Below are 230,686 nucleotides of genomic sequence, written 5' to 3' on the forward strand. Positions count from 1 at the left end.
ATTCCTTGCGCACCGGCCAAACCACTTTGCTCCCCGGCATCGTGCATTTGGTCATTTTTGCCGCGTATTTGTTTTTCAGCTTTGTGCCTTAAACAGACATTCTTATGCAAAAGCGGCCTGTAAACGTTTACAGGCCGCTTTCTTGTGCATTAAGCACTTATGCCCACAGCGCCAACAGCAATAACACCATACCAAGTACAGTAAACCCAGCCACGCATTGATGCCCTCATCCAATTTGGCTTTGCGATTGAACACGCGCCGTGGCAGATAGCCCAAGCCGTAAATCAGCAATTCCCCTGCAGCCTGTAGCAGCATCGCTGGCATCATCACTATGATGAGCATCGCGCTCAACACATCCCCCAGCCGCTTCCACATGTGTCGCTCCCTGTGTTCACATCTATGCTAAGTCAAACACTCACGGTTGATGTCGGCGATGCGGTTCAAGCCCAACATGCCCATGTCACGCTCCAACTCTTGCTGCAACAAACCGATGGCATGCTCCACCCCCACCACACCAGCCACCGTCGCCGCTGAGATAAAGGGGCGGCCTGTAAACACAAAATCGGCACCCAAAGCCAAAGCCTTAATCACATCGGTGCCGCGGCGTATGCCCGAATCCATCATCACCACATAGTCTTGCCCCACCGCTTGGCGGATTAAAGGCAATTGTTGCAGCGGGCTGGTAACGGTGTCCAATTGGCGACCGCCGTGATTGGACACGATGATGCCATCGGCACTGTATTGCTGGCACAGCCGCGCATCGGCCACCGACAACACCCCTTTGACCACCAGCTTGCCCTGCCACAAGCGGCGAATGCGCGCCAAATGGTTCCAATTGATGTGGTCGCGGCCAGTGGTGTCGCGCACGGCCGCCGAGGAAAACACCGGCGCGCCACGGGTGGCAAACGAATTTTCAAAATGCGGCATGCCACGGCTTTGTAACGTGCCCAAGAACGTGCCCAAACTCCAACGCGGGTGCAATACGCCATCAATTAACAAGGCCAACGACGGTCGCAGCGGCAAGGAAAAGCCAGCGCGCATATTGTTTTCACGGTTGGCCCACACCGGGATGTCCACGGTAATCACCAAAGTGTCTATGCCGGCTGCCGCCACGCGCGCGAGCAATGCGTCCTGTAAATCGGGTTGACCGGGCAGATAGGCTTGAAACCACACATCTGGATGGTGTTGCTTCACCTCTTCCAAACGCGTCAGCGAACTGCCACTCAAAATCATCGGCACCCCCAATTTATACGCCGCACTGGCCATGACATTGTCGCCATTGAAGGCAATCAAGGCGCTCACTCCCACCGGTGCGATGCCAAATGGCGCGGCATAGCTGCGATTCCACAGGCTGTGAGTGGTATGGCGGCTGGACACATCGCTGAGCACGCGGGTGAGCAAGCTGTAATCGTCAAACTGGCTGCGATTGCGCGCCAAGGTCTGATTGTCCTCCACACCGCCAAACACATAAGCCGACAAAGCGCGCGGCAACAGTTTGTGGGCACTGTGTTCAAAATCGGCCAGATTGTAAATGTGTTTCAAACGCCTATCGCGGCTTAAATTTTCATAAGCTGCCACCATCAGGCACCCCTCCTTAGTATCAAAATCCTCGTCTGTGGCAAGCATGCTATGCCAAAAGAATGACTGCAAGCAAGCGCCGTCCTGACTGTGTTGCAAAATCAATGCATTAGATCGACACTGGGGAACCAGAATCGCTCGTCGCCCTCGAAATCAACACCTGTCTCACACCCCAGCACAAAAACCCGCACGACTCACCATCAGGAGCAGCATATGGGCAATACCGTCACCTTACACCGCGTGTTCGCCGCGCCAGCCGCGCGCGTTTACCAAGCCTTTCTCAATCCAGCGGCCTTGGCCAAATGGCTGCCACCGCATGGTTTTGTGGCCGAAGTACACCATTTGGATGCCCAAGTCGGTGGCACCCACCACATCAGCTTTGTCAATTTAAGCACCGGCCACAAACACAGTTTTGGCGGTACTTATTTGGAATTGAAGCCAAACGAGCTCATCCGCTACAACGACCAATTCGATGACCCGACCTTGGCTGGACAAATGCAAGTCAGCATCGTTTTTAACAGCGTTGAGATGGGCACCGAAATACACATCAGCCAAACAGGCATCCCAGACGAAATCCCCGTGGCCGCGTGTTATTTGGGCTGGCAAGAATCGCTGCAATTATTGGCCTTGCTGGTGACACCGACCATACCCGATTAAAGCAGAATTATTTACAACAGCAGCCTAAACCTGAATAAAAGCGGCCTGTAAGGTTTACAGGCCGCTTGTGTTGCGGATGTTGGATAAAGCAAGGGCTATGACGGATAGCCAACGCATCTGCTGCCACATTGGCTACACACGCTTGTCCCACTACTCTTTGTGGTGGCGGCGATGGTGTTTGGGTGCGGCTTCTTCTTGTGGTTGCGTCAGTTTGTTTAAATTTGGCAATTGGAACATCGGGTCGCTGTCAGGCAAGGCCGATGCGCCCATGCGGCGCAAGATGATGTTGGTTTTGCCACGCAGATTGCGGTCTTTCGGATTGTCGCTGTAATAGCGTGGACGAGGAATCATCGCCGCCAATTTCGCCGCTTGCTGTTTGCTCAAACTGTCGGCCGATTTATCGAAATGAAAACGTGCCGCTTCTTCGGCGCCAAACACATTCGGCCCCCATTCAATCACGTTCAGGTAAATCTCAAAAATGCGCTCTTTGTCGGTGGTCGCTTCCATCATCAAGGTAATGGCGGCTTCTTCGGCTTTGCGCACATACGATTTGCCTTCCCACAAAAACAGGTTTTTCGACAATTGCTGCGAAATGGTTGAGCCACCGGCTTTGATTTCACCGGCGCGCTGATTGCGTTTCATCGCGTTTTCAATGCCGCGCCAATCGAAACCATCGTGATTGGTAAACGCCGCGTCTTCCGAGGCGATGACCGCTTGTTTGAGGTTGTTGCTGATGTTGCCATACGATACCCACTGGTATTTCACTGGCTCATCGCGGTATTCCAGTGAACGGGTGAACATGAAACTGGTGGTGGGCGGCGCAAACGAACGCCAAAACAAGATGCTGCCATAGGCATAGCATTGGAATACCAATACCAAGCCCAACAGACAGGCCATCACGTTTTTTAATGATTTGAACATAAACTGGCTCGCATACTGGCTAAAACACTGAGGGTGTCGGGTTGAAAACCACGCCACCACTGGTAAGACACCGCCGCTTGACCCACCAACATGCCCAAGCCATCGACAGCTTGCTGCGCACCTGCTGCGCTGGCCATGTGCATGAACGGCGTCGGCTCGGCACCATACACCATATCATAAGCCAGCTCACATTGGCTGAAGCTGTGCGCCGCCAAGTCAGGCGCTTGGTTTGACAAGCCGGTGGAAGTGCCATTGATGATAATGTCGTAACAGTGCAAAGAAGCGGCCTGTAAACTCAAAGCCTCAACGCCAAACACCGCCGCCAAGTCTTGCGCCTTGTCTAAAGAACGGTTGGCGATGGTGACGCTCGCAGGCTGCAATTGCAACAAAGGCTGCAACACCCCACGCACCGCCCCACCGGCACCGAGCAACAATACTTTCTTGCCGCGCAAATCGACGCCTTGGTTGTGGCTGATGTCTTGCATCAAGCCCAAGCCATCGGAATTGTCGCCAAACACGCTGCCATCGGCACGCACAATTAAGGTATTGGCCGCACCGGCTTTATCGGCGCGCTCGCTCAATTCATCGGCAAACGCACACGCATCCAATTTGAACGGCACGGTGACATTGGCGCCTTGCAAACCCAAATCAATTTGCGCGCGCACACCTGTTGTAAATCCGTCTAATGGCAACAGCATTTTTTCATAAGAGATGTGCACACCTTCTTGCTTGGCAAAGGCCAAATGGATTTCAGGCGAGCGACTGTGGGCAATCGGATGCCCAAAAACGGCGTAACGTGCGGTTGGCTGCATGTCTGTCAAATCTGCGTCAAATCAAGTTGGCTGCCATCTTAAGCTCATTTTAATGAATGTGCAAAATAGTTCCATTTTGAGTATAAATGATAATATGAAAATATTTTTACAAAGAACTCAGCCATTTGTCAGAATTTGTTTATTTTTTTGCAATGCGACATTTGTTTCACAAAAAAAGTGTGGCACAATCAAGGCACTTGCATTGGATTTTATACCCCTCACACTTCGCATTGCTTTAAAGGAGCTGCACTATGTCCGTCCAAAATGTATTGGACCTCATTGAAGAAAATGACGTCAAATTTGTCGACTTGCGTTTTACCGATACCAAGGGCAAACAACAACACGTGAGCATCCCTGCCCATGTCTTGGTTGAAGACGGTGAAGAATGGTTTGAAGATGGTCAAGCATTTGACGGTTCTTCTATCGGTGGTTGGAAAGGCATTCAAGCCTCTGACATGACTTTAAAAGCCGATCCATCTACTGCTTTCATCGATCCATTCTACGACCAAGCCACTGTGGTATTGACTTGCGACGTGATTGATCCTGCCAATGGTCAAGGTTACGACCGCGACCCACGCTCTATCGCAAAACGCGCTGAAGCTTATTTGAAATCTTCTGGCATCGGTGACACTGCTTACTTTGGCCCAGAACCAGAATTCTTCATTTTTGACGGCATCGAGTGGGAAACCACCATGCAAGGCACCCGTTACAAAATCCATTCAGAAGAAGCTGCTTGGTCTAGTGGTGAAAGCTATGATGGTCAAAATACCGGCCACCGTCCATTCGTTAAAGGCGGTTACTTCCCAGTGGCCCCTGTGGACTCTGGACAAGACTTGCGCTCTGCCATGTGTTTGACTTTGGAAGCCTTGGGCATTCCTGTCGAAGTGCACCACCACGAAGTGGCCACTGCCGGTCAAATGGAAATTGGTACCAAATTCAATACCTTGGTTCGTCGCGCTGACTGGACTCAAGACATGAAATACGTGATCCAAAACGTGGCTCACAACTATGGCAAAACCGCCACTTTCATGCCTAAACCAATCATGGGCGACAACGGTTCTGGCATGCACGTGCACCAATCAATTTGGAAAGACGGCCAAAACCTGTTCTCAGGTGACGGTTATGCTGGCTTGAGCGACATGGCTTTGTATTACATCGGCGGCATCATCAAACACGCCAAAGCCTTGAACGCGATTACCAATCCGTCTACCAACTCTTACCGCCGTTTGGTGCCTCATTTTGAAGCGCCAACCAAATTGGCTTACTCAGCCAAAAACCGTTCTGCGTCTATCCGCATTCCACACGTGGCCAGCTCTAAAGCCCGCCGCATTGAAGCGCGTTTCCCAGATCCTACCGCTAACCCATACTTGGCATTTGCAGCCTTGTTGATGGCTGGCTTGGACGGCATCCAAAACAAAATCCACCCAGGCGATCCAGCAGACAAAAACCTGTACGACTTGCCTCCAGAAGAAGATGCATTGGTACCAACCGTATGCGCCTCTTTGGACGAAGCTTTGGACGCATTGAAAGCCGATCACGAGTTCTTGACTCGCGGTGGTGTGTTCAGCAAAGACTGGATCGACAGCTACATCGCCTTCAAATCAGATGACGTTGCCCGCATCCGCATGGCACCACATCCATTAGAATTTGAAATGTATTACAGCCTATAAGCCTGCATTAATCATTCCAAGCAAAAGCCTGACCCTAGGGTCAGGCTTTTTTAATGGATACCAGTCACATGCGGCCTGTAAACTCAGACTGGCTCCGCTTAATTCATGTAGCGAAACAATCTCTGCACACGCTGATTGAACAGCAGCGTCATCAACGGCAGCAAAGACGCCACCGTGCCCAAACAAAACAAAGAAAATTGCCAGCGCAGCTTATTGGAATACAGCAACAATACCGCTATGTAAGCCACCCACAACGCCAATTGCACAAAGTGCGCGGCAGGAAACAACGGCTCCAACGGCAACAGCCAGCCACGCACCACCAACATCACACAATACAGCATGGACCATGCCGTATACACCATGCCCGAAACCATCAATGCTTGCATGCATCCTCGCTATCCACACAATGCGGCCTGTAATCTCTTACAGGCCGCATTCTTCACTCTCAGACTAGAAATCGGCGCTGATCAGCAGCCCAGTTTAAGCAGGCACGCTTTCATCAGCTTGTACGTCTTTTTGGTACAAAGTATAAACAAACACAGGGATGCCCAAATCACCCAAATGGTTGTGTATCAAAGGTTTGACATCGTCCCACTCCAAGCCGCCCACCCCTGTGGCCAAACGCGGCATCGCCAAGCTTTTGATGTTTTCTTCTTCAATGAATTTGCGCAATTCGCGCAGAGTGCGGTTCACGTTTTCCACACTGGCTTTACCCGGTTTAGAACCCACTTTGTAAGCCGCGGCCTGGGTCATTAAATTGAGGATGCGCGTGCCCTCAGCATTGACCCATGCCCACATCTCACCGGCGTCAGGATGGTGAACTTGGCAATAGTGGCGAAAATCCTTGTACAAAGACGGCCAGTGTTCACGCAAACTCAAAGCCAAACCACTGCCAAAATTGTCATTCGGTGCCACACCGTGGGCGATGGCATTGGCCTTACTCAAAAGAATGTCACCCGATACTTCAATTATCATGCACTGCCTCCATAAGGAACATCATCAAATCATGTTTTACAACATGTGCTTTCGTGTTCTGTGCAAAGACAGTATAGCCGTGAAATCCTATAGATAAGCTTTAAACTCTAGATAGTTTGTGCTAGGTCAAACTTTCAAATGCTGGTATTGACGACATTTGGATGTGACAAAGCCGCAAGCAGGTTGCATTGCGGCTTAAAAATGATGCTTAAAATAGGTATCTGAATTATTGCAACACACAATTGCGCGAGGTGACCAACACCCCTTTGCCATTGGCTTGGTGGTTGATATTGCGGCAATCCACACTGACTTTCTGCCCTACTTGCACGCTTTTTGCTTGCTCCGCACTCAACAGCGCATACAGCGCATTGTTTTTATCGCTGCCATGCAACATCACAAACGGCTCAGGCTGCAAAGCCACCGCCGCCACTGTTCCTGTCACCACAATGGCATCGCCGTCTTTCATTTTCTTGGCCTTCAAATCGCCCACCACTTGCTCCACCGTTTGCGCCCCACATGCCGTCAATATCAGACATAAGCCTGCCATCCAAATCGCGTTTTTCATACCAACCCACATTTTGAGAAGCGCGTATTTTAACACCGCGCGCATGCGCACAGGCGAGAGGGAGCAATCAAATTGTGTTAATTCAATTTGAGCGCATGCAAACACACCATCTCTGCACAAACATGCATACATGCATTTTTAATTTTTTGATATAGATTAGGTGCAGGCGCTATAAGCTAACAGGCTCCACTTTAAGCACCTTGCACTGTCAAATTGAGAAAGCCCAGCAAGCTTGCTTACTGGGCTTTTAATCATACATCGCTGCCTACTCGGCAGTACAAACCAATACCCACTATTTCTAAGCTGCCTATTCGGTAGTTTCAGCAGAGTTGGTGTCTACTACAGGTATAAATAAACATTGGCATGGATACTTTCAATATTGGCACCAAGCACAATCGAGCCAAAAATATAGATAAAAAGCATGATTTCAAAAGGGTTTCTGTTCATCATCACTCCAACTTGTTAAGGAGGATTGAGTATATTGCGATTTCAGTCACCACGTTATACCTAGTGAGTATTCGTTGATTCAAAACAATGATAGCAAGGCATTTACAGGCCGCATTGCACACATTTGCGTGTTTAAACAATACCTCTGCCACATCCCACCCATCAAAAAAGCCCTCATTACTGAGGGCTGCGATTGATTTTAAAAATCAGGCACCGTGGCAACACTGCTTAAACCATAAGTCCCAAAATCCCCTGTTTGCGCCTGTGGCTGAACCGTTTTGGCAATAAACAAGCGAAACGGCTGTTCACTGCTCAAACTCTGTAGCTGGATAAACGGCAAAGCGCTGTGTGCACTCAAGCCTTGTAAACGCGTCAACTCCGTGGCGTAATCCAATTCAGGATGGCGCCTAATCAAACGCCGCGCCGCCCGCTCCGCGCCACTTTTCACTTGCACGCGCGCAAAACTCACCTGCCCACGCACAGTCTCAGGCACGGCACGTATGTCGCTCATCTGCACATAATCAGCATAACGGCGCAAATGCTGGGCTAAATCTAATTGCTGCAATAGCGCAGCATCCGCCGCAAACACACGCAATTTGCTGCCCAGCCTCCCCATCTTCGCCTCAGCATCAAACACATACTCAGGAAACGCCACCCCAACCTTGCCCTCACCCAAAGTGGCCTGTAACTCGGTTAAGGCAAGGTGGAGCTGCATATAGACCTTGCTCCAAATAAAATAAATGGGCACTTCAGTCTGTGGCAATAAAATCAATTCTTGATAGTGTTTCATTCATCATTCCCACCAAAAACGCCACCTCTGATCAGATTCGCCACGACAAAATGTTGGTCTTCTACAGCAATGGTTTCATCTTCTTTTAACCATTTAATCAATAGGCTGTAAAAATCAATTTTGCTACTGCGATAGGCTTCACCTTGACTGGGTGCAGAACCATACGGTTCTATCGCAATGGGAACTCCTCCAACTTGATACCAGGTATCTATGGTACGGATGGCATTGCCAATTTTTTCGGAGTGCATGGCGGCACATTTGCCTGTTGTGGTTTTCAACTGATAAAGATGGCGAGATTTCTGCCCTTTAGGAATATCCAATACCATTTCTTGCGAAGGAAACACATGTTGGCCATGGCCCAATTGTGCGAAAGCCACAATATGCAACAGGGCAAACGATGATGTACTCAAGGCTTGTGTAATCACTGCAGCCAATTCAGCCAAATCCGAATTTGTGTCTGTTGAAAAATCATTCAGGGCAAAATCATAAGAATTGAATACCCATTGTTTGTCTTGATGCTGCACCACCACCACAATGTTTTCAGCACCTACGCGATTGCGCCACAAAAAACGGCCATTCGCAATATTATTAGCATAGCGTAAAGCCAATTGTGCATACCCCACATCCGCTTGGTATGCGGAGATGCATGCAGACAATTTTTCAGCAAATTCAGGCCGGTTATTGGCTGTAGGTTTAGCCACATCGCCCAAGAATTTAAGGGTAAATGCCACACGCAAAGTATCTGTGTCTTCAAATAAAGCAGCATCGTCTATCCATGCCAAATTGGGATCTGCTTTTTCTTCTTCGGCTACCCCGTATTGACTTTTGGTACCTCGATTGCGCTTTTCATAAACTTCAATATTGCGCCATTCTTGACCATGGAATTGTTTTGCTTCAACACTGGACCAACAACCGGCCTGTAACAAGGCATCTGAGGGTTCAATTTTGCGATTGAATGCCAAAATACTCGGTACTTCTGCTGCTTGTTTGGTGGTGCTTGCTTTTTTTGCCATGTTAAATTCCCTTTAATTTAAAATCATTGCGGTTCAATATCTTCTTCATCCAAATCAAAATCAACTTGTTGGCCCTGTTGCTGAGCCAAATACCATTCATTGTGATGGTGGTAACGCCAAATCATTGCCGATACTTCTTGCAACTTATGTATACCCACCCATGCACCGACGCCATATACCATTTCTGTAAACACAAATGGACTTTCCACATCACGACTGTTAGCCACACTACCGGCAGCCAATACGGGTGTAATACCTTTATAACCCAAGGCCAAAGGTACCAACCACGTACTGGGTTTATCCTGTAATACCCAAGTCACTGACTGTGATTGCTTACTTGCCGCCATTTGTGTGGGTTCTTTAACTTGATAATGCAAGCCAAAATGAGCCAACCATGTGTCAAATGTTTGATTTGGTGATGACGCATCTGAATCTGTGTGCGTCAAGACTGATTCACTTTGATCAATTAAAAAATAAGCGGGCAATAATTTTTGCTTTAAAAAAGGAATGAGTTGGGGATGTTCCCCCAATAAATAAATCCCACCCACATCAACAATATTACCGCCTGCTAAGCGCAAGGTAGGAATCAGTGCTTGCAATAAGGACTTTAACTGGGCTTGTTGTTCATCTTGACTGGAAAGTTCAACTTCACATTCCAACAACAAAGACACGGTTAAATCCATTTTCCCTTCTTCGATAATAGGTGGTGTTTTGTTTGCATCACTGCCTTTCCCCATTAAAGTTGAAGGTGGACATTTGCTCTGGATAAAATTGCTATCACCGTAGCGCACATGGGTTTTTAAGGTGTGTTGGTGACTGATGATGGCACAACCTGTAAACCCCATTGGATAATTAATCTTAAGTTTGCGGCTTAAAGCATGGGTAAAACCCAAAAAATGGGTAATGGCTGGATAACCATAAGTCACACCAGCAATGGCATTGGCTGTTTGCACTTTAATGCGCTCAAGTAAAACATAAGCACTCATTCATATTCCTTCACATCTGACCAAGCCACAAATCGGCGCAATTCAGGCGCCATGGCATCACGCCACAATTTGGCTGTGTTATCCCCTTGTATGCGCAATAAATCGTTTAACCACAAAGAAAAATCGATGACAATACTGCTTTCCCAGTCATTATTTACACGATCTTGCTGAAAGCCTACATCATCACGATAAGGATCCAACCAATACTGCTGTGCTTGGCTCAACTGACTACCTTCCAACCAGCCAGCAGCTTGCTCACGGGCATACCCAGTTGCTAACAACAATACTTGTTCCGCAATCTGACCTGCTCGCTTTTGCAATAACTGACGGTTGTGATGATTTAAACTCAATTTCTTGCTGATGATGACCTGCCATAACTTCTTTAACTTATTGATTTTATTTAAACAAAATGAATAAGCACAATCTTTGAAAAAATTGCTTTTAGGCAAACGCTCACTGACTCGCCACTGTGGTGGTTCAGCACACAGCAAATACTGCCTACCAATGCGTTTACTGTTCAATTTTGAAGCATTTTGATGATTACTTTTGGTAATGTTCAATACCGCAACATTTGGATATTTGGTGTGTGTTTCTGAATGATACTGCTGTTTATCAAATGCTAATTTAATGGGATTGTCTTTGCTACGGCTAAATTGAATGCGATCATACAATAATTGCACCAAAGCACTGGATGTCATTGGGCTCAATAAATGATAGCCATCTTCAACTGGGAAATATACCTGTTTGGCCAACACATGGCTGCTTAACTCTTTTGGTATATAAGCACTGCTAATTTTGTCATGCCATGTTTGTAATTCAACAGAATTTGGGGCAAATGAGGCGAACCATTCAGGATGTTGAACAAACAATTCACCCAAAGTTGAATTTTCTACCGCTAACGACAAAAAATCTCCAATAGGCGACCAAATTGCATTGGTATAAGCCCCATCCGCATCCACATTCCCGCTGGTCTGTGTACTCACCAAATAAGTAAAATCTGTTTGAGGTACCACATCTTTTAAATTGCTGGCCTTACTGCTGGAATGGGTCAGCTTGGCTACATGGGTCACCCCTAAACTGACTTGGTGGGCATTGTCAGCGATAAATTGAAACCAATGTTGTGGTAACAGCTCTGTATTGATTTGTTCCAACTTGCTTTCACTGATTTGAGCATTCTTTTTCGCCTCGTTTTCAAGCTTTTTGTTTTTTCTGTCTTGTAAAAAAGCATAAACAGCATTGATGGCCTGTTGTTGCATGTTTCCCTCCCTCATTCATTATGCTTGTTTAAAAATGCCCAATTGCGGGTGATATTGGTAAATTTGTGTTCCTACCCCATAAGAATAATCGGCAATGCGTATTTCGCCAAAAACATACTGCACGTATTTCATGTTGGTCTGCAACACATCTGCTATCTCTTGATAGCGCCCCTCTTCTGTCTGCTCAAACCACCAAGTATTGCCTGTAATCGGCTGCAATGCCACAGTCTGTATGCGTCCTTTTTCCAAAAGCTTGATTTTGTCATAATCATGTTCATCTCGATAATACCAAGCAGGTTTTCCTTGCTCATTTATCAACCGCAACCACACCAATTCAGGTGCTGAGCGACGAAACCCCTGCCGGCGTTGTAATTCACCACACCAAAATGGTTGTTTTTGCCACCACAATTTGGCATAACCAGTTGTGCGTAAAGCAGTATTGTCTTTTTGATGCGGACTGTCCTTACCAAAACCCAATAACACTTGATAATAAGCGGCATGCTCCAAATGAATTAAATTGCCAAAATCTTTGGGCATTTTTTCGTTCAATTTGAGTAAATCCCATTCAGTACTGATAGACACCTTAGAATCTGGGAATTTATATTGCTTCTCTGTCATGCATTGCTGAACATTTTTGTCTCTCAAATAGCGTGTATGACTGCGCTCAAATCCAGGTTGGGTAAACACAGCTTGCGTTACTTCCACCGCTCGCGATAAGGCACGATAATTGTGTTCCCAAATCAACAGATTGGGCGTTGTTACTTTCATCTGCCTATGACGTTGCAACCTGCCCGCTAACTGAATCAAGGAGCGAGCGGAACTTGGCTCTACAATGGCCCAATCATAATCATGATCACGTCCAACTTCAGCCACTGAAGTCGCCAATACGATGAAAAGATGCTGTTTGTCAGGGCTTTTCATGATGGTATCTCGCACCTCAGCATGCGACCACAATGCATTTTTTTGATGGCGCTTCAGGATGCGATCCAATTTTTCTTCGATGGCTGAACGTTGTGCTAAGGTAAATTGGCTGTGGTAAACACAGAAATGCAGTTCAAAACCTTCAGCAATTGGCAAAGACATCAGAGCTTGAGCAACGGCAATTAAAGGTTGAATATTGGCAAAGCGCAGTAAACCTACTGAATACCGATATTGCTGTTGTTGTTCATGGTGAACTTGGTGCAAACGCAAACAAGCGGCCTGTAAATGCTTGGCAATCTCAATATTCAGACTATTTTTGTCTTGTATGGGCATGGGCATGGGCAAAATCTTTGCATAGCGGCTAATGTGTTTTTGTTGATCCAACGCTGATAGTCGCTTGTTTACAAACTTTATATGGGCTTGTTGGAATGCCTCAGCCCCTAAGCAAGTCTGGCTGGTAGCTGTGAACTCATCAAACCATGCACACACAATAGCCTGCGGTTGTTCTTGCTTTTTCGCCTCACGCATGTAACATAGGCGACCATGCTGGTATGCCTCAAACAAGGCTTGCGCCATTGCAGGAGGTATGGTGGCACTGGACAGTAATACTTTAGAACCCAATAAACCCGCCCAATGCACCAAACGAGTCAATGCAGGTAAATCTTCTAAGCCAAATTCATCGGGCTCATCAAGTATCAAATCAGAACCCATCAAGCGCAACATGGGTACAATCTGCTTCCCGCCTTTAACCCCCTCTGTTGCAGGAATGAGATAATCCACGGTGCACACCAAAATAGGTGCATGTAAAAACTTCAACCATTTGCGATTATGACCCAAACATTTATTCAATAAGCCATCAAACTCATCATGTTCATACTGTATGAGCATTTCATTGTCATCATCAGACTCCAAACTCTCTGAGCCTCTTTGCGCCCATAATGACGTTTCCTGCTGCTGCCAAAATGATTTTTCTTGTGCAGATGATACTTGATTGGTTTGATTGGCCTGTAATTTTTGGATGGCACTGGAGCCAATAACTGTGGCAATTTCATCATCTTCCAATCCCAATCGACTTGCCAATGCAGAACCTGTTTGGGTGGTCAAAGTACGTAAACCAGTTGCAATACAAAAGCGCCCACCACCTTGCTCCCCACCCAAGGCATACATGATTCTGGCATTGGCCAAAGTTTTGCCTTTACCTGTTGATGCCATATTGATACCGAAGAATCCCTGTGTCTCCGCCTCAGCATGAATATTGAAAGTATGTCGATAAGCTTGCTCTTGCCACTGATAAGCTTCTATTAGAGCACCAACACCCTTAGTTAAAGCCTGATTCATGCCCAAACTTGGTAATTCCGCCATCAATCGAGGCAATTGTTTGGCCAACAAATATGCATAGTGCCCAACAGCCACATTGTGCTCATCCAATTTTTGTTTCAGTTGCTTGTCAGCATCGGTATTCGCATAGGCCAGATAACTTTGATCTTGCCACTGTGGTGTGACTCCTGCAGCCGAATAACGATGATCTGATAACATTAAACACAAACGCGCTACATGGTTGCTTAAATGCCAAGTTTGCCATTGGTATTGAGCCACAACAGACAGGTTTTTCAAACTTCTTTTGGCTAAAGAACGGGCTTTGAAACACCATGTATGACTTTGTGATGGCAAACCGGTAGCAAAAGTCCAATTGTCTTGTTTGTCTTGCTCAGTCCAATCTGGTAAGTTGACACGTGGGCTATTCCATTTGGCATCAAATTCTTGCAACCAATCTGCATCTAATGATGGTGCAACCTGACCATTGTGTATGTACATGGGCAGGCGATGGTGCGAAACAATTAGCCAAGCCACACATTGGGCAAAATTAGGCAATTGTTTTAAGTTTTGATTTTTTAAATAGTGTTCATCAGGTAAAAAAACTGCGCTTTGATCGGTTTGAATGGTCGCCAACTCTTGCAGCCATTGTGCATCCGTTTTACCCTGCACAAAAGCTTCAAAACACTTCAATGACACCCATTCATGTCGAAAAGGCTCAGATTTTTTACCCTGCTCATTGGGTTGCAATTTGCGTTGAAACATGACATTGGCTTTTCCAAAATCATGAAATAAGCCCGCAATTCCAGCAGCCAATGCCACACCAATTAAATGGTTCTCATCACCTTGATAGTCATCCAGCGCATAGCTTTTTTGTGTGCGATTCACCGCCACCCGCCCTTGCGCATCAAACTGCTGCCGGTTACCGACAATCCACACCAAGTCGCTGCGACTGCGTGAGCGCAGCCAATGGCAGGCGACGGCGGTATTTTTGCTGGCGGTTTTGCGCAGTAATTTGCGCACCGCTTGCAAGCCTTCTTCTGTCATCACCGTTTGCCAAGTGCGGTCGCCTATGCGGTCGGCAAACGCATCCAATACCCGCTGCGTGCGTTTAATCGCGCGTTTTTCGCATTGGCTGACAAAGGTGACCATCATGAGGATGTGCCCCAAGCGGCCTGTAAGCTGGTTTGTTTCACCACATCAAACATAAAATCCAAAGCTTTATGCTCAGTAAACTTTTGTAGCACTTGTTGGCGAAACTCTTGTTCGGTCGCATTTTCGGCTGCACACACAAATGCCATCGGCAACACGATGGCATCTTTGACCAAATCGGCGATGTCAAACACCAATGCCCCGCGGCGGGTTTTGCCATGCATCACCGCAAAACCGTGTGGAATACCTAGTGTCCATAAGGTACAGGCCGCCAGCCCATACGCCAGATAATTGCCATGTGAGAGAAATTGATTGGGCAAATCCACATTGTCGTGGTTGCGATTGAAATCTTGAACACGGCAGGTCTGCGCCGCATATTGATACAGTTTTTTGGTGAGTGTGGCCTCGTACATCAGCAAATCACCGACTTTTTGACTGCCGCCGCTGGCGGATTCATAAGCATTTAAGGCGCGTTCCAGCCCAGCATCGGCCGCGTTAAAGCCCATTTGCTGCAAATCACGGTCTTTTGCCCACACTTGCCGCAAATAAGTGACCCGCTGCAATTGCAAAGATTTGGCCACTTCCAAGCGTTTTGCCTCATCAAACCAAAACGACAGCCAGCCTTGCACATACTCAGTTGGCCTGTATTCGCTTTGCGGCGTCAGCCATTCGATTTCCGCCCCTGCAAACAAGGGCGTGCCACCGCCACCACAGAAACCCACCAGCACACCGGCACTGGCCAACATGCGCATCGCCGCTTGTGTAATAGATGTGCCCGTGCCCAACATGATGACGGTGGTATTAGCAATCGGAATATTCCAATAGAAATTTTGCTTTTTGGATTCTGTGAGGTACAAAACACGGCCGTCTTTTTGCATCACGCGACAATGCTCAAGGTAATAAATGTTCGCGCGTTTTGAGTGCAAAATGGCTTTTAAATCCGTCAATGCTTCCATGTCAGCTTCCAACATTAAAGTTCAATGTCATAATAGATGCGTTAATCAAGAAAAGATATGACGAAAATTAAACTTTCAGCGGCCTGTACGCAAATATTGCGTCATGCCAAACGAAGCGTTTTGACCTATATTTTTGTGTTAATTTTAATCCATTGATTTTTAATGATTTTATTCAAACCCTAAAAATAAAGGTTTTTCAGGTTTATCTGGCACAAATTGTTTGCTACCCTAGCTTGTGGCGAAAATCGCTACTGTTCACTGCCGTATAGGCAGCTTAGAAAAGCACAATCACGCTACAACAACGCCCAAAGCCGTTCACTGCCGTATAGGCAGCTTAGAAATGTGGCTGTTATCGGCGATAAGGCCATGCCTGGTTCACTGCCGTATAGGCAGCTTAGAAATCAAAACGAGCCCCAATATCGGTTAAAGTGTTGTTCACTGCCGTATAGGCAGCTTAGAAAATTTTGGATAGCAAGTACAAAGTCTTGATTTTGTTCACTGCCGTATAGGCAGCTTAGAAAATACCATTGCCGCTAGAAAATGGTAAGCCTGTGTTCACTGCCGTATAGGCAGCTTAGAAATGAGGATGCTCCTCCAGCCTTTGCAATAATTCGTTCACTGCCGTATAGGCAGCTTAGAAAGCTTCCATCGCTATGGCTCCGCGCCGGTACCGGTTCACTGCCGTATAGGCAGCTTAGAAAAGCTTGTGTTAAAAAATTGGCCGCAATGCTTGGTTCACTGCCGTATAGGCAGCTTAGAAAGTCATCAGGACTTGAAAGTGGGCGCGTAGGTGGTTCACTGCCGTATAGGCAGCTTAGAAATTGCAAACCTGTATAGAAAGCCAACATGACCGGTTCACTGCCGTATAGGCAGCTTAGAAATGTGCTGTAGTGCCCTCTTTGCCGCGCTCTATGTTCACTGCCGTATAGGCAGCTTAGAAATATTGGTGGTGGTATTTCTTTAGATGAGGTGCGTTCACTGCCGTATAGGCAGCTTAGAAAAAAACGGGTTTTGGTCAAAGAACGCATCATTCAGTTCACTGCCGTATAGGCAGCTTAGAAATTGACGGGTTTTACTGTTCTAGTAAATCAATTGTTCACTGCCGTATAGGCAGCTTAGAAAATTAAAAAACCCGCGAAAGCAGGTGTAAATTCGTTCACTGCCGTATAGGCAGCTTAGAAAAATGAAGCGTTCACCGTAGTCTTTAACCCAAGGTTCACTGCCGTATAGGCAGCTTAGAAAAACGGAGGTTTGATTGCATATCCAAGGTCTTGGTTCACTGCCGTATAGGCAGCTTAGAAAATGCTCCAAAAATTAAGACCGCATTAAGCGGCGTTCACTGCCGTATAGGCAGCTTAGAAATTGTGAATAAAAAGTCGCCAGTCGTGAGAGATGTTCACTGCCGTATAGGCAGCTTAGAAAAATTTGGTAAGTGCTGGCATCGAACTTGCCCTGTTCACTGCCGTATAGGCAGCTTAGAAATGTATTGATGTTGTCTGCTCGTCGCACCCAGTGTTCACTGCCGTATAGGCAGCTTAGAAAATTGCCAAGCACATGACTGCCAAACAAGCCAAGTTCACTGCCGTATAGGCAGCTTAGAAATGTATTTGCGCTTGCATCAATAATGCGATGTTGTTCACTGCCGTATAGGCAGCTTAGAAAGTTTCGGTTGACTTGTCTGCATACCTACAACGGTTCACTGCCGTATAGGCAGCTTAGAAAATGTAGTTATCACAATACGTTACCAGTGTGTTGTTCACTGCCGTATAGGCAGCTTAGAAATCAAGAAATAACGCAACCAGTAGCGCACAAGCGTTCACTGCCGTATAGGCAGCTTAGAAAACTGTGATGGTGTTTGCAATTTTATGCTCCAAGTTCACTGCCGTATAGGCAGCTTAGAAAACTAGACAGATTGCCGTCGTAACGGCTATTGGGTTCACTGCCGTATAGGCAGCTTAGAAAACATCAACACCGCGGGATACCTGAACTTTCATGTTCACTGCCGTATAGGCAGCTTAGAAATAAGCACATGATTGCTGACAGAACCCCGGATCGTTCACTGCCGTATAGGCAGCTTAGAAATCGATGGTGCAGCTAAAACAAGCCGAGAATTAGTTCACTGCCGTATAGGCAGCTTAGAAATCAAGGTGTCACTGTGTAATTTGTCACAAAATGTTCACTGCCGTATAGGCAGCTTAGAAATCAAGGTGTCACTGTGTAATTTGTCACAAAATGTTCACTGCCGTATAGGCAGCTTAGAAACAACAGGGCAAGGCTGCGATTTATCAGGCCGCCGTTCACTGCCGTATAGGCAGCTTAGAAAGGCGGGCGCCTGTCCATCACGCTGCTGGAAAAGTTCACTGCCGTATAGGCAGCTTAGAAATTTCATCCGCTCAACCATTGCGTTTCATGAATGTTCACTGCCGTATAGGCAGCTTAGAAAATTCAGTCGCATGGTGTCTTGCCAAGATGAAAGTTCACTGCCGTATAGGCAGCTTAGAAAACGGTGGACGATGCCTGCGACGGCATTGCGGCGTTCACTGCCGTATAGGCAGCTTAGAAAAATTCGCTGCCAAGCTGTTGCAGCTTGCGACGGTTCACTGCCGTATAGGCAGCTTAGAAAACGTTGTTTTAGCCTCAAAAATAGGCAAAGTAGTTCACTGCCGTATAGGCAGCTTAGAAAACTGGAAAAGCCTGGCAAAGATGCTCCCACAGGTTCACTGCCGTATAGGCAGCTTAGAAAATGGAGAGATTGGCCTGAAGAGCTACGAGTAAATTGTTCACTGCCGTATAGGCAGCTTAGAAAAACGGGTGAGTGGCTGCATTGGTACCACCTTCGTTCACTGCCGTATAGGCAGCTTAGAAAATCATGCCCCCAATATCGCGGCCAACGCCGTAGTTCACTGCCGTATAGGCAGCTTAGAAAAACAATAGGTACAGCGTTCGCAGTCATCGCGTGTTCACTGCCGTATAGGCAGCTTAGAAATGGAAAAAACTTGTCTCAATGTACCGTGACGCGTTCACTGCCGTATAGGCAGCTTAGAAATAATGCCGCGCCGATAGACACAAAAAAATGTGGTTCACTACCGTATAGGCAGCTTAGAAAGTTCAGGACGCGATGACTGCGAACGCTGTACCGTTCACTGCCGTATAGGCAGCTTAGAAATTGGCCACGGTTGAAGCTGCTATCGCTGATGCGTTCACTGCCGTATAGGCAGCTTAGAAATTGAAAGCATTGCTTTGCATCTTGGTGAAAGGGTTCACTGCCGTATAGGCAGCTTAGAAACTGAGTATCACAAGCGACATATGGCTGTGATAGTTCACTGCCGTATAGGCAGCTTAGAAACCGAACTGTCAGAACAAATAGGGTTGAAAAGGCGTTCACTGCCGTATAGGCAGCTTAGAAAGCCAGCCACACCACCGGCCAGCCACACCACCGGTTCACTGCCGTATAGGCAGCTTAGAAAAGCAGTGCAGATGCCATCCTCCAAGCTGCCCTGTTCACTGCCGTATAGGCAGCTTAGAAATCAAGGTGTCACCTTGTGCACTTTCACAAAATGTTCACTGCCATATAGGCAGCTTAGAAAACCAAAAGAACCTGAGCCAGAGAATCCGACCGGTTCACTGCCGTATAGGCAGCTTAGAAAACGAGCGGCTTTAAATTTGTCTGCAAACCCGAGTTCACTGCCGTATAGGCAGCTTAGAAACCAGCCAATGAAAGCCAACAAATGACAGGCTATGTTCACTGCCGTATAGGCAGCTTAGAAAATCGTCCAAAAAGTCGACTTTCCCAACGGATTGTTCACTGCCGTATAGGCAGCTTAGAAAATGTACAAATTGAATAACGCCGCGTAACAAGCGTTCACTGCCGTATAGGCAGCTTAGAAACAAGAAGCAAAAATCAATAAAATACCATCCTGCGTTCACTGCCGTATAGGCCGCTTAGGGCGTGTTCTCATTTGGCCTTACACCAAATAAAGATACAAGCCAGTCGTAGCATGGCCTTGTAATTGCGGGCTAATTTGTCAAAACGCGTTGCAATACCTCTGAAATGCTTCAAGCGGGCAAATGCATTTTCAACCACATAGCGTAAGCCGTATAAATAACGGCTAAATTCCGGATTACTTTTGGTGCTGTTGGATTTTCTAGGGATGACGGGAATCATTCCATGTTTTCTTGAAGATTCTCTTATCTTTTCAGAGTCATAGCCCTTATCAGCGACCAAATAATGGCCGGTTTGAACCAAGGCGATCAGCTGCGGTGCAACTTGACTGTCGTGGGTTTCGCCCCCAGTGATTTCAAAATCAAGCGGATGTCCGTTCGCGTCGACGGCCAAGTGTATTTTTGTAGTTGCGCCACCTCGTGAACGGCCAATTGCTCGAGCCTCACCACGCCTAGCTCCACTCGCATGCTGATGAGCGCGGACGTAGCTTCCGTCGATGAATACCCGTTCTGTATCCAATACGCCTCGTAGTTTAAAAAAAACTTGTCCCATAAACCCTTGATGGCCCAGCGATTAAAGCGATTGTAAGCCGTTTGCCAAGGACACAAATCTTCAGGAATATCTCGCCATGTCGCTCCAGTGCGAAGTTTCCACAAAATGGCCTCCATGATATTTTTGCTATTTTTGGAACGGTAGCAGCCATAAAACTTCATGGTATCTTGAATTTGCAGCCAAATATCATCGGTTAAAACTCGGCGGGCCATGTTAAAACTTTTATCAAATAAACATATATTTCATTCTATAACATAAGTTTTAGGAGTGGCTTATTTCAGATTTGAAATGAGAACACGCCCTAGAAATAAATGGACGGGTTTCTGTTGAAATCTTTACAGTTCACTGCCGTATAGGCAGCTTAGAAAAAGTGCTGTAATCGCACACGGAATAGCCGCTGGTTCACTGCCGTATAGGCAGCTTAGAAAAATTGGGAATATAAGTACCAATATGATTACAAGTTCACTGCCGTATAGGCAGCTTAGAAATTAAGCGTTGCTAAACGCGTTGCTGAAGTTCAGTTCACTGCCGTATAGGCAGCTTAGAAATACTTGGGCTGAAATCCACGACACAAACTTGTGTTCACTGCCGTATAGGCAGCTTAGAAATGTCTGCCGAGGAGCGCCGGCCGCTGTGTGATGTTCACTGCCGTATAGGCAGCTTAGAAAAGTTGCTGCATATTGCGCAATTCTGAGCCATTGTTCACTGCCGTATAGGCAGCTTAGAAAAAGCAGGTGGCTGAAGTGCAGATATTGTCTAGGTTCACTGCCGTATAGGCAGCTTAGAAAACTCGGCCACCGTTAAAGGTTGGGTAGGGTCTGTTCACTGCCGTATAGGCAGCTTAGAAAGTGTTGGTGCTTCGCCTTGGTACAACTTGCTGGTTCACTGCCGTATAGGCAGCTTAGAAATATTTGAAAGGCTTGGCAGTAACCGACAGTCCGTTCACTGCCGTATAGGCAGCTTAGAAAAATGTCGCACTGTACGTAGTAATTTTGTATGTGTTCACTGCCGTATAGGCAGCTTAGAAATCATCCGCTCTGACCACGTCGCCGACCACGCCGTTCACTGTCAGATAGTCAATTATAGACACAAGGCAGCAAAACCAAACCATTTCCTCTTTACAGGCCGCTTTTCTGCCCTTCACACGCTTGTGCTACAATAACGGCCTTTCTCTGTAGCCGTTGGAACCGTCATGAATTCAGTGCAGCAAATCGAAGCCTTATTACCGCAGACCCAGTGTGGACAATGTGGTTTTGCTGGCTGTGCTCCGTATGCAGTGGCGCTGGACCAAGGCGTATCGGCCATCAATTTGTGCCCACCCGGTGGGCGCAGTACGATTGCGGCCTTAGCCGAGTTGTTGCAAGTTCCGGTATTGGAGCCGGCTGATCTAGCCAAAACCGATGCGCCTAAAGTATTGGCGGTGATTGATGAAGATGTGTGCATAGGTTGTACTGCGTGCATCAAAGCCTGCCCGGTTGATGCCATCGTCGGTGCCACCAAACGCATGCACGATGTGTTGGCTTTGGAATGTACGGGTTGTGGTTTATGCGTACCACCTTGTCCTGTCGATTGCATTGATTTGGTAGCGGTCGACGATGCCTTCCTGCCACGTGTGCACCATCCGGTACACATCAGTGCCCATAAGGCGGCACAACATGCGAAACAGCGTTTTGATTTGCGCAATCAGCGCTTACTGAAACTAGAAACACGCAAACAACACGAGCGCTTGGCCAAACGCGAGGCCATGCAAGCGGCGAAAGCCTTGGCTGCCAGCGCTACCACCACAGAACCTGTAGCAAGCAAACCGGCATTTGATCCATTTGCATTAATTGCCAAAGCCACGGCCAATGCCAATGCGCAGAAAAAAGTGGAAGTGCATAACCAAGACGAGCACGTGGAAGAGCAAATACAGGCCGCTATGGATGCGGCTGCGATACGCCAAGCCATGCGCGACATTGAATTTGGTTCGGAAACCGAGAAACAACTGGCGATTCAAATGCTGCGCGAGCAAAAAAAGCGCCGCAAGCAAAAGAAACAGGCCTAGCCTATTCCTGCATCAGCTCTTGCAAGACTTTTTGGGTGGTGCGTTGCCATGCCACAAACAAGCCAGCGGCCATCCACTCTTCGTCTTCCTCCTCGTCCAATTCAAAGAACGACTGCTTAAATTGATGTAACAATTGCTCCAAGCGGCGTTGATATTGGGTAGACAAATTATGAATGGTGGTCACGGCTTTGAGCTTGCGTTCCAAACTCACCAAATCGGTGACTTTGATTTCCTTAATCACCGTCGCCAATGGTGCAAAATCATCGGTCAACATTTGATTGCTGTCTCTTAAGGTCAAGCGGATGTCTGTGCCTTTGAGCTCCACATTGATCAAAGACACGGCATACGCCTTAATCACGATGTAGCGCACATCTTCGGCGGTGTATTCGGGCTCGATTAAGCCATGATCATACCAATCCACCAAGCGGTGCTCGGCATGCCATTGGAAATATGCCCGTTTCACATCGTCATAGCGGTCCAAACTGTTTTGATACACGCTGGCCATGTGCACAATGGCAGGCCAGGCTTTCATGTCCAAGTGATAAACGTTGACCAAGTCCAAATAATTGTTCAAATCCGGCGTGATTTGGATGTCACTGGATTGCAAGCCACTGGTGTACAGCATTTGCGCCAAAATCATCTGCGAATTGACGGTTTTGACCCATGCAGGCGCAAACAATTTTGAATCGGTATGGCGCACTTGCACTTGTTGGCGTTTGGTACTGGGCAAATAGCCTTCTTCAGGCTTTTGGGTCAAACTGCTGACAAAAGTAACAAATTGTTTGAATTTGTTTTCTGGGGTTAAACGCACAGTTTCGGTTATCAAATCACTGGTTTCAGGCCGCTTATGACCGCCAGACAATTTGAAATCCAAATGATCGGCATAGGCTTCAGAAATCTTGTCCAACGAGGTTTGAAACTCCAGCTTGACCAAATAATCGGTAAACACATTGAAATTGGTGTGTTGCCAGAAAATTTCGCGCAAATGGGTTTTGAAGCGACCAACATAATTCTTGATTTCAAACGGCAGCGCAAACACTTGCTCATGCATTTTTTCGGTTTCCAAATGCACGTTCAAAGCCACTTGCTGCATGTGGCTGTCGCGCTGATCGGACACCCACGTGCCTTTGCTGGAAATTTGCTCAATTTGATGCAAGACCTTGCTGTGCTTTTCGCGAATGTGGGTCAGCGTATCGAAAATCTGGCTGATTTGTTCATGCAGATTTTTCAAACGCAGTTTCAAGCGTTGCAACAAACGCTCGGCAAACAACAAGGCGCTGACATGGGTGCGCTCAGTAAACGCCACATACAGATATTCGTCTAATTGCGGCAAAGACACCGAGCTGGAACTGAACAAACGCCCTTTGCCCTTGCTGACTTTTTCTTGCACATAGTTTTCGTACAATTCCAAATACTCGACCGCTTTTTTCTCATGCGAACGGCGCTCAAAATTGAACTTCACCGATTGCTGTTCCAAATAATCCAAAATCGCAACTATCATCGCCGGCAAATCGGCCAAGCCACGGCTTTCATTCCACCATTGGCTGATCAAGGTTTTCTCTATGCCCGACACGATTTTAAATGCCAAACCATCGACCCGATTTTCAGGCCACTCCATTTGGTAAAACTGTTGCACCCCTTTTAAGCGGAAACGCTCTTTAAAGAAATCCATGTACTTCTGTACCAAAGCCGTTCCGCGTTGCGCGGCCGGCAATTCTTCTACCGCACTGATGCGTTCGGCGCGGTTGCGCTGCCATTCCAGTTCGATTGATGTCCATTTAGGATGCAATTTGGATTGGTCATTGGTCATCAATTTGTTCAGCGTCAGGTAATCAAAGTCCAAACACCAGTCTTGCATCAATTGGTCCAGATTTTGGATGAATTGCTGTCTGACTTCATGGTTGTCATGGGCGACATAACCGGTTTTTTCTTGCCAATTGGCATACAGCAAGGCATTTAACACCTGTTCGATAAACAGTTTTTTATAGTATTCGGTCGGATAATCAACCGATATGGCCAAACGCAACATGCCAAAACTGACGAAATTGTCTTTTTTAATCAACTGATTGTCTTCAAAATGGGCGAACTCATCCGCAAACGTTTCTTGCCACACCTGCTCTTTAACGGTGGATTTGCGCAATAAGAATCCGCTTAAACCATGCGCATCATGTTCTTCGCCATCGCTTTCAACCATGTAACACACTTCCACCCAGTTACCATCCTCATGCAAAGGCAAGATGTTTAATAGGTTTTCTGGCATCCATGCATTGTTAAGCAAGGCATTGAACTCCACCAAAGTGGCGTACAGGCCGGCACTTTGTATCGGAGGCAATTTGGTTTGACTGAAATTGGCCGGCAATAACAAATACACGCTTAAGCGGCAAAACAAAGACGGATAATGTTGGCGCAATTGCACAATGACATCTGAAAGTATGGCATTGACCCACGCACTGGAGGTATCCACCAACAAATGCAAGGCCAAGCCTTCATCATCGTATTTGGACTGCAAGCGCAAATACGCTGCATGCACATGGTAGAGGACTTGTTCTATGGTCGGCGCCAAGCTCAAGCGCAAGATGCGGCGCGGCAATTCATCGATGTTTTCGACATCGTCTTCGATTAACTCAGTCCAATACACCTGCTCCTCGGCATCCATTTTCAGCCAGCGGTGTTCACGCAAATACAGCAAGGCGCTTTTCAAACTGGGCGCATCGACTTTGATGGTTTGGATGTTGTGCGGCGTGTCTTGGGTTTCCAACAAACCATTGTCTAACAAATACAACTCGGGTAATTCGTTTTCAGTGACGACAAAGTATTCAGCATGCAAATTGGTATCGGCATCCATGGCCGACAATTCATAGTGTTGCTGAAAATGGCGCAATTCATCTCTGGCAGCATTTCCCAATCCAATGTAAACATGGTTCATGTTGTCTTTCCCTTAAGCATGGTCAGCGTTTTGTTGCTTTTAACGCCTTTTTTACTTGTCGATACCACTGCCAGCTTTGGTCTGCTGGAGCTTGATTTTGAGCATAACGCAAGTTGTTATATTGCTGCAGTAATTTTTGCCAAGTGGGTGTCAAAAGCTGTTGCGTTTGCAACCACTGTTGCATGTCTTGTGCACCGTAATGCCAACGCTCATCGCTGTCTTCCTCGAAGAAAAACTGCTTAATCAGCATAAAGCCAGCACTCAAAGGTTCGATGCGTTGGCGGTATTGGCGTCGCCACCACCACCACACGGGCGCGATGGTCACACACAACACCACCAAAGCCACCAACAACCATTTGGTCACGGTCAAAGCACCCATACCCAAACGCGCAAACAAAGCCTGTTGGTTATCGGCATCGTAATTAACCACCCATTGCTGCCAGTAAAATTGCGAGCTGGCCATCCACTTTTGCAAACTCGCTGGCAACATGCCTTCAACCGCACCCATCTGCTCAGGTAAAGCAGCATTTATGCCATCATCAATTCGCGTGGTCGAAACCACCGCGGTAGGATCGATGCGTACCCATGCTTGTTTGCTTGGCAACCACACTTCGGCCCAAGCATGCGCCTCTTTGCCGCGCACTTGTAAAAACTGGCCATTGTCATTGTATGTACCGCCCAAATAACCGGTTACCACCCGTGCTGGCACGCCGGCTGCGCGCATCAACACCACAAAAGAAGACGCATAGTGTTCACAAAAACCGACTTTGCTGTCGAATAAAAACTGGTCTATCTGATCGCCGTTTTGTTGCAATTTGCCCGGCGACAGACTGTAAGCAAAACCTTTGGTTTTAAAGAAATCCAAGGCCTTTGCCACCACTTCTGCCTCATCTTGACTGCTGCTGCGCCAAGTGCGGGCCAAATCACGGCTGCGCAAATTGCCATGTGCGGGCAAGCTCAACCAATGGCGTGTTTGGCCTTGGCTTAAACGCTCAGGTATGGTCGGGCTTAACACGCTTTGCAGCGCCACTTTGCGCAATTGCGCATACGGCCGTTTGGCCACAATGACTTGGTTTTCACGCAATTGCATGCTTTCGTCCAACTGAGTCACCTGCTCCAAGGCCGGAATGTGGCCTTCAAAATCTTGCAAGGTGATTTCATAGTCCAAAGGCTTGCCGCTAATGCGCAATGCGTCCTGTAACATCGTTTGTTGCGTGGCCGCGCGCCAAGTATTGCCATCAAACTCGTTCATCACCATCACCCGCCAATACAGCTGATTGGGTTGGGGCAAGACACCTTGCTTGAAGCTCACATTAAACGCCAACTCATTTGATTCAATGACTTGTGCCATATCGCCCATGGTCAATTCGGTAGACACACCCGTCTTAGAGGTATTTTGTTGGGTAGGCAAACGCCACAAAGGCTCAGGAAAACGCGGCACCAGTAAAAACAAGGCCACCATCAAAGGCAAAGACAACCCCAGTGCCCACAAGGTATTGCGCCAAGCGAATTGCCACGACATGCCATTGAGCAAACACAGACTGCTGAAAATCAGCAATAAAGACAACACCAACCAAATGCCGATTTGCAAACTTTGTTGGAACAACAGCGCCCCCGCCACCAAGAACAAAGCCGCCACCAACAACACTTGCCAATCGCGCGTGGTCTTGCCCTCAAACGATTTAATCACCGCCATCAACAGCAATAAAGATACGCCACCTTCTTGGCCGAAAATGGTTTGTAACTGCCCATACACGGCAGCCGCAGCCACAAACATCAGCACGATGTTAAGCCAAGTGGGCAAGCCGCCTATGCCCACCATCGTCAACAGCAAGCGTACCAACATCAACACCCCAAACAACAGGCTCACGCCCAAGGGCAATTGTTGCAATAAGGGCAAGGCGATCCACAACAAGGTCAATAAGGCCATCACTTGTGCGTATTTGCTTGACGGTTGTTGGGTTTGCCATTGCGATAAAATGCTCATTTACATCACCGCCAATGCATTCAAACACAGACTGCGCTGCTGCGACTGTGGCGTGATCACGCTGTTGGGTAATTCCAAAATATAATGCTGTTGCTCGCTGCTGTGCATCAATACCCGATGGCACAACAGGCTCGCCAATTGGTCGGCTGAGCGAATTTGTGGATAGTCTTTGTAGGAAATCACATCTGGACGCGAGGCCATAGGCTCTTCAAAATGCTTGCTGAGCAAACTGCCGGTTTTGGCATATTGTTTCCACGCAATGGTTTGTAAGGATTGTCCCATTTCATACGCTTTCAAATACGCCACCTCATCGCCACCCACTTTGCGGCTGTTGCCGGCATCTTCCGCCACTTGCCGGCCTGTAACCGTGACCGTGTGGATTTGTGGCGCTGGATAGACGATAAAAGTCTCATGGCACACACACACCACCGACACCTCTAGCAAACCAAACGGCGCCGTGCTGATCAGTTGCAACCATGGCAATTGCTCATGGCCGCGATGGCTTGTGAGCATGCTCAAGCGCGTGTGCCCACGGCCTTGGCCATGCGTATGTAAGGTATTCAAATCTTGCTTGCTCAAGCTGTGTTTGGCACCATCGTTCTCAATAAAGCGCACTATCAACATGCGCGTGCGCAAGTCTTTGGCATCTAAGGCAATATTGATATCAGCCGTGTCACCAGCAAACACTTCTTTGGGCAATTGGATGTCCAACCGCAAACCCAGCAATTGACGTATGCTGAGCAAGGCCGCCACGGCCGTGGCGCTCAAAATCCAAAACGCCAAGCCATAAGCCAAATTCACCGCGTAATTCAGCGCCGCCACCCAAGTGGCCACGGCAATCAACACCAAATTGATGCCTAATTGGGTTGGTCGTATGGACACATGTTGCCATGACACAGCTTCTTGCGTATCCATCAGGCTTTTTTGGCGTTTGAGTCTAGGCCACGACCACATGTTTGATGATCTTTTGTAAGAGTTGGTCTACAGAAACATTGCTTTGTAAGGAATGCAAGCGGTGGTTCGCCACCGATGGGAACACGGCCTGTATGTCTTCGGGTATGACAAATTGGCGCTGTTGCAAAAATGCCCAAGCTTTGGCGGCGGCGATGATGGCCAAACCAGAACGCGGACTCAAACCCAAGACAAACATGCCCGGTTTGCGCGTTTCCTGTACCAAACGGTACACATAATCGGCCACCGCTTCATTCGCTTGCACTTGTTGCACTTGTTGTTGCAAGGTTTGCAAATCGGCACTGTTCAATGCGGCCTGTAACTTAGGCAATAGCTGCCGCCGGTCGCCATGGGCATAAAGGAATTTTTCGGCTTGTGCCACCGGATAACCGAGTGACAAACGCATCATAAAACGGTCGAGTTGGCTTTCAGGCAAGGGAAATGTGCCCAATTGTTCGGTCGGATTTTGGGTGGCGATGACCATAAAAGGTTTGGGCAAGGTGTAAGTGGTGCCATCTACCGACACTTGCCCTTCTTCCATTGCCTCTAATAAGGCCGATTGGACTTTCGGCGAGGCACGGTTGATTTCATCGGCGAGCAAGAATTGGTTGAATACCGGACCTTGGTGAAAGGTAAAGCGCGCTTCTTGTGGGTGAAACACATTCACCCCCAATAAATCCGAAGGCAACATGTCATTGGTAAACTGCACACGCTGATAGGTCAAGCCCAAGACGGCGGCCAAACCTGTTGCCAAAGTGGTCTTTCCCACCCCTGGCACATCTTCCAGCAATAAATGGCCTTTGGCCAACACACAGGTTAAAACCAGGTCCAAGACCTGATTCTTCCCCAAAATCAATCCATTCAGTTGTTTTTGCACCAGTTGCAACGCTGTACTCATATTCCCTAGCCTACTGATCATCAGTCATCGTTCAAATTATGACGTGAATATAACATCAATCACAATGAGACAGCGCAAACTTGTGTGAAAACTTTAATTTTTAAGCATGGGAGACTGTCGCATCAAGCGCAACATGTGGGTTAACATCGGTTCGGGTGACACCACTTTGCTGACGTCTTTCTTTTCTTCCACCTCGCCCAAATACGCCACCATGATGCCCACCAGTAAAGAACACAATAATTTGGTGGTCAAAATCACATCGGTTTGCGCCGGCAAAGCCGTGCTGGCAACCGCTTCGGCGACGATGTTTTGTGTGACTTGTATCCACGTGTGGCGGTATTGCTTCAATAAATCCACCACTTGCGCATTGCTTTGGGTTTGCTCACATTTCAAATGCATCACCGTACAGAATTTGCGAAAGCGTTCTTCGGTTTCTAAGCGGTGCAACACATGGATGTAATGCTGTTCCAACCCCAACCAAAAATCATCGGCCTGTAAACCGACCAAACGCCCTTGCAAAGCCTCGATACTGGGCATGGTCTCTTGAAACAAAGCGTCCAAAATATCGACTTTGTTGTTAAAGTGCCAATACAAAGCGCCGCGTGTCACGCCCGCTTCGCGTGCAATCTGCTCCAAAGTCGCCCGTGCCACACCCTCGCGATAGAACACTTCGCAAGCCGCGTCTATTAATTGTAATTTGGTTTTTTCAGCATCTTGTTTGCAACGTTTCATGGGTATACTTTTAATATCGACCTGTAAAAATGGGAATTTTTGCACTAAAATCATCACCTATTGCCAATTTGCTTACACAGTATTACAAACGTCAAGGTGGATTTTTCAATTGACTAAACATACATCATTGTATGTATAATCGCAAGTTGATTTGTGGCAGCATCATATTATCTACACAAAACTCAGTTTTTCATTTATTGTTTTGCACTGGCATTACATACATTTAATAATTAGGGATACATAACATGTCATCAGCACATATCCACCCTGACAACAGCCTAACCAAACGCCGCTTCAAAACCAGCTTGCTTGCTTTAATCATCGCCACCTCTTTGGCGGCATGTGGCGGTGGCAATGACAAAGCTGCAGCTGCAGGCAAAGCCCCTCCCCCTCCTACTGTGTCGGTATTGACCGTACAATCGTCTGATGTGGAAATCACCAATGAATTACCAGGCCGCTTAGAAGCCAGCCGCGAAGCCGAAGTGCGCGCCCGTGCTGCCGGTATTGTGTTGAAACGTTTGTTCACTGAAGGCAGCTATGTCAAAGCCGGTCAACCTTTGTTCCAAATTGATAACGCGCCTTACCTTGCCAATTTAGAAACCGCCAAAGCCTCTTTGGCCACAGCTGAAGCCAATCTGGCCAAAGCCAATGCCGATGTTGCCCGCTACGCACCATTGGTAGCTGAAGGCGCCATCAGCAAACAAGAATACGATGCGGCCATCGCGCAACAGCGTTTGGGTCGCGCCCAAGTGCAATCGGCCAAAGCCGCCATCAAAACCGCACAAATCAATGTCGGCTACGCTTATGTCACGGCACCGATTTCAGGCCACATTGGCAAGGCTTTGGTTACTGAAGGTGCACTGGTAGGTCAAGGCGACGTGACCAAATTGGCGGTGATACAACAAACCTCTTCTTTGTATGTGAATTTGACCCAAGCCACTGGCGAAATCATGAAATTGCGCCAAGCCATGGCAAACGGCAACATCACTTTGGTCGATGGTCAGCCCGAAGTCACCATCGTGATGGAAGATGGCTCTGAATACGAACATAAAGGCCGTTTGTTGTTTACCGACGTGACCGTGGATGAAACCACAGGCCAAATGTCTTTGCGTGCCGAAGTGCCGAACCCTGACAATTTGTTGTTGCCCGGCATGTATGTGCGCGTGAAAGTGCCGCAAGCACAAATCGCCAATGCCACTTTGGTACCGCAACAAGCGGTGACCCGCAGCAATCAAGGTGATGTGGTATTGATTGCCAATGCAGACGGCTCTTACGCGCCACGTCCGGTGAAAATTGCCCGTTCACAAGGCAATTACTGGGTGGTAACCGAAGGTTTGAAACAAGGTGACAAAGTCATCGTCGACGGTATGGCAGTGGTGGGCATGACCCAAGCCAAAAAAGTCCAAACCAAACCGTGGGAAGACCCTAACAAAGCCAAAGCGGCACCCGCAGCAGCGAGCAACCAAGCTGCTTCAGCCCCTGCAGCCAAAGCAGCAAGCCAACCCGCTGCTAAATAAAGGACGGTAATATGTCTCGATTTTTTATTGACCGTCCCATTTTTGCGTGGGTGGTCTCTATCTTTATCATCCTTGCAGGTATCATCTCAATTCGCAGTTTGCCGATTGAGCAATACCCGCAAGTGACACCGCCAACGATACAATTAAGTGTCGCTTACGCAGGTGCCGATGCCCAAACCTTACAAGACTCAGTATTGTCGATTATTGAACGGCAAATGAATGGCTTGGAAGGCATGGACTACATGGAGTCGTCTGCGCTGGCCAACGGCACAGGCTCTTTGACCATTACCTTTAAACCGGGTGTGGACGAAGACATTGCCCAAGTCGATGTGCAAAACCGCTTATCGCAAGCCGAATCGCGTTTGCCTGAAGCGGTGAAACAAGTCGGCGTAACGGTACGCAAATCCACTTCTAACTTCTTGATGTTTGTGATGTTGTACGACGAGAGTGGCAAAAACTCTGTCAACGACATGATTGATTACGCCACTCGCAACATTCAGCCTGAACTGCAACGTATCGAAAGTGTGGGTAACGTGCAAATGTTCGGTGCCGAAAAAGCGATGCGTGTGTGGATAGACCCAGCCAAACTGCAAGGTTTGAATCTGTCTGCAGGTGAAGTGACAGCGGCCATCCAAGCGCAAAATGCGCAAGTGGCCCCGGGTGCTTTGGGTGATTTGCCTGCCAATACCGGACAATCCATCAGTGCCACCATCACGGTTACAGGCCAGTTAAAAACCGCGGAAGAGTTTGAAAACATCGTCTTGCGCGCCAACAGCGATGGCTCAACTGTGCGCTTGAGAGATGTTGCCAAAGTCGAGATGGGTGCACAAGACTACCAAACTTCAGCTCGATTAGATGGCAAACCAGCTGCGGGTATGGGTATCCAACTGACCTCTACCGGTAACGCGATGCAAGCTGCGGAAGACATTAAGGCGAAGATGAATGAATTGGCCCCGTTCCTTCCTAAAGGGGTGAAATGGATTGCGCCATACGACAGTTCTAAATTCGTTGGTATCTCCATTGAAAAAGTGGTGCACACCTTGATTGAAGCGATGGTGTTGGTCTTCATCGTGATGTTCATCTTCTTGCAAAACATACGCTATACCTTGATTCCGACCATCGTGGTGCCGATTGCCTTGTTGGGTGCATTTGCCATCATGGAAGCCTCGGGCATGTCCATCAACGTGTTGAGCATGTTTGCGATGGTTTTGGTGATTGGTATTGTCGTCGACGATGCGATTGTGGTGGTGGAAAACGTCGAGCGGATTATGGCGGAAGAACATTTACCGCCGCTGGAAGCCACCAAAAAAGCCATGAGCCAGATTCAAGGCGCGGTTGTGGGTATTACCGTGGTATTGGTATCGGTGTTCATTCCTATGGCCTTCTTTACCGGTACGACCGGTAATATTTACCGCCAATTCTCGTTGGTAATGGCGGTATCCATCGTGTTCTCGGCGTTCTTAGCACTGTCTTTGACACCTGCTTTGTGCGCGACCTTGTTAAAACCCGTCGACAAAGACCACCATGTGAAAAAGGGGTTCTTTGGCAAATTCTTTAACTGGTTTAACCGTGTGTTTGATATCAATGCCAAACGCTATGAGGGCTTCGTGGGCAAATTATTGCGCCGCAGTGGCCGCATCATGGTGATTTACTTGGGTTTGATTGTCGTTGCCTTCTTTGTGATGGTGCGCATTCCAACCGGCTTCTTACCAAGTGAAGACCAAGGCTTTGTATTGGGTATTATTCAATTGCCACCGGGTGCAACCATTGAACGTACTTTGGGCACCATGCAGACGTATGAAGGCGTGGTTGGCGGTATGCCAGAAGTAGAACATGTGGTGACTGTAGCCGGCTTCAGTTTCGCCGGCCAAGGTCAAAACATGGGCATGAGTTTTGTGACCTTAAAAGACTGGGCCGAACGCACAGGCAAAGGCCAAGACGCCACTGCCATTGCCGGTAAAATCACCGGTGCGATGATGCAACAAATCAAAGACGGTGTGGTATTTGCGACCACTTTGCCTGCGATTCCAGCACTGGGTACAGGTAACGGCTTCAGTTTCCGTTTGCAAGACCGTGGTTCTAATGGCCATTTGGCCTTGGTTCAAGCCCGCGACAAATTGTTGATGGCTGCACGTCAAAGCCCGATATTGAACCCGCAAACCGTGCGTGCTGAAGGTGTGGAAGATGCACCGCAATTGCGCATAGACATAGACCGCGATGCGGCCAATGCCCAAGGTGTGAGTTTTGCTTCCATCAACTCAGCCTTGTCTACTTCGGTGGGTTCTAGCTACGTCAATGACTTCCCTAACAACGGCCGTATGCAACGGGTGGTGGTGCAATCTGCACCGCAATCGCGCATGCAAGCTGAAGACATCTTGTCCATCAGTGTGACCAATAACCAAGGTGTGGCCATTCCATTGTCAACATTTGCCACTGCCAACTGGGTCACTGGCCCGATGCAAGTAGTGCAATACAATGGCTATCCAGCGATGAAAATCACTGGTGAAGCCGCCGCAGGCTATTCTACCGGTGATGCCATGGCAGAAATGGAACGTTTGTCGTCTACCGACAATCTGGGCCAAGGCTTTGCTTATGAGTGGACGGGTGTTTCCAAAGAAGAAAAAGCGGCCGGTAACCAAGCTGCGATTCTGTATGCCTTCTCTATCTTAGCGATTTTCTTGTGTTTGGCCGCTTTGTACGAGAGCTGGAGCATTCCATTGGCGGTGATTTTGATCGTGCCTTTGGGTTTATTGGGTGCGGTATTGGGGGTATGGGGTCGTGGCATTACCAATGGTTTGGTGCCCGGCAGCATTTACTCGTTCAATAACGACGTGTATTTCCAAGTGGCTTTGATTACGGTGATTGGTTTGTCGGCGAAAAACGCGATTTTGATTATCGAGTTTGCCAAAGACTTGCAAGCCCAAGGCAAAAGTGCGGCACAAGCTGCGTTGGCCGCCGCCCACTTGCGTTTCCGCCCTATTTTGATGACTTCATTTGCGTTCATCTTGGGCGTGGTGCCACTGTACTTCGCTTCAGGTGCCAGCTCAGCCAGCCAACGTGCCATTGGTACGGGTGTGTTCTGGGGCATGGTCATCGGTACCTTCTTGGCCGTCTTGTTCGTCCCCGTGTTCTACTTGATGGTGCGTAAATTGTTCAAACAATCTGTGCGTCAAACCGAACGCGACTCGGCTCATGCCACCGCTGCAGGGGTAACGCAAGAAATGAGCGACCATTATGTGGCCAAAGTGGAAGCCTCATTGAGCGAAGAAGACCGTGAAGCGCTGAAACAGGAAATCAAAACAGAATTGTGGGCCGAATACCGCGCCAAGAAAGAAAAAGAGGACAAGCATGACTGATGGTAAATCTACCATGGTCGCCAAATTGTCTGGTTTGACAATCACCATTGCCGCCGCAATGGTGTTGTCGGCCTGTAACTTGGCACCGAAATACCAACAACCCCAAGTCTTTACCGACAGCAACGATTTCAAATACGCCACCCAAGGCAACAGCGACATCAAGGCGTATGAGCTCGGTTGGCAAGAGTATTTTGCCGACCCGCAATTGAAACAACTCATCGGTTTGGCCTTGGAAAACAACCGCGATTTGCGCGTGGCGGCTTTGAATGTGGAAGCGGTTGAGAAACAATACCGCATCCAACGCTCTGACCTGTTCCCTGGCTTAAACGCCAGTGGCAGCATGAACAAATCCCGTACTGCTGCTGATTTTCGTGGGCAAAATTCTGCCGCTGTCAGCAAGCAATACAGCGTGGGATTGGGCGTGACCTCGTATGAGTTGGACTTGTGGGGCAAAATTCGCAATTTGAGCGATGCGGCCTTGAACGATTACTTCGCCACCCGCGAAGCACGGGACGCGGCACAAATTTCATTGGTGGCCTCGGTGGCCAAGGCTTATTACGCCGAACGCTTTGCCGAAGAAGCGATGAAAGTTTCGCAAAACGTGTTGAACTCGCGCGAAAAAAGCTATCGCTTGGCCGATTTGAAATACAAGCACGGCGTGTCGTCTAAGATTGATTTGCGCACCGCCGAAACCTTGGTTGAATCTGCCAAAGCCGATTACCAATCACAATTGCGTGCGCGCGAACAAGCCCGCAATGCCTTGGTGACTTTAATCGGTGGCAATTATCCAAGCGACATCGCCGCACGGGCAAGTTTGGACCAACAATTTGCCTATGCTGGCCTGCCATCTGGCTTGCCTTCGGAAATGCTGTTATACCGTCCTGACATCCGTCAAGCCGAGTACAACTTAAAAGCCGCCAACGCCAATATCGGCGCTGCGCGTGCCGCATTCTTCCCTAGCATCAGCTTAACCGGCACCATCGGTTCCGGCAGTGTGCAATTGGACAATTTGTTTACCGGCCCGAACCGCACTTGGTCATTCATGCCGCAAATCAGCATCCCGATTTTCAATTGGGGCGCCAACAAAGCCGGCTTGGATTTGACGCGTGTGCGCAAGGAAATCTCGGTGGTGCAATACGAACAAGCAGTACAGGACGCTTTCCAAGACGTGTCTGACGTATTGGTTGCCAATGCCACCTTAAAAAACCAATATGCGTCGCAACGCAAGAGTACCGCGGCCGAAGTCGATCGCAATCGCTTGATGCAAATGCGCTTTAACCAAGGCATTGCCGACTCTTTGACCATGTTGGATTCGCAACGCCAAAGCTATGCGGCGCAGCTGACCTTGCTGGCGGTACAACAAGAATGGTTAAACAACCGTGTCGACTTGTACAAAGTATTGGGCGGTGGCCTCAAAGCCTATCGTGATGGCCAAGTTCAAAGCGGCGCTGCCGAATAAGACTGCCTCACCATCCTAGCCATTAAAAAAGCCACCTCACGGTGGCTTTTTCTGTTAATCGTTGCGCAAAATAATGCGCGCTCCCGCGACCTCAGCCAACTGGCTTAATTGTTCTTGACTGAGCAAGCCATTGCCCAAACGCGTCACATTCGCCAACACCGGCAAATGGCTGTGTTTCACTGCTTCAGCAATGGCCTCCACATCCAAACGGTAGGGATGGCGGTGGTTGATGCTCAAAGTACCCGCTTCACCCAACACAATTTGGTGATTGCCATACATGGCCACACGCTCTGCTGCCACCAACCATTGCTCCAACGTATGGTGTTTGTCCTTGCACACCACCACCGGCAAATTCAAGCGGCCAATTTCTTGCTGCATGCTGCGGCTTTCCAACCACTCGCCGCCCAAATACACGATGTCCGCACCGGCAAACAATACCCCATCCAATTGGCGCAAATCACGCACCCGCACCATCACTGGCTTGTTCTGTTGGTGATTGCCACTCACTTCTGCGGGCAACAAGCGCAATTGCTGCTCCTCGCTTTGCACACCGGCTTGATACGGATTGCTTGGCACATAAAAAGGGTCTAAATACGCAATCGCCGAGTTTACAGGCCGCTTGATGTATATGGACAACAAATCCTGCCCCAAAGCCACACCTCGACTCACATACACACTGTTTTGTGGCTGTGCTTCGCGGCTGATGATGCGCCAATCGTGCACAATGCGCACCGCCCGCTCCACTTGTGGCAATTGCTCCAACACCGCCACATTCAATACCCGTTCATCCCCAACTGCTCCAATGATGACCCGTTCAGCCCCTACCGACACATGTTCATGCAAACCTGCTGCTCGTATGTGTTCAATCACCGCCTTAATGGCCTGCTCCTCAGCATGTGGCTGCATTACAATTATCATGTCATCTTCTCTGTTAACTTTTTAGCAAGCAAATTGTGCCATCATGCCGCCGTGTATGCAGCAGTTTTTATGCAAAACTTGCACATTCACCCAAATAGGTTTACATTTGCCGCCTGCTCACACAACAAATCAGCACGCGGGTGTAGTTCAATGGTAGAACGGCAGCTTCCCAAGCTGCATACGGGGGTTCGATTCCCCTCACCCGCTCCAAACACTCAATTCAGCAAGTTTCAGCAAAACCCAAAACCCTTTATTTACCTAGCTTTAAATCCAAATGAGTACTACTAAGCAAAGCTGAATATCCTAGACAACAACTTAATAATAGGGTAACAATTAGGGTAACAAAATCACTGTTACCCCAAAATGCTCAAAATTGGGGTAACAAGTTTTTAGATTGCTTTATTACCCTTGCTCTTATTGGATATTTGCCATGCCACTACAAGACAGCCAATGCAAAAATGCTGTTACCCCAGCCAAAGGGGTAACAAAACTATTTGATGGTGGCGGTTTATTCCTGCAAGTTGACAGCAAAGGCCGAAAATACTGGCGGCTTCAATACTACCGACCAAGCGACAAAAAGAAAGATGTTGTGGCTATTGGTGTGTACCCTGATATCAGTTTAAAAGAAGCCCGTTTAAAACAAGCTGAAATCAAACTACAGCTTGCCGATGGTATGGATCCTAAGCAACAACAAAAGGTTATTGAACAAGAAGCCTTGATGACGTTTGAAATTGTGGCGCGGCAATGGCACAACAACCGCAAGGATGACGATACACGGTGGACACCTAAACATGCTGAAAAAATGATTGCTCGCTTAGAAAACCACGTTTTCCCCATTATTGGAGGTAAGCAGCTTTCAACAATCAAGCCCTTGGAGATTCTTGCTTTAGCCAAAAAAGTAGAAGAAACAGGCAAGACATACACTGCTCACAAAGTCTTGGAAGTGGTGCGCCAAGTATTTACCTATGGCATAACCATTCAGGCCTGTGAGTATAACCCTGCCAGTGATTTGTCAGGCGAACTTAAAAGCCATGTGCCTCAAAATTTTCCATCAATTACCGATGAAGATAAATTAAAAGAGTTACTGCAAAAGCTTGAGAGCTATGGTGGCACTCCATCAGTACGGGCATTACTGCGATTATCGCCATATGTATTTACCCGCCCTAGCGAAGTAAGGCTAATGAAATGGGCTGAATTGGATTTAAACACAGGCATTTGGACGAAAGAAGCCAAAGACATGAAAAACCGCCTTGCCCATATCGTGCCACTGTCCAGACAAGCCAAGGCCTTATTGGAAGAATTGAAGCCATTTAGCGGCCATCATGAATATGTGTTTTGGAACAATGCCAGTGGTAAGCCTGTATCAGACGGTGCATGTAGACAAGCATTAAACCGCATGGGCTACAAAGGCGAATTTACCCCGCATGGGTGGCGGCACACGGCCTCTACTCTGCTACATGAGCAAGGCTTTAACACAATGTGGATTGAAGCGCAGTTAAGCCATAAAGACACCAATAAGGTACGTGGCACATACAACAAGGCCGCATACATCAAAGACAGACGCACCATGATGCAAGCATGGGCTGATTATTTAGATGCACTGAAACAAAAACAGTAACAACCAAGATGTTGAAAAATGTAACTACTTTCAATAGAATAAGAACACTGCTGACAACTTGAAGATGGCATGGACAGTGTAAAATTACTTGCCGAGAGCATAGAGAATCTCAAACAAGCAAGCATACTCACAAGCAAAAATTACACTTATGAATATTTGCGATTTACAATTGGCAAAATTGTATCAGATAGGGGCAACCCTGTTCCCAAAAGGTCAATTGACCTGTGCGCCAACACCATTGCAATAGCGGTTTGCAATGTCGGTGTAGCCCCCACCCCACGTAACAAAAACACCACCAAAGCCAATTTAATCAATAAAAGTGTCATTGATATTATCAAGGGCGGCAATGCTATTCTTAACGATGTTGCAGACTTGAGAAACAATCAAGCAAGCGAGTACATCTACTCATATCAAAATTTCCTCAATTCAATTGTAAGCCTTAATCAATTCTCACATATTGACCACCACGGCAAAGGGCAAGATGACAGGCGCATTTTGCATTTTATCTTTCTTGAAATTTACAAAAAATTCAGTTTTAGAGCCACCAATAACGAAATGATTGATTTGCTTTGGTGTGTTGCAAGAAGCAAGGCCGATGACTGGGTTTACAAGCATTTGACCCTAGAGGCTAAAAATAAGCTTGTTGCAATGGCTGAACTTGAAAAGCAAATAACACGAGCCAAAGAAAACACCCAGTATGCCCACATCAACAGCACGCCGCGCAAGAAGGATACTGCCAATGGCTTGAGTACCATTGAGGGGCTTAAGCAAATTAAGGCCATATTGAACAGCATGGAGAACAAACAAAAGGCAAACGAAATAAAGGCCATTATTTGCGATTACTTGCTGGATGATGATTCCTGCGATTATCCACATTTTTAGGGATTATTACTTTTCTAAATCCATAAAATCAAGGTCTATCACGATACAAGCCATTGAGTTTAATTGAAATAATACCCTCATGAAAGCCACTGACAACTCAGTGCTGCTATTAAACATGAGGGCATTTTTATGCAAGCTTCAAACAGCATTATCAACTTGGACGTATTGCCAAACAACGCACAATTGACGTTGAAAGAATTGGCAAGCAGTCCATCAAAGAACAAACGCGGCTACACCCGTTTATCTGAAAGCCATATACGCCGCTTAGAGGCCGCTGGCTTATTTCCAAAGTCACGCCAAATCACTGGTACGCGCTGCCGCTTCTATGTCGCTGGCGAGGTGAAACAGTGGCTTGCTGACCAAGCACAGCAAGAGGCGTAACCATGAAAAAGAAAAAGGCCACCAACAAGGGCAGCCAATCTCAAAACGAAACCCATTCTAGCACAGCACGCGTTAATTCAACCAATGCCACCACACAAAAGTTGTTTGTTTTGGCCTGTTTGCGGGAGCGTCCACACAGTAGCAATGAGTTGCACATGAGAGGCATCTACGACCCACGCGCCCGTATTTTCAGTTTGCGCCAAGAGGGTTACGACATTTCAACAACATGGCGGTATGAAACCGATGTTGCTGGTGTTGAGCGAAAAATCGGCGTTTACAGTTTACTCAGTGAGGCAAAGCAATGAGCAAATTCAACATTATGGTTTACCAAGGCCATGAAATTTCAGCCGATAACAAAGGCTGGATTAATGCAACGATGATGGCTACACCATTTGGCAAAAGAACAGAAAATTACCTACGCAATGAGCAAACAAAGCGATACATCGCAGCCCTTGCTCAAAAATTAAGCGTTACGCGAAAAAGCGTATCGAAGCAAATTCAATTAGTTAGAGTGGTCAAAGGCGGAAATGAGCAAGGTACATGGTTGCATCCTAAGCTTGCCATTGATTTTGCTCGCTGGTTATCACCTGAGTTTGGTGTGTGGTGTGACGAACAAATAGAAGGCATCCTGAACAATGTCACTATTTGGAATCAAGAGCGTGAAATGGTTAAAGCCATTCAAGGTGTATTTACCGACACCATGAAAGCATTGGCCGAATCAAAAGGCACACCCGCGAAATGGTATGACTACAAGAATGAGTGTTGTCGCATCAATCGGGCATTAACTGGCAAGTGGGATAAGTTGGAGCGTGACGGCCTCAGCAAGCCACAGTTAAAAATCATCCGTGAAATGGTGGCATATGACATTGCCCTGCTCTCACAGAATAAAACCACAGAAGAACGTGAGCAATTGCTTGCCGCCAAAGCATTTGCATTGTGTGGTGGTCAATTATTGGAGGTTCAAGCATGAAAGCCCTTGACCACACCAGCGCATTGCTGCAATATTCGCCTACCAACTTAAATCAGTTGGTCAGGTTTGGAAGCCTGAACAGTAACGGCAGACAAAATGCCGCGTTTAATCGTGGTTTTTTTACGTCTGTAATACCCGCTTTAATGCCTAGTTTCTATGGTGACAAGCGGCAGGGGCGCATTCGTGCGCGCTGGGTTCGTTACTCCAGTCTTCCAACCTTGCTGTCTTGTTGCCACCCAACCACGTTTGGAAGCGTGTTGGTGGCGGTTAAAACCGTAACGAAAGGCATTTTCATGGCGAAAATCCGTAAGGGCTACTCACGCCCACTGTATATCCACAATATCCGTAATTTCCCTACTCTTGAAGCCGCAAGCCGTCATGTTGATTTGATGCTGCGAGGCAATGCTTTGGCGCGTTTCAACATTCAACAGACAGCACAAGGCTGGTCAGTTGGGAGGGTTTGCGCGTGACTCAAGCCTTAACCCCTCCCCCTCAGCAATACCTTGATTTACATGACATGGCCTCAGATACCCTGTGGCAGCTTGAAATTGTGGCAGTCAGCGCACTGGATGCTGGTTTAGATGGTGACGACCTACGGGCAGCCGTTAAAGCCATTTTGACAGTATGCCGAGCCTCCAAAGTGTTTGATGTTCAGGACATTGCCGAGCTTCGCCATGCTCTTGCACTCAATTGCGAGGTGGCCGCATGAATCAAGCTATGCCCTTACCCATCACCTCCGCAGGAAGTACAAAGCCGCCTTACATTCATGCAATTCAATTCGATGGTGAGTTGTATTTTAAAGCCACTGGCGATGGCATGAAGCCAACCATTAACCCCTCTGACTATGTGGGCATCACAGCATGTAGCCACTACCAAGGCAGTGGCATCTATTTGATTGAAACAAATGGACTGGTGCAAATATGCCGCCTTAGTAGACATAGAAATGGGATTTGCATCATCACCGACAATCCCGTCTATGAGAATGAAATCGTGCCTGAACATATGTTTAGGGTGTTGGCCAAGGCCGATTGTGTTTTAAAAAAATGCGCGGCTTAGGGGGTTTCATGACGGTAATCATTAGCGAACATGACGACCAACAGGCCGCATACGATGTTTGTAAAGCCTTTTCCGCCAGTGGCCTGCCTTATGATGCCTTTATGATGGTGTCGTCCGATTCTGAGCAGTACAGCCGCTTGAAATCACGTTTACTGGAGACAATCCAATGAGCAAAACCAAACAACAGGCCGTGATTGAGGCCACATCAACCAAACAAGGCTTAAACCGCTTTGAGGCGCAGGCAATCGGTGATTCATGCCTGAACAGCACCATAAGCCATTTATCCAAAAAGGGTTATCGCTTCCGTACTGAATGGGAAAGCGTACCAAATCGTTTTGGCGGCACAACCCACTGTAACCGCTATTGGCTTATTGGTAAGCCGCAACCAAAGGCTCAGGAGGCCACATCATGAATGCAGAACAACATTTCTTTAATGAATTGGCACGACTCAGCCAAGAATCCGAGGCAGCCTTGAAAGAGGCTCAAGAGTGTGCGGAAAAGTACCAACAGGCAATAAACAAAATTGAGCATTTGTCCAGCACAGGAATTGCAAACTTGATTGAGTTGATGAAAGCCCTACCCAACCCAAGTGAGCTTGTTGTGGTCGATTTATCAGAAATTACCCCAGTCAACTTGCCCATATTGCCAAGCATTACCCTGCCTGATTTTTCTGCATTTGAACAATTAGTCACTAAAAAAGAGGTGCAGCCATGACACAAGCCATTCCAAGCCGTTTGATGCGGTTTCTTGATGCGGTACAGGCTCAGGCCATACAAGGGCAACCATACCGTCAATTGCAGCACTCTCACGCGATTATTGAGGAGGCTTTGAGCCTTGGTATTGTCGGTGTGTTTGATGATGGTGGTGTGGCTGTAATTGGCTTTACTGATGTTGGGCATTTTCAGTATTGCCAGCAATGCACCATTAATCTGAGCAAAGGGGTGGCCGCATGAAAAATGTGTTTTATGGATTAAGCAGCTTTACAGCCGCCAAAGCCCAATTGCCCAACATTAAAAACATGAACATTCACGAACTGGACGCGTTTATTAACAGCGACTTTAACAATTTTCGCAATGTCATGTTGGGGCTTGAATATGCCATGACGCTGTTTAAGGGCGCGTTTCCTGAACTTGTGGACGATGAGGCAATGCAAATAATCGAGCAAGACGCAAGCGAGTACCTCAGCACCTATGCCTTGCTTAACAGTGAAATAGACAGCCGCCTTAAAAGCAGCGCGTTTTAAATCAGAAAAGAAAAAACCGCCTTGAAATACAGGCGGTTATTTAGCTAGAAGAGCAAAGGAAAATAATCAGATGGCTGATTACAAACAGATTATAGACCACTCTACAGGGCAATGGCGATACATTTTACCCGCCTTGGGTGTGAGTTCTGAGGCATTGACCAACAAACACAAGCCCTGCCCTGCCTGCGGTGGCAAAGACCGCTTTCGTTATGACGACAAGCAAGGACGCGGCACGTTTGTATGTGGGCAATTGGACGGCCTCAGTGGTGACGGTTTCGCACTGGTACAGCACATTTACGGGTGTGATTTTAAAGAAGCAGCAAGGCTTGTTGCGGGCGTTTTGGGCATAACCGAGGGTGAGCCATTGCCTGAGCGCAAAACACCACCACAGCAGCAAGCACAGCCCCAAAAAGACCGCATCGAAGCATTACAAGCACTGTGGGCCATTGCCGAGAAAAACCGAGGCCATAACTGCATTAAAACCTACTTACATGGGCGTGGCTTGGATGTGACAACCATAGAGCCAATCGTAAGCACATTGGGCTTTGTGGAGGCATTGGACTATTGGGTACAAGACGACAAAGGCAAGTGGCTTGTATTGGGCCAGTACCCTGCCATTGTTGCCAAGTTTGAGGGTGTGGACGGTGAATTGATGGGCTTACATCGCACTTACCTCAACACTGACTGTACGGGCAAATTACAGCTTGCCGACCCGTTTACAGGCCGCTTGTTGGAAGCAAAGAAAATGATGGCGCGTTACCAAGGCAGCAATACGGGCACGGCCATACAGCTATGCCCTGCGGCTGAGTATTTGGCTGTGTGTGAGGGCATAGAGAACGGCGCAGCCATTTATCAAGAATCAGGCTTGCCTGTATGGGCTTGTGGCAGTGCGGGCGGCATGGCAGCAATGGCCTTACCAAGCACCGTAAAGCAATTGTTTGTGTTTGCCGATACCGATGCCAACGAAGCAGGCATTAAGGCCGCTAGACGACTGGAAAGCAGAGCCATAGCGCAAGGCATAGAGGTGCGTATATGGCAAAGCGGCATTGACGGTGTGGATGTATTGGACACGGTAACAGCAAGAAAGGCGGCGGCATGAGCGAAGCCCAAGCATTAAACCCAAGCATCATCACTGAGAAACTGGCAGAGATTCGCAATTTAGCCAAGCAACCCGCCAATGAGTTGAAGCCTTACATAGACACCACCACAAGCGGCGTGTTTTACGTCACAAGGCAGCATGACAAGGAAACGGGCGAAGTGGTGGAAAAGCGCACCCCGCTATCAAGCCACTTCAAACACCTGGGCGGTGGTGTCGATGATGACGGCAACCATTACGCCATCTTGGAAAAGTCACAACACTATGGCAAGCCCGCCAGGGTGATTGTGCTGCCCTTGGGCGTGGTGGGTACAGGCCAAGGCTGGAGCGCATTGCAAAACAATGGCGTGATGGTCTACTCACCCAAATTAGGCCGCGAGAAGCTGGCCGACCATATCCAAAAAGAAGCCTTGAACATTAACCATGCCATTACCAATAAAGGCGGCTGGCATCATGAGGGTAAGGCGTACATTCTGCCAAGTGGTGAGGTATTGACCCACCAAGACAATTTGAATGTGATTTACAACGGCGACAAGAGCCAAGCCGAGGCATTTAAGGGCAAAGGTACGGTGCAGTCTTGGAACGATGCCATAGGCCGCCATTTGGCTGGCAACAGCCGCTTGTGCTTGGCAGTGGGTACAGCCTTGGCAGCACCCTTGCTTAAGCTACTGGGTATGGAAAGCGGCGGTTTTCACATTCACTCTGACAGTTCAGATGGTAAAACCACAGCAGCCAAAATAGCCTTGTCGGTATGGGCGCACTCACTGACGGCCAAGGCTTCATGGAATGGCACAGGTTACGCCTTTACCAATTTGGCCAACAGCCGTAACGACAATTTCATGATGCTGGACGAAATAGGCGAAGCGACACAAAAAGCCGTGTGTGATGTGGCTTACAGTGTCTTGAATGGCACAAGCAAAGCCCAAGGCGCAAAGGATGGCGGCAACCGCGCCATGAGCATGTGGCGCACCCTGCTGTTTTCAACAGGTGAAAAGCCAATACGCTCTTACGTTGAGCGTGGCGGCAAATACCAATGGCAAGCAGGCCAAGAAACCCGCCTGCCCTCTATCCCTGCCAATGCAGGCAAAGGCTTGGGTGTGTTTGATACCGTCCACAGCTTTGACAATGGCAAAGCATTTGCCGATCACTTGAACCAAGCCAGCCTTGAGCATTACGGTACAGTGGGCGCGGCCTTTGTGGATGCACTGCTAAACAGCCAAGAGGCCACCATTGCCACAGCAAGGCAGTACATGGACACATTCAAAGCCACCCTACCCACAATGGGCAACCAAGCAGGCCGCATATCAGACCGCTTCGCCTTGGTGGTGTCTGCCCTGCAATTGGCAATCGATGCAGGCTTGCTGCCATTGAGCCATGAGGAGGCAGCACAGGCCATTAAGCAGTGCCTTAATGACTGGATAGCAAGAAGTGGCACGGGCAACTATGAGGAGCGCAAAATATTTGAATATGGCGCAGCTTTCTTTGAACAGGCCGCATACAGTCGCTTTGTGTCTATCAACCAATCGAGCCCAACACATCAGCACACTGGCTCAGACACAGCAGGCTTGAGAGAAGAACGTGGGGAACAGTTGCCATTGTATTGGGTGTTGCCCAGTGTCTTTGATGCCGAGATTTGCAAAGACTTTGACCGAGCCAAGGTGGTACAGGTTTATGAGGTTGCAGGCTGGTTGCTTGTCCCCAAGTCAGGGCGCGACAAAACCAAGACAAAGACATTCAATGGTGAAAAAAGACGATACTATGTGTTTGAGGGCTCTACACCACCCACAGACCAAGAAGAAACAGAGTAACCATCAGCCGTCCAAAATTGGGCGGTTTTTTAATGATTAACAATCTATACCATACACATACGCGTAAAACGTGCGTTCTTGTCGTTCTGTCGTTCCCACTCAATTCAGAATAACAATTAACCACATACATTCAAACAGTTACATTAAATATTGTAGCTTATTAAGTTTTTTGTATGTCGTTCTCTTGTCGTTCTTGTGTCGTTCTCTCGTCGGGATGGCACACTATAGAGAACGCACGGGAACGCAAATTCAAAATTATGTCGTTCTCTTGAAATCCTTTACTGGCAAGCCTTACAGAGCCGAGAACGACAAGAACGACAAGAACGCACGTTTTTATTCATGGATAGAGTTATTGAGAAGACAGCCTGAACACTTGGCAGTCTAATCAGGAAAATCCCTATTACGGAAAATCCCTATTACGCAATTTCAGGATGTGGCTGCTGTGTGGTGGTGTGGTCAAATACAAGCCAAAATGGTATTGCCCAAAAATTAAGCGTTACGCGAAAAAGCGTATCGAAGTGTGATAATCCCACTTCGCATTTGCCCGACTTGAAATCGGAATAATCTAAATACCCCAAAATTAGGGGATTTGATAACGTGAGGAAAACCCACTTTTTAAGAAGTGAGAAAATCACACTTCATACATGGGTATCAAATCTATACGCCAGTATGGAATTAAGACGACCGTATGAAACTAATACACGGCTATTGGCTTTGCCAGTTGTGGCGATTTCCACCATGACTGAATTACCAATACGAAACCATTAGCCAAAATTAGCCATGCTGTGACTAATCACGGCTGCATTGTCAAAATGACAACTCAGAGGCTCACGCGTGCGCACGCGCGAGGGGTATTTTCGGTTAGCGCGTTTTAAAAGCTTCACGGGCGGTCTACAGGCTTGGACCGCATAAACTCTCGACCCACCCCCACCTAGTTTATGGCAGCCATTCAGGGCATTAACAATACTTTCCTTTGTTTATATCGCTTGGTAGTAAACAAGGCCGACGTTTTCGCCTAATTTGTTGAGAACATTTTCCCCGAATTTGGGGAAAACCTTTTTAACAGATTTGTTAAAAACCTGAACAGCACCAACAAGTGACCCATCAAAGACTTTTACTGAAATTTTAGTAAAAATACCGAATCACCTTTTTGCGAATCGGGAGTATCGCAACACAACCGCACTGCATTTGCATTGCAACCGCACTGCGAACGCATGTAAGAAATTGAAATACATAGCCAAACCAAATTTGGATGGGCGGATTCACGTTAGCTCAGTTTTGAGCGCACACAAGTATTTTTGTTAGCCCATAAAAAAGAGGCCAACTCAAATTTGAGGCGGCTAATTGGGGATTTTGCGTATCCATAAAAAAGGCAGCCGCGAAGTGCTAAAAGGGCAGTCGGGAGATACCCAAAGGGCAATACTGCAAAATCGCTTTCGCGAAGTGAAGAAATCGCTTTCGAGAGCTAAACAAACCCTTATCACACAGCCATGATGCAAAACACCACCGCAACATGCAATTTCCAAGCCACACAAGCACACAGAACGCATTAAATGGTAAAACAATACCAACATAAGGGATTGCATCAAAACGCCGTTAAATCGCTTTAAATCGCACGTTTGCTTTTGGTGGTAATTTAGTGACCCGTAAAAAAGGAATTTTCGTACTCATAAAAAGGTAATTTATGGACTCATAAAAAGACATTTTTGCGTGTCCATAAAAAGGCTTGCGTTTGAACGGTGGCAGGTAATTTTTGCACATCTTAGGCGGCAATTTCGATACACGTTAAAGCGCAGCAACTCAGCACATGCTAGGGCGCGGTAATTTCAGGACATCTTAGGCGGCGCGACTTAGTAAAACTTAGTGTCAGCTTCAGAAAACTTCAGTTTAAAACCTCAGAAAACCTTAGATTAAACTTAACATTTAACAACAAGTAGTTTAGGTGATTGCGCCGTTTGGATGCTAACATTTGCTAACAGGCCGACTTGTCAAAACTTGACATTAAAACCTGAAAAAACCTGAAATTGCATGTTGATAAATGTTCACATTCAAAAGCCATGTTTTTAGTTTTCGGACATCTTAGGGCGCAGTAATTTCGAGACACGTTAGGCAGCCAATTAATGCACATCTTAGGGTGATAGTTTTTACACATCTTTGTCAGTGAATTTTCGGACTCGTAAAAAGTAATTTCGAGACATCTTAGGCGGTGGTGTTTTCACGTCAGCCCAATTTTGGACGCACGCTAAAATATTCAATCTTCATGGTCAAAATCTGTCTTATTTCACACACTAAACACCACCTACAAACCCTTTAAAATCAACAGTTTCAGCCTATTTTATGCTACAATATCGCCTGTATTTTCAATAAGATATAAGGGATTTAGAGCATGGCATTACTCACTAAAGAGCAATTACTGGCTAAGGGCAAAATCAGCCCTGTTTTAGTCAATATTAAATTTCCAAATGGCGAAGAAACTGACGTTTACATGCTGGATGGGCGCTCAGGTTTTGCAGCGTGTGCGGAAATGAAATTTATCCAAGAAATAGGCGCATACACGGACGGCTATCAATTCATCAACAATCAAGCCAATGTTAATCAAGTTATGGCGTTCAGCATGATTCAATACCTTTGCAATGAACAGGGTGAACCATTGTTTAAGCGTGAGGAATTGGACGGCTTGCTTGAGTTGCCCGTGGAAATACTCACCACCTTTGGTGTGGCTATTCATAAGCAACACACCATCGAGCGACACAAGAAACAGAAGGCCATGCCTGAAAAGGCAGAGCAAGACGAGCAAAACACCACCGAGCCGCAAGACACAGCAAACGCATAACAAATATGGCAGCTTAGGCTGCCTTTAGTATTTCAGGAGATGGACAGATGGCAGATGCAGAATTAACCGCCCGACTTGGCTTAGATTTAAGCCAGTTTAATCGAGGCATGAAGCAAGCAGAGCAAGCGACCAAAGAGATAACCAATAGCTTTAATGCCCTTGAGCGTGAAGCCGCTGAGGTGCAAAAGTCTTTCAACAGTAATCAACAGGCAACAGAGGCTCTAAACCGTGCTGATGCTGACCTAGCCAATGCAATAAAAGACATCGACTCCGCAATGAGCCAAGCAAAACAGGCCGCTCAACAATTCACCCCTGCCCTGAATCAAGTGGCAGCAGAAAGTAAGGCAGCCGATAACGCAGCGTATGAGCTAGGCTTATCCATTGGCACGCGCATGAATTTGGCGTTTAAAGTGGGTGCTGCGGCAATCGCTGGTGTTGGCAGTGCCTTGGCTGCTGTGGGTGTGGGCTTCTACAAATTCAACAAAGAGGCTCAAGAAGCGTCAGAAACGCTCAATGCAGCGCAACGCCTGAATGTGAACACCGATGACTTGCAGGCCGCTCAGTATGCTGTAGAGCGGCTTGGCTTGCCTGCTGATACGCTTAAAGAGGCGTTGCAAGATATCAACGACAAGATGGGCGATTTGTCCGCAAATGATGGCGGCGAATTAAAAGACTTTTTCAAGCGCATGAATTTGGATGTGGCTGAGTTTATCGGCAAAAGCCCTTTAGACATATTGCGGGCACTGAACCAAGAAGCACAAAATCTTTCGACCAATGAACGCACACAGTTATTTGAATCGATGGGCAATGACTTATCCAAGCTTGAGCCAATACTTGCCGCCAATGGCGCACAATTCGACAGCTTAATGCAACAGGCTATTGAGTTTGGGCATGTAACCAGCAATGCCAACTTGGTGGCACTGGACAGCTTCAACCAATCATTCAAGGATATTCAAGACAAGTTTTGGGGCATGAATGAAATGGTCTACGCCAACCTTGCCGAACCCATGAAAGCGGCCATTACCTATGTTGATGAATGGATAGAATCACTTGGTGGCGGTGAACAGGTGGCAATGGATATTTCAGATGCAATTGTTAATGGTTTGATGATGGCAGTAGAGGCTGGCGGCTGGCTGGCACAACGGTTTAACGAGGTGGCAGGCATTGCCGAGGCAATTGTGGGCGGCTTGGCTTTGGTGGCTCGTGGTGCAATGGAAGTGGCAGAGATGATGTCACACATGCCTGCAATGAAAATCATGGATAAGATTTTTGATACTGACGCCACTAAGTCTATTCAGTTGATGCAGGATAAGTTGGATGAAATTGTAGGCAAAGCACGAAACTACCGTACCATCATGGAAGATGTAGCCAATAAAAATACGGCCATTGACCAATGGACTGACGGACTTAATAGCCGCATTGGCGCGGGCAAACAAGCAATGCATGATACCTTTCAAGCGCAGATTGACATTGGCAATCGAGGCGAACTGGCAAAAGAAGTTGAAAAGCTGACACAGGCTCTTAATAACTCTCAATCTGCACTGGATACAGTCAAAAATAGTAGCACGGCTACGCCCGAAGAAAGAACACAGGCTTATAAAGCTGTAGAGGCAGCAGCCAAAGCGCTAACAGAGGCACAGGACAAGTTATCCAATGCGAGAAGTACATTAGATGGTGGGCGGCAATATGGTTTTGATACAGGCGCACTATCTCGCTCTCTGTATCGCAATAAGCAAGAATCTGATGCAAGTGAGGAATATGGTAAGGAGCTGGAAAAGCAGCACAAAGAATTGCTTAAACAGCAAAAGGAACAATTAGCCTGGCAATCCAAGTTAGACATGAAAGATGCAAGTGAGCGTGACCGCATCAACATGGAAGATGCCAAGGCAGTGGAAAAAGCCAATAAAGAAGCTGAAAGAATTGCCAAACTTGCTGCCAAAGAACAATCAGCCACTAGCAAGAGTATGTCCGATGCAGTAAGCGAGTTTGGCCGAACAGTGTCCACCAACAGCCAACATGCCATTCAGTCAGCAAGGCTTGAGATTAAAAACCCTCAGATGTCCTTTTTTAAAGGTGGCAGTGACCATGTAGACCAAGACCCAACAGGTCAAAAATACCTAAGGCAAGCTTACCCTGAGTACTATCAGCAAGCCCGCATCCCTGCGGCTGGTGTTAGTCAAAACCAATTTGATACAAGCAAAATGCAAATCCTTGGTGTGGTTTACTTCACCAGTCAAGATGGCAAGGTGAAAGCAGAAGCCCTCATGACACCTGAAAACTATAAACTCATCTCACAAATTGCATTACAAGCTGTAAATGGAATGGCTAGGGATGGTCAGCTTATGAACTCTTGATATAATGCCGTCATTCTAAAAGGGGTGACGGTATGAACAAATTCAGTGCGTTATTGTTGTGTGGTTTACTGGCAGCTTGTGGCGGTGGTGTTGATTCAGACAAGGCCGCTACAGAATCGAACGAGTCTAAGCCCGATATGAGCCAAAGAGAAACTGTGTTCTTATCTGCTGATACTATTTTTGATGAATCACTGGATAACCCATTTGCCGTAACTGAAAAGTTTAAGGGCAAAACAATTAAAACAACTTTTTTACTGAATGGGATTGACCAACTTCCAAGTGGCAAGCCTAGGTTGTCAGGAAAGTACACAGGCACTAAAGCAGCAGGCATACAAAGTGGTAATTTTCCAAGCATGTTTACTATCATGGATTCAAGCGATGGAATTGCCCAGCTAAAGACTGACAATTTTGTTGACGTATTTTGTACTGATATTGATAACAGTGATGTAAGCAGTCGATATGTAATTGTGTTCAAAGGCTGCAAGCTTGCCGAATAGAACTTAATTGACCAGTAGTCAAAACTGCCCTATTCTTGCTTAAGCGATAGCGACACCACCAAGGTGTCCAAAATGATACAAAAGCCTCCAATTTTGGGGGCATTTTTGTTTTATGGGGTAACAAATAGGGTAACAACCTAACACTTATAAAATACTTATCATTTAAATTCAATATATTAAATTAAATGTTCGATGCCCTTCACCCGCTCCACCCACATCACACACTTTGGCCTAGGGCGTGTTCTCATTTGGCCTTACACCAAATAAAGATACAAGCCAGTCGTAGCATGGCCTTGTAATTGCGGGCTAATTTGTCAAAACGCGTTGCAATACCTCTGAAATGCTTCAAGCGGGCAAATGCATTTTCAACCACATAGCGTAAGCCGTATAAATAACGGCTAAATTCCGGATTACTTTTGGTGCTGTTGGATTTTCTAGGGATGACGGGAATCATTCCATGTTTTCTTGAAGATTCTCTTATCTTTTCAGAGTCATAGCCCTTATCAGCGACCAAATAATGGCCGGTTTGAACCAAGGCGATCAGCTGCGGTGCAACTTGACTGTCGTGGGTTTCGCCCCCAGTGATTTCAAAATCAAGCGGATGTCCGTTCGCGTCGACGGCCAAGTGTATTTTTGTAGTTGCGCCACCTCGTGAACGGCCAATTGCTCGAGCCTCACCACGCCTAGCTCCACTCGCATGCTGATGAGCGCGGACGTAGCTTCCGTCGATGAATACCCGTTCTGTATCCAATACGCCTCGTAGTTTAAAAAAAACTTGTCCCATAAACCCTTGATGGCCCAGCGATTAAAGCGATTGTAAGCCGTTTGCCAAGGACACAAATCTTCAGGAATATCTCGCCATGTCGCTCCAGTGCGAAGTTTCCACAAAATGGCCTCCATGATATTTTTGCTATTTTTGGAACGGTAGCAGCCATAAAACTTCATGGTATCTTGAATTTGCAGCCAAATATCATCGGTTAAAACTCGGCGGGCCATGTTAAAACTTTTATCAAATAAACATATATTTCATTCTATAACATAAGTTTTAGGAGTGGCTTATTTCAGATTTGAAATGAGAACACGCCCTAACCTCTAGTAGCATTTCATGCTTCAATCTGCATAGGCTTACAATCGCGACACCCAGCTGATTTAACATGACGGTTCTGCAATGCATCCGCTTAAGAGCGCACCATGTCCCGCTTATTCTCCCTCTATTCCCCCTCTTGGCTGGCTGTCTTATTGCTGTTGCCGCTGCTCGGTGCCTGCGCCCAGTTTGCGCCGCCGTCTTTTGAAGCCAAACAAGCCATCACATTACCGCAGCAAGCCAAGCAACCCAGCCAGCTTGAGTACACGGTGCACATTCAACATGCCGATACTTACAGCCCGTATTTGCTGTTACAAGCCCACGATGTGCAAGAACGCACAAACATGCGCCAACAATTGCGACAAAACACCACAGACACCGCCAAGGTCGAAATCTACGATGGCCACAGCCAGCAATTGCTGTATGCCAGCACCCACACGCCCACGCTCAGATTTTACGACCCTGTTCAGCATGAAATCGGACTGATGTTGGTGCCCAAATACTTCGCCCTCAATCCGGGAAGCTACACGCTCAAAATCGAGTTAAGCGGCGATTACAGCACGCTGCCCGCCGATGTAAAACCCACCATCAGCTTCACCAATTTATACAAAGCACAATAAGCGGTCAGGCCTTGCACAGATGAAAACATCCCAATGCGGTGGCAATACAAATTCTCAGATACCGCATCCTGACGATGGTGTTTAACCATCTGCCTGCATTAATTTGACAATCTCGGGCTCGCAATCGCGGGCCCAATCTATCGCATCTGGCGCCGCAATAAAGGGTGTTTCTCCCCCTTCGGCCAGTAAACCATCCGACAGAGCGCACAATACTGCTGCCGCCAGCATGGACGACACATACTCGCGCATGTCTGAGTGTGTGATTAACGTCACCACCGTGTCCCGCCCTTGTAAGTGCTTGCGTTCGCGCTTATTCAGTTGGTTCGCATCCACGCTTTCCACATACAACTCAAAACCAGCTTCTTGTCCTTGGTAAGTCGCGGGCAAAAACCCCTCAAACTCCCACCACACAAATTCGCTGTCCAATACCACCTCAAAACCCGCTTCCAATAGCGCCGCCGCCCATTGTTTGGGCGTGGGCAAAGACTGCCGCATCGCATACACATTGTTTGCTACTGACATACTCACCCCCCTTTACTATGGTCACCCAATACCGCTGCTGCCATACACGCGGTCGAAACCCCGTTTAAATGGCAAGAACTTTTCATAAAGTAAAGACACCAATTAACCTATATTGACACAACCGCGATATAGCCTGCCCATGGCTTAAGCACTGACTGAGGAGCGCTAAAATGTTAGACATCTTGCAAATACTGCTGGCGATTTCCATCATTCCCACCGCCGCATTTGTTTTTTTGGCGGCTTACACATTTTTTAGCCACAAGCGCCGCGGCCATACCCGCTTTAAAGCCAAATAAAGCCATCCCAAGGCTGTTCCATCCCCCTGCGCAAGCCAGCCTTGCGCTTTTATTTTGTCTTAAGCTTCCCTCAATACCGCAAGCGGCCTGTAAACAAAATATCACTTCGATTCAAACCGTTTTACGCCATCTTGCATTCAGCGTATAGACTGCGCTGTCTGGATTTATTGATTGAAATCAAGATTCCATTCATATTGAATCGTCTGGATGATGTTTGGTATTATTGTTGCTCTATCGAGAACTTTTTCAATACACAAATCGAGAGCAAGATGAATTTTGATGGCATTATTAATGAATTACTAAAAACCGATGGCGCCATGGCAGCAGCGGTGGTGGACTATTCCAGTGGGATGTTGTTAGCAGGTGCTGGCAAGTCATCGTTGGACTTGGAAATTGCCGCTGCGGGCAATACCGAAGTGGTGCGTGCGAAGATGAAAACCATGAAATTATTGGCTTTGAACGACAGCATCGACGATATTTTGATTACCTTGGGTGAGCAATACCATTTGATCCGCCCGATTGCCAAACTCGATGGTTTGTTCTTGTATTTCGTGCTGGCCAAAGACAAATCCAATTTGGCATTGGCGCGCCGTGCCTTGGTGGATGCTGAAAAAAACATTTAAGTTTGGCTGTGATGACAGAAAGCTATGCGTATTGACACAATGTGCATAGCTTTCTGTGTATTTGGTCGTCACCATCCAGCTTACAGGCTGTGGATGACCGACACCGACGCAGACTGGCCTTTGGCCTGCATCATCTCGCCATCCCCAAGCTCACCAATCTATCCACCCACTCGGCACAGTCATCACCAATAAACACGCCGATATCGGCTTGATTGTCCTCGCACATTACCGCAACCAGCGCTGCCAATATGTATTGAATCAAGGTGGCAAGCATCGTGACAGTCGCAGTTTCACAACCAAGCGGCCTGTAAACCCTGCCCACATTCATCACACTCGCTCTGCAATGCCTTGTACTGGCTTAAAACAACTGCGTCAATTGCGGCAAACTGTGAATGGTGTGGGTGATATCTAAGTCTTGTGGAGCGGGTTTTTGCTGTGGGTTATACCAGCATGTGTTCATGCCGCAGGAAGCTGCGCCAACCATGTCGGCTTCCAAGCTGTCACCGACAAACACAATGTCTTGCGCCTGTCGTTGGCTGCGCTGCAAGCAGGTCTCAAAAAAGCGTGCATCCGGTTTTTCATAACCGATGTCATTGGACACAAACAAGTCTTGAAAATACGGCAGCAATTGCGCCAAACGCAGGCGCGAGGTTTGTATCGCCAAAATGCTGTTGGAAGCAATGTACAAATCATAGCGCCCGCTTAAGGTGCGCACCGTTTCCAATGCGCCTTGCTCCATCACATGCGACTGAGCCAACTGACCTTGGTAAACATCGCGAAACGCATCGGCATCCACAGTCCAATTTAATTCCTCAAACAACAGGCGAAAACGCGTGTCGATGACGTTTTGCACCGTGCGCAAGCCTTGTTTTTGTTCTGCCCACAAGCCATTGTTGATGGCGTCGTAGCGTTGCTTGACGGCCACGTCCCATTCCAACCCAAAGTGTTGAAACACATCGGCCAGCGCTGATTTGCTGCTCAATCCAAAATTCAATAAAGTATCGTCTACATCAAAAAATATGGCCTTAGGCATGCACGCTTTCCTCAATCAACACAATCACAAGAGCGCTATTTTAAACCATGTCAGCCCCGCTCACAGCCTCTTATCATGTTGACAGGCCGCATTAAGCGGCCTGTCAATTCTTACACAATCAATTTTCAGCGCTGCGCCGCAATCACCCACACCAAATCGCCTTGGTGGTGTTGTACGGTGGTGGCAGGATAATCGCTTAAGTCTTGCTGCAACAAACTCGGTTGCAATAAGTCGACCTTGCCAAAGCCGCAGCTGTGAAAAAACGCCGCCACTTCTTGCGGGGTATTGAAATGAAAGTCAAAATCACTGTGGGCCATGGTTTTTAAAATCCAACTCGCTTGCCAAGCCAACATGCGAAAATGTGGCTGCAGCGGCATCGGATAGACATCGCTTAAATAATACAAGGCGGGGAATTCGCGTGTGTATTTCACCAAGCGCTGCAACAAATAGCGCAACTGGTCTAAGGCAAAATAATTGATTAAGCCCTCACTGATGATGACCAATGGCTGCTTGACATCAAAACTGCGAAACACTGCGCCCACTTTATCGGAAAACAAATCCGCGCCGATGACTTGAGCATCGGGCTGTAAAGTCGCCAAGGCCTCGCGCTTCATTTGCGCCATATCGGGCAAGTCCAATTCCACAAACTGAATGTCAGGGTATTTTTTCCGAAACAACCAGCCGCGCGGCGACAGACCACAGGCAATTTCCAAAATTTGCACATGTGGATGCTCAGCAATCAAGGCTTCTAAGCGCGCGTCCAGCATTTCATGGCGTTGCTTTAAGGTAGAACGGATGCTGCTGCCCCAAAAAAACTCGGCCAAGCACTCAGCAGGATCAATCAATTGCGCATAGATTTGGCCTTCGGGCGTGGCAAAATTGGGATGGGATATGCCCATGCGGTACCACACATAACCGGTGTAATGCGCAGTAAATGAGATGTGTCGGTACTTGGATACAGGTTCAGTCATGGCAGGCCTCCACTTTGCAGTTCAACGGTCCACAATCAATAATAGATTCAACAACCTACTTATACCAGCTTCTGAGCATACATTTACTCACTTTGATTAAGGGCAGACATTCGCAGCCAGTCGCAATGCGCACGATATTGCTGTCAGAGATTTGACTCACACCTGTAGCCGCTGCGTTTAAAAAATCCCTAGCGCTGCACATGCCAACGCGCTTGCCATACCAGTGTCAAACCACATTTCCAGCCATTGCATCGCACATAAACCCAAACATGCGGCCTGTAAACCTTGTTGTGGTTTTACAGGCCGCATGCCTTGTGTCTTCTATTACGATTACAGCTGTTTCGGCGGTTTGACCTTTAATGCGATGATAAAACCGAACACCCCCAAGACCACGCTGATGATGCCCCATTGCAAAGGCCGCAAATAAACCATGCCATTGCGATTCGCTGCCCACATCAACATCACCCCTGCCAAACACAGCAAGATGCCCAATACCAAGGCCACTGCTGCGGCCGTGCCCGATTGGTAAGTCGGCCGTGCCGCTGCGACTGGTTTTTTCTTACGCGTTTTCACCGTTGCCATCGTCGTTTTCCCCTATTTGTAATTCAACTTCAAACAGCGGCCATTGTTGTTGGCATTGCCGCGCCAATTGCATCACATGCGCGCTTTGCAACATGTTGCCTGCGCTGGCTTCTTGCGCCAAACGCTGCCACAGTGTTTTCAACAAGTCCAAACCCAATGCCTCAGCTTGGGCAGCTGCGCCCAGCAATTGTTCACGTTCCAACTCCAACCATGCACGCACACCGCTGGCGGTGCGCGCTTCCAGTAAACGCCACACCGGCGCGCACAAAGTGTCTAGCCAATGTTCGCTGCTCGCTGCCGCGCCTATGGTCGAGCGCAACAGCGCTGGTTTGGCCTGTTTACGCTGCCAAAAAAACTGTTTGGGACTGAATTGGTGGTAATCCAAGCAACGCACAGGTTCGGCATGCTCTGCCAGCATCACACTGATGGGCTCTAAAATCACCTGTTGCCCATCCAAACGCGCCAACACCAATACCGCGCTGATGGCGATGTTTTTCTCACACAGCCATTGCAATTGCTGCGAGCGCTCACGCGTGACTTCATTGATGACCAAGCTCAGTTGTGCGCCCCATTGCTGGCTGTCGTCGTACACCACCCATTCCAAACTTTGCTCCAACTCGTCCAGATACAAAGGCTCATAGCGGCTGACCGACAGCAAAAATGGCGTGGTTTGTTCTATGCTGTGTTGAATCAAATCGGCATACGGCGTTAACGCCGGTGCAAAAAAATCCGCTGTTAACGGCTGCGCTTGCGAAGGCACGGCCACTTGGTTGGCCAAGCGGTCACCAAACACGCGCGGCGCGCGCAACACGATTTGGTTTTGCATGATTTGCTCGGCGCTGCGGTTCCAAAAGCCAGCACCCGACCAAGCGCTATAGCGGTTAAAACTGCGGTCGTTGGCATTGCCGCGCGCTTGCACCGTGGTCATGATGGCCGCTTCTTCCACGCTCCACACATACACGTTCAAACCCGACGCACCGCCCTCACCTTGCCACCAGTTCACGCCCAGCGGCAACAGCGTCATCGCCTCATCTTGGGTTTGGTAAGTACGGCGCAACACCCCGCGCAAGGCCAACAAAGCCTCGCCCTCGGCATGCAGCAAGGCATCCAAATAAGCGGCCAAACGCGCCAACGACAATAAGGTGTCGTTGCTGTCGCTGCTGATGTGGTTTTCTGCCAGCAAGCGCACTTCGCCCGCCAAACGCCGCAACATGCCGGCCAAACGCGGCAAACGCTCCACCCGCGCCGACAATTGCAGCCACTGCCATTGCTGCGCCTCGCTTGCCATCAAATGGTTCAAGCCCAATTGCAGCAAGCGTTGACAAGCGGCCTGTAAGGTCAGCAGCAAGCTGCGTTCATCCTCACCCAATACACTGGCATCGGTGTTTTCATCCGGCACCACCTCGTCTGGCCATGGAAACACCAATTGTTGCTGTTGCCACAGCTGCGCCAGCACGGCCAGATGCACCGGTATTTGGCGTTTCTTGTCCAAGCTCGACAACATGCCGGCAAAACCACCGCCAAGCAAATACACCACCGCATCGCTGCTCAAATCGGTGTGAAACAAAATCTTCGCAGGCTGTATGTCTATGCGTGGCGGTACTTGCTGTTGCCAATCCGCCCACAACGCATACGCTTGCCGCCACTGCACCTTGCCGATTTTGCCCAATTGCAAACGCTCTAAATCAGTCGCTTCGCTCAATGCGGCCTGTAAGGCTGCCACACTGTTGTCTGCGCTTGCCGTTGTGCCGTTTGCTGCATCGGTATTGGTGGCAATATTTTCTGCGGCCTCAGCCCAGACTTGCTGCGCCGCCAATACCGCCGCGACGATGTGTTTGCACGCACCGGCGGCGGGGCAATTACAGGCCGATTGGCTTAAGCCTTGTGGGTTTAAGGTCACCACCGCGTCATCGTTTTGCCACTGTCCTTGTGCCTCGTCCAAAGACAGCAAACTGACCTCGCCTGCCTCGACAGCTTTTTTGGCACGCCGAAGCAAACCGGAATTGGCCCAAGTGCTTAAGGCAGCGTCGTCTAACAGTTGGTAGCTTTGTAACCATGTCGGTACAGCTGGAGCATTGACTGCTGAGTCGGCGGCGGCTGCTTCTACTGGTACTGCAATATCTGCTGGTATGGCTGCGGCTACAGTTTCTGTTACGCTCTGCGCGGGCGCGCTGTTCGCTTGCTGTTGCAAATGCAGCACCGCCGCCAAGATGTGTTTGCACGCACCGGCGGCGGGGCAATTACAGGCCGCTTTGGTCAAGCCTTGTGCCGTCAAGGTCACGGTGGCATCGTCGTTGTGCCAAGTGCCGCCATCGTCGCGCAACTCCACCAAACTGACCTCGCCCGCCTCCAAGGCTTTTTTGGCGCGCCTGAGTAAACCGGGGTTGGCCCAAGTGCTTAAGGCATCGTCATCCAAATGCTGGTACAGCTGTTGCCACGTCATTGCATCACCTCTGCCAACCATTTGGCGAAATGTTCTGGGGTTAAGGCCGCCACATGCATGCCCAAATCGGCCAAACGCTGCGCCATGTCGATGCTGTACACCGGCTGCGCTTGCTCGTCCAAAGCCGCCAAACCGAGCAAAGTCACGCGCTGGCTGGCCAAGCTTTGGATGGTGCGCAAAAACAGCGGCACCGAGCCGCCTTCTTCAAAGTCGGAAATCAGCGCCAACACGGTGCGGTTCGGCGTTTCAATCAGGCTTTGGCAGTATTGCAAGGCTTGGGCGATGTTGGTGCCGCCGCCCAATTGCGCCGTCATCAACACTTCCACAGGGTCGTGCGCGTGTTCGCTCAAATCCACCACCGAAGTATCAAACAACACCAGTTTCACCGACACCGCCGGCAGCGCCGCCAAGATGCTGGCGCAAATGGCCGCATACATGACGCTGGAAAACATCGAGCCGGATTGGTCGACACACAAAATCACTTGCCACGGCAAATGGTTTTGCACGCGCGAATAAAACACCGGCTCATGAATCACCAATTGCTGGCTGTCTTGTTGGTAATGCTTGAGATTGCGGGCAATGGTGGCGCGCCAATCAAAATTGCTCGCTTGCTTCACATGCGAGCGCCGAAAGCGGTTGCGGCGGCCGCTAAACTGCTGGCGGAAATTCGGTTTCAAGCGCTGCAAAATTTCCTCTACCACGCGCTCGATTAAGCGTTTTACCGCCAAGCGCATCTCATTGCTCATGCGCCCGCGCATGCCGAGCAAGGCTTGGGCGATTTGCGGCGATGGGCTCAGTTGGTCGAGCATTTTCGGGCTGTTCATCAACTCGGTCATGCCGTAGCGGCTCAAGGCCGTGGTTTGCATTTGTTCAAACGTCGATTTTGGAAACAGGCGTTTGGACTTGGTCAACCAATCGAGCGCACTCAATTGGCTCGGGTCTAGGCTAGCGCCACCGCTGTCTTGGCCTTGCCCTTGCACCACGCCGCGGCGCTGGTATTCGCGGTTGTACAAATAATCCAAGGTTTGCATTTGCTGTTGCTGCGCCGCCGACAGATTGGCCATGTGTTGCAAATGTTGTTCGCTGTAACGCCCAAGCAGCAAGCGCCAACGCGCTAAAGTCTGTTCATCCATATCATGTTCCACTGATGGCCGGGTTTAACCAATGACCCAAGCCCTCGGCTTGTAAAGCGGCCTGTAAGTCTTGATTCAGGCTCAGCGCCGCCAACATTTGCGCTTCGGTGTGCACCACATTCACTTGGCTTAAGGCCACGGCATCGGTTTGGTATTGCTCGGCCACATAGGCCGAAATCTGATTGATTTGGCGCGGATTCAATTGGCTGAAGGCCAAACGCAGCGACGGCAATAAGGCGATAAATTCGTCGTCGCCCCAATGCTTAAGCTGCGCATCCAAGGCATCGACGAGCACAGGCTGGTGTACCAACAATTCCGGTGCCGCCTGCATCAAGCCATTGAAGTATTGAGCGGCCTGTAAGGCATCGGCACCGGCTTGCATGCGCGCAGCTATCGCCTGTTGTAATTCTCTCAATTCGCTTTGCCCATCTAAAAACAACAAGCCATCTATGGCGCCATTGAGCAGCGCATTGTTTTGGTATTGCGCCCGATACAGGCGCAAATGGCGGTAAAAATCGGCCACGGCATCGGCCAAATCAAAATCGCGCTCTGCCGCCAAGCGCCGCGCCAACAAGCGTTGCGTGACCAAATCGCGCACTTGCGCCGCATTGGCCTCGTCGTCCAAATCGTGCAATTGCTGCAGCAAATACAGCGAGGTATTCCACGCATGCAGCAACATGGTCTTGAGCACGCCCTCGTCCACGCTGGGGAACAAACGCCGCGCCTGCCACAGATTGCAGATTTGGTGTATCGCCGACAGTTGCGACGCCCAACGGCTGTCGTGCTCAATATGGTAACGAGCGGCCTGTAACAAGTCTGGCAGGCTTTGCTCCAAACCCATGCGCGCCGCCTGTATCAATAAGCCCATGGCACCGCTGGCATTGTTGCTGTGGCCTTGCTCTTGCCAACTTTGTTGCTGCTTGAGCAGGCGCTGCTGCGCCAGTTGGTACACATCGGCGGCTTCGGCACTCAAATCAATCAAACGCGCCTCCACCATCGGCGTCCACGCATAGCGCCAATGCTCGTTGAGCAAATCCATATTGGCGCCGCTGATGAGGTCTGGCCCTTGTTCTAAGGTGGCAAAGCCCACATCGATAAACGCCAGCAAATGCAAAAACGCGCTGCGTTCGCGGTGGGCGGCATCGCGGTAAATGCTCAATTCGGTATTCTTGGGCAAGGTGTCACTGAGTTTGTAGCGCTGCGCCTTCAATACTGACAGCACCTGATTCACCAACGGCGGCACCGCCGCCGATTTCACCACTTGACCGAGCTTGTGGCCACTTAAAAAGCGCAAAATGGCTTGCGACACTTGCTGTTGTGCCACTTCGGCTTCGTCTTTGATCCATGTCGACACAATGGCATCGAGCAAGTCCCAACGCGACGGCAGCGCATGACCGCGCAGCATAGACAAACGCCATGCCTGTTCTTGTGCTTGTTGCAACGACCACACCGACAATTCCGGCATCAGCTTTTCTTCGCGCAGGTGCGCGGCGATGGCACTCAATTGCAAGGCCAGAAAATCGCTGCCGCTTTGTCCTTGCTGCATGGCCTGCCATTGGTCTTGGTAATACTGCGGCGATGGCATGCCCGAGGCGTAGCCATTTAAGGCATCCAAGCGGTCGAAGCTGTAGCGTATCAACCATGCATCGCTGCTGCTGGCTTTGCTGGTTTTACTTGGTTTGTTTGCTTTGTTATCTACAACAGGTTCTGCCAGACCTTCGAGCAAACCCAAGGTGTGAAAACCACCGGTAATCACCACGGTGGTGTCGCCGCTGGCGATAGCGGCCTGTAAATGCTGCAACATGCATGCTTCGCGCGCTACGGTGTCGTCCAGTTGCAGTGCTTGTTCGGTATAGGAAAGACGCGCCATTGCGCACCACATCCACACCTCGTTGAAAAACGCCTCAGGTTGCAATAAGGTATCGACAGGCCGACATTCAAACACATGCGACCACAATTCATCGTAATTGCGGCAATGCAGTTTCTCGGCCAAGGCTTGCACGTATTCGCTGTGAGCAACATGGCTTTCATCGAGCAAGCTGCCAGCAGCGGCCTGTAACACGCTCTCGGCATCACCTTCTTCGTCGCCGCCATCATCGTTGTCACCATCCAAGCTGAGCAAATCGCAAAACACCACTTCCGCACCCGCTTGCTGTGCCCAACGCAGCGCCAACCATTCCGGCGAATAATCGCAAAACGGGTAAAACGCCGAACGCACGTGCTCGCCTTGTTTGCGCTGCGCCAATACCGCCACCGGCGGCACCGTGTCCTCGTGTTGCAACAGCGGCAACAGCGGCATGAATGTGTGTGGCGCTTCGATAAGTACACGCTTGGGTTGTAACTCGTTCAGCCACTGTTGCAAGGCCATGCTACAGGCCGGGCTGTGGTGGCGCACCGGCACAAAATACACGTTTTGCGCCGCCAAGCGCTGCGCCGTTGCCGCCGCAGCTTGGATGCGCTCAGGCCACGCGACGCTGGCTATTGCCATAAGGCTTTGCTTTCTTCGTAAAAGCTTTTCCAAGCACTGTTGTGTTTGGCGCGTTCACGCGCCACCGCATCGATGTAATACTGCACGCGCGCAATGTCTTCGTCATTGTCTTTGAGCACCACGCCGCGCAATTGCCGCGCCAAAGCGCCGCCGGTTACCGCACCGTCACCCAAAAACGCCGCTTCCAAGCTGGCAGCATGGGCAATGTTCACCGCTTCGGCCGTAGACATCACCGCATCAGGTTTCTTCAAGTGCGTGCCATCGGTGGCCACGCCTTTGCGCAATTCTTGAAACACCGTCACCAACACCTCAACCACATCGTCACCGACTTGCACTTGGCCTTTTAAATCGCCCAACTCTTGCTGCAATTGCAAGCGCAGCAATTGCTGCTCAAATTTGGCGTCTTGTATCGGTTTGACGGTTTCAAAATTGAAGCGGCGTTTCAAGGCCGCCGACATTTCGTGCACACCGCGATCGCGCAAGTTGGCGGTGGCGATGACATTGAAACCGCTTTGCGCCAACAAGCGCGCGCCCTCACCCATTTCCGGCAACATCATGGTTTTGTCCGACAACATCGACACCATCACGTCTTGAATTTCCGGCGGACAGCGGGTGATTTCCTCGAAACGCACGGTTTTGCCGGCGGCCATGCCTTGGTACAACGGCGATGGCACCAAGGAGCGCTCGCTCGGGCCTTCGGCCAGCAGCAGCGCGTAATTCCATGAGTATTTGATGTGGTCTTCGGTGGTGCCGGCCGTGCCTTGGATGGTGAGGCCCGAATCATGGCTGATGGCCGCGGCCAGCAATTCCGACAACATCGACTTGGCCGTGCCCGGTTCGCCCACCAACATCAGGCCTTGTTTGCCCATTAAGGTAACGATGGCGCGGTCGACCAAGGCATCATCGCCGTAAAACTTGCGGCTGACGTTTAATTTGTCATCGCCCAAGATGAAGGCGCGCACGCTGCGCGGTGACAAATACCAATTTGCCGGCTTGGCTGCGCTGCCATCTTGCTCGTGCAAGCGCTGCAACTCGTCTTGAAAACGGATTTCCGCCGGTTGGCGCAATAATTGTGAACTCATGCTGGTTTCTTCCATTTGGGGTCTTTGCCATTGCTGGCGTCGGCGGCGGCTTGGTAAGCGGCAAAGGCTTCGGCTTTGATGATGTCGGTAATCGGCGTGTCGCCGTGGTAACGCACCTCAGACAACCACACCATCACATTGCTGCGGTCGTAGCCATAGCCCAATTCGCCTTGGGCATCGAAATAAATCGAGAATGAACCTTTGCTGCCCAAGTTTAAGTGATAGCTGTCTTCGCCATAATAATCGTAGGCATTGACATTAAAACCGTGTTTGGCCACCACGCTGCGCAAGGTGTAATACGGTATCGCATAGCCTTCAAAATCGTTGGCGCTGTTGTTTTGCCACGCTGCCGTCGATGCGGCCTGTAATTGTGGGAACAAAGGCGTGATTTGGTAGTCGGCAAAGTGTTGTTGCCACGCGTCACGCTCATCAGCGCTCATCATGGTGCCGTGCGCCAGTTGCACTTGCGCCGTTGCCGCAAGCTCGTGATTGTTGTCGTCGGCATCGAGCAATTCGCCTTGTTCATCCAAGCGCACAAACTGCGTGTGCCCATCTTGCTGCACACGCCAAATCAGGCGCTGCGCCAACAAACGCATAATCGCTTGCTCAGCCACCACTTGCTGCCACACCGCGCCCGTCCACACGCGCTCGCTGCACATGGCCACATACAGACGCTGTTGCTCTTGTTTGAGCACGTTTTTGACGTCTTTTTTGATGCTGGCATATTGCGCTTTCACCGCTTTCACCCACTCCGCGTCCTCGCTTTTGCGCGCAGGCGGCAAGGCGCGCAACTCTTTGCCAGTGTCGTCTTGTATCGTCCACTCACCATCCACATGCAAACGCAGCTTAAATGTGCGCTCGCCATACGACAAACTCAAGCGGCTGTAAGCATCCATGCCAAACGCCGGCACCACATAATCGGCGATTTGCTCATCGCTCCATTCATGCCGCTCTTGAAACTCGGCGATGGTGTTGCGCGACAGCGTGCGAATGTAATTGCCCGAGGCTTTCACATCCAAGCTGGCAATCAGCGGCAACACCGCCGCATTGTCGCCCGCCGCAGCGGCCTGTATCAATGCGCCCAATTGCTTGGTTTTGTAAGCAAAATCGCGTTGGTAGCGGCGGAAAGTGCGGTACCATTCGTCCGCAGCCACCGCGCCGGTCAAAGCCAACAGGCCTTTGTGCGGCAAGGCGGTTTGTTTGTCATTGTAGCGACCGAGTTCTTCCACCAGTTTGGCGCGCACCTGCTCTTCGGTAATGTCTTTGTATTCGCTGTAATAACTTGGGTATTGCTCGTAGTCTTTTTGGAATTTCTTCAGTTTTTTCGGCACTTCTTTGTCTATGAGCTCGTTCAATTCGGCATCGCTCATCGGGCGCAAATCCTCGCCGACAAATTGCTTCAACACAAACAAGCCCAACGCGTCTTGGCTGGTTTGATTCAGCAAATTCAAATAAATCTGCCACATGCCTTCGCCATTGGCTTCTTTCATTTGCATGGCCAAACGCAGCCAGCCTTCGAGCAATTCCGGTGTTACAGGCCGGCCATCTTGCCATTGCAAGGCCGGCACCTCATCCCAAGCCAACCATTCCATTGCTTTTGGGCGTTTCTTCGCCATCACCGGTGCAATCTCGGCCAACAGTGCTTCTTCCGACAAATACGCCGACACATCGGCCTGTAAGGCAATCAAGCCTTGTAACAATTGCACCCGCAGCTTGGTATCGTCTTCCACAGCCAAACGCGCATGCAATAAAGGAATCACTTGGGCAGATGCGGCCTGTAAACCCACCAACCACGCAATCGACAGCTTGCGCACATCGGCATAATCGTGGTTCAAACCCCAAGCTGTCCACGCCAAAGCATTGTCCTCACGGCTAAGCAGCGCTTGCGCTTGCACGCGCAAGCTGCGGTTGCTGCCATACGCCCACAAGGCCAATGGGTATTGCAAACTTGCTGGCAAAGCAGGAAACACCTGCAGCGCATCCATCACCCGTTCCACGCCCATGCGACAGGCCGGGGTGCTGTGCGCACGCTCGCCCCATGCTTGCTCCAACACCTCAAGATGGCGCAGCAACAGCGGCATGGCCATCTGCCATGATTCTGCGCGCATGTAATGGTCGCTGATTAAGTGCCACATCAAGTCCAAAGGCCGCTCGCAGCCCAAGTCTTGCAAATGCGCGAGGATGCTGTCCCATGCGTACGTCTCTTCAATGTGGCTACACGCATAGCCGATGGCGGCGCGATTCCACAGGCCAAACTGCGCCGCCGTGTGCGCAGGCAGCCATTCGGGCACATCCAAATAATAACTGCCACGACTGTAGTAATACTGCTCGCCCATGGCCTTGAACAAATCGTCATCGCTCATGCGCTGACAAGCGTTCAAATGCTGATACCAACGCTGGTAATCCGCGTCTTGTATGGCCACCATCTGCTGCAAACGCTGCTGCGCTTGCTCAGCCTCGACTTGGCTGGCGTGGATGCTGTGCTGATGCCATTGCAATTCATCGGCATCCATGTCTTTGGTGTCAGCGGCCTGTAATTCTTGCAAACGCGTGGTCGCCCATGTGTGTTGGTATTCGTATTGGCTGCGGCGCTGCTCGATATTGGCGTGCAATATTTCCAGCGTCACCGCTTCAGGCAGGTGTGCGCTTAAGGCCGCACTGGCGGGCGCAGACAATGCATGCGCTTGCACCAAGTTCTGCAAAGACAATTTGGATATTGCCAGCGCAAACGGCTTTTTCGCCGCCGCGGTTTTGGCCTCCGCTTGCCATGCCTCTAACACACCCAAATAGGCCTGCCCCAAATGCGGTAGGCTCTCGGCAAATTTGGCCAAAACCGCCGCTGGTTTGTCGGCCACGGCCGCGCTTTGACTCAATTCTTGTGCCACCACCTCAGGCGAGAGCTGGCGCAAGATGCCTATGGCCAACATGCGCGCGTTCACGTCTTTGTCGAGCAAACACGCCGACCACACTGGCAGCAATGGCAGATGTAAAGCCGCATGGTTAGACGCGTATTGCAACAACACCGTCACCGAGCCGTAGTAATAGTCTTGTGCGCACCAAGCGCGCACGGCGCCGACCCGCTCTAATAAATAGGCATCCACATCCTCACACCAGTGCAAGCGCTCGGCTTTGCTGCGGCTGCTGAACAATACCGACAATACCGCATCGCCCTCTTGCCATTCGGCCGAACCAAACACCTGTTGCAACACACTGAGCTTGGCCTTGGGCAAGGCCACTAAGCTGGCGCCGGACAGCGTGGTTTGCCATTGCAACGGTAAAATCTCGGTGATGTCGCAGAAAGCCGCCGCCCATTCTTTCTCAGAGCCGCCGTAATAGCGGCTGTAACTGCAATGGCGGTGCGCCAAGTCTTGCCACAGGCTCTGCATTTTGGTCGCCAATTTGCTGGCAATCTGCCCTTGCATCAGCAAGCGATACCACTGTACCCGCAGCAGCAAAGGCAACGGATTTTCCGGCAGGTGGCGCACATATAGCGCCACCGAGGCATAACTGAAATCGTCCAATGGCCGTGCAAACACATTGAAAAACGCCTCGGTAATGTCTTGGGCTATCTCATTGATTTCCAATGTGGCTTGGTCTTGCCAATAAGCCTCGACCTTTTGTGCCGCCGCCGGACTGATGGCTTGCAATTGCGCCGTCCACAGCGCCAAGATGCCAGCAGCGTCTTGCGGCAAGGCGGCAAACACCGCCTCAAAGTCTTGTTGTTGCAGCGCTTGCGCCAGTTTGGCTTCTAAATCATCGCCGCCTTGCAGCACCGCTTTGACCTTGCCCAACACATTTTTCAAACTTACCATGGTGTTTTTTTCTCCCAATCGGCGTCAAAGCCCATGGTTTTGCTCGCCAACAAGGCATAGTCGTTGTAAATCTCAGTGAGCAAAACCAAACTGATGTCGTTCAAATCCACTTGCGTGTAGGTCGGTTTGCCATTGCGCAAACTGACAAAGCCCAAACCAAACACCACCGCCGGGATGTTTTCTTCTGGCATATAGCTGCCACTGAAACCGATTTGCGCCGCCACGCCCAAGCTGGTAAAGCGTTTGTGGTATTCCATAAACGAGCCGCCGTCTTCGGCAGGGCCGCGTTGGTAACCCATTTTGGTGAACACGCCGCGCAGCGTGAAGGTATCGGACAAATAGCCTTTGAAGCTGTCGATTTCCTGTTGTTTAGGCGTAATCGCCGGCGGTAATTCGCGTTTCAATTGTTCAAACAAAGGCTTGATGCGGTAATCTTTCAAATGTCCCAACCATGTTTGCGTCGCCTCTGGCCCCAGTAACACAGTGTGCGCCAAACGGATGCTGGATGCGGCCTGTAAATCCACTTCATCGTCGTCGGCATTGATGAAGCTGCCGTCTTCGGTCGGTCTGAAGGTAAACACCACCTCGCCTTGCGCGTTCAAACCTTGCCACAACAGGCGTTGCAACAAGCGCTGCATCAGCGGGTGCGCTTGCAAATACTCCAACCAATCGCCACGGCTCCACACGCGGCCGCCACACATCGCTTCGTACAAACGCTCGGTTTGCAATTCCAACACCTGCTTCAATTCTTTCTTGGCGGTATTGAATTGCGCCTTGGCTTCTTTCACCAAGGCCGCGTCCTCGTTTTGACGCGCGTTTGGCAAGGCTTTGAGGGCTTTGCCGGTTTCATCGGCCAATACCCATTTCAAATCCTCATCCAAGCGGCCTGTAAACTCGCGTGCGCCATAGCTGAGGCTGAGCACGCCGCTGTCGTCCAAACCAGCGGTTGGGATGGTGCGGTCGGCCAATTCGTCGCTGCTCCAGCCATTGCGCTCGGCGATTTCGGCTATCAATTCATTCGCCTTGGCCTGTACCGACGCGGTTTTGTAGCGGCGGGCAATGCTCAAGATGAATTGGATGATGGCAGGATCGTTGTTTTTCGCCGCCGCCATCAGCATCGCTTCGATTTGGGCGCGGCGTTGGTGGTGCTCTTTCATGTAGGTTTGCAGCAATTGCACCCACGTTGTCGCTGGCATGGCCGCGGTCAAGGCCAAAATGCCTTTGTCGGCAATGGCAGAGCCCAGATACACCGCCATCACCTCGCGCTTGATTTCGGCGATGGCCATTTCTAAGGTCGCGTTGGCGTATTGCGGGTAATACTCGGGATAGCGTTTGTACCAATCTTGCATGTATTTAAAGCGCTGCGGTGCCTCTTTTTGCGCGCGCTCGTCCGCTTCGGCACTGCTAGGATGGCGCGTGTCTTCGTGCACAAAACCTTGCAATAAGAATTCGGCCAAGCGTGCACGGCTCGCTGGCGTGGTCAAAGCCAAATACAAATCCAGCAACTCATTGCCGCCCGGCTCTTTGAGTTTTTGTGCCAACACCACCCACCACAAGGTAATCTTGGCGTCCACCGCCTTGCCGCCGTCTAGCCACACCAATTCGGGCAAGGCCTCTGGCTTGAGCCATGCGTCCAAAGACTTGGGCATCTTGGCTTTCAGGCCGCTTTCGGCTTCGGCCAACAACACTTTGGGCGCCAAATGGGCACTGATGTCGACACCGAGTTTTTTCAAAGTGGTCAACATGGCCGCGCGCGCGGTTTCGCGTTTTTCTTTCTTCAATGCGGCCTGTAAATCCGGTATCGCACGCGCATCGTTCAAATCGGCCAACCATTTGGCTGAGGAGGTGCGAATTTCGTGTTTGCCCGTGGCCAAGCCTTCACAAGCGCGCAAATAAATATCAGGTACGGACAACAGCAATTGCTGTATCGGCTCGCGCAAAGTCTTGGACGCTTCCAAAGCCAGCGTCAGCAATATCGGCAACCACTCACTCGGGATTTTCGGGAACATCGCCAACACCGCCACCGCATTGCCTTGCTGGTAGCCACCGTAAGACGAACTGGTTTTGGCCTTGGTCAGGCCAAACGCCTCTTGTAAAAATTCGGGATGCTCGTAGAAGAATGGCCACACCGCTTCTGGTGCAAACGTCTCCATCGCATCGGCACCACCCCAACCCAAAAACTCATCGGCAATGTGCACATACGCGGCTTTTTCGTCTTTGCCGTTTTTGATTAAGGCATCGGCAAGCACGCGCACGTCTACGCCTTGGGGAAACGCCTTGCTTAAGTATTGGCGGATTTGCCACCAATTGTTGCCACCGCCATGTAACAAACCCACCATGCGCAGGTAATGGCCAAAATCAAAGCCGGCCACGGCTTCAACGCGGTTTTTGTGATTGAGCAATTGGTAATCGACCAATTTGCGCGACACCGCTTCACCGCCATTGAGCGCGGCAGCAATGCGTGGAAACACCGCGGCATCAATTTTTTGCACTTCTTTCAAACGGCTGCGTGCCCACGTGGACTTATAGCCTTTGTAAGTCGGGTCGGCATTTTCCTTGGCCTCATGTTCGGCCGCTTCTTGTGCCGATTTGAGAATTTCCGCGAAGTTTTGTTTTAAAATCTCCACCACTTCGGTTTCGTCTATCTTGCCAGTGACCAATGGCTCCCATGTTGGCACGTCAAAACTGTCGTCTTGACCGGTCATGTCGCTGACGGTTTGCAAACGCGCCAACACGCTTTCATACACTTGTTTGACGCCGGCATTGTTTTCCACCAATAAAGCGGCCTGTAACATCGGTTCGGCCTCTACCCCAAACGGAATCAGCATTTCCGCTGCCAGTTTGCGTTCGGCATTGCTGCCTGCGCCCATCAATACGGGTTCAAGATACGGCTGCAGCGTTTCCAAAGGCTGACCCGCCAACAGCAAACGCGCATCGCCTTGCAGTTTTTTGCCCGCCATCAAACCCAGTTTCACCACCGTGTGGTTGTAGTGTTGCAAACGCTTTTTGTTGCCGCCCAAAAACTTCATCAAGGCAACGCGGCCGCTGTTGCTCAAGCTGTCAGCCAAACGCAAAGTCAGTTCTGGATTCAACCATTCGCTGTCAAAGTCTTTTAAGCGCCAAAATTTTTCCAAATTGTCGGTATGCCACTGGTTTTTCAGCGCATCGCGTTCAAAAAACACCACTTCGGCCGGCACGCTCAGCTCGGCCAAGGCGGCCATGCGTTTAAAGAAAGCATGACTCAGATGCGCTTGCGCACCGACCACGGTTTTGCCGTATTGCACGCGTTTGGGCATGGTAATGACAATGTCGGCCAGCAACACTTGCAGCCACTCTGGCACGGTTGAAGCGTATAAAGTGGCGGCGTAATAGTCTTGTTTCGGATCGGGGTAGCTCGCGGCAAAAACCTGCGCCAAGCGCTGCCATTGTTCGGGTTTGATGGTGTCTTGGTCTAACAGCGCATACAAACGCACCCGTGCACCCAACACACGGTTGTCGCTTTTGCTGTTGACGCCGTGGTAATAATCAACGATGGAACCGGGCGTGGCCAAATATTCAAAACTGCGACCGGCTTTACCAGTGCGCAAATCGTGTAACACTTGCTGCGAATCGCCGTTCAATACATAGTCCAGCGCCAAGCCGGGCACATCTTTGCGTATCGCTTCCAAACTGGCAAACAAATCCTGCAAACTCGAAATCACGGCTTCAGGATGACCGTCCAATTTTCCCGTGGCAGCCATGGGCGCATAAATGGAGGTGAAATCATTCATGTTGGGTCCTTAACTCAATAAATTGTGGCGATGCAAATCAATAAGATGGGTGTGCTTGGGCTGCAAAGTGTTACAGGCCGCATTATTAGTTGCTAGATACTATGCTCAATAACATAGCCGAAAACAACGGTTTTGGCGATATGTGCGGCGGTGGTTTAACCAAAATAAACGCGCTGGCGCGCCTATCATATAGCATTTTTCATGGTTTAAAATCCCATTATGAATAATGTTACATATTTCGTGTGCACTGTAATCAAATCTGCCGCTGTGGTCAACCAAACCACATCAAACCGCGTCACAAAAAACACCTGCTAAAGAGCAGGTGTTTGATGGTAAACAGGTTTAAAGTCGCTTACAGGCCGCTTAGCCACACGGCATCAATGCCACAAATAGGTGGCGCTGACACCGCCGCCGCCATAGCCTTTGCTCGATACCGCACCATTGGCCTTGAACATCCACGAGCCTTGTTCAGACACCGTCGACACACCGATGGCATAGCCGGTTTCACCGCGCCACACACTGCCGCCCATGGACACCGATTTCTGTCCGCGCTCATACGCCTGCCCCAACGACGCCACCGCCATCGCCGCGGCTATGCCTGAATTGGCATCGTCTTCCATGTCCGACATGCGTTTGTCCAAACGGTTGGTGGCCTCATTCAACTGCTGCACATTGACCGCATCGGTGGCCTCAGTGCCGCGCGCGACATTCGATAAGCGTACCGGTTCATTACCAGCGCCGACCAATTGTGCTTGCGCCTTGGTTTTGCTGTCGGTGTATTGCACCACGCCTGCCGTGCCGGCCTGTAATTTGTCCACCGCTTGGTTCGTGGCGTACAACTGGCTGCCATTGACCGCATCGGTGCTGCCCGCGTCCAAACGCCCCGCCGCCACATGGGTGATGGTGCGCTCGGCATCTTTGGCACCCACGCTGACCGTGCCCACCGGTTTGCTGCCGGCAAATTGATACGTCTCACCGCGAATGGTGGTCGACGCCGTGCCCACAGCCGCTTCGACACTGCTGCCATCGCCCAAAGCCACCGAGCCTTGGAACACTGCGCCACCGGCCTTACTCATGTCGCTGGCGGCGGTGCTGATGTTGACATTGTTGCCGATCACAAACGATTTGTCGGCGGCGATGGTGTTGTTATTGCCCAAGCTGTAAGCATCGTTGCCGGTAATCACGCTCGGGTCGCCTATCGCGCCAGAGCGGTCGCCACTGACTTGGTTGCCCGTGCCGATGCTGAGCGAATTCTCACCGGTGGCTTTGGCATTCAGCCCCATCGCAATCGCATTTTGCCCTGCGGCGCTGCTGCCCACACCTATCGCGGTGGCATTGCTGCCACTGGCATTGGCCGCCGCGGCATTATTGCCTGCGTTCACCTGCATGTACTTCTGTTTCTCCGCTTGCGCGCTCACGCTGGCTTGCACATCGCGCAATTGCCCCATATTGGCGGCATCGCTGTCGAGCACACCATCGGCCACACCGCTAATCACCTTGCCGCCGGCATTGATGCCAGTCTGAGTAATGCTGACCGAGCCCACTTGCAGCGAATTGACTTGGATGTCGTCTTTCAAGGCCACTTCTATGCCCGTGCCGGTATTGCTGATGGCAATATTATTGCCGCTTTGCAGGTTGACACTGTCACCGGCCTTCACTTGCTGTGCCTTCGTGCCATCCACTTGCAATGCAAAGCCTTGTTGCAATTGCGCAATCGCACCACTGTTATTGCCGCCCGCTTGCATCGCTTGGTATAACTGCGCGCCGGTCACGGCATCGCGAGAGGTGGCCGTCACCGCACCCGCACCGAGGTTGCGCACCACTTGGCCGCCCGCGTCTATGCCGCTGCTGTTAATCACCACGCCGCCCAAAGTCAATTGGTTAAATACCGCATTGGCCGCAGTAGCCACGCTGATGTTGTTGCCGTTTTGCGTGATGGCGATGTTTTGACCATTAACAAAGTTCACCCCATCACCGGCCTTAATTGCCGTGGCCGCGCCGCCATTGCTGGACAGATTCCAACCTTGTTGCAAGGTCGCAATGCTGCCAGTGTGTTGCGCCAAGGTCGTGTTGTGCGCCGCCAAAGTAGTGCTGTTTTGCGCCAACGTGTTTGCTTGTTGCGCCAAGGAAGTGGTATGAACTTGCAAGGTATTCGCTTGCGCCGCTTGCGTGGTATTGGTGGCAAACAATTGCGCGCCGGTCACCGCATCGCTCGAGCTGGCACTCAATACAGCGGCCTGTAAGTTAGTCAATTTCACTGGCGCCGCTCCGACGCCGCCCAAACTCACCTGCGTCTTGGCCGCGTTGTCATACAGCACCGCGCTTTGCGCCAACGGTGCCAAACCGGCAGTAGCGGCCTGTAACTGGTTTAAATTCACCGCATCCGAGCCCGATACGGCATTGGCAATATTGCGTATGCCTTTGCCGCCCGCGTCTATGCCATTGCCACTGATCACCACGCCGCCCAAGGTCAATTGGTTGAACACCGCATTGGCTGTGGTGGCAACGCTGATGCTGTTGCCGTTTTGAGTGATGGCGATGTTTTGACCGTTAACAAAATTCACCCCATCGCCAGCCTTAATCGCCGTGGCAGCGCCGCCATTACTGGACAGATTCCACCCTTGTTGCAATGTGGCAATGCTGCCAGTGTGCGAGGCCAAAGTATTGGCTTGTTGCGCCAAGGTCGAGGTATGGTTTTGCAGCGTGCTCGCTTGCGTCAAGATGTCTGCACTGTTTTGGGCAATGCTGTTGGCGTGTTGCGCCAAGGAAGTGGTATGAACTTGCAAGGTATTCGCTTGCGCCGCTTGGGTGGTATTGGTGGCAAACAATTGCGCCCCAGTCACCGCATCGGTCGATGTGGCATTCAAGGCAGCGGCCTGTAAGTTGGTCAACTGCACTGGCGCCGCACCAACACCGCCCAAAGTCACTTGGGTCTTAGCGGTGCTGTCATACACCACCGCCGTTTGAGACAATGGTGCCAAGCCAGCGGTAGCGGCCTGTAATTGCCCCAAATTCACCGCATCGGTCAAAGTCGTACCGGCAGCGACATTGGTGATTTGGCGCTCATACCCAACTAGACCCACCGACACCGTGTCTGCACGGTCGGCGATGCTGCTGCCACCCAAGGCGACACTGTTAAGCGCCGTTACCCGACTGCCCGCACCCAAGGCCAAACCCACGCCTGCTGCTTGCGAAACTCTGGCATCGTTGCCCAAAGCCACGCCAAAATCAGCCGCTGCTTGTGCCCCCAAGCCTTGCGCGATGCTTTGCTTGCCTGTCGCCTTGCTGGCAGAACCAATGGCGATGGCATCTGTTCCGGTGGCCTGAGCCATAAAACCATCGGCAATCGCACCTTGTCCAGATGCCAAAGCTTGGTAACCGGTGGCATGGCTAAAGAAATCGGCCGCATTGGCTTGGTACCCCTCAGCAATACTGTAAGCCTTACCAGCAGTGGCACCTTGCCCTGTCGCCACAGCCGCCTCACCCAAGGCTTGCGCTGACGCACCAGTGGCCACCGCATAAAAGTCTGTGGCCAAAGCCTTGTAACCCGAAGCCATGGCCCCATACACTGCGGCATTGGCTTGATGACCGGTGGCAATGCTGTAGGCTTCGCCAGCAAAAGCATCTCTGCCTGTTGCAAGCGCACTGGCACCTATAGCCTGAGATTGGTAGCCCAAAGACATGGCAAATAGACCATTGGCAACTGCCTTACCGCCTTGTGCAATACTGCCACCGCCTATGGCTTGCGCGCCATAACCGGTGGCGATGTCGTATGAATCTTTGGCCAAAGTATCGGCACCCATGGCGATGGAACCATAAGCCGCCGCATTGGCTCCTGAGCCTTGGGCAATGGCATACATCTTCGCTTTGGCTTGATAACCCACTGCCACACCTGACAAGGACAAGGACTGTGCCTCATAACCCAAAGCTATGCCGTAAGCACCATCCACCAAAGCACGCGCGCCTTGCGCGATGCCGCCTATGCCTTTGCTGTTGGCATGGTAGCCTATCACCACGCCTTGACCGCTGGCGGCATTGGCCATGGTACCGATGGCGATGTCTTGGTTGTAAAGCGCATTGGCGGCAGTACCAATGGCCATGCTGCCGGAATCGCTGGCAATGGCATTGGTGCCTATGGCGATGCTTTTAATATTTTTGGCATTGGCACCCGCACCGATGGCCAAAGCATCGCCCCATTGTGAGGCATAACTGCCTTGCCCCAAGGCGATGCCATTGGCCCCAGCCGCGATGGCATAAGCGCCCATCGCCATTGCATTAGTGCCCGCCGCATTGGCTTGATAGCCTTCGGCCACCGCATAATTGCCCTTAGCAACGGCATTCGCACCTATCGCAATCGCCTTGCTGCCGCTGGCACCATCATTGCCATAATTGCTGTCACTCGCTGCCCCTTGTACCGACAAGAAATGCAAGCTAGGCACCGCTGCCACAGCGGCCTGTAACTGCGCCACGTTGACCGCATCGGTCAAGGTCGTACCGGCAGCGACATTGGTGATTTGACGGGTATTGACGACGTTTTTACCATCGTAAGGGTCGTCACCACCGACAGACACCGCCGCCAAAGTCGCTTGCCATGTGGCATCGGTTTTGCCATTGGCAAGATAACCGGCTTTGCCTGCGGTGGTGGTGGCAATTGCACCACTGCCCAAGGCCACGCCATTGTCCACAGTCGACAAGGACAAAGTGCCCAAGGCGACGGTATTGTTTACTGGCAACACACTTGGTGCCGTACCATTGAACACGCTGCCATCGCGATTGCGATAGGCATTCGCCTGCTTGTCCCAATACAACATGCCATTGGCGGCCGTACCCAGCGCCAGATTGTCATTGCCTTGCACCGCCACACCACTGGCCGTACCGATAAAACTGTTATTGCTGCCTTGCGACCATGCGCCACTGCGTGTGCCCATCAAACTGCTGTCGCTCACATTCTTGGACAATTGCCCGGCACGGGTACCAATCAGGCTGCTGTCGACCACACTGTTGGCCTGTTGGCCTGCCCGTGTACCCAGCAAACTGCTGTCGGTCACATCAGTGGCAGCAAGAGCTGCGGCATAACCGATGATATTGCTTAGCGACACACCATTGGCCGACTGCGCCACGGCGTAACCCAACAAACTGCTGTATTTAATATTTTGTGCTAAATAAGCGCTGTATGAACCAATTAAACTGCTGTTGCTGACGCCATTGGCTTCATAGCCACTGCTGAAACCCAAAAAGCTGCTTTCCAACACATTTTGGGCATGGTCACCGCTGAATTGGCCAATTAAAGCACTCGAAGTCACGTTTTGCGCATACCAACCGCTGTTGGTACCGATTAAACTGCTGTCAGCCACACCATTGGCACTGCTGCCACTGGATGACCCCATCAATACACTGTTGTGAACATTGTTGCTGTTCATGCCGCTGAAACTGCCGATCAGGCTGCTGGCCACCACACTGTTGGCCGCCATGCCGCTGTTATTGCCCAACAACATACTGCTGTTCACATTGCTGGCATCGCGACCACTGTAATAGCCCAACAAAGTGGATTGTTGCACCACATGGGTGTTGTAACCAGCACGTATGCCGATAAAATTGCTTTGTGAAGCGCTTTGGGCTTGTGCACCACTGAACTGACCGAGATTCAGATTGCGACCATCCGCATTGACTGTGGTCTGACCAACACCTGCATAAGAACCAATAGAAACAGTGTAATCATCCAAGGCTTGCGCACGGTCGCCCAAAGCCACACTGTCCTCACCACTGGCATTGGCCAACACCCCTTGCGCCACAGCCCCCATCTTACTTGCCACCGCCCCAAAACCGACTGCAATGCCATAAGTGCCGCTGGCATTGGCACCAAAACCGTGGGCAAGCGCATAATCGCCCATCGCATTGGCACTGGCACCCAAAGCCATGGCTTTGTTACCGCTGGCACCGTCGTTAGCAAAATTGCCATCGCTGCTACTGCCTCCGATGGATACAAAATTGACGCCACTGCCGCCCGTGCCCGTACCGATTAAGGCTTGTACGGCCTGTAATTGTTTTAAATTCACCGCATCGGTGAGCGTCGTGCCATCAGCGACATTGGTGATTTGGCGCTCGGCGCCGGTTTTGCCCACCGACACTGTGTTAACGCGGTTGGTTTCACTGCCAGCGCCCAAGGCCAAGCTGTTCGCCGCATTGGCGCGACTGCCCGCGCCCAAGGCCATGCTGCCTGTCATGTTTGCTTCGACAATGGCATTGCTGCCCAAGGCCACGCCTTGATTGCTGCGCGACAAAGACAAATTGCCCAGCGCAACTGTATTGCTGACAGCGGCCTGTAATTTGAGGTCAGATGCATTCACTAATTGGCCATTGCGGTCGTAGCCAAAGATATTTGCTTTTATCCCCACCCCTGCGGCATTCCAACCACCATTGCTTAATGTATATTCAGACCCTGCTCCATTGCCAATAGCGATGTTGTTATCGCCTTTTTGGTATGCTCCTGCACCCGTGCCTGCATAAGCATTGCGTTCGCCTTGACTGCTTTTGCCTGCAAAACTGCCCACACCAGTGTTGAAGTCTCCTTGTATGCCATCGCCACTTTGTGCCCCCAGCATGGCATTGAACTCACCTATGCTGTTGCGCAGGCTTTCTACGCCCACACCCACTTGCCCCCCTGAACCAATGCCATTGTTGCCTGCATAACTGCCAACATACACTGCACCCATACTATAGCCACTCTGACCCGAAGAAGGTCCGATACTGACCGCACCTGCTCCCGATGCCTGTGCTTGTGCGCCTATTGCCACTTGTGCGTGACTTGCCCAACCATTTGTTTTCGTCGTCGCCCCTTGCCCCAAGGCAATGCTGTCATTTCCTGCGGCATTGGCACCAAAGCCTTGGGCGATGCTGTATGAACCACTGGCCAACGCATTCGCACCGATGGCGATGGCTTTGTTGCCGCTTGCACCATTGTTATTAAAATTGCCATCGCTGCTGGCGCCATTCACCGACACAAAATGCACGCTTGGCACAGCGGCCACAGCGGCCTGTAATTGTTTTAAATTCACCGCATCGGTGAGCGTCGTGCCATCGGCGACGTTGGTGATTTGACGCTCGGCACCGGCTTTGCCTACCGATACGGTATTGGCACGACTGGCCTCACTGCCTGCGCCCAAGGCAACGCTGTTCTTGGCGGCGGCATTGGCAAATGCGCCTACGGCCACAGCGTCCATACCCGCGCTGTATGCGCCTAAGCCTTGAGCAACGCTGTTGTCACCTTCGGCAGTGGCAGTGCCGCCTTGGGCAAGGCTGAACGCGCCCCAAGCATTGGCGCCCGAACCTTGGGCGATGCTGTATTCACCGCTGGCAACACTGCTGTCGCCCACGGCGATGCTGTTGTCGGCGGCGGCATTGGCAAAGCCACCGATGGCGATGCTGGCCACGCCATTGGCGATGGTTTGTGTACCCAAGGCCACCGCGCCGTCTTGTAAGGCTTGTGTTTCATAGCCTTGGGCAATGCTGTTCCAACCCTTGGCCTGTGCTTGCACACCTTGGGCAATGTTGCCAGTGTTTTCGGCAAAGGCTTGATAACCTTGGGCGATGCTGCCATCGCCATAGGCATTCGCGCCTTGGCCTTGTGCCACACTGGCTTCGCCCATTGCCACCGCATTGGCACCTATCGCAATAGCTTTCAGACCGCTGGCGCCATCGTTATTAAAATTACCATCCGCAGACACGCCATCTATGCTGACAAAATGCACCGCAGTGCCACCCGCACCCGTGCCTATCTTGGCTTCAACGGCCTGTAATTGTTTTAAATTCACCGCATCGGTGAAAGTCGTGCCATCTGCCACATTGGTGATTTGGCGCTCTTTGCCCACTTCACCTATGGACACTGTATTTGGCCTATCAGCGCGGCTGTTATGGCCTAAGGCCACGCTGTTATAGCCATTGGCAGTGGGCAACATCGCCTGACTCACCACCAAACTGCCATAACCGATGGCCACACTGCGGTCAGCATCTGCACCGGTGGCAAAACCCAGCGCGGTAGACGCAGCACCCGTTGCCGATGCTTCCCCACCCACCGCCGTGCTGCCAAACTGTCGGGCCACGGCATAATTACCGATGGCCACGGTTTCGTCGCCATCGCTACTGGCACGAGTGCCCAACACCACGGCGGCAGCGCCCTTGGCTTCGCTATGGGCACCGATGGCGATGCTTTCCGCATCCGCTGCTAACGCTTGTTGACCCCAAGCGATGCTGTCATCGCCGGCGGCATTGGCTTTGTAGCCTTGCGCCACACTGTAATCGCCCGCTGCCACCGTGTTCGCGCCTATGGCGATGGCTTTGCTGCCGCTGGCGCCATTATTATTAAAATTTCCATCGCTGCTGGCGCCGTTCACCGATACAAAATGCACGCTTGGCACAGCGGCCACAGCGGCCTGTAACTGTCTTAAGTTCACCGCATCGGTGAGCGTGGTACCATCGGCGACGTTGGTGATTTGGCGCTCAGCGCCCGCCTTGCCTACCGATACCGTGTTAATGCGGCTGGTTTCGCTGTTTGCGCCCAAGGCAATGCTGTTCGCCGCATTGGCGCGACTGCCCGCGCCCAAGGCCATGCTGCCTGTCAATCCTGCTTCAACGATGGCATTGCTGCCCAGAGCCACGCCTTGATTGCTGCGCGACAAAGACAAATTGCCGACAGACACCGTATTGCTCACCGCCAGCCCGCTGAGGCTGCCAGTGACTTCGGTGCCGGCGCGGTCGTAAGTTTTATTGGTGCTGTCATCAAACCGATACAGGCTGCCGGCCATTTTGCCCAAAGCCACGTTATTGTTGCCGTTGACATGGTTGCCCGCATTGTCGCCGACGGCGCTGTTGCCTGAACCATTGTTGTTACGGCCGCTGGCGACGCCAACATAGCTGTTGCGTGCCCCTTGCGCGGATTGCCCTGCCACCGCCCCCACGGCGGTGTTGTAGTCGCCACTCATGGCATTGCCGGCCAAGCTGCCGATTAACACCATGTGGTCGCCATTGGCACTCACACCTGTATTAAAACCTGTGGCCACGTTGTAGCTGCCTGAGCCGACCATGCCTGCGGATTCACCAGTGAAGATATTGAAGTCTCCGCCCATAAAGCGTTGTGAACCGGCTTGGTGGCCCAAGGATTGGTTGTTATTACCGCCGCTGTTAAATCCTGCTTGCTCACCGATGGCGATGTTGTTTTCTTCGCCTGCAGTGGCATTGCTACCGATGGCAATGCCATAGCTTCCGCCAGCTTCCGCAGCCGCACCGATGGCGATGGCTTTGTTGCCGCTGGCGCCATCGTTATTAAAATTACCATCGCTACTGCTGCCATTCACCGATACAAAATTAACGCCTCCAGAGGCTTGAATAGCGGCCTGTAACTGCCCAAAATTCACCGCATCGGTGGTTGTCGTCCCTGCGGCCACATTGGTGATTTGACGCTCGGCGCTAGCCTTGCCTACCGACACGCTGTTGATACGGCTGGTTTCACTGCCTGCGCCCAAGGCGATGCTGTTCGCTGCATTGGCGCGACTGCCCGTGCCCAAGGCCATGCTGCCTGTCAATCCCATTTCAACAATGGCATTGCTGCCCAAGGCCACGCCTAGGTTGCTGCGCGACAAGGCATAATTGCCCAGCGCCACGGTATTGCTGACATTGCCACCTATGCCAGGCAATACCAACGGTAAAGACGTTACACCACTGCGCGATTGCCATTGTGTCGTGCCTAAGAGTGGATTCCAAACCGCCAGCAATTCTGTCCCTGCCGAAGTGCCGATGGCAATGTTGTCGTTGCCCATCACCCCTGCGCCACTGCTGCTGCCCACATACACATTTTCAACACCGGCACTGGATGAGCCGGCTTGATTACCCAGCACATTGCTGTTGGCCAGACTGCTGCCATTGCCGGCATTGTTGCCAATGTAATTGTTGTGACCACTGATTCCTAATATTGGTAATGGAAAGGCAAAAGCCGATGGCACTCCTGCGCCCGTACCGATGGCAATGCTGTTTTGACTGTTGCTTTGGGCACCATAACCCAAAGCAATGCTGTAAGTCCCACCACCCACGGCATTGGCGCCGATGGCGATGGCTTTGCTGCCGCTGGCACCAGTATTCAATACATTGCCATCACTGGCCGCACCGTTCACCGACACAAACTGTATGCCGCCTGAGGCTTGAATAGCGGCCTGTAACTGTGCCACGTTCACCGCATCGGTGTTGGCCGTGCCCTGAGCCACATGGGTGATTTGACGCTCAGCGCCGGCTTTGCCTACCGACACCGCATTGCTGCGGTTGGCAACACTGTTCTCACCGATGGCCACGCTGCCGGTGTAACCCGACAATACCAAGGCATTGCTGCCCAAGGCGATGCCGCCACTGCTCAAACTCAAGGCATAATTGCCCACGGCCACGGCATTGCTGACCCGATTCTCTGACACGCCATTGGCATTGGGATGGTTAAAATATTGCTGAGTATCTTCACTATAGCCTTTCACGCTGCCAGCCATATCGCCCACGGCCACATTGCCATTGCCAGTGATGAATGAGCCAGCGTTGCTGCCCACAGCAGCATTGTGGTCGCCTTGAATCTGCTCGCCGCTATTAAAACCCAAACTTTGGTTGTAATGACCATTGGCTGTGTAACCACTGTACATGCCCACATAGGCATTGTAATTGCCTTGGCTGTCCATACCCGCGCCGTTGCCCACACTCATGCTGCCCACACCATTGGCACGTGAGCCTCGTCCCAAAGCCATACTGCCCTCACCTTCGGCATAGGATTGCACCCCCATGGCCATGCTAATGACGCCATTGGCATGTGCGCCAGTACCCAAAGCCATGCTGGCGTCACCCTCTGCATGTGACTCAACCCCTAAGGCCATGCTGGCTTCACCCTCTGCATGTGAATCAACCCCTAAGGCCATGCTGGCTCGACCTTCAGCATGTGACTCAAGCCCTAAAGCCAAACTTACCACACCTTCGGCATGTGACTCCATCCCTAAGGCCATACTGCCCGCACCATTGGCAATGGCGTCAGTGCCCAAGGCGATGCTGGATGCACCCAAAGCCTGCGCATAAGAACCCACGGCGATGGCATTGGCTTGTTGCGCCAAGGCCAAAGTGCCTATGGCGACGGCGCTGTTGGCAGCAGCGGCGCCATTGCCGATGGCCGTGCCATTCTCCAAAGCGATGGCCACATTTTCGCAACCACCACCCAAGACCACGCCGCCATTGCCTTCTAACCACGCCCCTTCGTGATTGGAGTTGGCAGCATAGGTTTTTTGAATCGGATTGCCGTTCTCGTCAAAAACGGTTTGGGAGCTGGCAGCGACATTACAACCATAAGGTCCTGCGGCTACCCCTTCGCTCACGCCCGGAGCAGACACGCCTGGGTCACCCCACACATCTGCCGATGCCACGCCGCTGAACAAGCTCAAACCAGCTGCGACGATGGCGGCGGCCACCACGCGGCTGTTGCTGCCGCTTTTGCCACGGGCGGTGCTGATTTCGGCCACCGCCACATAAGTGCCGGTGTGCTGGTTGTATTTAATCCGGTAAGTCTTGTTCATCTGCGTTCTCCTGAATCTTTTTACAGCATGCCCAAGTGTGGTAAGCGTCCTGTAAAAACACTGTGTATTGGTTTGGCGGTATCACGGTATTGATAAGGTGGGCGGTTGTTACACATAGCGGCATCACAATAGCGACTACACCCATGCGCAAGCGGCATGGGCCATATGGGTTGCAAGTCTGCAGCAGGCCAACACCGCCTGCACTGACGGGATTTGGCCGCCGCATCCCCCACAGACGCGGTGCCCAAACCCAGAAAAGACATGGTTAAGATGGGTTAATGTGATGCATTAACAGTGATTTATCATATAGAGCGCTGGCGCATTGCGCCTACACTAAGGTTTTTGGCTCTAGATATACTCAATTTCAGTGATAGGCAAATTAAAAAGTGGGCAAAGCCATGCTGGTATTGACTTTACAGGCCGCTTAATGCGGTCCAAAACGCTGAAAATGCGCGCTTAAACCACATAAACGGCATGCCTGTGTCGTAATGCCGCGACAAAAAGTGGTATTTCAGACGATTTTTTCTTGCAAGATGGCAACACTGGGGTAGAGAAAAGGCGGGCTAAAGTTGCCCTAGTGACGGTAAACGCAGGGTGTGATGCCTGCTAAGCGGCCTGTAAATACAAATGCTGCCAGTTGAACAGGCCAGTTGAATTGGAATGATGGGTTGAGCAGGCATACCCAATCAGCGGCCTGTCCATTCCATGCTTGCGCATAAAACAGTGCCCCACCGTATTGCACTTACTATAAGCGGCCTGTAAACACCTTAAGCCCTATCAAGCGCAGAACAGGCATCAGACACAGGGACAAAACGCAGATGAAAAAAGCCCCAATCTTGCGATTGGGGCTTTAAATTTGGTGCCGGCACCAAGAGTCGAACTCGGGACCTTCTGATTACAAGTCAGCTGCTCTACCAACTGAGCTATACCGGCTGGGTGTTGCTGTGCTACTGTTTTATACCCGTGAAGTAGCTGTGGGTTTCTGTTGGTGCCGGCACCAAGAGTCGAACTCGGGACCTTCTGATTACAAGTCAGCTGCTCTACCAACTGAGCTATACCGGCAACAGAGGAGCGCATTATGCCGATTCCCTGCCCACTTGGCAAGGCTTTTAAGTCATTTTCATAGAAATAAATGCCAATAGCGTGATTTTACAGAATATTTAATTATCGCCCACTTGCCAAAACTCAGGCACAATTATTCATCCCATTTCAGGAGCATCTCATGAGTGCTTTGTGCAGCGTCATTGTTTTGAGTAAAACCGGTCACAGCCACATCAACAATCAAATGCAATTGGCCGAACCGATGATGGTGGTGTTTGACAATTATGCGGTCGATGAATGGCAAGCCGCGCTGCTAGACCCGCGCTTACAAGTGTTAATCCTCGACGCCAGCAGCCTCACCTTAAGCCAATTACAACAATTACAGGCCGCTTCTTTACGCCCAGAATGGCGCAGCGAAATCTCCGTATTTGTGTGGGACAACAAAGGCAATAAAGCCGAACACTTTCCGCAATGGCCGGTGCTCAATTACAGCAAAAAAGCCACCGATGTGCTCACCGCCGAAGTGTGCGCCCATTTGCAGCGCAAAGCAGCGACACCGTTTTACTCGGCGCTGAAATCCTATGTCTCGAAACACGCCGACTCATGGCACACCCCCGGTCATTCCAATGGCGACTCTTTGCGCCAATCGGCTTGGGGCAGTGATTTTTACCATTTCGTCGGCCAATCCATGTGGCAAGCGGATTTGTCGGTATCGGTATTGGCCTTGGATTCCTTATTGCATCCTGAGGGCGTGATTCAAGAATCGCAAGACTTGGCGGCACAAGCATTCGGCGCCAAACACACTTATTTCGCCACCAATGGCTCATCTACTGCCAATAAGGTGATTTTGCAATCGCTGTTAATCCCAGGTGACACACTGCTGTTAGACCGCAATTGCCACAAATCGGTGCACCACGGTGTGATTTTATCCGGTGCCAAACCGGTGTATTTGGACAGCTCCATCAATACCGCCTTGGGCTTGTTCGCACCGGTGCCGCTCAAATCCATTTTGGCAGCGATTAACGCCCATCCGCATGCCAAAGCGATTATCCTCACCAGCTCCACTTACGATGGCCTGTGTTACGACTTAAAACCGATTATTGATGCGGCGCACGCCCACGGCATCAAAGTCATTATCGACGAGGCTTGGTATGGCTTTGCACGTTTCCACCCGCATTTCCGACCGACGGCATTGGAATGTGGCGCCGATTATGTGACCCAATCCACCCACAAAACCATGTCGGCGTTCTCGCAAGCGAGCATGGTGCATGTCAACGACCCGAGTTTCGACCCACATCTGCTGCGCGAAACCTTCAATATGCACGCATCGACCAGTCCGCAATACAGCATTTTGGCGAGCTTGGATGTGGCGCGCCAACAAATGGTGATGGAAGGCTATGGCTTGCTGTCGCGCGCCTTGCAATTGGTGGAAGTGCTGCACGAGCGCATCAACCAAACCGGCGTGTTCCGCGTGTTGACCTTGGAAGAAATGATGCCGGAAGAATTGAAAAAAGACGGCATCCGTTTAGACCCAAGCAAAATCACCATAGACACGCGTATGAGCGGCCTCACCGGCGACCAATTGCAAACGGTGTTGTACGAGCGTTTCCACATCCAAGTGGAAAAATCGACGTTTGCCACCGTCAGCGTGCTCGTCACCATAGGCACCACCGCAGAGAAAACCATGCGTCTGATCCACGCGCTCAATACCTTGGCACAGGAAGCGCCGAAAAAACGCAAAAAATTGGCCAAACCCGATTTGCAAGTGCCGCATTTCTCCAGCCTCGCCTGCTTGCCGCGTGACGCGTTTTACTGCGCTGGCGAACGCTTAAGCCTGCTCGATGGCAAAAAAGCCAATCAAGACCTCATTGGCCGCGTCTGTTGCGACCAAATCGTGCCTTATCCTCCGGGCATTCCGGTATTGGTGCCGGGGCAAATCATCAGTGCCGAGATTTTGCAGTATTTGTGTGACATCTTAAGCGGCCCCAATCCGATTGAAACCCACGGTTTGATCGGCCACGGCAAAACCGCGCACATCCGCGTGTTAAGCGCAGACGAGCAAAAACGCTTGCAACAAAAATCGCTGTAAACACTTGCTGCGTGCTTGAAGCGTCCTGTAAGCTTTACAGGACGCTTTTTTTGCGTCCGCTTTTTTTTGTTAACACCCCACATTCTTGCTACTGAGACAGCACATGAACGCTATCAGCCGTACCCCGTTTGACTTTCACGCCGCCTTGGGCAGCAACCAATACACCTTAGACCAAATCAATTGGCATCCGCATCACGCGGCTTTGTATACCGATGCCTTGCTCGATGCCGAACACAGCGCCAGCGACGGCGTGGTGCTCACTGCGGCCAGTTTCCACGACTGCCCGCACACTTACACCACCTCGCGCTTGCTGTTTCAAAAAAGCCACCACACCTACGGCAATGTGTTTCGCAGCGAATTGCTGCGCTTGTCGCTCAACGCCTCGCTGTGCACTTCCTTAGCCTTTGTGTGTTTACAGGCCGCTTTCACCGCACAGACCACGCAAGTTGAAATCATGCGCAAAGATTCGGGGGTGGAAAAATTGGTCTTCACTTGTACAGACAAGTCCATCATACCCGCCGTTTGGGCCTACCATTACCAGCCACTCGCGGCCCAACGTGAGGCGCTGCGCGCGCAGCACCTGTCTTTTGACCTGTTTTTAACCATGGCCGACGACAATGAGTTTGCCCATCCCGAACGCTGGTTTGCCGACCGCACCAAATGGCTGTGTACCGGTACGACGGCGCAATTGTTGGCGTTTGCGTCCTTATTGTTGAATTTTGCCCACCCACTCAACCCCAAACCAGAATGGGCATTGGAATCGAGTTTGGGCGTGGGTGGTGTCAGCACAGGCAGCGCGGAATTGGAATTGTTTTTGCCTGCCTCCATCGGTTATTTATTGGAAGACCACACTTATTGAGCATGGCTTGGTGTTGTGTAAGCGGCCTGTAAACCCTTTTGGCGGTGTTTACAGGCCGCTTTTTCATGCTGCACAACAGCTTTTGCGCACGCTGAACGCTGCTTTTGTTCAATCCATTCAATCCCATATGCCCACACTTCGGCGCACGCAACACAATAACGGTTGACTTGATAATAAAATAAAACATAATATTATTTATGTTATATGTTTAATACCAACAACAAAGGAGAAACCATGACCACAATTTACCAACATTTTATCAATGGTGAACACACCGCAGGCAGCAGCACTGAGTTTTTCGACTTAATCAGCCCAGTCACCGGTATGGTGTATGCGCGCTCGCCCAATGCCAATGAGGCCGATGTCAATGCTGCTTATGCTGCCGCCAAGGCCGCGTTTGCAGAATGGAAAAACTCAACCCCGTCCATGCGCCAAAAAGCCTTATTGGGCTTGGCCGATGCGGTAGAAACCCATGCACAGCGTTTAATCGACGCGCAAAGTCAAGAAACTGGCCAGTTAAAACACTTTATTGCCAGCGAGGAAATCACCGCCGCTGCCGACCAAATCCGCTTCCTAGCTGGCGCAGCGCGTTGCTTGGAAGGCAAATCCACCGGCGAATATTTAACCGGTTTGACCTCCAGCATCCGCCGCGAACCGATAGGCGTGGTCGGCCAAGTGGCGCCGTGGAATTACCCATTACTCATGGCGGTGTGGAAAATCGCCCCAGCCTTGGCCGCTGGCAATACCGTGGGGTTAAAACCGAGCGACACCACTCCGCACAGCACCTTGGTCTTGGCCGAATTGGCCGCGCCTTTCTTCCCTAAAGGCGCGATTAATGTGGTTTTGGGCAAGGCCGATGCCGGTTCTAAAGTCGTGTCCCACCCTACTGCCGCCTTGGTATCGATTACCGGCTCGGTGCGCGCCGGTTTGCAAGTGGCCGCTGCCGCCGCCACCCATTTGGCCAAAGCGCATTTGGAATTGGGCGGCAAATCGCCGGTGATTGTGTTCGCCGATGCCAATTTGGACAAAGCCGCCGAAACCATCGCCATTGGTGGTTTTTTCAATGCCGGCCAAGACTGTACTGCCGCGTCACGTGTGTTGGTCGAAGCCAGTGTGCACGATGAATTTGTCAAACGTTTGGTGGCACAAGCGCAAGCGCTGCGTTTTGGTGAACCCACCGATGCAGACGCTTTGTATGGCCCATTGAACAATGAGCGCCAAATGGCGCATGTGTCGGGCTTTATCAGCCGTTTGCCAGCGCATGCCAAGATAGAAACCGGCGGCAAAGCCGGCGAACGGGCGGGTTTTTACTTTGAACCCACCGTGATTACGGGTTTGCAACAAGACGACGAAGCCATCCAAACCGAAATCTTTGGCCCTGTCATCACCGTGCAAAAATTTGCTAGCGACGACGAAGCCTTGGCCAAAGCCAATGGTGTCGATTATGGCTTGGCGTCCAGCGTGTGGACGCGCAGCAACAGCCGTGTGCAACGCTTTAGCAAAGACATGGATTACGGTTGCGTGTGGATCAATACCCACATTCCGTTAACGGCTGAAATGCCACATGGCGGCTTTAAAATGTCGGGCTATGGCAAAGACTTGTCCATGTATGGCTTGGAAGAATACACGCGCATCAAACATGTGATGAATGCGCACGACGATTAAGTTGCCACTCTCATAGATATGGATATGCGGCCTGTCAACACCGTAACAGGATTTACAGGCCGCTTTGAGCCCTCCAACACACTCACTTTAGGTAAGGATGAAACATGAATGCATTGAAACTGACCCAAAGCGGTTTTCTGGCTTTGGCCTTGGCCAGCAGCAGCAGCATGGTGTTTGCCAAAGACACGCCGCAGCAAGTGATACAAGACTATATGGCGGCGTGGAATGAACACAATCCCGACAAAGCGGCCACGTATTTGGCCGATGATGCGGTGTTTTACGACGTCACCGTTGGCACGCCACAGCAAGGCAAAATCGCCGCGCGCGACAATGTGATGCGGGTGTTCATCGGCGCGGTGCCAGATTTGAAATGGGAAATGACCAGCAAGCCCATTATTGGCAAAGACGGCAATATTGCGTTTCAATGGAAATTTACTGGTCGCAATACTGGCGCTTGGGGCGCAGACACGCCGGCCACTGGCAAGAGCTTGAGCTTTGAAGGCGTGAGCTTTATCCGCATGCACGGCGACAAAATCGTCTACCAAGGCGATTATTACGATGCCTTGAATTTCAACAAGCAATTGGGTTGGTAAGGCGGTATTGCGGTGTGGGTGTTCGCAAGCGACTCCACCGCCGCAAGCGGCCTGTAAACATGCCCTCAATCAAAACATGCTGGCGCTCAGTCACAACGAATATTGTTCAATCCAAATCGAATTGGGAAGGCGGGGTTAATTGCTTTATAATCATTCACACCCAAACGCCTGTCAGCCTGTTGCTGCGCGGTATTGGGCCCCATCATTTCCACATTAAGCATTGTTGAAGGCCACCGACTCCATGATCACCCACTCCGTTATTTTCGCCCCTTTGGGTCAAGCGACCCGCTCTGAACAAGTGGTGGACAGGCTTAGCAATGCCATTGTGACGGGTTTATTGGAAGCGAATGAACAATTGCCGAATGAAGCGGAGTTGGCCAAATTGATGGGCGTGTCGCACATCACCATACGCGAAGCCTTAAACACCCTCAGAAACAAAAACCTCATTCACACCGTGCGCGGTCGCAATGGCGGCAGTTTTGTGTGTGAAGTGCCCAAAGACAAATTGCGCGCCGAGCACCCGCTGCGCGACATCAGCAGTGCGTTTTTGGCCGACTTGGGCGAAATGCACGCCGCCATCCTCAGCCACAGCACCAAGCTCGCCAGCGAGCGCTCTACCCGCAGCGATTTGGACAAGCTGGCCGAATTCATCGAGGTGTTTGCCCAGGCGCAAACGCCAGAAACGCGCGCGCAAGCCGACATGCGCTGCTTGCTCACCATCGCCGCCAATGCGCAATCGGCGCGTTTGGCCAATATGGAATTGGCCATCCAAGCCGAATGGGCATCGTTGGTGGCGATGATCTACACCCACGCTTTGCATGCTCAAGTCTTGCAACACTACCGCGATTTACAGGCCGCTTTTAACGCTCACGACAGCGTTTTGGCCGCCGACATTGCCAATCGCATGTTGCAAACCTTGACCGATGCGCTGATTGCCTCTAAATTTTCCTACGACCAAAATCAATAAGACCCGCCACACGGGTCACCGCAACCAACCTTGCCCTCCAATTAGGTAATGATTTGTATGCAAACGAACGAGAAAACCGAGAAACTGCTGCAGCAAATGCATGACATCATGGATTCCATCGCTGCGGCCACGCGCCAATTGGCGGCGGAGTTGTCACAAGTGTGCAGCGACCATCTGCACACAGACAGCGAAGACAGCTTGCTGTTGACGCCGCAAATTCGCAGCGTGTTTCAAAGCCACATTCAAACCATCTTGAAGCAAAACCCGTATTGCACCGGCGCCGGTTTTGCCAGCCACATCCACATGAAAAGCAAAGACCACGATTATTGGATGCTGGAATGGTGGCTCAAAGACAATAATGACATCAAACAAGCCCTGTTTGAGCTCGACCAAGGCACGCAACAGCGGCTGGATTTTCGCACGTTTGAATGGTTTCACAAGACCCACCAACACGACGCTACCTACATCCACGGCCCGTATGTCGACTATATTTGCAATACCGATTACACCATTACCTCGGCGCATGCGGTCAGCGTCAACGGCCAATTCGTCGGTGTGGCCGTCATTGACATTTTGGTGGCCAAACTGGAGCAATTCATTGCGCCGTATTTGGGCGCAGATGCGCCCAAAGTCTTGCTCACCAACCAAGAAAACCGCGTCATCATCTCCAACGTGCCGCAAATTCGCATTGGCTCGATTTACCATGATGGCCAGCAACGCAGCGCCGTGGCCACCATCGCCGAGCATTTCAAGCTCTACGAACTGTAAAGCCTGACAAGCGGCACGCAATGCTGTTAGGGCTTAGTATCAGCAAGATAAGGCGCGAAGTGATGGCGGTATGGGCGGTATAGAATGAGATGTGAAGCCTTACATAACAGCCTGATTATGACCACATCTGACATGACTAAGACTTATTTAAGCGGCCTGTAAACGTTTTACAGGCCGCTTCTGTCTGTGCCAGTGGTGCTTGTCGTTAATTGATTAAAAAAGGCTTAATCTCACGATTAAGCCTTTTAATACAATACCAGTTTCAATATCCAGCGACGATTTACTGGCTATTGCGCTGCGCCCGCATTGCAGCAGCATGGGCGATGGCATCATTTTCTGGCGCATTGGATTTGCCATAAGGCTTGGCCAATAACATGTACAACAAACCACTGCCGATCACCACGGCCAAACCAATTAACACTATCCATTGGTCAAAGAAAGACTCGCTGTCCGCTGGCTGCGCCAACAAGTAGATGGCGGTAATGCCATACGCCAAAGCCAAGGCATTGATGAGCAAACCCCATTTGCCCACCGTCCATTCGCCTGCTGGTTTCCAACCTTTTAAGCGTTGACGCAAGGCGGCAAACACCACCATTTGGAAGGAAATATAGATGCCGATGACGGCAAACGCGGTGATGCGCGCCAAATTGTCAGGCTGGAAATACACCCACACGCAGATGAGCAAAGGCAATAAGCAGCTCACCACCATCGCGTGATCGGGCACACCGTTTTTCGATAATTTAGACATCCACGTGCTTTGTGGCAGCATTTCATCGCGGGCAAACGAGAATATCAAGCGGCTCAATGCGGCCTGTAACGACAAGATGCACGTCACCATGGCAATGATGGCGATGAGCACAAAGATTTTACCGCCCATAGGTCCCAAGGCATCGTTCAAAATCGCCGGAATCGGGTCGGCCACTTCGCCTGACACGATCGCCGCCAAATTCGGCGAAGCCAATAAATAGCCCAATATCGACACCAAGGCCGATACCGCGCCAAACACAATGCTCAAAATCATTGCCACCGGAATTTGTCGGCTTGGGTTTTTCACCTCTTCGGCCACATTACCGCAGGCTTCAAAGCCGAAAAACATAAACAGACCGATTAAAGAGGCAGTTATGAAAGCGGTGATGTAAGAACCATTGCTGGCGACCACGCCCATGCTGTCAAAAATCACCGAAAAAGGCTGGGCACGGTGGAAAATCAACAGGTAAATGCCCAAGGCGATGACGCTGACGATTTCACACCAAAAGCCAACACGCGCCACGCGTGCCAAGTTTTTGGTGCCCGACATGTTCACCACCAAACACAGGATTAACAAGATGACCGAGGTAATCAAACCATTGATGGCATTGGCCTCATAGCCCAATAAAGACGCCACAAACGTGGCCGAATACTCCGCCACCGAAGTCACGGTCACCACCAGTGCCCACAAATACACCCACGCCGCCATCCATGCGTATTTGCGTCCCCACAAACGACGTGCCCACGGATACAGGCCGCCGGTAATCGGGTATTGCGATGCGGTTTCACCAAACACCACCGCCACCAACAATTGGCCACAAGCGGCAATGACAATCCACCAAAATGCTGGTGGGCCGGCCAAGGTAATGGCCAAGGCAAACAAGGAATACACCGCGGTTAACGGTGACAAATAGGTAAAGCCCAATGAAAAATTGGAAATCAAACCGATGGAGCGCTCAAATTGCGTCGCCTTGCCATCGACCACGTGCGCCAAATGCTTGGCCTCCTCTGCTGCGTGGTGCAACTCTTCTTTGACAGAATGTTCCTTCATAATCAACTCCTGCTGCTTTTTGTGTGTGATAGAGAGATGAAGCGGGCCATTTAGGCGACGCGCCGGTAGGCACAAGCGCCGCGTGGGTCAAAAATCATGTTTTCTCCTTAGTAGTCATCGTTATTTCTTATCTGAATGTAAGAATGTGTAATTTATAAATCATATTACATTATATGTATATTATTTTTTCTCTGTGCAGTGATGAATTCCGAGCAAACCATTGAAATCATGAAGTATTATTTAGACGCAACAGAAATGCCGCGATATGAGTATCAAGAATGTGGGCTGTTTCAGCCCTGAGATGTGTTGATTACCAAAGCGAATGCCAGTGCCAATTCAACGTAAACAGTGAGAAAGACGAAGTCACACAGATAGCTGCCCTGCCATAGCAATGACAACACTGTCCGCATTGCACTCAAGGCTGTGTTCTCTACCGCTAAACTCAAGCTCTTAATAAGAACAAGCAGTGATTTTAATAAGTTCATATGTTTTGCAAACACGCAAAAGCGGCCTGTAAACCTCAAGATTTGAGTTTACAGGCCGCTTTTAATACCGACAAATCAACTAGGCTGCAGTAAATTCTTTGTAAGCTGCGATGGCGTTGGCCGCGTACATCAGAGATGGACCACCACCCATGTACACCGCTACCGACATCAATTCGTGCAATTCTTCTGCCGTCATGCCCATTTTTACCAAGGCTTTGACGTGAAAGCCGATGCAACCGTCACAGCGGTTGGCCACACCAATGGCCAAGGCAATCAACTCTTTGGTTTTTTCATCAATGGCGCCGCCCTTCATGGCGCTGGAAGACAACTGGCCAAAGCCTTTCATCACTTCAGGCTCACCCGCACGCAAGTCCATCAGGTTTTTGGAAATGTTTTGTGTTAACTCGATGTAACTCATGTTCAGTCCTTTTACTTGTTTATTTACCATTTACAAACTACAAGAAGTGCCACTGTGGCCGCTGTTTTTGTTCCACGGCATCTTCATCAACAACACCGCCATGCCACAAAAACCGGTGATGCCGGCAAACATCAAGCCGGCGCCGACAAAACCTGCCAATAAGAAAAAGCCACTGTGGACGAAATAGCCCAACACCACGCCCAGCACAATTAAGGCGCCGGCAACGATTTGCACTTGGCGCATCAATGGCAAGGGTTCAGACGTGTCTTTTACTACCGCACCACCGCTTTTTTTCCAAGCATTGAGGCCGCCTGTCAGCAATAAGGCTTGTTCTGCACCGGTGCTGGCTGCCAATTGCTCGGCGCTGCTTTGGGTGCGCATGCCTGACAAGCAGGTGAATATCACTTGCTGATTGCGCAAATCGTGTTGCGCCAATTCAGCCACGCTGATGTTTTCCGAACCGGTAATGTGTTCACGACGGTATTCGTCGGCGGAACGGATGTCGATGATGCGATAGCCTTGCGCCAACATCTGTTTCACTTCGGTGGCGCTGAGCATGCGGGGTGCGCTCATGGGGAGTCCTTTCTGTCATCGCCACCCAAAGAAAGATAGTGGAGATGGTGTTATTTAATTTAGATGTTTGTATATTAGATATATCTAAATTATAAGTCAAATTTGTTTACCTATCTTCAAACTTCTGCGCGGGTTTTTATCACTCATAGCGGCCTGTAAGCCTGATCAATCAGTGTTCAGTGTCTGCTTTCGCCATCAACACCATGGCAACAATCCCCATGCTGGGCTACACTGTGTTGTCATTGTTTACCGAGACCAGCCATGGGCACTGTTCATCTGTGTGAATTGCCACCGCAAATCCCCACCCGCGCGGTCTTGCATCCGAATACAGCGCGCAACCACCATTATATTGCCCAAACCGAGCAGCGTTTGTACGCGTTCAATCCTGAGGTCAACGCCAACAATCAAAACGTCTACCGCCACGCCAAGGCGGCGCAATGGGTGCACGGCAGCCGCGGTCAAAGCGTCAACATCGACCACAATTTGTCGGCGCAAGACTTGTATACCTTGGCCGAACTCAGAGATGGGCAGCAATACAATCTGGAGCCGTGGTGTGTGCGCTATGAAGGCCGCTATGAAGTCGATGCCGAGGCCTTGCGCAGCTTGTCTGTGGGCACGCAAGTGTTGCCTGAGACGGTGGTGCGGGTGTTGAAACTGAAATGGCTGAGCCTGCTGCGCAATCCTTACAATGCGCAACACTTTATGCTGCGCCATTTGAGTGCGGCATGGCAGCACGGCTTGGCGCAGTTTGCGCAAGAATTGCAACCGCACCTGCACGAGCGCGATGACCGAGCGCGCTTTCGCTTGGCCAAGCAATTCGGCTTTACCGATAGCGCCTATGTATCGTGGTTAAGCTTTTTGTATGCCTTGCTCAGCGATGCCGTTGCCCAGCCGTCATGGCTGGAGCGCCTCACCGATTTGCTCATCCGCCACCCTGCTGTGCGCATCGAATTGTTCCAAGACCGTGAGCACGCTTACCACACCGTGTTTGCCGATACCGGTTTTGCCTTACAGGCCGCTGCTACAGGTCTGAGCATCGGTTTTGGCACAGACAGCCACCATTGGTTAATATGCCACATCCCTGAGGCGCATTGGCAAAACTTGGCGCAGTGTTTGTGTGAGCCCGCGCCTGCGGTGGGCGAGCAAAGCCTGCACGTGTTCGCGGCCGATGCCAGCCAAGCGCAGTTATTCAATGAGTTGATGTACAAAAATGCCGAACAATATGTGTATGCGCAAGTGGAAGCTGGCGCACGCATCACTTAAAGCGGCCTGTAAACATCTGGCTAGAATTTACAGGCCGCACAGTCGATGAATTGTGGACTGTGTGAAGCATGAACCTCATGCCCTACACCTATTGCTTATGAACCTGTCTAGTCATTTAAATGCCTATGGAGGGAAGCGCGTGGATTTTGAGGCCGCATTGACACTGTTGCTGCAAGACTTTGCCCAAGCAAGCAGTCAGCAAAAAACCATTGCATTGCAAGTCTTAGCCGACTTTTTGCCACTGTCGTCGCCACAGCAACCGCCATGTTCGCAAGCCGTTTTACATGCCTTGCTCGATGCGGCCATCAGCTGTTTTGTGACAGAGCAAGATAACGATATACAAGAAGCGCTGGCGACGCTGATACGCAATGCCTCGGTTTATGTGGGCGTACTGCCGCGCCAAGACGCCAGACTGTGTGCATGGCTGCAAGCGCAGCAAGATGATGTGTGGCATGGCTATTTCAGTTAGACCCCACACGCAAACATAACAAGCGGCCTGTAAACTCCAAAATGGGTTTACAGGCCGCTTCTTATGTACAACGATGCATGATGTGCGTTGGCTTTAACCCAAACGCCCAGTCGGCACCACTTGATGCGCTTGTTGCCAGCGCGTGCACAGTAAAAACGCCACGCTCAAGCCGACCAAGCCGTACAGCAAACCATTGCTGCCCAAGGCATGCATCAAGCCATTGCTGATGAGGGGGCCGGTCAAACTGCCCACGCCCCAGACGATGCCGATGGCGGCATTGGCCGCGACCAAGTCTTGGCCTTCAAAATGGCCGCCGACGCGGATTAAACCCAGTGTGTACAGACCGCCGGCGCTGGCGCCCAATAACAGCAACAACGGCCACAACAGCATCCCGCCCATCACCCACGGCAATAACAGCAAAAACACGATGAAAAAACGGGCGCAATAGCTGTGCACACGTTTGGCGCCGAAGCGGTCGGCCAACCAGCCCAACGGCATTTGAAACAGTGCATCACCGATGAACAACACGCTCACCGCCAATACTGCCGCCTGTTCGCTCAAACCGTATTGCAAGCCATACAAAGGCAATAAGGCCAACATGGCGGTGTCGAAAAATGCGAAGGTGAAGATTGCCAGTATCACTGCTGGCGCAAACCGGATGACGGCCAATGGTGTCATGCTGTGTTGGGTATTGTCTTCTCCCAAAGCCATTTCACACTTGCTTGGCAGCAACAAGGCAAAACCGAGCACGTTGCAGGCAAAGGCAATCCACAACGGCCACACCGCATTGGAACCGAACCACGCCAAGATGCTGGGGCCGGCCACTTGGCAGATGGTGTACATGGTGGCATACGCAGCGACGCAGCGGCCGCGCCACCTCGGCGCTGAAATCACATTCACCCATGTCTCACCCAACACCACCAACAAACCACAGCCCACGCCCATCATGAAACGCCATGCCATCAGCCACAGCAAATCATCGGTGAACGCAATCGCCAAAATGCTGAGTGCACTCAGACCCGAAGCAAACAACAACAGCCATTTGTTGGCGATGCGTTTGGACAAACGGTGAGCGCACACAGACGCCAGCAACATGCCTATGGCCGGCATGGCGGCGGCGATGCCCAACCAATCGCTGGCGACACCGCGCTGACTCAATAACAAACTGACTAAGGGGATGGTTAAACCGGTACTCAAACCTACGATGGACACGCTGGCAAATAAGGCCACCATGTCCAAGCTGAGCCAAGACTTCTTCACAAAACACCAACAAACATATCTGATAAGAGGCCGATATTATCCCATAGCGGCACTCTATTTACAATTTAATGTTTTAAAAGAAATATTTACAGGCCGCATCAAACATACGACCAGACAAGACGCTTATTGCAAGGTGACATCGGCTTTTAAACTGAATTGTGGGATGGCAACAGTAAATCGTTCACCTGTAATCGTTTCAAATTCATAATGCCCAACCATCTCGCCCCAAGGCGTGTGCAAACGCGCACTGCTGGTGTAATCAAATTCATCGTTGGGTGCCAGCGTCGGCGTTTCACCGACCACGCCCTCGCCTTTGACCTCTTCAACGCGACCCAAGGCATCGGTGATGCGCCAATAGCGTTTTTTCAAGGTCACGGTTTGGTCGCCGCGGTTTTCGATGGTGATGTGATAGGCAAACACATACTCATCGCGCAACATGTCGCTGTATTCGGGTAAAAAACGCGGCTCTACCGCCACCACTATTGCTCTGACCATTTACGCCACCACCATCCAAACCACGCCCATCACCAATAACACAAACAGCGCTGCGATAATGTCGTCGAGCATGATGCCAAAACCGCCGTGCACACGCTGGTCAAACCAGCGTATCGGCCACGGTTTAATCGCATCAAACAAACGAAACAACACAAACGCCAACACCCACCACCAAAAGCCGTCGGGCGTCCACGCCAATACCAATAACATCGCGACGATTTCATCCCAGACGATGCCACCGTAGTCTTGTATGCCCAAGGCTTGCTCGGTGTAATCGCACACATACACGCCAAACGCAAACAACAAGATGGCAATCACCGTGATGCCCCAAGAGCCAAAGCCGCAGGCCAGCAACAAGCCCGCCAACGGCAGTGCTGGCAGCGTGCCAAACGTACCGGGAGCGACCGGCGCCAAACCCGTACCAAAACCGAAACCCAAGAAACACAGCGGTCGTTGCAGCAACCAAGCCATGCTCGGGCGTGTGTGAGTATTATTCAAAATGATCAAATCCTTTGTGTGTGAGCACCACTTCTTCGCCGCTGGCATCTATCAGTTTCAGGCCGGTGTCCGCCGTTATCTTGCCAACCAAAGTCACCGCAGTTTGGCTATCGGCCGCCAGCGCCATGATGGCCTCGCGCGCGGTTGCTGGCGCGGTGAACACCAATTCGTAATCGTCACCGCCGGCGCACACCCACTGTTGCCACTGCTCATACTGTTTCAATTCTGGCAAAGTTGGTAAGGCATCGACATTCACCACCGCACCGACTTGCGATGCCGTCAAAATGTGTTGCAAATCTTGGGCAAAGCCATCGGACACGTCTTGCGCCGCGTGTGCCAAAGTCAATAAGCCTTGTCCCAAAGCCACCCGCGCTTGCGGGCGCAAACGCGCGGCTTCACACATTGTAAAGACATCGTCGTCCAAATGCACTTCATTCCAGTGGTCATACAAGGCGGCGCAGGCCAAACCCAAACGGCCGCTGACCCACACATCGTCGCCCACTTCTGCAGCCGCGCGGCGCAAACCCAAGCCTTGCGGCGTTTGTCCCATGATGGTCACATTGAATGCCCAATCGCCACGGGTGGTGTCGCCGCCGACCAATTGCAAACCATGCGCATCGGCCAAGGCGAACAAACTGTCGCAAAATGCCCGCACCCATGCCTCATCCAATTGCGGCAAGGCCACACTCAAAGTCGCCCATTTCGGGGTCGCGCCCATCGCCGCCATGTCCGACAAATTCACCGCCAACACCTTGTGCGCCAAGTCAGCAGGTTTAACATCGGTGAAAAAATGGCGGCCACCCAATAACATGTCACTGCTGATGTGGATGTCCAAACCCGCTTGCGGGCGGATGATGGCGGCATCATCGCCTATGCCCAACACCACTTGCTCATCCTTGTCTTGTCTGGCGACTAGGTATTGTTTTATAAAATCAAATTCTTTCATGCATGATCCAAACTGTGTTGCTTAATGGGGGCTCTGCCATCGTTACAGGCCGCTTGCGTTCGCGCAAACAGGCGCGTTTTTAATGTGAGCTTAAGTAAACATTGTACTGCATTGCAACGTAAACACTGCAAAAAGCGCTATAATCGCGCTTTCTTTTGTTCCACACCCAGCTTGGTAAAGAGACCACCACCATGAGCGACATAGATTTACAAAAAATTTATTCAGGTAAAGTTCGCGATTTGTACGCCATAGACGACAAACGCATGTTAATGGTTGCCACCGACCGTTTATCTGCATTTGATGTGATTTTGGATGAGCCGATTCCAACCAAAGGCGAAATTTTGACGCAAATTTCCAATTTTTGGTTCGACTACTTAAAAGACGTGATGCCCAACCATTTCATCGGCCAAACCGTATACGATGTTTTGCCCGAAGCCCAAGCGCGCGAGTATGAAAAACGCGCCGTGGTGGTGAAAAAACTGACCCCGATCAAAATCGAAGCCATTGTGCGCGGTTATTTGGCTGGCAGCGGTTGGAAAGACTACCAAAACACCGGCAAATTGTGTGGCATAGACTTGCCAGAGGGTTTGCAACAAGCACAGCAATTGCCTGAAGTGGTATTTACCCCTTCTACCAAAGCCGCTGTGGGCGAACACGACGAAAACATTTCGTTTGCTGAGGCTGCTGCAATCATCGGCGAAGACTTGGCGCGCCAAGTGCAAACCAAAGCGATAGAATTGTACAAAAAAGCCGCTGCCTACGCCGAAAGCCGTGGCATCATCATTTGCGACACCAAATTTGAATTTGGTACCGATGAAAACGGTACTTTGATTTTGATGGATGAAGTATTGACCCCTGACTCAAGCCGCTTCTGGCCTGCAGACCAATACGAAGTGGGCACCAACCCACCTTCATTCGACAAACAATTTGTGCGCGACTGGTTAGAAGCTTCTGGCTGGAACAAGCAAGCACCTGCACCGAAAGTCCCTGCAGACGTGATTGCCAAAACCGTGGCCAAATACGAAGAAGCTTTGCACTTGCTCACCAAGTAATGTTGCAATGATCAAGAAGTTACGTTCGGGGAAGTTTTGGCTCAAACTGGTGTTTGGCGGTTTTGTGACATGGTTATTGTTGATGTCGGCCGGCTACGCCATTTCGGTATGGGGATTGAGCGATGCACGCATCCAATCCGCCTTACAGCAAGCCATGCCTACAGGCCGCAACATCCACATCGGTGAAATTTCCAACCGCGGTTGGCTGCCTTACCCGAGCGTGACTTTACACAATGTCAATATCTCTTACCCCAATCGCACCACGCCGCAATTCAAACTGAAAGAATTGCAAATTGGCTTAAGCTGGAACAGCTTGTTTGGCCATGCCAAAGTCAAAAAACTGCGTTTGGTGCAACCCGAATTCAACATCGCCCGTTTGCATGACAACACTTGGAATATGGACGATTTTTACCAAAACCCGCGTGCCACCGCTGGCATAGACGATTTGGAAATCATCGACGGGGTCTTGCAAGTGCAAGAAACCCATCACAGCTACGAATTGAACAGCGTCAACGCTTCTATTGAGAATTGGCAAAGTGCCAAAAGCACGCTGCATCTGGCGTTTGACTGGAATTCAGCCTTACTTGGCAAACAACAAGTCAATTTAGAAGCACCGTTGCAAAAGACCGCGCTAGGCTTTAGCAGCAAAGACGTGCGCATCCAAATCGACAATGTCTTGCCCGAAGTCGGCGCAGTAACCTGGTATGCCAACGCGCAAATGGCGCACCAATGGTTGCCACACCGCAGCGATTTCAGCAACATCAACATCAATGGCAGCGACGAGGCCAACGGTTTTAAAGCCAATTTCAGCATTCCCAAAGCCAGTTGGCAAAAAATTTGGAAACTGAGCCAAGCCAGTGGCGTGGCGCAGTGGACAGACAGCAACCAGCGCACCAATACCGCCACCCTCAAACTCAGCCCGACCGAAATCAGCAGCCAACACTTCAAGAGCGAAGACAGCAGCATTGATTTTCTGTCCAAATCGGCGAAAGAAACGCTGTCGGTCAAGGCCAATGGCCGGTTTGAAGTGCAAAGCAGCGGCCAATTCATGTTCAACAATTGGCAAATCAGCAGCCGCCAAACCGACATGAATCTGCAAACCGATGCCTTATTCCGCAGCGAAGGTGTGATCAATGCGTTTGGCAACATCCACAAGCAATGGCACGCCACTTGGGATGGCAAGTTTGACGACGACATGCTCAAAATCGAGCTCAATGCCAACGACAACAAGCAATTGGACATGGATGTGGTGGCGCAACATTTGGATTTGGAGCGCTACCAAAACTGGTTAAACCCGCCACTTGCCAACAATAGCACTGCCAGCGAAACGGCGATTTCGGCCCGTCCTGATTCCGCACCAGTGGATGCCAGTGACAGCAATGCCGACCGCAACAACGCACCACAGGCCGAATGGTGGGTGTGGTGGAGCAAGCTGCCGAGCGATTGGCATTTGAACGGTTCCATCGATGTGGCGAGTTTGATTACCAAGCAAATGCAATTGGCGCAAGTGCACACCGACATAGACTTGAGCCGCGACAGCTTCAAAGCGTTTAACATCACCGCCGAAGCCTATGGTGGGCAGTTACAGGCCGCTGTAGAAATCCCACGCGCCGCCGAAGCCGCCAACACCATGCAATTGCAATTGCAAAACATGCAAGTGCAGCCGTGGCTGCAACACTGGCAAGAATACAACCGTTTAAGTGGCACCGGCAGTTTGGTGTTGAAAGCCACTGCCATCGGCAATCGCTGGGAAGACGTGCAAGACAGCCTCAATGGTGACTTCAGTTTTGAGCTCAAAGACGGCCATTTCCAAGGCATTGCACTGGAAAGCCTGCTCGAAAAAACCGGCAATAACAACATGCAATTGAAACTCGAAGACGGTGCCGAAACCGATTTCGATGTGTTCAAAAGCCACAGCAGCATCAAAAACGGCGTGTTCCAAACCGACATCGTCGATTTGAGCATGCCCATGGGTTTGCAATTGAGTGGCGAAGGCCGCTACCACTTGCCCAATAACAAAATGGATTACCATTTGAAGTTTGGCCAAAGCCTGATTGAAAAAGCGGCCTTGCCGCTGCGCATCTCTGGCCCGTTACAACAACCGATGTTTGCGCTGGATTACCAAACCCTGACCAAGGGCTTGACCAATTCTACCGACAAATCCAATGCCGTGCGCGAAGCCTTGAAACGCCAATGGCAGCTGTGGCAAATGCCGGAATTGCCTACTGGCAAACCATGAGTGCGGCCGCGTCCAAACCGTGGTTGGCCATGCCTAATAAGCGGCCTGTAAACCATGTCATCGTGATAGGTGGCGGCATTGCCGGCGCGTTTACCGCCCATGTGTTTGCCCAACATGGCATTGCCGTCACACTGCTAGAACAAGACACCATCGCCAGCGGCGCTTCGGGCAACCACCAAGGCTTGCTCTACGCCAAAATCTCCGCCGCCGACACCCCACAAAACCAATTGCTGCAACTGGCTTATCCGTTTGTGTTGCAACACTTACAGGCCGAGTTTGCCAAGGCCGAGTTTTGGCACAGTTGCGGTTTGCTACAGCAAGCGTTTAGCCCACAAGAAGCGCAGCGCCAACACAAACTATTGCAGCGAGCCAGCGCCGATTTTGACGCATGGCAAGGCCAGAATCCCGATTTACAGCGCTTATTGCCTGATGCCACTGGTGTGTGGTGGCCACAAGGCGCGTGGGTGAGCCCACCGCTGTGGATACAAGCGCTGCTGCAACATCCGCTCATTCATGTGCATGAACACAGCCCTGTTACTGCTTTACAGGCCGCTCAAGCAGACATTTGGCATGTACACACTGCTCATGGCGAAGTGCACTCGGCCTCACATGTCATTGTTTGCAATGGCGCTGCGGCCGACACCTTTGCCCAAACCCAACACCTGCAATTGCGCCGCATCCGTGGCCAAGTCGCGTATGCCGCCAGCGATGCGTGCAGCTCAGCATTAAGCGCCGCCATCAGCGCCGCCCATTACCTCACCCCTGCCTTTGCTGGCAAACACACGTTTGGTGCCAGTTTTGTGTTCGGTGACGATAACACCGCGTTTCGCATATCTGAACACCAACACAATCTGCACGGTTTGGCCGAGATTTTGCCCGACATTGCCGCAGGTTTTGCCACACAAGCGCCGCAAGGGCGCGCGTCTGTGCGCGCCGACAGCATAGACCATTTGCCCGTGGTCGGGCCGGTGGGCCAAGCCGAGGCGATGCGCCAGTTGTATGCCAAACTGGCTTTGGATAAGAATTACCGCTTACAGGCCGCTTGTCCGTATTGGGAAGGTTTGTGGCTAAACTGTGCGCATGGCACCCGCGGTATGCTAACCGCACCACTTTCTGCGTACCATCTGGCGAAACAAATCCTAGAGCAAAAATCCGTTTTGCCTCAAACACTTCAGCACTGTTTGCACCCTAATCGCTTGTTAATCCGCCAATTAATTTACGCAAATGCTTAGCATAATGCTATGACATTTGGGGTCTGGCATGTATGATGAAGTCAGCCCAATCAATTGTCAGGATGTTTTGAGCATGACTTTGCCGCAGTCAGACAACCCCAAGCCAGCAACAGATTCTTGCCGCCCCGACGGCTTTCTGTCTGAACGCATCAGCGACAAAGCCGAGCATGTGTTTGCACGCTCATCCAGCGCCCAACTCACCACCGACAACCACATCACTTGCTTGCTCGACAGCCGCGAAAATTTTCCCGCTTGGCTCACCGCCTTACAACACGCCGAACACTCCATCTGCATCGAAATGTACATCTTCGCCACCGACGCCTTTGGCCAGCAAGTGCGCGAGGTATTGCTTGAGCGTTTGGCACACGGTGTACAGGTATTTGTGATTTACGATTGGGTGGGCAGCATAGGCGCACACTGCAAACGCTTTTTCCAGCCTTTAATCAAAGCAGGCGCCAAGGTTCACGCTTACAATAAATTGGGACTGACCACAGGCTTGTCGCTGTTGGGGCGCAACCACCGCAAGTCGTTCACCATAGACCAGAAAGTGGCGTTTGTCAGCGGCTTGTGCATCTCCTCGCAATGGGATGGCAATGCCAAACAAGGCATTTCGCCGTGGCGCGATACCGGCTTGATGTTGCAAGGCCCCATCGTCCAAGACGTGTTAAACGCATTCTTAGACACATGGGTTTCCATGGGTTTGACCCAGCCAGACATCTTGTTACAGGCCGCCCCTACTGACGACCAAACCCAAGTCGATGACTATGCCGCAGACATCGCTGCGCACAACGATGCCGAAATGGGCAAACCGAAAAGCTTCGCCAATGCCCGCTTGGTCGCCACCACCGCGTCCAATGCCAATATGATGCGCTTGGATTTGCTGGCTGTGAGCATGGCGCGCAAAACGCTGTGGATTACCGATGCCTATTTCATGCCCACACGCATGTATGTGCAAGGCTTGATCAATGCCGCCAAAGACGGCGTGGACGTGCGCATTTTGGTGCCCAGTACCTCAGACATACGCTGGATAGGCGCGGTATCGCGCACCCAATACCGCACCTTGCTTGAAGCCGGTGTGCGCGTGTTTGAATGGAATGGCTCGATGATACACGCCAAGATGTCGGTGGTAGACGGCGTGTGGGCACGCGTCGGCTCTACCAATTTGAATTTCTCCAGCTGGTTCGCCAACCGCGAATTGGACGTGGCCATAGAAGATGGCCCTACTGTCGCTTACTTAGAACAATGCTATTTACACGATTTGGCCAACAGCACCGAAGTGGTGTTGGATGAAAAATCCCAAGCGCGCTTGGTGGCCGAACGTGAGCGCAACCATTATAAACAAACCTTGAAATCGGGCTTAAACCGCACCCAACGCCAAAAAGCGCTGCAAAAAATGGCGCAAATCAGTGGTGCTTTGGACTCGATGTTACATGGTTCGCGTGTGATTGATACCAATGAAGCTTGGGCTTATTTAAGCATAGGCTTGGCTTTGTTGGTGTTTGCTGTGCTGCTGTATTTTTTGCCGCAATTGTTGCTGTGGCCGGTGCTGTTTTTGTTGGTTGTGGGCGGTGGTGCTGCCACGGTTCATGCTTGCAAACGGTTATACCAATTGCGTCAAACCTCGTTGTCCAACAGTAATAACCCTTCCAAGCAGTAATTACAACAAGCCAAATATTGAGGAGAGCGGATTATGTCAAAAAAAATCGCATTGGTAACCGGTGGTTTGGGTGGTATCGGGCAGGAAATTTGTGCCCAATTGGGGAAAGCAGGCTATGTGGTGGTGAGTACGTTTATGCGTGCTGGTCGCGATGAAGCTTGGACCAAGCACATGAAAGATTTGGGCATAGAAGCCAAAGCCTATCAGTGTGATGTCTCGAATTTTGAAGATGCACAAGCCTTGGTGGCCAACATCAAAAAAGATTTCGGCACCCATGTCAGCGTGTTGGTGAACAATGCCGGCATCACCAAAGACGGCACTTTGAAAAAAATGACGGTTGAACAATGGCAAGACGTGATCAACACCAATTTGAATTCGGTGTTCAACATGTCCAAAGCAGTGGTAGACGATATGGTGGCGGCGGGACACGGTCGCGTCATCAACATCTCGTCGATTAACGGTCAAAAAGGCCAATTCGGTCAAACCAATTACTCGGCTGCCAAAGCCGGTATGCACGGTTTCACCATGGCGTTGGCACAAGAAGTGGCCAAAAAAGGCGTGACGGTGAACACCATTTCTCCAGGTTACATCGCCACCGAAATGGTGATGGCCGTGCCTGAAGACATCCGCAACCAAATCATTGCGCAAATTCCGGTCAATCGCTTGGGCAAACCGGAAGAAATCGGCGGTTTGGTCACGTATTTGGCCAGCGATGGCGCGGGTTTCATCACCGGTTCTAACATTGCCATCAATGGCGGCCAACACATGAAGTAAGCGGCCTGTAAACATCGAAAAGCGGCTTACAGGCCGCTTTTTTGCATCTTGTTGATGGCAAGCAAGCATCTGCGTTGGGTTTCTGGCCGCAAGCCGCTATAATGCTGGCTTTATTTCCCAGTGTGGCCTTACGCATGTCCCATCCTCGCGCCTTCGCTTTATTAGGCCCTACAGCCTCGGGTAAAACCCGTTTGGCTTTGAATTTGGCCACGGTCTTGCCAATCGAAATCATCTCTTTGGATTCGGCCTTGGTCTACCGCGACATGGACATCGGCACGGCCAAACCCACGGTGGCCGAGCTCGCCAGCGTGCCCCACCATTTGATCGACATCATCAGCCCGATGGACGCGTATTCTGCCGCCGATTTTGTCAGCGACACGCTGCGTTTGGTGAACGACATCCATGCGCGCGGGCGTTTGCCCATCATTGTGGGTGGCACCATGATGTATTACCAAGCCTTAAACCAAGGCTTGAACGCCTTGCCCAGCGCCGATGCCAGCGTGCGTGCACAATTGGCCGCTGACAAAGCCAGCATCGGTTTAAGCGGCCTGTACCAACGCTTGCAAGAGATAGACCCCATTACCGCCGCCCGCCTCAGCGCCAACGACAGCCAACGCATCGAACGCGCCTTGGAAATCCATGCCTTAACCGGTCAGGCGATGAGCACCTTATTGCAACAGCAAAACCAAGCCAACCCCATCGCCTTGGAAACCGTGACCCTCATCCCGCAACAGCGCGCACAATTGCACCACACCATCGCCGAGCGCTACGACCAGATGTTACAGGCCGGTTTTGTCGCTGAGGTCGAACACTTGCAGCAAACCTATCCCGATTTACACGCCGATTTGCCGTCCATGCGCTGCGTCGGTTACCGCCAAGTGTGGGACTATTTGGCTGGCTTGACCGATGCCGATGAAATGCGCGAATTGGGCATCATCGCCACGCGCCAATTGGCCAAGCGCCAATTGACTTGGCTGCGCAAAATCGCCGCCGCACACACGTTTGACCCTTATGCCAGCGCCGATTTATTGCCGCAAGTGCTGCCTTTAATCCACCAACATTTTGAGTCTTGCTGATGAGTACCGCCACCGAGCCTGCCTTGTTAAAACGTTTTTGTGCCTTGGTGTACGAAGGGCTGATTTTCTTGGCCGTCACCATCGTCGCCATCATTGTCGCCCTGCCACTTTCTTATGCCTTAAAATCCATGCCAGCGCTGCAACAACTGTGCCTGAGCCTGTGGTTTGTGGCGGCATGGTGGCTGTATGCCAAGCTCAATTGGAAAAAAGGCCAAACGCTGGCGATGAAGGTGTGGCACATGCAATTGGCGAACGAGCACGGCCACACACCGCCGTTGCCACAATTGCGCATGCGTTTTCTGTGGGCGGTGTTGTTTTTGGTATTGGTGCCAGCGCTGTCGTATTTGGTCTTAAGCCATGTGTCGCCATTGCCGCCCAAACCGCGTTTTTACCTCAGTTTGGTATGGTGGTTGCTTCCTTGGGGCTTTGCATGCTTTCATCCATCCAAGCAATTCTTGTATGATGTGTTGGCAGGCACACGCATTACCCTCAAACCCGCTCAAAGCAAGACTTAAAACAAGGCGGATGCACAATAACGGCGACTTAGGTACAATTTCGCCCACACATCAAAGAAGGACACCATCATGCGTTGGCAAGGACGTAAGCAAAGCGACAATATCGAAGACCGACGTGGCTCAGGCAGTGGCGGCGGTGGATTCCCCGGCGGCCGTGGTGGCATGGGCTTGGGTGGTTTAATCATCGTCCTCATCGGCTATTTTGTCTTTGGTGTGGACTTGTCTGGCTCGGTCGGCGGCAATAGCGCTCCGGCGGAACAAATGGCCACGCAATCGTCTGGCCAAGTCAAACAAACGGGTGAAGAGGCGCAATTGCGCGAACTCAGCGGCGTGGTCTTGGCCTCTACCGAAGAATCTTGGGCTTCCTATTTCCAAAAACACGGCGCGACTTACCGCGAGCCGAAAATGGTGTTGTACCGCGGCGCGACTTCGACTGCATGTGGCACTGGCCAATCGGCAATGGGACCGTTTTACTGCCCTGCCGACGAAAAAGTGTATTTGGACTTGTCTTTTTATGACGACATGAAAAACCAATTGGGCGCCGAAGGCGATTTTGCCTTTGCCTATGTCATCGCCCACGAAGTTGGTCACCACGTACAAAACCTGCTTGGCATCAATCAAAAAGTCACCCAAGCACAGCGCAGCAGCAGCAAAAAACAAGCGAATCAATTGTCGGTGGCCTTGGAATTACAGGCCGATTGTTTCGCTGGCGTGTGGGGTCAATACGTACAAAAACAAGGCTTGTTGGAAATGGGCGACGTCGAGAAAGCGATGAATGCCGCGGCTGCTGTCGGCGACGACCGCTTGCAACAGCAAGCGACCGGCCGCATCGTGCCCGACAGTTTCACCCACGGCTCTTCCCAACAACGCATGCAGTGGTTCAATCGCGGCTTCCAATCTGGCGATCCTGAACAATGCAATACATTTGGTTAAGCGGCCTGAAAGCACAATATGAAAATCACACACACTTATCCCCTCGCCCTCGCCGCCTGTTTGGCCTTAAGCGCTTGTAATTCAGGCGTGGGCATTGGTTTTGGCTTGGGCAATGCCGGCGGCGGCGTCAATTTTGGCACCGGCATCAGCTTTCCTTTGGGCGGCTGGAACACGCGCAACGACCCCGCCAAAAGTGGCATCAATCTGATTGATGTGCAAGTGGTCAGCTATTTTGGCAGCGCCGCGCAAGGCTTTAAAGCCAGCGACAATCCGATAGACGGCGGTTTTTACCGCCGCTTATTGAGCAAACAAGGCAAGCTGTGGTTGGTACAAGACTTTTACAACGACTCCGATCGCAAATACAATGAACCGATGTTGCTCAGCGTCGACGAGGCTTACCGCTTTGACGCACTGCCTGCGAGCGGCACGTTTTACACCTACCATGAAAATGGCCAAATCGCCAGCAAACGCACTTATGAAAACGCGCGCTTGCTGCACAGCGAGCGTTGGGACAATAGCGGCCGTGCCTTATAAGCCGCATCTGTCCGCATAACGCCTTACAGGCCGCTTTTTCAACACCCTCTATCAGAAAAGAACCCGCATCATGCCCGGCAATACTTTTGGTCAAATCTTCACCGTTACCACTTTTGGCGAAAGCCACGGCAAAGCCATAGGCTGCATCGTCGATGGTTGCCCACCTAACATTGCATTGTCAGAAGCCGACATCCAACCCGATTTGGACCGACGCAAGCCCGGCACCAGTCGCCACGTCACCCAACGCCGCGAAGCCGATGAAGTGGAAATTTTATCGGGCGTGTTTGAAGGCAAAACCACAGGCACGCCGATTGCCTTGGTCATCCGCAATACTGACCAACGCAGCAAAGACTATGGCAATATTGCTGAATCCTTCCGCCCAGGCCACGCCGATTACACCTATTGGCACAAATATGGCATCCGCGATTACCGTGGTGGTGGTCGCAGCTCAGCGCGTGAAACTGCCGCACGTGTGGCCGCTGGTGCGATTGCCAAAAAATGGTTGCGTGCACAATTTGGCACCGAAATCGTCGGCTATGTCACCCAAGTCGGTGAAAAACACATTGCGTTTGAAGGCGAACAATACATAGCTGAAAACCCATTCTTCGCCGCCAATCAAAGCCAAATCGGCGACTTGGAAGCGTATATGGACAGCATCCGCAAGTCTTTGGACTCGGTCGGCGCCAAGCTCACCATCGTCGCCCGCAACATTCCTGTCGGCTTGGGCGAGCCGGTGTTCGACCGCTTGGACGCCGACATCGCCCATGCAATGATGGGCATTAACGCCGTCAAAGGCGTGGAAATCGGCGACGGCTTCGATGTGGTGGCACAACGCGGCAGCTACCACGGCGACGAACTCACGCCGACCGGCTTTAAAACCAACCACGCTGGCGGCATCTTGGGCGGCATCTCTACCGGCCAAGACATCAGCGTTAACATCGCCATCAAACCAACCAGCTCAATCGCCACCGAACGCGAATCGATTAACATCCACGGCGAAACGATGACGCTCGCCACCCACGGCCGCCACGACCCTTGCGTGGGCCTGCGCGCCGCCCCCATCGCTGAAGCGATGCTGGCCTTGGTCTTAATCGACCACGCCTTGCGCCACCGCGCCCAAAACGCTGACGTCAAGGTATCGACGCCGGACATTGAGCATTTGTAAGTTGTTATAACCATAAAAGCGGCCTGTAAACCCCATCTCAGGTTTACAGGCCGCTTATGCATTCAATAACGAAGATTAAGCGCGTACTGCTGTCAATTGTTGCATCACTTCGCGGATGTGCAGTGCGGCTTGTTGCCAGTCTTGCTCCAACATCACACCGTGGCCCATGGCGTCTATCCAGTGTACTGGCACTTGGTAACTCATGGCGGTTAATTCGGTGATGTTTGGCGGCACGAGGCGGTCTTGTTTGGTTCCCATCACCGCCACTGGGCATTTGCGCCACCACGGCGTCAGAATCGAACCTTGTGCCAACTCTGTCCACAAAATCGGTGATTCGGGCACAGCTTGGGCGGCGTATTGCGCCAATAAAACCGGATTAATCGGTTGTTCAAACAAGCCTTCGCGCAATTGTTCGGCGCTGACGCGGTTGCCTTGTTGAATGAGTTCGGCCATGTGCATCATGTCCATAGGGCGCAAAAACCAATTGCTCCACGCCAATGGCGTTAAGCCTTGCGGCGGGATGGAACACAATAATAAAGCGGCCTGTAATTGGCGCGACACCATCAGCCGTTGCAACACCATGCCACCCATGGAATGGCCGATGACGATGGGCATTTTGCCGGTTTGGCGGTAGATGTAATCGACGGCGATTTCGGCATCGCTGACAAAATCGTTCAAACCAAACCAACCATTGGCTTGGCTGTTGCCATGGCCACGGAAACTCAAGGCCCATGCGTCCCAACCGTGGTGGGCAAAGTCGGGCAAGAAATGTTGCCAACACCACGCACCAACAAAAATACCGTGTAAAAACAACACCGGCGTACTGTCGTTGTCGTGCACAGACACATGGCGCAACAATTCCAGCGGGTAAGCGCAATTGTCAGGCTGTATGTGTTGTATGGTTTCCGTTGCCACCAGAAACTGTTGGTTTAAGTCTTGCCACTTCATTGCTTATTTGTCCAATCCGTCTTGCACCATGTGCGCGGCTTTCACCACCGCCATGGATTTATTGCAGGTTTCCAACCACTCCATTTCTGGAACCGAATCAGCCACCACACCACCACCCGCTTGGATGTACAAGGTTTCATTGCGGATGACGGCGGTGCGTATGGCGATGGCCAAGTCCATGTCCCCACTGAAACTCAAATACCCTGCTGCACCACCGTAAACGCCGCGTTTGGAAGGTTCCAATTCTTCGATGATTTCCATCGCACGGATTTTCGGGGCGCCGGATAAGGTGCCGGCTGGGAAAGTGGCTTTGATGACGTCCATATTGCTGGTATTGGGTTTTAACAAACCTTCTACATTCGATACCATGTGCATCACGTGTGAGTATTTTTCGATGATCATTTTGTCGCTGACGCGCACCGTGCCGGTTTGGCTGATGCGACCGACATCGTTGCGGCCCAAATCGATTAACATCACGTGTTCTGCCACTTCTTTGGCATCTTGTTGCAAGTCCAGTGCCAACTCCGCATCCTCGGCCGCATTGGCGCCACGTTTGCGTGTGCCGGCAATCGGGCGCACGGTCACGGTATCGCCTTCTCGGCGCACCAAAATCTCAGGCGACGAGCCGACAATGTAGAAATCGTCCATGTGGTAATAGAACAAATACGGTGATGGGTTCAAGGTGCGCAAGGCGCGGTACATATTGATGGGTTGCTCGGTAAACGGCATGGCCATGCGGCGTGAAGGCACCACTTGCATGCAATCGCCAGCCAAAATGTAGTCGCGCACTTTTTCCACCATCACTTCGTAATCAGCTTGGCTGATTTCGCTCACTGGCTCACTGCGCGCGCCGCCCAAAGACAAAGGCAAGGCTGGGCTTTGGCGCAATTGCGTGCGCAAGTCTTCCAAGCGGCCACGGGCTTTATTGTAGGCATTCGCTTCTTCAGGATTCGCGTAGACGATTAAATGGATTTTGCCGGTTAAATTGTCGATAACGGCCAATTCTTGCGACAGCATCAACATGATGTCGGGCACGCCCACAGGATCGGCTTCGGCGTATTTGCCCAAGCGGCTTTCGACATAGCGGTTGATTTCATAACCAAAATAACCGGCCAAACCGCCAGTAAAACGCGGCAAATTCGGGATTTCAGGCGTGTTAAACCGATCCATATAGCTTTGTACAAAATCGAGCGGATTGCCGTCATGGCTTTCGGTCAATTGGTGTTGCACATACACTTCGGTATGGTAAGCCCGCACCTTTAAATAGGTGTGACAAGGCAAACCGATGAAAGAATAGCGACCAAAACGCTCGCCGCCTTCAACCGATTCGAGCAAATAACTGAACGGCTTGTTGGCCAATTTCATGTACAAAGACAGCGGCGTGTCCAAATCGGCGAGTAATTCTTGTACCAACGGAATGCGGTTATAACCTTGGGCGACCAAATCTTGGTATTGTTGGGATGTCAGCATCGTCTTCTTTCCGGGCGCTTACACGCGCTCAAGCAAAACACCCGCCTCAACATGGTGGGTGTGTGGAAATTGATCAAACACCGCCGCTTTGGTGATGCGGTGGGTTTGCGCTAAGGTGTTTAAATTGTCGGCCAGCGTCAAAGGATTGCACGAGATGTAGATGATGCGCTCAAAGCCTTGCAACATTTTCAAGGTGTCGTCGTCTATGCCGGCGCGTGGAGGATCGACAAACACGGTCGAAATATCGTATTCGGCCACATTAATGCCAGCTTCTTGCAAACGGCGAAATTCGCGCACACCATTCATGGCTTCGGTCAATTCTTCCGCCGACAAGCGCGCGATTTTGATATTGTCACAGCTGTTTTCGGCAATGCTCCATTCAGCGGCCTGTACCGAAGTTTTGGAGATTTCTGTGGCCAAGACTTGGCGGAAACAACGCGACAAGGGCAAGGTGAAATTGCCATTGCCACAATACAATTCCAATAAATCGCGGTCGTTGTCACCGGCCGCATCTACCGCCCACGCCAGCATTTTTTCGCATACCCACGCATTCGGTTGGGTAAAGCCGCCTTCGATTTGGCGATAGCGATAGGTGCGGCCTGCCACATTCAATGCTTCGGTTACATAATCTTGGCTTAACACGATTTTTTGTTTGCGGCTGCGACCGATGATGTACACGCCCAATTCGGCTGCTAATGCACGCGCAGCGGCTTCCCACTCAGCATCCAAAGCGCGGTGGTAAACCAAGGTAATCAACATGTCGCCGCTTAAAGTGGCCAAGAATTCCACTTGAAACCATTTGTGCGTCAACACGGTATTGCCCGCTACTGCCGCCAATAATTTCGGCATGATGGCGGCGATGGACTCGTGCACAATCGGCCAACTGTCTATGATTTGAACTTGGCGTTTGCCTTCAGGATTGTCGGTGGTGTAAACCGCATAATAAGGTTTGCCCTCTTGATGCCAGACCCGAAACTCAGCACGCATGCGATAGGCATCGCTTGGAGATGCAAATTGTTCCACTTCACCTTGATAATGGGGCGCGATTAATTGCTTGAGCTTGTCGGCATGTTGTTGCAACACGTTGGGCATTCCTGAATAAAAGGAGAGATTATAATGCCCGCTTCCAGACTTAACCACACCAAACACACTACCGTCTTGATTATTTTGTGCGCTGCCACAGATAAGCGGCCTGTAAACACAGTTAAACCCAGTTTACAGGCCGCTTGTAAACTGCGTATGCTGGCGCCATGCCTTTTTATTTAAACCATCTTGAAAACAATCTTGCCCGCCCAAGCCAAGGTTCACACCTTAAAGGAATCACCATGAACGAAACCCTGCACTGTGTTTGCCCCCACTGCCATTCCACCAACCGCGTGCCCGTACAGAAACTCACCGAGCAACCCGTGTGCGGCCATTGCAAGGAAGCCTTGATCACCGGCAAGCCGGTGGTGTTAGACCAAGACAGTTTTGCGCGCCACATCCAGCGCAGCCAATTTCCCGTGGTGGTGGATTTTTGGGCGCCGTGGTGTGGCCCGTGTCAAATGATGGCGCCCGCTTTTGCTGAGGCCGCTGAGCGTTTAAAATTCAAAGCACAATTGTGCAAATTAGACACCGAAGCCCATCCACAAACCGCCGCACCGTATGGCATACGCAGCATCCCTACCATGGCAGTGTTCAAAGAAGGACAAGAAATCGCCCGCGTATCAGGCGCCATGCCTGTGGGCGAAATTGTGCGTTGGGTAGAATCGGTGTTGTAAGCCTTTGTGTAGGCGGTTTTGCCGCCATACAGACATGAAAAAAGCCACTCATTCGTGGCTTTATTGGCGTTTGTCTGTTGCACCTAGCTGAGCAACTGTCTGAGATTGCGCTCGCGTATATAATTGATGGCATCATTGAACGCCTCAAACATCAGCACACTCGCCTGCTCATCCACATACGGCTTGGGCTCACCTCGGGCTTCAAATTCCATGATTTGATAATACACCTTATCTTCGGCTGAAAATTGCTGTTTCACTGGCCAATATTTCTTTCCTTGCACGATGCATACTCCCCACTGGTGTCGAAGTAGTAAGACCATACTAATACTCCATATGAGTTTATTCAAGCATCCTGAAGTCATCCATACGCAATAAAACCTATTCAGGCACAATATCAACATTTTGTATCAAAAATAAATCTGTATTTACACAAAATTGGTATTTCATATTTAAAACAGCCAAATAAATCAAAAATTATTGCAACAAAGTTAAATCACTCTTGTTTGCATTGCAACAAAAAACACTGTCTTGATACCAGCTTGCTGTGAATCATTGCCAATACATCATGACATCACTTTGGCAACACCCACCACATCAGCCACCCACTGCTTCAACACCATGCTGGGGGCGATGCTCTCGCTGCAATGACATACCTACATTAGCAAGATGCGGCCTGTAAGCCTGTGTTTCGTGTATGAATAAGGTACTTGATTTGACTTAATATTTATTTTGGCTATAATCAACTTGTCTTTGAAACGAGCCTCGCAACGAAGACTCCTAATCAGTGAAGTTGCCTCCCATATTGGCCTTGTAAACTTGGGAAGCTTGGTCAGCTATTCAGTGCGACTGGATACATTTTAATAAAGGTTTGGTCATTTATTTTTATTAAAACGCATTCTATATCCTATAGTGTTACCTACTCAGCCCACCTCTGCCATCAGCGGTGGGCTTTCACATGCCTGCAATTTAAAATTCATTCAAACGATTGCTTACGCAATCCCCATAATATGCGGCCTGTAAAGTCATGAGAAACTGCCAAACACACTGGCGCAGGTTTGCACAATCACATCTTAATTGAACTTATTCGGTCATCACGCAGACAAAGACAGCGGTACGCAACATACAAGCGGCGCTATTTTGAACTTGTGTCAAAAAAACTCACCTGAATTTAAGAAATATTTGTTTGAAATAATTTGATGACAGAGTCTGGTAACACCCTGCAACTGCTTGAGAGTTAAAACATCTTTGGTGCCCAGGAGAAGACTCGAACTTCCACACCATTGCTGGCACATGGACCTGAACCATGCGCGTCTACCAATTCCGCCACCTGGGCATAGATGAAAACGCAAATTTGATGCACAATGCGTTTTATTGCGAAGTCCGCATTATAGTTTTCTTATTGAGAAAGTCAATGACAAAAAGAAAAAATAATTTACGCGCCCAAGATCCGTTTCTTGCGCGTGAACAAGAAAAATACAGCGATCCACTCCCCAGTCGTGAGTGGGTGATTGAATTATTAGAGAAAAAAGGCGTGCCGGTGAGCACGGAAGAATTGGCCACGGTGTTGTCAATTCGTGAAGATGAGATGGAATTTTTTCGCCGTCGCTTGGGTGCGATGGTCAGAGATGGTCAGGTTCACATCAACCGCCGTGGTTTGGTGTGTGTGGCGGAGAAGCTGGCTTTGGTCAAATGCCGCATTGAAGCGCACAGCGATGGCTTTGGTTTTGCAGTGCCGGTAGAAAAAAAAGAAGGCGATACCGATTTGGTATTGTATGAACGCCAAATGCGCGGCCTGATGCATGGCGATGTGGTGACGGTGCGGCCTGTAGGCGTGGACAGACGCGGTCGCCGTGAGGGGCAAGTGCTGGACATCATCGAACGAGCCAATACCTCGGTGGTGGCGCGTTTGGCCAAAGAAGGCGACATCGCCGTGGCCATACCGGAAGACAAACGCATCTCGCAAAGCATCGTCTTGGATGCCAAAAGCATTGGGGATGCCAAAGATGGTCAAGTCATCAATGTGGCATTAACGCGCTATCCTGAAAAAAATCTGCCTGCCACTGGTAAAGTGATCGAAGTCTTGGGCGACTATGCCTACAGCGGCATGGAAATCGAGATTGCGGTGCGCAAACACCATTTGCCGCACAAATTCTCACCTGCTTGTTTGAAAGCAGCCGGTAAAATCCCGGATAAGGTCAAACCTGCTGAGCGCAAAGGCCGCGTTGATTTGCGCGACTTGCCTTTGGTCACCATAGACGGCGAAACCGCGCGCGACTTTGACGATGCGGTATATGCCGAGAAAATCGGTCGCAATTACCGTTTGGTGGTGGCGATTGCTGACGTTAGCCACTATGTCAAAGATGGCGATGGCATCGACATCGATGCACGCGAACGCGGCACCAGCGTGTATTTCCCGCGCCGTGTCATTCCGATGTTGCCAGAAAACCTGTCCAATGGCATTTGTTCGCTTAATCCGGATGTGGAGCGTTTGTGCATGGTGTGTGACATGGTCATCACCAATATGGGCAATGTGAAATCGTATGAGTTTTACCCTGCGGTAATGCGTTCGCATGCGCGCTTGACCTACACCCAAGTGTGGCAATGGATAGAATCAGGTGAGCAACACGATTTGAAACCGCAAATCGACACCTTGTACCAGTTGTACCAAAAGCTGTTTAAAAAACGCCAACAACGCGGCGCGATGGAATTCGATACCGTCGAAACGCAAATGGTGTTCAACGACAATGGCAAAATCGACCGCATCGTCCCTGTGGTACGCAATGAAGCCCACCGCTTGATTGAGGAATGCATGCTGGCGGCCAACGTGTGTGCGGCGGAATTCTTGCTCAAGAGCAAACACCCATCGCTGTACCGCAATCACAAAGGCCCAACGCCTGAGAAATTGGAAACCTTGCGCACGCAACTGGCCTTGTTTGGTTTGGTATTGGGCGGTGGTGACAACCCCACTCCGAAAGACTATGCCACGCTGGCCGAACAGTTTACAGGCCGCCCTGACAAGGAATTGTTGCAAGTGATGTTGCTGCGCTCGATGCAGCAAGCGATGTACGAAGCGAAGAACGATGGTCACTTTGGCTTGGCCTACCAAGCCTATACCCATTTCACTTCGCCAATACGCCGGTATCCCGACTTAACCGTACACCGCGCCATCAAAGCGGTGCTGTTGGGTGAAAAATACCAAGTCGATTCATGGCCGGGCTTGGGCACGCACACTTCTTACACCGAACGCCGTGCCGACGAGGCCAGCAAAGGGGTGGAAAATTGGCTCAAGACGTATTACATGCAAGACAAAGTTGGCGAAGTGTACGAAGGCCGCATTTCTGGCCTCACCAATTTTGGTTTGTTCGTGACCTTAAACGATTTGTACATCGACGGTTTGGTGCACATCAGTGATTTGGGCGAAGACTATTTCAACTACCGCCCTGAAATCATGGCCATAGAAGGCGAACGCAGCGGCGTGGTCTTCAAAATGGGCGATGCGGTGGTGGTGAAAGTGGCCAGCGCCAATTTAGATACTGGCAAGATAGACTTAAGCTTGGTGTCTGGCGGTGGCAAATCGGCCAAAGGCGAACGCAAAACCCGCAGCGACAACCGCAGCAAGAACAACAAAACCAGCGCCACGGATGAATCCAGCGCCAGCAGCAAGCGCCGCAAAACCAGTCGTGCGGCCGCGAACCAAGTAGCGCAATCGCGCCCACCCAAATCGCGCAAAGCCCGCCGCAGCGCCCAAGGGGTCAGCGCCAGCAGCAACAGCGCCAGTGGTGCGGAGAAAACCACCACCAGCAAAGCAGCCAAGCGCAACAGCCGCAAAAAGCCCAGCAAACCCAATCGCAATGGCGGCAAAAAAAGCTGATGGGTATTAAACCTTAGCTGATTGTATTCACACGCATAGCAAGCGGCCTGTAAAAGTTTACAGGCCGCTTTTTTATGGCTTTTACAGCAGCAAGCATTAAATAACCAATGGCAATAATATCAAATTAGAATAAAACTTGAGATTATATCCATTGTAAAGTACAATGCCTAAAGTTGAATTTCGATAGGAAATTCAAGTGATTAATAGTGATTATTTTTAAATGTTTTTTTAATGTAGGTACAAAGCATTTAAAAATGGTCGATTGCTTGGTAGGTAATGACGAGAGTAATGGATAAGACCACTATCAGGGTTTCGTTTCTCAGCTTAACGCTGCCAAACGAAGCCTTGCTCAAAGACAAAATCACTGCGGTAAGCCAATCCATGTCTGTGGATGTGCGTTTCAGCCGTGGCCTTGCTGCTGATTTGTTGTTTCTGCCAGTTTCCTCCCCTTTTGCGCATGTCTTGCTGCAACAGCCCAAAGATGCCAACACGCCCATGCTGTTTTTCATCAGCGATGAGCAGCAAGGCGGTCATATGGGGCATCCTTGCATCAGTTCCTTGCATCAGTTTGGACATCAGCACCGACAATATGCAGCAATTGTTATCCAGCTATTTGAAGCTAGAACAAGCGCCGCAAAGCAAACCAGTGACAGCAAGTGAAATACCGTTCGCCAATCTGACTGAGCTGGCGCAATTGCTGTTGCAACCGGTATTGAAAGACGGCTTGTTTGCGCTGAAAACGCCATTACAAAATCTGATTTTGAATTTCCCTGCCGATTTGTTTCATGTCTCTGCTGCCGATAAAAGCCAGTATAACGACAGCAACAAAACGCTGTTGTCCTTAATCGACAAACTCAAATTGGGCGGCACGGTGTTGGCCATCAAAACCGATGCCAGCAAACAATTGGAACGCAGTTTTACCCCACATTTTTTGGACAGATTGTTGTGGCTGATAGGCCAGCAACTTCGCCATCAATTATTGGTACCTGTGGCCGACAACAGCCAATTTTTCATCACCCATTATCCCGACTTTGGTCAGCTGAAAACCGATCATATCTACCTGCGTTTGTGCACCTTAATGGCACAACAAGCCATCAGCATTCAAGAAATGAAAAAGAAATTTCATTTGTCGCATGAGCAATGCATGGGGTTTTTGAACAGCTGCTTGCTCAATGATTGCTTGGTGCACACCGGTTTGGACAGTGACCTTAAGCCGCCTCCAACCACGCAGATTACCTCCACATTAAGCTTATCTGAAATACAAGGATGTCGCATAGACTTGGGCATCAAGTAAACACACACTGAAAGTATGAGGCATGTTAAAGAAATTCAAAGTGCTTTTTGCAGGTGATGTGGGTACGGGCAAGACCACCGCCATCAATAGCATCAGCGATATTCCTACGGTGTATACCGATGTGAGGGCTTCCGACATAGAAGACATAGGCAAGACCCATACCACCGTGGCGTTTGATTATGGGGAAATCCATTTGGCTTATCTGAACAACCGCTTGCGTTTGTATGGTTTGCCTGGGCAAGTGAGGTTTTCCTTTATTTGGGACATGTTGTCCGATGGCGTCATCGGCATCGTGTTATTGGCCAACAACCACCGTGACAATGCTTTGCATGAAACCGAACAGTTTTTGCAAGCGTTCTTGCCCATATTACAAAAAGAACAGGTGGCGATGGTATTGGGCCTGACCCACGGAGACGTCAGTGCCCATTACAAGTCCAAAGATTATTGGAAAATCTTACAAAAATTTCACATCAACGCGCCTATTTTGAGCATAGATGCGCGTGAAAAAAACGATGTATTGCTTTTACTGGAGGCCTTATTCAGCCAAATCGAAGCAACACACCGTCAAACCTTGCATGAATCAAAGCATTCATGCACTTAACCCTCCTTAAGGAAACAATTATGGCAAACGCTAAAGAGATATTAAACGACATCATGACTTTGGACGGCGCACTGTGTTGCAGCATCGTCGACAGCAAAAGCGGCATGATGTTGGAATCAGCAGGCACAGGTTTGAATTTGGAAATGGCTTCAGCCGGCAACACCGAAGTGGTGCGTTCTAAATTGAAAACCATGGAAATTTTGGGTTTGGACGATTACATCACCGATATTTTGATTACCTTGGGCAAGCAATACCACATCATTTACCTGATTCCTGCGGTCAAAGGGGCATTTGTGTACGCGGTATTGGACATCAACAAGGCCAACTTGGCGATGGCACGTCGTAAAATCCAAGATGTGGGTGCTACCTTAAAAATCTAACACCAATCAGACAGGGATTACTAACATCATCCCCTTAATGGAAGAGGATTACGTTAACAATTCTAAACTTGGGTCGTGAAAACCATTCATGGCCACGAAATCCATTCCCAGCCAGCTGTACCGATTACCCCTCATCTTATCGGTGCCGCTGGCTTTTTCTGCTTGCCCATCTGCCGTCCTTACCCTGATTCATCCACCCTCTTCCTGCCTGAGCAACTGGACAAAAGCCGCGCCAGCCCCTACACTGCCACCTGTCGACTTGACGGCGTGCTTGTGTTGCAAGCTGAGATCGCATCAAAAATGCGGATGCCGTTGAACCTGATCTGGTTAGTACCAGCGTAGGAATCAAGTGACGCAGCTTCTTTATTTCATGTGTTTACAGGCCGCTTATGCGCCTTGTGTGTCTGCACATGTCTTGATGTTGCGTGAGCTTGATTCATTCACCACGTTACATAAGGCTAAGTGTATGAATCAACACATTACCATCACGCCGTGCTTGTCTGCAGCTACGGAAACCACCTCCCACCAATTCGCCTTCCCCAACTCACAGAAAAACTATGTCATCGGTTCGCAAGCCAATGTCCGTGTGCCCATGCGCGCCATTCATTTGGCCGACACACCTGAACATTTGGGCGGTGGCAAAAACGAGCCCGTCTTGGTCTACGATACCTCAGGCGCATACACCGATCCCGAAGTCAGCATAGATTTACAACAAGGCTTGCCAGCGCTGCGTGCGGCTTGGATAGAAGCGCGCGGCGACACCGAGCAATTGGACGCGCAATCGTCGGCTTACGGCCGCGAACGCTTGGCCAACCAAGCTTTGGACGACATTCGCTTTGAACACTTGCGTCTGCCGCGTCGCGCCCAAGCCGGTAAAAACGTCACCCAAATGCACTATGCCAAACAAGGCATCATCACGCCTGAAATGGAATTCATCGCCATCCGTGAAAACATGCACCGTTACCAAGTGCGCGATGCAGTGTTGCAGCAGCAACATGTCGGTCAACCTTTGGGTGCGCTCATTCCTGCCGACATCACGCCAGAATTTGTGCGCCAAGAAGTGGCTGCCGGTCGCGCCATCATCCCCAATAACATCAACCACCCCGAAACCGAACCGATGATCATTGGGCGCAATTTCTTGGTGAAAGTGAATGCCAATATCGGCAATTCGGCACTGGGCTCGTCCATAGATGAAGAAGTGGCGAAAATGACGTGGGCCACGCGTTGGGGTGCCGATACCATCATGGATTTGTCTACTGGCAAAAACATCCACGAAACGCGTGAATGGATTATCCGCAACGCACCTGTACCCGTAGGCACGGTGCCGATTTACCAAGCCTTGGAAAAAGTGCAAGGCGTGGCCGAAGATTTGACTTGGGAATTGTTCCGCGACACCTTGATTGAACAGGCCGAACAAGGCGTGGACTATTTCACCATCCACGCCGGTGTGTTATTGGAATACGTGCCCTTAACCGCCAAACGCTTAACCGGCATCGTCTCACGCGGTGGCTCCATCATGGCGCAGTGGTGTTTGTCGCATGGCAAGCAAAACTTCTTGTACGAGCATTTCGACGACATTTGCGACATCATGAAGACTTACGATGTGGCCTTCAGCTTGGGCGATGGTTTGCGCCCCGGCTGCCTACAAGACGCCAACGATGCGGCGCAATTCAGCGAGTTGCGCACCTTGGGTGAATTGACCCAACGCGCATGGCAACACGATGTGCAAGTGATGGTAGAAGGCCCCGGCCACGTGCCTTTACACATGATACGCGCCAATATGGATGAACAATTGGCCGCGTGTTTTGAAGCGCCGTTCTACACCTTGGGGCCACTCACCACCGACATCGCTCCCGGTTACGACCACATTACCAGTGCGATTGGTGCTGCCAACATCGCGTGGTATGGCACCGCCATGCTGTGTTATGTCACGCCGAAAGAGCATTTGGGCTTACCGAATAAGCAAGACGTGAAAGACGGTTTAATGGCCTACAAAATTGCCGCCCACGCTGCCGATTTGGCCAAAGGCCACCCCGGTGCGCAAGTGCGTGACAATGCATTATCCAAAGCACGGTTTGAATTCCGCTGGGAAGACCAATTCAATTTGTCGCTAGACCCAGAAACGGCACGCAAAATGCACGATGAAACCTTACCAAAGCAAGCGCAAAAAACGTCACATTATTGCTCTATGTGTGGACCCAAATTTTGCTCGATGAAAATCTCCCAAAACGTGCGCGAATACGCAGCCCAATTGGAAGACTTGATTTAAGCAAGTAAGCGGACTGTAAACCAAGCTGCACACACACCCCAAAACCACGGCCACACTGCCGTGGTTTTTCGTTTACAGGCCGCATGTGTCTTTTGAAAATAAAACTTCCAACAAATCTACAAAACAAGCAAGTCACCAAACAAGTTTGATGGCTTTCAATCCAGTCGAGCAGAGGACATCTCGCTTAATAATATGGGTTTAATAAATACACACTGAGGCTGGACAAGCTCAACAACAACACAAACAACACCGTCGCCAACAACATCGGTTTGATGCCAGCTTTACGGATGACGCTGATTTGGGTGGTAAAACCCAAGGCCACCATCGCCGTACACAACAGCAACACATCCAAAGCTTGCAAACCATGCAGCAGCGCCGCCGGCAACAGGTGTAAAGAGTTCAAACCCGCGACCGCGATAAAGCCAAACGCAAACCATGGAATGGTGATACCAGTTTTGCTGCTCGCGGCCTGTTGGTTTGTGCTGGGCAGAAAACGGGCAAACACCCACATCACCAGCATCAAAAACGGCGCCAACATCATCACCCGCACCATTTTCACAATCACCGCCATTTGCGCAGTGTGCGGGTCTATCGCCTTGCCTATCGCCACCACTTGCGCCACTTCGTGCACCGAAGAACCGATGAACAAGCCTTGCAAGACCGGTTGGCCGTCTATCCAGCTCTGCGCTACCATTTGTTGCAGCAATACTGGGTATAAGAAAATGCTGAGCGTACCAAACACCACCACCGTGGCCACGGCCACGGCAATGTGCTCGCTTTTGGCCTTAATCACCGGCGCAGTGGCCAAGACCGCCGCCGCACCGCACACCGCACTGCCAGCGCCGATTAAGGCCGCTTCATTGGTGTCCAGTTTGAACACACGGGTGCCCAACAGCAAACCGGTGAAAAACACCGTCAAAATCACCACCACATCGGTGGCCACGCCGGCCCAGCCTATGCTGAACACGTCTTGGAAGGTAATGTTAAAACCATACAGTATGATGCCCCAGCGCAAAGCATGGTGTTTGGCCGAGGCAATGCCGGTGTCCAAACGCTGTTGCACGCGTGTGCTGGTGACATTGCCCAACACGATGCCGACCACGATTGCCAAAATCAGCGCACTCACACCATGGCTTTGCAGCCACGACCATTGACTCGCCCACAAGCAAGCCACAGCGATGGCCACCATCGCTGTCCAACCTAAAATCATTTTTTTATCAAAATATGCCATTTTTCAACACTCTTTTCATCGTGTTGACAGTGTAGATGAAGATAATTAAGTGATAAAACGAATTTATATGGTTATATTAACCGTATTTTTAGGTAGATTTTACGCAGTCCAAACTGTGTAACACATTGAGTAAGGTTTGATTGAGGTGTTTGTTTTGGTGGCAAATCCACGAACACATGCGGGTAGTGACTGGAAAGACGTGTTCCAACACCATTAAGCGGCCTGTAAGCAATTCTTCTTCCACCACCCAGCGCGACAAACAGGCCAAGCCCAAACCCAAGATGGCGCAGCGTTTGATGGCTTCGGAGCTGCTCAATTCCAAAGCATTGGCATATTGCCCCAATACCGGCAACAGCATTTGGTCGGCAATGACTCGTGTGCCTGAGCCTTGTTCTCGCAACAACCAAGTAGCGGCCTGTAACTGAGTCACATCGACTGTTTCAGGGTGTTGCAACTGTGTCGCCAGCGCATGCGTCGGCGCCAACACCACCACCATTTCATCGCTGCGCCATGGGTGCACTTGCAGCATAGGGTCCAAACACGGCCCTTCGATTAAGCCTATGTCCAATTCAAATTGCGCCACTTGTTGGCAGATGTCGGCGGTATTGAGGATGCGCACCTCGGTATTCCACAGCGGGGTGATGGCCACGTTTGCAGCCAAACGCTGCAGTAATTTCGGCAACACATAATTGCCTATGGTGGTGGTGCTGCCCAAACGCACACTGTGCAAGACCTTATTGTCGTCGTCCAATGCCGTTTCCAATTGCTCAGCCAAATCCAATAAAGGCCGCGCGTGTTGCAACAGCAAGCGCCCGCTTTCATTTAGCACCAAGCGTTTGCCGACACGATCGAACAATTGCGTGTCCATCAAACGCTCTAATTCATTTAAGGCCGCACTCACTGCCGATTGCGACAAAGCAATGACTGTGCTCGCCGCCGTGGTGGAACCTTGCTCGGCAATGGCGACAAAAATGTGCAATTGTCTTAAGGTAAGCTTGGGCAATTTCATCACGGTGACAACCTTTTGGACAGGATTAAGAAGACGTTTAAACTACACATTTTTGCACAGTCGCATCCTGACCGCGCGCAAAACATCTGCAGCGGTGACTGTATAAGCGGCGTCATGACACCCATTGTGCTCTTTGACGCGGCAAAGATGTTGCATCATAAATGGGCAAAACCACCAAAATATTAGACCTTAACCCTAAAGTTCCAGCTCAAGGATAAAATTATCCTATTAGCATAATAATTCAAAGCAATTAATACTGAAATCAAGAATTTATCATCTATTGATAAAGCCCTTTAAAATCATCCGATTACCCCATATCTCTAATTGATAAGGATTTAGTGTACAAATACATATATTTATTACACATTTTAAATAAATCAATTTTCATTCTGTCACAATAGAAACTATGATGTGTTCACATTAAAAATCAATAAAAAGAATGATTATGAGAAATCTGAGGCTACTACAGGGAAAACGGCCGGGTTTGAGTACCCCCGAACGCATCATTGCCATGCTGAGGCAATTAGACCATTGCAACAAAACCACTTGCTTAGAATTGATCATGCAATTGGACATCACCAAACAAATCATCTTCTTAAACAGCTATCTGAACGCACTGGAAGCCTTGCCAGATGAGATGACGGCCGTAAGTTTTGCCGAGCAGGCCCAAACCAACTGAATCAGCGCCAGCTTACCTCACCAGCGCTTTTTGCTGCATTTCACACCAAACAAAACTCAAACCACCCGCACACACACGAGGGGTGTTATTGATTTTTGTTTGGGGTTTGGATATTGATTAAGCCATTCAAGATCCCATCCAAGCCACCAAACACCGAAATTTTGTCGATTTTCTCAGTGACTTTTTCCAAGGTTTCCAATTCTTTCAAACGCAAAGCGGTCGGATTTTCTTCCATCACCCGGGCAGTATTGAGCAGCGAACGCGTGGCAGCGGTTTCTTCGCGCCGACGGATGTTATTGGCCTGTGCTGATTTTTCCGCTTCCACCACTTTGGTTAAAATTTGGCGGATTTCGCCCGGCAAGATGATGTCTTTCATGCCCATGCTGTCTATGGCGATGCCGAGGATATTTTGTTGCAACACATGTGCCATCAAGGCCTCGTCTACCGCTTGTTTGTCCGCCAACAATTCGTCTATGCTGCGACTGCCCACCACGGCACGTACCGCAAATTGCAATTCACGATACAGGTAATCGCTGGCCTTGGCATACAGTTGCGCCCAAGCACTGCTGTCGGTGACATGGTAATTGCACACCACATTGACGCGAATGGTGACTTTGTCGGCACTGAGCAATTCTTGTCCGCTCACTTCGACGGTTTGCACGCGCAAATCCACCACTTGCCATGACTGGGTTTGGTGCAAATGCCAAAAATAATGGCTGCCCGCTTCCAAAATCTGCTCATGCTGATGGTCGGTATTGAACACGGCTTGGTGTTTGGCCGGCACCATCACCGTTTGTACCATGGCACTGAAATCCGCTCGCTGCTGAAAATTCACTGCCTGCAATTGCGCCAACACCGCTTCATTGATGCGGCCATCGGCAGGCAACGGTAAACGCTCTACCGTCATGTCCTCGTGCGCTTGGCGCCAAAAAAACGCTTGGGTATTGGGCTGTATGATGTGTTGCAGTTGCTGTTGGTAAGTACACAGCAACAATTCATCAGCAGCGGCCTGTAAGCATTCAAAATGCGCCGCAACGATGTCAGGGCTTGCGCTGGCCCAGCTTTGCAATTGTGGCGTGTCGGCATACAAACGCGGCTGGGTCAAGGCAAACAAAACCTTGACCGTGGCCTCATCCACATTCAACACATATTGCCCACGCGTGAGGATGCGCACCAAACTGCCTTGCTCAAGCACCAACAAGCGCTCATCGGCATTGACGGTATAGGCTTTCAAGGGTTTGGGCAAAGGCGCAGACAACAGCAATGTTTGTTGTAAAGACTCGTCCAACCAATGTTGTTGTTTGGGCACGATGTGCACATGAAGCTCACCTTGTTCAGGCCGCCAAAACGCGTGTGTTTGTCCACCTTGCAAGACTTGCAAAGGCTGATAACGGTGCCAGACCAAGGCAATGTGTCCGTCGGGTACGTCGACCACTTGCCAGAATTGCTCACACACATCGCGTTGGTAACGCAAGGCTTGCGCCAAACCCGACCACGACACTTGCAAATTCTCGGTACTGTCTTTAAAGGTTTTGAGCTGTTTGCCCAAGGTAGATAAGCGGTGTTCGCCAGCAGCCAAGACCGTCAATAAGCGATTATCGTCGGTCACGATAACCCGTTCACTCGGTGACACTTTGATTTTCAACTGCCAAAACATGCGCTTATCCTTTAAATGTGGGCGGCCTGAACCAAGTGTTTCCAAATCGGCTTGTGGTCAGACTGTGTGTGCAGCAGGAAGCAGCAAATACGGACGGTGCTGGGTTTCACATCTTGCCTAAACCAGCCACACCGCCAGTGTTTTGCTGCCCGCCACTGCACTTTGCAGTTAACAGACAAGACAACCCGTTTACAAACAGCCCAAACACTGCCGCTTGCAAATACACCAGGCCCAGACCGCGGGGTATTACACGATACTGCTATGAGACTGCCATAGGGGGAGTTGCCTCCCAAGGTTTGCAAAGGTGGAATCGAACCACCGCTAAAGACCCGGATAGGGTCTTGCTTTAACCGCTAAGCTATTCGCAATAATTGAAGGAGTCGAACCTTCTACCGATGAATTATGAGTTCACTGCTCTACCATTGAGCTAAATTATCCATGCAACCATGCTCGGCATACAGAACGATACCTCGCCTGCACCAGCCAGCCGTGTAAGCTGAACCAAAGAGCACCATCACACGGCTGGGATTATAGACATAAGGCAGTGACACTGACCAGTGTATTTGCTCAAATGGCATACACAGCGAATGATAAAGGCATGAATAGTGTGAGGTGATTTGTTCAGATGGATGACAAACTTGAGCAAGCATCATATCTTGTGCACTTGTCTGTTCAGCTTGTGTACCAAGCAGCAACCAATACAAATGCGGCCTGTAAACACTTACAGGCCGCATAAAATATATTACATAAACAGGCTTAATGGTCTAAAGAAAAACCCTCTTTCTTGCCACTGAGGCTGTTTTTGATTTTCTTCCATGTGCGCGACAACGCCGATTTTTGTTCTTTGTGGCGCGTCACATCATTGCCGGAATAATTGACTTGGGTGGCTTTTGGGAAAGCGCCAAACGCAGCATGACGGTAGTTTTCTGGCACATAACCTGCCGCCAAGGCTTCGTGGTAATACTGGCGGAACAATTCGCTTAAATCTGCGCGTGGATGCGGCATAACCGCGCCATCAAACCAGTGCTTTTGACCCTCGGCTTGCAAGCGTGGGAAAGAGAATTCATGGCTAAACTGCGTGCCCATGTCAGAGTAATGCAGGATTTTGATTTTTTCTATCGGCAAATCCTCGCCATCGACACAATTGTAAGTGGTGTCTTGGTATGGCTGCACCAAACTTGGCTGGTCTTTTAATTTTTGCATCAATTTGTGGTGGCCTTCAGGGTCGGCCTGTAAGTCTTTTAAAGCCGGCAAATGTTTCTTGGCTTCAACATTGTCCCACACGCAGGTGCACAAACGCGCATTGTATTGACCACCCTTGCCCGCCACCATCGCGCCGGCGGCCATAGGATGGTTCCACAATTCGGCCAAATCGCACAATACCACCACATCGGCATCCATATAAATGGCGCGGCCTTCAAAGCCACAATATTCAGGAATCGCCCAGCGGAAACCCGAAAACGGCGTGGCCCATTTCTCGGTGCGCCAACCTTGCTGGTTTTGTGGATCGGAAAACCACACGCTGTTGTCATCGCGGCTCAACTGCATCCACACAATTTCAACCGGTTGCTGTGTGTGTTTGTGGATGCTGTAATCCAACACCATCATTTGTTCCAAATCACAGTTGTTGGGGTCGCAGCCCACAAATACCTTAATGGTGTCACCACTCATCTTCGTCTCCTGTTGTGCTACAGCACGCGCGTTTGCATTGATTAATGGGCACAATTATAGCATTGTTTGCCCTAAAGCCCGAGCTTCATCACTTGACGTACATCATTGTAAAAGATGGATTTTCTTGATTTTTCACACAGCCGTTGCAGTTTTTTGCCGCGATTTAAGCTGTGGTGCGGCGCTTATCTGCCGTACAATGGCCGCCGTTTCCACCAACTCAAGAGCTGACACATGAGCAAAAACAAAAACGCTGCACTGTGCCCATGCCAATGGCAAGAAAATGTGCTGTTTGCCGAGTGTTGTGGCCGCTACATCAGTGGCGCAGCGCTTGCGCCCACAGCCGAGGCCTTGATGCGCTCACGTTACAGCGCATTTGTGCAAGAGCAGGCCGCGTATTTGCTGCAAACATGGCACCCGTCTACCCGTCCTGAACACTTGGATTTTGAGCCCACACAGTGGTTGGGCTTAACAGTGCTGTCTGCCCACGACAGCGACGACGACCATGCCGAAGTCAGTTTTGTGGCGCGCTATAAGATCAATGGTCGTGCTTACAAACTGCAAGAGCACAGCCGTTTTGTGCGCGAAAACGGTGCATGGTTGTATGTGGATGGCGATGTGGCTTAATACGGTGTTGGCAGGATTTTTGTTTCACACTTCATAAACGCTCTGCAATTTAATAAGCGGCCTGTAAATCCAATATCCAGTTTACAGGCCGCTTGTTATCACAGCTCAAGTTGTTACAGGCCGCATCTAAACTTTATTTATACTAATACCACCCATATAAAGCCTTAACCCAACTTACAACCCACACGCAAGCGGCCTGTAAACCCCTCTCAGGCTTACAGGCCGCTTATGCTGTAGATTGAAAACATCGAAGCAACAATGCTTACGCCAAGGCCTCCAAATCACAACCCAAGCGTTGGCTCAGTTGCAATACTGTGTCCACTTGGTATTCGGGCAAGACAAAAAAGTGGTAACTGTCGCCGTAGTTTTGGTAATTCATCAACCGTTTTTGTTGCGCCGCCAAGGCTTGTTGTGCGTACGGGAACAAGTCTTCGCCATAAGTCTCATCCGGCGCGGCCAGCTCAAAGCTTTCTTGCTCGAGCAAATCGGCCAATACCTCGCTTAAATCGTCGGCGTCGAATTTCCAATCGTGGTGAAACACGTTTTCATGGAACAGCCATTCGGCCAAATCACCTTCATTCATGCCCTCGTCCACGATTAAGCGTTGGTGTAAGGCTTCGGCCGCTAGTGCCAAGGTCGCAGCGGCGGTATTGGGGTTGAGCAATTGCAATAAAGACACATAATCATCGGGCTTGGGCTCAGGCACCAGTTGCGATGGGTATTGCCACTGCGCAAAATCGGTGGCAGGTTTGCCCAAGTACTCAACCACGGCGGCCAAGACGATGCCCAAGTCTATGTAAGCGGCTTTGTGGATGTCGTTGCTGAAAAACTGCGAGCTCATCAATTGCTCGTCCAAGGTTTGTGCGCCCAACATCATTTCGGCATGGCTGTCCGACTCTAGGTCTGTCCACAGCAAGCGGTATTCACACGCTTCGCCGAGTTCATCATAGCCCAACCATATCCACATGCGGTTGATGTTGCCGCTGCGCTCATCAGCGTCGTCCAATACCGGCAACCATTCCAAGGCCAACACATAACACCACCAACCGTCGTCCCACGTCGCATCGTCTATGTTGGGAAACGCCATTTGTGCCAACAGACGTTGCGAAAATTCTTTCAGGCCGCTCATGCCCACCCGTTTAAAGTCTTCTTCGGCAAACGAATCGGGCAAGCCGTACATCACCACGCCCACGGGCGTGTTCAAATGGTTCAAATCCATGTTGAATGACCACAGCTCACGCTCGGCCATTTGTTCAAACACATACTTCATGGGCTCAAAATACAGTTTGTTCATGCGCGTCTTTCAATGCTTAAAGTAATGGTGTCAAATCACAATAGAAAACCCTGTTAAAGTGGACTGAAGACTTTAACAGGGCTTATTTAAATCGCTCTTGGCGATTATTTCAATTTTTTAATTTCGTCGTAGCTGTCGCCCAACATGTTTTGCAAGGCTTCATCATCGCTTAAGTGGTTGTTTTTGGTTTGGATTGCGTACATCACCGCACCTAAAACCACCCACAACAATAAAATCACATATTCAGCCGGTTTCAAAGACATGGACGTGCCCGGAATCAAAGTCATCAAGATGATGCCGACCGCGCCCAAGGCACCGACAAACGGCAAGCATTTCACACTCACTTGGTAAGGACGGCTGTTGTTCGGGTATTTTTGACGGATTTTGTACATGCACATCACCGTCAAGGCCCAAGACAAGCCCACATACACGCCACCAGTGTCCAAGAACCAAATCATCGCACCCTTACCCAACCAACCCAAAGCCAAGGTGATGATTAAAGTCATGGTCAAGGCATTGGCAGGCACGCCGTTTTGATTCACTTTGCCCAAGAACGCTGGCAACAAACCACCACGTCCCATGGCGAAAATAATGCGTGAACAACCCATGGCCATGCCCAAAGAACCCGTGCCCATGCCCAAGAAGGCAATGCCCATCGCCGCATAGCCCAAAGCAGGATAACCAGCGTGTGTGAAGGTAGAAACCGCGCCAAATTCCATTTGCGCCGAATCTTGCCAAGGAATGATCATCGCCGTACCGAGCAAGACCAAGCAGTAATACGCACCGGCCAAGAAGATGGTCAACACAATGGCCACGCCGATTTTCTTAGGCGAAATGCGCGCCTCTTCGGCCAACAACGACACCAAGCTAAAGCCGGTTAAGAAAGTCAAAGCCGGAATCACAAAACGCATGGTCGAGGTCACGCCGTGCATCACATCGGTTTCAGTGGCACCGACTGCGGTAAACGCCGGAGTAAAATTGTCCCAACTGCCCAAACCGATACCGGCCAAGGCCAAAGCCACACCCAACAAAACTTTAATGCCAAACAAAATCTTCTGTGTGCCCGCACCGACGTCAACGCTTTTGCTGTTCAGCAAATAAAACACCAACACCAATACCACGCCGGCCACCAAGCCCCACAAATACACATCGCTGCCGGCAATGCTGTACAAGGTCACGCTTTCTAAAGCCGGTTTTAAAGCCGGAAAGCCTTTGCTGAGCAAGCCACCAAACGCCGCCATGTAAAACGCGGTCGAACTGATGAAAGCGCCAATCAGCAACCAGCCGATGACAAAAGCCAATTTGCGGTTATACGCAATAAACGTGAACAAAATCTCGCCACCGGCGCGAGGAAACTGCGCTGCCAATTCAGCGTAAGCAACGGCCACGCAACCGGCCAGTAAACAGGCCAAAACCATGCCCAAAACCACGCCACCGGCGGTGTATTCGGTGAAAAACGAACTGGTGGTGTATATCCAACCCGAGCCGATGACGCCGGCCGTACCCAGAGTCACCAAAGAGGTGAAACTCAGGGATTTCTTTAAAGAGTTACTCATTATCAATCTTCTATCTGTGTGTGTTTATAATTGTTCTGCTGCACCGTAAACGGCGTAATCGCGGCCTGAATAATGCGCCCACAATTGGTTGCCGTAATCGTAATGCCACCACTCGCTGGTGATGTTGGTGAAACCAACGCTGAGCATGGCGTGGTACAACGTGCGGCGATTGGCATGCGCCACATGTTCAGGCTGGTTTTCATACGCGGTGGTAAACGATTTATCGGTAGGCTCATCGAAATCCGAACCCATGTCCAAATACGCGCCGGTATTGAGGTCAAACAAAGTCACATCTACCGAGCCGCCAGTCAGGTGAGGGCTGACAAAATCGGGGCCTACGGGCGCAACAAACTGCTTTAACATCGCTTTTTGTTCGTCTGCGCTCAAATGTGGGTAGGTTTGTTTGATGACATCGCCAATTTGGTCTTGCAAGGCTTGTTGCACCTCGCGTGAACGCCACGCGTCCAAAACCACGATGCCCAAGTGCTCAGGCAGCTGCGTCGTCGCTTCGCGCAGTTTCTCTATCACGCTCGCGCGCGCTGCACACAGATTGATGGCGTGCGGCACTTGGTTTTTAAAGTAAATCGGCTCTTGTTTGAGTCGGCTTTCATTCGGCACCGCCACCAATGGCTCTTGGTTGTCGACGATGGCGATGCGCTCCACGATGTTCCAATCGTGGTGCTCCCTGCTCGGGATGCGTTTGTGTGTGTGCGTGTGATGCATATTGTTCTATTCCTCAAATTGTCTGAATGCGTCTTGCAAGCGTTTATTGACCTCCATGCGTTGTTGTAATTGGCCGCCCAATTGGCTGGCCACATCGTTCAGCAGATGCTGCAATAAAGACAGCACCGGCGTCATCGAATCCCAAAATTGTTGAATGTCGGTTTCCAGCGTCAGCACATGGCCGTGCAAAGACTGCGCCCATGGGCAATACACATCGGTAATCAAACCGTATGGCAGGCGCAGATTTTCCGCTGCCATACACAAGCGTTTGGTGTGCACGGCGTAATGGCGAAAGTCGGCCGTCAGCAAAAACGTTTGTTGGCCATTGTTCAAAGCATCGATGTAAGCGCCCGAGCCGCCATCACTGAAATGCACATTCGGGCGCATGTATTCGAGCAAGCTGTAAAAATAATGCAGCAAGCCACGGCTGGATTGGATGCCGACAATGTAGACAGCATCGGCCTGTAAAATCTGTTGCAAGATGCGTTGGTAAGCGGCGGAGTTGCGCAAGGCAAAAACTTGCTCCACATGGCGGATTTCGCGGCGCAGGCTCAAATCGGCCAAGTCCTCATCACGCTCACGCTCCATGTGATTGCTGACGCGGTCGGTGACAAACCAATGGGTTTTGTAATGGCTTTTCAATTCCAAACGGAAGTCTTCCATGTTTTGGAAACCCAGTTGGCGCAAATAGCGGCCGACGCTGATGCTGCTCACGCCCACTTCTTTGGCGATGGTTTCTGCCGATTCAAACGACAGATTGTCAAAATTGCTGAGGAAGTAATCGGCGATTTTTTTCATCGCCGGCGTCAGCTGTTGCAAATTCTCTTGGATGCGTTTGTAGAGTGACATGTTATTCAGATAACTTATTTTGTTGTTGATGTTAGGATAACAACATTTGTTTGATTTCGTAAAGATGGTAAACCACTATTAACAATGAAATTTTAATAAGCCCAAACTGAGTATAGATGGTCACTGTCATGGTTCCACACCGCCAACACCCATGCTCAAGCAAGCACAAATGACCACTGGCACAGCAGCAGCCACAGCGGCTTAGTCCATGATAAGCAGCTGAATTGACTGTAATAAACCGATTTAGAGGTTTTATTTGTGAATAAGTGATTGATAGCGCGTAGCAGCGCTGCTGCTCGGGCTGATTGAAGCTGCAAATCGCGCTTTATGCTCACTCAGACCCTAAAGACGCAAAAGCAATAAATGCCAATAATCAGAAAATTAACGCATTTAAAGCCATAACGATGGCACTCACCAAGCCAGAATAAAAGGAAGAAAACAGACAAAAGCGGCCTGTAAATACCTTACAGGCCGCTTTTGAGGTGCTGGCTGAGCCTGACAAGCTGTCAGACTGCTAACACACTCAGACATAAAGCGCATTAAGAAGCAGCGCGATACCGCCCTGCCATCGCTTGGTAGACTTTGTTTTCCGCTTGCAAACGCGCATAACGGCCATTTAACCACGCCAAATAAGCGCTGTCGTAACTGGTTTGGGCAGAAATATAGTCTTTGAATTCGGCCGCACCGTGTTTGTAACGCACCGCATAATATTGCTTGATTTTGGCCTCGGCCGCGAGTTTGCTGGCCAAGGTTTGCTCATTGGCCAAGCTTTGGCGGTAGCTGTAATACAGCCCATCGACCTCGTTCAAAGCGCTGTTGATGCTTTGTTCAAACGTCAGCAATTGCGCTTGGTACTGGGCTTCAGACGATTTGATGTTCCATTTGAGCTCGTTCCAATTCAAAAACGGCAAGGAAATGCCAACATTGCCGCCCAAGAATGGCACGTTCAGCGCCTTGCTGAAATCTTTGGAAGACGAAGACAGGCTCGCGCCCAAGCTCACGCTTGGATACACCGATTTGCGCACTGCCGACCAGTCTTTAAACGATGAACGCAGTGTGTATTCGGCCGCACGCAAATCAGGACGGTTGGCAAGTACGCTCAAAGGCACGTTGGTATTCACGCCCAAAGGCTGCAAACCAGACAATTTCGGCAGGCTCAAACCCAAGCTTTGATTCGGCTTCAAGTTAAGCAGATTGCGCAGCGTTTGCTCGGCGCTTTGGCGCTGGCTTTGCAAATCTATCAATGTCGCCTCGGTGCTGGCCAACGCCTGTTTGGCTTGCGCAGGCTCTATCGAAGCGACTTTGCCATGGCGGTATTTGGCATCGGAGATGCGCAGCAATTCTTGATACGAGCGAATATTGCTGTTGGCATTGTCTATGGCGGCCTGTAAATACACCAATTCAAAATAGGCGTTTACTGTGGCATTGATCAAGCTTAATTTGGCGGTGGCAATGTCTTGCTCACTGGCACGGTAAGCCCAAGCCTTGGCATCGGCACTGTCGCGCAGACGTTGCCACAAATCGACTTCGTAAGACAAACCCAGTTGACCACCGTAGCTGCGCGAGCTGTTGCCACCGTCTTTGATGTTTTTCGAGGTCGAGCCTGATAAAGAACCCGACAACGATGGCACCAAATCTGTACCGGCAGCACGCGCACTGTACAAGGCTTGTTCGGCAGTTAAGGCCGCTTTTTGCAAGTCGATGTTATTGGTCAGCGCGGTGGCGACCAATTGGTTCAATTGCGCATCGTGGTATTGCTGCCACCATGCATCATCAACCGAGTATTGTTCGGCCACGTTTTCATCCCAAGCCAGTGCTTGTTCCACGCGAGTAGGCTCAGGCATTTGTGCGGTTTGACAGGCGGCCAAGCCTAGGCTTAACACAGCCGCCACACAAGCGGCCTGTAAACGAGAATAAGGGTGTTTTTGCATATTAATCATGGGCCAAAGCATCTATGGGGTTCAGTTTCGAGGCATTGCGCGCCGGCATATAGCCAAAGGCAACACCAATTAAAGTCGAGCAAGTCAGCGCCAGTATGATGGAACCGCTAGAGAACGACATTGGGAAACTGCTGACAAATTGGTTGAAAATCAGGCCGATTAAACCCGACAAGGCAATGCCGATGAAACCACCGAGCAAACAAATCAACACCGCTTCAATTAAGAATTGCGACAAGATGTTCATTTGTCGTGCACCGATGGCCATGCGCACACCGATTTCCTTGGTGCGCTCGGTCACCGACACCAACATGATGTTCATCACACCGATGCCGCCGACAATCAGCGAAATCAAGGCGATACTGGAAATCAACATGGTCATGGTGCCGGTGGTCGATTCTATGGTTTGTTTAATCGAGTCGCTGTTGCGGGTGAAAAAGTCTTTGCTGCCGTGGCGCGCGGTCAGCAAGGCGGTAATGCTTTGCTCGGCCACTTGCGTGGACACATTGTCTTTGATTTTCACTGTTACCGAACTGATGTTGCGCGCACCGGTGATTTTGTTCATCACCGTGGTGTAAGGCGACCACATATTGAGGTTTTCATTGGCACCAAAGCCGGTGTCTACCGCGGTGACGCCGATGACTTTCAGCGGCACATTGTTAAACAAAATGACTTTGCCCAATGGCCGCTCGCCCTCTCCAAACAATTGTTTCAGCGTGTTTTGGTCTATCACCACCACCGATTCGTTGTTTTTAACATCGTCTTCGGTGAAAAAACGCCCTGCCGCCAGTTTCTTGCCGTTAACATCAAAATACTGATCGCCCGCACCGGTCAATGAGCCAGTCAATGAGATGCTGCCCGACACCAATAAGCCACTGGTGGAGACGCTGGGCGTGACATTGTCGACATACGTCTGTTCGGCCAAGGCATCGGCATCGGCCACCACCAAGGTTTTCACTTTATTGGAGCGTCGGTCACCAAAGCCTGAGCCCGGGTAAATCGAGATGGTATTGGTGCCGATAGAAGAAATGTTTTGCAAAATCTGCTCTTGTGAGCCGCGCCCCAAAGCCACCACCGACACCACCGAGGCGATGCCGATGATGATGCCGAGCATGGTCAGCAGCGAGCGCATTTTGTGCGCAATAATCGCTTGCACCGCCATTTTGAACGATTCGCCCACTTGATCTTTGTAAAAACCAAACGTCGATTTCTCTTTCAATTTGGCTTGCGGCTCATGCGCCTTCACCGCCTCTTTGCTGACATCGGCAACGATTTCACCGTCTTTGATTTCTATCACACGGTTGGCGTAATCGGCGATTTTGGCATCGTGGGTGACCAACACGATGGTATGGCCCTCTGCATACAAGTCTTGCAAAATGCCCATCACCATCACGCCCGAAGCCGAATCCAGCGCACCGGTCGGTTCGTCAGCCAAGATGATTTCGCCGCCATTCATCAGCGCCCGCGCAATCGACACACGCTGTTGCTGACCACCGGACAATTCACTGGGCAGATTATTGGTTTTGTCGCCCAAACCCAAATCGGTGAGCAATTGCACTGCGCGCTCATGGCGCAGCTTCTCATCCACACCTGCATACACCGCCGGCAACGCGACGTTGTCACGCGCACTCAAACTAGACAGCAAATTGTAACGCTGGAAAATAAAACCAAACTTTTTGCGCCGCAGCGCCGCCAAATCGTCGGCTTCCATGTTCAAGGTTTCGATACCGTCGACTTGGTAAGAACCGGAACTGGGCGTGTCCAAGCAGCCAATCGCATTCATCAGCGTCGATTTGCCCGAACCCGATTGACCGATGATGGCAATAAAATCGCCTTGCTCTACCGACAAATTGATGTCTTTTAAGATGTGAACTTGGTTCTCACCCTCACCAAAATACTTGTTCAGGTTTTTGATTTCTATCATCGCCATGGCGCTTACCTCGGGCCCATGCCACCGCTAGGACGACGACCTTGTCCTTGTTGGACGGCTTGCGATTTCTCACTCGCGCTCATGCTGCCCATGATGACTTTGTCGCCCTCTTTCAAGCCAGACAAAACTTGGGTATTCAAACCATCGGTCAGACCGACTTTGATGTCGCGTTCTTCTACTTTGCCATCGGCCTGTAACACCTGCACCACGCGTTTGCCTTTTTGTTTCTTAATCGCCATCGTCGGCACGATTAAGGTGTTTTTCACTTCTTGCGAGGTAATCACGTTTTGCGTGGTCATGCCGATGCGCAACTTGCCTTCTTCATTCGGCACCAACAATTTGGCGTAGTAATACACCGCCGCATCGCTGCTGGAAGATTCGGTGTAAGTACCGTCGGTCAAAGTGGTCAAACCGGGGTCTATCGATTGCAGCGTGGTGTGGAATTTCTCATTTGGCTCAGACAAGATGGTGTATTCCACCGGCAAGCCGGCTTTGACCTTGGTGATGTCGCCTTCGGCGATTTCCAATTTCACTTCCATTTGGCTCAAATCGGCAATTTCCGCAATCGTCGGTGTGGTTTGGTTGGCATTGACGGTTTGGCCTTCCTCCACTGGCACAGACACCACCGTACCGGTAAACGGCGCGATGATTTTGGTATAGCCCAATTCCACTTCGGCGGTGTTAATCGCCACCGTGGTTTGCTTAATCGACGCCTGCGTTTGTTTTAAGGCCGCTTGTGCTGCCGACCACGCGTCTTTGGCGTTTTCCACCGCTTCGCGCGAGCTGGCGTCTTCGCTTAACAAGGCTTGTTCACGTTGGTATTGTTTGGAAGCGATGTCCAATTGGATTTTCTGATTCGCCACTTGCGCATTCAATGAAGCCAATTCGGCTTGTTTGGTTTGCAAGGTGTTTTGTTGGGTGATGGGGTCGATTTGCGCAATCAAATCGCCTTTTTTCACTTGGTCGCCCACTTTGATGTAAAGCTTTTTGATTTGACCCGACGCTTGCGCACCGACCGTCACTTTTTGCGCCGCCGATACCGTACCGGTGGCATTCACCGTCACCGCCAAATCGCCGCGTGACACGGTTTCGGTAATGTAATCGACTTTCTCTTGCTTGTTAAACCAGAAAAAATAAGCGGCCAGCGCCAGCGCCACGACCCCGATGGCCAGCAGCAGCCATTTGATTTTTTTATTCATAAGCGAATAAACCCATTTGAAATAATTGTTTACTGTGCGACGACCAACTGCCACTCAAAAGTACAGCCAGTCTACATGATTTTTGCAGTGCATTATGCCAGCGCAAACTTAGTACAAACTTAGCACATGCAAATAAGGCGCATTTTCATCAGATGTCCACAGCCACATTCACCGCTTGTGGGTTCAACACACGCAAATCAGCGGCCTGCATCGCCACCAAAAATCCGCGTTTACCGCCATTGATGTAAATGGTGTCCAACTCCAAAATACTGGCTTCCACATACACTGGCAAAGCCACTTTGGTGCCGAACGGGCTGGTGCCGCCAACCAAATAACCGGTCCATTTGTTCGCTTGTTTGGGGTCGGCCGGCTCAATGTGTTTCATGCCCAAATCGCGTGCCAATTGGCGCGTGGAGATGTGTTTGTCGCCGTGCATCAACACGATTAAGCCTTGCTTTTTTTCGTTCTCACACACGATGGTTTTGATGACCAAGTGCTCATCCACGCCCAAACACTCAGCCGAATGGGCGGTGCCGCCGCGTTCTTCGTATTCATACAGATGCGGCACATGGGCGACGCTGTGCTGGCGCAAAAATCGAATTGCTTGGGTCACGGGAAAATCTTGTTTAGCCATTTTTATGCTCTTCTGCTAACATCAACCTCCCTATTGTAAGGATGATTACCATGAGCATACAACGTCACATCACCAATCACCGCTTGTCTGAAGCGGTAGTCGCCAACGGCTTTATCTTCTTGGCCGGTCAAGTGCCTAGCATAGACACGCCAGACGCGGAAGCCCAAACCGTTGATGTGTTAAAACAAATCGACAAATTGTTGGCTGAATTGGGTTCTGACAAAAGCAAAATCTTGGAAGCCACCATTTATTTGACCGACTTGGCCAATTACGATGCCTTGAATCGCGCTTGGGATGCTTGGGTTCCTGCCGGTCACGCGCCTGCGCGCGCTTGCGTGAAAGCCGACATTGCCAATCCTAACTGGTTGGTAGAAATCAAATTAACGGCATTGGCGTAATGTCATGTTAAAACAAGCGGCCTGTAAAGCATTTACAGGCCGCTTTTTTCATGTTTAAAAATCACTTCAGCGCATAGAAACCATGCCCATGCGGCCTGTAAACACTGGCAATCCACGCTGTACAAGTTTCCAGTGTTGCTGCATGATAGACCTGAAGCCATTAACTCATCATAAGGAGTGTGCATGACCACGTACACACAATTGCAGTTAACCCGCCCCATCATCCAAGCGCCCATGGCCGGCGGTGCCTCCTCACCACAATTGGTCGCAGCCGTCAGCAATGCCGGCGGACTTGGCAGTTTCGCCTGCGGCATGATTTCATCGCAGCAAATGCGCGAAGGCGTGGCGCACATCCGCAGCCTCACCAGCAAAGCGTTTGCGCTGAATCTGTTTATCTTACCCGAATCGGTACAGCCCGATGCCGCTGCTTTGGCCGCCAGCAAGGCATGGCTAGACCCAGCGCTGCGCCAAGTCGGCTTGAGCATGCCCACACCGGCCGCATGGTCGCAGTCCTTCCAAGCCCAATTCGCCACTTTGCTTGAGCTCGCGCCTACCGTTGCCAGCTTCGCCTTTGGCATCTTGAATCCTGCCCAAGTCGCCGCCTTGAAACAGCGCAATATCTTGGTCATCGGCACCGCCAACAGTGTTGAACACATGCAAGCATGGCTGGACGTCGGTGCCGATGCCGTCATCGTGCAAGGCGTGGAAGCCGGTGGTCACCGCGGCGGCCCAACGGAATTGGCTGCCGCACAAGAACTGGCTTTGGACGATTTGCTCGCCGCTTGCCGCCCCTTAAGCGACAAACCGCTCATCGCCGCCGGTGGCATCATGAATGGCGAACGCATCAGCGCCTTACTCGAGGCCGGTGCCAATGCGGTACAAATGGGCACGGTATTTTTGTGCAGCGACGAATGTGGCGCCTCAGCAGTGATGAAACAAGCCTTGTGGCAACGCCGCGACCAGCCTACGCGCTTAACGCGCTTGTTCTCAGGCAAACCCGCGCGCGGTGTGGTCAACGCTTGGATGCAACAATTGGCCGAACACGAGTCCGATACCTTGCCCTATCCTTACCACAACGCCTTAACCACGCCACTGCGCACGTGGGCCAACCAAGCCAACGAACCCGATTACTTGGCCTTGTGGGCTGGCACTGGTTTGCCACATATTCAAAAAACCAGCGCCACCAACATCCTCGACGCGCTGTATCCCGTCGTCGCCACGGAATCGGCCTCATGAAGCCTGACATACACAAGCGGCCTGTAAATGTTACAGGCCGCTTTTTTTTTGTATTGATACCCATGCTTTTATTCTAAAACAACTGAGTTTTTTCTTATTGCTTAGGGATGACTGCATCTCCTCTACCACTACCACAAAGCGTCATGACTATAAACCTCACATCGGCCTTCACGGACATATCGTTTAAATACCGAGCATCACTTTTTGCCAAAATTTCTGCATTTGACATATCTATCCCTGCTACTTGCGAAATCCCAGTAATGCCTGGTCGTATATCGTATAAAGACAAAGCACGTCTGGCTTGAATCAACTCTTTTTGACAGGGCAAGCATGGTCTCGGCCCCACAAAACTCATGTCTCCCCGCACGATATTCCATAACTGCGGCAATTCATCTAGTTTGGTCTGCCGCAATAATTTACCAATAGGTGTAATGACATGTTCATGTACTTCATGGCTTGGCGCTTGTTTGGTCTCCACATTCATGGTTCGCAATTTATAACAAATAAACTTTTGTTCATGCAAACCCACTCGCTCTTGCCTGAATATAGCAGGCCCTCTAGAAGTTATGCGAATCACACAGATACAAATTAAGATAAGTGGAATGACCAAAATTAATCCTAAAACGGCCACAGGCCATTCCATCAATCTTTTACAACATAATTGTTTCTTCAACATTTATCACAGTCCCCTATTCTATGGCTACCGTTTATAACATTACCATGCCTGCTTTAATGAGTATTGATTCAATATATTTCCAGCTTACTCAACTTACTCACTTCACCGTAAACGTCCCGATTAACACCGACTCCTGATTCGCTTGTCCCTGTTGTTCTTGCGCCATTTTCACACGCAGGATTTGTTCGCTTTGATTCGGTTTGCCCCAATGGCGAATCAGGCGCACGTGCGCAGTGGTGGGACCGGTGACGATTTGCTGTCTGTCGCCGTAAAAATGGGCGCGGATTTCGTATTCGCCGGCTTTCGGGTCTTTCAACCAAAACACTTCTGGGCCATAGCCGCCAGTGAAATCTTGAGAAATGCGCCCGCCTTGGTAGCTTTGCGGATGGGCGTAATACACTTTTTCGCCATTCGGGTCGAGCACCCACAAATCCATGTCGGAATTGTCGCTGTCCCAAGTGAGCACCACGCGCATGTCTATTGCAGGCTCACTTGGGCATTGGGCACGGCTTTAAAATACGCGGCCAACACCGCCAGTTGTGAGGCCACATCGGCATCTTGGCGCGATAAAGACGCATCCCAGACGATGGCCAGATGTTGCGGCGGCGTGCGCACATAGGCGCTGTCGGCTACAGGAATATTGGCGAGGAAATAGCGCTCGGCGCCCACTTGTTGCAACAACACTTGGCCGCTGTTGGGTGCGGCAAATTCCCAGTTCAGGCCACTGAGTAGTTCATGCTGCGTCAACCGAGCCTGCGCGACAAAACCACCAGCGTGATAATCGCTTTGCTGAAAACCCGCCGGCACGGCAAAGTCAGCGGCAGTAGCGACGCTGCTGTTGATGCGCACTTGCGCCGCCGCCACTTTGCCAAATTGCAGCGGCAATTGGTAGCGCATGCGGCCGTTGGCCATGTTTAAGGCTTGCTTGATGGTCATCGACACGGTGCGGCTGCCTTGCGCTGGTATCGGATAAACGCGCAAACGAAATTGGTTACCACTGATTTGTTCCAGCAAAGCAGGGTCGACTTGACGACGCTCAACGGCTTCAAACACTTGCTGCGCTTGCGCCTTGGGCACAGGCACGGCCGGCCGCATTTCGCCATTGATGTCCAAAGCCATGGCGGTGATTTTTTGGCCCTCGGCCAAAGGCACCACCAATTCGCCTTCTAAGGGACGGGAATTGGGATTGTAAAAACGCATCGTCAGCTGTGTTTGCGCGATGGCTGGCAAGATTTCGACTTGCACATCCAGTTGTTGCAAGACAATGGCTTGGCTGTTGTTGGCTTGGGGCACACGCATCTGCACCACGTCAGCCACAGCAATGGATTTGGATTCGGCCGCGAACGCGGTGAAAGCGATGAGCACGCTTAAGAGCAAGGGAGTGGGTTTCATGGTAAGCCTTGGGAAAGTTTACAGGCCGCATGTCTCTGTCTATCTCAGACCAACAGCACACACGCCATCAGCATGAAACCAATATGCGGTGTTTAAACCAGAAACGCAATCTGCACGCGCTGTACAACAGATGGGTAGCGAGCAAATACCACACTCACCACCATGCATGCCACGCATGTTGGCGCAATAAATAATGATTGTACGGCGTGCGCACCGCCGCCCAGATTTGCATCGCCGCATACGGCAATACCCACCACATGGCGTCGAAATACCAACTCAAGGTAATGCACAACATCAATACCGACAACAACACGATGGCAGGATTGATTAAACCGATGTAAGCCAAATACAACCAGCCCAACAACAAGGTGCCCCAACTGCCCAAGATGGCCAATTTGTGTGGGAAACCGGTATAAAAAGCGGCCTGTAACTTCTCAGACCAACTCAAACCACCGAATTTATCGAAGAAATCAAACAGCAGCCATTGCTTGTCGCTGAATGACGGCGGCGCAGGCTGAGGTTTGAGTGGAGGTGGCGTTTGCTGCTGGTTCATACCCTTCCTACGAATCTGATACACGGTTACGGCATAGAGGCTGCCACTTTGCAGCCATCAAACCACAAACCCTGCCCAACAGCAAATTAAATGGCATATTTTTACCAATAAACCCCAATTTATGGCAGAAAGCCACGCACGCCGCCACTATATTGAGCCGCGTGCATGGTCAAACCGCTAATACTTCAATCAGCGTTCAAACAAATGCTGTGTTGAGGCTTTAGCCAGACAGTGGGCATTGATCATAAAGCCGGCCATCGACGTGCTGGCGTCGGCAGGCAAATCTATGTGGTCGGTATCCAAGGCATACACGGTATGGATGTAACGATGCCGCTCGCCCTCAGGCGGCATACAGCCCATATAGCCTAGGCCACCGCCATCGTGGCGCATTTGGCGCACACCGGCTGGCAAACCACTGCCATCGGCCGCACCGGCGCCACGCGCCAAACTGCTGACATCGGCGGGCAAGACCAACAACATCCAATGCCACCAACCCGCACCACCAGTAGGTGCATCGGGGTCGTGCATGGCAATGGCAAAACCTTTGGTGCCAGCGGGCGCACCGCTCCAACTCAATTGCGGTGATGCACACTCAGGATGGTCGGCCTGAAAGGTGGCACCCATCAATTGGTTCTCAGAAAAATCGCTGCTGTTTAAGGTGAAATCAGTCATCACAAATCCTTTTTTAGACCTTGACAAAGGCGGGTTTTAGACAAGCGTTGCAAAATAACCAATATATCATAAAAATTTTTCAGCACCGGTTTTAGGCTGATTTATCTAGCCCAGCTGCATAGAATCATGCAAAACAAACCGTTAAACCCTGTCAAATAAAACTGTGCTAAACAGTTTTACAAAGCCATAGTTTTTTACATCTTGCCAAGTGCCAAGCTATCCCCTATATTGTGTTCTAAATTTCTACCACACACTATATCGTGTGTCTGATTCAAGTTTTCCCAAATGTTGAAAGTAAGCCACTATCGGCATTTGTCAAGCATTTTTACCAATATTACTTTAAGGATTTATTCATGAATGCAGCCGCAGCCGCCGAGCTTAAAGTGACCAAACGCGATGGGCGTTTAGAAGCAATTGATTTGGATAAAATTCACCGTGTCATCACTTGGGCGGCCGAAGGTTTAAGCAATGTGTCGGTATCACAAGTGGAACTCAAATCCCACATCCAGTTTTACAACGGTATCCGTACCGACGACATCCATGAAACCATCATCAAAGCTGCTGCCGATTTGATTTCGACAGACACGCCTGATTACCAGTACTTGGCTGCCCGTTTGGCCATCTTCCATTTGCGCAAAATCGCTTTTGGTCAGTTTGAACCGCCACATTTGTACGACCATGTTGCCAAACTCACTGCCGATGGCAAATACGATGGGCACATTTTGGCCGATTACTCGCGCGCCGAGTTTGATGAATTGAATGCCGCCATCGTGCACGACCGCGATTTGACCTTCTCTTACGGTGCGGTCAAACAATTGGAAGGCAAATACTTGGTACAAAACCGCGTCACCCGCGAGTTGTACGAGTCACCGCAATTCTTGTACATGTTGGTGGCGATGTGTTTGTTTGCCAAATACCCACAAGACACGCGCTTGGGCTATGTGAAACGCTTTTACGATGCGATTTCTGAATTCAAAATCTCGTTGCCTACGCCGATCATGTCGGGTGTGCGCACGCCGTCACGCCAATTCTCATCTTGCGTGTTGATTGAATGTGATGACAGCTTGGACAGCATCAACGCTACTGCCTCAGCGATTGTAAAATACGTGTCACAACGCGCAGGCATCGGCATCAATGCCGGTCGCATCCGCGCCTTGGGCAGCGAAATCCGCGGCGGTGAAGCGCAACACACTGGCTGTATTCCGTTTTATAAATTGTTCCAAACCGCAGTGAAATGCTGCTCACAAGGCGGCGTGCGCGGTGGTGCAGCGACTTTGTTCTACCCAATGTGGCATTTGGAAGTGGAAAGCCTGTTGGTATTGAAAAACAACCGCGGCGTGGAAGAAAACCGTGTCCGTCACATGGACTATGGCGTGCAAATCAACCGCTGTTTGTACCAACGTTTGTTGAAAAACCAAGACATCACCTTGTTCTCACCTTCGGATGTGCCAGGTTTGTACGATGCTTTCTTTGCCGACCAAGACGAATTTGAACGCTTGTACGAATTGTACGAACAAGACAAGAGCATCCGCCAACGCAAAGTATCGGCGATGGACTTGTTCTCGATGTTGATGCAAGAGCGCGCCGGTACAGGCCGCATCTACATCCAAAACGTCGACCATTGCAATACCCACAGTCCGTTCAATCCAGCGGTAGCGCCGGTGCGTCAATCGAATTTGTGCTTGGAAATTGCCTTGCCAACCAAACCGTTGGACAACGTCAACGACCCAGAAGGCGAAATCGCCTTGTGCACTTTGTCGGCGTTTAACTTGGGCAAAATCGAAAACATCAGCGACATCGAAGAATGGGCTGAATTGGCCGTGCGTGCCTTGGATGCCTTATTAGACTACCAAGATTACCCTATCGAAGCAGCGCGCCAAGCAACAATGAACCGCCGCACCTTGGGCATAGGCGTGATTAACTACGCTTACTACTTGGCCAAAAACGGTGTGCGCTATTCCGACGGTTCGGCTTTGGGCTTGACCCACCGCACCTTTGAAGCGATTCAATACTATTTGTTAAAAGCCTCAGTGAAATTGGCGCAAGAATACGGTGCTTGCCCGAAATTCGGTGAAACCACATATTCACAAGGCATCTTGCCAATCGACACTTACAAAAAAGATTTGGACGCATTCTGCACCGAACCTTTGCATTTGGATTGGGAAGGCTTGCGCGCCGACATCGTCAAATACGGTTTGCGCAACTCGACTTTGACCGCCTTGATGCCATCCGAAACCTCTAGCCAAATCTCCAATGCCACCAACGGCATCGAGCCTCCGCGCGGTTTGGTCACAGTCAAAGCGTCTAAAGACGGCATCTTGAAACAAGTGGTGCCTGAATACGAACGCTTAAAAGGCGATTACGAATTGTTGTGGCAAATGCCAAACAACGATGGCTATTTGAAACTGGTGGGCGTGATGCAAAAATTCGTCGACCAAGCGATTTCTGCCAACACCAATTACGACCCTAGCCGCTTTGACGGCGGCAAAGTACCGATGAAGCAATTGATTAAAGACTTGCTCTCGGCTTACAAATATGGCTTGAAAACCTTGTATTACCATAACACCCGCGACGGTGCCGATGACGTACAACAAGACTTACAAGACGATGGTTGCGCTGGCGGTGCCTGCAAAATCTAAGTCCTCCTAGGTTTACAGGCCGCATACAAGCGGCCTGTAAGTTCTCAGCCTCAGCGTATATAAAGTAAAGCCCATGAAGTATTCCACTTTCAGCAAGACCCCCAATAACCAATTATTGGAACCGATGTTTTTCGGTCAATCGGTGAACATTGCCCGTTACGACCAGCAAAAATACGAAATTTTTGAAAAACTGATAGAAAAACAACTGTCGTTTTTCTGGCGCCCAGAAGAAGTCGACGTGTCACAAGACCGTTTGGACTACAGCAATTTGCCCGAGCATGAAAAACACATTTTCATCAGCAATTTGAAATACCAAACCTTATTGGATTCGATTCAAGGCCGCAGCCCTAACGTGGCTTTGTTGCCCATCGTGTCGATACCCGAATTGGAAACGTGGATCGAAACGTGGTCGTTCTCCGAAACCATACACTCGCGCTCGTATACCCACATCATCCGTAATATTGTGCACGAACCGTCTACCGTGTTTGACGACATCGTGACCAACGAATACATCATTCGCCGCGCCGAAGAAATCGCCCAATACTACGATGATTTGATTCAAGCCACGCAACACTACCATTTGTTTGGCGAAGGCACGCACCAAGTCGCTGGCGAAACCATCACCGTGTCGCTGCGCGAACTCAAACGCAAATTGTACCGTTGCATGATGTGCGTCAACGCCTTGGAAGCCATCCGTTTTTATGTGTCGTTCGCCTGCTCGTTTGCCTTTGCCGAACGCGAATTGATGGAAGGCAATGCCAAAATCATCAAATTGATTGCCCGCGATGAAGCCTTACATCTCACTGGCACGCAACACATTTTGAACCTGTTGCGCTCAGGCCAAGACGATCCTGAAATGGCCGAAGTGGCTGCTGAATGTGAACAAGACTGTTACGACTTGTTCAAACGCGCCGCCATGCAAGAAAAAGAATGGGCCGAATACCTGTTCAAAGACGGTTCTATGATCGGCCTGAATAAAGACATTTTGGGGCAATACATCGAGTACATCACCAATTTGCGCATGATTGCCGTTGGCTTACAGCCCGCATTTGAAGGCGCCAACCAAAATCCGATTCCGTGGATTAACGCGTGGCTCTCCAGCGACAATGTGCAAGTGGCACCGCAAGAAGTGGAATTAAGCTCTTACCTCATCGGTCAGATTGATTCTGAATTGTCGGCCGACGACTTAGGCGATTTCGAGCTGTAATGGCCATCATCACCACTTGCGACAAATCGTTTGCGCTGCGCGAAAACGAAACTCTGCTTGAAGCCCTAGAGCGCACTGGTCACGATGTCGAATACCAGTGCCGCGAGGGCTATTGCGGCTCATGTCGCACCAAAATCCTCAAAGGCAGCGTCAGCTACAGCGAGCTGCCACTGGCTTTTGTCGGCTCAGACGAATGCCTGCCCTGCTGCTGCACCGTCACCGAAGACCTCAGCATCGAGGCTTATGCACGGCAAGAGGAGATGTTTGGGGAAAGAGAGGGGCTGTTGGGGGATTTGTTTGAGTAACACAGTTTACAAAATTAAATATATGCAACATTAAGTTGACGTTTTTTAAATTTAGCAATAAAATTCATCCATCTCTAGCAGCTTTTGGTATTCAATTTATGTACTCTGTAAACAAATTACTAAATATAGATGAATCAATATCTAAAAATTTATGCTCGCTGGTCGAAGCTAGATTGAATGAGTTTGAAAATGTTTACATATCAATGAAACATCTCTGTTCAACTGAGCAAACTAGAGGTACAGCTCGAGTAGATGTTTTAAATCGTGCAATATCAGACTACGCTGACTCAAATGATTTAGTTCAAATTATCGACCCAACTAGCAATTTCATATTTAGAATTAATGGCCACGAGTTTAGGACATTAGTCCATTCACTCCATGCAAATCCTCAAACCAAATTAAGCAAAGTAGCAAAATATAATAAAAATGAACTCTTACCTTTTGTTGAATTTGAAAATTCAGTTGAAATTATCACTTGGCTTATAGAAGTTGATGATATTTATTTTGAAGATACTGTTAATTTCTCCATCTTTATACGTGGATACAATTTAGAAACTCAAGCAATTGTAGCTGAATATAAATATGTACGAGATGAAATGATTTCTACCCCTGAAATTACCACCCCATACTCGCCTTCTCAGCCAGTAGTTGAAATTGATAATCCTATTATCTCGTTAAAAAATAGTAATTAAACCATGTCCATACGCATTCACAATGAGTTTGATAGCTTTATTCCAAATCGTTTGAGCACTTTAAGGCATGCAAACAAACTTTCACTTGATGAAATTGCTTTGAAATTAGAAATTTCAAAGCAATCCATTCATCTTTTTGAAACAGGTCAACGCGAGCCAAGTAAATCACATATTGAACAGTTATCCATTTTATTTGGAGTTAAAACTGATTTTTTTTATAAAACAAAACAGTTAAGTGATATTCCATTAGAAAAAGTACATTTTAGAAAATTAAAAAGTACTCCTATTTCTTTAAAAAAAACCACTGTTTCTAAATTAGAGCTAATTAATTTTATAATTGAGAATTTAGAGAATTATTTAAATCTTCCTAAAATAAATATTCCCTATATTGTAAATGAGCATATTGAAAATATTGCATTACAAGCTCGTGAGCATTGGAAATTAGGACTAGGCCCTATTTCTAATGTCACTCTACTTGCTGAAAGCAATGGCGCATTTGTATTAGAAATGACAGATATCGATACAAAAGTTGATGCTCTATCTGTATTTAAAGATAACCAACGCCCATTGATATTAAGAAATACTTCTAAAGAATCTCCTTGCCGAAATAGATTCGATATTGTTCATGAGATTGGGCATTTGATTATGCATCGATTTATTGAAACTGGAGACAACCTGACAGAAAGCGAAGCAAATTCGTTTAGTGCGGCATTTCTATTGCCAAAAGAGATTATGCTTACTGATTTCAGTAGGTATATTTTTAGGCGCAGTCAAATCAATTGGGAGTTTCTTTCAGAATTCAAATTAGAATGGAAAGTCAGTAAAGCTGCCATTTTATACCGAGCGCACAAATTGAATATTATAAGCGATGCACAGTACAAAAGCGCAGTCATCTCATTAAAACGAAAAGGTGAAGCCATTACAGAAAAAGAAGATTACTTAATCCAACAAGAAAAACCTATGTTAATCTCACAGTGTATTGATTTATTAACCCCCGACTTACTAAACCAGCTCCTGAATGATATTTCCATGAATAAATCAGCTTTTTATGAATTAATAAACAAAGATTATAATCATGTAATTCAATTCAAATAACATCTGTCCTGTAAACCTTACAGGACGCTTTTTTACCCATCTCTTACCTAAGTTATTATCTCTATCTAGCATTCCCAATAGAAACCATACTCAATGAATCACTCCTCCAAAGACCCCCTCCACGGCAAGAAGCTTGCCGATATCTTAGACGAATTGCTGGAATACTATGGCGGCTTTGATGGTCTTAGCCGTGAAATCGACATTCGCTGTTTTTGCATAGACCCGAGCGTGAAATCGTCGTTGAAATTCTTGCGCACCACGCCATGGGCGCGCGAAAAAGTTGAGAGTTTGTATTTGTATGTGTTGCGCCGCCAAGCGCGTGAGCAAGCACGTGAGCAAGCGGCCTTGCAGCCACCTGAAGCAGAATAACACCTCATCGCTATCATCAATGCGGCCTGTAAATCACGTTAAGGATTTACAGGCCGCATTAAGTCTGTGCGCGAAGATGTGCAGACACGTTGTATGCCCCACTACACAACAATCTGCATCACAATATAGATGATTCCAGCTTACAGGCCGCTTTCTTACTCCTCATTTAAGCGGCCTGTAATGCGCATCCACACATAGCACAGAAACAATACCATATTGTTCAGCAGCCATAAGCGCACCCAAGCAAAGCCCAAGCTGGCAATGAGCCAAATGGGATAATGCTCAAGCAGCAACAGCCTCACATTGTCACGGTCCAAGGCAGCACCAGCGGTCGCATGGAGTAAGTCCCGCACATGCGTGAGCGACATTCCCCAAGCCAAGCCCGTGAACAACAGCAAGCAGAACACGCCGATTATCATGCCCCACCATGCAGAGCCCAACATGATGCTGTGAAAACCATATTCCATATCATTCTTAAAATCAGCATCGTGTTTGAGCGCAAACAACCATGCGCGCACACTTGCCGGCGCCTGTTTTAACATCCAGAAGCCTATGCCCACACTCAACAGCAAACTGCCGATAAACGCACTCAAGACATAGTAAGAATACAATTGGCTTAAATCACATTGCCCTGAGCGCACCTGCCATCCCAGCAGTCGATTCACGCCTGCAAACACAGTCGTTTCACACTGCGCATAAGCACACAGCCATGCGATGCCTTGCAGCAGCAGCGTGCCCCATAACCACGGTTTGACGATGTGCCAATGCAGGGTCAGGGTCAGTCGCTGGGAAACAGACATGGCTTTGGTGGTTTTCAGCGGCAGCTTGGGTTTTATCATCGGTATGGTTTGCATCGGAGGCACCTATGCGTGGCTATATGACGATATCTTATGAGCAAGTTACAGGCCACTTTCATGCGCCTGATGCAAGCGGCCTGTAATGCGCATCCACACATAGCTCAGATAGATTACGACATTGGCAAGCAACCATAAGCGCAGCAAACCCATGACGATGTGGATGACAAACCAAGTTGGAAAATAATACTCACTCAGCAACAAACCAAGGTTGTGGCTGTCGATGGCTGCACCTTCGATGTATCCATACCAAGATTTTGGATAATTTAAAGACGCATCAATGCTGGCCATGGTCAAAAGCAGCCACATCATAATGGCCAGCAGCACAGCCAAGCAGCGCATCACTCCATCCCAGCGTCCCCAACCCGACAACCAACCATCAGAGGCATATTCCAAGTTCCGCTTTAAATCAGGATCGTGTTTGAACCAAAACAACCATGTGCGCACGGTGGCGGGTGCCACTTTCAGCATCCATATGACGGTGCCCACCCACAACAGCAAGCCCAGCCTGCCAGCGATGAACACTTGGTAACGCAACAAGTGGCTTAAATCACATAGCCCTGTGTACAGCTGCCAACCCATGAGCCGATTCAAGCACACATGCAGCGCTGTTTCACACTGCACAAAAGCACACAGCCAAGCGATGCATTGCACCAACACCATGCCCAATAACCATGGCTTGCTTACCCGCCAATGCGTGACCAAAGCCAGAGAGGTGGCCTTAGGTATGGTTAGTGTGTGGGGTTTAATGGGCAATTTGGGTTTTATCATCGGTGTGCTCGGTAGCAGGTATCACGGTGTAGCAGCGATATGGCATGGACATGGCTGGCTTAAAAAGCAAGTTACAGGCCGCATTAAACTTAAACAAGAGCACTGCCCAAGCACACGACCAACAATAAGTTTGATTCTTCCTGAGCCTCATCCTCTGCAGCACAGGCTTATCTTATTGTGTACGGTCGCGGCAGCAGCCACACCCAATACCACAAACTGTTGTTTATTCAACACATTAATAACATCATCTGCACACCTACCAGCGCTGAAAACCCAGCCAGATGGGCCTGACATTTCTAGGTTAAACAGTTTATAAAGTTTCCAACTCTAAATTGATTTGCATCAAACCTTGACCATTTCAGATGCATCAAAATACAGCGTTTCCACAAATAAATCATGAGGATATAAAATGCAATTGCTCGTTAATCCAGCCAGCGATGCCGATTTTGCAGAGTTTCTCGGTCACAATGGTTTGGCCAATGATAATGTGGCCTGTTTGAAGGCCTTGGCGCCGTTGGTGGCACCGCACATCCCTGCTTTAACCGAGTCTTTCTACGAACGCATTTTGGCTTCTGATGCGATGAGTCCGTTCGTAGAGGGACGCGTCGATACTTTAAAGCAAACCCACATGCGTTGGATGAACATGTTGTTCAGCGGGCCGTTTGACGCCGAATTCGTCAAAATACACCAACACATCGGTGAAGTGCACTTGCGCCAAAAAATTCCGCCCTTGTTTGTGTCGGCCAGCGTCGCCTTTTTGCGTGCGGAAATGCCAAAATTATTTACACCTGAATTATTGGCCAATGTCCCACAATACGATTACGCCTTTTGTACCTCAGCGCTGCTGCGCGTATTGGACACGTGCCAATACCTGATAGACTGCACCTATTACAAAGCCTTGATGGAATTGCTCGGCATCTCGCCACAATTGTTCCTGCGCTTGATGACCACCACCAAGTAAACCTGCGCTTGCAGTGTTAAGCCATAAAAAGCGGCCTGTAAACATTTACAGGCCGCTTTATTCATGTGCATTCGTATTGTTAAGCGGTGGCCTTGCCTATCTTCATTTGTGTCAATGCCATGGCGGCGATGCACAAGATGGCAGTCAGAGCGACGATGGCGAGCCAACCGCCGTTAATCCAAAACCAGCCGCCTATCGAGCCTATGCTGCTGGAGCCCAAATAGTAAAACAGCAAATACAAGGAAGAAGCGTGGCCTTTGGTGGTTTTGGCTTCGGCGCCAACCAAGCTGCTGGCAATAGAATGGGTGACAAAGAAGCCAAACGTTACCATGGCGATGCCGACGATGATGGCGGGCAAATTGCTCATTAAGGTAATCAACACGCCCAGCAACATCAACACAAAACCAAACATCAATATTTGTTTTTGGCCAAAGCGCTTGCCCATGCTGCCGGCGGTAGACGACGCCACCATGCCGATGTTGTAACACAAGAACAGCCATGAGATTTGCGTAGGACTCAGGGCAAACGGCTCGCCCGACAAGCGGAAAGTCATGTAATTAAACGTGGTGACAAAAATACTGCACAATAAGAAACCCAAACCATACAGCGTTAACAAGCGACGGTTTTGAAGGTGTTGTCCCCATGCGCGCAGATGAAACGACATTTGAAAGTGTTTTTGGGCGACAAAGTTTTGCGAGGCTGGCAACAAGACCAAGAAGCCCAAACTTGAAGCCAAGCACAATACGCCCAAGGTCAACATCGCGGTTTGCCATGAGAAATACTCCAGCAACATGCCCATGCCAACACGGCCCATCATGCCGCCGAAGGCATTACCGGCAATCAATACCCCCATTGCCTTGCCCAAATCATCGGGATGGATTTCTTCCGCCACCCAAGCCATGGCCACGGCAGGCACGCCACCCAATACAAAACCTTCTAAGGCGCGGATGACGATTAAAGTATTCCAATCGTGGGTCAAGGCGGTGGCGATGTTCAAAATCGAGGCGATGAACATGGACACAAACATCAATTTCTTGCGCCCCAATACCTGTGAAAACGCGCTTGATAACACGATGGACACGGCCAAAAAACCAGTGGTCAACGATAAAGCCAGCGCGCTGTTGGCAGGGCTGATGTTGAAACTGCTGGTGAATTGTGGCAACAGCGGTTGCACACAGTAAATCATTGAAAAGCTGGCAAAGCCAAGCAAGAACAAGGCGATGCGCGCCTTGGTGTAAGTCGGGGTACCGATGCGTGTCCATTTGGGTGCGGCTATGCTGCCCGTGGTTTGGTTTAAGGTTTTGCGGTCGGCAGCGCCGACGGTGGTAGAAGCCATTTTAAACATCCGAATGCCGCAACAAGCGGCCTATCAACATGGTGTTTACGATAGCAATTCGGGTGATATATGTCTAATATATAGATATTGAATAGTTGATACTTTTTATATATAGGACTCAAATGGAATTGCGACACATACGCTATTTTTTGGTGGTGGCAGAGGAACAAAACTTCACCCGCGCTGCTGCCCGTTTGGGCATCAGCCAGCCGCCGCTGTCGATGCAAATCAAGCAATTAGAGCAGGAAATAGGCGCGGAATTGTTTTACCGCACCACCAATGGCGCCGAGCTCACCGCCGCCGGCAGCGCGTTTTATCAAGCGGTGAAACCGATAGAGCAGCGTTTACAGGCCGCTGTGACCACCACCCAAGAAGTCGCCAATGGCTCGCTCGGTACGCTGCGCTTGGGCTATACCGGCACGGCCATGCTCCATCCCTTGCTGCGGCGGGTGATACGTTTGTTTCAGCAACAATACCCCAACATCCAATTGCAATTATCGGAAGCCAATTCCTTGATTTTAATGGAGCGTTTGCAACGCGATGAGCTCGACATCGCCGTGGTGCGCCCGCCGCAAACCACCCCGCCCGATTTGAACATGCAAATCTTGCTCACCGAAATCATGGTGGCCGCGCTACCGACCGAACACCCTTGCCAAGCGATGACGGAAATTCCCCTGGGTTTGCTGCAACACGACATGTTCATTGTCTCCCCCGCCACCGTCAGCTCAGGGCTGTTTGATGCCATACGCGAAGCCTGTTTTGCGCATGGCTTTGAACCGAAGATGTGGCAAAATGCCCCGCAAATCGTGTCCATCTTGTCGCTGGTGGCGGCCAATTTGGGCGTGACTTTGGTGCCAGAATCGGCAAAGCAATTGCAAATCAGCGGCTTGCGCTACCGCAGCATCAGCGCGCCGACGCCGACCGTCGACATGGCCTTGGCCTATCCCAAGCTCACCCATTCACAAGCGGCGATTAATTTTTCCAGTTTGATACATACCCTATTAAAGCGGCCTGTAAACCCTGATTGAGTCGCTGCTATTGGCTCACAAAACAAACAGATACCGCACATGACAGCCGTGCCACGAGACTCGGCCCATGCATGCTGCAACACAGTATTGCCATTTTTGGGGCTACAAATCTTGCAACCAAGCGCGTATAGTGGTCGCCATCTTCAGGGCGGGGTGTAATTCCCCACCGGTGGTAAGCCTCACAGCAAGCCCACGAGCCTTTATGGCAGATTTGGTGTAAATCCAAAGCCGACGGTCACAGTCCGGATGAAAGAAGACACACAACAGGCTTTTTGCGTGCGCAAAAAGTCTCGCTGTGCATTTCTTGGCTCTGAAATGTTTTTTCAACTTAACGAAAGCATTTCAATGACTGATTTGTATCAAAACGCCTCAGCACACGCTGTTGCCAACCCTAACCAACACACCATTCCCACCCACATGCCCGCAGCCATCGCGCGCGCCATCGCCGCCATACAAGCTGGCACACCGGTGATTTTGCTCGACGACCACGACCGCGAAGACGAAGCCGATTTGATCATTGCCGCCGAAACCTTAAGCGTGCCAGTGATGGCGCAAATGATACGCGACGGCAGCGGCATTGTTTGTTTGTGCCTGAGCAATGCCCTCGCCGACCATTTGGCCTTGGCTCCGATGGTGGCAGACAACCACAGCCGTTTCAGCACCGCGTTTACCGTGTCCATAGAGGCCAAAACCGGCGTCACCACCGATGTATCGGCGCAAGACCGCGTCACCACCATCCAAGCGGCCATCGCCGCCGATGCCAAGCGCGGCGATGTGGTCAGCCCCGGCCATGTGTTCCCACTGCGCGCCCGCGATGGCGGCGTGTTAGAACGCGGCGGCCACACCGAAGGCTCGGTGGATTTGGCGCTGTTGGCAGGTTTTCCCGCCGCGGCGGTATTGTGCGAATTGATGAACCCAGACGGCACCATGATGCGCGGCGCGCAATTGCACGCTTATGCCCAAGCGCACCAATTGCCTATGCTCAGCATCGCCGAGTTAAAACAATACCGATTGCGCAGTCGCAATTAGGCTGAACGTAAGCCATTGCGGATGTTTAAGGCTGTATTGTTGTTTTAGATGCTCGCCTTAATAGCAAGCGGCCTGTAAACCCTTGTTTAGGTTTACAGGCCGCTTGTATGTTTCTATGACAACTATCAGGCTTGCACAGGCTCGCGCTGCTTGAGTTTGGCATCAAACACAAACGGGCCAAACGGCAAAATGGCCGCCAACAAACCCATCACAAACACCGATAACGGCCATTTGTTGACATGGCAGCTGACAAACAACACCACCAAAAACAGCAAGAACAACACCCCATGCGCCATGCCCATAGGCGGTATCAAGCTGGCATTTTCAAACACATATTTCATCGGCATCGCCACAAACAGCAATAACAAAAACGAAATGCCTTCCAAAAAACCGACCACGCGCAATAATTTATGCATATTTCATTCCCAGCAAGTCCAAATTAAGTCCATGATTATAGTTGATAATAGATTTAAATGCCGTTTAAATTCAACAAATGCCGCGATATTTCATGTTTTTCATCATCAAAACACACAGTGTGCCATGCCTAAGAAGCATGTACCGACTTGAAACATGACAACAAACATAGACGACACGCAGACAGCCACACACATGAACCATGTTTAAGAAACCGCTACTGTTCTGATGGCAAATGCGCACTAAGGCAGCAAAGACCACATGATGTGTTGCCCATACCGCACAGACATTTGCACAGCTGCACACATAACCAAGCGGCCTGTAAACCTCTAACAGTGTTTACAGGCCGCTTGTTACAAGCCAATCAGTCCAAATAATCCATGCCTATGTCCAAATAGCGGGCGCTGTGGGTGACATAGCCCATGGCCAAGAAGTCGACACCGGTTTCGGCAACGATGACGGCGGTGTCAGGATTGAGGCCACCTGAGGCTTCGGTTTGGCACTGACCTTGGCACATGTCCACGGCGGTGCGCAAATCTTCGACGCTCATATTGTCGAGCAAGACCAAGGACACGCCTTCTTGCAATACTTTTTCCAATTGGCGCAAATTGTCGACCTCGATTTCAATCGGTATCAAATGGCCGGCATAGGCCTTGGCTTGTTGGATGACCGCGCTCAAATCGCCACCAGCCAAGGCGATGTGGTTGTCTTTGATTAAGATGGCATCGTCCAAGCCCAAACGGTGGTTGCGGCCGCCGCCCACGCGCACGGCAAATTTTTGCAACACCCGCAACCCCGGCATGGTTTTGCGTGTGCACGTCACTTGCGCTTGGGTGTAAGCAATGCTGGCTTGGATTTGCTGGGTGGTGGTGGCGATGCCGCTTAAATGGGTGAGGAAATTCAAGGCGGTGCGCTCGGCCGATAAAATGGCGCGGGCATTGCCTTGGACGGTGGCAATGATGTCACCGCGTTGCAACACATCGCCATCATTGACCTTGGTTTCAAACGCCAAACCCACGCCCATCGCTTCAAAACTCAAGCGCGCCAAATCTATGCCGCAGAGTACGCCTTGTTCGCGCGCGACGATGTGCAATTGGCAGGTCTGCGCGGCGGCAATGACGGCTTCCGACGTCACATCGGCGCGACGCCCCAAATCTTCCAACAATGCGGCCTGTACCATCGGTAGAATCAACGGCTGCGGTAAGCTGTAATGCATGCTGCTCTCCTAATATACTCAAACGGAGTATATATACATCTGCCGCAGATGGGAATCGGTACGAGGGCAAATTTGCTTAAGTGGCAGTATTTGTGGTGAATTTTGACCCATAGCCACAAGAGCACACACAGGCCTAGTCTGGTGAGTACGACAGAATTGAAATGCAGCCCTACTCATCTAAGCGACCATGCGCTGGTGATTCAAGCCAAGGTCATACCTTAAGCAGCCTTACACCTGTATGCAAAACTCGCACCGCCGTGTTCACAGATAGCAGCACACACTTCAACATCCGCATTCGCACGTTCTCGGCTCAATAGCAACTAGCCACCCTTATCCATCCAATAACACACAGCCTGATTTTGAGCAGCCCCAAGTCTTGATTAAAAGTTCGTCCTATCATGTTCATCACATTGACCACACATTTCAACTTCCGCATTAGCACGTTCACGGCTCAATAAGCATCAACAACTGTTACCCCAGCAACAACACGACCTGACTTTGCGCAGCGCTACACCTGTATTAAAACTCACCTCATCACATTCACCGCATCAGCCACGCATTTCAACTTTCGCATTAGCGCGTTCACAATACAATAATGAGCAAGCATTTTTGCCTTAGCCATAAAACACGGCCTGTAAACCACAGTATCGGGTTTACAGGCCGCTTATTGGTGCGAGCAACACGGTGTTACTGTGCCACATAACCTCCGTCTACCAACACGCTGGTGCCGTTGACAAACGAGGCTTTGTCGCTGGCGAGGAACAACACCACGTTGGCCACTTCTTCGGGTCTGCCCAAACGCCCGATAGGATGTAAGGCCACCAAAGCCTCTTTGCCGGCGGCATCGATGCTGTTCAACAAAGGCGTGTCGATGTAACCGGGCGACACCGCATTGACGCGTATGCCGTATTGGGCGTAATCACAGGCCAGGCTTTGGGTCAGTAATTTCACCCCGCCTTTGGCCGCCGCATACGCGGTCACCGCTTTTTTGCCCACCCATGAGTGGATGGAGCCGCAGTTGACAATCACACCGGCTTGTTTTTTGTGCAACCAATAGGCAATCGCGTATTTGTTAATCAAATACACCGCAGTCAAATTGATGTCTATGGTTTTTTGCCACTTGTCCATGTCCAACACATCTATCGGCGCATCGTCGCCGATGCCGGCGTTGGCAAACACCACATCCAAACCACCGAAACGCTCTATGCAAAAATTCAGCAGATTTTGGTTCGCCGCCGCATCGCGCACATCGATTTTGAAAAACGCGGTAAGGTGACCATTCGCATTCAATTCATCGCTGAGCGCTTGGCCGCGTGTGTCCAAATCGGCAATCACCACTTGCGCGCCTTGTTCACAAAACGCACGCACACTCGCCTCACCAATGCCACTTGCTCCGCCAGTTACCACCACGGTTTTGCCGCTGAATTCCATCTGTACTCCTTCATGTTTGGTTGTGGGTTTCATCCCTAGCCTAATTGATTGCCACCACACCATGTTGACGCGCATCAAGCGACATCGGGACTTAAACAGTTTTAACCTGTGTTGACATGTGGCCTGTAAACATCTTACTGGCTCACAAACAGCGTTCACCTCCCCAACTCATACTCAGATGCAAAAATACGCCGTCCTCGCTTCAAATTGTGTAAACAAGGCTTGATATTGCAGCGCACAACAGGCTATGGTGCGCAAAGCGCGGCGTCCCGGGCTATGCCCACACGCCAACAGATGAACATTTAGCATGAAAGGTAAGGCTTGAACACGCACACTCGTATCCCATCAACATGGCTGCGCGCCATCGCCATCGCGGCGGTGTTGCCATGGCTGGCCGCCTGCGATCAGGTGACCGAAAAAATCGACCAAAAAATTGAGCAAGCCGTGCCCAAAGCCACGGCCGCGCAAAACGAACAAGCAGCCAAGCTGTACCAAGCCTTGAGCCAAAAAGACTATGCCTTAATCATGCAAACAGCCAGTCCAGAATTTCAGGCCGAATTGCAACAATCGTCCAATTCCTTGGCGTTTATGAGTTCGCAAATCCCCGCCGGCAGCGCCCCCGCTGCACCGAGCATGATCGCCATCAACAAAAGCGTGCACACCCAACGTGGCAAGCTGTTAAGCATTACCTACCAATATGTGTATCCAGTGCAATTGGTCAATTTCACCGTGGTCTTTGATGGCGAGGAAGGCTCAACCGTGCTCAAAGGCTTGAACCTCAATGTGCAAGTCAATCCCAACAGCCCTGCACCCACAAACAAGGCACCGGACAGCGCTTCAGCACCCAAGCAACAGGTGATTTAATGCTTACGCTGGCATTAAAAGCCGTTGGATATTGAAGCAGTTGAACCTTACAGGCCGTATGGTTTACAGGCCGCATTAAAGAAAGCCACACGCTTGTGTGGCTTTTGTTATATTGATATTGGACGAATTGCGGCTGGCAGCTGTTGCGCTACGCGTCTACATGCATTGTGTCTGCGAACACTCACATTTGCCTCTCAATCATCAAGAAACACTCAAACGGCCATCATCGCCAAACGGATTAACGCGTCACCGTAGCTTTACAGGCCGCATCTAAGCCGCTTGCAGCATGCCGCTGTCTGTTTCCCGTTAATGCCAATATGCAAACGTGAGGCTTTTGTTATATCGGTGTTGGACGAATTGCAGCTGCTATCTCTTGCGCTACGCGTCTACATCCATTGTGTCTGTGTCACTCACATTCGCCTCTCAATCATCAAGAAATACCCAAGCAATCACCGCAAACATATTGGCGTATCACCGCAGCTTTACAGGCCGTATCTAAACCTTTTGCAGCATGTCGCGTTGCGGTGATTTTTTAGCCATGACCGCGGTCTTGGCCGTGTGGTAATCCTGTATTGACACACAGTATCTACACCCACTCCTGTCTGCTGTTTCAATCTAAAAATACAAAAAGCGCCGCATTTGCAGTGGTCTTATACAATTCCTACCGTTTTACAGGCCGCATAAAAAAGCCACACGCTGTGTGTGGCTTGTTCGTACGTTCTTTCTAATTGCAACAGTATTAAGCCGCACCATCGTAGCGGTGCAACAATTGCTGCATGTGCGCTTTGATGCCGCCATGCCATTCGTGTTGCAACACGCTGTACAACACCGTGTCGCGCACAGTGCCATCGCGACGCAGCGCGTGGTGGCGGATGGTGCCGTCTTTTTTGGCGCCCAAGCGCTCAATGGCTTTTTGGCTGGCAAAATTCAAATTGTCGGTACGCCAACCGACCACGCCGCAATCCAAGGTTTCAAACGCATGTTGCAGCAATAGGTTTTTGCACTCGGTATTCACATAGGTTTTTTGCACCGATTTGGCATACCAAGTATAGCCTATCTCCACGCGTTTAATCGGCGCGATGATGTCGTGATAACTGCTGGAGCCGAGCACGCGCCCACTGGCTTTTTCAATCACCGCATGCGCCAAACGCGTGCCCTCGGCGCGCATTTGCAAGGCCAAATCAATATAGGCTTTGACCTTATCCGGCTCAGGCGCCGAAGTCACCACCAAATTCCACAATTCACCGTCCAACACCGCCTCGCGCAGCCCTTGTTCGTGTTCATACCCCAAAGGCTCTAGCACCAAGCGTTCAGAAGCAATGGTCAAGGCCGGAGGCCATACTGCATTTGTCATGTTTTCTCTCTCTTTTCTCGTTTACAGGCCGCTATTGCGGCAATTATCCGGCAATGGTGCAATTGACGCGCACATTGCCTTGCGCGGTTTGCGTGACCCTACCGCCATCCAATTCGCGTTGGCTAAACAATTGTTTGAGAGCAGGCAGATTGTCTGATATCGACCCTTGCGCCACCCAATAATAGCCAAAACTCTCATACGGCTTGCCTTGCAAATACACCGCCACCTTAATCACTTGCAAACCAAAACGCGGCTGTTGCAATGCCAAAGCCAATTGGCTGCTGCTGCCTTGCTTTAACACCTCGGCCGCACGCACGCCTTGATAAGACACGCCGCCGGCTAGCAGTGTTTGCTTGCTTGCATCGTGACGAAAATGAAAGCGGTCATGTTCATCCGTCACCGCCGTGCTCAAATTCACTATGTGCGTATTGTTGATGTCGCACGTCATCGCTTTGCGACTCAGCCATTGCTCGGCACTGACCACGCTCTCGGCCGCACCGGCCACACCCGCCCACATGCCCAAGCCCAGCAACACATATGCTTTTTTCCACCCCTGCAAACCCATGTCCCATTCCCATCTGCACTGTTGCCAACCCCATACTGGCACAGCGCGAATTTGTCTGGCAAGTTTCCGCTCACAAAATTTGATGTAACGCACCTACGATGCAGCAATATTCAACACAGCATTATTTCGCCGAATTTAAACCATAATGCAGTCTCTGCCTTAATCGTTTACTAAAAGTAAATCATTCTTGCCCATATTGGCATTTCCATTTCATCTTATTTACCTTAGAATGCACAGCTGTTGTGCAATAACAGTAAAAATACTAAAAATCATTTTAATATTACCTTTCAAGAGGCAAAACACATGAACATCGTGGCATTTGGCACCAGTACCAGTCAAAACTCCATCAATCAAAAATTGGCCACTTATGTGGCCGGCGAATTGGGCGACCACCAAGTGCGCATTTTGGATTTGAACGATTATGAAATGCCGATTTACAGCATAGACCGCCAACAAAACGGCTTTCCAGAGCAAGCGCAAGCGTTTTTGGACGAAATCAAAGCCGCCGACGGCATCGTGGTATCGTTGGCAGAACACAATTTGAACTTCTCGACCGCGTTTAAAAACGTGCTCGATTGGGTATCGCGCATCGACATGCAATTCTTAGCCGGCAAAAAAATGTTGGTATTGTCGACTTCTCCTGGCGGTTTTGGCGGCGGCAATGTGATGGAAATCGGTTTGAAATACTTTGGCTTTGCCAAAGGCGAAGTGGTGGCCCATTACTCATTGCCTAGCTTCCAAGACAATTTCCAAGAAGGTGTGATTGTGAACGAAGACATCCAAGCCATCGTCGCCGAAAAAATCGACGTGTTCTTGAACAGCTTGGTCAATACTGAGGCAAGTGTTGCATAATTGCCCAACACCTGTTTGAAAATGCGGCCTGTAAACCCTAAAAATCGGTTTACAGGCCGCATCTTTTATTGCAATGCAACATTTTGCACATTTTCTGGCATTTAAATCGCGCAAAGCCTTGTCTATTGGGCAATGTGCGCCATTCCATTGCCGCATCGCTTTGCATGCTCAGCGCATTTTTATGGCGAATCGGCAATAAACTATGCCGTTTTCCGCACCAATCTGCTGATTCTCATCAAGACACGTTCCGTTTTTGGTTCGATACTGAGGTCGTTTTGAAACAAGTTTGCAGTCAAAAACCCGCAAGCCCAAGACCATTGCAGTGCTTATCGCAGCACCGCGCCATGTCTTTATGATGGCAACAATAAATACACTATCGACCATCGCGCCCAAAACATACACACACATCTTGATCGGCCTGTAAGCAATTACAGGCCGAATTTTTTAGTTTGGTGGCTTGTGCTGTTGAGGATGGCCATATGCTTAAATTGCTCTTAGCAAGGCAGTGGCTACACACTTGAGTGGTTCTTAAAACGTTCTTGAATTGTTTTAAAACCTCCCTGAATTGCTCTTGAAATGCTCTTGAAGCGAGTTTAAAGCGTTCCTGAATTGTTCTTGTATCATGTTTAAAACGCGGTAAAACCTCGCCTCAATATCCCTGAAAAATCACCCAAAATCCGATATTTCACTCCATATTTTCTTAAACATCACTCTATTTCATTCATCATAAAAATAGCTTATTTTTATTTTAATATTCGCAAAAAATTCACGAATTGTGCCGTTTTCGGCAGAACTTTGTTTATTCCCATCAAGACATGATGCTGTATTTGCTTTGATACTAAAAAAGAGAAACCAAGCGATGGGTGGATTATTCCTCGCCCTTAAAAATCGCCTATGAAAAGTTAAAAGTGAATGTATTGATTCACAACAATCATCAAAGGAGACGACAGTGGAGCAATGGGTCAATACCATCGCAGGATATGTTTGGGGCAATGCACTGGTGGTGCTGGCCTTGGCCGTGGGTTTGTATTTCACGGTATTAACGCACGGCGTGCAGTTTCGCTGCTTGGCCGAATCGATACGCTTATTGGCTGAAAAACGCGAATCGGCCGAGGGCGTGTCCTCGTTTCAAGCCTTTTGCATGGCTTTGTCTGGCCGTGTCGGCGTCGGCAATATTGCTGGCGTTGCCACCGCCATCGCTGCCGGTGGCCCCGGTGCCTTATTGTGGATGAATGTGATGGCCTTGCTCGGCAGCGCCAGCGCGTTTATCGAATCGACTTTGGCGCAAGTGTACAAACACCGTGCCGATGGCCAATACCGCGGCGGCTCGCCGTATTACATCGAAAAAGGTTTGAAGCTCAAAGGCTTTGCGGTGTTTGTCGCCATCGTCATCACCTTGTGTTACGGCGTGTTGGTGCCAGGTGTGCAAGCCAATACCATCGCCGATTCGTTTCAAAATGCCTTTGATTTGCCGCCGTACGTGACTGGCATCATCGTGACGGCTTTGTTGGCACTGATTATTTTTGGCGGCGTCAAACGCATTGCCCGTGTCGCTGACAAAGTCATTCCCCTGATGGCTGCGGCTTACATTGTGTTGATGGTGATTATTTTGGGTTCACACCTGAGCCAAATCCCCGACATGGTGGTGACCATATTCAAAAGCGCGTTTGGCATGGATGCTGTGTTTGGCGGTATTGTCGGTCATGCGATTGCATGGGGCGTGCGCCGCGCGGTGTTTTCCAATGTGGCAGGTGCGGGCGAAGCGACATTCAGCTCGGCCGCGGCCGAAGTGTCACACCCTGCCAAACAAGGCTTGGTGCAAAGCTTTTCGGTGTACATCGACACCGTGGTGGTGTGCACCGCCACCGGCTTGATGATTTTGGCCACCGGCATGTACAACGTCTTTCCGGGCGGCGGTGACGTGGCCTTGGTAGAGCACATCCCTGGCGTTGAAGCAGGCACGGCCTATACCCAAGCGGCGGTGAGCACAGTGTTTGCCAACATGGGCAGCGGTTTTGTTGCCATCGCCATCTTTATGTTTGCCTTCACCACTTTGATGGCGTATTACTACATCGCCGAAACCGCCATGGTGTATTTGGACAAAAAACTGCGTTTTCCGGTGTTGAAACTGCTGTTAAAACTGGTGTTTTTGGGCGTGGTGTTTGTCGGCAGCGTGCAATCGGTGAGCATGATGTGGGGTTTGGGTGACATTGGTTTTGGCTCTATGTGTTATTTGAATTTTATCGCCATCGTGTTATTGACCAAACCGGCTTTGAAGGTTTTGCGCGACTACGACAGACAGCGCAAACAAGGCTTAGACCCGGTGTTTGACCCGCGAGTGGTGGGCATAGACAATGCCGACTTTTGGGTAGAATACAGCGACCAACATCAAGCGCAATCCAAGAAATAACAACATAAGCGGCCTGTAAAGCGTTTACAGGCCGCTTTTTTATCTGTGTTACGCTCTTGCTTCAAGTGTCTGGCTTTGCACTTCAGGTTCAGCCATCGCTTGTTGCCACGCTTCTATGCCGCCATTGAGTACCAAGGCTGGCAAACCGCGTTTGCGCAAAATCGCCGCCGCTTTCACCGCCGAAGCATCATTCGGGCAAGAACAAAACGTCACCAATACCTCACTGTCGCGCCAAGCCGCTGGCAAGTCTGCATGCAAAAGGGGTATGGCCACCGCCTCAGCGCCTTCTATGCCCGCCTCCCACGCCATGCCTTCCACTTGGCCGCGCACATCCAACACCTGCACACGAGTAGGCGATTGCAACAAAGTCCACAATTCCAAGGCTTGTATCTTGGGGATGCGTGCGCGCAAACGGTTCATGCGCCAGCGCCGCCACAGGCGGTAAGCGATGTAGAGACTCAGCAACACCAACAATGCCAATACCGCCATGCTGCCAAACTCTGCCAACACCTCCAGCAAACGATTGATTTGGCTGTGAAACAACACGCCCAAAGCCACACCACTGCCCGCCCATAACAGCGCACCAGCAAAATTAAACAGCAAAAACGTGCCCAAACGCATGCCCATCGCTCCGGCCATAGGCGGTGCAAACGTCGACAAACCGGGAATAAATTTGGACAGCAATAAGGTCGCCACACCCGATTTGGCAAAACTCAATTCGCTTTTGCGCACGCAAGTATCGGGCGAGATGGAGATCTTGCACATCACCGCCAAGATGCGTTGCCCATAGCGGCGGCCAGCGTAAAACCACAGCACATCTGCCAGCAACGACGCCAGCGAAGCCAACACCACCGCCAGCAAGGCCAGCAACGTGGTATCGGTGTATTGCGCGCCCGACAACAGCAAAAACGGATACGACGGCATCGGTGCCCCCACTTGCTCAACAAACACCGCCACAAACAATGCCAACAAGCCGTGGGTTTGGTAAAAAGCCAATAAAGACGACATATTTGACTCGATTTTTAAAGTAATTCTATTATATAGACAATAGCAGATGGTATTAAGATGGCTAGCGGAAAACTGGGTTTCTGATAGTGAAAAGCAATTATCACTGGAATAGGAGTTTTTTTATTAACAGATAGGAATGCTATGTACATTACAATAGAGAACAAAAATAAAGAATTCATTGAAGAAGAAATTCTTTCCAAAAAATACATCCCATGCACATGCAGTATTAAATGGGATTTATTTGAAATTTCTTTCCACGAATACCATTTAAAGGATTTAATCTTAGAAGTAAAAGATTTCGATATCCGCCAATTAGGGGAGTATTTACCACTTGGTGCTGGTGGAGAGTGGTATGCGATTACATCAAGCTTAATCACAATCAAAAAACCAGAAAATTCAGCAACAGATTTAATAATCCATGACTTAGGATTGTATGATCATCATGTTGGCTGGCATTGGATGTATTTCGGAGGTGTTTTAACCGATGATTATTGCTGGGACGGTATTGAATCAAGAGAGGATGATGGTCTTATCAAAACGTTTCCATTAAAGCTTTAAGAAAGTTTCGTTTCTAAATACCTAAGCAGTTTTATGACTCTTGTACCTTGCACCTGTGTCAATTGCCTTATTTTGCAATGGTGGACAACTCCATACTGATTTGAAACATACTTGCCTTTATGCCTCTCTCAATCCCAATATGAATTTAAGGCTATTTTCTGCACTCTCAAAAAAGCGGCCTGTAACATATACAGGCCGCTTTTTTGATTAGTGGAGGCAGAACAGGGTTTTATCAATCACATCCACAAACAGTCATGGTCTAACGCTCAATCCTCATGCGGCTCATGGTAAGCGGCCGTGCCCTTGTTCCAATAGCTGGCATAACGCACAGCGTCTTTGTCCCAACCCCCAGCTAAGAACCATTCGCGCAATTGGCGTGCTTGTTCGCGCTCGCACGCAATCCACACTTGCACATCGGTTTTGGGCAAATTCAAGCCATCTAAGGCTGGCAACATAAACGCCTCGCTGGCAGCGGCTTTGCCATTGCGGTGCACCCAAGTAGCAGCCACGCTGGCGGCGCTGGGCAAGGCCACTTCGTCAGCGGCGTTGTTCACTTCGGCAATGACATGGGCTGTGGCAGTTGCTGGCAATTCGCTCAAGCGGCGGCGAATGGCGGGCAAAGCGGTTTCGTCACCTATCAATACATAGTGTTGCAAATCCATAGGCAAGACGATGGAGCCGCGCGGGCCGGCGATGCCGATTTCATCGCCCACTTGCGCACTTTTCGCCCACGATGTGGCAGGGCCAGCGTCGTGGATGGCGAATTCCAAAGCCAAGCGTTCACCAACCAAGTCTATGCCAGTGGGCGTGTATTCGCGCACTGCTGGTTTGGCCACGCCTTCGGGAAACACCACGCCTTTGTCACCGACTTGTGGCAGGTGCAATTCGCCGGCGGCATTGGGGAAAAAGGCTTTTAAATGATCGTCGAAACTGGCGCTGTTGAAACTGCCCAAATCATCGCCGCTAAAGGTAAAACGCTTCAGGCTCGCGCTCAAATCTTCGATTTTTTCCACGCGCAAACGGCGGATTTTGATGTCGTGACGCACACGTTGCAATTTAGTTTGACTGCTACTCATTCTCATTACTCCTGTTTAAAAAAGCGGCCTGTAAGCGTTTACAGGCCGCTTTTAATGCTTAAATCACGCCTTTTTTAGACAAATACGTTTCGTAATCGCCTAAGAAGTAGTCGTAACCGCCATTACCGTCCAATTCCAAGATTTGCGTGGCCAAAGAGCTGACAAACTGACGGTCGTGCGAAACGAAAATCAAAGTGCCAGGAAATTTGTCCAAAGCCATGTTCAAAGACTCGATGCTTTCCATGTCCATGTGGTTGGTCGGTTCGTCCATCACCATCACGTTTGGTTTTTGCAAAATCAATTTGCCGTACAACATGCGGCCTTTTTCACCACCAGAGAGCACACGCACGTTTTTGGTGACATCGTTGCTGCCAAACAACAAACGGCCCAAAGTACCGCGGATGACTTGCTCGTCGTCGCCTTCCAAACCCCATTGGCGCATCCAAGTGGTCAAGTCGTCGTCGCAATCAAAGTCGTTTTCGTGATCTTGTGGATAGTAACCAATATTGGCTTTTTCCGCCCATTTCACCGAGCCTTGGTCCGCCACCACGCCTTCGGCATATTCAGGTTTGAATGCGCCCGCGAGCAGTTTTAACAAAGTGGATTTACCGGCGCCGTTCGGGCCGATGATGGCCAAGCGCTCGCCCGCTTCCATGATGAAATTGATGTCTTTGAACAATTGCTTGTCAAAGCCTTTGCTCAAGCCATTGATTTCCACCGCTTGACGGTGCAATTTGGCTTTTTCATCCGGTTCAAAACGGATGTAAGGGTTTTGACGGGTAGACGGTTTCACTTCCACCATTTCGTCTTTGATCTTGTCCGCTTGTTTCAAACGTGACGTGGCCTGACGCGCTTTGGATTTGTTGGCAGAGAAACGCGCCACGAATTCTTGCAATTCTTGCAATTTTTCTTTGGCTTTGGCGTTGTCTTTCATCGCACGTTCACGCGATTGGGCGCTGGCCAACATGTAATCGTCGTAATTGCCAGGGTAAGTGGTCACGGTGCCGTAATCCACGTCGGCGGTGTGGGTACACACTTCATTCAAAAAGTGACGGTCATGTGAAATGATGATCATGGTGGAATCGTATTGATTCAAAGTGTCTTCCAACCAGCGGATGGTGTTGATGTCCAAGTTATTGGTTGGCTCGTCCAAGAGCAATACATCTGGTTTGGAGAACAAAGCCTGCGCCAACAACACGCGCAGTTTGAAACCCGGTGCCACTTCGCTCATGTTCGCTTGGTGTAAGGCTTCTTCTATGCCCACACCCGACAACAAAGCACCGGCACGTGCTTCGGCGGTATAGCCATCGTATTCAGCAAACTTGCCTTCCAATTCGGCCGCGCGCATGTAGTCGTCTTCAGTGGCTTCCATATTGGCATAAATGGCATCGCGTTCGGTCATCGCAGCCCACATTTCAGTGTGACCCATCATCACCACGTCCAACACACGCATGTCTTCATACGCAAATTGGTCTTGGCGCAATTTACCCAAACGCACACCATTTTCAATCGCCACCTCGCCACTGGTTTGCTCCAAGTCCCCACCCAAGATTTTCATAAAAGTGGATTTGCCTGAGCCATTGGCACCGATGAGACCATAGCGGTTGCCCTCGCCAAATTTCACCGACACATTTTCAAACAAAGGCTTGGCGCCAAACTGCATGGTCAAATTGTTCGTGCTGATCACGTTGGTGTGTCCTTCAAAAAACGGTTAATCAATATCAAAACGGGCTATTTTAGCACGTTGTGGGCTTATTTTGCTGTATCAAGCGTTTTTGTATGTGAGTTCTTAGCCAAAACAAATCAATTATTTAAGCTGGGTAGCTTGGCATCTTAACTTAACTTAAATCATTCAAAACACTTCAAAACTTTGGCAGCGCTTAAAAATACGCTACAATTGCCAGCATTTTCTAAAAAACGACTATTGGTAGTTATTAAGGCTCATAACATGATTAAAGGCAGTATTGTTGCCATCGTCACCCCGATGCACGCAGATGGTGCGGTGGATTTTGAACGTTTCAAAAACCTGATTGATTGGCACATAGACAACGGTACCCAAGCCATCGTACCTGTAGGTACCACTGGTGAAACCGCGACTTTAAGTATGGACGAACACTTGGCTGTGGTTGAGTGTGCCGTGAAACACGCCAATAAGCGCATCCCAATTATTGCGGGCGCAGGTGCCAATAACACCGCCGAAGCCATCCATTTGTCACGCGAATGTGAAGCCTTGGGTGCTGATTACACCTTGTCTGTGGTGCCTTACTACAACAAACCTTCACAAGAAGGCATCTACCAACACTTCAAAACCATCGCTGAGGCGTCTGCCATTCCGATGATTGTGTACAACGTACCGGGTCGCACCGTGGTAGACATGTCCAATGACACCATTTTGCGCTTGGCCGAAATTGACAACATCGTTGGCGTGAAAGAAGCCTCGGGTGACATCGCCCGCGCTTGTGATTTGGTCAAACGCGCACCTGCTGATTTCAATTTGTTGTCTGGCGACGACAATACCGCTATGGCATTCATGTTGTGTGGTGGCCACGGCGTCATCAGCGTGACCGCCAACGTTGCACCACGTGCCTTCAGTGCCATGTGTGATGCTGCTTTGGCCGGTGATGTGCTCAAAGCACGCGAGTTGAATAACCCATTGCAAGCCTTGCATCGCGATATGTTCTGTGAAGCCAGCCCTGCCCCAGCCAAATGGGCGATGGCACAATTGAACATCATCGAGCCGCATTTGCGCTTGCCTATTTTACCGATGACGGCCAATGGCGAAGCCCAAGTGCGACTGGCCATGCAAGAAGCAGGCTTAATCTAACCATTTTAGGGGTAAGGATGAACAAAACCGTACAACTGACCATCGTGGCCGCCAGCTTGATTGGCTTGGCCGCATGTTCTAGCAGTAAAAAAGAAGATTTGAATTACAAATCGACTGTGAAAGCGGAAAAAACCCGTTTAGACGTCCCACCCGATTTAACCGACCCTAACCAAGGCAATCGCTATGTGATACCAGCCGGTTCAGGTGCGGTGCGTGCCAGCGACGTTAACCGCGCCAATGGCCAAAAAGTGACCAAAGCCGACCAAAAAGTGTTGGAACAAATCAGCAATATGCGCATGACCAGCGATGGCAGCCAACGCTGGTTGGTGATTGATGGCGTGAACGCGCAAGAAATCTGGCCACAATTGAAAGTGTTCTGGCAAGAAATGGGCTTTACCATCGGTTCAGAAGAGCCGGGCATCGGTTTTATGGAAACCGACTGGGCGGAAAACCGCGCCAAATTGCCTAACGATGGTTTCCGTTTCTTATTGGAAAAAGTCGGCTTGGGCAGCGTGTACTCGACTTCTGAACGCGACAAATTCATTTCGCGCATGGAACGCACCGACAAAGGCATACGCGTGTCATTTGTGCACAAAGGCATGGAAGAGGTTTACACCAGCCGCAGCAAAGACAATACCGTGTGGCAACCACGCCCTAGCGACCCTAACTTAGAAGCCGCATTCTTGGGCCGCTTCATGCAGCGTTTTGGTTCTAGCGAAGAAGCGATTAAGCAACAATTGGACAGCACCAAAACTGCCGCCGCCAGCGAATTTGCCACCATTGATGGCAAGAGCGTCATCGTTAAAGGCGATGCCGAGCGCAATTGGCGCCGTGTGGGCTTGGCCTTGGACCGCGTTGGCTTGACCGTGCGCCAAGTGGAACAGTCGCAACGCATTTACATCGTGCAACCGACTACCGCCGAAAGCGCCGCTGTCAGCAATGAAAAACCGGGCTTGTTCAAACGTGTGTTCAGTCGCAAGAAAAAAGAAACCGCGACCGTGCGCGACAACTTGGTGGTGAAATTGGTGCCAGTACAAGGTGGCGACCGTTTGGTGATTTTGGACAAACACGCTGCGCCTTATGAAGGCAGTGACTTAAATCAATACTTAAGCCGTTTACAAACCGAATTGCGTTAATGTTGCGACTTCTTGCCAAGGCAGCTTCAGGCTGCCTTTTTTAACGATATGACTATGAAAACCAATCTTGTTCGCCGCGCCTTATTGGCAGTGGTGTTGTTCACTGTTTTGTTTGCACTGTTGATGGTGGCAGCCGCGTATTTCTGGACGCACGACAGTGGCCGCGTGGCCATCATCTGCTTCATCGCCGCTTTTGTCTCCATGCTGTGCCAAATCGGCAGCATCTTGCTGTTTGCCCGCCACAAGCAAAAACAGGCGTGGCTGCAACAACAAAGGAAAACCAACGATGTTCAATGAAATCGTGTTGGCCAGCAACAATGCTGGCAAATTGCGTGAATTCACGGCTTTTTTCGAGCCTTACGGCGTTAAAGTCATCCCGCAAGGGGAATTGAACGTGCCTGAGTGCCCAGAGCCGCACTGCACGTTTGTGGAAAATGCCTTGGCCAAAGCGCGCCATGCCAGCTTGGTTACAGGCCGCCCTGCTTTGGCCGACGATTCAGGCATATGCGCCACCGCTTTAAATGGCGCACCCGGTGTGCATTCGGCTCGCTATGCCGGCGAACACAAAAACGATGCCGACAACAACACCAAACTGGGCTTGGCCTTGCAAGGTGAAGCCAATAAAGAAGTGTGGTATGTGTGCGTGTTGGTATTGGTGCGTTCGCACGACGACCCACAACCGATTATCTTAGACGGCGTGTGGCAAGGCGAATGGCAAGACGAGGCGCGTGGTGACAATGGCTTTGGTTACGACCCGCATTTTTATGTCACCCAATACAAGCAAACCGCCGCCGAAATTTCCACCACGCTGAAAAACCGCATCAGCCACCGTGGCCGTGCCATGTTGGGCTTGATGCAAAAAATGGACGAGTTGTTTCACTTACACGGTTTAGAAGTGCCAGAAAAAGCGTTTTTCAATGATTGAGTTTCATCCCTTAGGCAGCGGCCTCACCGCGCTGCCGCCGCTGTCTTTGTATGTGCATCTGCCTTGGTGCGTACAAAAATGCCCGTATTGCGATTTCAATTCGCACCAATCCAGTTCCGACGGTTTACCTGAAGACGCGTACATCAATGCCTTATTGCAAGATTTGGAACACGAGTTGCCACACATGTGGGGCCGCGCGGTTGAAACCATCTTCATCGGTGGCGGCACGCCCAGCTTGTTTCAGGCCGCTTCAATAGACAAACTGCTCGCGGGCATCCGTGCACGCGTGCGCTTGTTGCCGAATGCCGAAATCACCATGGAAGCCAATCCGGGCACGTTTGAGCAAGAGCGTTTTGCCGGTTTCGCACAAGCAGGCGTTAACCGCTTGTCCTTGGGTGTACAAAGCTTTCAGCCTGAGCATTTGCACGCCTTGGGACGCATCCACGATGACAAACAAGCGATTGCGGCAATAGAAGCGGCCTGTAAACTGTTTCCACGCTTCAATGTTGACTTGATGTATGCCTTACCGAATCAAAGCCTAGAGCAAGCGGTGCGCGATGTGCAAACCGCCATAGACTTGGGTGCACCGCATGTGTCGGCTTACCAATTGACGCTGGAACCAAACACAGCGTTTGGCCACACGCCACCGAAAAACCTGCCAGATGACGATGCGCTTATCGACATCGAAGAAGCGGTGCACGCGACCTTGTTACAGGCCGGCTTTACGCGCTATGAAACCTCAGCGTTTAACCGTGATGGTTTGCCGTGCCGTCACAACGTCAATTACTGGCAATTTGGCGACTACATCGGCATAGGCGCGGGTGCGCATGGCAAGATTTCTTACCATGACAAAATCGAGCGCACAGTGCGGGTGCGCCATCCGAAAGACTATTTGGCTGGCATTCAAGATGGCAGCGCCATCAAGCGCGAACGTGTGGCGCCAGAGGCCTTGCCGTTTGAATTCATGCTCAATGCGCTGCGCCTCATCGACGGTGTGCCCAGCTATTTCTATAATGAACGCACCGGCCTGAATTTTGGTACAATCGCTCACGCAGTGAAGAACGCGACCGAGCACGGCTTGTTGGACAAAAATCCAACCCGTTTGCAAACGACACCATTGGGTCAGCGTTTTTTAAACGATTTACTGCAGTTGTTCTTATAATCCATTCAAAAAGGAAGCAGCATGAGCAAACAAATCATTCACACAGACAAAGCCCCTGCCGCCATTGGCGCTTACTCTCAAGCGGTACGCGCAGGCAATACCGTGTGGATTTCTGGTCAAATCCCTTTGGATCCAGCAACTGGCGACGTGGTTGCCGGTGGTTTTGCTGAACAAACCGAACAAGTGTTCAAAAACTTGGCTGCTGTGATTGAAGCAGCAGGCGGTACGTTTGACCAAGTGGTTAAAATCAACGCTTATTTAACCGATTTGGCTAACTTTGGTACTTTCAACGAAACCATGGCCCGTTACATGAACCAACCTTACCCAGCTCGCGCTGCGGTAGGCATCAACAGCTTGCCTAAAGGCGTGTTGGTTGAAGCCGAAGCCATCTTGGTTTTGGAATAATTCCGATTCGGACTTGAAAAGCGGCCTGTAAGTGTTTACAGGCCGCTTTTTTATATTTATACAGCTTAAAACTGTAATGGACTCACTCAGCACATGTCCATACACAGTCTGAACTGGTATGTTCCCGCCCTAGCCACACCATTTGGGCACGCAAAACATCAACACTTCGATTACCAATACGGCTATCAACACCGGCCAACGCTGTTTCTTGGGCAAACATTTGGATATGATCAAACTGCTACAGCCCAACAACAATAGCAAACGCAGCCAATAACTCCATTCTAAGATGTGACTGATGTCGTTCACCACATTCATGCCAGCCTCGCCGCGCTGATACAGGACGCATCCCTATAAGCGCACACACCTGCCCTCAGCGGCCATGCGCTGTAGTCAGGTTGTGCTTGTGTTTGGCTGTCCATATTGGCAAACCCAGTCTGAATTGGTGATGCGCTAAATTCTGCCTGAGTTGGGTCGGGGTTTTATTGCGCTTGGTCATTTGCGCGGTATTTATTCTGGCTTATGCTGTCGCTGCAACACCCAATACGCATACCAACACATTCATGCATACTGGGTTAAAAATCCTCAATTCATGAAAATACCACTGCCAAACCATCGCGTTTACATTACCCTGCTGTGGTATCTTCAGCCCTTGACGAAAGACACTATGAAACTCTCCCTGTTCTTGCTCGCCTTGCCTCTGGGATTGGCGGCCTGCCAAAGTGGCACCACCATCACCTTGCAACCACCGATTACCATCAACAATGCGGTGGACAGCGCCCACACTGCCGAAAATTCGCTTGATTGGTCAGGCAAATACTTGGGCATCTTGCCTTGTGCCGATTGCGAAGGCATCTACTCGCAATTGACGCTGCAACAAGACAAGACTTTCGTGTTAGAAGAGCATTACATGAAAAATGGCCTAGCCTTGCACCCCAGCAAAATCAGCGGACGCTTTGCCTTTGATGCCAAACAACCCAGCTTAATCCGTTTGGCCGCTCCCAATCAAAACCGTGTGTATTTCATCGGTGAGGGCTTTGCCGAAGTGCGCGATGCCCAAAGCGGCAAGCGGCTTTCAGACAAGTTGAATTACCGCTTGCTGCAAGTGCGTTAAACCCATACCCAAGCGGCCTGTAAACCTCGATGAGGGTTTACAGGCCGCATTAGGGACTAGAAAACGACAACAACATTGCTTAAGCCTTGGCTTGCTCCACCGATACCGCTACCTCTTTTTTGCCTTTGGCGATGAACAACACCGCAAACGTGGCAATGATGGCAGGAATGGCGAAGACCATGAAGTTGGTGCTGTGTGGCAATTGCATCGCCACCAACCAGCCGCCCAAAATCGGACCAACAATGGCGCCAATGCGACCCACGCCCGAAGCCCAACCGATGCCAGTCGAACGGATTTTCAATGGGTAGTAAATCGCCACATAGCTGTACAACACGATTTGCGTACCTATCGTGGTCGCGCCGGCAATGGTCACCAACACATACAATACCGGCACCGGCGCTTTATAGCCCAAGCACACAAAGGCAGCGCTGCCGAGCAATAAGAAGGCCACCAATACCGCTTTGATATTGAGTTTGTCTGCCAACCAACCGCCACCAATGGCACCAATCATCGCGCCGATGTTCATCGCAAACAAGAAGCTCAAGCCCGCTTTCAATTCATAACCGGCTTGCTCCATGAATTTCGGCAACCATGTGCTCAAGGCATACGTCATCAACAAGCAGCAGAAAAAACTCACCCAAAAAGCCAAGGTGCTGACACCGCGTTTTTCAGCAAACAATTGACCCACGGGCACCACACTCTTTTTCACCACAATTTCTTCGCGCACCAATTGGTCTTCCGCCGCAATGCGCAATTCTGGCGCGACTTTAGGCAAGATGCGGCGCACTTCGGCCTCATTGCCGTGGCGCATCAAGAAGCCCAAAGATTCAGGTAAGAATTTCAAAATCAATGGTAACAATAACAAAGGAATAATGCCCAAGTAAAACATCCATTCCCAACCAAACGTCGGCACAATCATCATGCCCAAACCGGCTGACAACATACCACCGATGGCATAACCACTGAACATCAACGACACCATGGTAGAGCGCATGCGTTTTGGAGAGTATTCAGCCATCATCGCCACCAAATTGGGCATGGCGCCACCGATGCCGATACCGGCGACAAAACGCAAGAATGCAAACTGGGTCGGATTTTGGGCAAAGCCGCACAAGAAGGTAAACAAGCTGAACAAAACCAAGCACAAGGCAATCATTTTTTTACGGCCGTAGCGGTCGGCCAAAGAGCCCAAACCCATTGCGCCTATCATCATGCCAAACAAGGCAATGCTGCCCAAGAAGCCCGCTTCTTTTGCCGACAAACCCCATTGCGCCACCAAGCCCTTCATGGCCACGCCGTAGATCACCAAGTCATAGCCATCAAAAATGATGACCAACATGCACCAAAACAATACGTTCATGTGAAATGGGGTGAACTTCGCCTCATCGATCACCTGATTAACATCTATGCTCCTCATCTGAATGGCTCCTTGTCGACAATTTATCGTTATAAAAAATGAATTAATATTCACTTAATCTAAATATACGGAGTTTTCGGTTTTTAGGTCAATGTTTATTTTCGACCCATTCATAATAATGTTTAAAATTAAATGAATTTAAATTGAATAATTACAAAAAGTTAAAAATATTTTTTGGTGAAAATAAATTTTATAAAATGAAATTCATTCACATGAATCAAAGCTTGAAATGGAATTTTCCATGTAACATATTGTCAACAATCATTCAGACTCAGATTAATAAAACAGAGTTCTATCGCCACAGAGTCTTGATGCTTTGTGCTTGCTGAGCACCATGTCGAGATATCACTCAATGTGATTCAAATAGACATTCAAAACAGCAATACCAACTTACTAACCACAAAAAAGCGGCCTGTAACAATTACAGGCCGCTTTTGTGAAATCTAGCGCATCAATGGCTGGCTTTAGAAAACAGCTGTATCACCACCACGCCAATCAGAATCAGGCTCATGCCGATGATGGCGGGCAAATCCAAGCGTTGTTTGAAGAAAATCCACGCCACCACTGAAATCAATACGATGCCCATGCCCGACCAGATGGCGTAGATAACCCCTGTGGGCATGTGGCGCATGGTCAAGGACAGGCAATAAAACGACACGCCATAACCAATAACAGTGACAACCGATGGCCACAATTGCGTAAAGCCATTGGATGCTTTCAAAGCGGACGTGGCAATCACTTCCGCCACGATGGCGATGATTAAGGTCAGCCAAGCCATAATACCCTCTTGTAATATTGTTGATGCACTAATGTAGCAGCATCAAGCCACAAACAAAAGTGCTATTGTGCTGCTGCCAAGGCCAATGGCTGCAAATCCAATTTGTCCATCAACACGCGATCAACATCGTCGGCAGGGTTTTCAGTGGTCAGCAACACATCGCCATAGAAAATCGAATTGGCACCGGCCATAAAACACAGCGCTTGTGTGGCTTCGGTCATGCCTTTGCGCCCTGCAGACAAACGCACATAGCTTTGCGGCATGATGATGCGCGCCACGGCAATGGTGCGCACAAATTCGGTCCAATCCAAATCTTCGGCATCGGCCAAAGGCACGCCTTCGACTTTGACCAATTGGTTAATCGGCACCGATTCGGGTTGTGGGTCGAGATTAGCCAAGCTGGCGAGCAAACCGGCGCGGTCTTTGCGCTGTTCTTGCATGCCGATGATGCCGCCACAACACACTTTCATGCCCGATTCACGCACCTGACCCAAGGTATTCATGCGGTCGTCAAATTGGCGTGTGGAAATGATGTCGGCGTATTTGTCTGGAGCGGTATCGAGATTGTGGTTGTAATAATCCAAACCAGCGGCCTGTAATTGCTCGGCCATATCGTCTTTGAGCAAGCCAAACGTGCCACACGTTTCCATGCCCAAGGCTTTGACTGCGGCAATGATTTCGGTCAGATTGTGCATGTCACGTTGGTGTGGGCCACGCCAAGCGGCGCCCATGCAAAAACGGCTGGCGCCGCGCTCTTTGGCGATTTTGGCTTTGGCCACGATTTCCTCAATTTGCAGCAAAGCCTGTTTTTCCACCCCAGTATCGTAATGCGCCGATTGCGGGCAATACGCACAGTCCTCGGGGCAACCGCCGGTTTTAATCGAAAGCAAACTCGAAAGCTGAATTTCATTTGGATTAAAATGTTCACGGTGGACTTGCGCAGCACGAAACACCAAATCCATAAACGGCAAATCGTACAATTCTTCCACCTGACACACGCGCCAATATTGGGCGCTGGCATGAGGAGTGGCGTTGTTTGGGGTATGTAAAATCACTTCTGATTGCATTTCTCAATCCTGTTATTAACTGCTGTGTGGCTTTGTTAAACTGTGATTGAACGAAATAGTTCAATCACAGGCCACAAAAAAGTCAATTATTTACAGGCCGCTTCAGCAATGAGCGTATCCACACAAAGAATAAGGGCACAAATAACAAGCCCAATACCGTCGACAAGACCGTGCCGCCCAATACCGCCGTCCCGATGGCAATGCGGCTGGCGGCACCGGGACCGGAGCTGATGGCCAAAGGCAATACGCCAAAGCCAAAAGCCAATGAAGTCATGATGATGGGTCGCAAACGCATGCGCGCCGCTTGCAAGGTGGCATCCCACAAAGCGAGGCCACGGTTTTGCAATTGCACCGCAAATTCGATGATTAAGATGGCATTTTTCGCCGCCAAACCGACCGTGGTCAACAAGCCGACTTGGAAAAACACATCGTTGTGCAAGCCGCGCACAAACGTGGCCAATAAAGCGCCCAAGATGCCCAAGGCTGCGGCCAAAATCACCGCCAAGGGGATGCTCCAGCTCTCATACAAGGCCGCCAAACACAAAAACACAAACAAAATCGACACCGCATACAGCATCGGTGCTTGCGCGCCGGCTTTTTGTTCTTCCAACGAAGCGCCCGTCCATTCAAAGTCTATGCCATCGGGCAGTTGGCTGACGATGTTCTGCGCCTCGCGCATGGCTTCGCCTGAGCTGACACCGTCTTTGGCTGTGCCCATCAATTCCATTGCTGGACTGCCGTTATAGCGTTGCAATTGTGGCGGCGCCACTTCCCAACTGATGGTGGTAAACGTCGACAGCGGTATCATCTGTCCCAAGGCATTGCGCACTTTCCACTCGCCGATGTTTTCAGGCTGCATTCGATACGGTGCATCGCCTTGCACATACACGCGCTTAACGCGGCCATTGTGGATGAAATCGTTGACATACGAGCCACCCAAGGCTTCGGCCAATAAGCGATTGACGTTGTCGGTATCAATTTGCTGCGCCGCGGCTTTTTTATCGTCTATGCTGATGTTTAACTGCGTGCGGTCATCTTGATTGGTGGTGCGGGCATTGCGCAAATAAGCGCTGTTTGAGGCCAAGGCGATAAACTGGTCTTTGGCCGCCACCAATTGCTCATTGCCCAAGCCATTCATGTCTTTGAGCATCAAATTCACGCCCGTGGCCGAGCCCAAGCCACGCACGATGGGCGGCATGCTGACAAACACCTTGGCATCGGTGCGCTTGCGCATTGCCTTATTGGCGCGCTCTTCCAGTGCTGCTGCCGATTCAGACGCTTTGGTGCGCTCGTTCCATGGTTTCAGGCCGATCAGCAAACGGGCGGCACCTTGGTTACCGTTCAAACCGGTGACCGCATTGACGGTTTTGACTTCAGGCTGTTTTAAAAAATAATCGTTGATGTCGCTCACCGTCTGCTGCAAACGCGCATCGGTCGCCCCTGAAGGCAAAGTCACCGACACATTCAAGATGCCTTGGTCTTCTTCAGGCAAAAACGACGACGGCAAAAAGGCGAACAGCAATCCGCACAACAGTAAGATGCCGACAAACGCCGCCAACATCGCCTTGGAATGGCGCAATAAAGCATGCACCGTGCGTTGATAGCCTTGCGCCAAGCGCTCAAAGCCGCGATTAAAACTGGCAAACAGACGCCCGAACAAACCCAAGCTTTTGCCAGTGTGCGCTTTGGGTTTGAGCATTTGTGCGCACATCGCTGGCGTTAAGGTCAGCGCCACCAATACCGAAAAACCCATGGCGGCGATGATGGTGATGGCAAATTGGCGGTATATCACCCCAGTCGAGCCGGGGAAAAACGCCATCGGCACAAACACCGCCGACAGCGTCATGCCCACACCGATTAAGACCGAAGAAATTTCTTGCATAGACACTTGCGTGGCGGTTTTGGCATCGAGTTGCTGCTCGTGCATCACCCGCTCGACGTTTTCCACCACCACGATGGCATCGTCAACCAACAAGCCTATGGCCAAGACCAAGGCGAACATGGTCAAGGTATTGATGGAATAGCCACACACCGCCAACACCCCAAACGTGCCCATCAACACCACCGGCACCGCCACCGCCGGTATCAAGGTAGCGCGCCAGTTTTGCAAGAACACATACATCACCACTACCACCAACACGATGGCTTCGATTAAGGTAATCACCACCTCTTCTACCGAGGCTTTGACAAACGGCGTGCTGTCTTGGCTGGTGGTAGCGTGATAGCCTTTGGGGAAATTGGGTTCCAATTGTTTAATCTTGGCGCTCACCGCCTCGGCCACGTCCAAGGCATTGGCGCCATCGGCCAAAATAATGCCCAACGCCGCGCCATTTTTGCCATTGAGCTTGGTTTGCACATCGGCGCTTTCCGCGCCCAGTTCTACCCTTGCCACGTCTTTTAATTGAACAATGCCGCCATCGGGCGAGCTTTTGACGATGATGTCTTCAAATTGCGCCACCGTGCGCAATTTGCTGCGCGCTTGTATCGGCACGTTCAACATTTGCGCATCGACCGCCGGCAATTTGCCCAATTGTCCCGCCGACACTTGCGTGTTTTGGCTGCTGATGGCGGCGCTGATGTCAGATGGCATCAATTGGTATTGTTCCAGTTTGTAAGGGTCTAGCCACACCCGCATTGCATACGGGCTGCCATACAATTCCACCTCGGCCACGCCATCTATGCGCCCCAACACATCCATGACATTACTGGACAAATAGTCACCGATGTCGACTTTGCTGACTTTGGGGTCGTCCGAAGTGAACATCCACGTCATCAAAGTGTCTTGTCCACCTTTGGTCACGCTCACGCCTTGGTTTTGCACCGAATCGGGCAGGCGCGACAAGGCTTGTTGCAACACGTTTTGCACCTGCACTTGTGCCACATCGATGTCGGTACCAGGGGAAAACGTCAAAGTGGTGCGGGCACGACCGGCCGAATCGCTGGTGGAATTCATGTACATCAAGCGATCGAGGCCTTTTAACTGCTGCTCGATTACCTGCACCACCGAATCGTTGACGGTTTGGGCCGAAGCGCCAGTGTAATTGGCACTGATGGAAACGCGCGGCGGCGCGATGTCGGGATATTGTTCTAAGGGCAGCGATTTGATGGACAAAATGCCCAAAAAGACGATGAAGATTGCGAGCACCCATGCGAACACGGGCCGTTTGATGAAAAACAAAGCCATGGTTTATACAGTCGAATATCTGACAGAGTTGCTAAGAAGAAGCCGCCAACACACGACCACCCACACGGTGCATTGTAAACCCATCACCGACCTTATTGATAATGAATCTTGTTAATATTTGTCAAATCCAGCACAAAAACCACGCCAGCGCTGTGTTTGTGACTTGTTCATTGCGAATATTACTGTGTGCACACAGATAAGATGAAGATTTTACAGGCCGCTTACTGATGTCTGTTTAACACATTCTGTTATCTGTTTTTAATCTGCTACACCCTGTTGCGCACGCAAGATTAGGCCATGCAGCCAAAACGGCGGTCACAACAGCAATGACAACTATGCCCACACAGCCCAATCAATCCAAAGCCATGATGACAGATAATTTAAACCAAATACATGGTTTTACAAACTAAGTAGCGCTTACAGGCCACTTGTATTGTGTAATCAATCAGCAATGTAGTTTTGCTACGCCTTATATAGCTTACAGGCCGCATATGTCGCTTCCTAAGCCCATCGTATAATTTTGCAAACTATGGTCAACTTACAAGCCACTTATGTCACGTCTTAAACCAACGATATGGTTTTGCAAACGCTGTACTGTTTACAGGCCGCATAAACCGCGTAATTAAGCCATCGATGTGGTTGTGCTAAGCCTTATGTGGCTTACAAGCCGCTTATGTCACCTCTTAAGACTACAGTATGGTTTTTACAAACGCTGTGTTGTTACAGGCCGCTAGTATTGTTTCATCAATCAGTAATGTGGTCTTGCTAAGCCTTATGTGACTTACAGGCCGCATATTTTGCTTCTTAACCGCATTACATCAGCCAACCCGACACCACATAAATGACCAAGCCGACCAAGCCGCCGACCAGAGTGCCGTTGATGCGGATGTATTGTAAATCCTTGCCCACGCTCAATTCCAATTTTTGCACTAACTCTTGGCTGTCCCAAGATTTGACTTTTTCGGACACATAGTCGGCCACGGTGGATTTGTATTGCTCTACCGCCTCGCGCACCCACAAAGACACACGCGCATCAAAGCGGCGCAACACTTCTGGCTGTGCCGCGCCTTGTATCAGCATTTGGTTCATCATTTTCAACACTTGCTGCATCAGCATCGAATCGCTTTTGGCGGCATCACTCTCACTCCATTGCTGCAAACTCAGCCACGAGTGTTGAATGAACTGCTGTACCGCGTCGGAATTGATGATGCCGTCTTTGGCTTGGTTTAAGCGGCGGTGCATGATGGGCGAAAATTCCAGCGCCCAAATCAATTGGTTCATTTTGCGCTCAACGCCGGCGCGCATCGCATGCGCATCGTCGTTAATCACTTCTTCGCAATAATTGTCGGCCCAATCGAGCACTTTGCGCGCCACCCAACCATCAACCATATCAACCGCGCTGCCTTTGAACGCAGCCACCAAGCGGTCCCAACTGGAAGGATTGTCTTTTTTGACTTTGGCCGCCCACGAATTGATGTTGTCTTCGAGCAATTGGCGCGTTTCTTCGTGTCTGAGCCAAGCGCGAATTTGCTCTAATAAACCGATGAAGAAGATTTGATGGTAGCCATAGCCTTGCACCATGCGCAGCATTTGTGACAAGGTGTGCCCCAAACTCTTGCCATCGTATTGTTGTTTTAATAACTGCCCCAAAAACAGCGACATTTGTTCGGGCTTGATGGCACGCATCAGCGTGGGAATTTGTTTGACCACAAAAGGCGCCACCAGCGCTTGATGCTCAATATCGGCAAGCCAATCTAAAAACTTGCGGCTGGGTTGTAGGTAATACACTTTTTTGGCTATGGCCTTTTGTTCTAAAAAATTGTTCTGAATAAATTGCCCCAAGCTGTCGGCAATACGAGCTTGGTTGCGCGGCAAAATCGCGGTATGCGGTATGGGCAAGCCCAGTGGGTGGCGAAACAAGGCCACCACGGCGAACCAGTCGGCCAGAGCGCCCACCATCGCCGCTTCGGCAAACGCCTTCACATAACCGAGCCACGGATAACGCGTCACATACCAGCTGCTCACCACAAACACCACCGCCACCAACACCAATAACAGCGTCGCAATGGTGCGCACGCGCTGCAACTTCTTGGCGGCTTCGTTGGGATGGGTCATCATACTGTTTTCCTCATGACAAGCACTCGGCTGCTCATTCTACACGGGTATGCGCTGCCAAGCCGCAACAAGCGGCCTGTAAATCTTCAGCGCAACACCACCTCATTGCTGACTTCATTGCTGTGCGCCTGCCCAGCATGGCGCGGTATGTGGCTGATTAACACTGCCGTCATTTGCTCCAAGGCCTTTTCCAAACCTTGTTGGTACAAACCATCGGCAAAGTCTTTGCCCAAATCACGGCATATCGCTTGCCACACCGCCGCATCAACTTGCTTGCTGATGCCGCGGTCGGCAACGATTTCGATGGCGCGGTCGGCGCAAGACACGTACAACAACACGCCGGTATTGTAAGCGGTGTCCCACACTTCCAAGCTGCCAAAATACTGCCGTGCCCGTTGCCGTGGCGTGACCCCCGACAACACCGCCATGGTTTCCATATTCGATTCAATCACAAAGCGAATTTGCCCCATGTGCACAGCTTCCGATTCACCAATTAAGCGCTCCAAACGGCTGAGCACGGTTTGTGGAAACCATTTTTTGATGCGCCAACTGGGCAAACGCCAGTGTTGCCATAAGCGCTGTATGCGATTGTTGTTCACCATTACCAATCTCCCGAAGCGCCACCGCCACTGAAACTGCCGCCGCCACCGCTGAAGCCACCACCGCCGCCTCCGCCATAGCTGCCGCCACCAAAACCGCCACCGCCGCCCCAGTGTCCGCCGCCTCCACCGCCAGGGAACACCATAGCCCCCGCGCCGAGAATAAGGCTGAACACAAACACGCCCGCGGCCACGGCCAAGGCCACCAGTAGACCGGTGCCAAAAAACAAACACGCGCCTGCTGACACCACCGCACCGATGACACTGCCCAAAAAGCCGCCAAAAATGCGTTTTAAGAACGAGGCCAAGAAAATCAACGGTATCAGCAAGGCCATCCACGAGCCGCCACCGTCGTCATTGCTGTGCTGCGGCGGTTCGGGCAATTTTTCGCCGGCAATCAAGCCTTGTAATTTGTCTACCGCGGCGGTGATGCCGGCGGCGTAATCGCCTTGTTGAAACGCAGGTCGCACGTTTTCCGACAAGATGCGGTAAGCATCGACATCGGTAATCACGCCTTCCAAACCGCGACCAACCAAGATTTGGTTTTTGCGGTCGTCTTTGGCGATGAGCAACAACACGCCATCGTCTTCTTTGGCGCGCCCCAATTGCCAACGGTCGACCACGCGCATGCCATAGGTAAACGCGTCTTCAGGCGCGGTGGTATTCACCGTCAACACCACAATTTGCGTGCCTTTGCTTTGGGCATACTGTTCCAATTGTTGATTCAATTGCGCTTGCTCGCTGGCGCTGAGCATGTGAGCCGTGTCCATGACAGGCTGGGTGAGTTTGGGTATGGCTTGCAAGTCTAGCGCATGCGCTGTGCCCAACATCAGGGTCAGCAATGTGAACCACATCAAGGCGGCCTGTAACACACGTTGCATCTGAGCCTCCTTCTTTCTTCTATAATGCTTGCTTAAACTGCGCTCATGTATGGTCAAGTGCTTACAGGCCGCATATTCATACATAAGCGGCCTGTAAACCCAAGTCTAGTGCCTCAGAAGCTGACTTTGGGTGCCGTACTGATGGCTTTTTCATTTTCGACGGTGAAATTCGGGCGCACTTGCATGCCGAACATCTTCGCGGTCAAATTATTAGGGAATTGGCGCACGGTGGTGTTGTAAGTCTGCACCGATTCAATGTAACGACTTCGAGCCACGGCGATGCGGTTTTCCGTGCCTTCCAATTGTTTTTGCAAATCCATGAAATTGGCATTGGCCTTCAGTTCGGGGTATTTCTCCACCACCACCATCAATTTTGACAAGGCACTGGTCAAGCCATTTTGGGCATCGCTAAAGGCTTTCAATTGTTGCTCATTGGTGGCGGTGTCGCCAGTCAATTGCACCGAGCCAACTTTAGCACGTGCCTCAGTCACTTCGGTCAACACTTCTTTTTCGTGTTTGGCATAGCCTTGTACCGTGGCCACCAAATTGGGCACCAACTCAGCGCGGCGTTGGTATTGGTTCAGAACGTCCGACCATCTGGCATTGGCCGCTTCGTCTTGGCTTTGCATGGTGTTGTAACCACAGCCAGACAGACTCACTGCCAATACCATTGCTGCCATCCATTGTTTAAGCATTTTGTCTTCCTTCTTGTTGTTGGCGGCCACATAACAGTAAGTGGCGCCGATTTATTCTCAATGCCTGCTAAGCAGACCGTCTGGCGGCGGTATAACGGTTCAGATGATACACCGCCATGCCCAATAACAAACCCCAAAATGCACTGCTAATGCCCCACAACTGTATGCCCGAGGCCGCGGCCAATAAGGTAAACAGCGCTGCTTCACGCGTGTCGGCATCGGCCACCGCCGTCACCAAATTGCCGATGAGCGTGCTCAAAATGGCGATGCCGGCCAAAGTCAGCAACAAAGTCTTGGGCAAAGCGCCAAACAACATCACCACCATGCCCCCCATCAACACCACGCCGAAATTCATCACCCCATTCACCAACATCGCCTTATAGCGCTGTTTGGGGTCGGCATCGACATCATCGCCCATGCAAATGGCCGCACTGATGGCCGCCAAATTGAGCATGAACGCACCAAAAGGAGCGAACAGCATCGTGATCAAACCGGTTGACACCATAATCGGCGACACCGGCGGCCTGTAACCGTGGCTGTGCAATACCGCCACACCGGGGATGTTTTGCGTGCTCAAGGTAATCAAAAACAGCGGTATGCCCAAGCTCAACAGCGTTTGCCAATCAAATACCGGCGTCACCCACTCCAAACTCGGCCACTGCCAATGCAACAGCTCAAAATGCATGCTGCCCGATAGATAAGCATATGCCGCACCAACAAACAGCATCAGCAGCAAACTGTATTTCGGCCAAAATTGCTTGCTGAGCAAATACGCGCCCAGCATCAACACCACCATCGCCGCATCGCTTTGCATGGAAGTAAATATGCCCATGCCAAAATTAATCAAGATGCCGGCCAGCATTGCCGCGGCAATATTGGCGGGTATGTGTTTCACCATCCACGCAAACAAACCACTCAGACCCAATAACACCGCCAAAAATCCCGCAAAAATCGACGCACCCAAGGCTTCATTCAAAGGAACCCCTGACGTCAGCGCGATTAAAGCTGCTCCAGGCGTCGACCACGCAATGTAAATCGGCACGCGATAGCGCCACGACAAGGCCATGCTGGCAATGCCGCTGAGCAAGGCCAAAATGGTAAACCAAGAGGTGATTTGCGCCGAGGTCGCGCCCAAAGAGTTGGCGGCCTGAAAGATGATGACGGCCGCACTGCCCCAAGACACGATTAACATCGTAAAAGAAGCGGTGACATGCGATGGCTTCAGCCATGAGTCCTGAGGAGCAGAATTGTGCATCTTGATATGTATCGTCAGAAGGAAGCTGTTTTGCGCAAAATCCTAACACGACTGCTTTGATTGCGCCACGATGGCGCAATTTCATTGACGACAACGGATATTTTTCGTGTAATGTCTCTAGTGGGTAAACATCTGTAATGTTTTAATATATTTGATAAATTTATTTACAGGCCGCATGGGGGTTTTGATTTACCCCAAGGCGGCGGATTTCTCGATTGCCCTACAGGCGTGGGTCGCATACAATCGCCCTGAAAAAAGACTGCCACAAGCATATTCTGTGTATCACCACGTTGTGATTACTTTGTCATTGACGCATTAATGGAGCATGGCCCGATATGACCGCAACCCCTACCGAAACCACCAAAACACCGTATTTGCAAATACAAGGCTTGGTGAAAAAATACGGCGACAATTACGCCGTTGACAATGTCGACTTGAACATCGAACGCCATGAAATCTTTGCCTTATTGGGCAGCTCAGGCAGTGGTAAATCCACCTTGCTACGCATGCTTGCTGGCATGGAACGACCGTCACAAGGCAAAATCTTGCTCGATGGTTTGGATGTGACTTACCAAGCGCCGTATGAACGCCCGATTAACATGATGTTCCAAAGCTATGCCTTGTTCCCGCACATGAGTGTCGAGCAAAACATTGCCTTTGGCTTAAAACAAGACAAGATGGTCAAGGGTGAAATCGATACCCGCGTTGAAGAAATGCTGAAACTGGTGCAGATGACCAAGTTTGCCAAACGCAAGCCACACCAATTGTCTGGCGGTCAGCAACAGCGCATCGCCTTGGCGCGCTCTTTGGCCAAACGTCCAAAATTATTGTTATTGGACGAGCCTTTGGGCGCTTTGGACAAAAAATTGCGCCAACAAACGCAATTGGAATTGGTCAACATGCTGGAACAAGTCGGCGTGACTTGCATCATGGTGACGCACGACCAAGAAGAAGCGATGACCATGGCCACCCGTGTGGCCATTATGTCCGATGGCAAATTGCGCCAAGTCGGCACACCGCGCGAAATCTACGACTTTCCTAACAGCCGCTTTACTGCTGAGTTCATTGGTGAAACCAACATCATCGCCGGTGAAGTGATTGAAGACGCTGCTGATTATTGCGTCATTGCCAGCAAGGAATTGAGTCGTCCTGTGCGTTTGGGTCATGGCATTACCGGCCCTGAAGACCAAGACATTTGGGTCAGCTTGCGGCCTGAAGACGTGAATTTGAGCCGCAACAAACCCACAGCCGATTTCAACTGGGAAGAAGGCAAGGTCAAAGAGATTGCCTATTTGGGCAGCTTCGCCATTTTCCATGTGGAATTAACCAGTGGCAAAATCATCAAGTCTACTGTTGCCTCTTCGCGCTGGTATTTGGCCGACGAAGAGCCGCCAACTTGGGATGAGACTGTATACGTGTCATGGCGCGACAATATGCCTGTGCCATTGACCCGCTAGGAGTACCGTGATGAAACAAACCAACTTAAGCAGCGTGATTGGGCGCTGGTTTGTGATTGCCGTGCCTTATGTGTGGTTATTGGTGTTGTTCTTGATTCCGTTTTTGATTGTGTTAAAAATCAGTTTCGCCGAACAAGACATCGCCATTCCGCCGTACACGCCGTTGGTCAGCACCGATTCCAACATGGGTCGGGTGGTGGTGCAAGCATCTTACCTCAATTATGCCGACATCTTCAAAGATTTCTGGCAATCATTGGGACAGATTTTCAATCCGCTGCACAACGGCAATGGTGAAAACATCTATTTGCAGACGTATTGGTCGTCGGTAAAAACCGCGCTGATGGTGACGGTATTGTGCTTGATTTTCGGTTATCCGATTGCTTACGCGATTTCGCGTGTGCGTGAGGACATCCGCAATGGCGTGTTGTTATTGATTATGTTGCCATTCTGGACTTCGTTCTTATTGCGTGTGTACGCATGGATGGGCATTTTGAGCACCACTGGCTTGCTCAATACGTGGTTGCAGCAATGGGGCATCATCAACCAGCCTTTGGACTTATTCTATAACCAATTCTCGCTGATTTTGGTGATGGTTTACGCCTACCTGCCTTTCATGATTTTGCCTTTGTACACGCAATTGCTGAAGCTAGATCACCGTTTGCTGGAAGCAGCCGGTGATTTGGGCGCGTCGCCGATTAAGTCGTTCCTCACCATCACCTTGCCCTTATCGAAAGTGGGCATGATTGCGGGCTCGATGTTGGTGTTCATCCCTTGCGTGGGCGAGTATGTGATTCCAGAATTGGTCGGTGGCCCAGAAAACCTGATGATCGGTAAAGTCTTATGGCAAGCCTTCTTTGACCAAAACAACTGGCCACTTGCATCTGCCGTGGCTGTGATTATGGTGTTGTTATTGGTGGTGCCGATTGCCATCTTCCACCGCTATGAAAACCGTGAAATCGAGGGAGAAAACGCATGAGTTCAGGTTCACACAAACTCTCTTGGTTCTTAAAATGCTCGCTGGCTTTGGGTTTGCTGTTTTTGTACATCCCTTTGTTCATCTTGGTCATCTACTCGTTTAACGATTCCAAACTGGTGACGGTTTGGGGCGGCTTCTCGACCAAATGGTATGGCATTTTGATGGACAACGATGTGATTTTAAGTGCCGCATGGTTGTCGATTAAATTGGCGGCGATGTCGTCGTTGGCGGCAGTGGTGCTGGGTACTTTGGCCGCTTACGCTCTAGCGCGCATCAAACGCTTCAAAGGCTCAACCTTGTTCGCTGGCATGGTGTCTGCACCGATGGTGATGCCCGATGTGATTACTGGCTTGTCGATGTTGCTGCTGATCATCCAAGTGCAAATGTTCTTACAAAACACGCCTGCATTGGAATGGCTGTACTTCGACCGTGGCTTGTTCACCGTGTGGTTGGGTCATACTACTTTGTGTTTGGCCTATGTGACGGTGGTCATCCGCGCACGTTTGAGCGAATTGGATCAAAACTTGGAAGATGCGGCGATGGACTTGGGTGCTCGTCCGTTGAAAATCTTCTTTTTGATTACCTTGCCGTTGATTATGCCGGCGTTGGCTTCGGGTTTCTTGCTCGGCATTACCTTGTCGCTCGATGATGTGGTAATCACCTCGTTCTTGTCTGGCCCTGGTTCATCGACTTTGCCACAGGTGATTTTCTCGAAAATCAAACTGGGCTTGGACCCGCAGATGAATGCTCTAGCAACCATCATGATTGCTATTGTGGGCACCATCGTCATCATCTTGAATTGGCTGATGATGCGGCAAACCACCAAGCGCGAACGCGAAATGGCTGAGGCCTACCGCCAAGGCGCAACACAAGAAAGCAATACTGCAGTATAGTATTCACACCCAGCCCTGTAGCAATGTACTACGGGGCTTTTTACTACAAGGAGATTGCCTATATGTTAAATTCCCCAGCCTTGAACGAACACATAGATTCTTATTACGCGGCAACGCGTCATCCACAAACCCAATACCCACAGCTTACAGGCCGCATCGAAGTCGATACCTGCATCATCGGCGGTGGTTTGGCCGGCATAGGTGCTGCTCTGCCCTTAGCCAAGCAAGGTCACAGCGTCGCCGTTGTAGAAGCCGCACGCATCGGTTTTGGTGCATCGGGTCGCAACGGTGGACAGGTGATTACCTCGTATGCGTGTGAAATGGAGTATTTGCAAGAGCAATTGGGCTTACAAGACGCCCAAAAGTTGTGGCAATGGTCTATAGAGGCAGTGGATCTGGTTGAAAACCAAGTCAACGAATACCACATCGCCTGTGATTGGCACCGTGGCTATGCATCGGTGGCCATAGGCAATAAAAAATGGGACGAGTTGCAAGCCTACCGCGAGTACATGCGCCAGACTTATGGCTATGAAGGCTATCAAGTGTGGGAGCGCCCCAAGCTCAAACAGCATTTAAAAAGTGACCGCTACACCGGCGGCATTTACGACACCGATTCCGGCCATGTGCACCCATTGAATTACTGCTTGGGTTTGGCCGCGGCCGCCGCCCATCATGGCGCGCAGATTTTTGAGCAATCGTTTGTCAACGACATCCAGCCGCAAGGCGATAAATGGCGCATCACCACCGCCCAAGGCGAAGTTGTCGCCAAACATGTGGTCTTGGCCTGTAATGTGTTTGCCGGCGTGCTCAAACAATCGTCGTATATGCAAACTTTGGCCGATAAAATCATGCCAGTTGGAACATACGTGATTGCCACCGAGCCTTTGGGTGAACGCGTCAACGACACCATCAACAACAATATGGCGGTGTGCGACACCAATTTCGTGCTTGATTACTACCGCTTAAGTGGCGACAAGCGCATGTTGTTTGGCGGCAAAGTCAGCTATTCCGGCCAAACGCCGAAAGATTTGGCCAATGCCATGCGCGGCGACATGTTGCGCGTGTTTCCCCATTTGGCCGATGTGAAAATCGATTATGCGTGGGGCGGCTTTGTCGACATCACCATGAACCGTGCCCCGCATTTTGGCGAATTGGCACCGGGTTTGATGTTCCTGCAAGGTTTTTCCGGTCATGGCGTGGCCTTAACCGGTTTGGCTGGTCTGGTTACAGCGGAGAAAATCCTCGGTGCGCCCGAGCGTTTTGACTTGTTCGCCAAACTCAAACACCGCTCCTTCCCCGGTGGCCCTTATCTGCGCACGCCATCGTTGGTGTTGGGCATGGGTTGGTATCGCTTGAAAGATTATTTACAATAGACCCACACACAGACCTTATCGCGGCTGCCATCTGTGATGTGCAGCCGTTTTTCGTTTTACAGGACGCCTTATGGACTACCACGCACATGTCTATTTTAACGACGATGAGCATGCCGCCGCTTTGGAACTGAAAGCCGCCATTGCCCTCGCCTTTCCACAAATGCAAGTTGGCCGTTTTCACGTGCGCATTGGCCCGCACACCAAAGCGATGTTTCAAATTGCCTATACAAAAGAAGACAGCGCCGCTTTGATGGCTTATTTCGACCAATACCTGCCGACGCGCTCGGTGCTCATCCACCCCTTGATCGACGATATGTTGGCAGCGCACACCACCGCCGCATCTTGGCGTGGTGAAGTGTTGCCACTCAATACCAGCATGTTTTCAGCCTGAATCGTCAACGCCACAAGCGTGATGTTGGGATTGCGGGAAAATAGAGACATTGCGCCAAAATAATGCGGCCTGATACTGGGTTACAGGCCGCTTACTTGCTACAATTCACCCCTTTTTTGCGTAGAAACTGCCTGTGTTTGAAAAACTCGCCGCCCTCAGCCTCCAAGCCTTGGGCTGGAAAATAGACAACCATTGGTCGCACCAAGTGCAACAATGTGTGATGATTGCCGCCCCGCACACCAGCAATTGGGACGCCTTATACGCCCGCTTGGCCTTGAAAGCGATGCATGTGCCAGTGCGCATCACCATCAAAGACAGCTATATGCGTTTTCCATTTGGCCCATTTATCCGCGCCATGGGCGGCATAGGCATCAACCGCCGTCCCAAACAAGCCGGTGAAGAGCGCCCCAGCATGGTGCAAGTGATGACGGAATTGTTCCAACACCACCCGCACTTGGTGATGATGGTCACCCCCGAAGGCACACGCGCACGGCGCGAACAGTGGAAAACCGGTTTTTACCACATCGCCGTCAATGCCGGCGTGCCGATTGCCTTATCGTATTTGGACTACCAAAAAAAAACCGCTGGCGTCGCCAAAATCATCTACCCCAGCGGCGACATGGATGCCGACATGCGCGAAATCATGGCGTTTTACCAAGAAATCCACCCCAAATACCCCGAATTGTTCAGCATAGACACGCGTTATCGCCCTTAATGCAACACCTTATTGCATTCATTTACAGACCGCATTTCAATTCACAATGCGGCCTGTAAAACCAAAATCCTCATCAAATCAGCACCCTAATACCATTCTGAAATAAGCATCACTCTCAATATCACTAATCCATTGATTTATAACCAAAATATTTACAAGCCCTAAGTTTGAGCTAATTGTTTTGGCATATACTCGTGCATGTACTCACTGCGAACAAACACAAAGGAGCAAACATGAGCACCGATTTCAACACCATATTGGCGACTTTGGCATTGATCTTATTGGCCTTATTTTGGAACGCTGCCTTGCTGATGCTGTGGCTGTAATGCCCACTGTGCGGCCTGTACGGTTTACAGGCCGCTTTTAAACATTGATAAGACACATGCACGCACATTCCTACCAAGACCTCAGTTTACTGGGGTCTTTGTGCATGCTGGCGCATGGTATTTATACTCGTTTATAGTCAAAAATTCGACACATTAACAAGCAATCATTTTTTGCATTTTTCCCCAAATACTCAGTTTGAACTCATTCATTTTGCATTAAACATCTGCGCACACTTCTGCTGTTATCAATGCCAAACACAACAATAAAAATTCAAAACACTCAAAATTTACACTTTATCATGCATAAATATCCAAATAATCAGAGAATTCACAATATTATTTCTATATGCGCAATATTTTGTTGCAATGCAGTATATTAAAGCCAGCATTTGATTTAAATCTAAATTAATTCCATATTAATTAAAATTAAATGCCATTTTTACAATTTATATGCAAAAAAATGTTTTAATTTTTGTAAACTCCCTCTTAAAATAAGCGCACAACAACACATGCCCAGCATGCATAACTTACAGAGGAGAAAACCATGTCCATGCAAGAAATTGTCGATTTTTTCAATGGTCTGATTTGGAGTAAAGCATTAATCTATGGCTGTTTGGTCGTGGGTCTGTATTTTTCCGTACGCACCCGCTTTGCCCAAGTTCGCCACTTTTTTGGCATGTTGCGCCTGATGATGGACGGTAAAAGTTCGGATGCAGGCGTTTCTTCTTTTCAAGCCTTGACCATGGCACTGGCTGGCCGTGTCGGTACCGGTAACATCGCCGGTGTGGCCGCTGCCATTACCTTTGGTGGTCCAGGTGCCTTGTTCTGGATGTGGATGGTGGCCTTTTTGGGCGCCAGTACTGCCTACATCGAATCGGCTTTGGCGCAAATCTACAAAGAAAAGCACGATGGCCAATTCCGTGGTGGCCCTGCTTTTTACATTGAAAAAGGCTTGGGCATCAAATGGTATGCGGTGTTGTTTGCCTTCTCGGCCATTTTGGCTTGCGGCGTGTTATTGCCAGGCATACAAGCCAACTCCATCGCCGACAGCTTAAAAAATGCTTTGGGCGTTGATACCGCTGTGACTGCTGCCATCTTGGCGGTAATTTTGGGCTTCATTATTTTTGGTGGTGTAAAACGCATCGCCAAATTTGCCGAAATCATCGTGCCTTTCATGGCTTTGGCTTACATCATCATTGCCATCGTCATCGTGTTCATGAACATCGGTGAATTGCCTAATGTTTTGGCTTTGATTTTCAAATCTGCTTTCGGTGCAGAAGCCGCATTTGGTGCGGTTGTGGGTTTGGCGGTTGAATGGGGTGTGAAACGCGGTGTGTATTCTAACGAAGCCGGTCAAGGTACTGGCCCACATCCAGCCGGTGCTGCCAACGTGTCTCACCCTGCCAAACAAGGCTTGGTACAAGCATTTTCTGTGTATGTAGACACTTTGTTGGTGTGCTCAGCCACTGGCTTTATGTTGATCATCACTGGCATGTACAACACCGTAGACCCTAACAAAGAAGGCGCATTCTTGCACCATGGCGTACAAAACGTCGGTGTGGGCGCAGGCTATACCCAAACCGCAATGGAAAGCGTGTTGCCAGGCTTTGGTTCTATGTTTGTGGCTTTTGCCTTGTTCTTCTTTGCTTTTACCACCATCGTGGCTTATTACTACATCGCCGAAACCAATATCTCTTACTTGACCCGTCACAATGACAAATTGCGCTCGACTTTGATGTTGGTATTGAAATTGGCGATGATTGTGATGGTGGTATTTGGTTGCTTGCGTACCGCTGAATTGGCTTGGGGTTTGGGTGACATGGGTGTGGGCTTGATGGCTTGGCTCAACATCATCGCCATCTTGCTGTTGCAAAAACCCGCTTTGCAATCGCTCAAAGACTATGAGCGCCAACAAAAAGAAGGCAAAGATCCGATTTATGTGCCAGAAGAAAACGGTGTCAACAATGCACCGATTTGGAAAGAAATCGGCGAACAATTCAAACAATTGGATACGCCGGTTAAAGACCGCTTCATTCCTTAAACGGCAGCATCAAAAAACCCTAGGCCTAGGCCTAGGGTTTTTTGTGTTTCATTCAATCATCAACACACTGCTTTATTACAGTCTCAGTGCTGGACTTAAGCCGCCATCAACCACATGGTTTCAGTCAATTCGGCTACTGCTTCTGGGCCCATGATGGCCGCCATTTTGGTCAAGTATTGGTTTAAATAGCCGATGCGGTCTTCCGCATCCAAACTCATGATCAATTCCAAGCATGCCAATTTATTGCTGTCAGACAAGAACATCAATTCCATGTCGATTTTGGCTTCGGTGGCATCAACTTTGGCAATGTGCATTTGGGTAAACATGGCGGTATTCCTTTTAAGTCAGTGTGTTTGAATGTAATAAGTTAAGAGCAACCCCCATGCCAAAAAAATACACTCTTGGCATTTAAATTAAAGTTTTCACCTTATAAATCAAACACACTGCCCTTACAGGCCGCATTCTGCTTGGCTTTAACATCACAAGCCATGCGCATAAACACCCACATTTATTTGCAATAAAACGCGCTGCAAACTCCAGCGCCTAGCATCTGTCCCAAACATCTACCCAGATAGACCAAATAGCATGACAGCTTGCGGCCACAGCAGCAAACCTTGCGCGCTGTCAATAAAAGCGGCCTGTAAGTGTTTACAGGCCGCATGACAACATGGCTAAGCCTCATTCCAAATAACGCACCATCATCATCCCCAACATCAAAATAATGTACACGCAGCAAGCAAACGCCAACACATAAGCCCACAGCCACACCCGCCACAAGCGGTAACGCAAACTGTCAGTGTCACAGCGGCGTGCGCACACCCGCAACACCCCATGCACCAACAAGGCCAATGCGCCTATCGGCACCGAACCCAAGACCATCACACACAGCAAATATGTGCCTGAAGACAGCTGATACGCGTTCGTCCAATCCACCAAATACTGCTGCGTCGCATACGGGCCAAACAGCCACAACAGCAACAGCATCGCCGCCAATTGCAAAACCGCCTCCAGCAAGCGCTGCGGCCATGGTTTGACAATTTTCGGCAGCGGTGCGGTTTTTTGTGACATCCATTCCGGCGCTTGCCCGGGTGCCATGTCTTGGGTGTGCCACAACCAGCGCGCTTGACCATGATGTATCAGCGGAAACATCAGCGCCAACAAGGCCACCACAATCAGGTTTAACACCGCTTCAAAACTCATGACGGCATGGCCATCGCGGTTTACATACAACAGCAGCCACAAACTCAAGCCCAGCAATACCGCCACCGCCAACATGCTGACCAACATGACCTTGGCCAAGGTTTTCCATTCTTGCTTGTTCATGTCGCTCACTTTGTCGCTTAGATGACTGGGTTTATACTGTGTAGACGCTGCAAATACAATAAAGCGGCCTGTAAAGAGTTTACAGGCCGCTTATTCTTACACACACACTCAATCGCTGCGCTTAACCCAAAGTTGGCATCGAGAATTGCGCGCTTTCACGCACTTCTGAGCTTGGCCAGCGTTGGGTAATGGTTTTGCGACGGGTAAAGAAGCGCACGCCATCGGGACCGTACATGAACAAATCGCCGAACAACGAGCGTTTCCAACCGCCAAAACTTTGGTAAGCCACCGGCACTGGCAATGGGATGTTGATGCCGACCATGCCCACTTGGATGTTGTCGGCGAAATAGCGCGCCGCTTCACCGTCGCGGGTGTAAATGCAGGTGCCGTTGCCATATTCGTGGTCGTTAATCAATTGCATCGCCTCAGCCATGGTTTGCACGCGCAACACTTGCAATACTGGGCCAAAGATTTCCGCTTGGTAGCTGGACATGTCTTTGGTAACGCCATCAATTAAGGTCGCGCCGACAAAGAAACCGTTTTCATAACCTGCAGGGGCGGCATTAGTGCCATCTACCAAAACTTTCGCGCCTTGGGTGGCGGCAGACTGAATGTGGCCGACCACTTTGGCTTTGTGCTCTGCGGTAATCACTGGGCCAAAGTCATTGGTTTTGTCAGAATAAGCACCGAATTTCAATTTGCCCATGGCGGCCTGTAAAGCGTCTATCATCTTGTCGGCGATTTCGTCACCGACTGCCACGGCCACAGACAAGGCCATGCAACGTTCGCCCGACGAGCCAAACGCCGCGCCCAATAAGGAGTTCACCACATTGTCCAAGTCCGCATCTGGCATCACGATGGCGTGGTTTTTGGCGCCGCCCAAGGCTTGGCAACGTTTGCCATTGGCAGTGGCGGTGGTGTAAATGTATTCGGCAATCGGCGTAGAGCCAACAAAGCTCACCGCTTGCACGTCTTTGTGTTCCAAAATCGCGTCTACCGCGTCTTTGCCGCCATTGACCACATTCAACACGCCATCAGGCAAGCCGGCTTCTTTCATCAATTGCGCCAAATACAAAGTCGAGCTTGGATCGCGTTCAGACGGTTTCAACACGAAGGTATTGCCGCACACGATGGCCATAGGGAACATCCACAATGGCACCATCACTGGAAAGTTGAACGGCGTAATGCCGGCAACCACGCCCAAAGGATGGAATTCGCTCCAAGAATCGATGTCTGGGCCAACGTTGCGGCTGTGTTCGCCTTTGAGCAATTCCGGTGCACCGCATGCGTATTCGACGTTTTCTATGCCGCGTTGCAATTCGCCGGCCGCATCGTGGGAAATTTTGCCGTGTTCTTCGCCGATTAAGCGGCAGATTTCATCGGCGTTTTGTTCCAACAATTCTTTGAATTTGAACATGATGCGTGCGCGTTTCAATGGCGGGGTTTTGCGCCATTCTGGAAACGCTGCTTTGGCCGCGGCCACGGCTTCGTCTATGGTTTTGGCGCCGCCCAAAGCCACTTGTTTGCTGATTTCACCGGTAGATGGGTTAAACACCGGTTGGGTTTTGCTGTCATCGCTGACCATGGCGCCGTTAATAAAATGGCCCACAGTACGTAAGGTATCGGTTTGCATCTTCTCTCCTAAGTTTCTCTTGGTCTTGCTTGGTGTTATTAATGAAGTCGTTACATCGCGGCGGCTGTGGCCCACAAAGAGCGGTACAGCGCCAACATTTCAGCTTGGGTCGGCACACGCGGGTTGTTATTGGGAGAACCCGAGGCAAACGCTTGCTCGCACATCTGCGGCAGCAAGGCAGTGAATTCGGCCGCTTGCGCACCAAATTCTGCCAAACTTGGCACTTGCAATTCTTGATTTAAGTCTTTTAAAAATTGAATCAAGCGCGCATTGGCATGTTCATCATCATCGCTCACACTGGCCACGCCCAAGGCGCGAGCACATTCGGCATAGCGCGCTGGCGCGGCAGGGATGGAAAACTCGGTCACCGTTGGCAACAGCATCGCATTCGACAAACCATGCGGCACATGGAAAAACGCGCCGATGGGGCGGCTCATGCCATGAACCAAGGCCACAGACGAGTTACAAAAGGCGATGCCGGCCAAGGTGGCACCGAGCATCATCGCTTCACGCGCCGCTTCATTGCTGCCATCGTGATAAGCGGCCTGTAAATTCGGGCCGATTAAGCGCAAAGCAGCCAAGGCTTGCGCATCGCTGTATGGATTGCGCTTTTGGCTGACATAGGCTTCGATGGCATGCGTCATCGCGTCTATGCCGGTATCGGCAGTGGTGCGCGCCGGCAAGCTCACGGTCAAGCTGTAATCAATGATGGCGGCCGCTGGCATAAAGCCCAAGCCCACGCACAACAGTTTTTCATTGTTGGCTTCATCGGTGATGATGGTGAATTTGGTCACTTCCGAGCCGGTGCCGGCGGTGGTCGGTATCGCCACAATGGGCAAACCGCTTTCCTCAACTTGGCGCGGAAATTTGTAATCGCGGATTTCACCACCGAATTTGCCCAAAATGGCCATGGCTTTGGCCGAATCAATCGGACTGCCGCCGCCCAAGGCAATAATCACATCGTAATCGCCATTTTGGATGCGTTCTACCCCTGCACGTATCGAGCTGTCAGTCGGCTCAGGCACAGTATCATCAAACACATCGGCAACCACACCCGCCGCCGCCAACAAGGCTTGCAGCTTGTCCACATAGCCTAGTGTCACCATCATCTTATCGGTAATGATTAAAGGCTTGCGCACTTGTAAGCTGTGCAAGACCTCAGGCAATTTTTGACTGGCATCACGGCCTATTTCCATGATGCGCGGCAAGACGATGGTGTGTGACACGGTGGTTCCTCTGTATTGGTTTGGGTGTATGGCAGCGCGTGCTGCGAGCGCGTGGCCTGCAATTTGTGCTGTTCAATATTTTTATAAAATGATACATTTCGTATCGTTATAGAGATTATCAAACTTAATCGACTTCAACAAGCGTTATTTTGCTGGCCATACACCCGAGTAAAAATCCTGTGTGCTGGTTCGAAAAATACCGCGCGTTGACAGGACGCATATGGACACAGAAAAGAAAAAAGGCTCTAGCGTAGAGCGGGTATTGCAATTGGTGGAAACCGTGGCCAAGTCGCCGCGCCCCATCAGCGCTGGCGATTTGGCGGCGATATTGGACATCCCCAAACCAAGCGTGCACCGCTTATTGCAGCAATTGCAGCAAACCGGTTTTTTGCAATTAGACTTACAAGGCAAGGTGATTTGCGGCCAACGCACCCACCAATTGGCCTTGAATTTGTGGCAAACCAGCCATTACCGCATCGAGCGCCAGGCCATCTTGCAATCCTTGGCCAGTGAAATCGGTGAAACAGTGGGCATTGCGGTAATGCACGATTTGGACATCGTCTACATAGACCGCGTGTTGTCGAATTGGCCGCTGCAAATCTACCTGCCCGAAGGCATGCAAATCCCGATTTGGGCCAGCGCCAGCGGCAAATTGCTGTTGGCACAATTGCCACCCGAGCAATACACGCGCGTGGTCGACAAGCTGTCGATTTATGCCTTGACCACCAATACCCAAACCGACAGACAGCAATTGCTTGCCACCATTGCTCAGGCCAAGACCGAGCAATTGAGTGTGGACAATGAGGAATTCATCCCCGGCATGGTCGCCTTCGCCGTACCAATACCGAATGGCGATGCGCCGCCGTTTGCAACCTTGTTCACGCATGGGCCAACAGTGCGCAAATCGCTGCCACAATTATTGGAATACGCACCGACCATGAGCCGCGCCGCCGCAGAATTGGCCGAGGTGTTTCGCAAGCAAGGGGCGTAAGCACAGGTTTTACCAGCCTGATTGAATAACAAAAGCGGCCTGTAAACCGAAAAAACCGTTTACAGGCCGCTTTTACATCATGATGGCTCGTTGCTTAACCTTTAAAAGTGGGCAACCAACCAAATTGGGTCAAAATCTGCGCCACAATATTCACCAATCCAAACAACAGCACAAACCACAACAAGGCTTTGCCGCCACCGAGTCGGTAATCGCTGGCTTTGCTCGCAAAGCGGCGGCGACTGGCAAACACCAACAACACTGGGATAATCGCCGTCCAAATCGCCGCGCCCAAGCCTACATAACCAATCACCGTCACAAAACCCGTTGGAAACACAATACACGCCACATACGGCGGGATAAAGGTAATCAGTGCCGATTTAAAGCGGCCTGTACGGTTGGCAGGGAAATGGAACATATCGGCGGCGTAATCAAACAAGCCCAAAGACACGCCCAAGAACGAGCTGACGATGGCCATAAACGCAAACGCGTTCAATACTTGGCTCAAGCCAGCGGTATCAATGTGCGAGGACAAGGCTTGCAACAACACCGGCACATCACCACCAGCGGCGATAACCGGCGCAAACTCATGCCGTGGCAACACGCCTTGTACCGCCGTTTGCCACACGCAGTAAATCACCAAGGCGATTAAGGTGCCACTGACAACGCTGGTGCGCACCTTATGGATGTTGTTTTGGTAATACGCCATCAAACTGGGCACGTTCATGTGAAAGCCAAACGAGGCCAAACACACCGGCAACGCCACCCACACATACGGCAAATACACACTGCCCGCGCCTTGCGGCAAGGCATTCATCAAGGTGGCAACATTCAATTGATTGAGCATGCCGGTGACCGAGGTCAAAAAGGTGATGACCATGGCAATGATCAACACCGTCGACACGCGGTCTACCGCCTTGGTCGACCACCACACGCAAGCGGCAAACACCAGCATAAACGCCGTCGCCGCCACCTTGCCACTGGCCGCGCCCAAGCCCAATTTGGCCACGAACGGCTCGAGCATATTACCGCCGACAAAAATATACGCATACAGCAAAATATAGATTACCAACACAAACGCCAAGCCATTGATGACATTCCACACCGGGCCGAGCAAGTCTTTGACCAAGGTATTGAAACTTGCGCCTGCTGGATAATGCTGATTCGCTTCCATGATCATCAAACCCGACATGCACATGCAAAACCAAGTGTAGGCCATCACCAAAATCGAACCGACGTACCATACCCCTGCTGTTGCGGTGGGATTGGCAAACATGCCCGCCCCTATGGCCGTACCCGCAACTATCATCATACCGCCGACTAAAGGCGGCGTTTTTACTGCTAAATCTTGAGACATATTGAAACAACTACTAAGAAAAGCCGATTATTTTAGCATAACAGCCATAATCATTTTATGCAGAACAAACCAGCAAGCCTTGCTTACACAGATGATTTCTTATCAATAATTGCCGAAATAAATGACTTTACGCCACGATAGAGTAGCATACAGAAATAAATTGGACATATTGACCAATTAGTAATTTAACATTGATGGGATATTGTTTTTAAGATTGACAATAAGATGGCGTTTGATTTACAGACCGCATGCAGCAATATCGAAATGCGGCCTGTAAACTTCACCATCAATGATGCCAAGCCTAGATACAAGCAAATGAAAACCCCCTTTACAGGCCGGCCTGTAAAGGGGGTTTTGTTGTCTGACTTACTCAGACTTATTAGTCTTCTTTATTACCCAATTGTGGCAAAGCAGAGCCTTGGCCCAAAGACAACAAACCAGCATTCGAATAGATGCCCAATTTGGCGCGGGTATCGACGATGTCCAAATTGCGCATGGTCAATTGGCCGATGCGGTCGGCTGGACTGAACATAGAGTCGCCTTTTTCCATGGTCAAGCGTTCTGGTTGGTAAGTCAAATTGGCAGATTCGGTATTCAAGATAGAATAGTCGTTACCGCGACGCAATTCAATGGTCACTTCACCGGTGATGGCTTTTGCCACCCAGCGTTGTGCGGTTTCACGCAACATCAAGGCTTGTGAATCGAACCAGCGGCCTTGGTACAACAAACGACCCAAACGCAAACCGTTGATGCGGTATTGTTCGATGGTGTCTTCGTTGTGGATGCCAGTTACCAAACGCTCGTAAGCGATGTGCAACAATGCCATGCCCGGAGCTTCGTAAATGCCGCGAGATTTGGCTTCGATGATGCGGTTTTCGATTTGGTCAGACATGCCCAAGCCATGACGGCCGCCGATGCGGTTGGCTTCCAAAATCAATTCCACAGCGTCGGTGAAGGTTTGACCATTCAAGGCAACCGGCATGCCTTCTTCAAAGCGCACGGTCACGGTTTCAGGTTTTACTTCCACATCGTCACGCCAGAAGGCCACGCCCATAATCGGCTCTACGATTTTGATGCCAGAATCCAAGTGTTCCAAGTCTTTGGCTTCGTGAGTCGCGCCCAACATATTAGAGTCTGTTGAATAGGCTTTTTCTTTTGACATTTTGTAGTCAAAGCCATTGTCGATTAAGAATTGCGACATTTCGGCACGGCCGCCCAATTCATCGATAAATACTTGGTCTAACCAAGGTTTGTAGATTTTCAAAGCGGGGTTGGTCAACAAACCGTAGCGGTAGAAACGCTCGATGTCGTTGCCTTTGTAAGTCGAACCGTCGCCCCAGATGTTAACATCGTCTTCTTTCATCGCCGACACCAACATGGTACCGGTCACGGCACGGCCCAAAGGCGTGGTATTGAAGTAAGTCACGCCCGCAGTAGAGATGTGGAACGCACCACATTGAATCGCGGCAATGCCTTCATGTGCCAATTGCAAGCGGCAATCAATCAAACGCGCTTTCACTGCGCCATACGCTTCGGCTTTTTTAGGGATGGCGTTGTAATCGTCTTCGTCTGGTTGACCCAAGTTAGCGGTGTAAGCATAAGGCAAAGCACCTTTTTGCTTCATCCACAACAAAGCGGCTGAAGTGTCTAAACCACCCGAAAAAGCAATCCCTACTTTTTCACCGACTGGCACGTTTTGCAAAATGGTTGCATTGGTAGATTGTGTCATCTGTACTGTCCGTTGAATTCATTAACGCGATTCCAACTGGGAATCGCACAAAGTCGTTATTATTGTCCGAATTGACAAAAGCGTCCAGTTTACACAGCAAATTTTGTGTTTACAGGACGCTTTTAGCTGATTTATTTCAATGGCGATTGCGGTAGCGGTTAAAGTATTGTTCCAAACGCTCTTGGCCCAAGCCCAAAATCAAGCACACAATCCAGTAAATCAATGCCGCTTCGGCATACACCAATAAAAATTCATACGTGCGTGCGGCCACGGCTTGCGCCACCCGAAACAATTCGGTCACCAATACCAGCGATGCCAAAGAGGTGTCTTTGACCAAGGAAATAAAGGTATTGGACAAAGGCGGCACCGATACCGGCATCGCTTGAGGCAACACGATGTAGCGCAACACTTGGAAATACGACATGCCACCGGAGTAGCCCGCTTCCCATTGTCCTCGTTCCACCGACTCTATCGCCGCACGGATGATTTCCGACGCATACGCGCCCACATTCAAGGCAAACGCAATGATGGCCGTTGGAAACGGGTCCAGCGTCACCCCAACCGCAGGCAAGCCGTAGAAGATGATGAAAATCTGCACCAACATCGGCGTGCCGCGTATCATCGACACATACACGCGGGCGATGGCGTACAACACTTTTTTCCATGCGGCATCGCGTGGCATCACCCGCACCACCGCGGTCACGACCGCGATGATGAGACCGATAGCAAACGAGGCCAAAGCCAAGGGAATGGTGTATTGCAGCGTCGCCACCACCATAGGCCAAAACGAGCTGATGAGAATATCAGCCCGCTCTGGTGTCATGAATGGCAAACTTGCCAATAGGTTATTTAACGCTGACATCTTTACCAAAGTATTGGTTAGAAATCTTGGCCAAAGTACCGTCTTGGTGCATGGCTTCTAAGGCTTTGTTCACGTCAGCAATCGCTTTTTCATTGCCTTTGTTGAACACAAACGCCATGGTTTCCACATCATCGCCACGCAAGGCAATTTTCAAACCGGCATCGCCTTTGGTTTTCAAGAAGTCCAAAATCGCCAATTCGTCGTTCAAAGTCAAATCGATGCGTTTTTGTTTCAACAACTCAATCGCTTGCGCCAAACCTTCCACGCCAGTGATGTCGGCACCGTATTTTTCCGCCATTTTGCCGTAATTACTGGTCAAAGATTGGGCAGTTTTCTTGCCTTTGATGTCTTCAAATTTGGTAATTGAAGTGTCATCGGCACGGGTGACCACTACAGGACGAGAATAAGTGTAAGGTTGTGAGAATTCGTATTTGGCTTTGCGCTCGTCGTTCACACCCACTTGGTTGGCAATCAAGTCAAAGCGGTTGCTGTTCAAACCGGCAAAAATCGCGTCCCATTGGGTTTCTTTGTATTCCACTTTCACGCCCAAACGCTTGGCAACTTCGTTCATCACGTCCACATCGTAGCCAGTCAATTCGCCTTTGTCATTGCGGAAGGTGAAAGGCGCGTAAGTGCCTTCAGTGCCCACCACGATGGTGCCTTTGTTGGCAATGCGATCGGCCAAGCTGCCACCGGCTGGCGCTGCTGCGGTTTCGCTTGCTGGCGCCGTGGTGCCGGAAGCGGCTTTGTCTGCTGGCGCTGCGGTATTGGTGCTTTGACCACCACACGCGCTTAAAATCAAACCGGTTAACAAGGTCAATGGTAAGGTTTTCATGATATTCATTGTGTATTCTCTTAATGCGTGTCTTAAACAGCGCTGGGTCGTTTACAGGACGCTATACTAAACCAAGCGCTGCCATACTTGAAATGCTTTTTTGTCATATGCTCAGCACAATTGCTTACATATCAAAAACATTTCCTTACAAATTTCATCGCTTTACAAGCCCAAATGCTCGGCATGGAAGGACAAATGGCTTTCCACGAAGCTGGCGATGAAATAATAACTGTGGTCATATTCAGGCCGCATATTGTAGCGTACTGGCAAACCTGCCACTTTGGCAGCGGTGACAAATTTTTCTGGTTGCAATTGGCTTGGGTAAAAATCGTCGGCGCTGCCTTGGTCGATTAAAATCGGAATACGTTTGGTCGCATGGTTAACGCAATGGCACGCATCGTATTGTGCCCACGCCTTGCTGTCCTCGCCCAAATACGCAGCAAACGCTTTTTGTCCCCACGGCACATCCATGGGATTCACAATCGGCGCAAACGCACTGACGCTGCTGTAACGGTCGGTATTGCGCAAGGCTATCATCAACGCACCGTGGCCACCCATAGAGTGTCCCATGATGGCGCGCTCTTTCGTCACTTGAAAATGGGCCTCGATTAAGGCCGGCAATTCCGACACGATGTAATCGTACATGCGGTAATGCGCTGCCCACGGCGCGGCGGTGGCATTGACATAAAAACCCGCCCCCTGCCCCAAATCATAGGCGGCATCATCGGCCACACCCTCGCCACGCGGGCTGGTATCGGGCATCACCAACATCAAGCCCAATTGCGCTGCATATTGCTGCGCGCCGGCTTTGGTGGAAAAATTTTCATCACTGCAGGTTAAGCCAGACAAGCAATACACCACCGGCACTTTGTGGCCTTGTGCCACCCGAAACGGCACATACACCGAAAACGTCATCTCACACTGATTGACTTCGGATTGATGGCGGTAACGCTGTTGCCAACCATTGAACATTTTTTGACTGCTGACCAATTGCAATGACATGTTTATCCTTTACTGACTTCTGGCGAGGTAGCCGTAGTAACAACACAAGCGGCCTGTAAAGCTGTTACAGGCCGCTTATCCTCATCTTACTTTAATAATGCACCACGCTGCGGATGGATTTGCCTTCATGCATCAAATCAAACGCGGTATTGATGTCGTCCAAAGGCATGGTGTGGGTAATGAAATCGCTCAAGGCAAATTCACCATTCATGTATTGCTGGATGATACCTGGCAATTCGGAACGGCCTTTCACGCCACCAAACGCCGAACCGCGCCACACTCGACCCGTCACCAATTGGAATGGGCGCGTGGCAATTTCTGCTCCAGCCGGTGCCACGCCGATGATGATGGATTCGCCCCAACCTTTGTGACAGCATTCCAAGGCCGCACGCATTACCTCAACATTGCCTATGCACTCAAACGAGTAATCAACGCCGCCGTCGGTCATCTCTACGATTACTTGCTGTATCGGTTGGTCATGGTCTTTGGGGTTCACCACATCAGTAGCGCCCAATTTTTGCGCCATCGCAAATTTGCTCGGGTTGGTGTCTATGCCGATGATGCGTTTCGCGCCCGACATGCGTGCGCCAATAATCGCAGCCAAGCCAATGCCGCCCAAACCAAAAATCGCCACGGTGTCACCGCGTTTGACTTTGGCGGTGTTCATCACCGCGCCCATGCCGGTGGTCACGCCACAGCCCAGCAAACACACTTCGTTCAAATCGGCTTCCGGCTGGATTTTGGCCAGAGACACTTCCGCCACCACCGTGTATTCGGAGAAGGTTGAACAACCCATATAGTGGAATATCGGTTGGCCATCTTTGAAAAAGCGCACCGTACCATCGGGCATCAAGCCCTTGCCTTGGGTTTCGCGCACAGACGAGCACAAATTGGTTTTGCCAGACAGGCAGAATTTGCATTGACCACATTCGGCGGTGTACAGCGGAATCACATGGTCGCCTACCGCCACCGAAGTCACGCCTTCACCAACGGCTTCAACAATGCCGGCGCCTTCGTGTCCCAATACGCACGGGAACACGCCTTCAGAATCTTGACCTGATAAGGTATAGGCATCGGTATGGCACACGCCAGTGGCGACGATGCGCACCAACACCTCGCCTTTTTGTGGCGGCATCAAATCCAATTCTTCAATTTTTAAAGGCTCATTAGGTGCCCAAGCCACGGCGGCACGGGTTTTAATAATTTGCATGTCGTTTCTGTCCTCATGTATTCGGTATCTGGGTTTCGTGCTTAATACACAGTATGGCCCATCTTAGCAGAAGCCCAGTACTGTCGCGGCAGTTTAGCGTCATTTAATCATTCAAATTCGCCATTACAATATTAATAAGACATAAATCATTGCGGCATTAATGCAGATGAAGAAACACTGAGTTTCAATTTAGAATAAAATTCCAATAAAATCTAATCAAATGATTTTTAAGATTTATTTTGCAATTTTGATTCTGTTGACATGAATCAAAAATACCACCACAAAATCCCCTTATGATGACTTACATCGAAATAACAATAATACAAACACCCGTCACGAGCAGCATCATGAGTTAACCAAGACTTTCATGAAAGCGAGACCAAAATGGATGTGTTTGCAGAATTGTTCAAATCCGATGTCGGCATTTTGTCCACCATTACCATCGTGGTGTGTGTGTTGATATCGGTGGTGATTGGGTTTTGGGTCAGAAAACAGGTGAAAAAAGATGAACAAAAACACCAGCAAAATCAGGCCGAGTAATCCCCATCAGCATTAACCAGTTTCCTCTTGATGTGTGTGTTTGGGTGTGATGAATAATCACACCTTTTTTTTGTGCGCACTTTTTCATGCCAAAACAAAACCCAAATCAACAGTGCTGATTTGGGTGCAGCACGACAACCAGGCTTAAACAGCAGCGTCGTCGCGTTCGCCAGTACGAATGCGAATGGCTTGTTCAATATTGGAAACAAAGATTTTACCATCGCCAATTTTGCCTGAATGAGCGGCCTGTATGATGGTTTCTACCGCTTGCTCTACCAAGGCGTCTGGCAATACCAACTCCAATTTGATTTTCGGTAAAAAATCAACCGCATACTCGGCACCGCGGTAAATCTCGGTATGGCCTTTTTGGCGACCAAAACCTTTCACTTCGGTCACCGTCATGCCGGTAATGCCCACTTCTGTTAAGGCTTCACGCACTTCATCCAATTTGAATGGCTTGATAATCGCTTCTACTTTTTTCATACTCTACTCCCTAAACCTAAAAAAAACCTGCTCAGTAACACTGTAACCAATGCAGCCATATTTGCCAAGCCTTGCCAAATGAGAATTTTCAGCGTAATGAAGGCGGATTATTAAGGCAATTTACCGCGATTTCAGGTATGATGACGGCCTGTCACTTTTACCCCCTATTTATCAGCTTTGCGAGACATCATGCCTGAAGTGCTATCGTTACGCGGTCAAACCGCGCTGTCGTCATTCCGTATTGATCAACTGAATCAACAAGCGCGCAAATTGCATCTGCCTGAACAAGCCCAATTGAGCAGTGAGTTTTGGTATTTCATCCACAGCGATGCTGTGTTGTCTGCAGACGAGGTTGCTCGTTTGTGTGATTTGTTGAATGCCGAACGCCCTTCTAACACTGAGCGCAGCGAACAACTGTGCTTAATCACCCCGCGCTTGGGCACCATTTCACCATGGTCGTCTAAAGCCACCGACATTGCCCGCAATTGCGGCATTAAAGCCGCCGGTTTGCGCATCGAGCGCGCCACGGCTTTGTGGTTGGCGGCGGATTTGAATGCCGAGCAAGTTGTGGCATGGCAAGCCTTGTTACACGACCGCATGACCGAATCGGTAATGACCAATATGGCTGACGCCTATTTGCTGTTTGAACGCATTCAAGACGAAAGCTTTGCTTCGGTCGATGTGTTGGGCGGTGGTCGCGAGGCTTTGGTGGCTGCCAATACCAGCATGGGTTTGGCACTGTCTGAAGACGAAATTGATTACTTGGTCGAAAACTACCAAGTGTTAAAACGCAATCCCAACGACGTGGAATTGATGATGTTTGCCCAAGCAAACTCAGAACATTGCCGTCACAAAATTTTCAATGCCGAATTCATCTTAAACGGTGAAAAACAACCGAACACCTTGTTCGGCATGATCCGCGCTACCCACCAAAAATCGCCTAAAGGCACAGTAGTAGCATACAAAGACAATGCTTCGGTGATTGAAGGTGCCAACATTGAGCGCTTCTACCCACGCGCTGGCGAAAAACAAGGCTACCGCTACAGCCACGAATTGACCCACATCTTGATGAAAGTGGAAACCCACAACCACCCGACCGCGATTGCCCCGTTTGCAGGCGCGGCCACCGGTAATGGCGGTGAGATTCGTGACGAAGGCGCTACAGGCCGCGGTTCACGTCCTAAAGCAGGTTTGACCGGCTTTAGCGTGTCTAACTTGAACATTCCTGAATTCACCCAAGCTTGGGAAAACTACCAAGTAACGCAGCCGCAATACGGCAAACCGGCTCACATCGCCAGCGCTTTGGACATCATGATTCAAGGCCCAATTGGCGGCGCCGCGTTTAACAATGAATTCGGTCGTCCGAATTTATTGGGTTACTTCCGCACGTTTGAAGAGTTGTTCCATGGCACCATGCGCGGCTACCACAAGCCCATCATGATTGCCGGCGGCTTGGGCAATATCCAAGACCAACAAACCCACAAGAACATCATTCCTGAAGGCGCTTTGCTGATTCAATTGGGCGGCCCAGGTTTGTTAATCGGTTTGGGCGGCGGCGCAGCCTCGTCTATGGCCACCGGTGAAAACGCGGCCGAGTTGGACTTCAACTCCGTGCAACGTGGCAACCCTGAAATCGAACGCCGTGCGCAAGAAGTCATAGACCGTTGCTGGCAATTGGGTGAAAACAACCCGATTATCGCCATACACGACGTCGGCGCCGGTGGTTTGTCTAACGCCTTCCCTGAATTGGTGAACGACGCCGGTCGCGGTGCGATTTTTGAATTGCGCCAAGTGCCTTTGGAAGAAGAAGGCTTAACCCCATTGCAAATCTGGTGTAACGAAGCACAAGAGCGCTATGTGTTGTCGATTTTGCCGCAAGACTTGGACGCTTTCCGCGCCATGGCCGAACGCGAGCGTTGCCCGTTTGCGGTAGTGGGTACGGCTACTGACGACGGCCACTTGCAAGTGCGCGACGATTTGTTTGATAACAATCCTGTCGACTTGCCATTGAATGTGTTGCTCGGCAAACCGCCACGCACCGTGCGTACCGACAGCACTGTAACGGTACACACCCCAGAATTTGACACCAGCAAAATCGATGTCAAAGAAAGCCTGTACCGCGTGTTGCGCTTGCCGACTGTGGCCAACAAAAACTTCTTGATTTCGATTGGTGACCGTTCGGTTGGCGGCATGACTTACCAAGACCAATTGGTCGGCCGTTTCCAAACGCCAGTGGCCAACTGTGCCGTGACCTTGATGGGCTTTAATACCTACCAAGGTGAAGCAATGTCCATGGGCGAAAAAGCGCCATTGGCCTTGTTTGACGCACCAGCTTCAGGCCGCATGGCCGTGGCCGAAGCCTTGACCAATATTGCGGCCACTGACATCGGCGACATCGGTAACATCAAATTGTCGGCCAACTGGATGGCGCCTTGCGGCGTGGCCGGTGAAGACGAGAAATTGTACCGCACGGTTGAAGCCGTATCGGAAATCTGCCAAAACTTGGGCGTGAGCATTCCGGTGGGCAAAGACTCGTTGTCGATGAAAACCGCATGGCAAGAAAATGGCGAACAAAAAACCGTGGTGGCACCACTGTCGTGCATCATCACCGCGTTCACGCCGGTACAAGACGTGCGCAAAACCGTCACCCCTGAATTGAAAGCCTGCGACAGCAGCTTGTTGTTAGTGGATTTGGGTTGCGGTCAAAACCGCTTGGGTGGCAGCGCCTTGACCCAAGTGCACAAGACTTTGCAAGGTGTGTCACCTGATGTCGACGACCAAGCAGCCTTGGGCAGCTTCTTTGCCGTGGTACAACAATTGATTGCCAATGGCGATGTGTTGGCCTACCACGACCGTGGCGATGGTGGCTTGCTCACCACTTTGGCGGAAATGATGTTTGCCTCGCACATCGGTGTCAGCATCAACATGGCCAAAGTCTTGGAAAAATGCCACAACCACGCGCACAACCTCAACGACACCATCGTGCGCAGCCTGTTCAGTGAAGAATTGGGTGCGGTATTGCAAGTGGCGCACGACAAAGTGGAAGCCGTACAGGCCGCATTTGCCGCCGCTGGCTTGGCCGATTGTGTGTACAACTTCGGCAGCACCAACACCACCGACCGCTTGATCGTGCAAAACGGCAACATGATTTTGCTGAACGAATCGCGCATCGACATGCAAAAAGCGTGGAGCGAAACCTCGTACCACATCCAACGCTTGCGCGACAATCCCGCTTGTGCCGACAGCGAATTTGCCTTAATCGGCGACGACAAACGCAACAGCTTGTTTGCCCACACCACGTTTGATGTCAATGCCGACATTACCGCACCTTACATCAACAGCGGTGCCAAACCGAAAATCGCCATCTTGCGCGAGCAAGGCGTGAACGGCCAAATCGAAATGGCGGCGGCGTTTACCAAAGCCGGCTTCGATGCTTACGACGTACACATGAGCGACTTGTTCGCCGGTCGTCACCACTTGCAAGACTTCCAAGCCTTGGCCGCTTGTGGTGGTTTCTCGTATGGCGACGTCTTGGGCGCGGGTCAAGGTTGGGCCAAGTCCATCTTGTTCAATCCCGAATTGCGCGACATGTTTGCCGCCTTCTTTGCCCGTCCAGACAGCGTGTCTTTGGGCGTGTGTAACGGCTGTCAAATGATGAGCCAATTGGCCGACATCATTCCGGGTGCCGCCAACTGGCCGCGTTTTGCCCGCAATGAATCAGAGCAATTTGAAGCGCGCTTGAGCATGGTAACCATCCCAGAATCGCCATCGGTATTCTTGTCGGCCTTGGCTGGCAGCTCTATGCCTGTGGTGGTCAGCCACGGTGAAGGCCGCGCCGATTTTGCCCAACACGGCAATATCGACCAAGTCAACATCGCCTTGCAATATGTAGACGGTCAAAACCACTTGACCCAAACCTATCCATTGAATCCGAATGGTTCACCACAAGCGATAGCCGGCGTGACTTCTGCCGACGGCCGCGCCACCATCATGATGCCGCACCCAGAGCGCGTGTTCCGCACCGCGCAAATGAGCTGGCAACCTGAAGGCTGGAATGACAACAGCGCGTGGTTACACATGTTCGTCAATGCCCGCAAAGCATTTGATTAAACACAGCAAGATTCAAAGTCTGACACAAGCGGCCTGTAAATGTTTACAGGCCGCTTTTTATCATTGCCGCTGACTACTCGAATATTAAAGATGCAATCATCTCCACAACACACCTGCAGCATACTGCTTGAGACAAATGCGGCAGCACATCTTGAACGGCTAACAGACTGACCCAACCAGCATTTCAGCTAGCCTGTCGGTTTATACTCAAGACTGTTGAGACATACATCCTATCGAAACAGAACGCCCGACTCAGCGAAACTTTCGCGCACCAGACGTCGCCACATTGGAAAAGCTGTGCTTAAAACTGGGCATGCGTCGTGAAGGTATTTTCAAAGAGTTTGTTTTCTTCCGAAACGATGCCACAGGAAAACCTGTTTACAAAGACACCATGCAATACGCGCTGTTGCGCAAAGAATGGCAACGCCCCACCGCATCGGTTTGAGCGCATGCCCAGCGCCATCGCGGCGGAAGGCAAGTTTGCGACAGTTCGTTGCCATCGCTATTGGCCAACACCTGTCCATATAAAATGCGGCCTGTACCAACATGTTGGTATGGGTAAGCCAGTGAGACGGGTGTTTTTACACCTACCAATACCGCCACTTGGGTGCCTCAGCTCAGCCATACTCAAGCAATCATCATCTTCCATCAATAGAAACTGTACTGCATTGTTGCGCCATTGGCCAAAAATCAGCTACATCATCGCAAACAAACTACCCCATATGCATATCAACATCCAGCAATAGCAAGGCTTACCGGCGCATATTCTCACAATCTATGATAATGATAATTGTTATAGTTAATATTCATTTAGCACCACACCCCAATATTGCCTACAATCACAGCCCAACCTAAATAGGAATCAGTTTTGTTATCGCTCAATCAGCTTGAGTTCAACGTGCCGCAGCGCCAATTACTGCAGCCGATGTCTTTGCAATTCGCCACTGGCACGGTCACCGGCCTCATCGGCCACAATGGCTCAGGCAAATCCACCCTGCTCAAACTGCTGGCCAAGCAGCTCAAGCCCAGCAGTGGTGAGGTCTTGCTGGATGGTAAGTCCTTACAATGGTGGCGCAGCAAGGCTTTGGCACGCGAGCTGGCCTATTTGCCGCAACACTTGCCCGCCGCTACTGGACTCACCGTCAGCGAATTGGTGCAAATGGGGCGTTTTGCATGGCATGGCTTGATGACGCGCATGAACCAAGACGATGAGCGCATTGTGGCCGAAGCCTTAAAACTCACCCACACCGAAGCGTTTGCAGCACAATTGGTCGACACCCTCTCCGGCGGCGAACGCCACCGCGTGTTTTTGGCCATGTGTGTGGCGCAGCAAAGCCGTTATTTGCTGCTGGACGAACCCTTGGCAGCGCTGGATATTGCCCACCAATTGGAGGTCATACAATTGGTGCGACGTCTGGCGCATGAATTGGGTTTGGGTGTCATCATCGTCATCCACGACATCAATCTGGCGGCGCAATACTGCGACCGTTTGGTCGCCATCAAACACGGGCGCTTGCTCTACGACGAAACGCCAGCCGAATTGATGACACAAGCCAAGTTGCAAGACATCTATGGCGTGGCCTTGTCCTTATTGCCCCATCCACTTAACCAACACACTGTGGCCTTATTATGATGCGGCCTGTAAACCTTTACAGGCCGCTTATCGGACTGTTGTTGTGTCTGCTGTCTCTAGGTTTGCACGCACAAAGCCTCAAAATCATCTCGTCCGATTGGGCCATCGTGGAAACGCTGGTGGCAATGGGTCATGCACCAATCGGGGTCGGCGACAAACGCGCTTATCAGCGCTGGGTGGCACAACCTGTCTTACCGCCTCAGACCGTCGACATCGGTTTGCGCTCGCAACCGAATTTGGAGTTGATCCGCCAATTGCGCCCTGATTTGGTGCTGAATTCATCGTGGTTTATGCAGTTGCAAGCGCGGGCGATACCGAATGCCCAAAGTGTGAGCCTCGATTTCTTCACACCCAAAGGCATAGCATGGCAACACAGCGTGGCGCAAACCCGCGCCTTGGGCAAACTCATACACCAACCCGCCGCCGCCGAAACCTTAATCCGCCAAGCCAACCAACAGTTTGCCCGCCAGAGTAAACAGTTGGCACCACATGCGCAGCGACCTTACGTGATAGTGCAATTCATTGATGCGCGCCACTTGCGCGTGTACGGCCACAACAGCATGTACGGCCAAGCCTTGGCACAACTGCATTTGCGCAATGCATGGCAGCAGCCGACCAATGCTTGGGGCTTTAGCCAAATCGACTTATTACAATTGTCCAAGCTGCCAGCGAACACCCGTTTAATTGTTGTGCACCCACATCCGGCCAATGTGGCGCAGCAATTACACAAAAGCGCGCTGTGGCAACGCCTGCCCTACAGCCGGCCTGTAAACCACACCGTGTTGCCCGCGGTGTGGAGTTTTGGGGCTTTGCCGTCCATGCAGCGCTTTGGCAATGAATTGACCACGGCTTTGACGGGCAACAAGGTGGGCACATGGTGATGCCATCTTTGTATTTGGACAACAGCCACAAATGGCGCTGGATATTGAGCAGCCTGCTGTTGCTGTGTCTCATCAGTCTCAGCATCTTGTGGCGCGACAGTGGTGCGCCTGCTTGGCAAACGCTGTTTGCCGATGCTGAGTCGCTGTCTTTAGACGGCTTATTGCTACAAACTTCGGTATTGCCGCGTTTGGTCATGGCCATGCTCGCTGGTGGGGTATTGGCGGTGTGCGGCGTGTTGTTACAACAGCTGACCCGCAACCCACTCGCTGCCGACAATACCTTGGCCGTCAGCAGCGGCGCGCAAATCGCCTTGTTAATCGTCACCTTGTTTTTCCCCAAATTAATGTTGTGGCGCGCCGATGTGTGGGCTTTTGTGGGCGCGTTGATCAGCATGGCTGTGGTATTGGCTTTGTCGTATAAAAACGGCCTACACCCTGTGCGCATGATTTTGGCCGGCTTGATTCTGAACCTGTATTTGGGCGGCATCAGCATGACGTTGATGCTGTTTTACAGCGAAGAAGCGCGCGGCATCATGCAATGGAGCAGCGGCTCCTTGGTGCAAGACGGCTGGCAAGATGTGCAAGCTTTGGCGCTGCGTGCGGGCATGGTATTTGTCGCCATCGCCGTATTGGCCCAACCCTTGTCCATGCTCAGTTTGGGTGACGAGCAAGCCCAGAGCTTGGGCGTGCCGGTCTTGCCCTTGCGTTTGATTGGTTTGGTGTTGGCGGCTTTCTTGTGCGCCAGCGTTGTCAGCATGGTGGGGATGATGGGTTTTGCTGGCTTGGCCGCTGCAGCGGCGAGCAAACACTTGGGTTTGCGCAGTTTCAAAAGCCAAAGCTTGGCCGCGTTTGCCATTGGGGCTTTACTCCTGCTGCTTACCGATACGGTCTTGCAAATTTTGGCGCTGCGCACAGGTTGGCTGTTGTCTACCGGTGCGGTTACCGCGTTTATCGGTGCGCCTTTATTGTTGTGGCTGATTTTCCGCGCCCTGCCCAAGCCTTTGGTGCAAGACCACAAAGACTATGCCCACATCGCCCCATTCAGCCGCCCCACCATCGCCATCATGATGGTGTTGGCGCTGACGGTATTGTTGGTGAGCTTGTGGGTGGCGCAAGACGCGCACGGTTGGCACATCAGCTTGGACCGCGATGCGTGGTTATTGCGCTATCCACGCCTGTTAATGGCCGCCGCTGCCGGCATCATGCTTGCCACTGCTGGCGTGATTTTACAGCGCATGACTTTAAACCCCATGGCCAGTCCGGAATTGCTCGGCATCAGCGCCGGCACTGCCGCAGGTGTGTTCATCGCCATCTTGCTTGGCGTCAGCAGCAGCGGTGCTGTGTGGTTGTGCGGCATAGGCGCGGCCATCGTTACCCTCGCTGCCATCTTGTTTTGCAACCGCAACAGCGGCCTGCAACCCGAACGCATCTTGCTCACCGGCATGGCCATCGCCGCCTTGTTCGACGCCCTCATCAATGTGTTTTTGGCCGCCGGCGACCCACGTGCACAAAGCGTGTTGGTGTGGTTGTCGGGTTCCACTTACCAAGCCACGCCGGCACTGGCACAAGGCTTAATCGTCGCGGCGCTGGTGTTATTGGTATTGAGTTTGCCCTTGGCGCGCTGTTTGGGGCTGTTAAGTTTGAATTCTGCCATGGCGCAAGCCTTGGGCTTGAACGTGGCCTTAACCCAAAAAGCCTTGGTGGTGTTGGCCGCCATCTTGACCGCGCTGTCAACCTTAATGCTTGGCCCTATGTGTTTTGTCGGCTTGTGGGCGCCACATCTGGCCAAATTCTTGGGCTTTCACAAGCCCTTACACCAATTGATGGCCGCCGCGACCATCGCCGTGATTGCGATGGTGTTTGCTGATTGGCTCGGTCGCCAAATCGTTTACCCGTATGAAATTCCCGCCGGCTTGATGGCCACTTTGCTCGGCGGTGCTTACTTCTTCAGATTGATGCGAAAACTATGAATTTTACCCAAACCCTGTCTTTTGCCCTGCAGCGCTACCGTGGCAGCATTGTCATCATGTTACTGTTGTCACTGTGTTCCAGTGTCATGGGCGTGGCGGTATTGGCGTTTATCAACACGCGCTTGTTACAGGCCGATGCAAGCTATGCCCACGCGATTGCGTGGTTTGTCGGCTTGTTAGTGCTGTATTTGTTGCTCGCCACAGCGGCACAAATGGCCTTAACCCGTTTGGGCCACCAATTGGTGTACGACTTGCTCACGTGCTTGCTCAAGCAAATCATGGACAGCGATTTGCGCCACATCCAAGCCTTGGGCAAGGGCAAAATCATGGCCAGCTTATCGGGCGACATTCAGGCCATCAGCTATATGTTTGTGCGCATGCCAGAATTGCTGCAAGGCGGTTTGTTCATCGCCGCTGCCAGCGCTTATTTGCTGTATTTGTCACCGAGTTTGTTTGCGGTCACGCTGCTGTGGATGGCCGCCACCTTGCTCGGTGGCTACATCACCGTCAAACACGTATATCGCCATTTGGGGCAAATGCGTCTGCAAGAAAACGACTTGTTCCAACAATACGAGGCCGCGCTCGATGGCCACAAAGAATTAAGCCTCAACCGCCACCGCGCCCAGCGTTTTTACCAAGAAGTCTTCACGCCGACGGCGCGCAAACGCCGCCACCATGTGATTTGGGCCGACAATTTTCACGCCTTGGCCGGCAATTGGACCAATGTGATGATGCTCGGGGCAGTCGGCTTTATTTTCTACCTCGCCTATTACCAACACTGGGCCAGTGTCGCCGACGCCACCACCATCGCCATCACCGTATTGTTCATCCGCACGCCGTTGCTGGCAGCAGTGGGCGCTTACCCTACCGTGCTGCAAGGCAAGGTGGCGCTGCAAGCTTTGAGTGATTTGCAGCTGCCCGAACCTTCTGCCCATTTTTTACAGGCCGCATCTTTGCCACAAGATTGGCAACACATCCATTTGCACCAAGTAACGTATGCCTATGACGGCGATGGCGATGCCAGCAAAGCCACAGCAAGTTTTGCCTTAGCACCGCTGGACTTTAGCTTGCAACGTGGCGAAACCGTGTTTTTGGTCGGCCAAAACGGCAGTGGCAAATCCACGCTGTCGCTGTTATTAAGCGGCCTGTACCTGCCCGCCAGCGGCCACATCAGTGTGGATGACACCATAATCGATGCCAGCAACCGCAGCGCTTACCGTCAGTATTTTTCCAGCGTCTTTACCGATGTGCATTTGTTCAGCCACTTGCTCAGCGGCGATGGTGAGTTAGCCGATGCCGACTTGGTCAACGCGTGGTTACAGCATTTGCGCCTGCACAGCAAAACCGACATTGTGAACGGCCACATCCAAAACACCGCCTTGTCGCAAGGGCAAAAGAAGCGTTTAGGTTTGCTCATCGCCGCGGTAGAACAGCGGCCTGTATTGGTATTGGACGAATGGGCGGCCGACCAAGACCCGCATTTTCGCAAAGTGTTTTACGAGCAATTGCTGCCCATCTTAAAGCAGCAAGGCCACACCATTTTTGCCATCAGCCACGATGACAAATACTTCCACCATGCCGACCGCATCATCCAAATGCAAGCCGGCAAACTCACTGACTACGACCCAGCCAGTGCCCAAACATCCTTTTAATTAACCCGCACAAGAGACCCGCTTATGTCTACCCTCTCCTCCAAAAAATTCCATCTGGCGCTGCTGAGCACCGCCGTATTCTTAGCCTACGCCCCCGTACACGCTGCCGATGTCGCTGATGACACCGCCGAAGCCGACACCGAACTGGAAGCCATTACCGTGGTCGGTTCGGCCGGCAAAGTCGGTGGCATCAAATTCCACGACACCCGTTCTGCCGACGTCATCAAACGCAGCAGCATGGACGAGAACGCCGTGCACAAAGTCGATGAAGCGATAGCCAACCAAGCCGGCGTGTTGACCAATATGTATGGCAACGATAACAAAGTCGATTGGTTTAAAATCCGCGGTTTCGACGCCTCAGTCGCCATCGATGGCAACGTCACCACCCCGAATGGCTTTTTTGTGTGGCTGCCCGAAACCTATGGCTTGGAAAGCATAGAAGTGATTAAAGGCGCCAATTCCAATTTGTATGGTGCTTCCAATGCCGGCGGCGTGGTCAATTTGGTCAGCAAGCGCCCGAAATCTGAACCGGCAGGCGAAGTGAAAATTGGCCTGGGCACCGACAAACGCGGCAGCATAGGCGCGGATTACAGCGGTGTGCTCAGCGAAGACAACAGTGTGCGCTACCGCGTGGTGGCACAAGCACGGCGCGAAGACAGCCAAATCGAGTTTGCCCATATGAAGCATTATTATTTTGCCCCCAGTTTGACTTGGGACATCAGCGACAACACCAATCTGACCTTGCTCGCCAGCTACCAACACGAAAAAGGCCGCCCAACCAACGGTTTCTTGCCCGCATATGGCACCCTCATCGACACCCCCTACGGCAAAATCAACCGCGATACCTCTATGGGCGAGCCGGATTTTGACAAAACCGACCGCACCCAAGTGACCGCCGGTTACGAATTCCAACACGATTTTGGGCAGGGTTGGAAATTCAGCCAAAACTACCGCTACAGCCATTTGGACTTGCTCAACCAAGGCGTGTTTGCGTGGGGTTCAGACGGCAACCGCACCGCTTACCGCGGCTATTCTTACAGCGATGGCGACAGCGATGTGCACACCTTGGACAACCGCGTCAGCAAACTGTGGCAAGGCGAACGCTTTGACAACACCTTATTGCTCGGTTTGGACTATGTGCATTCCAGCACCGATGGCAAAAACAATGGCTTTGGTTATGTACCAGGCTTGGACATGTTCAATCCGCAATACGGCGCCGACATCACTTTAACGGGCGACCCTTACCACATCAAATTGCGCCAAACCGGCCTGTACGCTCAAAACCAATTCAAATGGGACAATCATTGGTTAGTAAACCTCGGCGTGCGCCATGACCGTGCCAAAAGCTCAGGCTATATCGGCAGCAGCGACCAAGGCTACGATGTCAACCACACCTCTTACAACGCTGGCTTGATGTACCAATTTGACATGGGCTTGTCGCCGTATGTGAATTATTCCGAGTCTTTCCGCCCGATTGCCGGCGGTGATGCGCAAAACCGTGCTTACAAGCCTTACGAAGGCCGCCAATTTGAAGCCGGTTTGAAATACAGCCCAGTCAACTTAGATGGCCGCTTCTCGCTGGCGTATTTTGATTTGCAAGAGAAAAATGCTTTAGTGTCAGACGCGTCCAACGTGCAAGTGCAAGCGGGTGAGCGCCGTGGTCGTGGCGTCGAGTTACAGGCCGATGTCAATGTGAATGACAACTGGTCTGTCGCCGGTGCTTACACTTACACCGATTCCAAACAAGACTTGTCCACCGACACCACCATCCGCTCACCGATGATTCCGCGTCACATGGCCTCGGCGCAAGTGGCTTACCAATTCAATGCCGGTGCCTTAAACGGCTTGAAACTCGGCACCTCATTGCGCTACGTCGGTTCCACCACCGACGACCAGTATTACGCGGGCCACACCATCCCAAGCTACACCTTGTGGGATGCGATGGCGCAATACAACTTCGCCAAAGACTGGCAAGTGCAAGTGAACGCGCGCAATTTGACCGATAAAAACTACGTTAGCGCATGCAGCTTTTACTGCTATTACGGCGCTGGCCGCAGTGTTGAAGCCAGCTTGAGCTACAAATGGTAAAACTGAGCTGTTAAACCTGAGCCAAGCACATGGTTTAATCTGATGTTCAAAGCGGCCTGTAAGCTTTACAGGCCGCTTTTTTTTGATGCTTTGAAACATAAACAAAACCTCAATCCAATAAAGGCAATTCTTGTCCCAATAAGGCCATTTTGCGGCCGCGCCCCCAGCGGTAATCGCCGATGATGCCGCTGTCGCGGATGACGCGGTGACACGGAATTAACACTGCAATCGGATTGCGCGCCACCGCGCTGCCGACCGCGCGCGCGGCTTTGTCGTGGCCTAGGCTGTGGGCGATGTCACCATACGAGCGCAAACGCCCTTCTGGTATTTGCAACAAGGCTTGCCACACTTTTAATTGAAACGGCGTCGCGCGCACTTGCAAGGCAATCGGCACATCGGTCTTGCCTTGCTGCAAAAATGCCCACACCGGTGCGTGCAAACCATGCGCTTGTTGCCGCAAGCGTGCGTGTGGGAACGCCGCCTGCAAATCGGCCAACGCCACCGCTCTGTCGTCAACAAACGCCAACCAGCACACGCCCACATCGGTACAGGCCAACAATACCTCGCCATAGATGCTGTCGCCATAGTGATAACAGATGGTCAAATCTGCCCCGCCTTGTTTGTAGGCACCGGGGGTCATGCCTTCGAGTTGCACAAACAAATCGTGCAAGCGGCCTGTACCGCTCAAGCCGCTGTCCAAGGCCGCGGCCAACACACTGCCTTGCTGCTGCAACACTTTTTTGGCATTGCCTATGCTGATGTGTTGCAACATTTTTTTCGGGCTCACGCCTGTCCACAATTGAAACTGGCGCTGCAAATGCTGCGGACTCATGCCCAGATGCGCCGCCACCTCGTTTAAACTCGGCTGTGCTTGGGCATGGTCGTACAAATAGGCGATGGCCGCAGCCATTTGCTCAAAGCGCAGGCGCTCGTCAGTCATGTTGGTTTCCTTAGGCTCAGTCTGGATATCGCACAGCATAAGCGAAGTGGGCGGCGATGCCGACCCGATTCTTGCGATTTGGCATTAAGTGTGTTGATTGTAACCATCATCATGCCCGCAACACAAAATAGCGGCCTGTAAATGCTTACAGGCCGCTTTGAAACGCTTCTTACCCCAAGCCAAGCGCTTCGCACCCGCTTATCTGTGCAAAACGCTTGGTTTTCCCCTTAAGGCGAAGCATCACACACGCAAGGAAATTGTTTTTTAAGCACAATTCAGACGTGGTAAAAATCCAGTACCGAATCGATTTTGTCGTTTAACAACACCGTGTGTTGGTGGCGGATGCGGAAACTGCCGTCCACTGGGCGCAACACATAAGTGGCGTGGCCATAGAAGCAACCTTCCAGACCTTGACGGTTGTACAGCGTTTGCCAAGCGACCTTGGCCTCGACATTGCCATCGGCCAATTGTTTGACCAACACATTGTTAACCGAATGGCAGGTGCGCGGCAGCGGCGTGGCCGAGGCGGCCTTACCTGTGCCGATGCGGAACACGCGGTCTTCCAAACCGGTGCGGTCTTCGTAATAAATATAAGACAGGCCTTGATTCGGGTCTTGCACATAGTTGTGCTCATCTATCCATTGTGGGATGTGGTAGACGCTGTCTTCATCGTACAAATCCAAATACGCTTCCCATTGGCGCGTGTCGCACAGCGCCGATTTGTGGAATAAGAATTGGCTGACGGCAAATTGAAGTTCTTGTGACATGGCGGCTCCTCACCTATAGCATGACGGCATTATTAGCGGAATGGGCGGCGTGGATGTGCAAGGCTTTTTTCTTCAAGCCTTGCAACAACAGCTGTTGCCAATGGCCATGTTGGTTCACATACAAACCCTCATGGGTGATTTCTCGACCCGTCATCACCGGATGAATGTTCAAGATTTCACTGTTGCGCGTGGCGCCGTAACACCAATTTTGGTGACCGCGGGAAATGTCGCTCCAATGTTCCAAACGCGCTTGGAAGCCTTTTTGCTGCTCACGAAATTCCACCAAATCGTCGGGCGTGCCCAAACCAGACACATTGAAGAAGTCTTCAAACTGACGGATGCGGTTGCGGCGCGCTTCGGCCGATTCGCCTTTCACGCCTATGCATTGGCTGACCACTTCGGTTTTGTTCCAAGCCACTGGGCGCACAATGCGCAATTGTGAGCTGATTTGGTCCATGAAGAACAAACTCGGATACAGATTCAAATTGCGCAATTTGTGCATCGCCCATTCGGCACGTTCTTGCCCATAAGTCTCAACCAAATACGGCATCACGGTGTCGTAACCGGGGCGCACGGTTGGATTGGGCATGTCACTGAACAAGACGCTGTGACCGTTTTTAAAGCTGAAGAAGCCATCATCGGTGGCGCTGTCGCCGGCACCCAATTTGCTGTAATCGAGCGTGTCCAGTTGTTCGCCTTTTTCGGCATTGATTTGTTGGCGGTGTTGCACGGTACTGACATAGTTGTAATGCACGGTGCTGACGTGGTAGCCATCCAAACCGTTTTCGTCTTGCAGCTTCCAGTTGCCGGCAAAGGTATAGGCCGATTTGCCTGGCAACACTTCCAATTCGCCGGTTGGCGATTGCTCTACCATCAAGTCTAAAAACACTTTGGCATCGCCCAAGAATTCTTCCAAGGTATCGGTGGCGGTGATGTCCAAGCTCACAAACACGAAACCACGGTAGCTGGCGATGCGGCCTTGTTTGAGGCCACGGCTTTCTTTGTCAAAATCTTGGCAATACTCAGACGGCGCTTTCACTTTCAACAAGCGGCCATCGGATTTATAACACCATGCGTGAAACGGGCAGGTAAACGTTGATTGGTTGCCTTTGCTGACGCGGGTTAAGGTGGCACCGCGGTGCTCACACGCATTCACCAAGGCGTGCAATTGGCCATTGCCATCGCGGCTGACGATGATGGGTTGGCGACCGATGGTGACGGTGACAAAATCGTTGTTATTCGGGATTTCGCTTTCGTGGCAAGCGTAAATCCACACTTTTTCAAAAATCAGTTCCATTTCCAATTCAAACAGCTCAGGCTTGGTGAACATGTCGCGGGCGATGCGGTAAACACCGTCTTCGGGGCGAAAGTCCAAGCTGCTGTTGACGAAGGTTTGCCATTGCTCTGTGTTATGGGTGTTCATTGTTCTCTTCCTTCTCCATAAGGGGTAAGGCTATTGAACAATTTTTTGCTTGGGCAAACTATCCACATTTTCCAATTCTGTATCCGTTTCCTGTATAGGCCATGATTCAGGCTTACAGGCCGCTTAGCGATTGCCCAAACCCATCGCCACAATAGGCATGTACCCTCAGCGTTGGCAGTCTTTGCAGTATGGGCAATTCACGCTACACTGTTTGTGCCATCATAAAAGCTGTAACCAGACCATGCCCATGTGCTCAAACCACCTTGATGTGGACGACACCTTGGCCTGTCCTCTGCTACAAAACAGCTAGCACAGCCGCCAGCCATCATAAAAAATCGTGTCAGCGCCAGTAAGACACGCCATACATCCATAGCGGCCTGTAACGGCACCATCACTGAATGCATGAGGAGAAACCGTCGTGACCCACCCAACAGATGACATCCACATCCAACACACCTCGCAACAGTTGGAGTCGGCGCAAGACATCATGTCGCAAATCTGTGGTGAACACAGCTTGGACACCCACCACCGCAGCGCCTTGAATTTTCAATACACCGGCATGCGCTTTCCCACCAAAAACCTGTCCATAGGCACCATCAGTTATGGTACCAGCGTGGGCATACACATCACCAATTTGCGCGCTTACAGCATCAGCTTGCCGACTCAAGGCACGCAGCAATTACAGTTGCGCGGCACGCAAGTGCAGTCCAATATGCACACTGGCTTGATTGTCTCCAATGCCGAGCAACAAGACTTGTTCATAGACAAAGACTGCCGCAAATTGCAAGTTGCCATTCCAGAGCACAGCTTGGAAACGACGCTGGCCACCATGCTCAGCCGCCCCTTGCGCGAGCCCATCGTGTTTGATCCGGAAATGCATGTGAATTCTGAGCAATTGATCGGTGCTTGGTGGAAACACATCCGCGCGTTTTTGCAGATGAAATCGCATTACGCCAGCTTTGGTGGTTTGCCGATGTTGGCCGAAGATTACGAGAATTTTCTGCTCAAAGCTTTGCTGTTATCGCAAAATAACAATTACTCGCAAGCCTTATTGGAATTGAACAGCCAACACATCCCCAAACACATTTTGGCAGTGAAAAACCACATCATCAGCCATGCGCATGAAGACATCTGTGCCGACGATTTGCAGCGTTTGGCCGGCGTGTCCAAGTCCAAGCTGTATGACGAATTTAAGCTGCATTACGGCACCAGCCCGCTGTCTTACTTGCGCAAATACCGCTTACAGCAAATCCACAAAGCCTTGTCTTCTCCCGCGCACAGCAAAACCTCGATTTCGCAATTGGCCTACCAATGGGGCTTCACCCATTTAAGCCGTTTTGCCGATGAGTACAAGCAAGAATTCGGTGAAAAACCAAGCGAAACCAAAAGCAAATACGCTTAAAACTGAAACACAAACACGCAGCCGATGAAAACAGGGTTTCATCGGCTGCGTGTTGTGTTACAGGCCGCTTAAGACTTATTGCGCTTGCACACTGTCAGTCACGGTTGCAGTCGCAGGTTGGTCCGTGCCCTCATTGCGACCTTTGAGCCACAAAGCCAAGCAGGAAATCAAGGTTGGAATGGCCAACACAAAGAAGATGGCGCTCAAATCCAGATTGAATTTGAAAATCAACGAGCCGAAGAAGGCACCCAAAATCGCACCGATGCGGCCTATGCCATGCATCCACGACACGCCCACAGCACGGCACACGCTTGGGTATAACAAGGCCGCCAATGGCAACAGCGATGATTGTGCCCCCGCGAGCAAGGCGCCGATTAAGAAGATGACGATGCCAAGCAGCACGATGCTGTTGCTGACCAAGCCTGCTACCACAAACAAGGCCACTGCCGCCAAGTAAGAGTATTTAATCACCGTGGTTGGGTTCAATTTGTCCATGTACCAACCCATCAGCGTCGCGCCAAACACACCACCGAAAGGGAAAATCGCCGCAATAAAACTGAATTGTTGGGTGCTAAAACCAGCGGTTTTCAAGATGGTTGGCATCCAACTGGTCAACAAATAAAACACCAACAAACTCATGAAGCAGCACAACCACATCATGCTCGAGCCAAACAAATACTTGCCCAATACCAAAGACACTGGATTGTCATTGCCTTGCGCTTCTGATTTTGGCAACACCAACTCCGTGCCGGCGGCAAACGGTGCACCCTGCACTTTTTCCAAAATGCGTTTGGCTTGCTCGGATTTGCCATGCTTAATCAAATACTGTGTTGATTCTGGCATTTTCAATACCAATACCACCACCAAGGCCAAGGGAATCAAGCCGCCGATGATGATGACTTTGGCCCAACCCATGCCCTCGAGCATGTAAGCCGTCATCAAGCCACCACAAGAAATGCCCAACATAAAGCCACAACCAGCCAAGCCAGTTAAAAACGCTTTGCGGCGCGCTGGCATGTATTCAGACACGATGGTGCTGATGTTGGGCATGGCCGCGCCCAAACCCACACCTGTCACAAAGCGGAATATCGACAACTCGGTCACGGAGCTGGCGAAGCCGCACAAAATGGTGAAGATGGAAAACAGGCAGCAAGTGAGGACAATCACGCCTTTGCGGCCGAATTTGTCCGACAAAGGCCCAGACAAAATCGCGCCTATCGACATGCCGATTAAGGCCGCGCTCAATACCGGTGCCAATTCTGGCTTGGTAATTTTCCAAGCATCGAGCAAGGCCGGTGCAATAAAGCCGATGATGCCGGTGTCCAAGCCATCACAAAAAAACACCAAAAAGCCCAATACAAATACCAGCCATTGCAAGGGCGAGAGTTTGTCCCGATTGATGACCTCGGTTGCGTCCACAGTTCTCATCATGATTCCTTTGTTGGTTCATTATTATGTTGCCCACAGTCGAGATAAACCGCTGTGAGGCTGATGTGTTGTTGGGCTATCCAATAGATTTGCCACTGCTTGTCATTGAATCCTGTAATGCCCTTGTCGCTCTATCCACATCCTCCATTTTTGCAGCCAATTTTTCCAAGTGGCTTTTTGCATTGGCCACCATCCCTATTGACTTACAAGCTGTGTGCTCATGCTTACTGCACATAAAAAAGCGGCCTGTAAACATTTACAGGCCGCTTTTAAGGTCTAACCAAGTCAATTATTGGGCGCCAGCGCTCAAGCTTTCAACAGGCACCCATTGGCCTTTTTCCACTTTGTACACGGTGATGGCCACGTCTTTCAAGTCGCCTTTGTCATCGTAAGAGAAATGGTCACTGGTGATGCCAGGCATGTCGGTTGCCGCCAATTTAGGCAAGTAATCGGCTGCTTTAGACGAGTTGGCCGCCTTCATCGCGTTAATCATCGCCCAAGTGCCGTCATAGCCGTAAGGTGCGTAAATTTGCACTTCTTTGCCGAATTTGGCTTTGTACTTGGTTTCAAATTCAGGGCCTTTAGGCAATTTGGCAATCGGCACACCGGCCAAAGAAGCCATCACGCCTTCAGCACTTTCGCCAGCCACTTTGATGAAGTTAGGGTTTTTGGTCATCTCGCCAGACAAGAACTGCGATTTGATGCCCAAACGCTTCATTTGCACCACCATAGGCGCAGATTGTGGGTCAGCACCACCGTAGAAAATCACATCAGGTGGGCTGTCTTTGAATGCGGTCAAGATAGATTGGAACTCGGTCGCTTTGTCGTTGGTAAACTGACGCGGCAAAATGGTTGCGCCGGCAGCTTTGGCTGATTTTTCAAATTCATCGGCCAAACCTTGACCATAAGCGGTACGGTCGTCGATGATGCCGATGGTTTTGTAACCCAATTTATCAACCGCGTATTTGCCCAATACCAAACCTTGTTGTGAGTCTGAAGTCATGGAGCGGAACACGGTTTTGAAGCCTTGTTGTGTCAACACCGGGCTGGTGGCCATCGAAATGTTAGGGATGTTGTTTTCTTCGTAAACTTTGGATGCTGGGATGGTGGTACCTGAGTTAAAGTGACCAATCACACCGGCCACTTTGGCGTCCACAAAACGCTCAGCCACTTGGGTGGCTTGTTTCGGGTCGGCCGCATCGTCTTGAGCGTCCAATTTGAATTTCGCAGGTGCACCGTTGATGGTGATGCCTTGCTCGTTGGCTTCATCAATTGCCATTTGCACACCGCTCTTATAGTCTTCACCATAATGCGATTGTGGGCCAGTCAATGGTGCAGAGAATCCGATTACGATTTCTTTGCCATCGCCGCCACCACTGCTGGTTTGTGCGCTACCACCTGATGCGGCTTTGCCGTCGCCACCGGCTGTAGCACCGCCACCTTGATTACAGGCCGCTAAAACCATCATAGCAATAATGCTGATTGCCAT

191 protein-coding genes, 5 tRNA genes, 2 CRISPR repeat arrays and 2 riboswitches (1 of these 200 only partly in view) are annotated in these 230,686 nt (G+C 50.4%); of the genes, 94 read left to right on the forward strand and 102 right to left on the reverse strand.

Annotated elements, in window-relative coordinates; all coding sequences use genetic code 11:
* Positions 1-92, forward strand: partial view of a calcium:cation antiporter gene (locus tag BN3003_RS14905; protein WP_058357425.1) — the end only. It extends 1,006 nt beyond the left edge of the window; only the last 92 of its 1,098 coding nucleotides appear in the window; the start codon falls outside the window, past its left edge; its stop codon occupies positions 90-92.
* A 10-nt stretch (positions 93-102) separates the two neighbouring features.
* Here the strand turns inward: BN3003_RS14905 and BN3003_RS14910 are convergent, their stop codons facing one another.
* Together BN3003_RS14910 and BN3003_RS14915 are read right to left on the reverse strand one after the other, a co-directional pair.
* Complete coding sequence (locus BN3003_RS14910; protein ID WP_058357426.1) at positions 103-375, reverse strand: hypothetical protein; 273 nt, start codon at positions 373-375, stop codon at positions 103-105.
* A 27-nt stretch (positions 376-402) separates the two neighbouring features.
* Positions 403-1,581: an alpha-hydroxy acid oxidase gene (locus BN3003_RS14915; RefSeq protein ID WP_058357427.1), complete on the reverse strand. Its 1,179-nt coding sequence runs from the start codon at positions 1,579-1,581 to the stop codon at positions 403-405.
* Between the two features lie 210 nt (positions 1,582-1,791).
* Here BN3003_RS14915 and BN3003_RS14920 point away from each other — a divergent pair, with 210 nt between their 5' ends.
* Entirely contained in the window at positions 1,792-2,235 is a 444-nt protein-coding gene (locus tag BN3003_RS14920; RefSeq protein WP_058357428.1) for an SRPBCC family protein, read from the forward strand.
* Positions 2,236-2,385: 150 nt separating this feature from the next.
* Here the strand turns inward: BN3003_RS14920 and mtgA are convergent, their stop codons facing one another.
* Positions 2,386-3,156, reverse strand: a complete 771-nt coding sequence (gene mtgA, locus BN3003_RS14925; RefSeq protein WP_058357429.1) for a monofunctional biosynthetic peptidoglycan transglycosylase — start codon at positions 3,154-3,156, stop codon at positions 2,386-2,388.
* Positions 3,141-3,968 (reverse strand): shikimate dehydrogenase, encoded by an 828-nt coding sequence (gene aroE / locus BN3003_RS14930; RefSeq protein WP_058357430.1) that lies wholly within the window; start codon positions 3,966-3,968, stop codon positions 3,141-3,143. Before aroE ends, mtgA begins: the two co-directional genes overlap by 16 nt.
* 251 nt (positions 3,969-4,219) lie before the next feature.
* Here aroE and glnA point away from each other — a divergent pair, with 251 nt between their 5' ends.
* On the forward strand, positions 4,220-5,638 hold the full coding sequence (gene glnA / locus BN3003_RS14935; RefSeq protein ID WP_058357431.1) for a type I glutamate--ammonia ligase: 1,419 nt from the start codon (positions 4,220-4,222) through the stop codon (positions 5,636-5,638).
* A gap of 98 nt (positions 5,639-5,736) precedes the next feature.
* Here glnA and BN3003_RS14940 read toward each other — a convergent pair whose 3' ends face one another.
* The 10 genes from BN3003_RS14940 to BN3003_RS18490 all read right to left on the reverse strand — a co-directional run bounded on the left by BN3003_RS14940 (position 5,737) and on the right by BN3003_RS18490 (position 20,720).
* Positions 5,737-6,024, reverse strand: coding sequence for a DUF3817 domain-containing protein (locus BN3003_RS14940; RefSeq protein WP_058357432.1), 288 nt, complete (start codon positions 6,022-6,024; stop codon positions 5,737-5,739).
* A gap of 94 nt (positions 6,025-6,118) precedes the next feature.
* Positions 6,119-6,613, reverse strand: a complete 495-nt coding sequence (locus BN3003_RS14945) for a macro domain-containing protein (protein ID WP_058357433.1) — start codon at positions 6,611-6,613, stop codon at positions 6,119-6,121.
* A 226-nt stretch (positions 6,614-6,839) separates the two neighbouring features.
* The gene (locus BN3003_RS14950; RefSeq protein ID WP_147645452.1) at positions 6,840-7,178 is read right to left on the reverse strand and encodes a hypothetical protein; all 339 of its coding nucleotides are present in this window, start codon (positions 7,176-7,178) and stop codon (positions 6,840-6,842) included.
* Between the two features lie 646 nt (positions 7,179-7,824).
* Positions 7,825-8,415, reverse strand: a complete 591-nt coding sequence (cas6f, locus tag BN3003_RS14955; protein WP_058357435.1) for a type I-F CRISPR-associated endoribonuclease Cas6/Csy4 — start codon at positions 8,413-8,415, stop codon at positions 7,825-7,827.
* Complete coding sequence (gene csy3, locus BN3003_RS14960) at positions 8,412-9,428, reverse strand: type I-F CRISPR-associated protein Csy3 (protein WP_058357436.1); 1,017 nt, start codon at positions 9,426-9,428, stop codon at positions 8,412-8,414. The genes cas6f and csy3 overlap by 4 nt, the downstream gene beginning before the upstream one ends.
* 23 nt (positions 9,429-9,451) lie before the next feature.
* A complete protein-coding gene (csy2, locus tag BN3003_RS14965; protein WP_058357437.1) occupies positions 9,452-10,414 on the reverse strand; it encodes a type I-F CRISPR-associated protein Csy2 in 963 nt (320 codons plus the stop codon).
* Positions 10,411-11,670 carry a type I-F CRISPR-associated protein Csy1 gene (gene csy1, locus BN3003_RS14970; protein ID WP_058357438.1) on the reverse strand — a complete coding sequence of 420 codons (1,260 nt, stop codon included), beginning with the start codon at positions 11,668-11,670 and terminating at the stop codon, positions 10,411-10,413. The genes csy2 and csy1 overlap by 4 nt, the downstream gene beginning before the upstream one ends.
* An 18-nt stretch (positions 11,671-11,688) precedes the next feature.
* Positions 11,689-15,000 (reverse strand): type I-F CRISPR-associated helicase Cas3f, encoded by a 3,312-nt coding sequence (gene cas3f / locus BN3003_RS14975; protein WP_234333097.1) that lies wholly within the window; start codon positions 14,998-15,000, stop codon positions 11,689-11,691.
* A 56-nt stretch (positions 15,001-15,056) separates the two neighbouring features.
* The gene (cas1f, locus tag BN3003_RS14980; protein WP_058358075.1) at positions 15,057-16,013 is read right to left on the reverse strand and encodes a type I-F CRISPR-associated endonuclease Cas1f; all 957 of its coding nucleotides are present in this window, start codon (positions 16,011-16,013) and stop codon (positions 15,057-15,059) included.
* 253 nt (positions 16,014-16,266) lie between these two features.
* Positions 16,267-19,963: a CRISPR direct-repeat array (repeat unit 28 nt; unit sequence GTTCACTGCCGTATAGGCAGCTTAGAAA).
* A gap of 5 nt (positions 19,964-19,968) precedes the next feature.
* Positions 19,969-20,720, reverse strand: a protein-coding gene (locus tag BN3003_RS18490) for an IS5 family transposase (protein WP_407701092.1) whose coding sequence is annotated in 2 segments (ribosomal slippage) — positions 19,969-20,489 and positions 20,489-20,720 — 753 coding nt in all. Because the reading frame shifts where the segments join, the coding sequence is not laid out codon by codon here.
* Between the two features lie 128 nt (positions 20,721-20,848).
* Positions 20,849-21,536: direct repeats of the CRISPR family, unit length 28 nt; unit sequence GTTCACTGCCGTATAGGCAGCTTAGAAA.
* Between the two features lie 164 nt (positions 21,537-21,700).
* Between BN3003_RS18490 and BN3003_RS14990 the strand changes: the two genes are divergently transcribed.
* Entirely contained in the window at positions 21,701-22,552 is an 852-nt protein-coding gene (locus BN3003_RS14990; protein WP_058357440.1) for an RnfABCDGE type electron transport complex subunit B, read from the forward strand.
* Between the two features lies 1 nt (position 22,553).
* Here BN3003_RS14990 and BN3003_RS14995 read toward each other — a convergent pair whose 3' ends face one another.
* The 5 genes from BN3003_RS14995 to BN3003_RS15015 all read right to left on the reverse strand — a co-directional run bounded on the left by BN3003_RS14995 (position 22,554) and on the right by BN3003_RS15015 (position 30,046).
* Positions 22,554-25,478 carry a hypothetical protein gene (locus BN3003_RS14995; RefSeq protein WP_058357441.1) on the reverse strand — a complete coding sequence of 975 codons (2,925 nt, stop codon included), beginning with the start codon at positions 25,476-25,478 and terminating at the stop codon, positions 22,554-22,556.
* 22 nt (positions 25,479-25,500) lie between these two features.
* Positions 25,501-27,465 (reverse strand): transglutaminase TgpA family protein, encoded by a 1,965-nt coding sequence (locus BN3003_RS15000; RefSeq protein WP_058357442.1) that lies wholly within the window; start codon positions 27,463-27,465, stop codon positions 25,501-25,503.
* On the reverse strand, positions 27,466-28,419 hold the full coding sequence (locus BN3003_RS15005) for a DUF58 domain-containing protein (protein WP_058357443.1): 954 nt from the start codon (positions 28,417-28,419) through the stop codon (positions 27,466-27,468). It abuts the gene before it with no gap.
* Positions 28,403-29,314 (reverse strand): AAA family ATPase, encoded by a 912-nt coding sequence (locus BN3003_RS15010; protein WP_058357444.1) that lies wholly within the window; start codon positions 29,312-29,314, stop codon positions 28,403-28,405. Before BN3003_RS15010 ends, BN3003_RS15005 begins: the two co-directional genes overlap by 17 nt.
* A gap of 93 nt (positions 29,315-29,407) precedes the next feature.
* Positions 29,408-30,046, reverse strand: a complete 639-nt coding sequence (locus BN3003_RS15015) for a TetR family transcriptional regulator (protein WP_159061470.1) — start codon at positions 30,044-30,046, stop codon at positions 29,408-29,410.
* A 245-nt stretch (positions 30,047-30,291) separates the two neighbouring features.
* Between BN3003_RS15015 and BN3003_RS15020 the strand changes: the two genes are divergently transcribed.
* Genes BN3003_RS15020 through BN3003_RS15030 form a run of 3 tightly spaced genes read left to right on the forward strand, consistent with a single transcriptional unit; the run spans position 30,292 to position 36,378 of the window.
* Positions 30,292-31,563: an efflux RND transporter periplasmic adaptor subunit gene (locus BN3003_RS15020; RefSeq protein WP_058357446.1), complete on the forward strand. Its 1,272-nt coding sequence runs from the start codon at positions 30,292-30,294 to the stop codon at positions 31,561-31,563.
* Between the two features lie 11 nt (positions 31,564-31,574).
* Positions 31,575-34,919 carry an efflux RND transporter permease subunit gene (locus tag BN3003_RS15025; protein WP_058357447.1) on the forward strand — a complete coding sequence of 1,115 codons (3,345 nt, stop codon included), beginning with the start codon at positions 31,575-31,577 and terminating at the stop codon, positions 34,917-34,919.
* Positions 34,912-36,378, forward strand: coding sequence for an efflux transporter outer membrane subunit (locus BN3003_RS15030; protein ID WP_082625691.1), 1,467 nt, complete (start codon positions 34,912-34,914; stop codon positions 36,376-36,378). The genes BN3003_RS15025 and BN3003_RS15030 overlap by 8 nt, the downstream gene beginning before the upstream one ends.
* Before the next feature lie 54 nt (positions 36,379-36,432).
* Here the strand turns inward: BN3003_RS15030 and BN3003_RS15035 are convergent, their stop codons facing one another.
* Positions 36,433-37,296, reverse strand: coding sequence for a chorismate mutase (locus tag BN3003_RS15035; protein WP_058357448.1), 864 nt, complete (start codon positions 37,294-37,296; stop codon positions 36,433-36,435).
* A gap of 136 nt (positions 37,297-37,432) precedes the next feature.
* Between BN3003_RS15035 and BN3003_RS15040 the strand changes: the two genes are divergently transcribed.
* From BN3003_RS15040 to BN3003_RS15130, 19 genes are all read left to right on the forward strand, one after another.
* Positions 37,433-37,506 (forward strand) — tRNA-Gly (locus BN3003_RS15040).
* 220 nt (positions 37,507-37,726) lie between these two features.
* Entirely contained in the window at positions 37,727-38,914 is a 1,188-nt protein-coding gene (locus BN3003_RS15045) for a tyrosine-type recombinase/integrase (RefSeq protein ID WP_058357449.1), read from the forward strand.
* Positions 38,915-38,983: 69 nt separating this feature from the next.
* Positions 38,984-39,796, forward strand: coding sequence for a hypothetical protein (locus tag BN3003_RS15050; RefSeq protein ID WP_058357450.1), 813 nt, complete (start codon positions 38,984-38,986; stop codon positions 39,794-39,796).
* Positions 39,797-39,925: 129 nt separating this feature from the next.
* Complete coding sequence (locus BN3003_RS15055; RefSeq protein ID WP_058357451.1) at positions 39,926-40,177, forward strand: helix-turn-helix transcriptional regulator; 252 nt, start codon at positions 39,926-39,928, stop codon at positions 40,175-40,177.
* A gap of 2 nt (positions 40,178-40,179) precedes the next feature.
* Positions 40,180-40,482, forward strand: a complete 303-nt coding sequence (locus tag BN3003_RS15060) for a helix-turn-helix domain-containing protein (protein WP_058357452.1) — start codon at positions 40,180-40,182, stop codon at positions 40,480-40,482.
* Positions 40,479-41,147: a KilA-N domain-containing protein gene (locus BN3003_RS15065; protein ID WP_058357453.1), complete on the forward strand. Its 669-nt coding sequence runs from the start codon at positions 40,479-40,481 to the stop codon at positions 41,145-41,147. The genes BN3003_RS15060 and BN3003_RS15065 overlap by 4 nt, the downstream gene beginning before the upstream one ends.
* Positions 41,144-41,617 (forward strand): hypothetical protein, encoded by a 474-nt coding sequence (locus BN3003_RS15070; protein WP_058357454.1) that lies wholly within the window; start codon positions 41,144-41,146, stop codon positions 41,615-41,617. The genes BN3003_RS15065 and BN3003_RS15070 overlap by 4 nt, the downstream gene beginning before the upstream one ends.
* Positions 41,614-41,856, forward strand: a complete 243-nt coding sequence (locus BN3003_RS15075) for a hypothetical protein (RefSeq protein WP_058357455.1) — start codon at positions 41,614-41,616, stop codon at positions 41,854-41,856. Before BN3003_RS15070 ends, BN3003_RS15075 begins: the two co-directional genes overlap by 4 nt.
* Positions 41,853-42,203 (forward strand): S24 family peptidase, encoded by a 351-nt coding sequence (locus BN3003_RS15080; protein ID WP_058357456.1) that lies wholly within the window; start codon positions 41,853-41,855, stop codon positions 42,201-42,203. The genes BN3003_RS15075 and BN3003_RS15080 overlap by 4 nt, the downstream gene beginning before the upstream one ends.
* 8 nt (positions 42,204-42,211) lie before the next feature.
* The gene (locus BN3003_RS15085) at positions 42,212-42,373 is read left to right on the forward strand and encodes a hypothetical protein (protein WP_159061472.1); all 162 of its coding nucleotides are present in this window, start codon (positions 42,212-42,214) and stop codon (positions 42,371-42,373) included.
* Positions 42,370-42,615, forward strand: a complete 246-nt coding sequence (locus tag BN3003_RS15090; RefSeq protein ID WP_058357458.1) for a hypothetical protein — start codon at positions 42,370-42,372, stop codon at positions 42,613-42,615. The genes BN3003_RS15085 and BN3003_RS15090 overlap by 4 nt, the downstream gene beginning before the upstream one ends.
* Positions 42,612-42,917 (forward strand): hypothetical protein, encoded by a 306-nt coding sequence (locus BN3003_RS15095; protein ID WP_058357459.1) that lies wholly within the window; start codon positions 42,612-42,614, stop codon positions 42,915-42,917. Before BN3003_RS15090 ends, BN3003_RS15095 begins: the two co-directional genes overlap by 4 nt.
* Positions 42,914-43,156 carry a hypothetical protein gene (locus tag BN3003_RS15100; protein WP_058357460.1) on the forward strand — a complete coding sequence of 81 codons (243 nt, stop codon included), beginning with the start codon at positions 42,914-42,916 and terminating at the stop codon, positions 43,154-43,156. Before BN3003_RS15095 ends, BN3003_RS15100 begins: the two co-directional genes overlap by 4 nt.
* Positions 43,153-43,446: a hypothetical protein gene (locus BN3003_RS15105; RefSeq protein ID WP_058357461.1), complete on the forward strand. Its 294-nt coding sequence runs from the start codon at positions 43,153-43,155 to the stop codon at positions 43,444-43,446. The genes BN3003_RS15100 and BN3003_RS15105 overlap by 4 nt, the downstream gene beginning before the upstream one ends.
* Positions 43,447-43,516: 70 nt before the next feature.
* Entirely contained in the window at positions 43,517-44,545 is a 1,029-nt protein-coding gene (locus BN3003_RS15110; protein WP_058357462.1) for a toprim domain-containing protein, read from the forward strand.
* Complete coding sequence (locus BN3003_RS15115; RefSeq protein ID WP_058357463.1) at positions 44,542-46,350, forward strand: DUF927 domain-containing protein; 1,809 nt, start codon at positions 44,542-44,544, stop codon at positions 46,348-46,350. The genes BN3003_RS15110 and BN3003_RS15115 overlap by 4 nt, the downstream gene beginning before the upstream one ends.
* 2,386 nt (positions 46,351-48,736) lie before the next feature.
* Positions 48,737-49,183 carry a hypothetical protein gene (locus tag BN3003_RS15120; RefSeq protein WP_058357464.1) on the forward strand — a complete coding sequence of 149 codons (447 nt, stop codon included), beginning with the start codon at positions 48,737-48,739 and terminating at the stop codon, positions 49,181-49,183.
* A 47-nt stretch (positions 49,184-49,230) separates the two neighbouring features.
* Positions 49,231-51,537, forward strand: coding sequence for a hypothetical protein (locus tag BN3003_RS15125; RefSeq protein ID WP_058357465.1), 2,307 nt, complete (start codon positions 49,231-49,233; stop codon positions 51,535-51,537).
* A gap of 32 nt (positions 51,538-51,569) precedes the next feature.
* Positions 51,570-52,034, forward strand: a complete 465-nt coding sequence (locus BN3003_RS15130; RefSeq protein ID WP_058357466.1) for a hypothetical protein — start codon at positions 51,570-51,572, stop codon at positions 52,032-52,034.
* Between the two features lie 244 nt (positions 52,035-52,278).
* Here the strand turns inward: BN3003_RS15130 and BN3003_RS18495 are convergent.
* A protein-coding gene (locus tag BN3003_RS18495) for an IS5 family transposase (protein ID WP_407701092.1) occupies positions 52,279-53,030 on the reverse strand; the annotation gives its coding sequence in 2 pieces (ribosomal slippage) (positions 52,279-52,799 and positions 52,799-53,030; 753 coding nt in all).
* Positions 53,031-53,225: 195 nt separating this feature from the next.
* Between BN3003_RS18495 and BN3003_RS15140 the strand changes: the two genes are divergently transcribed.
* Positions 53,226-53,738, forward strand: a complete 513-nt coding sequence (locus BN3003_RS15140; protein WP_058357467.1) for a hypothetical protein — start codon at positions 53,226-53,228, stop codon at positions 53,736-53,738.
* Positions 53,739-53,819: 81 nt separating this feature from the next.
* On the opposite strand, the gene BN3003_RS15145 is transcribed toward BN3003_RS15140, so the two are convergent.
* Positions 53,820-54,260 (reverse strand): hypothetical protein, encoded by a 441-nt coding sequence (locus BN3003_RS15145; RefSeq protein ID WP_058357468.1) that lies wholly within the window; start codon positions 54,258-54,260, stop codon positions 53,820-53,822.
* A gap of 170 nt (positions 54,261-54,430) precedes the next feature.
* Here BN3003_RS15145 and BN3003_RS19235 point away from each other — a divergent pair, with 170 nt between their 5' ends.
* A complete protein-coding gene (locus tag BN3003_RS19235) occupies positions 54,431-54,556 on the forward strand; it encodes a hypothetical protein (protein ID WP_267886151.1) in 126 nt (41 codons plus the stop codon).
* A gap of 269 nt (positions 54,557-54,825) precedes the next feature.
* Positions 54,826-55,179, forward strand: coding sequence for a hypothetical protein (locus BN3003_RS15150; protein ID WP_058357469.1), 354 nt, complete (start codon positions 54,826-54,828; stop codon positions 55,177-55,179).
* Between the two features lie 358 nt (positions 55,180-55,537).
* Here the strand turns inward: BN3003_RS15150 and BN3003_RS15160 are convergent, their stop codons facing one another.
* The 12 genes from BN3003_RS15160 to BN3003_RS15215 all read right to left on the reverse strand — a co-directional run bounded on the left by BN3003_RS15160 (position 55,538) and on the right by BN3003_RS15215 (position 85,140).
* The gene (locus BN3003_RS15160) at positions 55,538-56,212 is read right to left on the reverse strand and encodes a YjjG family noncanonical pyrimidine nucleotidase (RefSeq protein WP_058357471.1); all 675 of its coding nucleotides are present in this window, start codon (positions 56,210-56,212) and stop codon (positions 55,538-55,540) included.
* 125 nt (positions 56,213-56,337) lie between these two features.
* The gene (locus BN3003_RS15165; protein ID WP_058357472.1) at positions 56,338-57,183 is read right to left on the reverse strand and encodes a class I SAM-dependent methyltransferase; all 846 of its coding nucleotides are present in this window, start codon (positions 57,181-57,183) and stop codon (positions 56,338-56,340) included.
* A gap of 330 nt (positions 57,184-57,513) precedes the next feature.
* On the reverse strand, positions 57,514-57,765 hold the full coding sequence (locus BN3003_RS15170; RefSeq protein WP_058357473.1) for a hypothetical protein: 252 nt from the start codon (positions 57,763-57,765) through the stop codon (positions 57,514-57,516).
* Complete coding sequence (locus BN3003_RS15175; protein ID WP_058357474.1) at positions 57,743-60,208, reverse strand: SWIM zinc finger family protein; 2,466 nt, start codon at positions 60,206-60,208, stop codon at positions 57,743-57,745. Before BN3003_RS15175 ends, BN3003_RS15170 begins: the two co-directional genes overlap by 23 nt.
* On the reverse strand, positions 60,205-61,341 hold the full coding sequence (locus BN3003_RS15180; RefSeq protein WP_058357475.1) for a VWA domain-containing protein: 1,137 nt from the start codon (positions 61,339-61,341) through the stop codon (positions 60,205-60,207). The genes BN3003_RS15175 and BN3003_RS15180 overlap by 4 nt, the downstream gene beginning before the upstream one ends.
* 1 nt (position 61,342) lies before the next feature.
* Positions 61,343-63,829: a DUF5682 family protein gene (locus tag BN3003_RS15185; protein ID WP_058357476.1), complete on the reverse strand. Its 2,487-nt coding sequence runs from the start codon at positions 63,827-63,829 to the stop codon at positions 61,343-61,345.
* Positions 63,820-64,911: an ATP-binding protein gene (locus BN3003_RS15190; protein WP_058358077.1), complete on the reverse strand. Its 1,092-nt coding sequence runs from the start codon at positions 64,909-64,911 to the stop codon at positions 63,820-63,822. Before BN3003_RS15190 ends, BN3003_RS15185 begins: the two co-directional genes overlap by 10 nt.
* Positions 64,908-68,723, reverse strand: a complete 3,816-nt coding sequence (locus tag BN3003_RS15195; RefSeq protein WP_058357477.1) for a DUF4132 domain-containing protein — start codon at positions 68,721-68,723, stop codon at positions 64,908-64,910. Before BN3003_RS15195 ends, BN3003_RS15190 begins: the two co-directional genes overlap by 4 nt.
* Entirely contained in the window at positions 68,717-72,493 is a 3,777-nt protein-coding gene (locus BN3003_RS15200) for a DUF4132 domain-containing protein (RefSeq protein ID WP_058357478.1), read from the reverse strand. Before BN3003_RS15200 ends, BN3003_RS15195 begins: the two co-directional genes overlap by 7 nt.
* 377 nt (positions 72,494-72,870) lie before the next feature.
* Complete coding sequence (locus BN3003_RS15205; RefSeq protein WP_058357479.1) at positions 72,871-84,078, reverse strand: ESPR-type extended signal peptide-containing protein; 11,208 nt, start codon at positions 84,076-84,078, stop codon at positions 72,871-72,873.
* 857 nt (positions 84,079-84,935) lie between these two features.
* A tRNA-Thr gene (locus BN3003_RS15210) sits at positions 84,936-85,011 on the reverse strand.
* A 53-nt stretch (positions 85,012-85,064) separates the two neighbouring features.
* A tRNA-Thr gene (locus BN3003_RS15215) sits at positions 85,065-85,140 on the reverse strand.
* 160 nt (positions 85,141-85,300) lie between these two features.
* Here BN3003_RS15215 and BN3003_RS15220 point away from each other — a divergent pair.
* The 6 genes from BN3003_RS15220 to BN3003_RS15245 all read left to right on the forward strand — a co-directional run bounded on the left by BN3003_RS15220 (position 85,301) and on the right by BN3003_RS15245 (position 92,060).
* Positions 85,301-87,208: an aminotransferase class I/II-fold pyridoxal phosphate-dependent enzyme gene (locus BN3003_RS15220; RefSeq protein WP_058357480.1), complete on the forward strand. Its 1,908-nt coding sequence runs from the start codon at positions 85,301-85,303 to the stop codon at positions 87,206-87,208.
* 103 nt (positions 87,209-87,311) lie between these two features.
* The gene (locus BN3003_RS15225; protein WP_058357481.1) at positions 87,312-88,067 is read left to right on the forward strand and encodes a hypothetical protein; all 756 of its coding nucleotides are present in this window, start codon (positions 87,312-87,314) and stop codon (positions 88,065-88,067) included.
* Positions 88,068-88,301: 234 nt separating this feature from the next.
* Entirely contained in the window at positions 88,302-89,732 is a 1,431-nt protein-coding gene (locus BN3003_RS15230; protein WP_058357482.1) for a gamma-aminobutyraldehyde dehydrogenase, read from the forward strand.
* A 104-nt stretch (positions 89,733-89,836) separates the two neighbouring features.
* Positions 89,837-90,325 (forward strand): ester cyclase, encoded by a 489-nt coding sequence (locus tag BN3003_RS15235; protein ID WP_108721545.1) that lies wholly within the window; start codon positions 89,837-89,839, stop codon positions 90,323-90,325.
* Between the two features lie 241 nt (positions 90,326-90,566).
* Positions 90,567-91,292: a FadR/GntR family transcriptional regulator gene (locus tag BN3003_RS15240; protein WP_058357483.1), complete on the forward strand. Its 726-nt coding sequence runs from the start codon at positions 90,567-90,569 to the stop codon at positions 91,290-91,292.
* 57 nt (positions 91,293-91,349) lie between these two features.
* Complete coding sequence (locus tag BN3003_RS15245; protein ID WP_058357484.1) at positions 91,350-92,060, forward strand: cache domain-containing protein; 711 nt, start codon at positions 91,350-91,352, stop codon at positions 92,058-92,060.
* Between the two features lie 280 nt (positions 92,061-92,340).
* On the opposite strand, the gene BN3003_RS15250 is transcribed toward BN3003_RS15245, so the two are convergent.
* From BN3003_RS15250 to BN3003_RS15260, 3 genes are all read right to left on the reverse strand, one after another.
* Positions 92,341-93,858: an APC family permease gene (locus BN3003_RS15250; protein ID WP_082625693.1), complete on the reverse strand. Its 1,518-nt coding sequence runs from the start codon at positions 93,856-93,858 to the stop codon at positions 92,341-92,343.
* Positions 93,859-94,422: 564 nt separating this feature from the next.
* Positions 94,423-94,761, reverse strand: coding sequence for a carboxymuconolactone decarboxylase family protein (locus BN3003_RS15255; protein WP_058357485.1), 339 nt, complete (start codon positions 94,759-94,761; stop codon positions 94,423-94,425).
* A gap of 30 nt (positions 94,762-94,791) precedes the next feature.
* Positions 94,792-95,334 carry a rhodanese family protein gene (locus BN3003_RS15260; protein ID WP_058357486.1) on the reverse strand — a complete coding sequence of 181 codons (543 nt, stop codon included), beginning with the start codon at positions 95,332-95,334 and terminating at the stop codon, positions 94,792-94,794.
* Positions 95,335-95,595: 261 nt separating this feature from the next.
* On the opposite strand from BN3003_RS15260, the gene BN3003_RS15265 reads away from it, so the two are divergent.
* A complete protein-coding gene (locus tag BN3003_RS15265) occupies positions 95,596-96,597 on the forward strand; it encodes a hypothetical protein (RefSeq protein ID WP_058357487.1) in 1,002 nt (333 codons plus the stop codon).
* Between the two features lie 139 nt (positions 96,598-96,736).
* Positions 96,737-97,066 (forward strand): hypothetical protein, encoded by a 330-nt coding sequence (locus BN3003_RS15270; protein ID WP_058357488.1) that lies wholly within the window; start codon positions 96,737-96,739, stop codon positions 97,064-97,066.
* Between the two features lie 93 nt (positions 97,067-97,159).
* Here BN3003_RS15270 and BN3003_RS15275 read toward each other — a convergent pair whose 3' ends face one another.
* From BN3003_RS15275 to thiL, 4 genes are all read right to left on the reverse strand, one after another.
* Positions 97,160-98,326, reverse strand: coding sequence for an MFS transporter (locus tag BN3003_RS15275; protein ID WP_147645453.1), 1,167 nt, complete (start codon positions 98,324-98,326; stop codon positions 97,160-97,162).
* A 123-nt stretch (positions 98,327-98,449) separates the two neighbouring features.
* The gene (gene apaG, locus BN3003_RS15280) at positions 98,450-98,821 is read right to left on the reverse strand and encodes a Co2+/Mg2+ efflux protein ApaG (RefSeq protein ID WP_058357490.1); all 372 of its coding nucleotides are present in this window, start codon (positions 98,819-98,821) and stop codon (positions 98,450-98,452) included.
* Entirely contained in the window at positions 98,822-99,292 is a 471-nt protein-coding gene (locus tag BN3003_RS15285) for a phosphatidylglycerophosphatase A family protein (RefSeq protein WP_058358080.1), read from the reverse strand. It abuts the gene before it with no gap.
* Between the two features lie 19 nt (positions 99,293-99,311).
* A complete protein-coding gene (gene thiL / locus BN3003_RS15290; RefSeq protein WP_058357491.1) occupies positions 99,312-100,265 on the reverse strand; it encodes a thiamine-phosphate kinase in 954 nt (317 codons plus the stop codon).
* A gap of 191 nt (positions 100,266-100,456) precedes the next feature.
* On the opposite strand from thiL, the gene BN3003_RS15295 reads away from it, so the two are divergent.
* The 10 genes from BN3003_RS15295 to aroC all read left to right on the forward strand — a co-directional run bounded on the left by BN3003_RS15295 (position 100,457) and on the right by aroC (position 111,442).
* Entirely contained in the window at positions 100,457-101,317 is an 861-nt protein-coding gene (locus BN3003_RS15295; protein ID WP_058357492.1) for a phosphoribosylaminoimidazolesuccinocarboxamide synthase, read from the forward strand.
* Positions 101,318-101,324: 7 nt separating this feature from the next.
* Entirely contained in the window at positions 101,325-103,556 is a 2,232-nt protein-coding gene (locus tag BN3003_RS15300) for an AsmA family protein (protein WP_058357493.1), read from the forward strand.
* A complete protein-coding gene (mnmC, locus tag BN3003_RS15305; RefSeq protein ID WP_058357494.1) occupies positions 103,511-104,788 on the forward strand; it encodes an FAD-dependent 5-carboxymethylaminomethyl-2-thiouridine(34) oxidoreductase MnmC1 in 1,278 nt (425 codons plus the stop codon). Before BN3003_RS15300 ends, mnmC begins: the two co-directional genes overlap by 46 nt.
* Positions 104,789-104,861: 73 nt before the next feature.
* On the forward strand, positions 104,862-106,445 hold the full coding sequence (locus BN3003_RS15310) for a phospholipase D-like domain-containing protein (protein ID WP_082625743.1): 1,584 nt from the start codon (positions 104,862-104,864) through the stop codon (positions 106,443-106,445).
* A gap of 33 nt (positions 106,446-106,478) precedes the next feature.
* Positions 106,479-107,219: an acetoacetyl-CoA reductase gene (gene phbB / locus BN3003_RS15315; RefSeq protein ID WP_058357495.1), complete on the forward strand. Its 741-nt coding sequence runs from the start codon at positions 106,479-106,481 to the stop codon at positions 107,217-107,219.
* 134 nt (positions 107,220-107,353) lie between these two features.
* Positions 107,354-108,295 (forward strand): tRNA (adenosine(37)-N6)-dimethylallyltransferase MiaA, encoded by a 942-nt coding sequence (miaA, locus tag BN3003_RS15320; protein WP_058358082.1) that lies wholly within the window; start codon positions 107,354-107,356, stop codon positions 108,293-108,295.
* The gene (locus tag BN3003_RS15325; RefSeq protein ID WP_058357496.1) at positions 108,295-108,810 is read left to right on the forward strand and encodes an RDD family protein; all 516 of its coding nucleotides are present in this window, start codon (positions 108,295-108,297) and stop codon (positions 108,808-108,810) included. Before miaA ends, BN3003_RS15325 begins: the two co-directional genes overlap by 1 nt.
* Before the next feature lie 69 nt (positions 108,811-108,879).
* The gene (gene ypfJ / locus BN3003_RS15330) at positions 108,880-109,743 is read left to right on the forward strand and encodes a KPN_02809 family neutral zinc metallopeptidase (RefSeq protein WP_058357497.1); all 864 of its coding nucleotides are present in this window, start codon (positions 108,880-108,882) and stop codon (positions 109,741-109,743) included.
* Between the two features lie 18 nt (positions 109,744-109,761).
* Positions 109,762-110,277, forward strand: coding sequence for a toxin-antitoxin system YwqK family antitoxin (locus tag BN3003_RS15335; RefSeq protein WP_058357498.1), 516 nt, complete (start codon positions 109,762-109,764; stop codon positions 110,275-110,277).
* Between the two features lie 70 nt (positions 110,278-110,347).
* Positions 110,348-111,442, forward strand: coding sequence for a chorismate synthase (aroC, locus tag BN3003_RS15340; RefSeq protein WP_058357499.1), 1,095 nt, complete (start codon positions 110,348-110,350; stop codon positions 111,440-111,442).
* A gap of 75 nt (positions 111,443-111,517) precedes the next feature.
* Here aroC and BN3003_RS15345 read toward each other — a convergent pair whose 3' ends face one another.
* The 3 genes from BN3003_RS15345 to trmA are packed head-to-tail and all read right to left on the reverse strand — an operon-like array spanning position 111,518 to position 114,952.
* Positions 111,518-112,390 (reverse strand): alpha/beta hydrolase, encoded by an 873-nt coding sequence (locus BN3003_RS15345; RefSeq protein ID WP_058357500.1) that lies wholly within the window; start codon positions 112,388-112,390, stop codon positions 111,518-111,520.
* A 3-nt stretch (positions 112,391-112,393) separates the two neighbouring features.
* A complete protein-coding gene (gene trpE, locus BN3003_RS15350; protein WP_058357501.1) occupies positions 112,394-113,860 on the reverse strand; it encodes an anthranilate synthase component I in 1,467 nt (488 codons plus the stop codon).
* A gap of 18 nt (positions 113,861-113,878) precedes the next feature.
* Positions 113,879-114,952 carry a tRNA (uridine(54)-C5)-methyltransferase TrmA gene (gene trmA / locus BN3003_RS15355; protein WP_058357502.1) on the reverse strand — a complete coding sequence of 358 codons (1,074 nt, stop codon included), beginning with the start codon at positions 114,950-114,952 and terminating at the stop codon, positions 113,879-113,881.
* 233 nt (positions 114,953-115,185) lie between these two features.
* Here trmA and trxC point away from each other — a divergent pair, with 233 nt between their 5' ends.
* On the forward strand, positions 115,186-115,620 hold the full coding sequence (trxC, locus tag BN3003_RS15360) for a thioredoxin TrxC (protein WP_058357503.1): 435 nt from the start codon (positions 115,186-115,188) through the stop codon (positions 115,618-115,620).
* Between the two features lie 83 nt (positions 115,621-115,703).
* On the opposite strand, the gene BN3003_RS18920 is transcribed toward trxC, so the two are convergent.
* Both BN3003_RS18920 and BN3003_RS15365 read right to left on the reverse strand, forming a co-directional pair.
* Complete coding sequence (locus BN3003_RS18920; RefSeq protein WP_147645454.1) at positions 115,704-115,901, reverse strand: hypothetical protein; 198 nt, start codon at positions 115,899-115,901, stop codon at positions 115,704-115,706.
* A 965-nt stretch (positions 115,902-116,866) separates the two neighbouring features.
* Positions 116,867-116,953 (reverse strand) — tRNA-Leu (locus BN3003_RS15365).
* 78 nt (positions 116,954-117,031) lie between these two features.
* On the opposite strand from BN3003_RS15365, the gene rnr reads away from it, so the two are divergent.
* The gene (gene rnr / locus BN3003_RS15370) at positions 117,032-119,491 is read left to right on the forward strand and encodes a ribonuclease R (RefSeq protein WP_058357504.1); all 2,460 of its coding nucleotides are present in this window, start codon (positions 117,032-117,034) and stop codon (positions 119,489-119,491) included.
* A gap of 324 nt (positions 119,492-119,815) precedes the next feature.
* Here rnr and BN3003_RS15375 read toward each other — a convergent pair whose 3' ends face one another.
* On the reverse strand, positions 119,816-120,025 hold the full coding sequence (locus BN3003_RS15375) for a hypothetical protein (RefSeq protein ID WP_058357505.1): 210 nt from the start codon (positions 120,023-120,025) through the stop codon (positions 119,816-119,818).
* 55 nt (positions 120,026-120,080) lie between these two features.
* On the opposite strand from BN3003_RS15375, the gene BN3003_RS15380 reads away from it, so the two are divergent.
* The 4 genes from BN3003_RS15380 (at position 120,081) to thiC (ending at position 124,035) form a co-directional block, all read left to right on the forward strand.
* A complete protein-coding gene (locus BN3003_RS15380) occupies positions 120,081-120,785 on the forward strand; it encodes a hypothetical protein (RefSeq protein ID WP_058357506.1) in 705 nt (234 codons plus the stop codon).
* 22 nt (positions 120,786-120,807) lie between these two features.
* The gene (locus BN3003_RS15385) at positions 120,808-121,386 is read left to right on the forward strand and encodes a GTP-binding protein (protein ID WP_058357507.1); all 579 of its coding nucleotides are present in this window, start codon (positions 120,808-120,810) and stop codon (positions 121,384-121,386) included.
* 20 nt (positions 121,387-121,406) lie between these two features.
* The gene (locus tag BN3003_RS15390; RefSeq protein WP_058357508.1) at positions 121,407-121,766 is read left to right on the forward strand and encodes a hypothetical protein; all 360 of its coding nucleotides are present in this window, start codon (positions 121,407-121,409) and stop codon (positions 121,764-121,766) included.
* 253 nt (positions 121,767-122,019) lie between these two features.
* A riboswitch (TPP riboswitch) is annotated at positions 122,020-122,128 on the forward strand.
* Positions 122,129-122,232: 104 nt separating this feature from the next.
* Entirely contained in the window at positions 122,233-124,035 is a 1,803-nt protein-coding gene (gene thiC / locus BN3003_RS15395; protein ID WP_082625695.1) for a phosphomethylpyrimidine synthase ThiC, read from the forward strand.
* A gap of 184 nt (positions 124,036-124,219) precedes the next feature.
* On the opposite strand, the gene BN3003_RS15400 is transcribed toward thiC, so the two are convergent.
* Positions 124,220-125,266 (reverse strand): YeiH family protein, encoded by a 1,047-nt coding sequence (locus tag BN3003_RS15400; protein ID WP_199822602.1) that lies wholly within the window; start codon positions 125,264-125,266, stop codon positions 124,220-124,222.
* Positions 125,267-125,354: 88 nt separating this feature from the next.
* Positions 125,355-126,275, reverse strand: a complete 921-nt coding sequence (locus BN3003_RS15405) for a LysR family transcriptional regulator (protein ID WP_058357509.1) — start codon at positions 126,273-126,275, stop codon at positions 125,355-125,357.
* Positions 126,276-126,759: 484 nt separating this feature from the next.
* Between BN3003_RS15405 and BN3003_RS15410 the strand changes: the two genes are divergently transcribed.
* The gene (locus BN3003_RS15410; protein ID WP_058357510.1) at positions 126,760-126,954 is read left to right on the forward strand and encodes a hypothetical protein; all 195 of its coding nucleotides are present in this window, start codon (positions 126,760-126,762) and stop codon (positions 126,952-126,954) included.
* Between the two features lie 85 nt (positions 126,955-127,039).
* On the opposite strand, the gene BN3003_RS15415 is transcribed toward BN3003_RS15410, so the two are convergent.
* From BN3003_RS15415 to BN3003_RS15430, 3 genes are all read right to left on the reverse strand, one after another.
* A complete protein-coding gene (locus BN3003_RS15415; protein ID WP_058357511.1) occupies positions 127,040-128,611 on the reverse strand; it encodes a slipin family protein in 1,572 nt (523 codons plus the stop codon).
* A gap of 365 nt (positions 128,612-128,976) precedes the next feature.
* A tRNA-Ile gene (locus BN3003_RS15425) sits at positions 128,977-129,048 on the reverse strand.
* 319 nt (positions 129,049-129,367) lie between these two features.
* Positions 129,368-130,282 carry a glycosyltransferase gene (locus BN3003_RS15430; RefSeq protein ID WP_058357512.1) on the reverse strand — a complete coding sequence of 305 codons (915 nt, stop codon included), beginning with the start codon at positions 130,280-130,282 and terminating at the stop codon, positions 129,368-129,370.
* Positions 130,283-130,513: 231 nt separating this feature from the next.
* Between BN3003_RS15430 and BN3003_RS15435 the strand changes: the two genes are divergently transcribed.
* Complete coding sequence (locus BN3003_RS15435) at positions 130,514-130,906, forward strand: YchJ family protein (protein WP_058357513.1); 393 nt, start codon at positions 130,514-130,516, stop codon at positions 130,904-130,906.
* Positions 130,907-131,168: 262 nt separating this feature from the next.
* Here the strand turns inward: BN3003_RS15435 and BN3003_RS15440 are convergent, their stop codons facing one another.
* The 8 genes from BN3003_RS15440 to ybaK all read right to left on the reverse strand — a co-directional run bounded on the left by BN3003_RS15440 (position 131,169) and on the right by ybaK (position 141,028).
* A complete protein-coding gene (locus tag BN3003_RS15440; protein WP_058357514.1) occupies positions 131,169-132,200 on the reverse strand; it encodes a DUF6630 family protein in 1,032 nt (343 codons plus the stop codon).
* Between the two features lie 104 nt (positions 132,201-132,304).
* Positions 132,305-133,756 carry an APC family permease gene (locus tag BN3003_RS15445; protein ID WP_058357515.1) on the reverse strand — a complete coding sequence of 484 codons (1,452 nt, stop codon included), beginning with the start codon at positions 133,754-133,756 and terminating at the stop codon, positions 132,305-132,307.
* Positions 133,757-133,780: 24 nt separating this feature from the next.
* Complete coding sequence (locus tag BN3003_RS15450) at positions 133,781-134,479, reverse strand: M15 family metallopeptidase (protein ID WP_058357516.1); 699 nt, start codon at positions 134,477-134,479, stop codon at positions 133,781-133,783.
* A gap of 6 nt (positions 134,480-134,485) precedes the next feature.
* Complete coding sequence (locus tag BN3003_RS15455) at positions 134,486-135,328, reverse strand: MurR/RpiR family transcriptional regulator (protein ID WP_058357517.1); 843 nt, start codon at positions 135,326-135,328, stop codon at positions 134,486-134,488.
* A 539-nt stretch (positions 135,329-135,867) separates the two neighbouring features.
* On the reverse strand, positions 135,868-137,259 hold the full coding sequence (locus BN3003_RS15460) for an efflux transporter outer membrane subunit (RefSeq protein WP_058357518.1): 1,392 nt from the start codon (positions 137,257-137,259) through the stop codon (positions 135,868-135,870).
* Position 137,260: 1 nt separating this feature from the next.
* The gene (locus BN3003_RS15465) at positions 137,261-139,195 is read right to left on the reverse strand and encodes a MacB family efflux pump subunit (protein WP_058357519.1); all 1,935 of its coding nucleotides are present in this window, start codon (positions 139,193-139,195) and stop codon (positions 137,261-137,263) included.
* Positions 139,196-139,200: 5 nt separating this feature from the next.
* A complete protein-coding gene (locus tag BN3003_RS15470; RefSeq protein WP_058357520.1) occupies positions 139,201-140,394 on the reverse strand; it encodes an efflux RND transporter periplasmic adaptor subunit in 1,194 nt (397 codons plus the stop codon).
* Between the two features lie 148 nt (positions 140,395-140,542).
* On the reverse strand, positions 140,543-141,028 hold the full coding sequence (gene ybaK, locus BN3003_RS15475; protein WP_058357521.1) for a Cys-tRNA(Pro) deacylase: 486 nt from the start codon (positions 141,026-141,028) through the stop codon (positions 140,543-140,545).
* 50 nt (positions 141,029-141,078) lie between these two features.
* On the opposite strand from ybaK, the gene BN3003_RS15480 reads away from it, so the two are divergent.
* On the forward strand, positions 141,079-141,426 hold the full coding sequence (locus BN3003_RS15480) for a RidA family protein (protein ID WP_058357522.1): 348 nt from the start codon (positions 141,079-141,081) through the stop codon (positions 141,424-141,426).
* 183 nt (positions 141,427-141,609) lie between these two features.
* Positions 141,610-142,662, forward strand: coding sequence for an NAD(P)H-dependent flavin oxidoreductase (locus BN3003_RS15485; protein ID WP_058357523.1), 1,053 nt, complete (start codon positions 141,610-141,612; stop codon positions 142,660-142,662).
* A gap of 94 nt (positions 142,663-142,756) precedes the next feature.
* Here the strand turns inward: BN3003_RS15485 and BN3003_RS15490 are convergent, their stop codons facing one another.
* The 5 genes from BN3003_RS15490 to BN3003_RS15510 form a co-directional block, all read right to left on the reverse strand.
* A complete protein-coding gene (locus BN3003_RS15490; RefSeq protein WP_058357524.1) occupies positions 142,757-143,338 on the reverse strand; it encodes a sugar transferase in 582 nt (193 codons plus the stop codon).
* 97 nt (positions 143,339-143,435) lie between these two features.
* Entirely contained in the window at positions 143,436-143,813 is a 378-nt protein-coding gene (locus tag BN3003_RS15495; RefSeq protein ID WP_058357525.1) for a YfaP family protein, read from the reverse strand.
* Between the two features lie 2 nt (positions 143,814-143,815).
* On the reverse strand, positions 143,816-144,730 hold the full coding sequence (locus tag BN3003_RS15500) for a VIT domain-containing protein (RefSeq protein ID WP_058357526.1): 915 nt from the start codon (positions 144,728-144,730) through the stop codon (positions 143,816-143,818).
* Positions 144,731-144,884: 154 nt separating this feature from the next.
* Positions 144,885-145,283 carry a hypothetical protein gene (locus BN3003_RS15505; protein WP_058357527.1) on the reverse strand — a complete coding sequence of 133 codons (399 nt, stop codon included), beginning with the start codon at positions 145,281-145,283 and terminating at the stop codon, positions 144,885-144,887.
* A gap of 189 nt (positions 145,284-145,472) precedes the next feature.
* Complete coding sequence (locus tag BN3003_RS15510) at positions 145,473-145,955, reverse strand: YbhB/YbcL family Raf kinase inhibitor-like protein (RefSeq protein WP_058357528.1); 483 nt, start codon at positions 145,953-145,955, stop codon at positions 145,473-145,475.
* 353 nt (positions 145,956-146,308) lie between these two features.
* On the opposite strand from BN3003_RS15510, the gene nrdA reads away from it, so the two are divergent.
* The 6 genes from nrdA (at position 146,309) to BN3003_RS15540 (ending at position 152,262) form a co-directional block, all read left to right on the forward strand.
* Positions 146,309-148,594 (forward strand): class 1a ribonucleoside-diphosphate reductase subunit alpha, encoded by a 2,286-nt coding sequence (gene nrdA / locus BN3003_RS15515; protein ID WP_058357529.1) that lies wholly within the window; start codon positions 146,309-146,311, stop codon positions 148,592-148,594.
* A gap of 73 nt (positions 148,595-148,667) precedes the next feature.
* Positions 148,668-149,801 (forward strand): class Ia ribonucleoside-diphosphate reductase subunit beta, encoded by a 1,134-nt coding sequence (gene nrdB / locus BN3003_RS15520; RefSeq protein ID WP_058357530.1) that lies wholly within the window; start codon positions 148,668-148,670, stop codon positions 149,799-149,801.
* The gene (gene yfaE, locus BN3003_RS15525; RefSeq protein ID WP_058357531.1) at positions 149,801-150,106 is read left to right on the forward strand and encodes a class I ribonucleotide reductase maintenance protein YfaE; all 306 of its coding nucleotides are present in this window, start codon (positions 149,801-149,803) and stop codon (positions 150,104-150,106) included. Before nrdB ends, yfaE begins: the two co-directional genes overlap by 1 nt.
* A gap of 35 nt (positions 150,107-150,141) precedes the next feature.
* Complete coding sequence (locus BN3003_RS15530; RefSeq protein ID WP_147645455.1) at positions 150,142-150,798, forward strand: hypothetical protein; 657 nt, start codon at positions 150,142-150,144, stop codon at positions 150,796-150,798.
* A gap of 3 nt (positions 150,799-150,801) precedes the next feature.
* Entirely contained in the window at positions 150,802-151,893 is a 1,092-nt protein-coding gene (locus tag BN3003_RS15535; RefSeq protein ID WP_058357533.1) for a helix-turn-helix domain-containing protein, read from the forward strand.
* Between the two features lie 93 nt (positions 151,894-151,986).
* The gene (locus tag BN3003_RS15540; protein ID WP_058357534.1) at positions 151,987-152,262 is read left to right on the forward strand and encodes a VF530 family protein; all 276 of its coding nucleotides are present in this window, start codon (positions 151,987-151,989) and stop codon (positions 152,260-152,262) included.
* A 155-nt stretch (positions 152,263-152,417) separates the two neighbouring features.
* Here the strand turns inward: BN3003_RS15540 and BN3003_RS15545 are convergent, their stop codons facing one another.
* Both BN3003_RS15545 and BN3003_RS15550 read right to left on the reverse strand, forming a co-directional pair.
* Positions 152,418-153,116, reverse strand: coding sequence for a hypothetical protein (locus BN3003_RS15545; RefSeq protein WP_058357535.1), 699 nt, complete (start codon positions 153,114-153,116; stop codon positions 152,418-152,420).
* Positions 153,117-153,161: 45 nt separating this feature from the next.
* Entirely contained in the window at positions 153,162-153,887 is a 726-nt protein-coding gene (locus BN3003_RS15550) for a hypothetical protein (protein WP_058357536.1), read from the reverse strand.
* A 409-nt stretch (positions 153,888-154,296) separates the two neighbouring features.
* On the opposite strand from BN3003_RS15550, the gene BN3003_RS15555 reads away from it, so the two are divergent.
* Complete coding sequence (locus BN3003_RS15555) at positions 154,297-154,848, forward strand: protoglobin domain-containing protein (RefSeq protein ID WP_058357537.1); 552 nt, start codon at positions 154,297-154,299, stop codon at positions 154,846-154,848.
* Between the two features lie 79 nt (positions 154,849-154,927).
* Here BN3003_RS15555 and BN3003_RS15560 read toward each other — a convergent pair whose 3' ends face one another.
* On the reverse strand, positions 154,928-156,184 hold the full coding sequence (locus BN3003_RS15560) for an MFS transporter (protein WP_058358085.1): 1,257 nt from the start codon (positions 156,182-156,184) through the stop codon (positions 154,928-154,930).
* 122 nt (positions 156,185-156,306) lie between these two features.
* Here BN3003_RS15560 and BN3003_RS15565 point away from each other — a divergent pair, with 122 nt between their 5' ends.
* On the forward strand, positions 156,307-157,212 hold the full coding sequence (locus BN3003_RS15565) for a LysR family transcriptional regulator (protein WP_058357538.1): 906 nt from the start codon (positions 156,307-156,309) through the stop codon (positions 157,210-157,212).
* Positions 157,213-157,347: 135 nt separating this feature from the next.
* Positions 157,348-157,474, forward strand: a riboswitch (FMN riboswitch).
* 83 nt (positions 157,475-157,557) lie between these two features.
* Entirely contained in the window at positions 157,558-158,241 is a 684-nt protein-coding gene (gene ribB, locus BN3003_RS15570) for a 3,4-dihydroxy-2-butanone-4-phosphate synthase (protein WP_234333098.1), read from the forward strand.
* A 125-nt stretch (positions 158,242-158,366) separates the two neighbouring features.
* On the opposite strand, the gene BN3003_RS15575 is transcribed toward ribB, so the two are convergent.
* From BN3003_RS15575 to BN3003_RS15585, 3 genes are all read right to left on the reverse strand, one after another.
* Positions 158,367-158,657: a DUF3817 domain-containing protein gene (locus BN3003_RS15575; RefSeq protein ID WP_058357539.1), complete on the reverse strand. Its 291-nt coding sequence runs from the start codon at positions 158,655-158,657 to the stop codon at positions 158,367-158,369.
* Positions 158,658-159,019: 362 nt separating this feature from the next.
* Complete coding sequence (nadC, locus tag BN3003_RS15580) at positions 159,020-159,871, reverse strand: carboxylating nicotinate-nucleotide diphosphorylase (protein WP_058357540.1); 852 nt, start codon at positions 159,869-159,871, stop codon at positions 159,020-159,022.
* A 687-nt stretch (positions 159,872-160,558) separates the two neighbouring features.
* A complete protein-coding gene (locus tag BN3003_RS15585) occupies positions 160,559-161,302 on the reverse strand; it encodes an SDR family NAD(P)-dependent oxidoreductase (RefSeq protein ID WP_058357541.1) in 744 nt (247 codons plus the stop codon).
* 321 nt (positions 161,303-161,623) lie between these two features.
* On the opposite strand from BN3003_RS15585, the gene BN3003_RS15590 reads away from it, so the two are divergent.
* On the forward strand, positions 161,624-162,166 hold the full coding sequence (locus BN3003_RS15590) for a hypothetical protein (RefSeq protein WP_058357542.1): 543 nt from the start codon (positions 161,624-161,626) through the stop codon (positions 162,164-162,166).
* Positions 162,167-162,905: 739 nt separating this feature from the next.
* On the opposite strand, the gene BN3003_RS15595 is transcribed toward BN3003_RS15590, so the two are convergent.
* Both BN3003_RS15595 and BN3003_RS15600 read right to left on the reverse strand, forming a co-directional pair.
* A complete protein-coding gene (locus BN3003_RS15595) occupies positions 162,906-163,520 on the reverse strand; it encodes a GNAT family N-acetyltransferase (protein ID WP_058357543.1) in 615 nt (204 codons plus the stop codon).
* A 43-nt stretch (positions 163,521-163,563) separates the two neighbouring features.
* Complete coding sequence (locus BN3003_RS15600; protein WP_058357544.1) at positions 163,564-164,085, reverse strand: hypothetical protein; 522 nt, start codon at positions 164,083-164,085, stop codon at positions 163,564-163,566.
* A 303-nt stretch (positions 164,086-164,388) separates the two neighbouring features.
* On the opposite strand from BN3003_RS15600, the gene BN3003_RS15605 reads away from it, so the two are divergent.
* The gene (locus tag BN3003_RS15605; RefSeq protein ID WP_058357545.1) at positions 164,389-164,937 is read left to right on the forward strand and encodes an NADPH-dependent FMN reductase; all 549 of its coding nucleotides are present in this window, start codon (positions 164,389-164,391) and stop codon (positions 164,935-164,937) included.
* 949 nt (positions 164,938-165,886) lie between these two features.
* Positions 165,887-167,347, forward strand: a complete 1,461-nt coding sequence (locus tag BN3003_RS15615) for an alanine/glycine:cation symporter family protein (RefSeq protein ID WP_058357547.1) — start codon at positions 165,887-165,889, stop codon at positions 167,345-167,347.
* Between the two features lie 48 nt (positions 167,348-167,395).
* Here the strand turns inward: BN3003_RS15615 and BN3003_RS15620 are convergent, their stop codons facing one another.
* Positions 167,396-168,355 (reverse strand): VTT domain-containing protein, encoded by a 960-nt coding sequence (locus BN3003_RS15620; protein WP_058357548.1) that lies wholly within the window; start codon positions 168,353-168,355, stop codon positions 167,396-167,398.
* A gap of 141 nt (positions 168,356-168,496) precedes the next feature.
* Between BN3003_RS15620 and BN3003_RS15625 the strand changes: the two genes are divergently transcribed.
* Positions 168,497-168,913 carry a hypothetical protein gene (locus BN3003_RS15625; protein WP_058357549.1) on the forward strand — a complete coding sequence of 139 codons (417 nt, stop codon included), beginning with the start codon at positions 168,497-168,499 and terminating at the stop codon, positions 168,911-168,913.
* Between the two features lie 266 nt (positions 168,914-169,179).
* Here BN3003_RS15625 and BN3003_RS15630 read toward each other — a convergent pair whose 3' ends face one another.
* Complete coding sequence (locus BN3003_RS15630) at positions 169,180-169,989, reverse strand: siderophore-interacting protein (RefSeq protein WP_058357550.1); 810 nt, start codon at positions 169,987-169,989, stop codon at positions 169,180-169,182.
* A 58-nt stretch (positions 169,990-170,047) separates the two neighbouring features.
* Entirely contained in the window at positions 170,048-171,676 is a 1,629-nt protein-coding gene (locus BN3003_RS15635) for an ABC-F family ATPase (protein WP_058357551.1), read from the reverse strand.
* 261 nt (positions 171,677-171,937) lie between these two features.
* On the opposite strand from BN3003_RS15635, the gene dapA reads away from it, so the two are divergent.
* Genes dapA through BN3003_RS15665 form a run of 6 tightly spaced genes read left to right on the forward strand, consistent with a single transcriptional unit; the run spans position 171,938 to position 176,441 of the window.
* Positions 171,938-172,813 carry a 4-hydroxy-tetrahydrodipicolinate synthase gene (gene dapA, locus BN3003_RS15640; protein WP_058357552.1) on the forward strand — a complete coding sequence of 292 codons (876 nt, stop codon included), beginning with the start codon at positions 171,938-171,940 and terminating at the stop codon, positions 172,811-172,813.
* Between the two features lie 17 nt (positions 172,814-172,830).
* Entirely contained in the window at positions 172,831-173,949 is a 1,119-nt protein-coding gene (bamC, locus tag BN3003_RS15645) for an outer membrane protein assembly factor BamC (protein WP_058357553.1), read from the forward strand.
* Between the two features lie 54 nt (positions 173,950-174,003).
* Complete coding sequence (locus BN3003_RS15650) at positions 174,004-174,246, forward strand: NGO_0222 family membrane protein (RefSeq protein ID WP_058357554.1); 243 nt, start codon at positions 174,004-174,006, stop codon at positions 174,244-174,246.
* Positions 174,236-174,874 (forward strand): RdgB/HAM1 family non-canonical purine NTP pyrophosphatase, encoded by a 639-nt coding sequence (gene rdgB, locus BN3003_RS15655; RefSeq protein WP_058357555.1) that lies wholly within the window; start codon positions 174,236-174,238, stop codon positions 174,872-174,874. The genes BN3003_RS15650 and rdgB overlap by 11 nt, the downstream gene beginning before the upstream one ends.
* On the forward strand, positions 174,867-176,036 hold the full coding sequence (hemW, locus tag BN3003_RS15660) for a radical SAM family heme chaperone HemW (protein WP_058357556.1): 1,170 nt from the start codon (positions 174,867-174,869) through the stop codon (positions 176,034-176,036). Before rdgB ends, hemW begins: the two co-directional genes overlap by 8 nt.
* Positions 176,037-176,057: 21 nt before the next feature.
* Complete coding sequence (locus BN3003_RS15665; RefSeq protein ID WP_058357557.1) at positions 176,058-176,441, forward strand: RidA family protein; 384 nt, start codon at positions 176,058-176,060, stop codon at positions 176,439-176,441.
* A gap of 129 nt (positions 176,442-176,570) precedes the next feature.
* Here the strand turns inward: BN3003_RS15665 and BN3003_RS15670 are convergent, their stop codons facing one another.
* A complete protein-coding gene (locus tag BN3003_RS15670) occupies positions 176,571-176,756 on the reverse strand; it encodes a hypothetical protein (RefSeq protein ID WP_058357558.1) in 186 nt (61 codons plus the stop codon).
* 349 nt (positions 176,757-177,105) lie between these two features.
* Here BN3003_RS15670 and BN3003_RS15675 point away from each other — a divergent pair, with 349 nt between their 5' ends.
* Entirely contained in the window at positions 177,106-177,552 is a 447-nt protein-coding gene (locus tag BN3003_RS15675; RefSeq protein ID WP_058357559.1) for a copper resistance protein NlpE, read from the forward strand.
* Positions 177,553-177,631: 79 nt separating this feature from the next.
* Here BN3003_RS15675 and BN3003_RS15680 read toward each other — a convergent pair whose 3' ends face one another.
* From BN3003_RS15680 to BN3003_RS15720, 9 genes are all read right to left on the reverse strand, one after another.
* Positions 177,632-178,969 carry an MFS transporter gene (locus BN3003_RS15680; protein ID WP_058357560.1) on the reverse strand — a complete coding sequence of 446 codons (1,338 nt, stop codon included), beginning with the start codon at positions 178,967-178,969 and terminating at the stop codon, positions 177,632-177,634.
* Between the two features lie 451 nt (positions 178,970-179,420).
* Positions 179,421-179,747: a DMT family transporter gene (locus tag BN3003_RS15685; RefSeq protein ID WP_058357561.1), complete on the reverse strand. Its 327-nt coding sequence runs from the start codon at positions 179,745-179,747 to the stop codon at positions 179,421-179,423.
* A gap of 62 nt (positions 179,748-179,809) precedes the next feature.
* The gene (gene bioB, locus BN3003_RS15690) at positions 179,810-180,814 is read right to left on the reverse strand and encodes a biotin synthase BioB (protein WP_058357562.1); all 1,005 of its coding nucleotides are present in this window, start codon (positions 180,812-180,814) and stop codon (positions 179,810-179,812) included.
* An 82-nt stretch (positions 180,815-180,896) separates the two neighbouring features.
* Entirely contained in the window at positions 180,897-183,998 is a 3,102-nt protein-coding gene (locus tag BN3003_RS15695) for an efflux RND transporter permease subunit (protein WP_058357563.1), read from the reverse strand.
* 813 nt (positions 183,999-184,811) lie between these two features.
* Positions 184,812-186,116 carry a DUF445 domain-containing protein gene (locus BN3003_RS15700; RefSeq protein ID WP_058357564.1) on the reverse strand — a complete coding sequence of 435 codons (1,305 nt, stop codon included), beginning with the start codon at positions 186,114-186,116 and terminating at the stop codon, positions 184,812-184,814.
* A gap of 83 nt (positions 186,117-186,199) precedes the next feature.
* Complete coding sequence (locus BN3003_RS15705) at positions 186,200-186,715, reverse strand: TPM domain-containing protein (protein WP_058357565.1); 516 nt, start codon at positions 186,713-186,715, stop codon at positions 186,200-186,202.
* Positions 186,715-187,593 (reverse strand): TPM domain-containing protein, encoded by an 879-nt coding sequence (locus BN3003_RS19240; protein WP_058357566.1) that lies wholly within the window; start codon positions 187,591-187,593, stop codon positions 186,715-186,717. The genes BN3003_RS15705 and BN3003_RS19240 overlap by 1 nt, the downstream gene beginning before the upstream one ends.
* 113 nt (positions 187,594-187,706) lie before the next feature.
* Positions 187,707-188,288 (reverse strand): LemA family protein, encoded by a 582-nt coding sequence (locus tag BN3003_RS15715; RefSeq protein WP_058357567.1) that lies wholly within the window; start codon positions 188,286-188,288, stop codon positions 187,707-187,709.
* Between the two features lie 67 nt (positions 188,289-188,355).
* A complete protein-coding gene (locus BN3003_RS15720; RefSeq protein ID WP_058357568.1) occupies positions 188,356-189,543 on the reverse strand; it encodes a benzoate/H(+) symporter BenE family transporter in 1,188 nt (395 codons plus the stop codon).
* Positions 189,544-189,878: 335 nt separating this feature from the next.
* On the opposite strand from BN3003_RS15720, the gene BN3003_RS15725 reads away from it, so the two are divergent.
* From BN3003_RS15725 to BN3003_RS15755, 7 genes are all read left to right on the forward strand, one after another.
* Positions 189,879-191,000: an ABC transporter ATP-binding protein gene (locus tag BN3003_RS15725; protein ID WP_058357569.1), complete on the forward strand. Its 1,122-nt coding sequence runs from the start codon at positions 189,879-189,881 to the stop codon at positions 190,998-191,000.
* A gap of 10 nt (positions 191,001-191,010) precedes the next feature.
* Positions 191,011-191,976 (forward strand): ABC transporter permease subunit, encoded by a 966-nt coding sequence (locus BN3003_RS15730; protein ID WP_058357570.1) that lies wholly within the window; start codon positions 191,011-191,013, stop codon positions 191,974-191,976.
* Positions 191,973-192,869 carry an ABC transporter permease subunit gene (locus tag BN3003_RS15735; protein ID WP_058357571.1) on the forward strand — a complete coding sequence of 299 codons (897 nt, stop codon included), beginning with the start codon at positions 191,973-191,975 and terminating at the stop codon, positions 192,867-192,869. The genes BN3003_RS15730 and BN3003_RS15735 overlap by 4 nt, the downstream gene beginning before the upstream one ends.
* Before the next feature lie 62 nt (positions 192,870-192,931).
* Positions 192,932-194,242: an NAD(P)/FAD-dependent oxidoreductase gene (locus tag BN3003_RS15740; RefSeq protein WP_058357572.1), complete on the forward strand. Its 1,311-nt coding sequence runs from the start codon at positions 192,932-192,934 to the stop codon at positions 194,240-194,242.
* 70 nt (positions 194,243-194,312) lie between these two features.
* Positions 194,313-194,633 (forward strand): DOPA 4,5-dioxygenase family protein, encoded by a 321-nt coding sequence (locus BN3003_RS15745; RefSeq protein ID WP_058357573.1) that lies wholly within the window; start codon positions 194,313-194,315, stop codon positions 194,631-194,633.
* Between the two features lie 133 nt (positions 194,634-194,766).
* Entirely contained in the window at positions 194,767-195,348 is a 582-nt protein-coding gene (locus BN3003_RS15750) for a 1-acyl-sn-glycerol-3-phosphate acyltransferase (protein ID WP_058357574.1), read from the forward strand.
* A gap of 870 nt (positions 195,349-196,218) precedes the next feature.
* Positions 196,219-197,715: an alanine/glycine:cation symporter family protein gene (locus BN3003_RS15755; RefSeq protein ID WP_234333101.1), complete on the forward strand. Its 1,497-nt coding sequence runs from the start codon at positions 196,219-196,221 to the stop codon at positions 197,713-197,715.
* Positions 197,716-197,810: 95 nt separating this feature from the next.
* Here BN3003_RS15755 and BN3003_RS15760 read toward each other — a convergent pair whose 3' ends face one another.
* The 4 genes from BN3003_RS15760 to BN3003_RS15775 form a co-directional block, all read right to left on the reverse strand.
* Positions 197,811-198,041, reverse strand: a complete 231-nt coding sequence (locus BN3003_RS15760; RefSeq protein ID WP_058357575.1) for a hypothetical protein — start codon at positions 198,039-198,041, stop codon at positions 197,811-197,813.
* A 352-nt stretch (positions 198,042-198,393) separates the two neighbouring features.
* A complete protein-coding gene (locus tag BN3003_RS15765) occupies positions 198,394-199,038 on the reverse strand; it encodes a hypothetical protein (RefSeq protein WP_058357576.1) in 645 nt (214 codons plus the stop codon).
* Positions 199,039-199,159: 121 nt separating this feature from the next.
* A complete protein-coding gene (locus tag BN3003_RS15770; protein WP_058357577.1) occupies positions 199,160-200,671 on the reverse strand; it encodes a CoA-acylating methylmalonate-semialdehyde dehydrogenase in 1,512 nt (503 codons plus the stop codon).
* 50 nt (positions 200,672-200,721) lie between these two features.
* Positions 200,722-201,897: an iron-containing alcohol dehydrogenase gene (locus BN3003_RS15775; RefSeq protein WP_058357578.1), complete on the reverse strand. Its 1,176-nt coding sequence runs from the start codon at positions 201,895-201,897 to the stop codon at positions 200,722-200,724.
* A gap of 220 nt (positions 201,898-202,117) precedes the next feature.
* Between BN3003_RS15775 and BN3003_RS15780 the strand changes: the two genes are divergently transcribed.
* Positions 202,118-202,888 (forward strand): IclR family transcriptional regulator, encoded by a 771-nt coding sequence (locus tag BN3003_RS15780; RefSeq protein ID WP_058357579.1) that lies wholly within the window; start codon positions 202,118-202,120, stop codon positions 202,886-202,888.
* Positions 202,889-202,982: 94 nt separating this feature from the next.
* Here the strand turns inward: BN3003_RS15780 and BN3003_RS15785 are convergent, their stop codons facing one another.
* The 6 genes from BN3003_RS15785 to BN3003_RS15810 form a co-directional block, all read right to left on the reverse strand.
* The gene (locus BN3003_RS15785) at positions 202,983-204,242 is read right to left on the reverse strand and encodes an aromatic amino acid transporter (RefSeq protein ID WP_058357580.1); all 1,260 of its coding nucleotides are present in this window, start codon (positions 204,240-204,242) and stop codon (positions 202,983-202,985) included.
* A gap of 379 nt (positions 204,243-204,621) precedes the next feature.
* Positions 204,622-205,971 (reverse strand): argininosuccinate synthase, encoded by a 1,350-nt coding sequence (argG, locus tag BN3003_RS15790; protein ID WP_058357581.1) that lies wholly within the window; start codon positions 205,969-205,971, stop codon positions 204,622-204,624.
* Positions 205,972-206,107: 136 nt separating this feature from the next.
* Entirely contained in the window at positions 206,108-206,833 is a 726-nt protein-coding gene (locus BN3003_RS15795; protein WP_058357582.1) for an amino acid ABC transporter permease, read from the reverse strand.
* The gene (locus BN3003_RS15800) at positions 206,817-207,677 is read right to left on the reverse strand and encodes an amino acid ABC transporter substrate-binding protein (RefSeq protein WP_108721547.1); all 861 of its coding nucleotides are present in this window, start codon (positions 207,675-207,677) and stop codon (positions 206,817-206,819) included. The genes BN3003_RS15795 and BN3003_RS15800 overlap by 17 nt, the downstream gene beginning before the upstream one ends.
* Before the next feature lie 153 nt (positions 207,678-207,830).
* Complete coding sequence (gene fghA / locus BN3003_RS15805) at positions 207,831-208,664, reverse strand: S-formylglutathione hydrolase (RefSeq protein ID WP_058358088.1); 834 nt, start codon at positions 208,662-208,664, stop codon at positions 207,831-207,833.
* Between the two features lie 97 nt (positions 208,665-208,761).
* Positions 208,762-209,880, reverse strand: coding sequence for an S-(hydroxymethyl)glutathione dehydrogenase/class III alcohol dehydrogenase (locus BN3003_RS15810; protein ID WP_058357584.1), 1,119 nt, complete (start codon positions 209,878-209,880; stop codon positions 208,762-208,764).
* 384 nt (positions 209,881-210,264) lie between these two features.
* Between BN3003_RS15810 and BN3003_RS18500 the strand changes: the two genes are divergently transcribed.
* On the forward strand, positions 210,265-210,420 hold the full coding sequence (locus BN3003_RS18500) for a DUF3149 domain-containing protein (RefSeq protein WP_082625698.1): 156 nt from the start codon (positions 210,265-210,267) through the stop codon (positions 210,418-210,420).
* 144 nt (positions 210,421-210,564) lie between these two features.
* Here the strand turns inward: BN3003_RS18500 and BN3003_RS15815 are convergent, their stop codons facing one another.
* Entirely contained in the window at positions 210,565-210,903 is a 339-nt protein-coding gene (locus BN3003_RS15815; protein ID WP_058357585.1) for a P-II family nitrogen regulator, read from the reverse strand.
* 189 nt (positions 210,904-211,092) lie between these two features.
* Here BN3003_RS15815 and purL point away from each other — a divergent pair, with 189 nt between their 5' ends.
* The 7 genes from purL (at position 211,093) to BN3003_RS15850 (ending at position 223,237) form a co-directional block, all read left to right on the forward strand.
* Positions 211,093-215,013: a phosphoribosylformylglycinamidine synthase gene (gene purL / locus BN3003_RS15820; RefSeq protein ID WP_058357586.1), complete on the forward strand. Its 3,921-nt coding sequence runs from the start codon at positions 211,093-211,095 to the stop codon at positions 215,011-215,013.
* 313 nt (positions 215,014-215,326) lie between these two features.
* Positions 215,327-215,458, forward strand: coding sequence for a hypothetical protein (locus BN3003_RS19245; RefSeq protein WP_267886152.1), 132 nt, complete (start codon positions 215,327-215,329; stop codon positions 215,456-215,458).
* A gap of 423 nt (positions 215,459-215,881) precedes the next feature.
* Positions 215,882-216,646, forward strand: a complete 765-nt coding sequence (locus BN3003_RS15830) for an ABC transporter ATP-binding protein (RefSeq protein WP_244796702.1) — start codon at positions 215,882-215,884, stop codon at positions 216,644-216,646.
* Entirely contained in the window at positions 216,643-217,527 is an 885-nt protein-coding gene (locus BN3003_RS15835; protein WP_082625699.1) for an ABC transporter substrate-binding protein, read from the forward strand. The genes BN3003_RS15830 and BN3003_RS15835 overlap by 4 nt, the downstream gene beginning before the upstream one ends.
* Positions 217,521-219,497, forward strand: coding sequence for a Fe(3+)-hydroxamate ABC transporter permease FhuB (gene fhuB / locus BN3003_RS15840; protein ID WP_058357589.1), 1,977 nt, complete (start codon positions 217,521-217,523; stop codon positions 219,495-219,497). The genes BN3003_RS15835 and fhuB overlap by 7 nt, the downstream gene beginning before the upstream one ends.
* Positions 219,494-221,149 (forward strand): multidrug ABC transporter permease/ATP-binding protein, encoded by a 1,656-nt coding sequence (locus BN3003_RS15845; protein WP_058357590.1) that lies wholly within the window; start codon positions 219,494-219,496, stop codon positions 221,147-221,149. Before fhuB ends, BN3003_RS15845 begins: the two co-directional genes overlap by 4 nt.
* 24 nt (positions 221,150-221,173) lie before the next feature.
* A complete protein-coding gene (locus BN3003_RS15850) occupies positions 221,174-223,237 on the forward strand; it encodes a TonB-dependent siderophore receptor (protein WP_058357591.1) in 2,064 nt (687 codons plus the stop codon).
* Between the two features lie 109 nt (positions 223,238-223,346).
* On the opposite strand, the gene BN3003_RS15855 is transcribed toward BN3003_RS15850, so the two are convergent.
* The 3 genes from BN3003_RS15855 to antA all read right to left on the reverse strand — a co-directional run bounded on the left by BN3003_RS15855 (position 223,347) and on the right by antA (position 226,367).
* Positions 223,347-224,177 carry a bifunctional transcriptional activator/DNA repair enzyme AdaA gene (locus BN3003_RS15855; RefSeq protein WP_082625700.1) on the reverse strand — a complete coding sequence of 277 codons (831 nt, stop codon included), beginning with the start codon at positions 224,175-224,177 and terminating at the stop codon, positions 223,347-223,349.
* Between the two features lie 275 nt (positions 224,178-224,452).
* Positions 224,453-224,944 (reverse strand): anthranilate 1,2-dioxygenase small subunit, encoded by a 492-nt coding sequence (antB, locus tag BN3003_RS15860; protein WP_058357593.1) that lies wholly within the window; start codon positions 224,942-224,944, stop codon positions 224,453-224,455.
* A 13-nt stretch (positions 224,945-224,957) separates the two neighbouring features.
* Positions 224,958-226,367 carry an anthranilate 1,2-dioxygenase large subunit gene (gene antA, locus BN3003_RS15865; protein ID WP_058357594.1) on the reverse strand — a complete coding sequence of 470 codons (1,410 nt, stop codon included), beginning with the start codon at positions 226,365-226,367 and terminating at the stop codon, positions 224,958-224,960.
* Between the two features lie 418 nt (positions 226,368-226,785).
* Between antA and BN3003_RS15870 the strand changes: the two genes are divergently transcribed.
* Entirely contained in the window at positions 226,786-227,769 is a 984-nt protein-coding gene (locus BN3003_RS15870) for an AraC family transcriptional regulator (protein ID WP_199822604.1), read from the forward strand.
* Between the two features lie 75 nt (positions 227,770-227,844).
* Here the strand turns inward: BN3003_RS15870 and BN3003_RS15875 are convergent, their stop codons facing one another.
* Both BN3003_RS15875 and BN3003_RS15885 read right to left on the reverse strand, forming a co-directional pair.
* A complete protein-coding gene (locus BN3003_RS15875) occupies positions 227,845-229,197 on the reverse strand; it encodes an MFS transporter (protein WP_058357595.1) in 1,353 nt (450 codons plus the stop codon).
* Positions 229,198-229,486: 289 nt separating this feature from the next.
* Entirely contained in the window at positions 229,487-230,686 is a 1,200-nt protein-coding gene (locus tag BN3003_RS15885) for a branched-chain amino acid ABC transporter substrate-binding protein (RefSeq protein ID WP_058357597.1), read from the reverse strand.

The sequence above is a fragment of the Vitreoscilla massiliensis genome (assembly GCF_001457815.1).
Lineage (GTDB): Bacteria > Pseudomonadota > Gammaproteobacteria > Burkholderiales > Neisseriaceae > Vitreoscilla > Vitreoscilla massiliensis.

What these genes read in the sequence shown, in the direction of transcription:
- BN3003_RS15455 (WP_058357517.1), bottom strand. Translation starts at nt 135,328, where the DNA reads ATGTCACTCTACAAACGCATCCAAGAGAATTTGCAACAGCTGACGCCG.
- BN3003_RS15450 (WP_058357516.1), bottom strand. Translation starts at nt 134,479, where the DNA reads ATGCATCACACGCACACACACAAACGCATCCCGAGCAGGGAGCACCAC.
- BN3003_RS15595 (WP_058357543.1), bottom strand. Translation starts at nt 163,520, where the DNA reads ATGACAAATGCAGTATGGCCTCCGGCCTTGACCATTGCTTCTGAACGC.
- argG (WP_058357581.1), bottom strand. Translation starts at nt 205,971, where the DNA reads ATGACACAATCTACCAATGCAACCATTTTGCAAAACGTGCCAGTCGGT.
- fhuB (WP_058357589.1), top strand. Translation starts at nt 217,521, where the DNA reads ATGGTGATGCCATCTTTGTATTTGGACAACAGCCACAAATGGCGCTGG.
- BN3003_RS15095 (WP_058357459.1), top strand. Translation starts at nt 42,612, where the DNA reads ATGAATGCAGAACAACATTTCTTTAATGAATTGGCACGACTCAGCCAA.
- BN3003_RS15050 (WP_058357450.1), top strand. Translation starts at nt 38,984, where the DNA reads ATGGACAGTGTAAAATTACTTGCCGAGAGCATAGAGAATCTCAAACAA.
- BN3003_RS15650 (WP_058357554.1), top strand. Translation starts at nt 174,004, where the DNA reads ATGAAAACCAATCTTGTTCGCCGCGCCTTATTGGCAGTGGTGTTGTTC.
- BN3003_RS15005 (WP_058357443.1), bottom strand. Translation starts at nt 28,419, where the DNA reads ATGTGGTCGTGGCCTAGACTCAAACGCCAAAAAAGCCTGATGGATACG.
- rdgB (WP_058357555.1), top strand. Translation starts at nt 174,236, where the DNA reads ATGTTCAATGAAATCGTGTTGGCCAGCAACAATGCTGGCAAATTGCGT.
- BN3003_RS15550 (WP_058357536.1), bottom strand. Translation starts at nt 153,887, where the DNA reads ATGATAAAACCCAAATTGCCCATTAAACCCCACACACTAACCATACCT.
- thiL (WP_058357491.1), bottom strand. Translation starts at nt 100,265, where the DNA reads ATGAAAGAATTTGATTTTATAAAACAATACCTAGTCGCCAGACAAGAC.
- BN3003_RS15150 (WP_058357469.1), top strand. Translation starts at nt 54,826, where the DNA reads ATGAATTTTGATGGCATTATTAATGAATTACTAAAAACCGATGGCGCC.
- BN3003_RS15055 (WP_058357451.1), top strand. Translation starts at nt 39,926, where the DNA reads ATGCAAGCTTCAAACAGCATTATCAACTTGGACGTATTGCCAAACAAC.
- BN3003_RS15145 (WP_058357468.1), bottom strand. Translation starts at nt 54,260, where the DNA reads ATGTCAGTAGCAAACAATGTGTATGCGATGCGGCAGTCTTTGCCCACG.
- rnr (WP_058357504.1), top strand. Translation starts at nt 117,032, where the DNA reads ATGACAAAAAGAAAAAATAATTTACGCGCCCAAGATCCGTTTCTTGCG.
- yfaE (WP_058357531.1), top strand. Translation starts at nt 149,801, where the DNA reads ATGGCCATCATCACCACTTGCGACAAATCGTTTGCGCTGCGCGAAAAC.
- mnmC (WP_058357494.1), top strand. Translation starts at nt 103,511, where the DNA reads ATGGCAGCTGTGGCAAATGCCGGAATTGCCTACTGGCAAACCATGAGT.
- BN3003_RS14915 (WP_058357427.1), bottom strand. Translation starts at nt 1,581, where the DNA reads ATGGTGGCAGCTTATGAAAATTTAAGCCGCGATAGGCGTTTGAAACAC.
- BN3003_RS15170 (WP_058357473.1), bottom strand. Translation starts at nt 57,765, where the DNA reads ATGGCAACGGTGAAAACGCGTAAGAAAAAACCAGTCGCAGCGGCACGG.
- BN3003_RS15835 (WP_082625699.1), top strand. Translation starts at nt 216,643, where the DNA reads ATGATGCGGCCTGTAAACCTTTACAGGCCGCTTATCGGACTGTTGTTG.
- ybaK (WP_058357521.1), bottom strand. Translation starts at nt 141,028, where the DNA reads ATGGCTAAACAAGATTTTCCCGTGACCCAAGCAATTCGATTTTTGCGC.
- BN3003_RS15545 (WP_058357535.1), bottom strand. Translation starts at nt 153,116, where the DNA reads ATGCAAACCATACCGATGATAAAACCCAAGCTGCCGCTGAAAACCACC.
- BN3003_RS15585 (WP_058357541.1), bottom strand. Translation starts at nt 161,302, where the DNA reads ATGGAATTCAGCGGCAAAACCGTGGTGGTAACTGGCGGAGCAAGTGGC.
- BN3003_RS19240 (WP_058357566.1), bottom strand. Translation starts at nt 187,593, where the DNA reads ATGCAACGTGTGTTACAGGCCGCCTTGATGTGGTTCACATTGCTGACC.
- BN3003_RS15560 (WP_058358085.1), bottom strand. Translation starts at nt 156,184, where the DNA reads ATGGCTTCTACCACCGTCGGCGCTGCCGACCGCAAAACCTTAAACCAA.
- BN3003_RS15770 (WP_058357577.1), bottom strand. Translation starts at nt 200,671, where the DNA reads ATGCAAACCGATACCTTACGTACTGTGGGCCATTTTATTAACGGCGCC.
- BN3003_RS15385 (WP_058357507.1), top strand. Translation starts at nt 120,808, where the DNA reads ATGTTAAAGAAATTCAAAGTGCTTTTTGCAGGTGATGTGGGTACGGGC.
- BN3003_RS15430 (WP_058357512.1), bottom strand. Translation starts at nt 130,282, where the DNA reads ATGAGTGGTGACACCATTAAGGTATTTGTGGGCTGCGACCCCAACAAC.
- BN3003_RS15030 (WP_082625691.1), top strand. Translation starts at nt 34,912, where the DNA reads ATGACTGATGGTAAATCTACCATGGTCGCCAAATTGTCTGGTTTGACA.
- BN3003_RS15695 (WP_058357563.1), bottom strand. Translation starts at nt 183,998, where the DNA reads ATGGCTTTGTTTTTCATCAAACGGCCCGTGTTCGCATGGGTGCTCGCA.
- BN3003_RS15800 (WP_108721547.1), bottom strand. Translation starts at nt 207,677, where the DNA reads ATGAATATCATGAAAACCTTACCATTGACCTTGTTAACCGGTTTGATT.
- BN3003_RS15230 (WP_058357482.1), top strand. Translation starts at nt 88,302, where the DNA reads ATGACCACAATTTACCAACATTTTATCAATGGTGAACACACCGCAGGC.
- BN3003_RS19235 (WP_267886151.1), top strand. Translation starts at nt 54,431, where the DNA reads ATGTTAGACATCTTGCAAATACTGCTGGCGATTTCCATCATTCCCACC.
- BN3003_RS15535 (WP_058357533.1), top strand. Translation starts at nt 150,802, where the DNA reads ATGTCCATACGCATTCACAATGAGTTTGATAGCTTTATTCCAAATCGT.
- BN3003_RS15815 (WP_058357585.1), bottom strand. Translation starts at nt 210,903, where the DNA reads ATGAAAAAAGTAGAAGCGATTATCAAGCCATTCAAATTGGATGAAGTG.
- BN3003_RS15400 (WP_199822602.1), bottom strand. Translation starts at nt 125,266, where the DNA reads ATGGCATATTTTGATAAAAAAATGATTTTAGGTTGGACAGCGATGGTG.
- BN3003_RS15000 (WP_058357442.1), bottom strand. Translation starts at nt 27,465, where the DNA reads ATGAGCATTTTATCGCAATGGCAAACCCAACAACCGTCAAGCAAATAC.
- aroC (WP_058357499.1), top strand. Translation starts at nt 110,348, where the DNA reads ATGCCCGGCAATACTTTTGGTCAAATCTTCACCGTTACCACTTTTGGC.
- BN3003_RS15785 (WP_058357580.1), bottom strand. Translation starts at nt 204,242, where the DNA reads ATGTCTCAAGATTTAGCAGTAAAAACGCCGCCTTTAGTCGGCGGTATG.
- BN3003_RS15735 (WP_058357571.1), top strand. Translation starts at nt 191,973, where the DNA reads ATGAGTTCAGGTTCACACAAACTCTCTTGGTTCTTAAAATGCTCGCTG.
- BN3003_RS15160 (WP_058357471.1), bottom strand. Translation starts at nt 56,212, where the DNA reads ATGCCTAAGGCCATATTTTTTGATGTAGACGATACTTTATTGAATTTT.
- BN3003_RS15200 (WP_058357478.1), bottom strand. Translation starts at nt 72,493, where the DNA reads ATGAATGATTTCACCTCCATTTATGCGCCCATGGCTGCCACGGGAAAA.
- BN3003_RS15085 (WP_159061472.1), top strand. Translation starts at nt 42,212, where the DNA reads ATGACGGTAATCATTAGCGAACATGACGACCAACAGGCCGCATACGAT.
- BN3003_RS15845 (WP_058357590.1), top strand. Translation starts at nt 219,494, where the DNA reads ATGAATTTTACCCAAACCCTGTCTTTTGCCCTGCAGCGCTACCGTGGC.
- antA (WP_058357594.1), bottom strand. Translation starts at nt 226,367, where the DNA reads ATGAACACCCATAACACAGAGCAATGGCAAACCTTCGTCAACAGCAGC.
- BN3003_RS15745 (WP_058357573.1), top strand. Translation starts at nt 194,313, where the DNA reads ATGGACTACCACGCACATGTCTATTTTAACGACGATGAGCATGCCGCC.
- BN3003_RS15375 (WP_058357505.1), bottom strand. Translation starts at nt 120,025, where the DNA reads ATGACCGCCTTGCTGCTCATCGCTGATGAAAAACAGCATGGGCGTGTT.
- BN3003_RS15685 (WP_058357561.1), bottom strand. Translation starts at nt 179,747, where the DNA reads ATGGCTTGGCTGACCTTAATCATCGCCATCGTGGCGGAAGTGATTGCC.
- BN3003_RS15445 (WP_058357515.1), bottom strand. Translation starts at nt 133,756, where the DNA reads ATGAGTAACTCTTTAAAGAAATCCCTGAGTTTCACCTCTTTGGTGACT.
- BN3003_RS15620 (WP_058357548.1), bottom strand. Translation starts at nt 168,355, where the DNA reads ATGTCGTCTTTATTGGCTTTTTACCAAACCCACGGCTTGTTGGCATTG.
- BN3003_RS15670 (WP_058357558.1), bottom strand. Translation starts at nt 176,756, where the DNA reads ATGAATGTGGTGAACGACATCAGTCACATCTTAGAATGGAGTTATTGG.
- BN3003_RS15715 (WP_058357567.1), bottom strand. Translation starts at nt 188,288, where the DNA reads ATGCTTAAACAATGGATGGCAGCAATGGTATTGGCAGTGAGTCTGTCT.
- BN3003_RS15045 (WP_058357449.1), top strand. Translation starts at nt 37,727, where the DNA reads ATGCCACTACAAGACAGCCAATGCAAAAATGCTGTTACCCCAGCCAAA.
- BN3003_RS15195 (WP_058357477.1), bottom strand. Translation starts at nt 68,723, where the DNA reads ATGGTAAGTTTGAAAAATGTGTTGGGCAAGGTCAAAGCGGTGCTGCAA.
- BN3003_RS15605 (WP_058357545.1), top strand. Translation starts at nt 164,389, where the DNA reads ATGAACATCGTGGCATTTGGCACCAGTACCAGTCAAAACTCCATCAAT.
- BN3003_RS15380 (WP_058357506.1), top strand. Translation starts at nt 120,081, where the DNA reads ATGCAGCAATTGTTATCCAGCTATTTGAAGCTAGAACAAGCGCCGCAA.
- trmA (WP_058357502.1), bottom strand. Translation starts at nt 114,952, where the DNA reads ATGCCCAACGTGTTGCAACAACATGCCGACAAGCTCAAGCAATTAATC.
- BN3003_RS15335 (WP_058357498.1), top strand. Translation starts at nt 109,762, where the DNA reads ATGAAAATCACACACACTTATCCCCTCGCCCTCGCCGCCTGTTTGGCC.
- BN3003_RS15665 (WP_058357557.1), top strand. Translation starts at nt 176,058, where the DNA reads ATGAGCAAACAAATCATTCACACAGACAAAGCCCCTGCCGCCATTGGC.
- BN3003_RS15185 (WP_058357476.1), bottom strand. Translation starts at nt 63,829, where the DNA reads ATGGCAATAGCCAGCGTCGCGTGGCCTGAGCGCATCCAAGCTGCGGCG.
- BN3003_RS15175 (WP_058357474.1), bottom strand. Translation starts at nt 60,208, where the DNA reads ATGACGTGGCAACAGCTGTACCAGCATTTGGATGACGATGCCTTAAGC.
- BN3003_RS15625 (WP_058357549.1), top strand. Translation starts at nt 168,497, where the DNA reads ATGTACATTACAATAGAGAACAAAAATAAAGAATTCATTGAAGAAGAA.
- BN3003_RS15510 (WP_058357528.1), bottom strand. Translation starts at nt 145,955, where the DNA reads ATGACTGATTTCACCTTAAACAGCAGCGATTTTTCTGAGAACCAATTG.
- BN3003_RS15405 (WP_058357509.1), bottom strand. Translation starts at nt 126,275, where the DNA reads ATGAAATTGCCCAAGCTTACCTTAAGACAATTGCACATTTTTGTCGCC.
- nrdA (WP_058357529.1), top strand. Translation starts at nt 146,309, where the DNA reads ATGAATGCAGCCGCAGCCGCCGAGCTTAAAGTGACCAAACGCGATGGG.
- BN3003_RS15235 (WP_108721545.1), top strand. Translation starts at nt 89,837, where the DNA reads ATGAATGCATTGAAACTGACCCAAAGCGGTTTTCTGGCTTTGGCCTTG.
- BN3003_RS15780 (WP_058357579.1), top strand. Translation starts at nt 202,118, where the DNA reads ATGGACACAGAAAAGAAAAAAGGCTCTAGCGTAGAGCGGGTATTGCAA.
- BN3003_RS15240 (WP_058357483.1), top strand. Translation starts at nt 90,567, where the DNA reads ATGATCACCCACTCCGTTATTTTCGCCCCTTTGGGTCAAGCGACCCGC.
- nrdB (WP_058357530.1), top strand. Translation starts at nt 148,668, where the DNA reads ATGAAGTATTCCACTTTCAGCAAGACCCCCAATAACCAATTATTGGAA.
- BN3003_RS15440 (WP_058357514.1), bottom strand. Translation starts at nt 132,200, where the DNA reads ATGAACAAACTGTATTTTGAGCCCATGAAGTATGTGTTTGAACAAATG.
- BN3003_RS15285 (WP_058358080.1), bottom strand. Translation starts at nt 99,292, where the DNA reads ATGGCTTGGTTGCTGCAACGACCGCTGTGTTTCTTGGGTTTCGGTTTT.
- BN3003_RS15720 (WP_058357568.1), bottom strand. Translation starts at nt 189,543, where the DNA reads ATGCACAATTCTGCTCCTCAGGACTCATGGCTGAAGCCATCGCATGTC.
- phbB (WP_058357495.1), top strand. Translation starts at nt 106,479, where the DNA reads ATGTCAAAAAAAATCGCATTGGTAACCGGTGGTTTGGGTGGTATCGGG.
- BN3003_RS15760 (WP_058357575.1), bottom strand. Translation starts at nt 198,041, where the DNA reads ATGTTTACCCAAATGCACATTGCCAAAGTTGATGCCACCGAAGCCAAA.
- BN3003_RS15600 (WP_058357544.1), bottom strand. Translation starts at nt 164,085, where the DNA reads ATGGGTTTGCAGGGGTGGAAAAAAGCATATGTGTTGCTGGGCTTGGGC.
- BN3003_RS14940 (WP_058357432.1), bottom strand. Translation starts at nt 6,024, where the DNA reads ATGCAAGCATTGATGGTTTCGGGCATGGTGTATACGGCATGGTCCATG.
- BN3003_RS15500 (WP_058357526.1), bottom strand. Translation starts at nt 144,730, where the DNA reads ATGAAACCCACTCCCTTGCTCTTAAGCGTGCTCATCGCTTTCACCGCG.
- purL (WP_058357586.1), top strand. Translation starts at nt 211,093, where the DNA reads ATGCCTGAAGTGCTATCGTTACGCGGTCAAACCGCGCTGTCGTCATTC.
- BN3003_RS15220 (WP_058357480.1), top strand. Translation starts at nt 85,301, where the DNA reads ATGAGTGCTTTGTGCAGCGTCATTGTTTTGAGTAAAACCGGTCACAGC.
- BN3003_RS15795 (WP_058357582.1), bottom strand. Translation starts at nt 206,833, where the DNA reads ATGTCAGCGTTAAATAACCTATTGGCAAGTTTGCCATTCATGACACCA.
- BN3003_RS15255 (WP_058357485.1), bottom strand. Translation starts at nt 94,761, where the DNA reads ATGAGTTACATCGAGTTAACACAAAACATTTCCAAAAACCTGATGGAC.
- BN3003_RS15680 (WP_058357560.1), bottom strand. Translation starts at nt 178,969, where the DNA reads ATGAGGAGCATAGATGTTAATCAGGTGATCGATGAGGCGAAGTTCACC.
- BN3003_RS15090 (WP_058357458.1), top strand. Translation starts at nt 42,370, where the DNA reads ATGAGCAAAACCAAACAACAGGCCGTGATTGAGGCCACATCAACCAAA.
- BN3003_RS15700 (WP_058357564.1), bottom strand. Translation starts at nt 186,116, where the DNA reads ATGATGACCCATCCCAACGAAGCCGCCAAGAAGTTGCAGCGCGTGCGC.
- miaA (WP_058358082.1), top strand. Translation starts at nt 107,354, where the DNA reads ATGTCCCATCCTCGCGCCTTCGCTTTATTAGGCCCTACAGCCTCGGGT.
- BN3003_RS15245 (WP_058357484.1), top strand. Translation starts at nt 91,350, where the DNA reads ATGCAAACGAACGAGAAAACCGAGAAACTGCTGCAGCAAATGCATGAC.
- trxC (WP_058357503.1), top strand. Translation starts at nt 115,186, where the DNA reads ATGAACGAAACCCTGCACTGTGTTTGCCCCCACTGCCATTCCACCAAC.
- BN3003_RS14920 (WP_058357428.1), top strand. Translation starts at nt 1,792, where the DNA reads ATGGGCAATACCGTCACCTTACACCGCGTGTTCGCCGCGCCAGCCGCG.
- BN3003_RS15495 (WP_058357525.1), bottom strand. Translation starts at nt 143,813, where the DNA reads ATGCGCGTGGTGCTCACTTGGGACAGCGACAATTCCGACATGGATTTG.
- cas6f (WP_058357435.1), bottom strand. Translation starts at nt 8,415, where the DNA reads ATGAAACACTATCAAGAATTGATTTTATTGCCACAGACTGAAGTGCCC.
- hemW (WP_058357556.1), top strand. Translation starts at nt 174,867, where the DNA reads ATGATTGAGTTTCATCCCTTAGGCAGCGGCCTCACCGCGCTGCCGCCG.
- BN3003_RS15070 (WP_058357454.1), top strand. Translation starts at nt 41,144, where the DNA reads ATGAAAGCCCTTGACCACACCAGCGCATTGCTGCAATATTCGCCTACC.
- BN3003_RS15120 (WP_058357464.1), top strand. Translation starts at nt 48,737, where the DNA reads ATGGCATTACTCACTAAAGAGCAATTACTGGCTAAGGGCAAAATCAGC.
- csy3 (WP_058357436.1), bottom strand. Translation starts at nt 9,428, where the DNA reads ATGGCAAAAAAAGCAAGCACCACCAAACAAGCAGCAGAAGTACCGAGT.
- bamC (WP_058357553.1), top strand. Translation starts at nt 172,831, where the DNA reads ATGAACAAAACCGTACAACTGACCATCGTGGCCGCCAGCTTGATTGGC.
- BN3003_RS15295 (WP_058357492.1), top strand. Translation starts at nt 100,457, where the DNA reads ATGAGCGACATAGATTTACAAAAAATTTATTCAGGTAAAGTTCGCGAT.
- glnA (WP_058357431.1), top strand. Translation starts at nt 4,220, where the DNA reads ATGTCCGTCCAAAATGTATTGGACCTCATTGAAGAAAATGACGTCAAA.
- BN3003_RS15180 (WP_058357475.1), bottom strand. Translation starts at nt 61,341, where the DNA reads ATGGATGAACAGACTTTAGCGCGTTGGCGCTTGCTGCTTGGGCGTTAC.
- BN3003_RS15140 (WP_058357467.1), top strand. Translation starts at nt 53,226, where the DNA reads ATGTCCCGCTTATTCTCCCTCTATTCCCCCTCTTGGCTGGCTGTCTTA.
- BN3003_RS15205 (WP_058357479.1), bottom strand. Translation starts at nt 84,078, where the DNA reads ATGAACAAGACTTACCGGATTAAATACAACCAGCACACCGGCACTTAT.
- BN3003_RS15060 (WP_058357452.1), top strand. Translation starts at nt 40,180, where the DNA reads ATGAAAAAGAAAAAGGCCACCAACAAGGGCAGCCAATCTCAAAACGAA.
- BN3003_RS15110 (WP_058357462.1), top strand. Translation starts at nt 43,517, where the DNA reads ATGGCTGATTACAAACAGATTATAGACCACTCTACAGGGCAATGGCGA.
- BN3003_RS15885 (WP_058357597.1), bottom strand. Translation starts at nt 230,686, where the DNA reads ATGGCAATCAGCATTATTGCTATGATGGTTTTAGCGGCCTGTAATCAA.
- BN3003_RS15740 (WP_058357572.1), top strand. Translation starts at nt 192,932, where the DNA reads ATGTTAAATTCCCCAGCCTTGAACGAACACATAGATTCTTATTACGCG.
- BN3003_RS15540 (WP_058357534.1), top strand. Translation starts at nt 151,987, where the DNA reads ATGAATCACTCCTCCAAAGACCCCCTCCACGGCAAGAAGCTTGCCGAT.
- BN3003_RS15310 (WP_082625743.1), top strand. Translation starts at nt 104,862, where the DNA reads ATGACTTTGCCGCAGTCAGACAACCCCAAGCCAGCAACAGATTCTTGC.
- BN3003_RS15850 (WP_058357591.1), top strand. Translation starts at nt 221,174, where the DNA reads ATGTCTACCCTCTCCTCCAAAAAATTCCATCTGGCGCTGCTGAGCACC.
- BN3003_RS15460 (WP_058357518.1), bottom strand. Translation starts at nt 137,259, where the DNA reads ATGCAAAAACACCCTTATTCTCGTTTACAGGCCGCTTGTGTGGCGGCT.
- csy2 (WP_058357437.1), bottom strand. Translation starts at nt 10,414, where the DNA reads ATGAGTGCTTATGTTTTACTTGAGCGCATTAAAGTGCAAACAGCCAAT.
- BN3003_RS15250 (WP_082625693.1), bottom strand. Translation starts at nt 93,858, where the DNA reads ATGAAGGAACATTCTGTCAAAGAAGAGTTGCACCACGCAGCAGAGGAG.
- dapA (WP_058357552.1), top strand. Translation starts at nt 171,938, where the DNA reads ATGATTAAAGGCAGTATTGTTGCCATCGTCACCCCGATGCACGCAGAT.
- bioB (WP_058357562.1), bottom strand. Translation starts at nt 180,814, where the DNA reads ATGCAATCAGAAGTGATTTTACATACCCCAAACAACGCCACTCCTCAT.
- BN3003_RS14910 (WP_058357426.1), bottom strand. Translation starts at nt 375, where the DNA reads ATGTGGAAGCGGCTGGGGGATGTGTTGAGCGCGATGCTCATCATAGTG.
- BN3003_RS15480 (WP_058357522.1), top strand. Translation starts at nt 141,079, where the DNA reads ATGAGCATACAACGTCACATCACCAATCACCGCTTGTCTGAAGCGGTA.
- BN3003_RS15555 (WP_058357537.1), top strand. Translation starts at nt 154,297, where the DNA reads ATGCAATTGCTCGTTAATCCAGCCAGCGATGCCGATTTTGCAGAGTTT.
- BN3003_RS15325 (WP_058357496.1), top strand. Translation starts at nt 108,295, where the DNA reads ATGAGTACCGCCACCGAGCCTGCCTTGTTAAAACGTTTTTGTGCCTTG.
- apaG (WP_058357490.1), bottom strand. Translation starts at nt 98,821, where the DNA reads ATGGTCAGAGCAATAGTGGTGGCGGTAGAGCCGCGTTTTTTACCCGAA.
- BN3003_RS15755 (WP_234333101.1), top strand. Translation starts at nt 196,219, where the DNA reads ATGTCCATGCAAGAAATTGTCGATTTTTTCAATGGTCTGATTTGGAGT.
- mtgA (WP_058357429.1), bottom strand. Translation starts at nt 3,156, where the DNA reads ATGTTCAAATCATTAAAAAACGTGATGGCCTGTCTGTTGGGCTTGGTA.
- trpE (WP_058357501.1), bottom strand. Translation starts at nt 113,860, where the DNA reads ATGCTGACATCCCAACAATACCAAGATTTGGTCGCCCAAGGTTATAAC.
- BN3003_RS15115 (WP_058357463.1), top strand. Translation starts at nt 44,542, where the DNA reads ATGAGCGAAGCCCAAGCATTAAACCCAAGCATCATCACTGAGAAACTG.
- thiC (WP_082625695.1), top strand. Translation starts at nt 122,233, where the DNA reads ATGAATCAACACATTACCATCACGCCGTGCTTGTCTGCAGCTACGGAA.
- BN3003_RS15465 (WP_058357519.1), bottom strand. Translation starts at nt 139,195, where the DNA reads ATGGCGATGATAGAAATCAAAAACCTGAACAAGTATTTTGGTGAGGGT.
- BN3003_RS15415 (WP_058357511.1), bottom strand. Translation starts at nt 128,611, where the DNA reads ATGTTTTGGCAGTTGAAAATCAAAGTGTCACCGAGTGAACGGGTTATC.
- BN3003_RS18500 (WP_082625698.1), top strand. Translation starts at nt 210,265, where the DNA reads ATGGATGTGTTTGCAGAATTGTTCAAATCCGATGTCGGCATTTTGTCC.
- BN3003_RS15565 (WP_058357538.1), top strand. Translation starts at nt 156,307, where the DNA reads ATGGAATTGCGACACATACGCTATTTTTTGGTGGTGGCAGAGGAACAA.
- BN3003_RS15225 (WP_058357481.1), top strand. Translation starts at nt 87,312, where the DNA reads ATGAACGCTATCAGCCGTACCCCGTTTGACTTTCACGCCGCCTTGGGC.
- BN3003_RS15010 (WP_058357444.1), bottom strand. Translation starts at nt 29,314, where the DNA reads ATGAGTACAGCGTTGCAACTGGTGCAAAAACAACTGAATGGATTGATT.
- ypfJ (WP_058357497.1), top strand. Translation starts at nt 108,880, where the DNA reads ATGCGTTGGCAAGGACGTAAGCAAAGCGACAATATCGAAGACCGACGT.
- nadC (WP_058357540.1), bottom strand. Translation starts at nt 159,871, where the DNA reads ATGCATTACAGCTTACCGCAGCCGTTGATTCTACCGATGGTACAGGCC.
- BN3003_RS15125 (WP_058357465.1), top strand. Translation starts at nt 49,231, where the DNA reads ATGGCAGATGCAGAATTAACCGCCCGACTTGGCTTAGATTTAAGCCAG.
- cas1f (WP_058358075.1), bottom strand. Translation starts at nt 16,013, where the DNA reads ATGGAAGCATTGACGGATTTAAAAGCCATTTTGCACTCAAAACGCGCG.
- BN3003_RS15725 (WP_058357569.1), top strand. Translation starts at nt 189,879, where the DNA reads ATGACCGCAACCCCTACCGAAACCACCAAAACACCGTATTTGCAAATA.
- BN3003_RS15015 (WP_159061470.1), bottom strand. Translation starts at nt 30,046, where the DNA reads ATGAAACGTTGCAAACAAGATGCTGAAAAAACCAAATTACAATTAATA.
- BN3003_RS15435 (WP_058357513.1), top strand. Translation starts at nt 130,514, where the DNA reads ATGAGCAAAAACAAAAACGCTGCACTGTGCCCATGCCAATGGCAAGAA.
- BN3003_RS15265 (WP_058357487.1), top strand. Translation starts at nt 95,596, where the DNA reads ATGGGCACTGTTCATCTGTGTGAATTGCCACCGCAAATCCCCACCCGC.
- BN3003_RS14995 (WP_058357441.1), bottom strand. Translation starts at nt 25,478, where the DNA reads ATGAACCATGTTTACATTGGATTGGGAAATGCTGCCAGAGATGAATTG.
- csy1 (WP_058357438.1), bottom strand. Translation starts at nt 11,670, where the DNA reads ATGCAACAACAGGCCATCAATGCTGTTTATGCTTTTTTACAAGACAGA.
- BN3003_RS14950 (WP_147645452.1), bottom strand. Translation starts at nt 7,178, where the DNA reads ATGAAAAACGCGATTTGGATGGCAGGCTTATGTCTGATATTGACGGCA.
- BN3003_RS15025 (WP_058357447.1), top strand. Translation starts at nt 31,575, where the DNA reads ATGTCTCGATTTTTTATTGACCGTCCCATTTTTGCGTGGGTGGTCTCT.
- BN3003_RS19245 (WP_267886152.1), top strand. Translation starts at nt 215,327, where the DNA reads ATGCGTCGTGAAGGTATTTTCAAAGAGTTTGTTTTCTTCCGAAACGAT.
- BN3003_RS15470 (WP_058357520.1), bottom strand. Translation starts at nt 140,394, where the DNA reads ATGAATAAAAAAATCAAATGGCTGCTGCTGGCCATCGGGGTCGTGGCG.
- BN3003_RS15630 (WP_058357550.1), bottom strand. Translation starts at nt 169,989, where the DNA reads ATGAGTAGCAGTCAAACTAAATTGCAACGTGTGCGTCACGACATCAAA.
- BN3003_RS15490 (WP_058357524.1), bottom strand. Translation starts at nt 143,338, where the DNA reads ATGTTGAAGAAACAATTATGTTGTAAAAGATTGATGGAATGGCCTGTG.
- BN3003_RS15765 (WP_058357576.1), bottom strand. Translation starts at nt 199,038, where the DNA reads ATGAACAAGCAAGAATGGAAAACCTTGGCCAAGGTCATGTTGGTCAGC.
- BN3003_RS15105 (WP_058357461.1), top strand. Translation starts at nt 43,153, where the DNA reads ATGAAAAATGTGTTTTATGGATTAAGCAGCTTTACAGCCGCCAAAGCC.
- BN3003_RS15300 (WP_058357493.1), top strand. Translation starts at nt 101,325, where the DNA reads ATGATCAAGAAGTTACGTTCGGGGAAGTTTTGGCTCAAACTGGTGTTT.
- BN3003_RS15810 (WP_058357584.1), bottom strand. Translation starts at nt 209,880, where the DNA reads ATGCAAATTATTAAAACCCGTGCCGCCGTGGCTTGGGCACCTAATGAG.
- aroE (WP_058357430.1), bottom strand. Translation starts at nt 3,968, where the DNA reads ATGCAGCCAACCGCACGTTACGCCGTTTTTGGGCATCCGATTGCCCAC.
- ribB (WP_234333098.1), top strand. Translation starts at nt 157,558, where the DNA reads ATGACTGATTTGTATCAAAACGCCTCAGCACACGCTGTTGCCAACCCT.
- BN3003_RS15065 (WP_058357453.1), top strand. Translation starts at nt 40,479, where the DNA reads ATGAGCAAATTCAACATTATGGTTTACCAAGGCCATGAAATTTCAGCC.
- BN3003_RS14990 (WP_058357440.1), top strand. Translation starts at nt 21,701, where the DNA reads ATGAATTCAGTGCAGCAAATCGAAGCCTTATTACCGCAGACCCAGTGT.
- BN3003_RS15730 (WP_058357570.1), top strand. Translation starts at nt 191,011, where the DNA reads ATGAAACAAACCAACTTAAGCAGCGTGATTGGGCGCTGGTTTGTGATT.
- BN3003_RS15080 (WP_058357456.1), top strand. Translation starts at nt 41,853, where the DNA reads ATGAATCAAGCTATGCCCTTACCCATCACCTCCGCAGGAAGTACAAAG.
- BN3003_RS15575 (WP_058357539.1), bottom strand. Translation starts at nt 158,657, where the DNA reads ATGCATAAATTATTGCGCGTGGTCGGTTTTTTGGAAGGCATTTCGTTT.
- BN3003_RS15485 (WP_058357523.1), top strand. Translation starts at nt 141,610, where the DNA reads ATGACCACGTACACACAATTGCAGTTAACCCGCCCCATCATCCAAGCG.
- BN3003_RS15390 (WP_058357508.1), top strand. Translation starts at nt 121,407, where the DNA reads ATGGCAAACGCTAAAGAGATATTAAACGACATCATGACTTTGGACGGC.
- BN3003_RS15345 (WP_058357500.1), bottom strand. Translation starts at nt 112,390, where the DNA reads ATGAAGTGGCAAGACTTAAACCAACAGTTTCTGGTGGCAACGGAAACC.
- BN3003_RS14945 (WP_058357433.1), bottom strand. Translation starts at nt 6,613, where the DNA reads ATGATAATTGAAGTATCGGGTGACATTCTTTTGAGTAAGGCCAATGCC.
- BN3003_RS15260 (WP_058357486.1), bottom strand. Translation starts at nt 95,334, where the DNA reads ATGAGCGCACCCCGCATGCTCAGCGCCACCGAAGTGAAACAGATGTTG.
- BN3003_RS15505 (WP_058357527.1), bottom strand. Translation starts at nt 145,283, where the DNA reads ATGAACCAGCAGCAAACGCCACCTCCACTCAAACCTCAGCCTGCGCCG.
- BN3003_RS15100 (WP_058357460.1), top strand. Translation starts at nt 42,914, where the DNA reads ATGACACAAGCCATTCCAAGCCGTTTGATGCGGTTTCTTGATGCGGTA.
- BN3003_RS15165 (WP_058357472.1), bottom strand. Translation starts at nt 57,183, where the DNA reads ATGACTGAACCTGTATCCAAGTACCGACACATCTCATTTACTGCGCAT.
- BN3003_RS15675 (WP_058357559.1), top strand. Translation starts at nt 177,106, where the DNA reads ATGAAACTCTCCCTGTTCTTGCTCGCCTTGCCTCTGGGATTGGCGGCC.
- BN3003_RS15855 (WP_082625700.1), bottom strand. Translation starts at nt 224,177, where the DNA reads ATGACTGACGAGCGCCTGCGCTTTGAGCAAATGGCTGCGGCCATCGCC.
- BN3003_RS15035 (WP_058357448.1), bottom strand. Translation starts at nt 37,296, where the DNA reads ATGATAATTGTAATGCAGCCACATGCTGAGGAGCAGGCCATTAAGGCG.
- BN3003_RS15875 (WP_058357595.1), bottom strand. Translation starts at nt 229,197, where the DNA reads ATGAGAACTGTGGACGCAACCGAGGTCATCAATCGGGACAAACTCTCG.
- BN3003_RS15130 (WP_058357466.1), top strand. Translation starts at nt 51,570, where the DNA reads ATGAACAAATTCAGTGCGTTATTGTTGTGTGGTTTACTGGCAGCTTGT.
- BN3003_RS15190 (WP_058358077.1), bottom strand. Translation starts at nt 64,911, where the DNA reads ATGAGTTCACAATTATTGCGCCAACCGGCGGAAATCCGTTTTCAAGAC.
- BN3003_RS15705 (WP_058357565.1), bottom strand. Translation starts at nt 186,715, where the DNA reads ATGGTGAACAACAATCGCATACAGCGCTTATGGCAACACTGGCGTTTG.
- BN3003_RS15020 (WP_058357446.1), top strand. Translation starts at nt 30,292, where the DNA reads ATGTCATCAGCACATATCCACCCTGACAACAGCCTAACCAAACGCCGC.
- antB (WP_058357593.1), bottom strand. Translation starts at nt 224,944, where the DNA reads ATGTCACAAGAACTTCAATTTGCCGTCAGCCAATTCTTATTCCACAAA.